The sequence below is a fragment of the Thermatribacter velox genome (assembly GCF_038396615.1).
GTDB classification, from domain to species: Bacteria; Atribacterota; Atribacteria; order Atribacterales; family Thermatribacteraceae; genus Thermatribacter; species Thermatribacter velox.
This window is the reverse complement of the sequence record NZ_CP121689.1, coordinates 807399-1038084: the sequence shown is the minus strand read 5'-3', so window position 1 is coordinate 1038084 and position 230686 is coordinate 807399. Positions and strand designations below refer to the sequence as shown.

Sequence of the window (230686 nt, the reverse complement as noted above, 5' to 3'; positions counted from 1 at the left end):
GCTTGACTTTAATGTATATGTAGAGGTCTCCTGGAGGCCCCCCGTTTTCTCCTGCTTCGCCTTCGCCAGCTATCCGCAAGCGATATCCTGTGTCCACTCCTGGCGGTACTTTTACTTTTACTTTTCTGGCTCTGCGCACCTTACCCCGTCCGTGGCAGCTCTTGCAGGTATCTTCTGGTGTCCAGCCCTTTCCTCCACAGTAAGCACAGGTCCTTGAGGTCACTACTGTGCCAAAGAAAGAAGTTTGAGTATGACGTATTTCACCTCTTCCGTGGCAGTGGTGGCAAGTGATTTTTTGTTTGCCGCCGATACCCTTGCAATCTGGACACTCCTCCCAGCGCTCAAAAGATACCTCTTTTTCCACACCAAAGGCAGCTTCTTCAAATTCAAGGTTTATTTCTAAAGTGACACTGTTTCCTTTGCGAGGTTGGGTTCGTGTATGGGAGCGTCTTGCTCCTCGAGTACCTCCAAAAAACATGTCAAAGAGGTCTCCAAAATTCCCGAAATCTTCAAACGGATTAAAGTCAAAATCGCCGTATTCTGTTTGATAATGGTTTCCGAAAGCAGCATGACCGAAACGGTCGTATTGAACTCTTTTTTGAGGATCCGAGAGAACCTGGTAGGCTTCGTTTATTTCCTTAAACCTTTCGGCCGCTTCCTGGTTACCCGGATTAACATCAGGGTGAAACTGTCTTGCCAATCTTCGATAAGCACGTTTTATCTCTTCCTGTGAAGCGTTGCGGTCTACTCCAAGTACTTCGTAATAGTCTTTTTTCATAGCTTTGTTTCCACCTTTTGCTTTTCAAAAGCTTGGAACTCTAACAATAGTATACACCATAAACGGAGTTAGGGGTGGAACAAAGTTAAATCTGGTATCCCCCTCTCTGGGGGTTTCAGAGAGGGGGATACGGTTGCTTCGTTATTTCCCTTCGTCGTCCACGACTTTGTAGTCTGCGTCAACAACGTCTTCTTGAGAAGACCCGGTGCTTCCTTCTTGCTCTCCTCCACCAGTAGCACTTTGGGCTGTTTGTTGGTAAAGTTCTTGAGCCATAACGTGCGAAGCGCTTTGCAGCTCTTCCATTTTCCTCCTTATTTCAGCTATGTCTTCGCTCTTCATAGCTTCCTTCAAAGCAGAGAGCGCCTTTTCTACCCTTTCCTTAGTGGCACTTGAAAGTTTATTGCCAGAATCACGCAAAGTTTTTTCGGTAGTGTATATGAGATTATCTGCCTGGTTTCTGAGTTCGGCTTCTTCTCGTTTTCTGCGGTCTTCTTCTGCATGCATTTCGGCTTCTTTAATCATGCGGTCTATATCTTCCTTAGTTAATCCGCTCGAAGCCTTGATGGTTATGGCCTGTTGCTTACCTGTAGCCAGGTCTTTAGCTGAGACGTGGAGTATGCCATCTGCGTCTATATCGAATTTAACTTCTATTTGAGGCACACCACGTGGAGCTGGTGGAATGCCTGTTAGCTGGAAGCGCCCCAGGGAATAGTTATCCTTGGCCATGGGACGTTCGCCCTGCAAAACATGAATTTCCACCGTAGTCTGGTTATCTGCTGCAGTTGTGAAAATCTGGCTTTTAGAAACTGGGATGGTCGTGTTGCGTTCTATGATCTTGGTGAAAACTCCTCCCAGGGTTTCAATGCCCAGCGAAAGCGGTGTAACGTCAAGAAGCAGAACGTCCTTGACTTCTCCCTTCAAAACGCCTGCTTGTATGGCTGCGCCCATCGCTACAACTTCATCGGGATTGATGCCCCTGCGAGGTTCCTTTTTGAAGATTTTTTCGACGATTTCCTGTACCTTGGGCATTCTGGTCATTCCACCAACCAGAATAACTGCATCAATGTCTTCTGGCTTCAAGCCAGCGTCTTGCAACGCTTTTTCACAAGGACCAATGGTTCTTTCAATCAAATCAATGGTTAGCTGCTCAAGTTTTGCACGGGTTAAAGTCATTACCAGATGCTTGGGACCACTTGCATCTGCAGTAATAAAGGGAAGGTTAATTTCAGTTTCCAGAGCAGTTGAGAGCTCACACTTTGCCTTTTCGGCTGCTTCCTTAAGGCGTTGCAATGCCATCTGGTCATTGCGTAGGTCTATTCCTTGATCCTTCCTGAATTCTTCGATGATATAGTCCATTATTCTACGGTCGAAGTCATCTCCTCCCAGGAAAGTGTCACCAGAAGTCGCTTTTACCTCGAATACTCCATCTCCGATTTCCAGTATTGATATGTCAAAAGTTCCACCACCCAGATCATACACAGCGACAACTTCTTCTTTCCCTTTACCAAGCCCATAGGCTAAAGCCGCTGCCGTAGGTTCATTGATAATTCTTTTTACTTCTAAGCCGGCTATCTTACCTGCGTCTTTGGTAGCTTGCCTCTGACTGTCATTGAAATATGCAGGGACAGTAATTACCGCTTCAGTTATTTTTTCACCCAAATACTCCTCGGCATCTTCTTTGAGTTTCCGTAATATCATGGCAGAAATTTCGGGAGGAGTATAAACTCTTTCTCCAATTTTCACGCAGGCCTCACCGTGTTTACCAGGGACGATTTCATAAGGTAGCACCTTACGTGCTTTTTGGACTTCGGGATCTTCGAAACGCCTTCCCATCAAGCGCTTGATCGAGAATACAGTGTTTTTGGGATTGGTTATGGCTTGTCTTTTAGCAAGCTGTCCTACCAGAATTTCTCCTTTTTTGGTCCAGGCGACAACTGAAGGAGTAAGCCTTGATCCTTCCTTGTTGGGAATGATGGTAGGCTGTCCTCCTTCAAGGTAAGCGACTACTGAGTTGGTAGTTCCCAAGTCTATACCTATTACTTTGGCCATTTTTCATTACCTCCTTCTTTTTATGCAAATTTGTCTTCAGAAATTCGGTTTACTTTGACCTGAGCAGGCCTCAGGACTTCGTCATTCATTAAGTAACCCTTTCTTATCTCTTCGACTATTTCATAATCTTCGTGATTTTTGTCTGAAACTGTGGCTACTGCTTCGTGATATTTGGGATCAAACTTTTTGCCAATACTCTCGATTTGTTTTACACCCTCTTTCTCAAGTATGGTCAGGAATTTCCGGTAAATGAGCTCAAATCCTTCCACTATAGCGCCAGTTTCACCGCGTTTTTTACTCTCTGAAAGAGCTCTCTCTATATCGTCAAGTATCGGCAAAAGCCTTATAATGAGATCCCGGTTTGCCGTTTTTAGAAAGTTCTGTCGATAAATCATCTCTCTTTTTCTGAAATTATCGAATTCGGCTTTGACTCTTTTCAGGTCGTTTAAATAATCCTTGGCCAGTTTTTCTTTTTCCTCAGCAATTTTCTTTTGTTCTTCAAGAGAAGCCTTCAATTTCTCTACTTCCTCCCGGGAAACTTTTTCTTCGGGAGGGCTTTCTGCTCGATTTTGTTTGAGGGCTTCTTCCATTTTTTCAGACATTCTTTCACCGCCTTTCTGTTTCAGTTTGCTGGTTTATTGACCAAATTTTACCTTTCTGAGCAGATAGAATTAAATCACTTTTTGAAGCATTTGTCAAGTAAGGTCAAAAAATTTTGGATAAAGTCAGCAAGACCTAACTCGGAGGGAAATATCAATTCTTAAAAATCCTTGACACGCTGACAGGCCATTCGGAGACCCACAACACTGTAGAAGGCAGGGTGTTTTTCTAAATCCCCTCCTTGCTGTTTTGAGACGGTTATTTTGGAGACTGGTTTTCTTCTTTTGTTGTTTCCTGGGTTTTTTCTTCTTCTTTTGCTTGGAGTTTTTTAAGGATGGTAACGGTTTCCCAGAGCTTTTTGTCAACCAGGTAATTTATGGTTCCTTCTTCAAACTTGCCATCTTCCTTTCTTTTGCCAGCGGGTAGACCAGTCAATATTTCCATTGCTTCATCGACTGTTCTGACAGCGTAGACATGAAATTTGTCTGCCTTCACAGCTTCTATTACCTCTTCGTCAAGCATAAGGTTTTTAATATTGCTTTCTGGAATGATGACGCCCTGAGTTCCATCCAGTCCTCGAGCTTTGCAAACCCTGAAAAATCCTTCTATTTTCTGGTTAACGCCGCCTATGGCTTGCACTTCTCCTTTTTGGTTTATGGAACCGGTGACAGCTATGCTCTGGCGGATGGGTATTTCGGCCAAGCTTGAAAGTATAGCGCAGGTTTCTGCAAGGGAAGCACTGTCTCCTTCTACTCCTTCGTAGGATTGTTCGAAGCAAATACTGGCTGAGATGGAAAGAGGTTTATCCTGAGCATATTTGTAGCCAAGATAACCGCTTAGGATGAGAACTCCTTTATCGTGAATTTTGCCACTTAAACGTGATTCACGCTCAATGTTAACCACGCCTTGTTTTCCAAGAAAAACCCGTGCTGTTATTCTTGAGGGCTTACCAAAACTGTAATCACCAAGGTCGTATACGGCAAGACCATTTACCTGGCCTATAACTTCTCCTTGGGTATCAATGAGCAAGGTATTTTCTTCGATGAGTTCCTGTATGCGTTCTTCAATAAGATTGAGCCGCTTTCTTTTTTCCTGGATTGCTTTTTGAACATGCCGTTCAAAAACCTGGTTTTCTCCTTCTTTGCGTGCCCAGTAATCGGCTTCTATAAGCACATCTTTAAGAAAGCCGAGACGTGAGGTTACCTTTTCTTTGTGAGCTACCAGGCGAGTAGCATACTCGATAGTCTTAGCCACTGCAGTTTTGTGAAAAGGTAGCAGATTATTGTTTTGGCAGCAAGTTCTTATAAATCCAGCGAATGAGTTTATAGTTTCGGCATTCTTGCTGATTTGATAGTCAAAGTGGGCCTTTATCTTGAATAACTCTCTGAAGTCCTCATCAAAGCTTGTAAGCAATTGGTAAAAGATTTCTTCTCCAATCAGAATTACTTTTGCTTTGAAAGGCAAAGGGTCTGGACGAAGGCCCTGGGGGGCGATGAGGCCATACTGTTCGAAAGGATCTTCCATCCGAATCATTCCGGTTTTCAGAACTCTTTTCAGTCCATCCCAGGTTCCAGGGTTGACGACCAGGTCTTTGAGATACATGATGATGTATCCACCATTTGCTTTGTGGAGTGAACCCGCCTTGAGCATGGTGTGGTCGCTAAAATAAGTGCCCATAAATGCCCTTCGTTCGATGCGTCCAAAGAGGTTAATCCAGTTGGGATGGGTTTCAAATATGACAGGGGGGTCTTCGGTTTCTGAGTTGTCAACAAAAACGTTGATTTTGAAAGGTAGAAAAGGATCTTGAAGGCGCTGGATTGGCAAGAGTTGAAGAGGTTGGACAGGTTGGCTTTCTTGAGCATCTCGAAAGATGTGTATATACTGCAGTGTAAAGTTTTTAAGGGCTTTGAGGAACTCAACAATGTCGGGAATTTCACGATATTTTTCTATCAGTTCCAGAAAATAAGGGGTAATAGTAAACTCGGCCACCTTTTCGTCGAGTTCTCGTATCTGATTTTTCAATTCGATTTCCAATTGGTGTATTTTCTCGAATGCTTTGTTGATTTTAGTCAGCAATTGCTGGCGTTTATTTTCTATGTTCTCTTTTTCTTCGTCGCTGAGTGCTAAGTACTGTTCTTGGGTCATCGGTTTTCCATCAACCAGGGGGACCAGAATTGGTCCCATCGTGGTAGCTCTGAAGACAAATCCTTCCTCAAGAGCCATTTTTTCAAGTTCCTGAATTATCTGGCGGTGTTTTCTTTGGTGGCTATCGATGAGTATTTGCTTCTGGTTTTTGTATTCATCACTGCTGAAGGCTTTGGGAATAATCTCTTTTAAAACTTTAAGTAGGTTTTCTGTAGAACGGGCAAAGTTTTTGCCCTCTCCCCTGGAGAGACGCAGTATTTTAGGTTGGTCAGGGTTGTCAAAGTTGAATACATAGCACCAGTCAAAAATCTCAAAAGGTTGCCCTGCTTCCTTCTTGCGCTTGATAATGTCCTGGATGGATTTTTTAACAGCTTCAGCTCGTCCTGATCCTGAGAGACCGCTTACAAAAAGGTTGTAACCTGGGTGTTCAGTTTCAAGACCCATTTCTAAAGCCCTTAGAGCTCGTTCCTGGCCCAGGATTTCTTCGAGGGAAGAAACCTCTTCTGTGTTTTCAAAAGGAAGGGAATCAGGATCGCAGGTCCAGCGAAGTTGCTCCGGAGCAACTGCATAATTCTGAATGTCAATTTTTTTGTTGTTCATTTTCTCTCCTCACCCTGATAGATTTTGTTAAATTTGTTGGTTAGAGTTCTTGGTATATGGCTTTGACGCTTTCCAGCTTTTCCAACTCACTCATCATTTTTTCGATTTCCGTTTGTTCCCCTATCAGCTCCAGAATTATTATTCCTTCATCCTGGCTTTCACATTCTGAAGAAAACTCGTGAAGCCCGAGTCTGGTTTTGATATTGCAACCAAAACGAGTGAGTATTTCTTGAACCTTGACTGCGTTTTTGGGACGATTGCCTACTTTTATAAGTAAGATTTTAGTCATCGCTGTCCTCCCCTTTACACTTTGACAGAGTTTACTTAAAGCATTATATACCAACTTGGGATTGCGCTTAAAGAGTGTGGAACGATTTAGGTGTATTGTTTTTTTGTGGGCACCCTGATTCCTCAGCGAGAAAAAAAGCCATTACCTTCTTGCTTTTCGGAAAAGCATAACTGAGGTAGCGAAAGAGCTCGGGGTTACCAGGCAGACCGTCTGGGAATGGAAGAGCAAAAATCCTTACTTCGTTGCTGAATTTAACCAGAGGAAGGAGGAGTTCTTCTCTGCCCAGGGTGAAAAATTGCTCAACCTGATCTGGAAAGCCCTGGACGTGGTTAAGGAAGTACTCAAAAAGTGAGGACGAAAACCCACGCTTACACGCCGCTCTTGTCCTTTTGAAGAGTCTGGAAATTGTCCACGAACCAGGGCCCACAACGCCGGAAGAGGTTGAGAAAGCAATGCTCAGAGGAGAGGCAAGGGAAAGAAGCTAGAAAAGGATGGAGGAAGTTCTAAGAAAGTTTTGAGGGAGGTCCACTCTGACTTTTGTAGTTTTTGCAAGACCGAAAAAGGGGACTAAGATAGCAAAACGGCAAACTGAGAAGAAGTAATAGCAAAAACTTGCCCTCTCTTTAACCTCAGAAAGTAAGAGAAAAAATCCTGAAAGCTTTTGCCCAGTAACTTCGGTTGTTAGAAGCATTATTGGGCTTTCCTAAAAGATGTCCTTAATCTAAATTTCTTGAAACCTGAGTAATATTACTCAGGCTTCAAGAAATTATGCTTCTTTGCACGTTTCTAAGGTTGCGCTTTTTCTCACTCGTTTTGAGATGAAGCTTCTGGACTAGCGATATTTGCCATAGGTGTGTCCGGAGGAATAACGTCAATGTGAGTATTCACCGTGCTATTGAGCAAAGAGAGGGGTGTACCGTCAATCTTCTTGTACTCAAGCTTGTATTGAGTTATCCTTACTCCAACTTTGTTTAGGGGCGTAAAGGTAAATTTTACCAATCCAACATCTGAATTAGAAGATGAAGAAGAATTAGAAGATGAAGAAGAATTAGAAGATGAAGAAGAATTAGAAGATGAACAAATATTTTCTGCCTTTCCTACTGACTTGCTTATTGTAGTTACGTTACCATTAATATCTGTGACTAGAGCAATTCCCAAGACAGGAACTTCGGGATTCATACTAACAGTATTAGACATAAACGGAGGCGACGTATCTATGCCTGCGGGCTCACCATTTATATAGAATTCTACCTTTCTTATTAAGCCTACATCACTTTTAGCATCCAAGTAACAGGCAATATTTACATTTGATTCAGCATCGCTGGAAAAACAGGATGCACAGCTACCTTCAGAAGAACAATAAAATTCTAGCGATAAATTAGATAACATATTTTCAAGCACGTTAAATCTGAATTCTCCTCCTTGATAACTTACTGTGTGAGTTGCAAAATCTATGCCACTGAAGGTAATGCTTACAAGCACTGCAGGGATACCGTTCGACTTCAAATAAGCTTCTACATCGGGGGGTAAAAGGTCAATTTTTACTGAGACGTTGTTTTTGCTATTTTCTGAACTGCCTGAAGTGCTATTTTCGCTTGAGTTTGAATCAATAGGTTCAGCGACTATCATTATTTTAGCTCTAGGAAACATAGGGTTATCCGAAAACCAACCACATCCGGAGACAAGGAAGGCCAGTAGTGATAAGGTAAAAAGAAAAAACACAATCCATTTCATCTTATTTCCTCCTAACTCCCTCTTTTTGGGCTTTTTACATTTACCATCTATACAATCAACCAACATGCTTGCAGCTTCTTTTAAGAGTAACATTCCACTGTGAAAAACTGTCAATATAACCCAATTTTAGTATAAATTTTCATTTTTGATATAAATTTTTGATATAAAACGCACCAGCTCGGTACTGTCAATTTCCAGTGTTGAAAATTAATCTGAATTGATAGGGGTTATCTCTCCTGGTTATTGCTTTTCTTTTCGTTTCCAAACTCAAAAGGTAAGTAGTCATTACATAGTCCATATGCTCTTCATCGTTGAGTCCAGGAAAACGCCTCAAAAAAGTTCTCAAGTGTTTGAAGAAGTTTTCTCCCAGGTTGGTAGTTCGCACTCTCTGCTTCCAGGAATAGGGAAGACTCAAATAGGCAAAGAGCTTTTTCCTTTCTTTCCTGCAACACTTCACTCACTGCCACCTGTTGCAGAAAAGTTCCAGCTTCCTTGGTGCTTCCTGGAAACTCTCCTCTTCAAAAATCTGCCAGTAACTCTTTCTGAGGCTTCTTCTTTTTGGGTAACCTTTCCCCTGAAGCATTCTCTCCAGATTTCTCCCAAGATCCAGAGACGTACCTCTCTCTTTGCTTCAGGATATACTGTATCCAGAGCTTCCCATATTCCCCAGGCCTCGTCAGCCACTACCAGCTCCACTTCCTGTAGTCCTCTCTGGTAGATGCGGTTCAGGAGTTTCTCCCAGGAGGAACTACTCTCAGAAGGAGCAACACTCCAGTCCAGGACTTCAAAACTGCCATCCAGCCTCACTCCCAGAGCGACCAGTAATACTTCCTTCTTTTTCTGCTTACGCTCTTTAAACCATGTACCATCAAGGACCAGAGCTCTGTATGCTCTGGAATGGAGTGGTTTTCTCTGTCTTACTCTGAGTTCCTGAACCTTCTCCTCCATCACCTTTCCCAAAGTGGAAGCACAGCCTGTTCCAAGACCTAAGCCTTCCAACCATACCTGCAGGGAGCGGAGACTCATTCCCCGAGCAAAGGAGAAAAGAAGCTGTTCGGCAAGCTTCCAGAACTTGCACTCATACCTGGTAAAGAGTGGGATTTCACCTTCAGGACCTCTCACCCGAGGAATCTTTACCCCATAGAATGGTTCCCCAGGAAGTTTCCAGAAACTTTCTGGTTCGATACCCATAACGGTAAAGTTTTGAGGATGCACAGTGCTCATACTTCCCTCTTCCCACTACTTCACTCCGCAGGGTTTCCAGGAGTTCTTCAAGGGTGTATTTCAAAAACTTGAGCACTTCATCTTTAACTCTTTCTTGGGCTTGTGCTAAAAGTTGACTTAGAGTAATATTTTGATTGCTTAGTATTTCCATAGGGGTATCTCCTCCTTTCCCTTTAGTTTCTCTCTTACTACCAGGAGATACCCCTATCTCTTTTTGGAGTCAATAATTTCAACATAAAGTTGTACAGTATCCACCTTAAGGCGTTCAAAAAGGCTGTTAACGTATTTGCGCAAAGTGGCCTGATTAAGCCCTTCCTGGTCCAGAAACTTCACAAACGGGGTTAAGTATTCCTTATACCATTTCAGCGTTGAGCTTTTCTTCCCTTCTACCCTACCGCTTAGAAGAAAATCCTCAAGGTAAAGGTTCCACAATGTTTCTTTTTTGGCTTTCAAGTTGTTCGCCAGACTCGCCAAAAAGCAGAAAAAATGACAAATGTTACAAAAGCTGGAAGGGGCTTCCCACAGGCATTCGAGAGGTTGGAGCGGGAAACGGGACTCGAACCCGCGACACCCAGCTTGGAAGGCTGGCGCTCTACCACCTGAGCTATTCCCGCTCACTTTAGACAGACTTATTATAAGTCGTGTTCCCTTTTTCGTCAATTATCATTATAGAGTGAATTTACGAAGAGTTTTGTAGTCTGGAATGATTTGGATTTTTTCCAAGATTTGGTTTAAGATAAAACGTGAGGAAGACTTAAGATTCAGGGGGTGTTTCAATGTCTTTCGTTCTCGTTACTGGTGGTAATGGCTTGTTAGGTTCCTGGGTAACTTATTACCTTGCTGAAGGCGGCAAAAGTGTTATTTCTTTTGATCTTCGGGAAAAGTATTTTGATTATCTTCGGGAGGTTGGAGATAATATCGTTTTTGTGAAAGGCAATGTGCTTGAGTGGTCGAGCATTTTACCCGTTTTTTTGAAGTGGGGAAACGAGATCGAGGGGATTATTCACACTCCAGCAGTTATGGCTACTCCCCAGTACTGGAATAATCCTTATCCCAGTACAATCGTTAATGTTATAGGCACGCTTAATCTGCTGGAGTTTGCTCGCCTGTATAAAGTACCCAAGTTTCTTTTTGTTAGCTCAGGAGCAGTCTATGGAGAGACCAAAGATAACCCTGGAGAGTTAACTCATCCCCCTTCTCCCTCCGATCTTTACGGCGCTAGTAAAGCAGGTGCTGAATTTTTAACTCTTCAGTATGGTAACCACTATGGCATTGATGCACGAGTAGTTAGACCTTATTTCTTCTTTGGCCCCGGGCTTTTGCCTTCAGAGATGACTCCTCTTTTTAGGAATTTGCTCGGTTCTTTGGAAGGTCTGGACGATCTTTATCTTGAAAAAGGAAGAGATCAGCGCTTAGGATTCACTTATGTAAAAGATACCGCCTGGGGCACTTTCCTGGCTTATCAGAAACCGCAGGTAAACCACCGAATTTTCAATGTTGCTACCGATGAAGTTACCAGCTTTCCCGATCTTGCTCGTTTGGCTCAAAAATACAGCGACCAGCCACGGGAAACCCGCATTGGCCCTGGAAAGATGTTTCCACGGGGAGAAACCTTAGATATAACCCTGGCAAAAAAAGAACTGGGTTTTGAGCCTCGCTATACCATGGAAAAGGCAATGGCTGAATACGCAGAGTGGGTCAAAAGGAATTTAAAAAAGAATTAGTTTTTGCTTGTATGTAGTTTGTGGGCAGTTTCAAGTGATTAAGGTGTTTTATCAAGGAGCATCATTTCCGTCCTGGGGACTTTTGGAAAGCATCGGATTCAAAGAAAAAAGTTATAGGGAAAGCAAAATAGCTTTTTGACAGCTTAAAACTAACCCTGGTGAGCCGTGCAGGAGTCGAACCTGCGACACCCGGATTAAAAGTCCGGTGCTCTACCAGCTGAGCTAACGGCCCACCTTCAAAACAAAAGATATTTTAACGATTCCTCTCTACACTGTCAACGTTTTGAAGTACGCTTTGCAAAATTTTAGCGAAACAGGAAGCTACGAGCAATTTTTCTCGATAGTGGTTCTTTAAGCTTCAGAGCTCCTGCGGGGCACATTTCCTGACAACAAAAGCACCGTAAGCAGTTTTTTAGATTGAATTCCGGTAGTCCCTGTTTCATTGTGATTGCTTTGGGACGAGCAGGACAGACTGAATAACATACTCCACACTGTTTACATCGAGTTGGCACCAGGGATGGATAGTCCAGCATGAATCCCCTCAGAGCTTTGATGGATTGAAGCCGTGACCTCTTTGTTTTTTTGACTTCGAAGTTTTTAATCTTAACCTCTTCCAGGTTGCTGCCCACGATTTCTATATTTTCCTCTCTAAAAACTCCAAGACCCAGTTCCTCTCCCTTCTCGCAAGTTGGGACTATTGAAGGGTCCACATTCACCACCCTGCACATGGTTGCATCCAGAGCAACTGGATCAGTACTCATGGCAAGAAGGTTAAGGGCCTTTGCTTTTCCGTTACGAGGGCCGTTTCCTTCCATGGCCATGATTGCATCTATTATGTAAAGAGAAGGATGGAGCAGGAGGTTGAGGTCGATAAGCATGGTTGCAAAAGTTTCAACATCTGGAAAGCGAAAGTGAAATTCGCCTTTGCGCAGTCCAGGAACACAGCCTAACTGGTTTTTGACTGCTCCTGTTATTACAGTAAGCCCATGAGTTTTCCATTTGGCAAGACTTACTATTGTCTCATATTCAGTTATTCCTTTTGCAATTTGAAAGCGCTTTACTTGCTTCCCTTCGGGGAAACTTATTTCTTTTGCATTCACAAAATCTTCCAAAGGAACTCCCAATTGCCTGGCTGGAGTTTCATAACCAGCCTTTCGGGCTACTGCTTCCGGTTTGCCAAAACCGGGTGAGTCTCCGTAACCCACTTTGAACCCTTTGGACAGCAAAATTTCCGCCATAGCAGCGAAGACCGCAGGGTGGGTTGTTACGTGCTTTTCAGGAGCTTCACCAGCAAGGAGATTGGGTTTAAGTAGTATTTTCCTTTTTGGTCCAAAGAGCTTTTCAGTTCCTCCCAAAAGATCGATTCCTTCGTTGAGACTTTTTTTGACTTCGTCTATTTGGTAAGTGGTACATTTTATCAATGCCACTTTGGATTTTGTCAACATTGTCTCTTCGAACCTTCTTTTTTTGTTTGAGTATTTAGGTTAATATACTGCAAAGTTTCTTCGTTGAAAAGTTCGGATCTGGGAGGTGAAACAAACTATGCATATAAGGACTCGTTCCCTGGTCTTCGGAGGCATTTTAATTGCGATTTCTATCGTACTTACCCGTTTTGCCAGTATCAGAGTAAATTTTGGAGCTGTAGAGGGAATCAGAATAGGTTTTGGTACTTTCCCTATTATCTTTGCTGGTTTTTGCTTTGGTCCTTTGATAGGAGCTCTGGTTGGTGCTTTTTCGGATATTCTGGGCTATATTCTTAGTCCTGGGGGCCCTTATATGCCTCATTTTACGCTTTCTTCTGCGCTTTATGGAATGATCCCGGGGTTCTTTGCAATGGCATCTTATCTTTCTGAGCGTTCGCGAATCCTGGGAGGCATTTTGGTTTCTCAACTGTTTGTAGGTCTTCTGCTCACACCTTTCTTTTTAACTACTTTATTTGGTATTCCCTGGAAGTTTTTGATTATACCGAGGTTGGTGAGCACACCAGTGCAAATTATCGCTTATTTTTATATTTTTCAAGTGTTGAGGAGAAGTAGTTTTGCTAATGAATTGCTTTTCCGCGAATGTGCACGTTGAGGTGGGTGGGGTCACCCACCCTTTTTTCAACCCCCTTCGAAGATGGGCTTTTCTTCTTGATAATACCAATCAGTGGGATTGGTTATATACTGGATGGTATTAAAAATCAAGTTATAATGTCGATACTCTTCCGAAGCCAGGAAGTCAAGAAATTGCTTAACTTGCTCGTCGCTTTGCTCTCCTATTTGTTCTGAATAAAACTGATGAGACTTGGATTCCAGGTCTAAAGCGGTTTTTAGAATATCCAGTTCTTCGGCCTCGTGTTTAATCAATTCTTGGGATTTTTTTTGAGCCTCAGTAAAAATGTTTTCAAAATATTCGCGAGAAGATCTTTTTAATCCTTGAATTTCTTTAGTAGCGAAAGGCTCGTTTTTGGTTATTCGCTCATACCCTTCTTTGATTCTTTCGATGTGGTCCAGTTCGTCGTCAGCAAGGTGGTTTAAGACCTCCTTGGCAAGCTGGTTTTTGACACGCCCTGCGCCTTCAAGATAAAAGTTACGTCCGTCTTCTTCCATCTTTAAAGCACGTTGTAGAAGTTCTTGAAGTTCCATGTCAATGCCTCCTTTGGTGTTTTAGATTAGAAACAAATTTTTTCTTGTATTATTCTATCCCAATTGGTAGAATATTTGAAAAACAAATGTTCCAGGAGGATGAAATGCAGGAACTGCCTCTCAGATGTAAGAGTTGCAAAGCGTTAATTTCCTTGGAGGATGTTACCGAAATTGGAATTTATAAAATTCCGGCTTATCGCGGCACAGCTTTCATAAGGTATATTTGTCCTTATTGCAGAGATTTTGGGGAAGCAACCTTTAGTTTGGAAAAGATGAATGATATTGCAAAAATGATAACTCGTAAACATGGAAAAGAACGGCCTCGGGGACAGATCACCATCGATGAGGTTATTGATTTCCACAAAGAGCTGGAAAAATTGAGAAATGCCGATTTTTTGAAAGAATCTTAGGGGATGTTGCCTGAATGATGAGTTCTATTAAGGAAGACCAGAAAAAGGCTTTTCAAGAGTTGCTTATGCCCCAGTTGGGGGCGCTTTACAGGACAGCCTTACGCATGACTCGTCGTAGGGAAGATGCTGAGGATCTGGTGCAAGAAACCATTATGAAGGCTTACGCTGCGTTTGACCGCTTTGAACCGGGCACCAACTTTCGAGCCTGGATCTTCAAGATTTTAACCAACACATTTATAAATGATTATTACCGGGTTCGGGATCGAGAAAAGCACTCTTCTCTGGAAGAAATGGCAGAGGATGTTAATTTTCAGCCTCAGTTCGAAGGGTTTACGCCTGAGGAAGTGCTTTTAAACACCCTAACCAGAGAAGATGTGTTACGGGCCATTGAAAGTCTTCCACTCGAGTTTAGATCGGTAGTTATTCTCACCTTGGTTGAGGGGTTTTCATATAAAGAAACGGCTGAAATTCTCGATATCCCTATTGGCACAGTTATGTCGCGCTTACATCGTGGAAGGAAAATTTTACAGAAATTGCTTTGGGAATATTCGAATAAGAATAAGTCCACAAGGAGCAAGGTAGAGAATGAATTGTAAAGAAGCTGTGGAGAAACTCTATTTTTATCTCGATGGTGAAGTGCTTACCGAAGAAGAACGTAGAGCCCTGGAAGAACATCTGAATTTGTGCCGTGCTTGTTGTCAGCGTTATGAGTTTGAAAAGCTTCTCTGGAACCTGGTCCGTCAGAATGGCCAGCGAGAGAGTGTTCCTCAAACTCTCATTATGCGCATCGAAAATGTATTGGCGCGCTTTTAAGTCTTATGCCTGAGATGAATCGGATATCTATAGGGAAACTGGCTAAAGAGCTGGTTCAAAGTTATAGGAGTACAGAACGTATTACCAATATAGAAAAAAGACAGTTTCCTTCTCGGAGTCAGGTTATTAAAATTACTGAAGAATTGCGAGAATTGCTTTTCCCCGGTTATTTAGGAAGAACTGATTTGTGCTGGAATAACGTTGAGTACTTTGTCGGTAACAAGCTGGACCGTCTATTTACATTACTGAGTGAAGAAATTGCCAAAGCTTTTGGTAGTTTATCGGTAGGGGAAGCGGAAGAAGAATTCCATTCTTTTTTGTGCAGCTGCCGTGAGAGAGCTTGCAGAGAAACAGAACTTTTTTTCTCCAAACTTCCCAAAATTAGGGAGATGCTTGAAGACGATGTTCAGGCGGCTTATGATGGTGATCCGGCAGCAAAAAGTATTGAGGAGATTATTTTCAGTTATCCTTGTGTACTGGCTATTTCCGTCTATCGTATGGCTCACGAGCTCTTCTTGCAGGAAATACCGCTGATTCCCCGCATGATGACGGAATACGCCCATGCCCTGACTGGTATAGATATCCATCCTGGTGCCAGAATTGGGAGAAGCTTCTTTATCGACCATGGAACTGGCGTGGTCATTGGGGAAACCTGCGAAATTGGAGATAATGTGAAAATATATCAGGGAGTTACCCTGGGTGCTCTCTCTTTCCCCAAGGATGAGCGAGGCAAAATAATTAGGGGGACTAAGAGACACCCCACTATTGAAAGCGGCGTTACCATTTATGCTGGAGCAACCATTCTTGGTGGTAATACAGTGATTGGTAAAAATAGTGTTGTGGGCGGTAACGTCTGGCTTACGCATTCCATACCTCCCAACACTAAAGTCATCATAGAAGAACCACGCCTTAGAATAGTGGAAAACAAATCCTCCTGATGAGCTGGCGTTTTCATCTGCTTTTCTTTTGTTTCTGGTTATCCTTGGGGGTTTTGTATGGAGTTTATTCCGATAATTATTCTATCAGGGCGTTATTTTTATTTGTTTTCCCTCTTTCTTGGTTTTTGGTAGCTTTTTCCTTTGCTTTGAAGGCTTTTATGCTGGCAAGAGCTCGAACGAAGAACTTTTCTCGGGCTTTGTTTTATGCTCTGGTGGCATTTTTGAATTATCCCTATTTTTACTGGTATTTGCGCTTAACACTGCCCTTGAGTGAGGAAGAAAAAAAGAAGGTGCTTCAAGAATTTTCAAAGCTGACCGGGTTAAGCCTTCCAAGTTCAAGTTTTTGTCCTTTTTGTAAGCTGGAAATTACGGATGCCCTCAAAGTATCATCCGATGGGAAAAACGTTGTTCCTAAACAACGACCTCTGCTTTGCCCCAAGTGTGGTTTACGCATAGATGCGTGTCGCTATTGTCTTTTCTTTGAAAAAGACACTTCACAGTTTAGCCTGGAAGTGCCTTCCGGCAGATGCACTGTGATTAAAAAAGCTCAACCGGTTGAAGAACTCTGCCATACAAGCGTTGCAAAACGACTTAAAGACATGGGCTGGCAGACCCTCTACGCTGGTATTCGCATCAATGACCCCTTTTCCCCACCTGAAAACTGTCGTAGCTTTGTCTTTGATCCTGCAAAAATGCTATCTGACAGGATAAATTGGATGGGGAAAGAACGTCTCCTGCTTATTCAAATAGAGATGAGTCTTTATTCCCAAGTTTCTTCTTCGGGATCGGGCTGAGCAGCAGAAAGGGCAAAATCAAAACCCAGAATATTACTTAGTTCTCTGTTTACTTCTTTTAAGAAGGTAACTAATTCATCCTGAGCTTTAAAATAGTTCATAAGTATTACATTTTTGAATATTGCTTCGCGAATGGCTTCTACCTCCATGAAATCCTTTTCTTGCAAATCTCTTTCAGAGGCAATTTCACTGAGTTCTCTCTGCTTTTCATTCCAGCGCTGTAGAAGTTCCAGGGCTTCCTGATTGTTGGTCAAGTTAGAACGGCTTTGTTGAAAAGTCTGGAAGAAGCTTGTTGCTATAAGTTTCTCGGCGAAATCTTGAAGTGATGATTTAATTTCTTCGCTAAGCATCAAATTTTTCACACGGTTTTCCTCCTTATTAGGGGTTATTCACTATGATAAAGCTTTTGCTTTAAAAAAGCAAAGTTTTGTTTTCTTATAATTTCTTTAAAAGAGCAAGGTAAGCTTTTATTTTGATTTCGATATCAGGATAGGTGGCTATTTTCGTGAGAAAAATCGAGGAAGCAGGTTCCTCTATTTTTTCAAGAAGCTGAATGATTTCTATAAGGACTGCTGGAGAAGGATCGCAGCGAAGAACTTCTTCAACAAGAGGAAAAACATCTGTTTTTAACGGCCAAAGAAGCGGTATGAGGTATAATTTGGCTTTTGTTTCGCCTTCTTTAAGGATTTTGCGTAGTATATGATAGTTATCCCGCAGCTCAAGGCGAGTAAAGAAGATTTGGAAATTTTCGGGGGGAACCTTCCCTTCTTGAAGCTTCTTAAGTACTATCAATTTTACTTTTTCTCTTGAAAAAAAACGAAGTAAAGCTAAAGGTTCCCAGTTGTTTTCTTGGAGAGTCCGCCATAGCACTGGTGAAGGAAAAACGTACGAGCACCTGGTGAGTAGGTCAAGAAATCTTTCCATCTTTCCCTCGAGCAATGCCTTGTTTAATAGATAATTGATGCCTTTTTCAGTTTGAGCGCATATTTCGATCATTTCCAAATCTTTGGAATTAAAACTCAAATTGGTGTTGGCTGGTTCACCGTCTAAGGCTATGAGAATGGCTTGAGCCAGCTTATAAATGCTGGTTGCAGTCCTTTCTTGGGTCATTTTCGCTACTGTAAGCGCTTCTTTGGGGTAGTGCTTGAAAAGCACCTTTAACGAAAGAGCTTGTATTTCAGGATTCGGATCATTTAGGGGTAGCGCAACGCAGCGAAAGGTTTTAAAGGGGTTTTCCAGCAAAGTTTCGAGGGCCAACTTCCGCAATTTCTCCGAGGAAGAATTCAGGAAGGAGCACAGATAAGGGAGTATTCTATCATCAAAACTTTTCAAAGGATTCTGTTCGGGAGGCAAGTCGGCTTCGTTCAGAAAAGAAATAAAATCCGGTACGGCTTGTTGGATTTGCCACTTGAATAACGCTTTAAATGCTTCCAGTCTTAAAAGTGTTTCTTCAGATGGTGGTGTTTGCCCCTTTGACACCGAAATAAGAAAGGGTATCCAATCATCAGTATTTGCGAGATGCTGGATTATGGACTTTTTAAGAAATAAACTGTTTGAATTTTGAAAGAGCTGGATTAGTGAAGCGCCCAGTACACCGGGTTCTTCAATTTCTGAAAGTTTTTTGAGCGCTTTGTATTTGAGCTCGTCGGGAAAACAGCTTTCATTCCGCAGAATGTTGTAAAGGTCGTGCCTAAGTTCTGCTTCAGGTACGAATTTTTCGCTTGCCTCGATAAGCAAACTTTTATATCGATCTCCTTCTCTCCAGAGACTTAGCAATTCTTTTTGAATTTCGTTCTTGGACAGAGCTTCTGTTTTGATAGTTGAAAAGAGTATTATTATCGAAAACACTATAATCGGAATTAAAAGCTGTATTTGCCTTTCCTTCGGAGCTTTCGTAATCCTTATTTTGTTTATAGCTCGATGGTTTCGGGGTAGCATTGGAAGCACTTTTATCGCTGACACCCACAGGAGCGACGAATGAGAATTTCTGGTTTTAGCACCACTTCTCGCCGTTCTTTGATTTTTTCCCCTTTTATACGTTGCAGGAGAAATTCGCAGGCCAGGCTACCCATGGTATAGGCTGGCTGTTTAGCAGCGGTTAGGAAGGGAAACAGAGAAGACGCAAACTCAAAATCATCGAAGGTTACCAGGGCTAAATCTTCGGGTATCCGAATACCCAGCTCTCGTGCAGCTTTAATAACCCCAATTGCTATAAAGTTATTGCCTGCAAAGATACCTTCAATTTTTGGACCTTTCTTTTTGAGAAACTCCATAGTTGCTTGGTACCCGAAATCTTCCTTGTAGGTACCGATAACCGTGTAATTCTCGGGAATTTTTATGCTGGATTCGTAGAGGGCCTTTTGATATCCCTGTATGCGTTCTCTACTGGTGGAAAGAGTGAGTGGTCCGGAAAGAATAGCTATTTTTTTAATGTTATGAGTATCAATTAAATGTTTGGTGAGCTGGTACGCGCCTTCTTCGTTATCTCCAGTTACACAATCCAGATTTGGTTTGTTTACCCTACGGTCCACGAGTACCAGGGGGACGTTTTTTTTGCGGAAGAGCGAAAATGTTTTTCCATCACTGCAGCTTGCAATGAGAATTCCATCCACCCTTCTTTGGAGCATCAATTCCAGATACGCTTTCTCTTTTTTGATATCCTCGTCAGTGTTGCAGAAAATCACGTTGAATCCGTTTTGAGAAGCCTTATCTTCAACCCCTCGAGCAAGCGTTGTAAAGAAAGGGTTAGTAATGTCTGAAACAATAAGGGCAATGGTGTCAGTTCTTTGTTTTTTGAGGCTTCGAGCAAGGTAATTGGGTGAGTAGTTGAGTTCCTTGGCTATCTGGAGTACTTTCTGACGAGTTGACTCTTTCAGCCCCGGTTTATTATTGAGAACTCTTGATACTGTGGCCGGCGAAACGCCAGCCTTCTTCGCTATATCATATATGTTGGTCATTGGAATTTATGATCATACCGATAAAGGATAACGTCCTTTATCTTTTAGTAACCCGATCAGTTTATCATAAATTACAGGATCTACGTTGCTGGCTACTGAGTGGTCCGAGGCAGGCATATACCCGCCACCTTTTGCCGCCTGAAGTTTGTACAGAACCTCTTTTTCTACTTCTTCCCAATTGCCTTCTCCAAGAAGACGGGTGTCTATACCTCCAAAAAATGAAATGCGATCTCCATACCGCTTTTTTAGCATGACTGGGTCCATGCCAGCCTTCGCTTCAAGTGGGTTGTACACATCTACTCCAGCTTCAATTAAATCTTCAAATATTTCGAGGCTCCTGCCACATCCATGGTATATAGTGATAAGGCCCTTACTGTGTATAAAGTCACAGAGGCGCTTGACGCAGGGGAAAAATATTTCCCTCCATAGCTTAGGAGAGAAAAACATACCCTTATCGTAAGCAACATCGCCCCAAATTACCATTCCCGTAAGGGGAGCCAATTCAATTTCCCGTTCGGCAATACCCAGCATAAAATCGGTTACTTTTTGGGCAAAGGCCTTTATTTTTTCCGGATGCATAGCAAGGTCTAACAATAATCCTTCAGTTCCCCTAATTCTCCACATGGTCTCATAAGGTTCGCAGATGGAGCCGAAAAGGCAGAACTTGTCTTTGTTGCGCTCAATGTCCTCCGCAAAACTGGGAAGCGTACCAAAACTGTCGCCACAGTTTATAATATCGCAGCGTTTTTCAAAGTATCTTCTATCGTCGCGAGGATCATCAAAGGTAAAATTCAGTAATTCTTCAGCGCTTTTTACCGAAAAGTCCAGGAACATGGGCATGGGAGCATCAAACATTTTCTTTACAGTGCAACCAAACCCGCTTTTGAAAACTACATAATCTGGTGTTTTTTCGAGAATTACACAACTTTCGACTTTTGGGTCCATGTTGGGCGAAATCACTTTTACATCGAGGTCGTAATATTCATAAATATCAGTTTCTTCGGGTAAGTTAAATGCTTTTTTCCAGTTGGAAAGAAAACCGCTCCAGTAAAAGTCAGTTAATGGTACTCTATCTGGTTCTTCATGGTCTCGCAAGGCGGTGAGCACTCTCTTTATTTTTTGCTCGGCTTTTGACATGTTTTATTGACCTCCTTTTGTTTGCTGGGCTACTGTTTGACGGCTCCAAAGGTTAGCCCTCTGATGATATAGCGGTTGGCAAATATGGTAACAAGTAAGGGGGGAATCATGATGACCAGAGAACTGGCTGCTATATCCCAGTATTGTGGCCCCCTCAGAGTTGTTAAGCCGGCCATCTGAAGTGGTAAGGTTTTGGCATTTTCGAAAGTCAGGGTTAATGCAATTAAGAATTCATTCCACGAAAAAATAAAGGAAAACAAGAAAGAAACTGCTATACCTGGTATGGCAAGAGGCATTAGGATAGTAAAAAGTGCTTTCCAGCGTGAACAGCCATCAACCAGGGCGGCTTCTTCGAGTTCTTTGGGTAAATCAGAAAAGAATTCTTTTACAATCCAGGTTACTATAGGTAGGTTCATGACACTGTATACAATTATTAAACTCAGTACATTGTCAAGCAATTGCAATACATTAAAAAGTATGAAGAAAGGCATAGCTAAAGCTACAGGAGGGAACATTCTTTGCGACAAAATAAAAAAGCAATATCTTCGTTTTTCCATCTTCTGTATTGAAATCTGGTTAGAGCGTAACCAGCCATTACTCCTAAAACTAAGGTTATCAAGGAGCTGCAAAGAGCTACTATTAAGCTGTTTTTTAGGTAAAGCCCATCTTCTCCCAGGATTTTCATTACCTGGTATTTTGCTTCGCCAGGAGCTGTTTTACCGAAAAGGTGAAGCCATCCCAGAAGGCTGGGCTTAAAGTCGATAAAAGGAAAAAATTTGGGTATCATGGTGTAAACCGTTCCGTGTTCTTTTAAAAGAAGTTATAAAATTGTAGTAGATTGGAAACAGGGCAAAAATTAACCACACAAGAAGGACTGTATAGATCAGGACCTTGCTTGTTTTACTTCTTAGTTTAAAAAATGTTCCCGCCATTATCGCATCGCTCCTGTTTTTCTCATAAACTTCATAAAATAAGTGAACATTATGATGATTATTATCAGCTGAAACCAGGACATGGCTGTGCCGTAACCCAGGTTGAAAGCTCTAAAACCCTTCAAGTAGATATAAAAATTGAGAGTTTCTGTTGCTGTTCCCGGTCCTCCTCCAGTGAGTATGTATACAGTGTCAAAAACTTTGAAAGCATCAATGGTTCTCAAAAGGATGACAGTAATTATAATGGGCAAAGCCGTAGGGAGAGTGATTTCAAAAAAAACTCGGGCATGAGAGGCACCATCAACTACTGCAGCTTCTAACAGTTCTTCAGGGATAGATTCAAACGCTGCCAGTATTGTGAATATCATAAAGGGAGTCCATTGCCATACGTCTACCATGACCAGAGACCAAAAAGCTGTATCCCCCTTCCCCAACCATTCTATAGGGGCTATCCCCAACCAGCCTAAAAAATAATTTAATGGTCCCCTTTTATAATCAAGGATCATCTTCCAGGCGTAAGAAATTGCTACTGGAGAAAGAAGCATGGGAAGCATATAGGCTACTCGGAGAAAGTTTTTACCAGCAATTTCTCTCTGTAGCAAGTTGGCAATTATGATACCGAGTACCAACTCAATACAGATAACTGTACCAACATAGGCAAAAGATAACTTGAAAGCATGGATAAAGCGAGGGTCATTAAACATATCAATAAAATTCTTAAAAGCAATAAACTTGAGGTGCTGGGTAGCGGGGTTCCATTTGCTTAGGGACATGTAAATGGAGAATATCAAGGGAAAGATGGCTAATGCAAGCACAAAAATTACTATGGGAAGTATTAAAGTATATTTCATTCTTCGATCAGCTCGAGAGAGAGAAATCATTTTTGCTCATCCTTTCTCCCCGCCTTCCTTAAAGCAAAAGGAAGGCGGGGAAAGAATCCCACTTTAAATCTCTTATTCTAATCCGAGATGCTGCTTGTAGAACTTGATTTGCTCTTCTCTTCCTAAGCGGTCTGTAATTGCTTCCCATTCTTCAGCACACATGTTCATAGCTTCTTCTGCCGTATTTTCTCCAGAAAGTACAGTAGTTAAGTACAACTCATATACGTCCATATATTCTGCAGAACCAGGAATACGCATGTCGATTACTGCATTGGGGTGTTCAGTAACAGCAAGAGTATTCGCGATATACTCGCGGGCTTCTTCTTCCGTCCATCCTGCTTCTACCCAAGGTTCGAGGTTGGTTACGTGCGACTTTCTCCAGGGTTGGTAGCCACTGAAAGGATTAGCTACGTCCTTGGCACTTATTTCTGGACTGATCATGTATTTAATGAAATCCCAGCAAAGGTCTGGGTAGTCGGTGGTGGAAGTTATAAAGAAAGACCAACCATTGAAGCAATGCACTGGTGCATAATTGACTTCTTCGGTTTTCACCCATTGCTGAGTTTGCCAATCCCAGTATTCGTTACTACCGGGAGGCAAAGCATAACCAATCTTGCCTTTTACCAGCGACTGCTTGTCGTGAGAATTAGGCCCTATGTCACCCCAGTCGATTGCCATGGCTGCATGACCCAGGATCATTTCATTGATCACGTCTCCTCTTACCCAGTCCAGACCAGGTCCGCAACCCCGCTGACCCATTTCTACAAACTTTTCGATACCTTTAATCCATCCTGGGCTGTTAACTAAAGGCTTCATATCAGGGGTGAAATAAAGAATACCCTGTGCTGGTGCTTTATCTCGTGGCACTACTGCATAGGGAGCTACCCAGGGTAAGGAATAAAAGTAGGTTTGGGCTCCTCTTTTGGTGCTTCTTACAAACCCGTATTCTACTTCTCCGTCATTGTCCCAGTCCCATCCGTTGAAGAATTCGGCCACATCAATAAGTTCATCAAGGGTTTGAGGGGGGACATTGTAGTAGTAACCATATTTTTCCTTGAATTGTTCGCGATAGTCAGGATTGTTTAAGATGTCTTTTCTGTAAAAGAGATACATATTGTCGTTATCACAAATCAGCCCGTAAGTTTTACCACCAAACATGTTTTTGAGCTTGATTCCGTCAGGCACATCTTCTTCATATTGCACTTCTGGATCTTTAAGATAATCATCCAGAGAAATCACATATCCCCATCCTACTAAATCAGCCATCCAGATATTACCTGCAAGTAGTATATCGAAAGCCTTGCTTCTTGTAGCCGCAGCTTGTTGCATTTTGGGAAATAAATCAGCAAAAGCAACTTCTATTACTTCTACTCGATTTCCCGTCATTTTGCCCCATTCTTCTCCATGCACTTTCACTGGACCACTTACCCAGGGGCCTGTCATGGCCAGAACTTTTATAGTTTTTCCCTCGGCCCAGGCAAGGCTGCTGATTCCAACAACCAACAAAGCCGTAATACTTAACACTATTAGCTACTTTCTCACTGAACATCTCCTCCTTTTTAGTAATGGCAAAGTTTTGTTGGAACCAAAAGGCATGCTTGTCTTGTTAGGCTCTGCACCTCCCTTCCAAGAAATTTTTGCAATTGATTACTTAAATCCAAGAATAAGCATAGAAAATGGAAAAGCTTTTGTCAACCCACTTATTTGTCTTTTTCTATCATATAGCAGGTATTCCAACGTTTTGTTTTCTATCTTATTTTTGCAAACGGTTTCTATATTGGTTTTAAATTTTTCTTTTTAAAGAACGAGTTTTTTCTTTTACGCCGGGTATTTTCAGCTGGCGAAATTTTGCATCGCGGAGTTTTGAGTAACTTGCTTGGTGAGAAATTAAACGGTTTTTTTATCAGTGTTTACACGGAAAAAAAGAGGGATTACAGTCCCTCTTTTTTTCCGTGCTTAAAGGTTATTCAGGTTCTCCAGGCCAGGACCCTTCTACGCCTTCTACTGCCCACTCGATGGTAAGAAGTTCTTCCAGGGACAATCTTTCTCCTTCTCTTACCCGGAGATTACCTTTGCGATCATAAATGGGGCCGTTGAAAGGACTGAAGACATATTCAGGATCAGACATAGCTTTCTCAAGAAGCTCAACCAGCTCTAAGGCATTTACTTCTCCATACATGGGGTCGTTTACTACAAAGTTTTTAAGCCTTTCCTCAAAAACTGGATTCACAGGTACTCCGAAATCAGCTCCCAGTTCTACTGCTTTTTCTCTGAGTAGCCACCAGTAGTCGACATTTTCCAGATTTTTATTGTTGTAATATCCGGCGTAGATTTTGGCAAAGAAGTCAAAATATATGGCTTCCCAATGGACCAACTGTCCGGAAACCACCGACTCTTTTGCGAAGTTCAACATAGGGGAATAATGCCCGAAACTTGGTAGGCCATGTTCCTGGGCTACCTGCACTACGGTAGGAGAATCTTCGGTAAAAGCTAAGACGTCCACGCCTTCGGCAATAAGAGATTCGGCAGCTTCCTTGGCACCAGTTGGATCATACCAGGCGCTCTGAAGCCAGCGCACAAAAACTTTTGCATCAGGGTTAACCCGTCTTGCGCCCAGGGTAAAAGCATTGATGTGGCGCTTAAGTTCTGGTATGGGGAAAGTGGCTACATACCCGATTTTGTTGGATTTGGTAAGTGCTCCAGCCATAATTCCATTCAAGTAATAAATCTGATGAAAATCAGCCATATAGGTAGCCATGTTAGGTGCTCGCTTGAAACCTGAGCAATGGAAGAATATTCTATCCGGGTACCTTAAAGCTGCATTGAGTGTTCCGTCCATGAACCCAAAGCTGGTGGTAACCACTACATCAACCTTTTCTTGGTTGATAACTCGGTCGATTACCCCTTCTACTTCACCTTCGGGTACATTTTCAACATAAATTGTTTCTAACCAGGGGTATGCTTCGTCGACAATTTGACGCGCCTGTTCGTGAGCGTAACTCCACCCGTAATCACCAATGGGTCCTACATAGATGAAAGCAGCTTTGATTTTTTCCTGGGCTGATGCTACGCCAAGAATGGCGAAACCCAATATCAGAACTAAACACAAAGAAACAAGCTTTTTACTGTACAACCTTCCCAAATTAACCACCTCCTAAAATTATTATAAGAAACAGCGTCTTTTATGACTCGCCCCGCTTGTAAGGCTTGCCAAGCGAAGCGGGAGCGCCAATTTTTTTATGCAAGGCTAATCTGGAAAACAAAAGGAGGGCAATGATTGGGAAGAGATACGGCAAGGAGTTCAGAAGTTCAGCTGCTACCCAGGGCTGAAGTCTGAACGATAGGTGGTACAGAGCTCCGAACAGATATCCTCCAATCATGCCATAAAGTGGATTCCAGAAAGCAAAAATAGTTAGAGCTACTGCCAACCATCCCATACCAGCAGTCATTCCGTATGCCCAGGAAGGTCTGTATACGATGGATAGATAAGCACCAGCGAGGCCCGCCATAACGCCTCCTATGAAGACGCAAATGTAACGTACTTTCCACACATTGACTCCCATCACGTCCGCCGCAGCAGGATTTTCGCCGACAGACCTTACCAAGTTGCCCCATCTGGTATGGGAAAGCAGAAACCAAAGGATGACTGATAGTGCTATGGCAAGGTGAACGATAACACTTTGCCCTTCAAACAGTATTTTCCCAAGCAGAGGAATCCTGTTCAGGTAGGGAATATGCACCCTGGCCAGACTGTCTTGTAGAGTTTTTCCTTCGAAATGTCTTCCTAAAACACCGGTTAACCCAAGTCCAAACATAGTTAAAGCCAGCCCCGAGACTACCTGATTTGCCCTCAAGGTAACGCTCAAAAAAGCATGTATTAGTGAGGCACCACCACCCACAAGCATTCCCACCACTATACCGAACCAGGGATTGGCGGATAAGTAGGTGGTTACAAAAGCTGCAAATGCACCCAGAATCATCATTCCTTCCACTCCAAGGTTGAGGACACCGGAGCGCTCTGCATAGATTTCACCCAGAGTAGCGATAACCAGGGGCGTTCCGTAAAGCAATGAGCGTACCAAAACACTTTCTATCCAGGAGAGCGTGTCCAAGGTTACATTCCTACCTCCCCGTTTTTGGTTAGTTTTAATCCATACCGCATAAATCTTTCTCCAGCAATGAGGAAGAAAATAATCAGTCCGTTAAAAACGTGTACCATTTGAAATGGTATTCCTAATGAAACTTTGAGAGCATCACCGCCAGACATTAATGCTCCGAAGAGAAAAGCAGAAAGCGGTACTGCCAGGGGGTTGGCCCTGGCTAACCAGGCCACGATTATGGCAGTATAACCGTAACCAAGAGAAATGTGTGAAGGGTGACGCAGGAGGTGATGAATGCCACTAACCTCTCCCGCTCCAGCTACGCCACTGAGGCCTCCCGAAAGGAACATCACCCACAAAGTGACCATTTCCTGCTTGATGCCTACTAGCTTAGCAGTTTGGGGATTTTGACCACTTACTCGAAGGCGAAAACCAAAGGTTGTATAACGGAGTATGATGTAACAAGCAAGAGCTATTAGAAAGCCCAGTACCAGGGTCAAGATAGGAATACGTGTACCGCTTATAGTACTCAGCCAGGCCTCTTTTGGAAACATATCAGTATACGCAAACCCTCTCGCGCTTTTTCCTTTCCAGGGTCCATGAATAAGGTAGAGTACAATGTTGGAGGCCACATAATTGAGCATCAAAGTTACTATGGTTTCATTGACCGAAAATTTGGCTTTGAAGTAACCAGGGAGTAAAGCCCACATTCCTCCAGCGAGGAAACCCAGGAGGAACATTGCAGGAATTATCAATGTGGGAGGTAAACCAGAAAAAAGAGCTACCCAAGTAGCAGCGCATGCTCCAAGAAGGATTTGGCCTTCCGCTCCAATGTTCCAGGTTGAAGCTTGAAAGGCTAATGTTAAACCTGAACCAACTATTAAAAGAGGTATGGTTCTGGTTAAAGTTTCTGAAAGGGCATACCAGCTCCCGAAGGCTCCTTTGAACAGCGTTTGATAGCCTTTTAGGGGATGGATTCCATAAGCAGCGAAAATTAAGCTAACCACTCCCAAAGCAGCAATCAGGGCTAAAGCCGATATACCGACAACACTGGTTGGCACGGGTTGTAGATGTTCTACCAGGGTTAACTTCTTTATTTTCAACGTGTTTCCTCCTTTACTCCACCCATCCAGAGGCCAACTTGAGCCAGATCTTCTTCACTCCATCCCTGTTGAGGTCTTTCCTTTTTGCCAATTATTTTTCCCCGAAAGAACACCAGAATGGTATCTGCAAGCAACATTACTTCGTCAAGGTCGCTTGAAACAAGCAAGACACCAGAGCCTCTCGAAGAGTTCTCAAGAAGCAGCTGGTGAATGAAAGCGGTTCCAGCGATATCCAACCCTACAGTTGGTTGAGCTGCTATAATTAAGCGGGGATGACGGGAAAGCTCTCTGGCTAGCACCACACGTTGTTTATTACCTCCTGAAAGCAACCCTACCGGTAGTTCAATGTTTTGAGGATTGATAGCGTATTCCTTAACAAGGCGCACAGCTTTTTCCTTCACCTTTTTCCAGTTTATCCAGGGACCTTTCGCGAAGGGACTACGGTGAAAACTTCGTAAAACCAGATTTTCACTAATATTCATCTGTTCTACAAGGGCTAACCTTCGGTCTTCGGGTATATAAGCTATTCCTTCTTGTAAAAGGTCTGCAGGTTGTATTTTTGTAAATTCTTTTCCATTTACTATTATTTTACCCTTTTTAGGATATCTTAGGCCAGATAGTATTTCCACCAGCTCTTTCTGGCCATTGCCGGATATCCCAGCTATACCAACAATTTCTCTGGCTCGTACTTGAAAAGACACTCCTTGTAGGGCAAGTATGTTTCTATCCCCAGTTGCCCACAGGTCCGATACTTCAAGCACGGTTTCTCCAAAATCCGACACCCGAGGTTTTTTAGCGGTCAACTCAATACTTTTACCTACTACAAGCTCTGCGAGTTCTCGCAATGTTACTTTGGTAGGTTCGAAAGAGCCAACCACCTTTCCTTTGCGAAGCACAGTTATGGTATCTGCAATTTCCACGGCTTCTTCGAGTTTGTGGGTTATGAATATACAGGTTTTCCCTTCTTTTTTCATTGAGCGCAAAGTCGAGAAAAGCCCCTCGATTTCTCTGGGAGTCAGCACTGAAGTAGGTTCATCGAGAATAAGGATTTTAGCACCTCGATAAAGAGCCTTGAGAATTTCTACTCGCTGTTGTTCGCCAAGAGAAAGTTGCCAGATTCTTGCTTGAGGGTCCACGGGGAGACGGAAAGCATTTGACATATTTTTTATTTCTTCTTCAAGCTTCCTGTTGGGAAGCGTAAAAGGAGTATGTTTCAAACCTAAGACGATGTTTTCAAGTACAGTGTGAGTTTCAACCAGTTTAAAGTGCTGGTGAACCATGCCTATTCCGAGTTCGATGGCTCGCCTGGGTGAGGTGATGTGTACTTCTTTGCCCTGGAGTAAAATGCTACCCTCATCGGGTTGATACAACCCGTAAAGGATGTTCATAAGGGTTGATTTGCCCGCTCCGTTTTCTCCAAGAATGACATGGATGCTACCCTGTTTAACGCCAAAAGTGATATGGTCGTTTGCTAAATTATTGGGTGGAAAGCGTTTGGTTACTCCCCTGAATTCAAGGACAAAGTTATTGGTGTGTTCTAAACTTGTTTTTATAACCATAGTCATAATTTTATCAGTATTTGGTGATTTTAAAAGTGCAGGACTTACCAAATGAATGGGATTTATCACCAATTAAAAAGAGGGGGCAGCGCTGCCCCCTCTTTTTAATTGGTGGCCCATAAAGTTCAGTGCTTCGCTCAGACTTAGAAGCTTTTCTCGGCTTGATCGAGGTTGTCTTTGGTTATAACTGCTGGTTCGATAAGCATGACTTTTTGAGCTGGCTTCTCGCCTTTTCTTAAGTAGTTAACCAGTATTTCAAAAGCTGTTGATGCCTGTTTGCCCGGGAATTGCTCAATGGTTGCATCGAGAATACCTTCTTCGATAAGCTTCAAAGCCTCAGGCAAAGCGTCGAAACCTACAGTTATGGTTTCTTTTACATCAATTTTGCCACTCGCATCCATAGCCTGAATGGCACCCAAAATCATTTCATCATTAGCACCAAACACTGCATCAATCTGAGGAGTACTCATTATGAAGTCCTCCATTACCTTCATACCATCATCACGCCGGAAATTAGCAGTCTGGCTTTTTACGGTTATCTGAGGATACTGGTCAATTATTTCGTGAAAACCTGCGCTCCGGTCAATGGCGGGACCTGCTCCTGGGGTACCAGTAAGTTCAATGACTACACCTTTTGGCTCCCCATACTTTTCCTTTAATTTTTCCACTATAAATTGAGCTGCCTTACGACCACCTTCTGTATTATCGGCACCAACATGGCAGAGAATCTCAACTGGAGCACCTTCCTTAATCCTTCTATCTACGGTGACAACTGGTATATTGGCTTTGTTTAATGCTTCAATAGCAGGAATGACTGCCTCGACTTCGATGGGTACCAGGAGCACTCCGTTTACACCTCGGATAATCATGTCCTCAATTATAGAGATTTGCTTGGAAACTTCGTTTTGAGCTTCCAAAGATATTACTTCAATATCACCGAGTTGTTGTGCTTTTTGTTTGACGGCGTCTTCTAAGAAAGCAAACCAGGCAAAAGAAAGGCTTGGGAAAGACAATCCGATAGTCAATTTTTGAGCAACTGCCACTCCTCCAAAAAGTACTGCCACTATCACCATTAAAAGAGCCACTCTGATTAACCATTTCATGAATCATCGACCTCCCTTTGGATATAAGCAAGTTTTCTTTTTGACTCAAATTTTGATGTCAGAGTTATTTTTGTTCGGTGCACCTCCTTTCTATCAGGTTGTTCTGAAGCGTCTTTTGAGTTTATCGAGCAAGACGGCAAGGATTATGATAAAGCCTTTAACTATCATCTGCCAGTAAGGTTGCACTCCAAGCAGGTTGAGCCCATTGGATATTACACCTATAAGCAATGCACCGACCAGAGTACCGTAGACGCCTCCTTCACCGCCCATAAGGCTGGTGCCACCGATTATAACTGAAGCAATGACGTCTAACTCATATCCCTGCCCTGCTACCAGTTCTCCAGAGTTAAGCCGGGAAGTAAGAATAAGAGCGCTTAATCCAGAAAGAAAGCCCAAAATAGTAAATGCCGATATTTTATATCGCTCAACCATAATACCTGAAAGCAATGCAGCTTCTTCGTTACCGCCAATGGCGTAAATATAGCGTCCAAACACTGTTCTTTTCAATACTATGCCGGCTATTATAACTATGGAGATGAAAATAACTACTGGAAAGGGAATAGGACCTACCATGCCGGCTCCTATAAAGCGAAAGGCCTGACTCATACCAGCAATGGGTTTTCCCTGGGCCACAAGGAGGGTTGCTCCCCGAAAAATGCTCATCGAACCAAGGGTCACGATAAATGGGTGCAAACCCCCTTTGGTGGATATAAAACCATTCATAAAACCTATTCCGCCACCAATCAACAAGGGAATGACGATACTGAGAAAGAGGCTGCCTCCCCATTTTACCTGAAAAGCCGCAGCAATAATTCCGCAAAAAGCAACAATAGAGCCAACTGAAAGGTCAATACCAGCCAGAAGAATTACAAAAGTCATTCCTACTGCAATAACCCCGATGATGGATACCTGACGGATTACGTTCAGTATGTTCAGGGGGTGGAAGAAAATAGGGTTTAATGCACCGAAAATAACACAAACTACTATAAAGGCAAGGAGTATTCCTGCCTTGTCCCAGAATATAAAAAACCGTTCGACGAAACTCTTTTGGGTTTCTTGTTCGTCACTGATTAACTGCATTTTTTGCATTACCCCCCACCGCTAAGCTCAGGATAGCTTCCTGTGTGGCTTCTTCTCGATTGAGCTCACCAACAATTCTTCCTTCACGCATTACCAGGATTCGGTCGCTCATTCCAAGGATTTCGGGTAACTCAGAAGAAACCATGATGATACCCACTTTTTTTTCGATAAGTTTATTCATGAGGTGGTAGATTTCAACCTTGGCTCCCACATCAATACCCCGAGTTGGCTCATCAAAGAGGTAGATATCACAGTTGCGAGCAAACCACTTTCCAAGCACTACTTTTTGTTGATTGCCTCCTGAGAGAAACATTACCTTCTGGTAAAGTGAAGGAGTTTTTATATTCATCTGTTTGACCATTTCCTCTCCTATTTCAAGTAGCCGCTGGTCATCGACAAACCCCCGTTGAGAAATCTGAGGCAAAACAGGAAGTCCTATGTTGTCAAGCACCGAGAGAAGAAGCACTAAACCCTGCGTTTTGCGTTCTTCCGGAAGCAGGGCCATTCCAAAATTGATAGCTTCAACAGGTGAGTTAATCTGGACTTTTTCTCCTCTTATGTAAATTTCCCCTTTATCAATTGGGTCCACGCCATAAATTGCTCTGAGTAGCTCGGTTCTTCCTGAACCAACCATTCCAGCAATGCCAAGGATTTCCCCTCTTCTTAGGGAAAAAGAAATATTCTCCAGAACACCGTGACGGGTAAGCCCTTCTACTCTCAAGATTTCTTCTCCAGGAGTGTGAGGAATACGTGGAAATTTATTGGTTATGTTTCTTCCAACCATCATTCGGATTATGTCTTCCATATTGATTTCTTCGAGGTTTCTGGTTGCAATGTGTTTTCCATCTCGCAGGACAGTTACTCGATCACAAATTTTAAAAATCTCTTCCAGGCGGTGTGAAATATAAATGATGGTTACTCCCTTTTCTTTTAAAAAACGAATTATCCGAAAAAGGGTTTCTATTTCTTTTTGAGCCAGGGCTGCCGTGGGCTCATCCATAATTAAAATCTTGGCATTTAAAGATAGCGCTTTTGCTATTTCCACGACTTGTTTTTTGGCAACCCCAAGGTCTCGAACTTTTGCATCAACATCAATATCAACATCTAAGAAATCAAGCAACTTTTTAGCTTCCTGGCGTATTCTGGTCCAGTCTACCAGGCCACGAGGGGTGAGGAAATGGTGGCCCATGAAAATGTTTTCGGCAACAGTAAGAGCGGGAATTAAATTGAACTCCTGGTAGATAGCAGCAATGCCTCTGGCGAGAGCTTCGTGAGGAGTATGAAAGTCTACAGGTTTTCCTTCGTAGTAGATCTCTCCAGAAGTGCGACGATGAACACCGGTCACTATTTTAATAAGCGTGGATTTACCTGCTCCGTTTTCCCCCACCAGGGCATGCACTTCACCCTGTTTTACATCAAAACTTACTTCATCAAGAGCCAGAACTCCTGGAAAACGCTTGCTAACTTTTTCAAAGCGAAGGATTACATTTTCAGGCAAGTTAGGCCTCCGGACCAAAATGCTTGAGCATTACCAGATTTTCCTTGTCACTCAAGTTAGTTATGGTTATTCCCTCTCGGGCTGCTTTGTAAGTGACAAATAGTTCGTCTTTGGTCATTTGTCCGAAACGGATTAACTGAGGTGACTCAATTTCAAGAGTGCCAAAACGACCATGTCCTTCAATCACAATGACTCCATAAGGTCCGTTTTCTTTAATGGTTACCGAACTTCTTGGAAATACAGTAAGCTCTTTCGCAGCAAAAAATTCGCTGCTATAGACTACCCAGTTTTCTTCATATCCTTCGGCGTGCATTTCTTCAATTGCTTTTACTGGTTTGGGAGGAAGAAAGTGATCTTCAAAGAAGTTGGGATTTAGGTTTGCTTCCCAGTCAAGCAAGTCCACTATGTAGTCCAGATCTTTTTTGTGCTCTTCGGGAACGTCTTTTACCAGAAGATCCCAAGAAAGATAATTGTCCCATACGATGTTTTGAAACATAGCGAACACATCTGATGCTCTCTGGGGTTCGTAGGTCAAAAGCGAACCAGGAGCATGAAGTATTCCAGGAGGCACATTCCAGCCAGTACCTAATTTCAGTTTATAAGCCCTGGAATAATAGAGAATGCCGTTATCTCCTTTATCCCAATTTTTCAAACAATTTATGATATCTTCACGCTTGGTGCCTGGATTAAGACCGAAAAAGGTATAAGGGAAATAGCCACCGTGATTGTTTAGTTGCTTTGGAAAATAATAGCCTTCTGGTTTGCCAAGCTGGCCCACTTTTGCAGCTTTTTCATCGTCAAGATGCACATGATGGGGAAGAGGGTTCATGTTATCGAAGAATTTGGCAAACATGGTCCATCCACCATATTTTTGCATTATTTGCTCACCAAGAATTTCTTTCCCCATAAGCTCGATTGCGTCTTTAAGAAGTACTTTGTGTGCTTTGTTGCCATCTTCAAAGTAGATGTAACTTAATCCTTCGTCAGGGAGGGTTTCTGGACCATTGTCAGCTTTTACTGTGGAAGCAAACCATCGCTCATCGATACCTCCACGATGAGCTCCAAAGGCATAATAATCATCGGGATGAAGCTTGAGTCTTTTTCCCGGAATACAGAAGGCACGGGGTACCCAGGTCGGAAAAAGGCGAAACACACCTTTTCCCTGTTCAAGGGCGTTTTCAATAATACTTTTCGCATTGTTATCCATACCGGTATCCCCTTTCTCTAATTGGTTACGAAAAATTGCTTGTTAACGTTTTCTTTAATGTAACATAAGGCAAAAATATGTGTCAACCATCCGAAGGATTGAAATTTATTCCATAAACTGCTACGATAGGTAAAAAAGCATGACAACGTTTTCAAATGCCTTCCATTAAAGACGTTGCTAAACTGGCAGGGGTTTCTATTGCTACTGTATCCAGAGTTATAAACAACTCGGGAAAAGTTAGTCCGGAGAAGCGTTCCCGAGTTATAGAAGCTATTGAAAAACTAAATTATCAACCTAACCTTCTGGCTCGGGGATTGCGTCAACAGAAAACTCGGCTTGTAGGATGTCTGGTCCCGGATGTGGAGAATCTCGTTTTTGCCAGGTTGGCTAAGTATCTTGAGGAATTTCTTTCTGCCCGGGGCTATAGCGTCATTCTCTGTAATACCAACAACGACAAAAACAAAGAAAGGAACTATCTCTCAGTACTGGTTCAGAGAAAGGTAGATGGCATTATTTTCTCCAGGGTTTCTGATGAAAGCATTCTTTTTATGTCTTCTTATTTCAGGCAGGTTCCTTATGTCGTTCTGGATAGGACTCTGGAGATAGAATTTGCACCGACGGTAAAACTCGATAACTTTCTGGGAGGTTTCCTGGCGGCTCGACATCTTGTCGAGCTGGGGCATCGTTGCCTTGCTTGCGTAACTGGTCCTTTAAAAATAAGGTTGTGCAGAGAAAGACTTGAGGGCTTTCGCGAGGGTCTTAAAGTAGCGGGTATTGATCTCCGCAATGAATACATTGTTGAAAGTGATTTTAAAATTAATGGTGGCAAAGAAGCCGCCCTAAGGATGCTTGCAACTGGCAATTTGCCCACCGCAGTTTTTGCACATAACGACATGATGGCATTTGGAGTCATGCAGGCTTTTCGTAGCGAGGGGCTGGATATTCCCAGAGATATCTCGGTGGTTGGTTTTGACAACATACCCCTCTGTGAGGTAGTTTCTCCTTCTCTTACCACAGTAGCGCAGCCCTTTGAGGAAATGGCTCGTTTGGGAGTGGAATTACTTGACAGTTTGATCAGAGGTGAAAAAGTTACCCAAAAGGTCATGGTGGTTAAACCCTATCTGGTGATTCGCTCTTCGACTGCCCCACCTCGAGTTGCCTAAAAACGGGTTGTGTTCGTTTTTTTCTCTGCTGACTATTATTAAATGTTAATTCCACAGGAGACAGAACTCAAACAAAAACCTGTCTCCTGTGGATGCTGGTCAACGGATCATCCGAGTATTGCCTTCAAGTCTTCTTCGGGTGTAGTTATTGGAAGAAGATTAAACTGGTCTTTCAAAACATTGTATACTGCTGGTTTTACAAATGCAGGCATACTGGGTCCAAGCCGAATATTTTTTATGCCCAAATGCAAGAGGGTTAAAAGTATGGCAACCGCTTTTTGTTCATACCACGACAAAATAAGAGAAAGGGGTAGTTCATTTACTCCTACCCCAAAAGCTTCTGAAAGGGCCAGGGCAATCTGGATGGCAGAATAAGCGTCATTGCACTGTCCTACATCAAGCAAGCGGGGTATGCCTTCTATAGTACCGAAATCAAGCTTGTTGAAGCGGTACTTGCCGCAAGCTAAAGTGAGGATTACGCAATTCTGGGGGACCATTTGGGCGAACTGGGTATAGTAATTACGCCCTGGTTTCGCCCCATCGCATCCACCTATGAGGAAAAAGTGCTTTATTTTACCCTGTTTGACCGCTTCAATAACTTTTGGAGCAACACTCAGAACCGCATTTCTGGCAAAACCCACAGTGATAGATTTTTCAGGTTCGTCCTGTTCAAACCCTGGTAGAGAAAGCGCTTTTTCAATAACCGGGCCGAAGTCACGATCGCTGATATGCAGCACGCCAGGCCAACCTACAGGCCCGCAGGTAAAAATTCTGTCTTTGTAGCTTTCCCTTGGTTTCTGAATGCAGTTGGTAGTCATGAGAATAGCTCCCGGAAAAGCATCGAATTCTTTTTGCTGATTCTGCCAGGCGCTTCCATAGTTGCCTACAAGATGAGGATATTTCTTTAAACCGGGGTAACCATGGGCTGGCAACATTTCGCCATGGGTATAGATGTTTATACCCTTATCCTGCGTCTGTTGCAATAGTGCTTCAAGGTCAACCAAGTCATGACCTGAGACCACTATGGCTTTGCCAGCTTTTGGGGTGATGCGCACTGGTGTAGGTTGAGGGTGGCCAAAACGTTCAACATGCCCATTGTCTAAAAGTTCCATGGCTTTTAAGTTCCATTTACCTACTTCTAAAGCCTTGGAAAGCAATTCTTCCAGAGAATAGTTGTTACGAGTTAAGAAATCCAAGGTGTCGTAGAAAAAGTCGTACAACTTTTGGTCCTCTTTGCCAAGAATCCGGGCGTGATGGGCGTATGCTGCAATGCCTTTGAGACCATACAGAACACAGTGTTTGGCCCCAGCAATTTCTTCGCCAAGGCTTTCTATGTCTTTCTCGAGACTGAATGCTTCTCCTCTCCGTACCATTTCAGAGGTGTCCCAACTTTCTTGAACTACGAACTGAGCTGGTCCCTCTAAATTTTCCGGAGCGAGGCCCTGTTTTCTGCAGGATTCTTCGTAGAGTGTCCGTGCCCGTTCTTTTATTTTGCTTGCTTTTTTGATTCTCTCGGCAAGCTGTTGAGGGTCAAAATCAACGTTGGTAAGGGTTGCAAAGAGTGCTTCCAAAGCAAAGCGGTCGATTTCTCCATCCTGCAAACCATTTCTCCTCGCTCTCGTCATATACTGCCCTATTCCTTCCAGCAAGTACACCAGTAAATCCTGCAGAGATGCCACTTCTGGGTCCTTACCACACACACCGAATGCGGTACATCCTGTACCCTGTGCCGTTTGTTCACATTGATAACAGAACAATTTCACTCACCTCCCATTATTTTTGGACTTAAAGTCGGCGAGAGAATAGGATGCGAAAAATTCGCCAAACATTCTTCCTATCTCGCCAACCAGATTTCCCATTATGCATTTTTTGAATGGACAGTCTTTTTTGTTAAGAAGACAGGCATTAGGGCTGAATTTGCCTTCTATGGCTTCGTATATTTCAAGAAGATTTATTTGTTGGGGTTCTTTAGCAAGTGTTACGCCTCCCTTCGGTCCTCGCTTCGATTTGACGAGACCCGCTTTATGGAGCCTTTGGAGCACTTTTGCCAGGTGATTTCTGGATACTCCTATTTCCGAAGCAAGAACAGCAACCTGCTGAGGTTCTGGATGTGCTTGCGCAATTTTTACCATGCTATGCAAGGCTATCGAAGTTGCCTCCTGCATCCTGAAGGGATGTGCCATATCCTTTTTCACCTCTTTTAGGTATTTTAATACTTAAATACTTAAATTGCAAGAGCACTGAAAAAGATTTTGGATTTCTCACTAGAGTGAAACGTCTTGACAAAGCTTTGTTCCATGATATATTTATGAGTGCGTGCCGAAGTGGCGGAAATGGCAGACGCGCTGGAATCAGGATCCAGTGGGTGAAAACCCGTGGGGGTTCAACTCCCCCCTTCGGCACCAGTTTGTAGCTTTCTTGGCAAGCTGGGCCCTCTGGGTTCTCTTCGATGTTTGTTCGCCTTGCTGCTGCCCGCTGAATCCAGTGGGTGGTAGATTTCAATGCCCCGCGTTATAAAAATCGTAAAATCTTTGACATGGCGAGAGTATCTTGCGCGCTTTCTTGCGGAAAAGCGCCTTAACGGGTGTCGGGAAACAACAATAAATGATTACCGCTACTATATCCCACGCTTCTTCGAAGGTTTAACCCTTGAAGACTGGGAAGGCATTCAGAAAAGGGTTAATGAGTACTTTTCTTCTGACTTAGCCCCAGCTACCTTCAATATTCGCCGAGCCTACCTTAAAGCCTTCTTCAACTACCTGGTGCAACAAGGCGCGGTACCACAAAATCCTATAACTTTTAAAAAACGTAAAACAGAAAGCAAAATGCGTGCTGTACCGCCTGAAATCTTACAAAAATTGTTACGATTGCCGGACAAAAATACTTTTGCCGGGTTGCGTAACTATACCCTGCTTCTACTTACTTTAGATACTGGCATACGACCTAAGGAAGCCCTTTCGCTTTTGCCTGAGCATTTTAACCTTGAAGCGCGGGAAGTGACTATTCCGGGTGGGATTGCAAAAACCAAAGCCCCAAGGACTCTACCCCTTTCATCCCTAACTGTACAATGGTTACACCGTCTATTATCTGTTCGTCATTCGGCTTGGCACAATGCCCCTGTTTTTTGCACGTGGGAAGGAAAACCAATGCAACGCAATTCGTGGACAAAAATATTGCAAGACTATTCCAAAAAGTTGGGTTACCGAATTACCCCTTATGATTTGCACCATGCTTTCGCCTTGTATTCCCTACGTAATGGTATGAACGTATTTGTTCTTCAGCGTATTTTAGGACACACAGACCTGACTATGACCAAACGATACCTTGCACTGACACAGGAAGACTTGCAAAAAGAACACGAGAAATCTTCGCCTTTGAATGTGCTGGGGGCAAAAAGAATAAGAAAGATAAGTTAATGGGGGTGTTTTAAGATGAAGCGCTGGTGGGTGAAATTGCAGGACTTAAAAAGCATACTTGAAACAATGGGCTCTGATGCAGGCTCTGCAGATTATGGGCTAATCTTTGGAATTTACCTTTTATCCACTTAATAAGGTGGGTGCAGAAATCACCAGATGCCATATATATTATTATGATGCACAGGGTAATCGTATCTCCTCTTTGGATCGTTCTCTCTTTGTTTATGTCCTGGTTCCTCCTTTGGAGGATGAAGGCACAGAAGGAGTGTCTTGGACCGTAGAAATTTTTTCGAGCGAGGTACAGGACTATTTTTCTTCGCATGGCATAACTGCAGGTCAAGTCCTGCTTGTATTTGAGGGTGAAGACAGCGCTGGACATGCAGTTTCTTACCGTACTTCGGTGAACATTTCGGCAGCTATGCCTGATACCGAGGTTGCGGTTCCTGAAGTCAGTAATTCTTCCAGCTGTCAAAGTTGCCAGTAAAGCAAAACTTAAATTTTTGAAGAAGACAAACAAATTGTCTTTTGTTACCGAAGTTCTCTAAGAAGTACTGCAAAAAATTTTTCGCATCAAAAAAGGCCTGGCTTTGTCGCCAGGCCTTTTTTGATGATTAAGCCTTGCCGGCGCTACCCAACAATTCACATTTTCTTATGTACATCTTCTTGAGTTCTTCTCTGGCTGCTCCAAGGTATTTTCGGGGGTCAAATTCAGCAGGGTTTTCAGCAAGATATTTGCGAACCATAGCTGTGAAAACCAGGCGCCCGTCAGAATCAATGTTGATTTTGCAAACAGCCGACTGGGCTGCTCTTTTAATTTGGTCTTCAGGAACACCTACTGCGTTTTCGAGTTTTCCGCCGTATTTGTTTATGATTTCCACATACTCCTGGAGCACGGACGAGGCTCCATGGAGAACAATGGGGAAGCCAGGGAGTCGTCTTTCTATTTCTTCAAGGATATCAAAACGCAACTCGGGAAGTGGTTCACCTGGTTTAAGTTTGAACTTATAAGCCCCATGGGAGGTACCTATGGAAATCGCCAGGCTGTCTACACCAGTTCTGGAGACAAAGTCTTCAACTTCTTCAGGTTTGGTATAGTGGCTTTCCTCTGAGGAGACGTGTTCTTCAATTCCAGCCAGCACACCGAGTTCCCCTTCGACTGTAACGTCATGAGCATGAGCATATTCAACTACCTTTTTAGTAAGTGCTACGTTTTCTTCGTAGGGGAGATGAGAGCCGTCGATCATAACATTGGAGAAACCGTTATCTACACAGGCTTTACAGAGCTCGAAGGAGTCCCCATGATCCAGATTAAGCGCGATGGGAATGTTGCTACCCAATTCGCGGGCCATCTGGACTGCTCCCGGTACCATATAGCGCAGAAGAGTTTGGTTGGCGTATTTGCGAGCGCCCTTGGAAATCTGCAGTATAACTGGGGAGTTACACTCCACGCAGGCCATGATTATAGCCTGGAGCTGTTCCATGTTGTTGAAGTTATAGGCAGGAACAGCGTATTTTCCTTCCATGGCCTTTCGGAACATCTCGCGAGTGTTAACCAGACCGAGCTCACTGAAATGCACTGCCATATCACATATCCCCTTTTCTATCAAGATTTCCCCCTTTTCGCAGGGAGATAGCTGTTTGCAACACAACGTTTTATTTTACCATTTTGTTGCGGAAAGTCTACTTTTCGATAGCAAGGATTAGAACCAATAGTTATGTGTTTTTGAGTGGTATTTGGTTGACACAGGTTGGGAAGTTGCATATAATGCTTATAGACACTCAAGTGCGCGGTTAACTCAGCGGTAGAGTGCCATCCTCACACGGTGGAAGTCGCTGGTTCGAATCCAGCACCGCGCACCATTTTTATTGACATTGTTGTTTCTTTTCTGCTTTTTCAATTTCTCGGTCTATGGCAACCCGCATAGCTTTAAGTAATTCTATTCGAGCTTGAGAAAGGTGCTTTTTTACTTCGTCATCGACCAGGGGTCCGAAAAACTTTTCAATAGGTCCAAAAAGTAATTCTTCAAAAAGCTCCTTACTTTTTCCGGAACGCTCTTCCATCTTTTACCCTCCCTTCTTAAAGATGACGTTTCACAAGTTCTTCTGCCTCTTTCTGTCCTTTGATGGCCTCAAAATCAACTACAAAGGCGCCTCGCGATTCCATATGCCCCATCAGGCGGCGTAAGGCCTTGTCGGTACCAAAGAGTGCAGATTTCACATAAGCGACTGATTTTTTCCCTTCCATCCCGTTGGCTCCCTGCAGAAACTTAACAACTTCTTGAGAGATTTTCCCCCCAAAGAAACTGGTTATCGTTGCTCCCACCATAACCAAGTCGAAAGGCCTAAAGCTTATGGGCGAAGAAAGATTCTCAACTTCTATTGCTTTTACCGTATGGCCGGATTTTTCAAAAAGCGCTATCATGTATTTAGTAATATTTACCAGGCCTTGGTCTTTAGTAGAGTACACAAAAGCAATTCTCAAAGCACAGACCACCTCACTGTTTTGGGACTTCAATATTATTATAACTTACTTCCTACTCTTAGAAAAAACCATGGTTACCCAGTTGTTTTGAACGGCGCGGTCTGTTTCTTGAAACCCTAAAAGGTTAAGCCTGTAGCACACTTTCTGTATGTCTTTCCTTTCAAAACCTGAGACTATAAGCAATCCCCCAGGAACAAGTTTTTCCTCAAAAAGAGGTGCGTTTTCAATGATAAAGTTGGGACTTATATTTACCACCAGGAGGTCAAACTTGCCCCTCACATCGGCGATGCTGCCGAGCTTAAAATCAATTTTTTGGGGATGAATATTATTTAAGGCGCAGTTTCTTTGTAATTCTTTCTGGGTCAGGGGGTCTATATCTAAAGCGACTATCCTGGAGGCTCCTATTTTGGAAGCAAATATGGAGAGTATTCCTGAACCCGTTCCCACATCGAGGAGAGTATTCCCTTTTTTACAGTATTTCTTGAGCATTCTAATACACCACAAAGTGGTGGGGTGATGACCGGTGCCAAAAGCGAGTCCGGGGTAGATAACCAGATCTATACCAGCCCCGGTTGGCCCTATCCAAGGAGGACGAATAGTAATGTTTTTCTCAACCCAAACTACTGGAAAATTCTTTCTCCAATAGTTTTTCCAATCACTTTCCGGTTCTTCAGTTTCTTCAAGATGCTTTACAAGGTTTGTTGGTAAGTCGTCCAGAGTTTTTTGTTCTTCAAGGTAAACAATTATTTTCTCTCCATTTTCCCACAAACCACCTATCGCCTTTCCTTGAAAGAAAAGGTACAGGAGCTCGCGAGATACATCATCCTTCGGTATGATAACGAGTTTGCGCCACTTCACTGCTTTCTCCCCTGCTTGCGGTGTGCTACAATTAAGATTCCGGAAGCTGACCTGGCACCTATGCCCAAGACTTCAATTTGGGAATCGTACTCTAAGGAGATTTTTAAGAACTCGCGGTATAGGTTTGCATCCTTAGACAATTTACGGAGTGTTTTCGGGGACAACATACGGGCTAAAGTACCTGTGGCCACCAAGCGCTCAATTGTGAAACCATTGGTCTCTACCATGCTAATTACTTCCTGAGGCAAAAACCCGTGCAGGGGAGGAAAAATGAAATAGGACAGAAAGGGCATTTTCCCTTCCAGGGAGCTTAAAAATGGCGGATGATCCCAATTGCCGGTTTTCAGAAATTTCATGCTGATTTCCAGGGATTTATGAAAGCGGAGCTCTGTTTCTATGAACACCGGAAGTTGGCCCAAACGATTGACCACTGAAATGATGAGCATTTTTTTGCTCACTCTGGCCAGTTCTTTCAGAGCCTTTTCATGTTGTGGATAGGCATAGGATACAGGTGCATCCAGAGAGATTACCAGGTCAAACTTTCCGTCCTCAAAAAAAGAGAGGTTCCTGATATCACCTTCTATAAAACGGATGTTGCTAATGCCCTTCTTCCGAGCTTCATCCTGAGCATCCTTGAGCATTCGCTTTGAGATATCCAGGTGGTAAACTTCACAACCCCTTTCAGCGAGGAGTAACGAGTACCTTCCATGTCCTCCGCCTGCATCCAGGACAGTCATACCTTCTTGTAAAACTCTTTCTATCTCAAGCCATACTAAATCGGTATGGATCTTTTTTTCTAAGTTCCTGTCCCTTCGCTTCTCTTTGGCGACGTGGTGGTTCCAAAAATTTTTGTGAAGCTCGGCTTCTCTCATGTCACTCCACTGATTTTTTATTGATTGCTTCCTGAATATTTGCGATGAATTTTTCCAGAGTTAAACTCCCAATATCTCCCTCTTTTCTTTTCCGCACACTCACTTTTTCTTCCTGTTCCTCTTTGTCACCCACAATCAAAATATAAGGAATTTTGCTATTTTGCGCTTTCCTTATTTTGGCCCCCAGCGTTGCATTTTCGTCGTCCAACTCAGTTCTTATTTCCCTCTCCAGTAAAGTCGCTTTGACTTTCTGGGCGTAGGAAAGATGTCGTTCAGCTATTGGTAATATCACAACCTGCACAGGTGCCAGCCAGAGTGGGAAAGCTCCTGCAAAATGCTCAATGAGTATTCCCAAAAAACGCTCTATGCTCCCCAAAACGGTACGATGAAGCATTACAGGTCTGTGCCGGGCTCCATCTTTTCCTATGTAAGAGAGGTCAAACTTTTCGGGCATCGAGAAGTCGAGCTGGATGGTACCGCATTGCCAGCGGCGTCCCAGGCTATCACGCAGATGGAAGTCAATTTTAGGCCCATAAAAAGCGCCTTCTCCTTCGTTGACGCGGTAAGGAAGATTGAGTTCTTTAAGGGCCTCTTCCAGGGAGGAAGTGGCCAGTTCCCACATTTCGTCAGAACCCATTGCTTTTTCAGGACGAGTGCTCAGTTCTACTTCGTAGTCAAAGTTAAAAAGTCGATAGAAGAAGTCGGCGAGTCTTATCACTCCTATGATTTCGTCTTTAACCTGGTGGGGCTCCATATAAATGTGTGCATCATCTTGGGTAAAGCAGCGGACGCGCATAAGGCCGTGCAAAACTCCAGATAGCTCGTGTCTGTGCACCAGACCAAGTTCTGCAATACGGAGGGGGAGTTCTTTGTAACTGCGTAAGCGGGTCTGGTAGACAAGAATGCCTCCAGGGCAGTTCATGGGTTTTATAGCAAATTCCCGGTTTTCAATCTGAGTAAAATACATATTTTCCCGATAATGTTCCCAGTGTCCAGAGCGCTCCCAGAGCTTTCTATCCAACATGATAGGAGTTCTAATTTCCTGGTAGCCTCGCTTCAGGTGCTCTTTACGCCAGAAGTCTATCAGAGTATTTATGATAATCATGCCTTTGGGATGAAAGAACGGAAAACCTGGGCCTTCTTCGTGAAGGCTGAAAAGATCCAGTTCTTTTCCCAAGCGCCTATGGTCTCTTTTTCGAGCTTCTTCCAGGCGCTCTAAATATGCTTGCAGCTCTTCCTTGCTCTCGAAAGAAATCCCATAGATTCGCTGGAGCATAGGGTTCTCGGCTTTTCCTTTCCAGTAGGCTCCTGCAACGCTCAAAAGCGCAAATGCCTTTATAAAACCTGTGGAAGGCACGTGAGGCCCTCGACAGAGGTCTACAAATTCTCCATTTTGATATATGCTCACTCGTTCTTCAGGTATCTCTTCAAGGATTTCTAATTTGTATTTTTCTCCTCGCTTCTCAAAAATATCTCTTGCTTCTTCTTTGCTCGCTTCTTTGCGTACAAAGGGTAAATTTTCTTTAATGATTTTTTTCATTTCTTTTTCTATAGCTTTAAGCGCTGTTTCCTCAATTCCTCCCGGGATGTCGAAATCATAATAGAAACCTTCTTCAATTGCTGGTCCAACACCCAACTTGGCTTCCGGGTACAATCTTTTTACCGCCTGAGCCATAATGTGGGCAGTGCTGTGCCAATAGATTTTCTTGCCTTCTGGATCATCGAAATAAATATACCGTTCCACCGCATCATTTTCCTTGACGAGGCTTAGGTCTATGATTTCTCCCTCTTTTGAAACAGCTGCTATCGCGCGTTTTTCCTTACTCATTGGCTTCCTCCTTGCTTGTTCTGTAAATGAAAAAAGCGCCACATCTTATGGTGGCGCCCCTTTTTATGCACTTTAATGGTGGGCGACACTGGACTCGAACCAGTGACCTCTTCCGCGTCAAGGAAGCGTTCTCCCTCTGAACTAGCCGCCCACGCCAGAGTTTTCTGGAGGCGGCACCCGGACTCGAACCGGGGAATGAAGGATTTGCAATCCTCTGCCTTAGCCGCTTGGCTATGCCGCCACTGGAGCGGAAGACGGGATTTGAACCCGCGACCCCCACCTTGGCAAGGTGATGCTCTACCCCTGAGCTACTTCCGCTCGCTTAATGGTGCCGAGACCCAGAGTCGAACTGGGGACGCATGGATTTTCAGTCCATCGCTCTACCACCTGAGCTATCTCGGCACAAACTTCTGGCGGGGTCGACGGGATTTGAACCCGCGATCTTCAACGTGACAGGCTGACGTGTTAGGCCAGGCTACACCACGACCCCGCTCAAGACAGTTAACATTTTAGCCACTTTGCTGCTCTTTGGCAAGTGGTTGAGAAGATTTTTGTGGATTTTTCTTTGCTTTTATGGGATTATCTTTCGGTGTGGTAAGGAGATAAGGGTGCATACTTAGTCTGGAAGAGCTCTTCAGCCCTTTTTTGTTCCTCTCCACTGAGCTCTCCTCTGTACCAGGGCATCTCAAGAGTTGCTGCCAAGGTATTGAGGAATATGTTTGTGATTTCTTCTTTTACTGGCGGTTTGGGGGTTAACTCCTCGAGAGTAGTTAAGTTTGACCAGAGTTCTTGTTGGATTTTTTCGCAATTTATAAAACAGCAGGCTATTTCTTCACGATTACCAGATAGGATGAACGAGCCCTGAAAAAGGACTCCTTTTTTCGCTTTCGCCTGGGCTATGCCAATTATTTTCTTTCCTCTAATGGTTATCTCGTGGGCAGTGTTCAGAGAAAAACAATAAGGTGAGGCAAAGTAGTTTTTAGAATTGTTCTTTGTATCGGGAAACAAACCTATTTTCTGCAGAGTCTTTACCCACGCTTCTTTTAGGGAGCAGTAAAGAACAAGGGGGTTGAGAGTTTCCTTAGGAAGTGGAAGGTACAGGCTGAAGGTTATCTCGTTGTCGTGTAGTATAGCTCTTCCTCCAGTAGGGCGCCTAACCAGGGGGATCTTCTTTTTCTCAAGGTAAGAGAGGTTTAGGCTGTCCGTTCTCTGGAAACGCCCTATTGAGAGGGTTGGTTCTGACCATGAAAAAAACCGCAAAGTGGGAGGGACAGCCTGTTCTATTGTTTCTCCCAGGCTAAGCAAAGCTTCATCCTGGGCCATGTTCCAGAAGCCAGAATTTTTACCGTCAAATATAACTCTTAAAATTAGGTCAGCTTTCCTGGATAAATTTTCTGTACTGGTCTGCAGTGAGTAGTTCACCCAGTTCTTTTTCATCTTCGATTTTTATTTTGGCTATCCATCCCTCATAAGGTTTTTGATTGATGGTTTCGGGCTTTTCTTCCAGGGCACCGTTCACTTCCATTATTTCTCCAGAGACAGGAGCGTAGAGATTAGACACACTTTTAACCGATTCTACACTGCCCATTTTTTGCCCCTTTTTAAATTTCTGACCAGGAGAGGGAAGTTCTATAAAGACCACATCACCCAGCTCACTTTGGGCGTAATCGGTGATGCCACAGGTTACCATATCCCCTTCTCTTTTAACCCAAATGTGGTCTTTGGTGTAAAGCAAACCTTCTGGAATGTTCATTTATCATTCTCCTTTCTCAGAAAAAGATGTAATGAAAGGAATATTTACTATCCTGCCTTTTATTTTACCCCCTGGAGCCGAGATAATCAGCTCTTCTCCGAGGGAGCAACTTTGTTGGTCCAGAAAGCCAAGCCCCAGGATTTTCCTAAACATAAAGGAATAGTTGCCACTGGTAATGTAGCCACAGGGTAGATTCTGGGAACTGTATACAGGATAGCCATAACGGGGTATTTTTCTCCCCTCAATGATTTCTATGCCTACCAGCTGTTTTTTGGGTCCAATTTTCCGCTCAAGGTATAGTGAACTTTTGCCTATAAAGTCTTCTTTTTCCCATTCTATAAGATATTCCTTTTTGAGCTCAAGTGGGGTTACCGTTTCATCGATTTCCTGCCCGTGAAGTGGCAATGAAGCTTCAAAGCGTAAAAGATCCCGAACTCCAAAGCCACAGGGACAACCTCCCTGTTCAGTAATCTGCTGAAGTAAAGTTCCCCAGATGTTTCCGTTGTCTATCCCCTGATGCCATATTTCAAAACCGTCTTCGTAAGAAAAAGCGCTTCGCATAATCATCAGGTTGTAATTGGATGCTGCAAGTTTTTTCCACCCGAAACGGGGCAAGGAGTCCAGATTTTCAGAAAAAGCTCTTTTCACGACTTCCCGGCTTTTTGGTCCCTGTATGGAAAAAAGGAGACTCCCTTCAGTATGATCTTCAACTTCTATGTCAAAATGATGCTGATTTGCAATATAACTTGTCCATAGAAAAAATTTCTCTCGGGCTCCAGCATTGGTGAATATCAAAAACTTTCGGTCCTCGATTTTGTAGACCAAAGACATATCAATAATGCCACCCCTTATGTTTAAAAAGAAGCTCACTTTACCCCGTGGGGAGACTTTTTCTGAGAAGTGGCGGGTTGAAATAAATTCCATAAAAGCTTGCGCATCTTTACCTTGAACTATGAATTTGCCCAGATGGGAAATGTCGAAAAGGCCACAGTTGTTTTTGCAGGTGAAATATTCTTCGCGAATGCTCTTGTAGAAAAGAGGCACTTCCCAGCTTGCAAATCCCCCCATTCTTGCGCCGATTTCAAGATGTTTGTGGGCCAGAGGGAGCTTTCTCAAGAGATACCTCCTTCAGGAGAAGTGCAATGGAGCCCCAAAAACGGCTTCTGCTGCTTCCATGGTTGCTTCAGGAAGGGTGGGATGTGCGTGGATAGTTTCGGCAATCTCCTGGGGAGTACATTCCAGGGCCATGGCTAACGTGGCTTCTGCAATAAGAGAAGACGCTTGCGGGCCAATGATGTGTATTCCAAGTATTTCTTTGGTTTTTTTACAGGCAATGATTTTGACAAAACCCTCACTCTCACCCTCAATAAGCGCTTTTCCACAGCCTCGAAAGGGAAATTTGCCAATACTCACGTCAAAACCTTTCTGGATAGCTTCTTCCTCGGAGAGGCCCACTGAAGCAACCTCGGGTGAGCAAAAAACACAATTGGGTACAGCTCGGTAATCCATGTATTTTTTCTCACCCAATAGGTTAGCTACAGCTACTTCAGCTTCTTTGTAGGCAACGTGGGCCAGCATGTGTCTTCCGTTTATGTCTCCTATCGCATAGATGTGGGGTACAGTGGTGCGCATAGTTGAATCAGTTTTGGGAACGCCATTTTCGACCTGTATTCCGGTGGATTCAATGTTCAACCCTTCTAAAAGGGGCTTTCTGCCTGTTGCTATGAGAACCAGGTCGCCTTGCACTTCTTTTTCCTGGCCTTCTTTTTCAAAAGTAACCTTAAGACTCTTTGCTACTTTTTGAATCGCTTTGACTCTGGCTTCAAGGTGGATTTTCATGCCTCTTTTTTCGACCATTTCAGTAAGCAAAGCAGTCACTTCGCTATCAACTGGAGGCAGTATCTTGGGCATCATTTCAATAACTTCTACTTGGACACCAAAAGTGTTGAAAATACATGCTAATTCCATACCAATAACCCCCCCACCAATTACTACAAGCCTTTCGGGTAAGGAGGGTAAAGACAGTGCCTCTTCGCTGTCGATTACTCCTTCAAGTTCTAACCCTTTCACAGGTGGCAGAGCGGTCCTGGAGCCCGAAGCCAGGAAGATAAACCTCGCTTTCAATACTTCCTTGCTCTCATCCGCCTTGGTAACTTCAATCTGGTTCCCATCCACAAAACGAGCTACCCCTTGAATGATTTCTGCTCCAGCTTTGCGTAGCAAAAAACCTACTCCACCTGTTAGCCTTTTTACTATCTGGTTTTTCCTTTTGAGGACCTGGTTCCAATCCAGACCCTCAAAGCTTGCCTTAATCCCAAACTGGGCGGCATTTTGCACAAGGTGCAGTACTTCTTGAGCCTTAAATAAGGCTTTAGTAGGTATGCAACCCCGGTTAAGGCAAGTACCCCCTAACTCTCTTTTTTCTATTAACGCTACTTTTAACCCTCTTTGTGCTGCGCGTATGGCTCCCGCATATCCGGCTGGACCGCCACCAATCACTAAAAGGTCAAATTCACGCATACTTTTACCTCCACTGTGGAAATTTATTGGGGTCTTTCAGGTAAAGATCTATAGAACGGGCTGCACGCTTGCCTGCGCCCATTGCCGAAATGACAGTAGCCGCGCCGGTGACGATGTCTCCTCCTGCAAAAACTCCTGGCAAGGAGGTTGCCCCAGTTTGGGGATCGGCAGCAATGTATCCCTTTTTATTGAGGGCAAGTCCCTTTATGGTTTCAAGTAGTAAAGGATTGGGCCCCTGACCTATGGCTACTACTACTGTGTCTATGGGAATTACAAATTCGGAACCGGGGATAGGCACTGGTCTCCTTCTTCCTGATTCGTCCGGTTCTCCCAGCTCCATCTGGATGCATTCTATTCCGGTAACCCAACCGTTATCATTGCCTATAAATCTCACCGGGTTAGTTAAAATTATACAATTTACACCTTCCTCTTCGGCTCTTTCCACTTCTTCTACTCGAGCCGGCATTTCTTTCTTGGTTCTGCGGTATACCAGGCATACTTCTTCTGCTCCAAGTCTCAAAGCACAGCGTGCTGCATCCATAGCTACATTTCCTCCCCCGATGACTGCCACTCTTCTGCCTATTTTGACTGGAGTATCAAATTCTGGAAAAAGGTAGGCTTTCATCAAGTTTGTTCTGGTCAAAAACTCGTTGGCTGAATATATACCATTGAGATTTTCGCCTGGAATGTTAAGAAAATAAGGTAGTCCGGCCCCAGTGCCAATAAAAAAGGCTTCATACCCTTCCTCTCTCAAATCATCGATAGTTAGGGTTTTCCCAACTACACAGCTTAGTTCTATTTCCACCCCAAGAGAACGCACGTAGTCGACTTCCTGAGCAACGATGCTTTTGGGCAAGCGGAACTCAGGTATTCCGTAAACCAGAACTCCGCCTGGTGCATGTAGAGCTTCGAAAATGGTAACCTGATAGCCCATCTTTGCAAGGTCTCCTGCACAAGTCAAACCGGCAGGACCTGAACCGATAACGGCTACACGATGTCCATTCCAGGAAGGAGCCGAAGGTGGTCGGATTCCTTTTTCGCGTTCGTAATCAGCGACGAAACGCTCTAAATAACCGATGGCAATGGGTTGTCCTTTCTTGCCAAGGACACATTTTTCTTCACACTGGGTTTCCTGGGGACATACTCTTCCGCAAATGGCCGGCAAGCTGTTTTTTTCCTTGATTTTGGCAATTGCGTCTTCAAAGCGTCCTTCAGCAACCAGCTTAAGAAAACCAGGAATGTCTATTTCCACTGGACAACCCTGTACACATTGTGGTTTTTTGCACTGTAGGCAACGTTTTGCTTCTTCAACCGCTGCCCATTCAGGCAATCCGAGAGGCACTTCTTCAAAGTCTTTTATGCGCTCCTTTGGAGGGCGCTGAGGCATTTTGGGACGACCAGAAAGTCTATTCTGCATAGTGTGCTTCCTCCTTTGCTCTGGTTGCCAGATACTTTTCTAAAGCGCGTTTTTCTTCTTCAAGATAAATCCTTTGACGAGACAGAAGCTCATCAAAATCAACAGCATGCCCATCAAAAATAGGTCCATCGACACAGGTAAACTTACACTGTCCATTTACACTAACCCGACAGCAACCGCACATTCCGGTTCCGTCAACCATTATGGGATTTAAACTGACCAGGGTAGGTACTCCATGTTTTTTGGTCAACAGGCTGGTCATCTTCATCATCATAACCGGACCAACAGCTATTACCAGGTCTACTTTTTCTTGCTCAAGAACTCTTTCCAGAACGGTGGTCACAAATCCCTTTTCTCCATAGCTACCGTCATCAGTGGTTACGTAGAGCTTATCGCTTACCTCCCGCATTTTATCTTCCCAGAAAAGCATACTTGCCGTTCTGGCACCTATTATAGAAGTTACTCTGTTACCAGCTTCTTTGAGAGCTCTGGCCTTGGGAAAGGTAGGAGCGATGCCCACACCTCCTCCCACACAAACTACATGACCAAAGTTTTTCTCTTCCATTTCTTTACCCAGCGGACCTACAAAGTCCAGTATGGTATCGCCTGCTTCCATTTCGCCAAGCATCATGGTGGTTTTGCCTACTTCTTGAAAAATGATAGTTACTGTACCCTTTTCCGGGTCAAAGTCTGCAATGGTCAGAGGTATTCGCTCTCCCTGGTCATTGATTCTAAGGATAACAAACTGGCCAGCTTTTGCCTTTCTGGCTACGCGCGGAGCATCAATTACCATTAATTTAATTTCAGGGGTCAGTACCTGTTTCTTAAGTATTTTGAACACTTGCCTACCTCCCTTTTAGCGAACATAGCTGGATAAAGCCAGTAAAATTATACTATAATAAATCTACTTGTCATTTCTAAAAACAGAAATCTACCAAACTGCTATGCTTGAAGGTGATGACTTTGGTGAACCATAATTTTTTGGGGCTTAATAATTTTGTTAGGCGTTATGAAGGGAACCCAATCTTATCTCCGGATGGCTGGCCCTACCCAGCCAATGCCACTTTCAACCCAGGAGCAACGCTTTTCAGGGGCGAGACTCTGCTTCTGGTGCGGGTTGAAGATTGTCGGGGTTTCTCACATCTCACTCTTGCTCGGAGTAAAGACGGAATAAAGGATTGGGAAATTGACACCGAACCTGCTCTTTATCCGGAGGCCCACATTAACGAGGAGCAGTGGGGGTTAGAGGACCCAAGAATTACATGGCTTGAGGAAGAAGAAAGATATGCGGTTACCTACGTTTCTTTCAGTAGGGGTGGTCCCGTGGTTTCTCTGGCGCTCACTGAAGACTTCAAAAACTTTGTCAAACATGGTTCGCTTCTTCCTCCTGAAGATAAGGATGCCTGTCTTTTTCCACGCAGGTTTAAAACTGATCATGGAAAGCGCTATGCACTCATACATCGCCCCATCATCAGGGGGGAAGCACATATCTGGATTTCTTTTTCGCCCGACCTTAAACACTGGGGTGATCATCAAATACTGATACCCACTCGTCCTGGGTGGTGGGACCATACCCGAGTAGGACTTGGTCCTCAACCTATTGAGACTCCCTGGGGTTGGTTGATTTTTTATCATGGAGTGCGGCAAACTGCTTCAGGAAGCCTTTATCGAGTCGGAGCAGCCCTACTCGACCTTGAAGACCCCACCCAAGTCATATGTAGGACTGACGAGTGGATTATGAGCCCCAAAGAAAGCTTTGAATGGCTAGGAGATGTTCCTGGAGTTGTGTTTCCAACCGGAGCAATCGTCGATGAAGAGAATGACCAGATACGCCTTTACTATGGTGCTGCGGATCGATACACTGGTCTTGCTTTTCTCCCCTACCGAGAATTTATCCAGTATCTGGAGGAAAAGTGCAAAAAGAAAGCCGGGAATTAATTACGAGCTTAAACATCGCTTCCGTAGAAATAAATAGTAACCTTTTCTTCGGTGATTAACCCCTCCTTGACTACCTTGTCCAGGAGGGGTTTGATTTGGGCTATTTTTTCCTCAGTATCCACCACTTCAACAATTACTGGAAGGTCTGAGGAAAGTCTGAGTACTGATGTGATTTGTATATGATAGCTTTTCTTTCCAAATCCTGCTATGCCTCGTAACACGGTAGCTCCAGCCAGTTTGAGTTTCTTAAACTCCTGGAGCAGATACTGGTAAGTTGGTTTACCATCGTATTTATCGGATTCACCAATGAAGATGCGCAGCAGGACAGCTCTCTCTTCCTTTCTCATGATTTACCTCCATAAAAGGTTTGCTACTATTTTACCTAAGAAGATCGAGAAGAAAGCTGCTCCGAACCCACCCCCTGAATTTAAAAAGAAATAAAGGTACTCTTTTTCCTCAAACAACCGGAACGATTCATATTCGAAGGTCGAAAACGTGGTAAAAGAACCCAAAAAACCTATGCTGAGGAAGACCCGAAATTCACGGCTTAGTATTCCACTTGCCTCTGCTGTGTACATGATTATACTCAGCAAAAAACTTCCAACAAGATTTACCAGCCAGGTTCCCAAAGGAAAAAAGGAGAAAGATATTAGATTTTGGAACCAGCCGCTCAGGAGAAAGCGCGCTACTGCACCAATTGCTCCACCTGCGGCAATTAATATCAAGTCATTCATGAAATTTTTCCTCCTCGACGAGTTTTGCTAAGGGGTTTGGAAGCGAAAAATTCCAGAAGATACTGCCAAGATTCTTTCTCAAGCTCAGAAAAAGGGAGATGGGTCTTTTGATAATCAAATTTTTCTATAAAAGAGCTGACAAGTTTCAGCACTTCATACAGTGCTTTTTCAGAGAAGCTGTGTATTTCAATGGAAGTTTTTTCTTCTGGCGGAAAAAGACGGGAGTGTTTTCTACAAAGGAAGGTATGCCTTCCCCACTGTTTTTTCCACTCTGGCCAGTGTTTTATGAGGGTTTTGTATAGTTTCTTTTCCATCTCTTGATTCCTGATACAAAGACGGCACTTTATGTTACCGAAATCTGGTAACTCACCTTGAAGGTGATGTATCAACAAATCTCTGAAGAGGATGGCAATACCAAGAACTGATGGTCGCTCCTTGAAAACCAGCTGCAGGTGATCGGCACACAAGCCGCCATCTTTTATTAGCTGGGTTCGCAACTCGGTATCGTTTACCATTTCCCAAAAAATGCTGTCAAGATATTTTTTGTCCTGTTCTCGTAAAAGATGACATAAAGGACATCCAGGTTTGTCAAGGTATTCTCTCAGTTTGGAGTTAAGGTAATCCACTTTAGATCTCCCTTCCGAATACATTTAGAATTCTGGTCGATAAACAAAAACTCCTGTACCTTTAGGTACAGGAGTCATCAGCCTGGACGGCGCTTAAGGGGGAACTCCATCCCCACTTTTTGAGTTAGCAACCAATGATTCAGAATTTAAACGTCAGCTTCCCACAATTATAACTTTCTTCCCAAAAAAGCCATTCCAGCTCGATAGCCCGTTTAAAAACGTTTTTTGCTTCCAGCTTTTCTTTATCTTTCGCCTCCAGGGTTTCCTTTTCAAACCAGCGGCACAGCTCTTCGACCAGTTCTTGATAGGGGCCTCCCGCATAGCTTTCCAACCAGGTTCTGTAAAGCCCCGGTATACCGGGTAAAGCTTTTTTCAGATAATAGGTACTGATTTCAAGGTAACTTACAAAGCAAGGGAGCATTGAAGCAATGATTATAAAAGGGCTCTTTTTGAAAGCAACCTGCATCAAGAAATCTCCATACCATGAAGCCACTTTCCCTTTCGGTGATTTGCTGAATTCGCTTTCTTTTTCCAGCAACTCGTGCATCATTAGCTCGCCGTCTACCGTTTCTTTAAGAAGTTTTATCGCAAAGCGCTTGAGGTCTTTATCGTCAGCCTTTACTACCAGCATTCCCACTGTAGAAAGAAGGTCTTCCAGGTAGTAATCGTCCTGGCTCAGGTAGTAGAAGAAGCACTTTTGGGGAAGTGTTCCCTGGGCAAGGTCTTTTAAAAAGGAATGTTCTTTAAGTGCATTCCATTCTTTGGCGAATTCTTTCTTAAGCTGTTCCAGAAAAAACATCGGGTTTTTTCCTCTCAAGTATGGCGGTGTGCAACACGTGAAGCCCCGAAGGATTCTGGCTTCACACGAGCAATGAAGCCAAAACTTTCGATCATGCCCACCAGCTCGCGAATAAGGTGTCGGGTGGGACCATTGTTACCCACGTCCACATGAATTTCTATCTTGTAATCTGAAAGTTCATCCTGAAACAGATTGTTAAAAATTTGCAGGAACTGTTGTGAAACTTCCAGTGAGAGCATGGCTTCGGCATATATTTTCTCTCTTATGCTTCGAGTTCCTCTGCGAAAAGTTTTTCTCCAGAAATATCGACCACCGAACCCTATCCTGTGGATAATCAAAGCTGTTACGAAAGCCTGAATGGAAGAGCCTTCCCGGTGCTCACGGGAATCAGTCCCGATTATAAGGCGATAGGAAACATCAGGGTCTTCCCGCATGAACGATATAATCGAATTAACTACTTCCTCAAAAGATAGTCTTCCTTGAGTAGGGCTGTTAAAATACAGTATTTTTCCCATAGTCAGTAATTTTCAATTCTTTTTATTTATTCTAACTCAAATGGCGTTTAGGCAACAAGCTTTGTTGGGCTTGACAAAAAAGTTTTCTCAGGATAAATTCTAATTCTGTTAGTAAAAATGGAGGTCGAGATGAAGAAAGAAGTCGTTATACGCTTCAAAAGACTTGCTCAGGATGTCACATTGCCACGTTTCGCATACCCTGATGATGCTTGTTTTGATATTTTCAGTCCTGAAGACGTGGTTATCCCTCCTGGAAGCAGCGCTGTAATAGACCTCAAAATAGCTTCTGAGTTCCCTCCGGGTTACGAGGTAGTGCTTCGTCCTCGAAGTGGTATGGGCATCAAATATGGTATTATTATCCATCCTGGTACCATTGACTCTGGTTACAGGGGAAGCTGGTTTGTCAGGCTGTTTAATTTAGGAGATGACCCCTATCAGATTAAAAAAGGAGATAGAATAGCTCAGGGTGCGCTGCGTGAGGTGCCACGAGTGATCATAGTTGAAGCTCAGGTTTTGTCTTCTTCTTTGAGGGGAACAGGCGGGCTTGGCTCAACGGGAAGGTGAGGAAATCTTCATGGAAATTCTTAATTATTTGAAGGAAGAAGAAATCATTGCTTACTTCTCAATGGAAATAGCTCTTTTTAAGGAAATACCAACTTATAGTGGAGGTCTGGGTGTTCTCGCTGGAGACACCGTGCGTTCTGCTGCTGACCTATCCCTGCCTTTTGTGGCGATTACTCTCCTTCACCGTAAGGGCTATTTTCGTCAGGAACTTACTCCAGACGGTAATCAAATAGAACATCCTGTCGTCTGGGATGTTGAGCGTTTGTTAACCCCTCTCCCACAAAAAGTCAGGGTTACCATTGAAGGGCGAGAAGTTGTGATTGGTGCCTGGGTTTATGTGTGGAGAAGCGTCACTGGTGGTAAGGTACCAGTAATTTTTCTCGATACCGACTTACCAGAAAATGTGGAGAGTGACAGGGCCATAACCCATTATCTTTATGGAGGCGATAGGCGTTATCGACTCAAGCAGGAAATCGTTCTGGGCATTGGTGGCGTGAGAATGCTTAAGGCACTGGAGCTTTCGGTGCGCAAGTACCACATCAACGAAGGCCATGCTGCCTTGCTTGCTCTGGAACTTCTAAGGGACGAAGTGAGCTGCCAGAAAGAAGAAAAGGCATGTTTGCGAGAAGTGAGGAATCTCTGCGTTTTTACCACTCACACTCCCGTTGAAGCTGGACACGACAGATTTCCCTATGACCTGGTTCGAGAAGTCCTTGGCGAACCATTGCCTATTGATTTACTTAAAAAGCTGGGTGGCAAAGACGAGCTTAACATGACTCTTTTGGCTTTGAATCTCAGTGGTTATGTCAATGGTGTGGCCAAAAGGCACAGTGAAGTCTCTCGCAACATGTTCCCTGGTTATGTAATTCACTCCATCACCAACGGTGTGCACACTTTCACCTGGACTTCACCAGCTTTCCGGGAACTCTACGACCGTTACATTCCTGGATGGGCGCACGAACCTGAACTTCTGGCTCGCGTAGACGTGATTCCCGATGAGCTTTTGTGGGAGGCCCACCAGAGAGAAAAGAAGAGCCTTATTGAACTGGTCTATGAGAAAACCGGGATACTCATGGAGAAAGAAGTTTTCACTTTAGGCTTTGCAAGAAGAATGACTGCTTACAAGCGTCCTACCTTCATCTTTGCAGATCGAGAGAGACTCATCAGAATCGCCAAAAGACAGCCTTTTCAGGTGATTTTTGCGGGTAAAGCACATCCCCAGGACTGGGAAGGCAAAAGGCTTATTCAGGAAATCTTTAAACAGGCGAGAGAATTGCACCCTCATCTTAAGATCGCTTTTCTGGAGGATTACGACCTTGAAATTGCCAAAAGAATGGTTTCGGGGGTAGATCTCTGGCTGAATACACCTCAAAAACCATTTGAGGCTTCGGGAACCAGTGGTATGAAAGCAGCTCACAATGGTGTCCTCCATTTCAGCGTTCTGGATGGGTGGTGGATTGAAGGTTGTCTTGAAGGTATCACTGGCTGGTCCATTGGTTCTCCGCCTGACGAAAAGACTGATGATGAGGCTCGAAGGGAAGTTGAGGATTTTTATGGAAAACTTGAATATGCCATCTTACCTACTTTCTACAACCACCGGGAACACTGGATACGATTGATGAAAAACGCTATTGGCAAGTTAGCTCCTTATTTTAACAGCCACCGCATGATGAAGCGTTACCTGAGTGAAGCCTATTTTCACCAGCCGGCTCTTTTTACCATGAACAACCAGCACGTATAATTTCCGGTATGATGAAGTTTCAAGAAGATTTTGAACGTAGGAATTTGATGTTGCAACAAAAAACCCGGGCTTTGAGATGCCCGGGTTTTTTTATCACTCGTTTTTAATTTGTAACACGCTTTGCTTCTTATTCTTAGCTCAACTTGCGAACCTTTACTGCTTGAGGACCTTTAGTCCCTTGCTGAACTTCGAACTCAACCAGCTGGTCTTGTTCGAGAGTTTTGAAACCACTTCCTTCAATAGCAGAATAGTGGACGAAAACGTCTCCGCCTTCGTCGGATTCGATGAACCCATAGCCCTTCTGGGCGTTAAACCATTTGACCTTACCTGTTGCCATTGAAATACAAACCTCCTGAAATATTAAAAGTTACAGCTTGCGCAAGCTTGCACTAAGCGTAGCACTTTCAACGGGGTTTGTCAACTGGAAAAGACCTCTTCCAACATAAATTTTCTTTTCGCTCTTGATGGCTTTAAAAAATACTTCATATAGCCTGTGGAGATTTGCTTCCTGGTTTATTAAAGAGTAAAATGAAATCATCAAACTAAAAGGAGGGAAGACTTATGAAAAGAATATTAGTTTTTGCCTTTGTGGCCGTGTTTTTGGCCTTAGTCGCAGGTTGTGCTCCTTCAGGAACCACCACTCCGCCTGCCCCTAATCAAACTCAGGCGCCTCAGCTAATCACTGTGAATGATGGAGTGAGAAATCTGCAAAGTGGTGATTCCATACAAAATGGTATTACGGTTACTTTTACTGGAAGTGGACCAGCCAATGCTATTATAAGGGTGTATCTGAATGGGACATTGCTTGATAGCACCACCACCGATGACGCCGGAAGCTTTACCTGGAGTTGGACCAGTGGAACTACCGAAGGTACGTTTACTTTTGGTTTCACGGCAGAAGCAGGAGGACTCCCTGAAAGTACACAGACCCAGTTCCAGATCGTGGTAGACATAACACCGCCTTATCTCCTTTCCTGCTCTGCTAAAGCAGATGCTCCCTTGGGAGATGCACCAACCATCACTGTCCAGTTCAACGAACCGGTTACCGTGGGCGATGTCAACCTTTTTGAAACGCCTGCGTTTTGGAATGTTACTTGTCCTCTGTGCCCTGGTGGATCAGTTTTTACTATAACTCAGGTCACACTGGGAGCCGACAATCAAACGGTAACTCTAACTGGTAACTGGATGAGCGACCAGTTAGTTGCTGGTGACCAGATAATGGTAGTATTTAATTATAGCCCCCTAATGAACATCCAGGATGCAGCTGGCAATCAATTTAACACGGTTGCAAGCTTTCCAACCTGTATGGTTAATCCTTAGGTAACGGTAAGCCCCTAAAAGCTGCTTTGGCCCTCAAGGGCCAAAGCAGCTTTTAGGGATAAAGTCGGTAAATCTGGCGGGGAAAAGGAATTGCTTCGCGGATGTGGTGAATGCCACATATCCAGGCCACAGTTCGCTCCACTCCCAAACCAAAGCCTGAATGGGGACAACTCCCAAACCGCCGCAAATCCAGATACCAGCTAAATACTTCCTCGGGGAGACTGTGTTCTTTGATGCGCTCTTTGAGCAAGTTTAAGTCGTGAATGCGCTCACTTCCGCCAATTATTTCACCATATCCTTCAGGTGCAATCAGGTCGTCATTGAGGACCAGCTCCGGGTTTTCAGGGTCAGGCTGCATGTAGAAGGCTTTGACTTTTTTAGGGTAGTGGTGGATAAATACCGGGCGGTCAAACTCTTCAGAAATAGCTGTTTCTTCATCGCCTCCGAAGTCATCTCCCCACTCAATCTGGAATCCCTTTTTGTGAAGTATGTTTAAGGCCTCATCATAGGAAATACGAGGAAAGGGGGGAACAACCCGTTCCAGAGGTTTGAGGTCTCTTTCCAGAACTTCCAGTTCGCGCTGGCATTTCTCAAGCACCGTTTGTACCACAAAAGAAACAAATTCCTCTTGCAGTTTCATGTTGTCTTCCCAGTTGTAAAAAGCCACTTCCGGTTCTACCATCCAGAATTCCGTGAGGTGCCTGCGGGTTTTGGATTTTTCGGCTCGGAAAGTGGGGGCAAGGCAGTATACCTTACCAAAAGCCATGCAGGCTGCTTCCATATAGAGCTGTCCACTCTGCGAGAGGTAAGCTTTCCCCAGGTCAAAGTAGTCCAGGGCAAAAAGTGTGGTAGTGCCCTCGCAGGCTGCAGGGGTAAGAATGGGTGGGTCAATGAGGGTAAAACCGCGTTCCTGAAAGAAGCGGTGAATGGCCATTATGACCTGGTTGCGAACGCGTAGAATGGCGTTTTGTTTGCGCGAGCGCAACCAGAGGTGTCGGTTCTCCATGAGAAATTCTACAGAATGCTCCTTTTTCTGAATAGGGTATTCCTCGGCCTCAGAGACAATTTCTACTTTTTCAAGTTCCAGTTCATAGCCCCCGATGGCTCTTTTTTCCTCTTTTACTTTACCCCGGGCTATTAGGGAAGACTCAAGAGGTATACGCTTCAGGCTTTTAACCTCTTCACTGTCGAAGTGTTCACCTGCAAAAGCCGTGGCCTGCAGGAAGCCAGTACCATCGCGTAAAATCAGGAAGGTGATTTTCCCGCTGGAGCGCTTATTAGCAAGCCATCCTCGGATTTCTACCCTTTTGTCCACATACTGGGGCAGTGTTTCGATAGATACCCAGGGAACCTCCACCACTGTTGCCTCCTTTTTATATCTTTTTCTTCAGGCCATATTTCCAGCCTTCCCTGTCCATCTCCCTGATAAAGGAGACCACATAGTCAACCAGAACTTCGAACATTTTCTGTCCCTTTTCAGCGGTGGCTTTTGTAGGGTCTCCTGTTGCTCCGTAAGGGGTCAGCTCGTTAAATTTCCACTTGATATCCGGTCCTTCGGGTAGTTCAGGTACCACACCCCTTGCATTTTCCATACGACAGAATTGGGGGTATAGAAAAAGCATGATGGAACTTTCACCTTCTCCAGCATGTCCCAAACCACCCCAGACTTCAAAAGTATCTTTGGGAAGAAGTTCACCGGCTTTTACCCACCAGGCATCCAGAACAGCTATTACCGCATCAGGGTATTTAACTTTGATAGTCCGTGATGCAACTTCAAGGGGTGCAATGTTTCCGTCGTGCCCGTTAATGATTATGATTCTGTTTATACCCTGCTCAATGGTTGAAGTAAGAACGTCTTTGAGGACTTCAATCAGGGTTTCCGGGCGTAGAGTAAGCGTAAATGGAAAATCCTGATAGTGAAAACTGACTCCATAAGGAACAGGTGGGAGTACCAGCACTCCCTCCACCCTCTTGGCGACTTCCATGGCTAAAGCCTGTGCTACCAGAGTATCGGTCCCGAAAGGTAAGTGGAAACCGTGGTTTTCAGCAGAGCCCACAGCCAGAATAACCTTGTCAAAGTGATTTTCTTTGAAATCCGAGTAGTTCATTTCAGGATGAAAAACTTTTTTTTCCATGATGAAATCCCCCTCATCTTTTCAGTCTTTTTCCCATGATCCCTTCAGGTTTCCAGAGCATTATCACTATGAGAAGAATGGCGTAAACCAGCTCAATAAAACCGTAAAGCTTAAAATGTTCTTCAACAGGCTTAAGTGCATAGCGCAATGCGATGAGAGAAGCAGCACCTACCAGAGGACCGCTCATAGTACCCATGCCCCCAATAATCAACATAACCACTATTTGAAAGGTGAGAAAGAAAGAGAACTCAAAGGGGCGAATTGCCTTGGTGAAGTGAGCGTAAAGGCCTCCTGCTACTCCGGCAAAAAAAGCGCCAATTACAAAGGAAAGGAGTTTGTATTTCATAGGATAAATACCAAGGACCTGGGCAGCTACCTCGTCTTCCCGAATGGCAATCATCGCCCTTCCAAAGCGGGAATTGACAATACGCCACACCACATAAATGGTTACAAGCAACCAGAAATAGGTCCAGTAAATATTAGTATAAGACGGTATGGCATTGATGCCCATGGATCCCCTGGTGATATCCCGCAGGGTTTTGGCCAGAGTGACCACGATAACCATAAATCCAAGAGAAGCCACCGAGAGGTAATGACCCCTTAAACGTAGAACAGGAGCACCTATCAAGATGGCACAGAAAGAAGCCATAAGCCCGCCAGCGATAAGTGCAGGGAGAAAAGGCCAGGCAGCCTCGGGACCGCCAAGCAAAGAAGGCAATAAAGGTAATTCATAAGCCTTGCGCAAAGTAAGAGGAAAAGCGAGGAGAGTCGATGTATAGGCCCCAACGGCCATAAAAGCTGCATGTCCAAGCGAAAAGAGACCAGTGTAGCCGTTTGTAAGATTCAGGCTCACCGTAGCAATGGAGTAAATACCAATCAGGATTACTATATGCAGGATGTAACGATTTAAAAACCTGGTAGCACCAAAGAGGGCCAGAAACAGTAACAAGCCGCCAACGATAAACCAGATCTCAGTTGGAATCTTTCTCTCTTTCATGCTCTTACCTCTTCTTTCACTCCCATAATACCAGAAGGACGTACCAGTAAAACCATTATAAGTATGGCAAAAACAATGGCATCCCGATACTCAGCAAAAGTGGTTGGTAGAAAAGCAATGGAAAGTATTTCAGCAAGACCCAGGATGAATCCTCCCAGCATTGCTCCAGGAATGCTGCCTACCCCACCAACTACGACTGCTACGAAAGCTTTGACTCCAGTCAAAAACCCCATATCGTACGAGATTTGCCCGTATTTGGCACCCCACATAAAACCAGTAAAAGCGGCTATTGCCGATCCAATGAGAAACGCAATAGAAATAACTTTGTTAATCTCGATACCCATTATTTCAGCGACTTCAAGATTCTCGCTGGTTGCTCGCATGGCGATACCCATTTTGCTGTATTTCACAAAAAGGTGGAAAAGCAACATAATGAGAATTGAAGCAATGATGATAAAAATATCAATGGTACGGAAAGTGAGATAAGAAGTACGGTGGAGAGTTACCAGGTACTGGGGTACTTTAAATGCATAAGGTTGAGGCGAAACTAACATTTTCATGAAATTCTCTATAAAGGTATAAAAACCGAGAGAAGTAATTAACAAAGCGACTTCGGGTCCTCCTCGAAGTTTTCTGTATGCTACAGTATCAAGCACTATGCCCATTACTCCTCCGAAACCCAGAAGTAGAAAAATGGTGGCAATGAAAGGAAGGCCTGCTTTAAAGAAAATAAAGTAGAAAAAAAATGCACCCAGTGTAATCAAAGCTCCATGGGCAAAGTTTATCAGCCTCAAAATGCCATACACCACAGTCATTCCAAGAGCAAGCAATGCGTAAATGCATCCCAGTATAACCCCGTTCATGCTCTGCTGTGCTAAATAACTAATTGAGAACATGGCGTTTATCCTCCCAGATAAACTCGTCTCACATCTTCAAGCGACTCAATTTCTTCCGGAGGCCCTTCCATCTTCACTTCTCCTGTCTCAAGAACATAAACATAATCAGAGACTTTAATAGCCATAACTGCGTTCTGCTCTACAAGAAGAATAGTCACTCCCTTTTTGCGAATTTCTTGAATAAGCTCATAAAGTTCCTTGACCACCAGTGGAGCAAGGCCCAGTGAAGGTTCATCAAGTAGCATCAACTGGGGGCGAGACATCAACCCCCTGCCCAGGGCAAGCATTTGCTGTTCTCCACCGCTTAGGGTTCCAGCAATCTGGTTTTCACGCTCTTTGAGACGAGGAAAGAGGTTATAGACCATCTCAAGGTCTTTCTGAATTTCTACTTCATTCTGGCGGTGGTAGGCACCGATAAGTAGATTTTCTTTTACCGAGAGTCGATTAAAAATACCCCGTCCCTCGGGCACCAAACATATTCCCTTGCGTACTCTCCAGGGGGCGGGTTTACTGGTTATTTCTTCTCCCTGATAGAAAATCTGTCCCTGGAAAGGCTTCAAAACGCCCACAACACTCTTCAAAGTCGTTGTTTTTCCTGCTCCATTTGCTCCAATTAACGACACAATTTGCCCCTGCTCCACCTTTAAATTTATCCTCTGGATGGCAGGAATGACTCCGTACTTTACCCCTACGTTTTTGAGTTCAAGCAACGACATCACCAGCCCCAAGATAAGCTTCGATTACTTTCGGGTCTTTCTGAATCTCAGAAGGCGGACCCACCGCAATCACAGAACCGTAATCCAGGACCTGTATGGTTTCAGCCAGTCCCATTACAAACGGCATGCGATGTTCCACAATGATCATCGTTAAGTCAAGCTCTTCTTTAATTTTCTTAATAGTCAGCGCTAACTCTTCGGCTTCTTGAGTGTTCATACCCGCTGATGGTTCATCAAGCAGGAGTACCTCTGGGTCGGTCATAAGTGCTCGAGCAATATCCAGTTTTCTTTGTAAACCGTAAGGAAGGTTGGAAGCGGTTTCCCTACGCTGTGACTGCATGTCGAAAAGTTCCAATATGGTTTCCACTCGCTCAAGGATTTTTCTCTCTTCCCTATAAAGGCGAGGCAGACTAAGCAGGGTGTGGATGAAACTGTATGAGGTGTGAACGTGTGCAGCAACTTTAAGGTTCTCTTCCACAGTTAAATTGGGAAAGAGACGAAGATTTTGAAAAGTGCGGGTTAACCCCATTGAAGCAATGGTGTCAGGGCGAGCATAGGTGATATCCTTCCCCTTAAAGAAGATTTTCCCTTTATCCGGCTTCAAGACACCGCTTATAAGATTAAATATGGTTGTTTTACCAGCACCGTTGGGTCCGATAAGACCAAACACTGCCCTTTTTGGCAATTCGAGCTCATAACCACTTACGGCGGTTATTCCTCCAAAATGTTTCCATAAGTTTTCTACTTTTAGTATTATCTGATCCATCTTTTCACCCTTGTTGACAACCGGGAGGAGTAGGTATTCCTCCCGGTTGTCCTAATGCAGGCTTATTTAGCTATTTTGGGATCTGGGAGATACTTGGGAGTTACCTGCTTCACGGTTACAAACTTCCCATTCTGGACTTCTATCACTGCTACCGATTTGTTTGGAACCTGGCTTCCCTCTTCATAGGAAATAACTCCTGATACGCCTTTGAAGCCTTTGATTTGAGCTAAGCCTTCTGGAATTTTGGCAGGATCATCAGTGCCCACAATTTCAATGGCTTTAGCAAGAACTTTCATTGCATCGTAACCCAACGCTGCAAAGGCGTTTTCGGGAGGATTACCGAACATTGCTTCATAATTCTTTTTAAACTCCTGAATCATGGGGTCAGGGTCCTCTAAAGACATATGGGTAGCGAAAATGACGCCCTCGGCATATTCGCCACCAGTTTCTACCAGAAGAGGCGTATCAAAACCATCTTCACCAAGAATAGGTATAGTTACACCGCCTTCCCGAATCTGCTTAGCTATCAAACCACAGTTAGAGGGAATGGCTCCTACGTATACAAAGTCAACTTCTCCTCGATCTTGATATTCTTTCAGTCGAGCCACCATACCTGAAAAATCGGTCCAACTGGTCTCAAAGTAATCTTCGTAAACCACTTCTCCGCCATAGTTTTTCAAAGCATCTGCAAAATAAGCACAAACGGCTACTGAAAAATCAACGGCAGTATCCACCCAAATTGCTCCTCGCTTAAGGCCCAAATCTTCAACCGCGTACTCTGCTATCGCAGCAGCCTGAGCATTGTCTCCAAAACAGGCCAGCCATGCTCCAGTACGTTCAGGAATACGGGGGTGAGTTGCACCAGGAGTTATGAACGGAACACCATATTCACGAGCAAGAGGTGCTGCAATATTAACCCAGTGGGTGTCACAATACCCGATGAGTGCTGAAACTTTTTCATTCTCGATTAATCTGATTACTGCAGCAACAGTTTCTCCCTCATCTGCTTTGGTATCCACCACTTTGAGTTCAATCGGCCTTCCCAAAACTCCTCCCTGCTTGTTTATTTCTTCAGCAGCAAGCTTTACTCCGTTGAGAGCTGGTGTATCAATGGAAGCCCAAGGACCAGTAAGCCCCATCACTACCCCTATTTTTATAGGCTCCTGTGCATAGGCGAGTGCAGAGAGCAGAAAGGCAAACAAAAAACAGGTTACGAAAACTAACCCAAACTTTCTCATTACATAAACCCCCCTTATACAGTGATTTTCAATTTTATACCATTCCAAAGACGGCAATGCAAGCTAAAGTAGGTTTTTCGAACTCTTTTCGCAAACTTTTTGTTGAATTCCTTGGGTGTGAAAGATTAAGAAAACTTTACACTCATTTTAAAAAGCTTTAATCTTACTTCTGTATACTCCCTCAAGACAAAAAGAGAAAGGGGGGAGGAAATTTGGAGAGAGATTTCAAGGTCCAAGCAGTGATCAGAGCGTCTGTTTGAGGTGTGTTTTGTTGGGAAATAAACTCTTACCTTTCAAAAAAAGAAAGAAAGGGGTGTCTGAAAAATGAAGAGGTTTTTTCTGGCCTTGACCTTATTGCTGTCAGCATTTTTAAGTTTGCAGGTAGCAACTGCCGCTGACAAGATTGTCAGCATAGATGGTTCCAGTACCGTTTACCCTATCACCGAAGCGGTGGCGGAGGAATTTCAGATGGAGAATCGTGATATTAAGGTGGTAGTAGGTATTTCTGGAACCGGTGGTGGCTTCAAAAGGTTCTGCCGAGGTGAGACCGACATTAACGATGCTTCTCGACCCATCAAGGCTTCCGAGATAGAGCTTTGTAAGGAAAACGGCATTGAATACATTGAATTGCCTATTGCTTTCGATGGAATAGCTGTGGTGGTTAACCCAGCAAACGATTGGGTGGATTACTTGACCGTTGAAGAGTTGAAAAAAATCTGGGAACCCAAAGCCCAGGGTAAAGTTCTTTACTGGAGCGACATAAGACCAGAATGGCCAAAAGAAAAAATGACTTTATTTGGTCCTGGTGTGGACTCGGGCACTTTCGATTATTTCACTGAAGCCATAGTTGGAGAAACCGGGGCATCCAGAGGAGACTTTATTGCCAGTGAAGACGATAATGTTCTGGTGCAAGGGATCTCCAGAGATAAATATGCGCTGGGCTATTTCGGCTTCGCCTATTATTTGGAGAACCAGGATGTCCTTAAAGTGGTGCCTATTGATGATGGAGTTGCTGAAAACGGAGAAGGACCAATTGAGCCTACCTTTGAAACCATTAGCAAAGGGCTTTATCAGCCACTCTCCCGGCCTCTGTTTATTTATGTCAACAAAGCAAGCGCTGACCGTGAAGAGGTTCAGAAATTCGTGCGTTTTTACCTTGAAAACGCTAAATGGCTGGTTGAAGAAATAGGTTATGTAGCCCTTCCCGATAGTGCTTATGAACTTGCTCTAAAGAGATTCGAAGAGCGTAAAACTGGCACTGTTTTCGGTGACCAAGGAGCAAAAATAGGAGTTTCCATCGAAGAACTTCTGCAGATGGAAGGAGAATAATCCCTGACTTTGGTTGACAGATGAAAACCGTAGTGGCTACAATTTAAAAGGAGTTGTTTTCGATAGACTGTCTAAATGCCAGGAGGAACAACCTCCTGGTATTTAGATGAACAGGAGACGATGTTGGGAAAAACTTCGAAAAAGAATAAAGATTTAGTTATCTTACAAGCCAAAAGAAAAGAGCAAGTTGTCAGAAGCTTATTTTTTATTTTTAGTTTGATTTCCATCTTTACCACTTTGGGAATTGTCTTTGTCCTGGTTTTTGAGGCAATTGGCTTCTTTCAGGAAGTTTCTATTTTAGAGTTTCTCACCGATACTTTGTGGACACCTCTTTTTTATGATAAGCATTTCGGTATCTTACCCCTCCTTTGCGGAACATTGCTCACTTCTCTTATTGCCATGCTGGTTGCAGGCCCTTTGGGGTTACTTACCGCAATATTTTTGAGTGAGTACGCTTCTCCCCGGGTAAGGCGTATTTGCAAACCCATACTGGAAATATTGGCTGGGGTACCAACTGTAGTATATGGATATTTTGCACTGCTCTTTGTTACTCCTCTCTTGCAAAAGATAATACCTTCTCTTTCGGGTTTCAACGCACTTTCTCCAGGCATAGTGATGGGTATCATGATATTACCTTTGGTTTCTTCTTTGAGTGAGGATGCCATGTATGTGGTCCCTCAGGGTTTGCGTGAAGCAGCATATGCTCTGGGTTCCACCAAAATGGAAGTTTCTCTTAAGGTTGTTGTGCCAGCTGCCTTTTCAGGAATTACCACTTCTTTTATTCTGGCTATTTCTCGTGCAATTGGTGAAACTATGCTGGTTACCATTGCCGCCGGACAAATGGCTCAGTTGACCTTTAATCCTCTGGTTCCCATTCAAACCATGACTGCCTATATTGTACAGGTTAGTCTTGGTGATACTCCTGCGGGAAGTCTCGAGTACAAGACTATTTTTGCGGTTGGACTGGTACTCTTTTTGCTAACCTTAATCCTCAATTTGGTTGCTCAGTGGTTGCGCAAGAGGTTCAGAGAAGCTTATGAGTGAAGATAAATCTCTAACTCTGGATGTATTTTTGAAGCGTAAAAAAACCAAAGAAAAGATTTTTCTGGTACTGGCCACGAGTGCCCTACTTCTTTCGCTTATAGCTCTTTTTGTTCTCCTTATCGATGTTTTTTATGATGGAATACCTCGCCTTGGATGGCAATTTTTAACCAGCTTCCCTTCCCGACGCCCAGAACGAGCTGGTATATTACCTGCTCTGGTGGGTAGTATCTATGTAGTAGGTTTAACCATTTGCTTTTCAGTGCCCCTGGGTGTTGGAGCGGGTATTTACCTTGAAGAATATTCGAGAAAAGATTGGTTGAGCAAGCTCATAGAAATCAATGTTTCTACTTTGGCCGGAGTGCCTTCTATCATATATGGTATCTTAGGGCTCGAGCTATTTGTGCGGACCATGCGACTGGGACGGGGCCTTCTAGCAGGGGCGCTTACTCTTACTTTGCTGGTGTTACCTATCATCATAGTGTCCACGCGGGAAGCCATTCGCGCAGTACCCTTGTCCCTGCGGGAGGCAGCTTTTGCTCTGGGAGCTACTCGCTGGCAGGTAATCAAAGATCAGGTATTGCCAGTGGCTATCCCGGGCATCCTCACTGGAGTGATTCTTGCTGTTTCCCGCGCCATAGGAGAAACCGCACCTTTGATAATGATAGGAGCCTTAACTTACATTGCTTTCCTTCCTGATAGTCTAAACGCACCTTTTACTGCGTTACCCATTCAGATTTTTAACTGGGTATCGCGTCCGCAAAAGGGCTTTCACGCCAACGCTGCAGCGGGTATTGTGGTCCTTCTGGTTATAACTCTTTCTCTTAACTCACTTTCCATATTCCTGCGCAATTACTTTCAGAAGAAAACTTCCTCACGTGTTGCTTGATTCTCTCACCCTTGTCAGCCTGTAATTCACTTTTGTTGACACAGAAGAGATAAAAACGTATCATTTTTAAAAGGCCAATTTACATATAAAAGAACCTACAACTAATGACGTATCGGGAAACGCAGCAGACTCTTCAGTGCTTTTCTTGCTCCAGATGTTTGAGAACATACAATAAACTTTTGAAAGGGAGGTGGAATCAGGAGGAAAACGCTTGTTGGTCAACTCTTTTATTTTCGATTAACTCTTTGGCCGTGAAGGAGGGATTGTGATGTTCTGGAAGAAATGGATGTTGTTGACGCTGGTTTTAGTCGGTGTGATTTTGGTAGGAAGTATTGTTCTGGCCCAGGAAAAGCCTAAGTTGAACATCTGGGGAAGAGCTTCCTTTGCTCCTGCTCAGGCCTATTGGGTAAATTCAGTGCTTTACGAATGGGCTCAGGAAAAGGGAATTGACGTCAAGATTACCTGGATTCCAGTGGGCGATATTGCAGCAAAAGTGGTTACCGCTGTTGCTTCAGGGACCGAACCCGACATGGTTATCGGTGGTATGCCCTATACCAAATTTGCTGAATCAGGGCTCCTTTTGCCTCTTGATGATGTTGTTGACCAGCTGGGTCGAGATGATTTCTTTGAAGTTATACTCCAGATGGGCACCATTAATGGAAAAATCTATGCTATTCCTATGGGTTGGGAAATAACTTGGCTCCATATCCGTAAGGACCTTTTTGAGAAGGCGGGAGTAATGGATCTTTTACCCTTTGACAACGAAGAAGAAGTGGTGCAAGCTGCAGAAAAACTCACCGGTGTAGAAGAAGGAGTTTATGGAATTGGTCTTCCCTTAGGTGGAACGGGTTATGACTGTGCCTGGACCTTTCTTCTTTACTGGTACGGTTTTGGTGGAGGTATGATGACTGAGCGTTCTTCCAAAGGAGTGGTATTTGGGCAAGAGCCCTATCGTTCTGCTACCAAGAGAGTTTTTGCATTCTTTAAAGATATCTACGAAAGAGGACTTACACCTCCTGACTCCGGTGAGTGGGTGGATATTTCCAATAACCTTGCTTTCCTGGATGGCAGAGTGGCCATGACTTCAAACCCCATGAGCATCTGGTATGCAATTATGACTGGAAAACCAGAGTTGGTTCCTAAAACACTGATAGTTCCTGATGCCTTTCCCATCAACTTAGGTCAGGAGTCGAATTTCATTTTTAAATCCACCAAAAACCCCGACCTTGCCAAGGAAGCGTTAATGGTCATACTTGGTGATAAAGAAAAATATCGCCAGGGATGGTGCGAACAATCCCAGCTCTACAACCTGCCCATTTTTAAGAGCCAGATGCAGGTTTTGAGCGAAAACTGGAAACAGGGAAAATACCCGGTAATGCTTATGGATCCCTATGAAGCGGCGATGCGCATCCAGTTTGATGAATGGCCGATGACCTATCCACTTGGCGAAGCCACTTCGGTGATGGAAGACTTTGAAAACGGTTGGATGATTAATGATATGGTGATTCGAGCTGTAGTTCGAGGCGAAGATCCTGACAAGTTAATTGATGAATACGATGCCAAACTCAAGGAAATGGCCAAAGAAAATTACGGAGAGTAACTAATCAGGAAACTTGAGAGAAGGGGGATTGTAATCCCCCTTCTCTCAAGAAGGGGTTGATGAATTTGCGACTTCTAAAAAGATTAGATGACTGGTTTTATCTTCTACCGGCTCTTTTCTTTTTGACTTTCGTTTTGATAATACCCCTTGTTTATATATTTGCTCTGAGCTTTTATAAAATGCCTTTGGGCAGAGAAGCTGTTTTTATTGGTTTTGCAAACTTTACCCGCATCCTGAAGGACGCGCTTTTTTACAAGAGCTTAAAAAACACTTTTCTTTATGCTTTTCCAGCAGTCGGCATTAAGGCAGTAATCGGGTTAGCAGTGGCTGTCTTTTTAAATCAAAAATTTCGTGGGAGAGGCTTCCTAAGAGCTATTTCAATTCTACCCTGGGCACTTCCTCCTTTCATTTGTGCTGTTCTTTTCTGGTTCATTTATGATTATCGAGGCATAGGTAATTTTCTGCTCTCTTTATTTGGTTTAAAGCCCATTCACTGGTTGGGCTTTGAATATGCTATGCCCTCCATAATCCTTGTAAATGTGTGGCATGGATGGCCTTTTTTCTATCTCGGCTTTCTGGCGGGCTTGCAGGCCATACCTGAAGAGCTCTATGAAAGCGCTTCCATCGACGGTGCTTCTTCCTGGCAAAAGTTTCTCTATGTTACCCTCCCCATACTGAAGCCTGTATTCTGGATTGTTTGCAGTCTCTCGCTGATGTGGACCATGGGGGATTTTGTTATTCCCAAGATGATGACCGGAGGCGGCCCTGCCGATGCAACGCTGACCATTCCGATAGCTACTTACAAAATAGCCTTTTTGCTGGGATTAAACTATCCTCTGGCTTCTGCCTATGCAGTTAGCATTCTGCCCATATTTGCAATCCTCATCTTCTTCACTCTTCGCCAGATGGGAGGTTCGCAATGAGGAAAAGAAATTTTTCAAAAAATATTCAAATTATCATTTTCAGTGTGATCCTCCTTCTGTGGATTTTTATACCAGTTTACTGGATTATTAAAACTGCCTTCTCCCCTGAGGAAGAGGCCTGGAACCTGGCGCCCTCGAGCAATCTGACTCTTAACAATTTCAGGAAGATTTTTTCTGGGAAAAGAGAATTAGCCCCTGGCGAAATATCTATGGAAGAAGTTACTGGAGTGTCGTTAACTATTTCTTCAACCATTAACCGACCCCTTTTGAATACCCTTTGGGTTTCGGTTCTCGCGGTAACCTTTACCATGGTGGTGTCCAGTCTTGCAGGTTATAACCTGGCACGTTTTGTTTACCCAGGCAAAAAGTTTGCCTCTTCATTGATTCTTTTTGCGTATGTTTTTCCTCCTTTCATCCTGATGGTTCCTATGACTCTTATTTTAAAAAGAATAGGTCTTACTGATTCTCTGTTTGGTTTAAGTATAGTGCATCTTGCTTATACCATACCTTTCGCTACCTACATGTTGAGCGGGTACTTTATGGGTATACCCCGGGAACTCGATGAAGCAGCGATGGTTGATGGCTGTTCGCGCTTTCAGGCTTTTTTAAGGATTACCCTCCCTCTGGCAGCTCCGGGTCTGGTCACTGTGGCCATTTTTTCCTTTGTGCTTTCTTGGGGGGATGTTATTTTTGCCACAGTCCTCATAAACGATGTTGATAAGTACACTCTACCTCTGCATATTGGATTCTTTCTTTATGGTGGCGAGATTGTTGACCCTGGCGCGTTGGCAGCAACTACCATATTCGCTGGATTGGTACCAGCCCTCCTGTACCTGACTGTTCAGCGCTTTGTGAGAATGGGCATTGTTGCTGGGGCGGTAAAGGGTTGAGATGATGAGCAAAGCAAAGGTTCTTATTACTCCCCAGGCTTCTTTTGGTAAATTTTCGCAAGCAGAGGAAATTCTTCGAGAAAACGGTATAGAACCTGTTTTTCCTCCTTATCCTCATCCCTTAACAGAAAATCAGCTTTTGGAAGTGATTGCGCCCTTTGACGCTCTTATTTTCGGCCTGGAACTACTTACCGAAAGGGTTTTTGAAAAAGCAAAAAACTTAAAGGTTGTCTCTAAACATGGGGTAGGTGTGGACAACGTAGATATTGAAGCAGCTACCCGAAGAGGTATTGTGGTTACCAATGCTCCAGGTAGTAATGAAAATGCGGTTGCTGAACTTACCATTGCTTTCCTGTTCATGCTTACCCGCCATGTTGTGCAACTACACGAGGATTTGCGAAAAAAACAATGGGGGAAAATGGTGGGAATGGAACTTGAAGGCAAAATCCTTGGTGTCGTTGGCACAGGAAGAATTGGGAAAAGAGTGGCTAAAAAAGCAATGGCTCTGGACATGCGGGTTCTGGGATATGACCTTGTGCCTGACCAGGAGCTTGCGTCACACCCACAATTCCAGTACACCGACCTGGAACAGCTTTTACAGACCTCTGATTTTGTTACCCTGCATCTTCCTTTAAACGAGAAAACCAGGAAGCTAATCAACCGTGAAAGGTTAGCTTTGATGAAAAGAACGGCTTTTCTGATTAATACTGCAAGAGGAGGGATAGTTGACGAGAAAGCACTGTACGACGTTCTAAAAGAAGGCAGGATTGCAGGTGCTGCGCTGGACGTTTTCTCTCAAGAACCACCCTTTGATAATCCTATCTTAGAACTACCTAATGTGATAACTACACCTCATATAGGCGCTGATACCAGGGAAGCAGTGAGAAACATGGATGAGGTGTCGGCAAAAAACGTAATTTTGGTGTTGCAAGGGAAGCCACCCCTTCACTCGGTTAATTTCCATCTTTTGCAGAAGGAGGATGTTCATGAAAGCTCTTCTTAAAACCCATCAAGGGCCAGGTCTTGAAATTGCTGATATGCCGGTTCCTGAACCGCTCGAAAATGAAGTGCTTATCAAAGTTCAAAAGAGCGCTATTTGCGGCTCAGATTTAAAGATCCTTCACTGGATGCCCCCAGTAAGTTCCTTGGTCGAAAAGCTTCCTTTTGTTCCTGGGCATGAATGTTCAGGCACTGTTGTGGAAGTAGGCAAGAACGTCAAACACTTTAAAGCTGGCGACCGAGTAGCTGTGGATACCCACATTTCTTGTGGTAAATGTTGGCAGTGCCTGAATGGAAGGGCCCATACCTGTGAGAACATGCTCCTTTTTGGACATCAGGTCAATGGGTGTTTTGCAGAGTATGTTACTGTTTCAGAAAGAGCCGTTTTTGCCCTCCCTGAAGAGGTGGATTATGAAACTGGTTGTCTCTTTGAACCCATGGGTATTCCCTTTCGTGCAGTGGAACGAGGAGAAGTGAAGGGCGAGACAGTTCTGGTGATAGGTTGTGGCCCTATAGGTCTTTTTGCAATTGCTTTTTCACGTCTTATGGGTGCTTCGCGCATTGTAGCCGCTGATATAAACTCCTATCGTTTGGAACTGGCTAAAAAGTTGGGTGCCGATGTGAGTGTTGACGTTCGGCAGTCTTCTTTGAGAGAAACACTCGATGGAACTCTGGGTTTCGAGAAAGGGCTGGGTGTGATTATTGAAGCTTCGGGTAGCGTGAAAACGCTCAAAGAGGCAATTGCTGCCACCAGAGTCGGGGCGAAAGTGATGTGTATTGGTCACAGTCAGGAAGCACTTTCTTTGCAGTTATCCCCGGAAATCGTATTGAGAGAGCTGGAGATTGTTGGGTTTTTTGGCAGACGAATCTGGGATACCTGGGAAAAAGTATCTGCTCTGGCAAAACAAAATAGTGAGTTTTTGAAGCAGGTTATTACCCACCGTTTCAGCATCGAGGAGTACGAAAGTGCTTTTCAGGTAGCTGAGGAAGGTTCAGGAGGCAAAGTGCTTTTTAACTTCGGACAGTGACAATATCTGAAAGCAACTGCAACGGTAACTAAAGGATTTTTGCAAAAGCAATGAATTTACTGATTACTCAACCACGCACCTTTTACAAAAAATATTTTTGTCGCCGCTTGCTTCTATTACCTCTCCAGGCTTTACTATTAAAAATCTTTCCTCATCCCAGGCTCCGCGCAGGAGGTCAGAGAGTAACTTTGTGTCACCTCTGACCTCCTCAAATTCCCAGCCCAGAAATTCTGCACACTCTTGGGTAAAGCGACAGTATTTCTCGTCTACGGAGAATCCCCAGCTAATGTATATAGCTCTGCTATACTCTCTTTGCCAGTTATCTTCAAGTTGCATTAAGAAAGCTGCGTTTTCTTCACCAAATTTATTTTTAAAAATTTGATAGATGAGTTCTCTTCGTTCCCTGCTGGGTTGAATGCTGTGTTCAATCCATCCCGACGAATACCAGTAGATTCCCCGGTATTTTTCAAAGTAGTAGTGGTATAGTTCTGAAGAACCAAGGAGCAGGCTTATGCAATCGTGAACCCGCGGGATAACCAGTTGATAGCGTTTTGAGCTAAGTCCCTCGGTACCATTACTGCACAAACCGTAGGCAAGCACAATGGCATCATAATCGTACTCAAACTCAAGGCCTTCCTGCTGATAACTCATTTTTTGGGGTGAGGTGGCGTGTATTTTTTCCTGAAGTGTCTGGCGCAAGCTCGGAGGATCGTTATGAAGTCCCAGAGGGAGAAACTCAACATCACACACATTGGGTGACTGCGAAGCAAGTAGAGAAACTTCACGCCACATGGAGCGGCATGCTAAAACTTTAAATCTTTTACCAGTAATACTATGCATTGTCTTTCACCCCTTGAGTTTTTTATTTAGAAGTATTTTACTTAATATATCGGTTTTTGTTTCTGTATCTTTATAGTTTTTTCAAAAAATTTTTGTTTTCGAATGGATAATTAACAAAAGCACAGTTTGTTTATTCCTTGTTTGTAATTTTTATACCAGGTTACCGCTTTGTCAAAAGAATGGGTTTTTAGTTCTTGCCTCAACTGGTCTCTCAGTTCAGGAGAAACACGTTTTCTATAGTTACTCTCTCCAGTCCTGCTTTTCGAGCTTCTTCCAGACAGCGCAAAGCAGTTTTTCTGCTTGTCTGGGGCAAATCGTAAAAATAGAATTGGGGTGAAAAAGCCAGCAGGGTGTAGGGAATCGAAGGATCCAGATTGGCGATGTAACGGGCTATTTCATACACTTCCTCTTCTTCTACGTATCCTGGAATCAGAGGAGTGCTTGCAGTTAAAAGAAAAGCCTCTCCTCCTTGCGTTTTACGCCAATTTACAATTCTGGCAAAATTATCCAAGGTTTTCTGATTGGAGAAGCCAGTAAGAACGCGATGCAGTGTATCATTAAAAGCCTTGAGGTCAAACTTAATACATCCTCCGCTATGCGCGGAAACCTTGAAAGCCTGGAACAGGAGGTTTTCGTTCATGTTGCCACAGGTTTCAAAGCAAATGCGCAAAGTGAGAAGACGTTGTTCTGCTTCTGCTTTTTGAATTGCGAGTCGGGAGAGAGCAATAGCATGGTGGAGTTGGGGTACAGGGTCTCCTCCAAAAAAGCAGATACAAGCCACCTGTCTGGTTACTTTCTCAAGCAATTCATTGACGCTGTATAGCGGTTCCATTTTTTGTAGCAGATGGTGGTAGTGCCAGTTCTGACAAAAAAGACAATTCAGAGAACAACTTCCGTAGAATATAGCCAGGTTGTAGTATTTTCTTAAATCAGGTAAGGAAAAACTTGCTTTTTTCCCATAAGGGCAAATCCATGAGGCTACACAATTGGTTGGCAAGGAATCGTAGTACCAATGCAGGAGTCCCTTCTGAGGGTTACCAGTACGGTATCGAAGACGGTTATTGCGGTTTTCGTACAACCCACAGTAACCATGTTCTCCATCGCGCATTGCACATTGATGGAAGCATAGGGAACACCTTACCTTGCCTTGACGTGGTGGGTATTCAGGAAGGTCCAGTTCTTTACGGACCAGTCGGTGCACCTGGTCCGCTCTTTGCAAAGCTTTCTGAGGATGTTGTAGGATGCACTTCCTGCACAAAGCAAGCACTTCACTTATAAGTCTGCTTTTGCGACCACATATGTTACAGGTTCCCATTGGGTCTATTTTTTCTCATGGCAAGGAATTCAAGCAGTTCCAGTAAAAGGTGGTGATTTGCAGCAATAAGGGAGGTGGAAGTGGGTTCCCACTCTTTTCCATCAAGGCTTTTAAACTCTCCGCCAGCTTCACTCAAGACAACCAAAGAAGCAGCTATATCGTAGAGAGCCACCTGGGGTTCGAAGTATGCATCAAAACGACCACAAGCAACGTAGCAAAGTTCGATCGAAGCTGCTCCATAAGCCCTCAGATCGTTAACTGCAGGAAGAAGCTCTGTGTAGAGGGAAGCGCTTTTCTCTCTCAACGCAATGTCATAAGGAAAACCAGTAGCAATCAGCGCACTATCCAGGGTTTTCTTTCCGCTAATGCAAATTCTCTTGCCATTTAAGTAGGCTCCTTTGCCCCTTGCAGCCCAAAAGGTTTCTCTTAGTTCGGGTATGTGAACGATGCCGATGGTTGGTACGCCAAGCTCGAAAAAAGCTATAGAAACCGAGAAAAAAGGCAACCTGTATATGAAATTACTTGTACCATCGATTGGGTCAATGACCCAGGTTTTATTTAAGTGTTCCAGAGAAATAGAGCCTTCTTCCCCAAAGAAAAAGTCATCTGGAAAGGAAGTTTTTAAGAGACTGATAATTAATTCCTGAGCTTCTAAGTCGACATTGGTTACCAGGTCTGCCCAGCTGCTTTTTTGGTCAATGGTCAAAATTGCTTCCTTTTTAGAAAGTAAAAATTCACCAGCCTGGTGAGCAACTTTCAGCGCAGTTTCCAATCTTTTTTCAGTCAAGAGCGTACCCCCTTTTCTCGCATTCTTCGACAAAGCAAGCATATTTTTCCTGATACGCTTCCTGCAAAGCAGGGTCCGGTTCAAAAACCTTTTCAATGCGTATCATTTCTCTCACCGCTTTGCTAATCCCTCCCCAATACTGAGCGCTGGCGATTACACAGGCTCCCATTGCTGCTTCTTCTGAGGCTGGAACACAAAGCGGTAAGCCACTTATAGAAGCTCTGATTCTGCACCAGAGTTCACTTTTTGCACCGCTTCCTGAAGCGAATATCTTCTTTACTTTATCAACTCCAAGCCTTTCCAAAAGTTCTATGGCGAAGCGCTCTACATAGCCTACTCCTTCAAGGCAAGCTGCATAGAGCTCTTCCTGAGTATTTTCTTTGCCTATTTTAAATGAGCGTGCCTCCTGACAGGAAAAAGGTAGTCTTTCGCCTTCCCTCATCAGTGGGTAAAAAACAATTCCGGTAGGTAGGGAAACACTTTCACTAACCTTTCTGTCCCAAGCCCGGTACTCTTCTCCGGGGAAAAGCTTCTGTAAACACTCTCCACCGGTATTACTGGCACCACCAGGCAACCACATTCCTTCGGGATGGCGGTGACAGTAAATTCTACCCCGGGGGTCTCTAATCAGCGATTTTGATATCCCTCTTAAGACCAGCGTCGTCCCCAGGGTGGAAGAAAGGTCTCCTAAACCATGTGCTCCAGAAGCGTAAAAAGCAGCCGTACCGTCAGTAGCTCCTGCTACAACCAGAGTTTTTGGAGATAATCCGAGTTCATCAGCAACTTCTTTGGAAACCGTGCCTATGACTTCACCGGTTGGAACTACTTTGGGTAACTTGCAGAGGGGAATGCCTAAATCTTTTTCAATGAACTCTGGCCAGCAGTTATTGATGAGGTCATACCCCATTTTGAGGCAGTTCGAAATGTCAGAAATACCCCATTCACCGGTTAGTTTGGCGTTGATAAAATCTGTAGGATGGATAAAAAAGCGAGTTTGTTCAAAAATGGAGGGTTCATTTCTTTTTATCCACAATACTTTGGATAGGGCAAAAGACGCTCCAAATTTGTAGCCAAGGTTTTCGATAAACGTTTTTGCGAACTGATTGATCAAGAAAGCCTCCTCTTTCGCCCTGGTATCGTTATACATTATTGCTCTTCTCAAGACTCTTCCTTTTACGTCGACCGGAATAACTGAACCCGAGGTGGAATCCACAGCCAATGCTTTTATCGAAGCATGATTACTGTTTTTTTGACGAAGACGATATAGCAATCGCCTTAGGCAGGCAAGCGTTTTGTCCCACCATTCTTCAGGGTCTTGTTCGAAAAACACCCCTTCCAGCCAGGAACGAGTTATCGTTTCTCTGCTTTCAGCCACAATATTGCCCTTCAAGTCACTTGCAATACAGCGTACTCCTTGCGTGCCCACATCTATGCCTGCTACAAGATCCATTTCCTATAGTACCTCCCCTTTCAGTCAAGACTATAACACAAAAAACTTTTCTCTAACTATGGTAAAGCAGACTGTAGTATCAAAAAATTTTCAAAGGGTGGGATACCATTTGCCCAAACAGCGTTAAAATTATCCAAAAATAAATCTCTTTTAAAGGTGGTATCAGTCGGAGTGGCTCAAAAATCCGCTTCTTTTAAAAAGGGTGTTCATCGAGGACGCCCCAGAAAACAAACTAAATTTTTAGGCCCGGTTGCTAACCTTGAAGAACACGTTCCGCCAGATTGGTGGAGAACTCTTTTTGGGCCTGTTTACCTCAAAACTGACGGTGATGTAGTCGAGGACACGAATCTTACCCGAACGGAAGTTGATGTGATATTGGAAATTTTGCAACCTTCTCCTGATGCAGCTATTCTGGATCTTTGTTGTGGTCAAGGTAGACATTCTCTGGAACTCGCCAGAAGGGGTTATACCGGAGTTTGTGCTTTGGATCGCTCCAGATATCTCATTCAGAAAGCTAAGAACCAAGCCAGAAAAGAGGAACTTAATGTAGCTTTCAAGGAAGGTGACGCTCGGAAATTACCTTATCCTGATGAGAGTTTTGACTATGTTTTGCTTCTCGGAAACAGTTTTGGTTACTTTGAAAGCATCAGGGATGATATTCTGGTTCTCCGCGAAGTCATGCGAGTTTTAAAACCCATGGGTAAGGTTTTTATTGATGTAGCAGATGGTGAATACCTTCGCAACAATTTCAAAGCTCGTTCCTGGGAATGGATTGATAAAAGGTATTTTGTGTGCAGAGAGCGGTCACTTTCTACGGATAGGACACGTCTCATTTCTCGAGAAATTGTAATACATGCTCAGAAAGGGGTTGTTGTGGACCAGTTCTATAGTGAAAGATTATATTCTGAGAAAAGTTTGAAAGAACTTCTTGAAAAATCAGGTTTTAGTGAAATAACTTTCCACGGTGAATTTGTCCCTCAGTCTTCACGGAATCAGGATTTGGGCATGATGGAACAGCGCATTCTGGTTACTGCCCGTGTCAACAAACAGAAAAAGCGTGTACAGAAGAAAGGCTTAATTCGTTCTCAAAAAGAAATCGTGGTTTTACTTGGTGATCCCAAGCAAAAGGATTTTTTAAAACCTGGAACCGTCTTTGACGAGGACGACTTTTATACCATAGAGCAACTTAAAGAAGCATTAAGCAGGCTGGAGAGATTTCGTTTCACTTTTCTTGATAACCATGGGACGTTGATTAGGGAACTTATAGGCCTGAAGGGTAAGGTTGATTTGGTTTTGAATTTTTGTGACGAAGGATTCAAGAATGATCCCTATAAGGAGTTGCATATTCCCGCTTTACTCGAAATGCTTGATCTACCCTATACCGGTTCTGGACCACAATGTCTGGCCTATTGTTACGACAAGTCTTTGGTAAGAGGTGTAGCCAGGGAAATGGGTGTTCCCGTGCCCAGAGCCTGTTTTATAAAACCCGAGGATATGGCATTTTCTATTCCCATTGCTTTCCCGGTAATCGTCAAACCTAACTTTGGTGATTCGAGCTTTGGCATAACTGAAAAGAGTGTTTGCTTTTCTTTAGAAGAACTTGTCGAGGCAATCGCATGGATACGTGAGAAGCTCGGTTATACGCAACCTATTCTGGTAGAGGAATTTCTTACTGGCAAGGATTTGAGTGTGGGAATTATTGGTAATCTTCCCGACAACTACATTGTTTTACCAATTACTGAGGAAGACTATTCAGAACTTCCTCCCGATTTGCCTCGCATATGTGGCTATGAAGCCAAATGGCTCCCTGATTCTCCGTATGGGAAGGTAAGGTCGGTCAAGGCTGAAATTCCAGAGAGCATCGAGAAGTTAATTGTAGAGCATTCTCTTAAACTCATTGAAAGATTTGGGTGTCGTGATTACGTGAGGCTCGACTGGAGGCTGGATGAAGAAGGATATCCTCGCCTTCTGGAGATTAATCCCAATCCCGGCTGGTGTTATGACGGACATCTTGCCAAAATGGCAGCCATAGGTGGCATGTCTTACTCCGAATTGCTACAAACCATCATCGAAACAGCATTATTAAGGATTGAAAGACAATGAATACGTAATTTTTCTTCCGACAACCTGAAAATTATTTCGAAAGTTACAATAGTTGGGAGTTCGTAACCTTTCCTATGTGCAAAAAAGAGACTTTCCTTACAGGTCTTGGTTACTTACTCCCAAATTTTTGTAGTAGTTCTGGAGTATTCATTTGTCCTACCTGATCAATTGTTTTTTTGTCTGGTGGAATGCTCTTTCCTAATCTGGCAAAGAATTCATTTTTGTGTAAACGGTTGGAGAAATGTCTGGCAGCCCAATCGCTGCTATAGCCGCGCTGGGATGTCATTTCTAAGACAGTGTGTCCCCAGAGTATCATCGCGCTTTCACGAAAGTAAGGCGCTAAGGGCTTAAGATAAGGAGAGTCGAAATCATCAACAAATTTTTGACCGTACTTATTGAGTTCGGTTCCTACGAAAATGGGCATTGCTCTCTTTTTAGCTGCTTCTACTATGGCGTAAAGATTAGCCACTTTTGTTTTCCTCTCTGCAGGATCTTCGAGGTTCCAGTTGCGGTCGGGAACAAGAAATATACTTTCTATATTTTTTTCCAGGCAGAAGTCAAGCAGGAAATCGGGATCTTTTTCACCGTCCCTGGTACCGTCGAGCCAGGAAAAGGAAGGGATGGCTCCGAGTTCCCAAATCATCGAGTTGACCTCTTTCAGAGTTGGAAAATCTCCAGCGTCAGGCTCAATGTACCCAACTCCGCCAAATTTTGCCAGTTTCGTACGAAGAAAGTCGTAAAAATCTGGTTTGTTGTTAATTAAGCTCTTCAGTTTTAGAGGTTCAGCACAAAGCTTTTGTGACCAGAATTCTATCCTTTCTTCCAGCTTGGGGAAAACAAGTTCAGCTTTTGAGTCATAAGCTTTGATTATATGGCGCTCAGTGGGGTTACCACCTGGAGTAAGAGGAAGCACATCCTTTTCATAGTCAATAGCTACTTCCGGCAGATAAGCATTTATTTTTTCTATGACCTTTAAGTTTCTGTTCTGGGCAATCTCACGAAGCCGAGTTAAAGTCTTTTCTGCTGTGCTATTGGGTGTTGGCAACCTGGTAAAGCCATTGCCCATATAATATGCTACACCAGGTTCGTTGGGAGAACTTAATTCCTGCTCTTTAAATTCAGGAAGGTAAATCCTGGTTTCGATACCCGAAGCCACTCGAATGCCTATGCTAAGCCCACCCCATAAGAACTCGGGCATGGCATCGAGCACGTCAAAATCTACGCTTCCTGCCATCTCAAGACGTTCTTTCTTTGCTTTGTAAATAATATGGAGAGGTGAATAGCCATAAGCGTTAAAGGAGAAAAAGGTATGGAAGTGAAGATTAAAAATGGGCAAAGGGGGCTGGAAAGTGATTTCCCCTCTTTTTTCCATATCACATATTTTTAAAAAGGCACTTCTGCGAACCTCGGGGTTAAAGTCATCAAGTAACCGCTCAAGCTCTTCCAACTTCTGCATCAATACCTGCTCCTTTCCTTTTAGGAATGTTGGTGTTTTTATATTACCTCAAACTTCAGAACGCGGAAACAAAATTTTAAAGTGATTGAAAGAACAAAGTTTTCTGTAAGTGTTAAACCTGAAAGAAATAAGAGTAAATAAGAGGGAGGTGGCACCCTGGCTGGAGTCTTGAAAAGTCCAGCCAGGGTGCCACATTCACGGGTCTACTCTACGAGAAACTTGTAAATAGTGGTGGTTTTATAAGTTTCCCCGGGAAGAAGCACCACAGAGGGGAAGTTGGGCTTGTTAGGAGAGTCTGGATAGTGTTGAGTTTCAAGACAAAAGCCGTAGTACTGCCCGTAATATTTACCGCCCTTCCCTACCACATCCAGCCAGTTGCCACAGTAAAGCTGCACACCAGGCTGGTCAGTATAAACTTCCATTATCCTGCCTGAAGTTAGTTCTTTCACCTTTGCAGCAAGGATGAGTTTTCCCTCCGGGTTGTTGAGGACAAAATTATGGTCGTATCCTTTAAACGGAGGCTCAGCAAGTTCCTTAATCCTTTCTCCGATAGTGTGAGGAGTTCTGAAATCGAAAATGGTGCCTTCAACTGGTGCTATTTCCCCCGTTGGGATAAGCGTATCATCAGTTGGTGTATAGTGGTCAGCATTAAGCATCAGCTCGTGTTCTAAAATGGTTCCATTCCCCTCGCCTTTAAGGTTGAAGTAACTATGGTTGGTAAGGTTTACAACCGTAGGTTTATCGGTTGTTGCCAGATAATCTATGCGTAAAGCATTGTCATTGGTTAAGGTATAAGTAACCGTTACGTTCAGGTTGCCCGGAAAACCTTCTTCACCATCGTGACTTAAGTATTTTAACCTGAGAGCAGGACCATCTGGGGTGTATAGAGGATATGCTTTCCAAACTCTCAAATGAAAGCCCTTTACTCCACCATGCAGACTGTTGGGACCATTGTTCTGAACCAGGGTGTAGGTTCTGCCATCGAGGGTAAACTGACCATTGGCAATACGGTTTGCGTAGCGACCAACAATACATCCAAAGTAAGGGTTATTAGGGCTTTCATATCCAGCTACATCATCAAAACCCAGGACAACGTCCGCAAAGTTTCCGTCTTTGTCTGGCACCCATAGTTCTGTTACTGTTCCACCCAGAGTTATTATCTTGACCATCATCCCGTTTTGGTTTACCAAAGTGTATTGTTCTACAGGAGTTCCATCTTCAGTGCTACCCCAAGGTGCTTTATCAATTTGCATGTTTTGAAGAGACCAGGCGGGAACAGCGATTACTACAAGCAAGGCAAACACCAGAAGGACAAAACTTAACCTCGACATGTGTAACCCCTCCTATCAATTTTTTGCTCAAAGTATGTCTTTGAGCAAAAATATATTATAACTTAAAAGGGGTTAAGTCAATATTGACCATAAATATTTTTGGTCAGGGATTCATAGAGAGTGTTGGTTCTTTCCTGCTTTTACTTAACAGTTACAACGAAACACCTAAAAGCGGGCAAGTTCCAGCACTGCTGCGTAGAAAGTAAAAAATGCCACCTAAGAAATTTTTCTCGTTTTTTGGTTTCATGTTTTAAAATAAAAAGCCTTTCGCTTCTTTGAGCAAAATTTACTCAAAAATCGCTGAAGTTCAACTTAAGTTTTCACTTTCAGGTTTTCCAAACAGCAATTATTACGATTCTGGCTAAAAAGAAGTCAATGAGTTATAGTAAAAATGGAGAGGTAACAACTTTGGTTCCACTTAGTTTTCGCTGCTTTTAGATGGGGGTGAGAGTTTATTAGAAGCCATGAGCATAGCGCTGGTTTATAAAAACCTGTGTCCGGTGTGTGGTGGGGACCTCGAGTGGAAAGAAATAGAAAGCGGTAACTGTAACCGACTTGGCACAACTTTTCTCTCCCTTGAGGAGGATTCTTTTCGGGAATTTAGCGACTTTTTTGAAGAGCGGACTGGAATGCAACTCAAGTCTTTGCAGCGCTATTTTGCCAAAAAACTACTTTCAGGCCTGAGTTTCTCTGCTTTTGCTCCTACAGGCTATGGGAAAACCCTCCTGGGGCTTGTTTACAGCGCTTATCTTGCGGAAAAGGGCAAAAAGTGTTATCTCCTTTTTCCTACTGTTCTTCTGGCAAATCAGAGCTTTGAGCGACTTAAGCAATTGACCAAAAGTTCCATTCTTTTCTATCAGAACAAATCACCAAAAGAACGCGAAAAATTTTTAGAAAGGCTTCAAGAGGGCAATTTTGATATACTTTTGACCACTACTGCTTTTTTGGGTAGACACTTTGATAGCTTAAGCCAACTGCGATTTGACTTTATCCTGGTTGACGATGTTGACGCACTTCTCAAGGCCTCTCGAAACATTGAAAGAGTGCTTATGTTGCTCGGTTTTTCCCAACAGGAAATTGAAGAGAAAAAACCCGATACTTCTAAAAAACATGGTCAGCTTCTTGTATCCACCGCCACTTCAAGACCGGGTCCCAAAGCTCGAATTTTTACCAATCTCCTTCATTTCAGCGTTGGAAGCACACACTTTAATCTGCGGAACATTGACGACTACGCAATATACTGTGACGACCAGCAAGAGAAATTGGAATCACTTTTGTGCATTACGAAAAACTTGGGTTATGGAGGACTGATCTTCGCCAACACCGAGCAGGAAGTAGAAGAGCTGGCGACATTTCTTTCAAAGCATTTGAAATGCGGCGTAATTACTTCGCAAACAACCCGAAAGGAACTTCAAAAAACGATTCAAGAGTTTGAAGAAGGCAAAAAAGATTTGCTCCTTGGTGTCGCAGCTCCTTATGGAATCCTGGTCAGGGGACTGGATTACCCTTTATGTTTTCGATACACGCTTTTCTGGGGAGCTCCGTTCTTAAAAGTATCATTTGGAAGTATAGACGATTTAAGCCCAGGTATGCTCGCTCTTCTTGCTTTCGCGTTTCGGGGTCATCCGGAAATTGAAAAGGAGCTACCCTACCTCAGGAAACGCGAGAACTCCCGTGAGAAGGTTAAAATGCTAATTAAAAAACTTCTCTTTGATGAACATTTCACAAGGACGGTAAAGGAAGTAGTTATTGAAAACAACCAGCTTCTAATACCCAACCTCCCGGTCTACATCCAGGCTTCAGGGAGAACTTCGCGCCTTTTTGCAGGAGGCGTGACTTATGGGATTAGCTTTGTTCTGGAAAAAGAGACTTTCTTTGAAGCTTTTCTGCAAAGAGCAATGTACTATGAAATCAACTTCAAGAAACTATCAGCGTGTGACGTCTCAAAAATAGACTTTCTTTCGATTAAGAAACGTCTCGATGAAAGCAGGGCTCGTTATGCCTCTTCAAAGGAAAACAAAGACTGGATTTATCCACTCTTTTTTGTTGTAGAAAGTCCTACCAAAGCAAAGCAAATTGCTCGTTTTTTTGGTCATCCATCTATGTTTTCTCTTGGGGAACAACCTTTCTATGAGGTAGCTACCGGTGAACATCTGCTGGTGATAACTGCTTCTTTGGGCCACCTGGTAGACCTTGTGGAAGAAGGAGGATATCATGGTGTCACAATCGACAATGGAAAGTTTATTCCTTACTATGGTTCTATCAAAAAATGTACCAAAGGAGACCAATTTGTGGCTTATAAAACATGCCCCCGTTGTGGTGAACCTCCTGCATTTGACTCCCACCAGCGCATATCCAACCTGGTGAAGGTTAGTCGGTTAGCTGAAAACCTGATTATAGCTACTGACCCTGATACCGAAGGCGAAAAAATCGCTTACGATGTTGCCAGCTTAACAGCAATTGCGCGGCGTGCCAGGAGGGCCGAATTTCACGAGGTCACTAAGAAAGCGGTTCTACAAGCTTTAATGTCTCCAAGAAATATTAACCACAACTTGGTAAAGGCACAACTGGTACGTCGCATCGAAGATCGCTGGATTGGGTTTGAAATTTCCAGCATTCTCAGAGAACGTTTTAATGGAACCAATCTTTCGGCTGGCAGAGCACAGACCCCTCTTTTGCAATGGATTGTAGAAAACTACCGCAAACACCAGGAAAAAGTGCGTTTTTACTATCTTGAAATAGAAGGTCGGAGAATAACCCTGGGAACCGAAGAGGACCTTAAAATTGAAATGAACAACGGAGATAGAGTAACACTATTTATTGAGAAAATTGCAGAAAGCCAAGAAGTGAAACTTCCCCCTCCCCCTTACACTACTGATACTCTTCTTGACGAAGCGAATCGTCTGTTTAAGCTGAGTTCCAAGGAAATCATGCGTACACTCCAAAAGCTATTTGAAAACGGGTTCATAACTTACCATCGTACTGATAGTACTCGTGTCTCTGATGCCGGTCTTGAAATAGCGCGCCTTTATCTCAAAGAACACTTTGCAGGGAGAAAATGGCAGGAAAAAGCCGAAGGTGCTCACGAATGCATCCGCCCGACCAGAGCAATAGACTGGAAAACCTTGAGGGAACTTATCGAAGAGGGAGTTATCAGAACCTCGGATGTCATTTCCTACCGGGATTTTAAGGTGTATGATCTGGTTTTTAAAAGATTTATGGCCAGCCAGTGTCCACCAGTGCGGCTTTTAACGCTCCGATACTCACTAAATTTTAGGGGCTCGGGTTTAACAAAGGAGATAACACGCGTTGTGTCTGTTGACGGCAAGGCTTTCGAGCTCTATCCACAAATTGTTTCCGTTGAAAAACCTCTTCCCGAAGGCCTTCAGGAAGCAACTATCTCGGTAAAGAGAGTGCCGAAAGTGCCGCTCCTTACTCAGGCAGATTTGGTAAGACTAATGAAAGAACGGCGTATAGGAAGACCCTCCACCTACTCGTTTTTGATTAACCGCCTTTTTGAGAGAGGGTATGTGGTTGAAAAGAATTTTCGTCTTATTCCCACCCAAAAAGGTCAAAGGGTTGCAGACTATCTGGCTCAGGAGTTTTCTGAATTTCTGTCTGAAGAGCGCAGTAGACTACTTGAGGAATTAATGGACCAGGTAGAAAAAGGAGTCAACTATAAATAATGTGTAACTGGAACAAATTTTTCACCTTTCCTGAGCATAGCAAAGATAACCCTCAACAGCTTGTTACAGAGGGCAATCATTGCTTTTCTGTGGGGCATTCCCTCACCTCTCTTTTTCAAGTAATAAGCTCTAAAGTACTCATTGCAGCGCATAACTCCACTTGCCATGAGGTAGAGACATCTCCGCAAAGACTTAGAGCCCCTCTTGCTGATTCCACCTCGAGCATACCGGGAACCAGACTGTTTGATAGAAGGGTCAATACCTGCATAGGCAGCCAGTTTCCTTCGGTTTTCAAACCTGTGTATATCCTTGACTGCAGCCAGAAAATGAGCCGAGGTGATATCACTGACTCCTTTGATGGATTTGAGGAGTTCCAAGTTGTCTTTCTGGTTCTTTTGGATTTCCTCGATGAACTGTTTGGTAATCTCCTGGAGCTTCTGGTTGAGGAACCGGAGCATCTCCACTTCATGTTTGATGATCAGGGCATAGTTGGTGGTGGAGATACCGATGGAATCTCTGGCAAGTTCCAAGAACTGTTCAGCACTGAGAGATGGTTTTCTTCCTCTTGCTTTGAGCTTTCTGAAGACAGCCTTCACTCTGCCTGGGGAGGCTTTGAGAACCGAATGGGGAGTGGGAAATTCTTCAAGTACCGAGAGCAGGAAATCGGTGAAGATGTTGCGGTGAGCCACCAGTTCCGGGAAGACCACCACCAGGTGTTGTTTGAGCTGGGTCTTGGTTCTGGCAATCTGTTGAGTGAGGCTTTCCCTCACCCTGGCCAGGGCAGCCAGGTCATCCAGCTTGTCAGGGATGAAGTGAGGAATCACTTCCAGGTTTTTGAGCAGAAACCTGGCGATGGTGAGGGCATCAATGCGGTCAGTTTTGGTATTGCGCAGGGTGATGCTCTGAGAGAACTTTTTGATGAGGGCGGGGTTGATGAGTGCCACCGGGTACTGGTTGGTAATCAGGAAGGCCAGGAGGTTGAGGTGGTAACTCCCAGTAGACTCCACACCAATCAGGGAGTTGGGATAGGAGCTAATAAGCTGGCTGAGGGCAGTGAATCCCTCCAAGTTCATATGCAGTTGACCTTCACTGAGCACCTGCAAAGAAGCATCGATGATTGCATAGGTGAACCTGTCCCTGGAAACATCAATGCCTATGAAATACTGCCAGGAGTTTTTGTTCATGGCCAGACCTCGCAAAAGTTATTTTTGGTTTTTCGTCCCAAGTCCTATCTCCCGCTTGACAGTGGCTTGGTAGCCAAATCAACCAATAGGGACTTTAGGGACGGGGGACAGACTCCTTTTGAAGCTCTAAGGCTTAGGGGAACATGGTCCTCTGTCCCTTTTAAGTTTATACCATAATTATTCGTAGGAGATAAAGACTATCTTGCTGTGCTCCAAGAGCTTTATCAGGAAATCCAAGGCATTAAAGAAAAAGGAGCAGTTTTTGCCACCGAGAAACCTTAGCAAAAGAACGCTTGATTATTAATTAAAATTTGTTACAATATTTGTGCTGTGGTGAGCGTAGCTCAATCGGTCAGAGCACTGGACTGTGGCTCCAGGGGTTGGGGGTTCGAGTCCCCTCGCTCACCCCAGAAAGTTTGGAAAGCCCTTGCAATTCATCCTGGATTTCCCAAAAAATCCTTACTTCTCTCCCAAATCCGATGCTCATATCATAAAGGGAAAAGGCTTAAAAAAATCGCTCAGTCCAAAACCGAAAAAACTCTTTTTCCAAATTCAGGTCACAGAATAGGTTTCCCAGTTAGTATCTCCTTCCAACTCTTATGAGCAATTCCGCTTTAAACCCGCCTAGAAAGCTTGCTTTTCAAATTTTGGGCGTTCAAAGCAACGATAATAGTCGATAGAGACATCAAAATGGCACCTACGGCTGGAGAAAGAAGAATGCCAAAAGAATAAAACATACCGGCAGCAAGAGGAATGGCTATAACGTTGTAACCGGTGGCCCAAAGGAGATTTTGCTGCATTTTAGAGGCAGTATGTCTTGAAAGCTCAAAAATAGCAACCACATCTCTGGGGTCGTTTTTGACTAAAACTATGTCTGCTGCCTCGATGGCCACTTCTGTACCAGCACCAATGGCTATGCCCAGGTTTGCCTCAACGAGAGCAGGAGCATCATTAACCCCATCACCTACCATAGCAACCTTAAGACCTCTCCCCTTTAATTCCCTTATTTTTTCAGCCTTTTCATGGGGTAAAACTTCGGCAAAGAATTCATCGAGGTCAAGCTCCTTTGCTACCCACCGAGCAACCGAACGACTGTCACCAGTCAACATCATCACTTTTTTGCCCAACTTCCTTAACATAGAAACGGCTTCTCTCGATTCTTTACGAACAATATCGGCAAGAGCTATGGCGCCGACAGGTTCATCTCCTTGAAGCAGGATTACTACTGTTTTACCTTCTTCGGCAACTTTCTGGATAGTTTCGGGAATGTTATTCCCTCTTTTGTCTCTCAAAAAAGCAGTAAGACTGACTATACGATAGGTGCTTTGCCCTATGTTGCCCTCTACTCCTTTGCCTGGAAAGTAGCGAAAATCTTTGACTTCCACGAGCTTTTGACCCCGATTTTTAGCCTCTCTCACGATTCCCTGAGCAATGGGATGTTCCGAAAAAACCTCCAGACTGGCTGCAAGGCCAATAATTTCTTCGCTATTCAAACCTTTATCAAAAGGAATTATATCGGTTACTCCAAACTTGCCTTCGGTTAAAGTTCCGGTCTTATCGAAAACCACTGCTTCAACATCCTTAGCGTTTTCAAAAGCGGTACGGTCTCTTATCAGCAATCCCCGACGTGCTGATATATTGGTAGACACCGCGACTACAAGGGGGATAGCCAAACCTAAAGCATGAGGACAGGTAATAACCATGACGGTAACCATGCGTTCCAGAGAAAAAGCGAAGTCAGCTCCGGAAACCAACCAGCTAATAAGAGTCGAAAGTCCTGCAACAATGGCAGCGACAGTTAACCACAAAGCGGCGCGATCCGCAATATCTTGCGTTCTGGACCTGGTTTCCTGAGCCTTCTGCACCAGTTCTATGACCTGAGCAAGATAAGTTTCTTTCCCCGTCTTGCTTACTCGAATTTTGAGAGTACCTTCTCCATTAACTGAACCCCCAATCACTTTGTCTTTGGGTGCTTTCTCCACGGGTTTGGATTCCCCGGTAAGCATTGCCTCGTTCACACTGGAGTGACCTTCTACCACTTCCCCATCGATGGGAATTTTCTCGCCAGGCCTAACCAGAACCAGGTCACCAGGTTTCAAAGCGGAAACAGGCACTTCTTTTACAGAGTTATCGTCAAGCAAAAGATGAGCTTCTGAAGGTAAGATTTTTACCAGTTCTTCCAGCGCTCGAGAGGCCCCCAGAACCGACTTCATTTCAAGCCAGTGTCCCAAAAGCATGATGTCGACCAGGGTAGTCAGTTCCCAAAAGAAGAACTTGCCCCGAAATCCGAATACAACCAAGCTTGAATAAACATAGGCAACGCTTATTGCCAGGGCAATAAGCGTCATCATTCCTGGGTTATGCTTTTTCAGCTCGGAGAAAACACCCCGTAAAAAGGGTAACCCTCCGTAAAAGAAAATAAAACTCGAAAGTAACCATAAAAGGAAGCTGGAACCTCTGAAAGTTAGCTCGAAACCCATAAAGTTCTGGATCATCGGTGAGAGCAAAAGAACAGGTATGGTTACAACCAGAGACACCCAAAATCTTTTTCTAAAATCGCTAACCATTTGCATGTGGTGTTCGTGATGAGAATGATGACTGATTTCCCCACCATGCGCATGGTGTAGAGAAGTTGTTCCCTCGTGGTGGTGATGGTGATTTTCCACAGACTTTCACCTCCAAGGTTAAAACAAATCAAGAAGTTCGATTATTTCCTAATAGCCCTACACTCTGGAAGTGCAAACCGCAAAATGTAGAATGTAGCGAGGCGGAGCAAGAGCCTCCCTGCTTTCCTGTGTTCTTCCTTTCAATTTTGAAGTACGCTGTTTTCTAAGAACCGTAATTTACTTAACAGGTAGCATTTTTGGTATAATTTAGAAATACTTTATCCGAAGACCAGTTGGGAGACTGTAAATTAAAACTCAAAGGGTGAAGAAGTCATGAAAGAAAAACGAGTTTTCATCTTTAATCCTGGACCAGCAGCCTTACCAATTCCGGTGCTGGAAGAAGTCAGAGAAGAAATGCTCAGCTTTCGGGGAACAGGCATGTCAATTCTGGAGATAAGCCATCGCTCCAAGGAATTTGAGGAAGTATTAAATACTGCCGTCCTGAGAATCAAAAGATTATTAAACCTTAATGACGATTTTGAGGTGGTATTTATCCAGGGGGGAGCAAGTCTCCAGTTTGCAATGGTTCCTATGAACTGTGCCCAGCCTGGAAAACCTATTGCCTATGTGGATACTGGGTACTGGTCTACCAAGGCAATACAGGAAGCCCAGCGCATCGTTGATGATGTATGCATCGTGGCCTCCTCGAAGGATAGAAACTACACTTACATTCCCAAGGAGATACCCATAGATGATAACTTTTCCTATTTGCACATTACTTCCAATAACACCATAAAGGGTACCCAGTGGTGGAAGTTTCCCAAAACGGGAAACATTCCTCTGGTAGCAGATATGTCTTCTGATATTTTCAGTAGAGTTTTTGATCCTCGTCCCTTTGGCATCATATATGCTGGAGCCCAAAAAAACGCTGGTCCGGCTGGAGTAACCATTGTAATCATTCGCAAAGATATGCTGGAACGCATTCCTAAAAATCTACCTACCATGCTCAACTATACTACCTTTGTAGAGAAAAATTCTTTATACAATACCCCTCCCTGCTTCGCAATTTACGTGGTAGAAAAAGTAGCCCGCTGGCTGGAGGAAAACATTGGTGGAGTGGCTGCCATGGAAGAAATAAATCGTAAAAAAGCAAACCTGCTTTACGGATACATAGACAGTCAGGATTTTTACCGCAACCCGGTGCAACCCGAAGATCGTTCCTGGATGAACGTAGTATTCAATCTCCCTTCTCCAGAGCTGGAAAAGCTTTTCGTTGAAGAAGCCACCCGTGAAGGTCTGGTGGGTTTGAAAGGGCATCGTTCAGTAGGTGGTTGTCGCGCCTCGTTGTATAATGGTGTTCCGCTGGAAGCAGTCGAGGTGCTGGTTGATTTCATGAAAGAATTTGCAAGACGCAATGGTTAATTTCTTTGGTCTTTGGAAATTTTTGTGATATAATGCTTAGCGCAAAAAGAGTGGGCGAATAGCTCAGAGGGAGAGCACTTGCCTTACAAGCAAGGGGTCGGAGGTTCAAGTCCTCCTTCGCCCACCAGTATTTTCAAGGCTCCAGCAACTTCATTTTCCACAGTTATCCTTCTCGACAGTACTTGCAATAGCAACAGGAAATAAAAAAATTTCACCACAATAGCCTTCTGGAAAGCTTTCATAAGCACTTTTAAGAAGCAAGGCTGAAAGGAGATTGAAGCAAGAACATTTGAACTCGACGAGATCAATAATTTATTAGTCGAAAACTGTTTGCGGTTTATAATCATCTTTGGGAGGAGTATTTTGAGATAAAGTATTTCCTCAAAAAGGAGGAATCAAAAATGACTTCCTCGGAACGTTTGCAAACAGCTTTGGCTCATAAAGAACCAGACAGAGTACCTCTTGACCTGGGAGGTATCGTTTCGGGAATTACCCTCTATGCCCATCGTAATCTTTGCAAGTTCCTGGGAATTCAGGAGGAAGAAACATTGGTTGATCGAGTTCAGTACCTTGCCAAGCCGGCTTCGACAATTCTGGAACAATTTGATATTGACACCCGTTACGTATACGATGTAATACCCTACCAGGTATGGTCCCACGACACAGAAGGAACGACCTGGAAAGACAGTTGGGGCGTGGAACGCCGCTTTACTGGACTTTACTACGATATGACCTCGCACCCTTTAGCTAAAGTAAGTAGTCTGGAAGAACTGAAAAAGTACGTGCCACCTGAACCATCAATCGATTTCTTTAAGAAGGCCCGAGGCGAAGCCGAGGTACTGAAAAACAGCGATAAAGCAGTTATTATAAATTGTATCGGTTCTTGTTTTGAATTCGCCTGGTATTTACGCGGTTTTGCTCAGTTTATGATGGATCTTGTCTTTCAACCAGGACTTGCATGTAGCATTATGGATATCATGCTGGATTTTCAGTTACAGCAATTTAATTTGCTTCTTCAAGAAGCGGGTACTTTAATAGATTTAGTGCTGGTAGGAGATGACCTTGCTACCCAAAATTCTCCTTTAATATCTATTGAGATGTATCGCAAGTATGTCAAACCCAGACAGAAAAAACTTTACGAGTTTATCAAAACAAAGACTTCTGCGCCCCTTCTTTATCACTCCTGTGGAGCAATCGCTGATTTTCTTGAAGATCTTGTAGAAATAGGTGTTGAAGTAATCAACCCTGTTCAAGTTTCTGCGAGTGGTATGGACCCCAAATGGCTTAAGAAGAATTTTGGAGAAGCGCTTTCCTTTTGGGGTGGCATTGATACCCAGAGAGTGCTTCCCTTTGGAACCCCTGAGGAAGTACGGGAAGAAGTCCGACGCAGGATAGATGAACTGGCGCCTGGTGGAGGATATGTCCTCTGCACAGTACATAACATTCAAGCTGATGTCCCACCGCAAAATATCGTTGCTATGTATGAAGAGGCTCTTTCATATGGAACTTACTAAATAGAGCAACCATACTCAAGGCATTTTTCGAGACTCAAAGAGTGCTGTCAAAATTATAGCTTCTTATATTTCCTTCTTTATTCCAGACAGGATGGTTTCGCATCCTCAATGGGTTGCCAAGCAGCGATATATACGTAGTAATCAGGTATATTCCATGCGTACTCTCTTTTGTAGATAAGATAAATTTCCAACTTATAACGAGTTTGAGCCTTGAATACATCAAGATTGTTTCCCCTTACACCTGCAACATGGTAAAACGGACCGGAACGGGTCATTCCAACAACTTCAAGGATGGAACCTATACCAGAGGGGGGAACCACAATTTCTGCTTCCCGAAACTCAGGTGGCATGAGTACTCCGAATTTTTCGTCAAAGAGGTCTATAGCTCTTTCCTGACCTTCGAGAAGGTACTCCTCGGGTTTCATGTTCTCGAATATATCCAGCATCTTTTCAAGATAATCTATTTTTTTCTCTTTCTGTTCGTCTTCTCTTTTCTCATAGCGGTCTATCTCCATGGAAATGGCGCCTAAGGTAGCTTTGATGAGCTCAGATTTAAGTTCCAGGTTCTGCTCTTCTGCCTTGTTTTCCTCCACCAGAACACCGCTTGATTTCACCAGGGAATCATTGTCTGTTTCTGCAAGACCCGCAGTAGTTAGCAAAAAAAACAAGAGAAGTGTAATCAGGATGAATGCACTGGAAGTTTCCCCTTTTTTCATTCCTAACACCCTTTCTTAACTCAAGGACTTTAAAACTGGCTGGACACATACCTTGCTTTGAGTTCCTGTATCATGTCTTTGTTTTTCTGGTTACCAAAGTAGGAAATTGAAATGGGAATGTTTTCCTGAGATGGACCTCCGTGAAAGAAAGTACCACTGTACAGCACTCGGTTCGACCAGTAAAGTGTGGCTCCAAGATAAAAGCGATACTCACCAGGCATAACCGGGTTTCCACGCTGATCTCTACCATCCCAGACATACACTTGTTTTCCGCTGGGCGGAGTTGCCCCCGATACAGCGTCAACCTCAGTCTTCTTCAACTGAGGCCTTGCCTTACTTACCCACGTCGGCAGACAGTCTTTTCGAAAAGTGTACCCTCCTCTGGCAGTAAAGCTGGTTACAAAAACCGTCTTTATCAAATTACCGGTCTTATCCTCTATCCATATTGCGTATTGGCTAGAAGCAATACCTTTTCTCTGAAATTTAAAGGATATTTCCAGAAAACCCGGTCCTCTCCAGGTGGGATTTTCATCGGCAGTTTCCGGGTTTGGGGAGGAAACCACGGATGAAGCTTTGCCTTCAACACCTGAAAACCCATCCGATACAAACAACCCAAAAATTGCCAGACAAGAGAGCATGAAAATTCTCACTCCTTTACCAAACCAGCCATGTGTCTTTCTCAACTTCATTCCCATTCTCTTTGTCATTAGGAAGAAACTCTGTATCATGGTCAAAAGCTTTTCCACTAAGCTGTAGAAGCCGTATTTTACTCTATTTTACAGTAATTCTCCTCTTGAACCTTTTGTTCCACAGCTGCAATTGGGGATTGATTTTAAATGACCTGGGTTCAGAAATTAACTCATGAAAAACGTAGAACGAACGCAGCTCGCTTTTAGAAATGTTGAGATGCAGGCGCTCCTTTTTGCCTTTTTCGGGATTATTCACTCTTTTCTTCCTCCCCCAGTCTCTTTCTCATCTGCGTATCAGCCTGTAAATTCTGAAGTGAGTAGTAGTCCAGAACCCCAAGCTTTCCCTCTCTCAAAGCATGGGCCAGGGCTCGAGGAACTTCTGCTTCAGCTTCGACCACCTTTGCCCGCATCTCCTGGGTGTAAGCTTTCATTTCCTGTTCTCTGGCGATTGCCAGAGCTCTTCTCTCTTCGGCTTTGGCTTGAGCCACGCGTTTATCAGCCTCAGCCTGGTCGGTTTGCAGTCGGGCGCCGATATTCTGTCCCACATCAATATCTGCAATGTCGATGGAAAGAATCTCAAAGGCAGTACCTGTATCAAGACCTTTGTCGAGAACTGTTTTGGAAATGATATCCGGATTTTCCAGAACTTCCTTATGGCTCCTTGAGGAACCGATAGTGGTAACAATTCCCTCTCCAACTCGAGCAATGACTGTAGCTTCGGTAGCTCCTCCAATCAAGCGATCTATGTTGGTCCTTACCGTAACTCGGGCTTTAACCTTGAGTTCAATGCCGTCTTTGGCCACCGCTGCAACCACTGGGGTTTCGATTACTTTGGGGAGAACACTCATCTGGACCGCTTCGAGGACATTGCGACCAGCGAGGTCGATAGCGCAGGTTTTTTGGAAAGAAAGAGGAAGGTTTGCTCTCTCTGCAGCAATAAGGGAAATCACCACTCTGTCCACGTTTCCTCCAGCAAGATAATGGGCCTCAAGTGCTCCCACACTGAGGTCCAGACCCGCTTTGGTAGCTTTAATGAGAGGAAGAATTATTTTTGCCGGTGGGACTCTTCGTAACCTCATACCAATAAGAGTTACGATGCTCACTTTGACTCCCGCCGCCAGTGCCGAAATCCAAAGCCCCAGGGGTACCAGGGTAAAAAACACTACTGCGAGCACCAGAATTATTATTGCCGGCAAGAGATACAAACCAAAGTCCACTCTCCTCAGTCCTCCTTTTTTCTGATGACTATTATTTTGTTACCCCGCACTTCGTCTACCACCACTTTCTCACCAGCTCTGATAAACTCTCCCCTGCTGATAGCATCGTAGGATTTACCATCGATTTCTATAACTCCAGCTGGACGAAGTATGGTTTTAGCCGTACCTATTTGACCCAACAGCGCCCGGTATGGTGAAGTCTCTTGAGTTTTTTCTGGAGGAGAAACCTTTTCCTGAAGCCCCAACCTGCTCCAGATAGGATTTTTGGGAAGGAAGAAAAGTCCAACCAAAAAGATTGCTCCCATGATGGCAAGATAAAGGAGCATCTCGAGAATAACTGTTCCTCGGAAGAGAATTCTGGTAGTTCTCAGCACCAGGTACAGCGACATCACCAAAGCGACAATGCCAGATACGCCAACAGCGCCAAAACCTGGAATTACCAGGATTTCAATGGCTAAAAGAGTAATTCCGGCAATAAAGAGAATCAGAGGCTCCCATCCTGATAACCCTGCTATATACCTTCCTCCAAAAAATAGAGCTGTAGCAGTGATTCCCACAGCCCCGGGTATACCGAAACCAGGGGTCATGATTTCAAGGAAGATGCCACCGAAAGCAAGTAGAAGGAGGAGGGGAACTATCGCAGGATGGGTTAAAAATCGGGCCAGCAACTCAGACCAGGAAGGAGTAAGGGAAATCAAGGGACCATCAAAACCCAGTTGTTCCAAAACTTCTTCCCGACCGCGAGCTATACCGTCAACCGCCTGGTGTTGCAGAGCCAGATAAGCAGGGAGAGTCAAAAGCGCTCCCTTCTTCTTCAATCCCTCGATTTCCACATTGCGGTCAACCATAGCGGCAAAAATAGTGGGATCTCGTCCCCGTGCTTGAGCCAGTGCTTCTATCTGAGCGCGGATGGCGGAAACAGTTTTAGGGTCTGGTTTCTCTACGTCTTCTTGCCCAGAACGAGGTTCGCTGGCGCCAATACTACCATCAGGAGTGATAAAAATTTTTTCACAGGAAAGAGCTATGAACACTCCCGCAGACCAGGCCTTTGAATTTACGAAAGCTACCGTTTTGATGGGTGCTTTAAAAATGAGGTCTTTTATAAAAAGCATGGCGTCCACTCTACCACCAAAGGTGTCGATTTCAAATATCACTGCCTGAGCGTCACGTTTTTGAGCTTCTTCCAGTGCTCTCTTTACAAAGCTGGCCAAACCCCATTCCACTGCCCCCACATCAGGAATATCTTTGAGAGGCACCCAGATTATCGGCTGTTCAGCGAGGGCAGAAGAAGATACTGCAAGAAGGATAGTCAGTATAAAAAATACTATAAGGGCTTTTCCAAAAAAGTTATCCATGTACATTCATAACCCGCAAAGTGGGAAGATTTATTCCCGAAAGTCTGAGAAGCCAGAAATCAATCTTTTATCAGGCTTTTTAGGTGCAAAAGGAGCTTCTTTCAAAAGAAATGCTACAACTTTCCAGTTCCCGGTTTATCCCGGGAACTGGAAAGGACATCGCATATAGTAGAGTGTAAACTTAAAGTGACATTTCCAGAATGTTAAGCACGTCCTGCTTGTAAAGTTTTTTGGTATAACCAAGTGGTCCCAGACGGGTAGCGTGTTCAGCCATGCGTTCCAAGTTTTCTCTCCCAATACCTACTTCTTTCAGACTCACCGGTGCTCCAATTTCAGAAAACCATTGCTTGGTCCGCTCAATGCCAGCGAGTGCAACCTCTTTCACGTCCTTACCTTCTCGGGAAATACCCCATACTCTCTCTGCGAATTGTGCAAACTTTTCGGGTATTACATCTATGACATACTTCATCCACTGCGGAAAAAGAATTGCCAACCCTGCTCCATGCGGAATATCATAAAGAGCGCTGAGTTCGTGTTCTATCTGGTGTGTTGCAAAATCACCACAGGCTCCTGCTTCAATGAGGTGGTTGAGAGCCAGAGTGCTACACCACATGATATTTGCTCTGGCATCATAGTCATCAAGTTTTTTCAGAACCCGATGTGTATTTTCAATCAGCGTAAGCATTATTCCTTCTGCAAAGCGATCCTGGAGTGGTGTCTCGGGAACTGGATGGAAATACTGTTCGAAAACATGGGCAATGATATCCACGATGCCATACACGGTATGCTCTCGGGGCACAGTAAGCGTGTTAACCGGGTCCAGAATTGAAAAATCAGGAAAGAGGACCGGGTGCTTTACCGCAAGTTTTTCCTGGGTCTCTTCATTAGAGATGACTGCATTGCGATTCATCTCTGAACCTGTTGCAGCAAGCGTGAGTACACAGGCGAGAGGAAGTTTTTCCTTAGGCTCGGCCTTGCCTGTGAAAAAGTCCCAGGGGTCACCATCGTACTTTGCCCCCAGAGCGACTATTTTTCCAGTATCCAGAACACTTCCTCCACCTACAGCGAGCACCAGGTCAATGTTTTCTTGCTTGCAAATTTCAACTCCCTCTCTAACTTTGGAAATCAGGGGATTGGGTTTGACGCCACCAAGCTCATAAACCAGCAACCCTTCCTCCTTGAGGAGGGAAAGTATCTTATCATAGAGGCCAGTTTTTTTGATGCTTCCCTGACCATAGATGAAGAGAATCTTTTCGCCATACTTTTTGCATTCCTTACCCACCCGCTTCGTTTCATCTTTCCCAAAGATTACCCTGGTAGGATTCTGATATTCGAAGTTGAGCATAATTCTTCCCTCCGTGTCAAAGCGTTTTGTTGATATTATACAGCATTCAGCCAAATTGCTGCTTTTTCTCAACCAGCATCGTTCTGGCTTGACACCCCCGTAGGGAGGGTATACAATTAAATACACACCCCCGTAGGGAGGGATTGAAAATGAGAAAAAATGAAAATCAGCAAGCCAGAAGATTGCAAATAAAGATTAAAGGGATGCATTGCTCAGGATGTGCTGCCAGTATAGAAAAAACCCTTGCCAGGAGAAGCGACGTATTGAAAGCTTCTGTAAGCTTCACGACCCAGACCGCAACACTTGAGGTGAAAAAAAACGCAAACCTTGATTCCATCAAACAGGAAATAAAAGAACTTGGGTATGAGGTGGAAGATGAATCAGAGCTAACTAAGATTCATCTGAGAATTGAGGGTATGAAATGCCCGAGTTGTGTCCAAGGAATTGAGAGTTCGCTAAAGAATCTGGAAGGAATTAAAGAGGTTCACATAGAGCTCCTCCCAGGTACCGCAACTATCGTTTTTCAGCCAGAAAAAATTCAATATCCAACCATAAGAGATTTTATCGAAAGTCTTGGATACCACGTTAAAGAGGACCAAAACAACCAGCCTGAGGGTGATCAAAAAGAGCTCTCTAAGGCCAGACAAAAATTAATCCTGAGCTGGGTTTTCACCGCGCCCCTGGTAGTTTTGATGCTGTTTAAAATGGTGGCAGGAGTTGAAGTAGCTTTTTATCTTGGCTGGGAGTTGCTCCTGAGTTTTCCAGTCATATTCGTCGTTAACTATGACAGTATACGCCGAGCCGGGAAGCTAATTTTAAAGGGCAAAACAAACATGGATACTCTGATCACTGCTGGCTCTTTAGCCGCTTATCTTTCTGGCGTAATCAGACTGCTGGGAAAACCGGTGGAAAGCTTTGCCGGTGTCGGAGCAATGATTGTTGCCTTTCACCTAATTGGGCGCTTCCTTGAAACCTCTTCCAGACACCGCGCTACCCGGGAAATCGCTGCTCTCCTTGAAATGAAACCTCAAATAGCACACCTGAAAAAGGATGAAGGAGAAGTTATTGATGTGGCTGCGGAAGAACTCAAGGTTGACGATCGAGTAGTGATAAAACCTGGTGAAAAAATTCCCCAGGACGGGATAATTATCTCGGGTAGAACTACCGTGGACGAATCCATGGTTACTGGAGAACCCCTTCCCGTTGTTAAGCAAGAAGGCGATTTTATCATAGGCGGCACAATTAACCTGGAAGGTTTTGTAGAAGCCAGGGTCGTCCGAATAGGAAGAGAAAGCTTTTTGAGTCAGGTTATCGAGCTGGTCAAGGAAGCACAGAGCACCAAAGTACCAATACAGGCCTTTGCCGATAAAGTGGTGGGCATTTTTACTCCTCTGGTTCTGAGCCTGGCACTGGCTTCCTTTGTGGTTTGGTATTTCTTACCGGGAGTATTGCAAAGTGCTGTTCTGACTTGGATTAAACTGTTACCCTGGGTACCTCCAGATCTTGATCCTTTTTCGAGAGCTCTCTTTGCAAGCATTTCCACCCTGGTTATTGCCTGTCCCTGTGCCCTGGGACTGGCAACACCAATGGCCTTACTGGTGGGAAGCGGAGTTGGCGCAAGACGTGGTATCCTTTTTAGGGATGGTCGCGCTATCCAGCTCCTTAGAGAAATAAAAACTGTGTTTCTTGACAAAACGGGAACTCTAACCCTGGGAAAACCAGAGGTGACGGAGTTCGTTTTGAACCCCGCACTCTCTTCAAACCGCTTCTGGGAGGCAGTTTACGCACTCGAAGAACGTTCAGAACATCCCTTAAGTAAAGCAATCGTTGAGTACATGAAGAAAAAGGGGCTGAAGCCAGACACCTTTCCAAAGGTAGAAGAGTTCAGGGTAGAACCAGGAAGAGGCGTTACGGGTCTTGTAAACGGCGAAAGAATATTTATAGGCAATTATCGCTTCTTTGAAGAGAACCAGCCTGAGAACTTCGACCTCTCTTTTATAGAATTTCTTGCCAGAGCGGGTACTACAGTGATCATTTTTACTCGTAAAGAATTCTGGGGAGCTTTCAAGTTTAGAGATACCATCAAGGAAGGGAGCAAAGAAAGCATCAATCGCCTGAAAAGCATGGGCAAAAAGGTTGTTCTTCTCACTGGTGATAGCGAAGAAGCTGCTCTCGAGGTAGCCAGGAACCTTGGCATAGAAGAAATAGCCTCCAGGCTCCTACCTCAGGATAAAATGAGGATCATCGAAGAGCATCAAAAGAGGGATGAAAAAGTAGCCATGGTTGGTGATGGCATCAACGATGCTCCTGCTCTCAAGAAAGCCGATGTAGGGATTGCCATGGGAGCTGGCACCAACATAGCTCAAGAAAGCGGCGATATAATTCTTGTACGCAATGACCTGCGTTCCTTAGAAGAAGCGTTTCTCTTATCCGAAGCTATTTTCAAAAAAATCAAGCAAAACCTTTTCTGGGCCTTTTTCTACAACCTTATTGCCCTGCCTCTTGCTTTCCTGGGAGTTTTGCACCCGGTAATTGCTGAAATAGCTATGGGTTTCAGTTCCTTAAACGTAGTTCTTAACTCGCTCCGCTTGCGGAAGTTCGCTGGAGGTCCTGTTAGGACTCATAGTTTCTCAAATTGGTCTTTGCCAGCTCCACATATAGGACAGACCCAGTCTTCGGGCAACTCCGCAAATGGGGTGTTAGGGCTGACGCCTGAGTCAGGGTCACCAAAGCGGGAATCGTAGATATAGCCACATATTCTGCAGCGATAGCGCTCTGATGAAATAGCTCCAGCTCCCTCCCCTTCTTCGTGGTAGGTGGCCGCAGTACGCGGTACCTTGCCCCCTTTCACATCACGGTAATAACCATAGGTCATGGCTTCCTTAGAAGAATCCAGAAAATCCGTTTCGACCACTTCACCCAGGAATATAAAATGAGTGCCTGCGTCCAGAACTTTGATCACTTTGGCCTCTATGTAAGCTACGCTGTACTCAGAAAGCAAGGGTACCCCTGTCTTGCCTTTGAAATGTTTTACTTCGGCAAACTTATCAATATTCCTGCAACTTTTAAACCCAAAAAGACCAATGACCTGAAGAGGCGTGTCCTTTTCCAGCACCGAAATTCCAAAATAACCACTTTCCTTGATAAGTTCTTGGGTGTAACTCTCCTTGTTTACACTGGCTACGATTTGAGGGGGAAAGGCAGTGACCTGAACCACAGCGTTGACAATGCAACCGCCTCTTTTCTCTTCAAGGGCGGAAGAAATAACGTACATTCCACAGTTGACCGAAAAAAGCGCATCCAAATTCATCTTGGTATTTTTTTCCTCCTTCTCAAAGGTCCGCTGAGGAACTCCTCAGCGGACCTTTTTGGGTTAACTTTCTGAAAACAATCAAACGCTACCTGAAAGCTCAGCCAGTTTCTGCATTACTTCCCGGGTTGACTGATAAAGCTCTTTAAACAGTTCGTAGTAGCGAGTGTAAATTTGGTGACGTTCAGCATCGACTTCAATGACCGGTCTAAAGCTTACCCAATCTTTTATTCTCTCTGGCTTGTCGATCACTCCAGTACCAAGACCGGCAAGAAAAGCATCTCCGAAAGGTGCTTCGACATCTTTGGAAAGGCGCTTCATGTTAAAGCCGGTTACATCGGCAAATATTTGTACCCAGAAACTGGAGCGAGCAACACCTCCCACGATCCAGCACTCGGGATTAAGTTTCATTCCAGTCTTAAGGGCTTCTTCCATGTTATGACGCAGTGAATAAGCAGCTGCTTCAAGCATGGCCCGATAGACATGGGCGCGGTTGTGATAGAGCGAAAGCCCCAGAATGGTTCCCCTCGCGTCAGGATCCCAGATGGGGGAACGTTCGCCCATGAAGTATGGTAGAACCAGAATGCCCGCACTGCCAGGAGCAATGTCTTTTGCCTGCAACTCAAGCAACGTATAAGCTGATATGCCAGTGTTCTGCTCCACTTCTTTTTCGTAACGACCAAACTGGTCTCTAAACCAGCGGGCAAGAGCGCCAGAGGTGGCACTACCACCAAAAGTATAAATGAGTTTATCATCATAAACAACGTACGGAAAACTGACCAAACCCGGGGTCAAATACTCTCCACCATGTACAGTTCCCCAACACATGGAGGTGCCTGCCATGGCAACATGCTCTCCCGGCTCAAGAACTCCTGCACAGAGTTGCGCCACGGGAGCGTCCACACCACCTGCTACTACTGGTGTCCCCTCCAGAAGTCCCATAGCTTGAGCAAACTCCTTGTTGAGCTTGCCAGCTACGTCCGAAGATTTAAGGATTACTTCAGGTAGCATCCTGCGAGGAATACCCAGGATTTCACACATTTCATCTGACCAGGTGCGCTTGTGAATATCAAAAACTCCTCCAATATTGCCGGCTGAAGAAAAATCGGTAATCAAATTTCCTGTAAAACGATATATGACGTAATCCTTAGGAGTAACAAACTGGTAGATTTTGTTCCATATCTCAGGAAGATTGTTGCGTATCCACATCATTTTGGTAAAACCATAATAGGAATCCACATAATTGCCAGTTATACCAAAAATCTTTTCCAGAGGCACATTATCTTTAACCCATTGCGTTTCTTTGCGGGCTCTCCGGTCCATCCAGATGAGACAGGGATAAAGGGGTTGTACTTTATCATCTACCGGGATTCCGGACCCTCCGTAAAGCCCACTCAAAGCCAGCCCAGCAATTTCTTGAGGTTTAACTCCCGATTTCTTTACACATTCAGCGATAGTCTCCACCACTGCTTCAAGCCATACGTCGGGCCACTGTTCTGCCCAGGAAGGGCGGGGGGTTATCACCTGATACTCACGAAAGGCATCGGTAATAAAGTTACCCTTCTCATCAACCATTACTGTTTTGGTTCCCTGAGTTCCAATGTCTGTTCCCAAAAGGTACATTTTACACCTCTCCCCAAGAATATTTTTCTTTTTATTGTATCATTATTGAAAGGGCAACTAAGACAATAAGGAGGAAAAATATGCTGTGCGAAAGGTTGGAAAAAGGAATTGTTGTTTTCGATGGTGCGATGGGCACTCGCCTCCAGGAAAGGGGTCTTAAAGCTGGACATCCACCAGATGAGTGGAACATTTCGCATCCTGAAGAGGTTCTGGCTGTACACATAAGTTATGTAGAAGCTGGGTCAGATATGATTCAAACCAATACTTTTGGTTCGAACCGCTTGCAGCTTAAAAGGCACGGACTCGAAGATAGGATAAAGATTATTAACCAAAAAGCAGTGCAAATTGCAAAAGAAGCTCTTAGAGAAAACGTTCTACTTGCTTCCTCAATAGGTCCCTTGGGAGAGTTTTTGGAGCCTTTTGGTGACCTGACCAAAGAAAAAGCCAGGGATACTTTCAGGGAGCAGATGGAAATTTTGAGAGAAGAAGGTATTACAATTTTTCACTTGGAAACTTTTTCTTCTTTACAGGAAGCTTTAATCGCTGCGGAAGTGGCTCTGGAGTTGAAGGCTGAAATCATAGTCAGTTTAACCTTTCAAAAGCGAGGAGATGGCACCTTCACCACGTTGATGGGTGAAACCCCCCAAAGAGTATCCTTTACCTTGCAGGATTTACCCGTAGCGGCCATTGGTTCCAATTGCGGAACCGGCATCCATGAAATGCTTTTTCTCGTGCAAGAATTGCGCAAACATTACCAGGAGGGCTTTATTTCCTGCAAACCTAACGCAGGGATACCTCGGGTCGAGGGAGATAAAATTCTATATACTGAAACTCCTCAGGACTTTGCCCAGGTAACTCAGGAACTAATCAAAGTGCCAGTGAATATAATCGGAGGCTGTTGTGGTACCACGGCTGAGCATATAAAAGCTATTCGAAAAACAGTTGACGACTATTCCGCTTCAAAAAGAAGTTGAATAGAAAAATAAAAGGGACAAGCCACACCGGGCTGCTGCAAGGGTAACTACCACTACCCTTGCAGCAGAATTTTAACTCCCACTGCTACGATAGCCACTCCACCCAGGAGTTCGGGATGAGGGATGAAAGCCTTACCGAAGCGATGCCCCAATGACACCGCAAGGTAGCTCATCAATGCGCATACCACCCCTATAATCAGAGCACGCACGTATATGGCATTTCCCATAAACGCAAAGGAAAATCCCACTGCCAGGGCATCAATGCTGGTAGCCAGAGAAGCTAAAAGCAGTGGTATTCCCTTGCTGAAATCCACATTCTCTTCAGGCTTGTTTTTTAAACCTTCCCAAAACATTTTAATACCCACAAAAAGTAAAATGAGAAAAGCCACTAAGTGATCAAAACTTGAGACATAGTGCAGGGTTGTAGTCCCAGCAAAAAAACCCAGGATGGGCATTCCAAACTGGAATGCCCCAAAAGAAAGTGAAAGACGTAACTTTGCTCCCAGAGGACATACCTTCTGGCACATCCCAAACACCAGGGAAAGTGAAAAAGCATCGAGCCCTAATCCAAAGGCGACTACAAAGACCTCTAACACAATGCATGCACCTTGGGGTCCGATTTATTCACACCTGGCGTGCAAAATTTGCCGCCTCCAAAACTGCGTGATAAATTTTGCGAGGACTTCTTGCATCACCTATAAGGTATACTTCGTTGATCCTTCCTTTCAACGCTTCAAAGAGCTCCCTTCTTGGTCGAGTGCCCAGAGCAAAAACCAGGTAATCAACATGCAATTCAGATGTTTGGGGATCGGCTTCGCAGAGGTACACTACCCTCCCTCCAATCACATCCATGCATTTGGTATTGCTCATGATGGTGATGTTACCTCTTTCATTGAGTTCCTTCAAAAGCTCTATGCGGGTTATAATTTCTGCGTCCTGAGCAAGTTGAGGCAGCATTTCCAAGAGGTACACTTTGTTATCCAGGTCCGAAAGATAAAGGGCAGTTTCACAACCTACCATACCTCCGCCTATAACCGCTACTTCCTTCTTAGAAGGAGTGATTTTACCCTTTAAAACATCCCAGGCTGTGGTGCTGATGGCGGCTTCCAGTTGCGAAAATTCGGGGATTATGGGCTCACCACCCGTCGCAACAAAAACCACATCAGGTTCCATAGCCAGAATCTTGTCAGGAGTAGCCTCTTCGCCGGTAATTACCCGGACTTTAAGCTTCTGAAGCATTTTCTCCAGGTACTGGAGGAACCAGCGGATTTTATCTTTGCCTGGTGCAGTGGCTGCCAGGAGAAGTTGACCACCAAGTCTTTCTTCCTTCTCTATTAAAACAACCTCGTGCCCCCGTTGAGCACAGAGCATTGCTGCTTCCATTCCAGCTGGACCGCCACCAACAACCACTACCTTTTTAGAGCAGGTAGCCAGATCCTGCTTGCCCCAATAAAATTCTCTTCCTGCCCAGGGGTTTATTGCACAGTGAACCTTACCGTTGGCAAACAGCTCTCCTATACATCCTACATTACAGCTTATGCAGTAGTTAATATATTCCTCTTCTCCTCGAAACGCTTTGTTGGGCCACTCCGGGTCTGCTATCAAGCCTCTTCCTATCGCCACAAGATCCGCCTTGCCCTCGGCAAGAATTTTTTCTGCAAATTCAGGATGCCTTATAACTCCAACCGTTATAATTGGTAAAGAAACCTCTTTCTTAAGGGCTTCGGCCAAATAAACTCGCCAGCCTTCTTCATAGTTTACCGGTTCTATAATAGTACTAACCGACTCGTATATTCCACAGCTTACGCTAAGGTAATCAATCCCTTTTTCTTCAAGGTGTTTGGCAATAGCTTTACCCTGTTCAAGATCAATTCCTCCCGGCACAAACTCGTCAACGCTAAGACGTACTCCTACCACAAAATCTTCTCCGGTCAGCTGCCTTATACCGTCGATTATCTCGTCAAGAAAGCGCAACCTGTTTTCGAAACTTCCTCCATACTCATCGGAACGCTTATTGGTGTAGGGAGATAGAAACTCGTTGATCAGGTAGCCGTGCGCGGCATGAATTTCCACCCCATCAAAACCTGCCAGCTTTGCTCTCAAGGCAGCTTGAACAAATTTGTCAACAAGAGATTTAATTTCATCTGTGCTTAGCTCTCTTGGCTCCACACCGAGAAATTTGCAGGCAATAGGAGATGGAGCTACTGGCTGGAGACCAGAGGTTGTCGAAGGTGTACATTGCCGTCCTCCGTGCTGAATTTGCAAAAAAGTTTTTGCTCCCTCAACGTGTATTGCCTCAGCGAGAGCTTTTAATCCTGCCAGGAACTTGTCGTCGTCTACAGCTATTTGAGAAGTTAAGCTCCTTCCCTGGTACATATCTACCTGCGCATTTTCGATAATAATAAGTCCCACTCCGCCTGCTGCTCTAAGGCGATAATACTCTATAAGTTCTGGAGTCACTTCCCCAAAAGCACTACCCAGGTTAGTAGCCATAGGTGGCATTATAATCCGATTTCTGAGTTCTACTTTTTTAATCGTCAGTGGTGAAAAAAGATTAGGGTACTTCATTTAAGAAACCTCCTTAAGGGCTTCAGCCAACTTGAGGGCTGTGCCTTGTATTTCATAATACTCTTCTATCAATTCAAATAGCTTATCTTTCAAAATGCTCCGAGCGCTTTCTATATTACCACCTTCTTTTAAGCCTTTTTCATAAGCTTGACGAATTTCTGTTCCCACGTTGATTTTGGTGATGCCATTGCGAATTGCTTCCTGAACGTACTCTTTTCTAATGCCCGAGCCTCCATGTAAAACCAGGGGTATCTGGGTACGTCTGGCTATTTCCTTCAGCCACTCTATGTTGAGGCGTGCTTCCACCTTCTTCTGGTCTTTTGCGGCTCCACTTATTGCACCGTGAATATTGCCTATTGCTATTGAAAGCCAATCCACCCCTGTTACCTTGACAAATTTTTCCGCATCTTCAGGAGAAGTGAAACCCTTTCCTGAAGCAAAAAGCTCTTCATAGGGAGGCAAGGGCCCTTTCTCGTGCCCCAAGACGGCTCCAAGCTCGGCTTCCACACATACTCCCCGGGGGTGAGCCATAGAAACTACTTCCTGAGTAACCCGAACGTTTTCCTGGAAAGGCAAGCGGGAACCATCGATCATTACTGAATGATAGCCAAGAAGAAGCGCTTCCTGAATAAGTTCTTTCCAGTTTACCAGATTCCCTTCTTCATCAATGACCGGAACATGGTCCTGGTGCAAACGAGCCAGAGAAGGGTCTTCCCAGCGAGCATATTCTTCTTTGACCGCTTTAAAGCTTTCAGCACCAAAACGCATAATATCAGGACGGGATACTTCCAGCAAAGCAAAAGTGCAGGTTTCTTTCAGGACATCAAATATAGTTTTCACCATTGGAAGGTAAGCAATGTTGAAAGCAGGAACCAGGACATGTTCCCGATAAGCTGCTTCCATAATCCTACCAATCGAAGCTGCTTTTAGAATTTCTTTCCATTCTTGTTGCATTTTTTGAAAACACCCCTTTTCTGATTTTGATGTATCTTGCAGGAAGCGTGAACGCCGATACACCAGAGATATGGTCAGCGACTTTTTCCTAAAAAAGTCCTCCCAGCAATCATTGTATCAAAAGCTGGAGCTTTATATAATAGAGAAAATCCAAATATGTGCAGAGGATCAAAAAGATGATAAAAAAAGGCAGAGTTTTAGTGATTGGTGGTACCGGCCATATAGGAAGCTTTCTGGTACCAATGCTTGTAAGCGAAGGTTATGAAGTGGTTGTTTTGACCAGAGGATTGACGCAGCCTTTCCCTCGGAACTTTCTTTTCTCAAGGGTTCACACTGAAATCATTGACCGTTCTCAAGATGAACAGAATGGCCGATTGCAGGAGGTTATCAAGAAATACCAGCCGGAAGCAATCATTGATTTGATTTGCTTTGAACCTCAAAGCGCTGACTACCTGATTGAACTTCTTTCAGGAAGTGATGCCTTACTCCTTTCCTGCGGTACGGCCTGGGTATATGGTCCCGTGCAAAAAGTACCAGTTGAAGAAACCCATCCTCGCAATCCCCTAAATGACTATGCTCGAAAAAAAGCACTGATAGAAGAGAAACTGCTTCAGGCCTGTCGTGCAGGGAAATTCCCTGCGGTCCTGATTCATCCTGGACACATAACCGGTGCTGGCAAAACTCTGGTTACTCCCTTTGGTGACCACAACCCGGAAACACTGCAGAAAATCATTAATGGCGAAGAAATCTTTTTGCTTGATGGAGGATTTTCAATCCTGCACCATGTTCATCCTTTCGATGTCGCTCAGCTGTTTGTAAAAGCTCTGAAATATAGAAAAAAAGCAATTGGTGAAAGCTTTAATTGTGGGGCTTCACATGCCATGACTTTCTACGGGATGGGCGTGTTTTTCGCTTCGCTTTTTGGAAAAGAACTGCGCTTCAGGTGCATTCAGCTCGAAGAATATACGGAGCAATTTGGCTTTCCCGAAGAGGCTTACTATCATGTACGTCAGGGCTGTTGCATGTCGATAGAAAAGGCTCGAAAGCTTTTGAGCTTCCAGCCAGCCTATTCTCCAGAGCAAGCGATTATCGATGCTACCAATTACCTTTTGCAACAGGGAGTGTTAAAGGTCAAAAACAATGAGTAGCATATTTAAAGAGTGCGATATCAGAGGTATTTATCCCGAGGAAATCAACGAAAATCTGGCTCGCAAGATAGGCAAGGCTTTTGCTTTTTTCTTTGAGCCGCAAAGTGTGATAGTGGTGGGTGGGGATGTACGCTTAAGTACGCCCCCCTTGAAAAAAGCTCTCATAGAAGGCCTGGTTGTAGGTGGTTTGAAAGTTATCGACGTGGGAATAGTTCCCACTCCGCTTTTTTACTTCATTGTAGAAACCACCGCTGCTTCTGGAGGTCTTATGGTAACCGCTTCCCACAACCCCCCACAGTACAATGGAATAAAGCTTGCTTTTGGAAAAATGCCACCCCGTCCGGAGGATATTCAAAAAATTGCAAAGCTGGTTACAGAAGGAAAAAACCTCAAAAGGGCCAAAGGTGAACTGCTCGCTACGAATGAAGATTGGGAGAAACTGTATTTTTCCTATCTTTTAGAAAGGCTTCCTGCGCCAGCCAGACCCCTGAAAATGGTTGTTGATTGTGGAAATGGTTGTTACTCTGGAATAGCAACCAGATTCCTCCGGGGGTTTGGACACCAGGTAATTGAGCTCTTTTGCGATCGCAACGGTGCCTTTCCCAATCGTTCGCCCAACCCGGCCTTACCACAAAATTTACAAAAACTTTCTGAAATGGTCCGCAGCCATAGGGCAAACCTGGGAATCGCCTTTGACGGCGACGGCGACCGAGTGGTTTTTGTCGACGAACAGGGAAGGTTTGTACAAGCTGAACACAGCATGATTTTCTTTATACGCAATTTTGTTCCTTCAGGAAGTGCCTTTGTTTACGACCTGAAATGTTCCAATATTGTTCCTCAAGAACTTGAGAAAAAGAACTGCCACCCTCTCCCTGAACGCTCAGGCCATGCCTATATCAAAAGAAGACTGATAGAAGAAGGAGCTTTCATGGGCGGTGAAATCAGTGGCCATTATTTTTTTGGAAATCTTGGTAGGGATGATGGTCTCTATGCTGCGGCTCTTTTCAGTGCCCTGCTTTCAAGACAGGAAACATTACTTTCCGAAGTTCTCGCCCTGTATCCCGAACCCCATGTTACACCAGATATTCGAATACCCAGAGATCTTGAAGAACACCTGGTAGAAAAGATTCTGGAGACCATCTCTTCTTCAGAAGCTGAATTAATTACCATTGATGGAGTAAAAGCCCTCTGGTCTGACGGCTGGGCAATGCTTCGCAACTCAGTAACCGAGCCAGTTTATACGTTACGTTTTGAGGCTACCTCACCCGAGCACCTCAGGGAGCTTGTTCACCGTTTCCTTTTTAAATTTCCCAAAGTAGAGAAAGTGGTGCTTGAAAAAATTTACTCCACGTGAGTAGGAGGGCCTTCTTCGAAGTCCTGCTCACAGCAGTCACTGCAATTACCATTTCCTTCTCCTGAAGAACCCAGTCCAGAAGTACGGAGAGTAAACTCATCGGTACTTACTGAAATCTGAACCAGTGGTGTAGCCCAGGCAAAGCTGTATTCGAGTACACAGCAATTGCCCTGGACACGAGTTCGGCAGTTGATGCGAGCTTCTCCCAGAGTCATGGATGCACTGCAGTGACGGCCACAGTTAATGACTCCATCACAGGAAGCAGTTACTTCAGCAATTATTTTCCCCCGCTCTCCACCCCAGAGCCAGTAAATGGTATAGTCTAAACAGCGAAGTTTCTGTTCCTGTCCCTCTACGATCACCATGTTGGAAAGAATGTTATCGTAAACAATGTCTTCGGCAGTGGCCACACAGAGTGTGGAAAAATCTTCACCATTAGCTCGCCAGTAAATCCTCACCAAGTGCATTCCTACTCCAATAAGCGAACTAACCAGATTTCGCCACTCGTTGAGTTCTGTCTGAGAAATGGTTTCATTCTGTAGGGAAACAATGTTCCCCGAAAACAGCGTATCTTCAAAAGTAATTTTGGGAACTCTGGCCATTAATGGATCGGTAATCTCAGCTATCACTTCCTGCTTCTGTGCAACATCTCTAATGGTTCCCAGATAGCTGTAGGAAAGAGCAGTGCCAATATTCCCATAGTACTGATTGAAATTAGCGAGAGCCTCGTCAAGCAAGCTGCGAAGACCGGATGGCAACCCTTCCTCACTTTGAGGCGAGACGGATGTTCCTCCTGAACAACCTGCGCCAATTAGAGCCACAACACACAATAAACTCCAAAGCAGAAAACTTTTCAATATTCTCCCCTCCTTACTGATAAAGTTAGCAAAAAACCGAGAGGTTCAGGTGCGGTGATGCATCAACGCTTTCTCGGTTTTCAAAATTGCTGTAACCAGCAGAGGCGCAATTATCACCGCACTACCTGCCTGTAAGAAGTTGCCGGGAAGCTCAGCAAGTGCTGCCCCTAAACCATACATTGCTACTTCACTCACAAAATAACCAGCGACCATTTCACAGCCTGCAAGTAAAAGAAATAAAAACTGAATAGGTAATCCTTTGTTTCGGTGAGTAGCATGACCTGCGATGAAGCCTTCGAGACCCTTGATTATCAGTGTAAAAGGAGCCCAATGAGCATATCCAGTGAGTACGTCAGCAAGGGCTGAGCCCACTCCACCAGCTACAGCTCCCCACTTTCTACCCAGAAGCAAAGCAAAGACCATGATAGCTGCATCTCCCAAGTTGATATAACCCCTGGTTTGTGGAACGGGCACCTGCAAGCTCATGGTAACCACAGTCACACAAGCAGTAGCCAGGGCTGCATAAACCATTCCTTTTGTGCTTTCTTTCAAGGCTTCACCATCCTCCCCTGTCTGGGCTGCTTTTTAATTATAGCATGACTTCCCTCACTTGTTCCCAAGCTTAAAGTTTGATTACGTTTGCTGTAGAACACCTTTCACTTTAAGGAGAATTAAAGCGGCAAAAAGTTGAGCAACAACCGAGAAAAGAACCAGGTAAAGGATATTCTTTTCGTAAAGAAAACCCATAGCCCAGGACCCCGCAAACCAGGCAAGACCGTATGCAGCAAAAAATATTCCGTAAGCAGAACTCCTCCTTTCAGAAGGAGCCATACGAGCAACGGTAGCCCTCATTATGGACTCCTGAGCTCCCATACCTATTCCCCAAAGGGTCATGCCAAGCACAATCAGGGACCAACCTGATGAAAAGGCGAAGGGAGCAAAGAGTGTGGATAAGAAAACAGCTCCCAACAAAGCCTGAAAACCTCTCCTATCGAAGAGCCACCCAAAAAACAATGCGCTGAAAGCATCAACGCCCATTGCATATGCATAGAGTACAGGTATCAGAGATTCCCCCAATATCGCTTGGTTTTTAATATGAAAGGCTATCAAGGGGTAATCCGCAAAACCTATAGCTACCAACATTACTGCCACAAGATACAGCCAATAAGGAGAACTCAAACCGTGAGTGGCAACCGATAATTTTTTTACCGCAAGCTCTCGAGAAGCAGGGTAAAAACCTTTTGCCAGCACCAAAAAGGACAGAGCCAGTAAAGCAGGTATGGCGAGAAAAGCAAGTGACAGGCGATAACTCCCCTTCGTAGCCAGTAAAAAGGCAACCAGAAGAGGACCGGACACTGCACCAATCTGGTCCATAGCTTCGTGTAAACCAAAACCCCATCCTAATCCAAACTGCTCAGCAGCCCCTGAAAGCATAGCATCCCTTGCAGGAGTCCTGAGTGCTTTTCCAAAGCGTTCAAGAATGAGTAGAAAGATTGCTATTTCCCAGTTCCCGGCAACTGCAAGCAGCGGAACTGCCAGAAGGTTTACACAGTAACCCAAAATAACAAAAAACCAGTATTTTTTCGTCCTGTCGCTCAGCAATCCGGAAACGATTCTCAGTCCGTAACCCGTAAATTCTCCCACACCGGCTGCAAAACCGACCACTGCAGCTCCCGCTCCAAGATGACGGAGGAAGGGACCCATGATACTGCGGGCACCTTCATAAGTTACATCCCCAAAAAGGCTTACCAGACCAAGCAGAATAACGAATCCAAACGCCTTTCTTCTATCCATAGCTTTTATCCTCCCTGAGGATTTCCTGTGCTAATTCTTTAACTTTTTCCCGGGCCTTTTTTAAAACTTCTTTCCCCTGGCTGGTGATCCTGTAATATTTCCTTACCCTGCCTTCGTGTACCTCTTTGCGACTTTTAAGCAAACCTTCTTTTTCCATATTATGAAGGAGGGGATAAAGAGTACCCGGGCTTACCTCATATCCGTGTTTTTTAAGTTCGCTCATCATCCACACCCCGTAAATAGTTTCATTGCCGGCGTGATAAAGGATGTGTATTCTCATAAAGCCCCGGAACAGTTCCTTCAAGGGTCTTTTTTCAAAAGTAACACTCCTTCCCAATCTCGATATCGAAATTCGATATCTAATTTTAGAAAGAAGCTCATTTTGTGTCAAGGAAAAGCATACTTTTTGAATACTCCCCCCGATCTTCCAGACCCTCTCTTTATGAGCAACGGATTTGGGGAAGAGAATGACTTTTGAAGGAGGTTAAAATAGGCTGAAAAATCCCAAAAATAAAAAATTGGAGCGGAAAACGGGATTCGAACCCGCGACCCTCGGCTTGGGAAGCCGATGCTCTACCCCTGAGCTATTTCCGCTCCTTGATTTATTATAATAACCAGAACGTTTGAATTTTTCAATAGTCGATTATAATTATTCTTATGAGAAGAGGGTCCTTTGATAATAGCAGCAATTTCTGGAAAAGCGTGGGGCAAATCTGGGATATTTCCTGGATGAGTGTGGCGCCTATATTGTTCGGGCTCTTTCTGGGTCAATACCTTGACAGGAAATATCCCCTGGGTTTCTCCTGGACCCTGTCCTTATTAGCTCTGGGCGCCTGCCTGGGTTTTTACAATTTATACGACTTCTTGATGCGAGAAAGCCGCAAAGGCGATAAAAAAAGAGAGGCTACCGATCGCAAAAATGATTAGACAGCTCCTCACGGCTTTAGCAGGAAACATGGTTTTAGCCAATATAATACTTTCTCTGCTTTTTTTAGAAGTTAAGAGGATGATTTTAAAGAAAAGCTCGCCCTCTGTGAGAGGCAAACTTTTAAGATGGAGTGTATTTGCTCTGCTCTTTTGGTTCCTGATATCTTCTCTGCGCGTAAACGTATTCCTCCTTGCAGTTTTGTTCCCGGTTAGCTACGCCTTTTCTCTATGGTTCTACGCAAAATTTTTGTTTAAGGAGATTAACCCGTGGAGGAATTGCTAAACCCCCATGTCATTTTCTGGATATGGGTTCTTCCGGTTACCAAAACCGTAATTGCTACTTGGCTGGTAATGGCCTTCCTGGTAGTGGGTTCAATATTGCTCACCAGAAAAATGACCCTTGTTCCAGGAAGACTACAAAACGTCGTCGAGTTATTTGTGGAAGCGATTCTCAATCTCATCGAAGGAATGTCTCCGGGATATGGCAGACAGTTTTTACCTCTGGTAGGAACCCTTGCTCTTTTCATTGGAACCTCCAATCTTGCCAATTTGGTGCCTGGCCTGCAAGCACCAACAGGTAATTTCAATACCACCCTGGCTCTTGCTCTGATAGTCTTTTTTGCCGTTCCTTATTACGGGATTCGCAATCAGGGCCTGCGGAATTACCTCAAGACCTATATTTCTCCATCCCCAATCCTTGCTCCTTTCCACATAATAGGTGAAATAACTCGCACTCTTTCTCTGGCCCTGCGACTTTTTGGAAATATCCTGGGGGAAGAAATTATCATTGCTATTCTCTTCATGCTGGCACCACTCTTTTTACCGGTGCCGATGATGCTTTTCAGTATTTTCACCGGAATCATTCAGGCCTATATATTTACGATACTTACTGTAGTGTATCTGAGCGCTTCGGTTGAAAAAGCGGGTCATTAGTGATAAATTTTTTTTCAATCTGAAAGGGGGATTACGATGCAGGGAGAAATATTGTTTCTATGCGTCACCGTTTTCACTGCTGGTTTTTCCATCGCCATCGGGGTTATTTTTCCAGCTCTGGGGCAAGGAAAAGCCTGTAGCAAAGCTCTGGAGGGCATAGCCCGTCAACCGGAGGCAACCAATGAAATCAGCAGAACTCTATTTGTGGGACTGGCACTGCTTGAATCACTGGCCATTTACGTGCTGGTGGTTTCCCTGATACTGCTTTTTGCCAATCCACTTATAAAATACGTTTTCAAGTAAAAGGTTATCAATGTTACAGGTAGATCGTAGCCTGATTTTTCAGATTATCAATTTTATAGTTCTAGTTTTCCTACTGGTTCGTTTTCTCTTCAAACCCGTTTTAAGAGCGCTGGACAGACGTTCTCAGAAAATACGCAGCGAACTGGAAGAAATAGAAAAAACTCGCGAGGAACTGAGAAAATTAAAAGAAAAGTATGAGGAAGAAGAGCGCTCCATTCAGCAAAGATACAAAGAAGCCCTGGAGAGAGCTAATCAAGAAGCTCTGCAGATGAAAGCTACTATTATTGAAGAAGCATATCAGGAAGCAGAAAAGATTAAAAGAGAATACGAAACCAGAGCCCAAAAAGAAATCGAAAGATTACACAAGGAATTACGAGAAGAAATAGCGGAAATTGCTATAGCTATAGCTGGTAAAATTCTCCAGGAACACATTACACCACAAATACAGGAACGCTTGATCGACGAACTGCTTGACGCTGCGTTAAATAGAATAGAATCCCGACTGAGTATAGCCCATGAAAAGTAAAAAAGAAATAGTAAAGGTGATAACTCCCTTTCCTCTTACCGCAAGGCAAAAGCAAATTATCTTCCAGAAACTCGCTCCTTTTGCTGGTGACACCCATCTTAAAATAAAGGAAAAAGTTGACCCTTCTTTAATCGGGGGAGTAATTATTATGTGGCGAGATCTTTACATTGATTGTAGCCTCAAAACTCAGCTGGAAAAGCTAAAGAAGGAGCTATTGTAAGTTCATGTTTTCGGTGTCAGAGGTCCTGCAGAAGGCAAGAAAGGCTGTAAAAGAATTTAAACTGGAACCCGAAATCGGAGAAATTGGTTATGTAAGAGAAATCAAAGATGGTATTGCGATTGTGGATGGACTCCAAGAAGCCTTCATGGGGGAAAAAGTACTATTCGAAGGAGAAATTCCGGGACAGGTTTTTTCTTTAGAGAAAGACTCTCTGCAATGCATTATATTTGGTGACTATACCCAGCTCTCTACTGGTAGCCAGGTTTTTAGGAGTGGAGAACAGCTTACTATTCCTGCCGGGGAAGAACTGTTGGGAAGAACTATTGACCCTCTGGGCAAGGCCATCGACGGTGAAGAACCCCCCTCTTGCAAGGAAAAGAGGCCAATTTTCTTTGAGGCACCTCCGATTACTGCCCGCCGACCCGTACAGAGAACCCTTTTTACAGGCATTAAAACCATTGACGCCGTAATTCCCTTAGGAAAAGGGCAGCGGGAGCTAATAATAGGGGACCGTCGCACTGGTAAGACCTCCATAGCTTTTGACATCATTCTTAACCAGAGGGAGAAAAAGGTAATATGCATATACGTAGCCATCGGACAAAAACTTTCTGTTGTCAAAGAGCTGGTAGAGAATTTGAAACGTTACCAGGCAATTAACTACAGTATAATAGTTTGTGCTTCCTCGGAAGACCCACCAGCAATGGTATATCTTGCACCCTACAGCGGCTGTGCCATTGCCGAGTACTTTATGTACAATGGGTATGATACGCTGATTGTTTACGATGATTTGACTAAACACGCCGCAAGCTATCGCGCTCTCTCTTTGCTAATGAAACGCCCTCCAGGAAGAGAGTCTTACCCCGGAGATATATTTTATATCCACTCCAGCCTCCTGGAGCGCAGTGCCCAGTTAAACGAAAAGTATGGAGGAGGCTCCATGACTGCCTTACCGATAATTGAAACTCAGGAAGGAGACATCTCAGCGTACATTCCAACCAACCTCATTTCGATAACAGATGGCCAGATTTATCTCGAGAGTGCTTTACTTGCGCGAGGCTTTGGACCTCCTATAAACGTGGGGCTATCAGTATCCCGAGTTGGGGGTGAAGCACAAACCCCAATCATGAAAAAGGTCGCGCGACGGGTGCGTCTTGATCTTTCTCAATACTTCGAACTTGAGGAGTTTGCTCGTTTCAGTGCTGAACTCGATGAGGTAACCCAGAAGCAACTTAACCACGGAAAGCGAGTTTTTGCCCTTCTTTCTCAGCCGCCATTTTCACCCCTTGATATTGCCCTTGAAATATTGGTTATTTTTGCAGCCACGCGTGGTCTGGTTGATGAAATCCCCCTGGAAAGATTACGAGAATGGGAAACACTTCTCTGTAAAAAAGTAACAGAAGAAAAACCGGACCTTCTGGAAAGATTACGCAAAGAGAGGGATTTATCAACGGAACTTGAAGAAAAAATGCGCGATTATATCCAGAATTTCAACCAGCTTTACCTTAAGGGGCAAATCCAATGACCAGGTTAAGTGATATTAAGCGAAAAATAGACCTGGTTAAAGACATAGAGCACCTCACTCGTACCATGAAGACCATATCAGCAATTCGCTGGAGAATGGGCCGCAGTCTATTACAACCAGCTGTGGATTTCCGCTTGAAGCTGGAACTGGCTCTGGAGTTGGTAGTTTTACACCTGGAAGCATCGACTCTCTTTTCAGAAAGGAAACTGGCCCTTCTGGGGATTTTCTCAGACCGGGGTCTGGTGGGTGGGTTTAATCAAAGCATTGCAAGACAGATGCTCAAATTTGCTCAGGAGACACAGAGCCCATCCAGAGAAATTCAGCTTTTGGTGCTGGGCAAGCAGGGCAGAAACCATTTGATGAACCAAGGTTATCCAATTGCTTTTTCTCAACCTTTAAATATTGTCCGCATCCCCGGCTACAAGCAAATAAGAGAGTTAAGTTACCAGATAAAAAACTTTTTGTTCCAGGAAAGCTTTGATGCCCTTTATCTTTTTTACAATACCTACCTTTCAGTTACCCAGTACCAGCCGACTCAAAAAAGAATACACCCTTTTTATCCTCAATCGCAATATCTCCCACAAGATACAAAGACTACCTCAAAGAGTGACTTTGAAATTTTTGCTAATCCAGAAGCGCTGTACAGGTCCCTGCAGGAAAAATACTTCAGTGCCTGTCTTTACGAAGCGGTAATCCAGTCTTTCATGAGCGAGCAGGCAACCCGCTTGAGGCTCATGGACAGCGCAACCACTCACTCAAGGGAAACCCTGGAAACTCTTGGCCTTCTCTACCACAAAAGGCGGCAGGAAAAAATAACCAGAGAGCTAAGCGAGGTCATATCGGCTTCCATAGTGGAGGGGGCAATGTAAGTGGAAAGAAGCAATGGTTTGGTTGGAAAAGTGGTCAGGATAGCCGGTCAAGTAGTGGACGTAGCTTTTCCGGAAGAAGAACTACCAGCTATTCACAACATACTGGTCATCAAACAACGCAATAACTCAGAAGGGGATACTTCCCCACTACTACTTGAAGTGCAGAGTCATCAGGGAAAAGGAGTCGTGAGGTGTCTGGCACTTCAGGATACCAGAGGTCTGCAGCGGGGAGCAAAAGCCTACGATTCTGGTACTCCTCTTATGGTTCCAGTTGGAAAGGAGACCCTGGGAAGAGTGTTTAACGTTTTTGGTGAACCAATTGACGAGCTTGGTCCTCTGAGAAACCCGCAAAAAAGCTCCATACATAAGTCTGCACCCCCTTTCACCGAGAGGATAGCCTCAACTCAGATATTTGAAACGGGCATAAAGGTCATCGACCTGCTCTGTCCTTATCTTCGGGGTGGCAAAACGGGTCTCTTTGGTGGTGCTGGGGTGGGGAAAACAGTGCTGATAATGGAACTCATCCATCGCACTGCAACTGCCCACCGGGGAGTGTCAGTCTTTGCAGGCGTTGGTGAGCGGATGCGTGAAGGCAACGAGCTGTGGCTCCAGATGCAAAAAAGTGGTGTTCTGAACCACACTGTTTTAGTTTTTGGACAGATGAACGAACCCCCTGGGGCACGTTTCCGGGTTGCCTTTTCAGCACTTACTATGGCCGAGTTTTTTAGAGATGTGCTCTCTCAGGATGTTCTGTTGTTTATCGACAACATCTTTCGTTACATTCAGGCAGGAGCTGAGGTTTCGGCCCTGCTCGGTAGGTTGCCTTCAGCAGTGGGCTACCAACCCACACTGCAGGAAGAAATTGGCATGGTGGAAGAGAGGATAACTTCCACCGTAAACGGTTCAATAACTTCCGTACAGGCAGTTTACGTCCCCGCCGACGACCTGACTGATCCGGCTCCAGCAACCACCTTTGCGCATCTTGACGCCAGTACAGTACTTTCCAGAAAACTCTTTGAGCAGGGTTTCTACCCAGCAGTAGACCCCCTGCAATCCAGTTCTCGTGCCCTGAACACCCTGGTTGTAGGTGAACGCCACCTCAAACTCGCCCAAGAAACCAGAAAAATTATTGCCCACTACCTGGACCTGCAAGACATCATAGCTCTTCTGGGCATTGAAGAACTCTCTGAAGAAGATAGAAAAATAGTAAAGCGTGCCCGACGACTGCAGCGCTTTCTTACGCAACCTTTCTTCGTAGCAGAAAACTTTACCGGACTACCTGGCGTCTTTGTTCCCCTTAAGGAAACTCTGCAGGGAGTAGAAATGATTGTAGAGGGAGAGTGCGATGACTGGCCGGAACAGGTCTTCTACATGGTGGGTAGCATTGATGAAGCAAAAGCAAAATTTGACCAGTTGAAGAGCAAAAGCCGATGAAAGAGCTTCAGGTAATACTGCTGACACCAGAGGTAAAAACAGTCCTTTCCGGGGTAAGCCACCTTATTCTGGAATGCCCGGACGGGAAAAGAGGCATTCTGCCAGGACATGCTCCTGCGGTAATCGAGTTAGCCATAGGAGTTCTGGAAGCGCGCTTTCAAGGTGGAGAAAGAGAATATTACGCCATTTCAGGCGGAGTGGCAGAAATCACTCCTGAAACAGTGACCATTCTCACTGAGACCTGTGAAAAGGGGAACGAAATCGACGAATTCAGTACCAGAAGAATCTTAGAAAACATCAGGAAAGAAATACAAGAAAAAAGGGGAGACCCGGAAACCATCCACCTCGAGGCCAGATTGCTGTTCTCTCTGGCAAAACTTAAAGCCAAAGAACTTAGCCAGAAAAGAAGCTAAAAGTGTTCCTTCAGCCTTTGAATTCCTCTACCCCCTGAGTACAAAAACCCAGGAAATTCTCTATTGCCCGCTCTATGCGCTCTGCTGCTTTGCCGTCACCGAATACGGAACGGGGAATGCGCTCTCCCCCGGCAAGAAGTCTTCTTGTTGCTTCCTCAACTATTTTTTCTTTTGAACACCCAACCAGAGTACCCAGGCCCGCCTCGAGCAACTCAGGTCTTTCAGTAACCTCTCTGGTAACCAGAACCGGTACTCCCAGCGCTGGTGCTTCTTCCTGAATACCCCCTGAATCACTTATTACCAGGTTACTTCTTGCAAGGAGCTTTATAAAGTCCGAATAGGCAAGGGTTGAAAAAAGAAAAACATTGGGTATACCCCTTAACAGGGAATAAACGGTGTCTTTGACCACCGGATTGGGATGAACAGAAAAAAAGAAGTTCGCATCTTCAAACCTCTCCGATAATTCTCTAATTGCAAAAGCAATCTCTTCAATCCCTTTTCCCCAGTTTTCTCTCCGGTGAGCCGTTACGGTAATCACTTTCCTGGAAATCTTGAGTGCTTCTTCAAGTGTTTTGTTTACAAAGTCTTTTTTTTGAGTCAGGATTAGTTGCAAAGCATCGACAATAGTGTTACCAGTAACCACAATCTTGCCCTCGTCTATGCCCTCTCGAAGCAGGTTTACCTTGGCCCCCTGGGTAGGAGCGCAGTGAAGGTCAGCAAGGCGAGCCACCAGAGCTCGGTTTATCTCCTCAGGAAAGGGTTGGAACTTATTCCCGGTTCGTAAACCTGCTTCAACGTGAACACAAGGAACCTGGCAATAGAAAGCAGAAAGCGCTCCGCAGAAAGCAGTGGTGGTATCTCCCTGGACGATCAGTAAATCCGGTTTTTCAAGCGTTACTATCTCTTCCAAACGAAGGCATAATTTCCCAGTCAAGCGTCCCAGGCTTTGGCGCTCACTCATGACCCTAAGATCATACCCAGGAACGATTTCGAACAAGTCAAGGAATTCTCTGGACATTTCCCGGTGCTGACCAGTGTTCACAACCACGCAGGAAAAGTGCTTATGGCGCTGGAATCTGAGAATGAGAGGAGCAAGCTTTATGACCTCTGGTCTGGTGCCTAAAACAAAAAGCGCTTTAGCTCTGCCCAACAGGTTTTTCTCCCCCTGCTTCAGTAACACCAAGTTGAAGGCCCCATCTCATAAACAAGAAAACCACCACCAGAACCAAAAGAAGTGAATAGGTACTGTTCTGGAGATAGCGATTGATGAAAATTGCTACCACACTAAAAATTAGGCTTATGGAATAAAAAACCAGAACCGCTTTTCTGGTGCTGTAGCCGCGTTTCAGCAATCGGTGATGCAGGTGTCCTTCATCGGGTGACATCAAGGGCAAGCGATTTTTTTTGCGCCGCACGATGGCAAAAAAGGTATCAAAGATGGGAATACCCAGAACCAGAATAGGCACCAGGAGCGTAAAGGTAGCCGTACTTTTCAAGGAACCCTGAACGGATATCGTTGAAAGGACTATGCCTGCAAACAAAGCACCTCCATCTCCAAGAAAAATGCGAGCCGGAGGAAAATTGTAACACAAAAAACCAAGCTCTGTTCCCATGAGCAAAAAGGCAATGAGAGCAGCAAGACTCCTTCCCTCTTGCAAAGCAACTACACCCAGAGTAAAGGAAGCAATAGCAGCAATGCCAGAAGATAAGCCATCCATACCATCTATAAGATTCAGGGCATTGGTTATACCCAGCATCCACAAAAAAGTTAAAGGATAACCCCAGGCACCGAGATACAGAATGGCCCCCCAGGGAAGAGTAAAAAAACTGATAACCACGCCTGAAACCATTAAAAGAACTATTCCTACGACCTGACCAAAAACTTTTAGCGGGGGAGAAAGTGAAATAAAATCATCTATCAAGCCGGTTAGAAAAACCACAGAAATACCAAGGAAAAAGAATGCTGGAAGTTCCAAGCCAAACCAGAAATTGCTTCCCAGGAGAATCAGCATGAAAGGTAAGTAAACCGCCAATCCCCCAAGACGAGAAACGGGACGTGTGTGAATCTTGCGCACGCCCTGAGAACTATCGAGCCAGCCTTTGCGATGGCTAAGCCTGATAACCAGAGGAGTAAGTATCATAGAACCCAGAAAACCCAGCATAAAAACCAGAATCAGGTTACCCATAAGAACCTATTTCCTCAAAAGAGATTCACCAGAAAAAGGGATCATCTCTATACCGGCTTCCTGCAACATCTCATCAGCCAAAGGGTCAGGGTAATGGTTTTGATATACAATCCGCACTATTCCAGCATTAATAATCATTTTGGCGCAGAGAATACAGGGCTTATGAGTGCAGTAAAGAGTAGCTCCCCGAGTACTTACCCCGTGAAGTGCTGCCTGAATAATCACGTTTTGCTCTGCATGGAGTCCTCGACACAGCTCTTGCTGCTTGCCAGAAGGAACACCCTGCTTGCTTCGCAAGCAGGTTTCCAGAGTGCAGTGTTTAATGCCCGAAGGAACACCATTGTAACCGGTAGCCAGAATCCGCTTTTCTCTGACCAGCACCGCACCTACCTTTCTGCGTAAGCAGGTAGAGCGAGAACTCACCAGTTCGGCAATGCTCATGAAGTATTCATCCCATTCAGGTCTTTTGACTTCCATCTTGTTCAAACTCCACAATTTTCTCTACTCTTCTCTGGTGTCGCCCACCTGTAAACTCAGCACCTAACCAGCTGCGCACGATTTCACGCGCCAGTCCCTTACCAATTACCCGTTCTCCAAGAGTCAGCACATTAGCATTGTTGTGCTCTCGCGAAGCTCTGGCGGAGAACACATCATGACAAAGAGCTGCTCTTATCCCCTTCACTTTGTTGGCTGCAATACACATCCCAATTCCGGTACCACAGACCAGAATAGCTCTGTCGCCCTTACCCGCTAAAAGATCCTTGCTGACCAGAAAAGCAATATCTGGATAATCACAGGGCTCAGCGCTGTAGGCTCCGTAATCAATCACCTCATGTCCCAACTCTTTCAAAAATCCCTTGAGATCCTCTTTTAAAAAGTAACCTCCGTGATCGCTCCCTATGAGTATTTTCACTCTGGCTACTCCTTTCTTTTTACAGCAGTCGCCCTGTCTTTGTGGGCATAATCCCTGATGGTATAAAGATACTCCCAGGTTTCCAGTTTTTCAATCTCTTTACGAATAAGCTCGCTTTGAGCAGGATCATGTTCAAAGAAAAGCAGCCCTCCCTTTTTAATCCAGGAAGCTCCCTCCAGCAACAACCTCCTTATTATTGATAAGCCGTCTTCTCCAGCAAGCAGGGCTTCCCGGGGTTCGTAAAAGCGAATTTCTCTGGGAAGCAATTCCCAATCTCCTGTCTTCACATAGGGGGGGTTGGAAACCACAGCGTCAAAAAGAATGTTTTGGCCTTTAAACACCTCAAAAAGGTCCGACTTCAAAAAACTACAGCGGTTTTCTATACCAAGACGGCAGGCATTTTTTTCGGAAAGAGCAATAGCCCTTTCTGAAATATCCACTCCGTAAAGCTTAACCTGCGGTACCCAGAATGCACAAGAAAGCCCTATAACCCCACTCCCACAACCCACATCACAAAGAAGAAGTTCCCTTGCGCTGGCCTTTTTAAGGGACAGGATGACCTCTTCCACCCAACACTCGGTATCCAGACGTGGTATGAAAACCCCCTCTTCAACGTAAAAGGGGAGAGACATGAACTCCCACTCTCCAATCAGATACTGAATGGGGACGCCTCTGGCGCGTTCTTTAAGAAGGGCATGTAGCTTCTTTAGCTTTTCTTCTTCAAGGCTAAAATCCCAGAAAAGATGCACACGCGAAGGATCAGTTCCCAGCACAGAAGAAAGCAAAAGCCGAGCCTCTCTTGTGGGTGAGACAACACCAACTCTTTTAAGCAACCCAACTGCCTCTTTCCAGGCCTCGCGAACCTGAAGCACTCCTAACCAACCTTTTCAAGCATCCGGCTTCTTTCTTCGGCAGCAAGCGCCTCTACTATTTCCTCCAGGTCTCCCTCGAGAACATCTTCGAGGCGATAAAGGGTAAGGTTAATACGGTGATCGGTAACCCTGTTTTGAGGAAAGTTGTAGGTTCTGATTCGTTCACTTCGTTCACCACTCCCAATCTGGCTCTTACGCTCCCGGTCAATTTCTTCTTTCTGTCGACGACGTTCCAAGTCCAGAATCCTGGCGCGAAGTATTCGCATCGCCTTAGCTTTGTTTTTGTGCTGTGATTTTTCATCCTGACAGGTTACCACAATACCCGTAGGCAGGTGAGTTATCCTCACTGCGGAATCGGTGGTGTTGACGCTCTGTCCCCCGGGGCCTGAAGAACGGTACACATCTATTCTCAAGTCTTCGGGTTTTATCTCGACATCCACTTCGTCAGCTTCGGGAAGAACAGCCACCGTAGCCGTGGAAGTATGAATTCTCCCTCCAGCCTCGGTAACAGGAATCCTCTGCACCCTGTGAACCCCACTTTCGTATTTGAACTTGCTATAAGCACCTTTTCCCTCTATCGCTACAATAACTTCCTTAAAACCCCCAAGCTCGGTAGGACTTGCACTCATAACTTCAACTTTAAAACCCTGTCTTTCCGCAAAGCGAGTATACATCCTTAGTAGGTCAGCAGCAAAAAGCGCTGCTTCTTCTCCACCAGTACCAGCCCTTATCTCAATGAGGGTGTTTTTTTCATCGCGGGGGTCTCGAGGAAGCAATAAAATTTTTATCTTTTCTTCGCTTTCCCGTATCTCCTTCTCCAGCTCCTCTATTTCTTCCTCAAGCAACAGGCGCAACTCAGGGTCTTTTTCTTCTTTAAGAAGTTCTCGGTCTTCCCGAAGTCGGGCTTCTTTTTCACGGAGGGCTTCATACTCTTTAACCAAGGGTTCTATTTCACTCAACGTCTTGGAATACTCTCGCAATAAAGCAATATTACTGGCTATCTCAGGCTGAGCCATTTTTGCAGTGATTTCTTTGTATTGCTCTACCAGCTCCTCAACTTTTGACCTCCACATAGTCCTCACCTTTCCTCAGACTTTCCTTCAGGGCAACAATGGCAACTTCAAGCTGAGAAACATCGGGTTCGCGAGTGGTAATTTTTTGCAACCAGAGGCCAGGAAGTGAAAAGTAGTACGCTATCCTTTTATTCTGATAACGTGAAAGAAATTTTATGGCTTCATAGGCCAAACCAGCCACCAGAGGAATGATAAGAATTCTGCTTACTATTCTGGTCAAAACACCTGGTCTACCTAACAGGGAAAAAATAAAAATACTGATCAACATAACAATGACCAGCCAGTTGGTACCACAACGTGGATGCAAGGTGGTAAATTTAAGGGCATTTTCCGGGGTAAGTTCTTCCCCGTGTTCAAAGGCAAAAATTGCCTTGTGTTCTGCCCCATGATACTCAAAAATACGCCGGATGTCCTTTAAGCTGGAAATTACCAGAAGATAAATGATAAAAATGAGCACTCTTATTAAGCCTTCCACAAGGTTGTAAACAAAAGTAGAACCAATAAAACGATCCAGGAAGGAGGTCAGGAAAGTGGGAAGAGCGACAAAAAGCCCAGCAAAGAGCGCTACAGCAAGAAGCATAGCTATGGTTATATCAAAGGGGGAGAGCTTTTCGTCTTCTTCTTCCAGCACCACAGTTGCAGAGTAAGAAAGGGCGCGCAGACCAACGGCCAGTGAGTCTACCAGGTTAACCACTCCCCGTATCACAGGGAGAGAAAGAAATTTATGTTTTTTCCAGGGAGGAATAGTCTCAAAACTTTTAAGGATAATGTCTCCCTTCGGTTTCCTCACCGCTATGGCCAGACGCCTGGGGCTCCGCATCATAACCCCTTCGATAAGGGCCTGTCCTCCCACATCAATTCTATCCTGCTTATCTAATTTTTCTTCCATGGATGACCACAACCTTTTTCTCCTTCCGGACAAACCCCTTTCACACACGGGGGGCCTGCCTCTTCGAAAATGGAAGGAGCAATTTCTTTAACAATGTTAAGCATCAGGAATGCCAGCTCTCGTATCTCCCACTGCGCCCGGTTGCACAACCTCAAGCTAAAAAAGTGAAGGAGTTCTCGTGCGTTGGCTGTAAACACCAAGTTTGTTTTCACCGCTTGAGGTAGGACAAACCTGGCATCTTCCCTGGGCAACCCTCGTTCTACCATTTTATTATACGCATCCAGAGCCACTTTGACCACTTCCTGAAAAATTTCGGCTGCTTCCCTATTTTCGGCTATGGAAGGAGGGACTACGAAAGAAGTCCGTGTCAAATCTGTGTATCTTTGACTTTGCTGAGAATAGGAAGCGATACGATGGCGAACTAACTGATGAGAAGCCACCCGGGAGAGGCCTTTAATCAGAAAAGTAAAGGAAGCATGCTCTAAAACGGAATAATGACCTCGGGAAACCAGCTCTCGAATTAATCTGCGCGCTTCTTCAATCGCAATTTCCTGAGGAGGAGAGAAACTGTAGCACACCCTTGCTGAGCGAGCAACCACTCGCTCCGGATCAGGGGTGTGCGCAATAAGCGAGACTTCCATAAACAATCAGTAATCTTCGCCATATTTTGCGTAAAACTTGTCTACCCTTCCCGCCGTATCCACCAGCTTTTGCTGCCCAGTAAAGAAAGGATGGCACTTAGCACAAATCTCTACCTTAATTTCTGGAAATTTAGTGGAACGGGTCACAAAGGTATTGCCACAAGCACAAACTACTCTGGTTTCTTTATATTCGGGATGAATTCCTTCCTTCATTTTCATCACCTCTACCAAAAAGTGCAGGTTATTATATCACAGAGCCAGAAAGAGTGTCAAAAGCTCAGCGCGAGGTCTTCAAAACCTGGTCAATAATCTTTAAAAATTCCTTGTTAGAACGGGTGTTTTTAATGCGGTCGATGACCATTTGAGCAGCCTCCTGGGTGTCCACATTGGCAAGCAGCTTTCGCAACATCCATATTCGCTCCAAGTCTTCCTTTTTAAGGAGCAACTCTTCGCGTCGGGTGCCAGAACGGTGAATATCAATAGCCGGGAAAATTCTACTTTCGGCAAGCGCTCTGCTCAGGTGAAGTTCCATATTCCCAGTCCCTTTAAATTCCTCATAGATGACCTCATCCATGCGGGAACCGGTATCAATGAGGGCAGTGGCCAGGATAGTAAGACTACCACCTTCTTCAATGTTGCGGGCTGCACCAAAAAAGCGCTTCGGCCAGTGGAGAGCCAAAGAATCTATTCCTCCAGAGAGCGTCTTCCCGGTATTGGGCACTACCAGGTTATTAGCTCTGGCCAAACGGGTAATACTATCAAGCAAAATCACTACGTCTTTACCTTCTTCGACCAGACGCTTTGCTCTCTCCAGAGTTAGTTCAGCAACTCTCAGGTGGTTTTCTGGTTTTTTGTCAAAAGTTGAAGCGATGACCTGCCCCTTAACTGAGCGCTCCATATGGGTCACTTCTTCAGGGCGTTCATCAATAAGAAGCACGATGAGCACCACATCAGGATAATTAGTGGCAATACCATTCGCAATTTTTTCAAGCAAAATGGTTTTTCCTGCTTTGGGTGGTGCCACTATCAAGCCTCGCTGCCCCTTGCCGATGGGAGCGAACAGGTCAATGATCCGCGTGGATATCTCTGAAGGCACCGTTTCCAAGACATACTGTTCATTGGGGAAGGTAGGAGTAAGATTTTCAAAAAGGGGTCTCTTTTTAGCTTGCTCTGGTTCTTCATCATTGATGGCTTCGATACGCAAAAGAGCGTAATAGCGCTCACCCTCCTTAGGTGGACGCACCTGGCCGGCAACCTTGTCGCCGCTGCTCAGACCGAAGCGTTTAATCTGAGAAGGTGAGACGTAAACATCATTCTCGGTAGGCGCAAAATCGTCAGAAGTGCGCAAGAAGCCGTAACCCTCGGGAGTAACTTCCAGTATTCCCTCACTGAAAATATAACCTTTGGACTCCGTTGCTTTCTTTAATATTTCAAAAATTAGATCACTCTTTTTCTTCCTGCTATATCCTGAAATTTTGAGGCTCTGAGCAATCTCTGCAAGTTCTGCGTTAGTTTTTCTTTTAAGCTCAGCCAGAGAAAACTGTAAACTCACATCATCTCTGCTTCTTTTCGTCTCAACCTTTGTATCGGGAGTCAATTCTTCAGTCTCTTCAAAATCTTCAGAGGTTTCATCTTTAACCACGGTTTCATCCTCTTTTTTCTTTTCTTCCACAGTTATTTCGCTATTTCTGGTTTCTTCGTTCAAGGCAACCTCCTCCTAACTTCTCTTTTTGAGAAATTCCTTAACCATCTCCACATGCTCTGCTCGATCTACATCAAACCCTATTTCGGGATAGGGAGTAATAATTGCTTTACCTCTAATGCCAGTTACTTTTTCCACTCTCTTCTCTATTTCTTCAACGGTCAACATTCGCAACAGGTACTTAACAATAATGGTTAAACCCAGCAGTCTTGCGATAGTCAAAGGATTTTTGCGACTCTCAACAATTTTTTCTACCAAATCTCGCTTTTTCTCAAAGATACCGGGGTCCAGATACAAGATATTGCCTCCAGTAAATCTTCCATCACGAAGAGCAGCAAAAGTCCTGCGACTCTTTCCAAACTTCTTAACATAAGACTCCTCACGAATAATGGGGTAGTAAAAATCGGCTTCCTTTTTTGAGCAACGCAAAAAGAAATCCTCAATCATTTCCCCTTTTATCAAGGGGATATCACAACTTGCTACCAGCACTTTCTCCTGGGTCCTCAAAAATTCCAACCCTTGCAAGGCACTCTGGAATGGGTTATCTCCCGGAGCAACAACAGCATCAACCAGTTTACCAATTCGTGACTGAAACTCCCGGACTGGGCCAACAACAACTACTCTATTTATCGAGGAAACGCTTCTGAGGGCTTCTATTACATATTCTATCATAAACCTGTCTTCAATGACAAGCAAGGCTCGGTTTCGAACCCCAAATTTTTTTTCGATTTCCCTTTCCCCTCCACCAGCAAGAATTAAAGCATCAGCCATATCCTATACCCTCCCTCTACAAAAAGCAGGTAACGCTGGTTCCTGACAAAGCGTCTTGCAAAAGACGACCCGCACGGGCTCATCCCTGAAAAGTTCCACTACCATGTTTTTAGTTCTGTGGTTCTCTTGAGGAAGTACACCCACCAGAGTGGACCCGCTACCACTCAAAAAAGCTTTTTCGCAACCAGCCTGATACAGCTTTCTTTTATAGGAAAACAGCTCCGGATAATGTGCAAATACTACTTCTTCAAAGTCATTATGAACATCTCGAAGAAGAGAGTCCTCGCTTTCTACAACCAGAACTTTGTTCCGCTCGTCTTTTTCTCTAAAGCCTTGAGAAGCTCCTACCTTCAGGTCCCATGCCTGATACGCCCAGGCTGTGGAAATACCAAAAGATGGACAAACCAGGACCAGCTCTCTTTGCGGAGGATCGGGGATGGGAACGACGACTTCACCTTTTCCTCTAACCAGAGCGAAAACATAATCACTTGCAAAAAAAGGTACATCGGACCCCAACTGTATCGCAATTTTAACTAATTCTTTTTCATCCAATCCCAGCTTCAAAAGCTTGTTCAAGGCTCTCAAAAGAGTGCCTGCGTTAGAACTTGCCCCACCTAAACCGCTCTGTTGAGGAATGCGTTTTAAAATTTGAATTTCAAAGCAGAATCTTTTCAAAGAGGGTTTAATCTCCCGTATTAAATGCAAAACCTTCATCAAAGGACTGTTTTTATCGGTGGGTATACTCTCTGAACAGGTAACCACATCTTCCAAAGCTGGAAAAACCACTCTCACCTCGTCACCCAGAGATATTTTTTGCATGACAGTAATAATGTTATGATAACCATCAGAGCGCAAAGAACCAATATGCAAACGCCAATTAATCTTGGCATGGGATAAAAAGCGGTATTCAATCACGGCTATGAACCAAAAGCTCTTACTTTACAGGAATTTTCGGAAACAAAGATTCGGAGCAAGTTCTCAAAATGCCCCACATCTCCTCTAACCAAACAACGAACCTCACTTTTTCCAGGATTACTCTCGATAACACCTTCAGTGTCCAGAGCCTTTTGAAGTTCAAGCGCACAGGCCCGCGCTGGGTTTATCAGCATTAATTCTGAATCGTCTCCAAGTAGTTTCTTAAAAAAAGTTTCAATCAGAGCAAAGTGGGTACATCCCAGAATCAAGGTATCCACGTCTAAGGATGTAAACCGCTCAAGCCTCGTTTTTATTTCCTTCCGCCAGAAAGGTGTGTCGAAAGCACCTCTTTCTACCTCTTCGATAAAATCTGGCCAGGCCTCTTCATAGACTGTAACACTGTTATCCAGGCTTTCAAAGAGCCTTGCAAAGCGCTTTGAACGCACAGTGGTTCTGGTTGCCAGAACGCCAACACGCTTTTTGCGTGTTGCAAACGCAGCCTCTCTAACCGCAGGTCGAACAATATCAAAGATGGGGATTGGATACCTTTTGCAAAAATCTTCAAAACAGACAGAGCTCAGCGTACCACAGGCAATGACCAGAGCCTGAACACGCTCAACCCTGGTCAAATACTCGATGATTGGAGACACCAGAATTAAAAGCTCCTCTTTGCTCTTTTCCCCATAGGGAAAATTGGCAGGGTCAGCAACGTAAATAACGTTTCTGACAGGGAAAACCTCTCGTACTGCTTTTACAACACTGAGACCACCAACGCCAGAGTCTATAATACCCAGAGAACTGTTCACAAAGGTTTTCATCTCATTCACCGCTTCAATTTGTGCTGATAAGCCGCTTCTACAAACCCCAAAAAGAGTGGGTGAGGTCGGTTAGGTCGGGAAAGAAATTCCGGGTGGAACTGAACACCCACAAACCAGGGATGATCAGATATTTCGATGATTTCCACTACTCCATATTCCGGGTTGTAGCCAGCCATGGTCATACCCGCCTTTTCCAGAGTAGACACAAACTCGGCATTGAGCTCATAACGATGCCGATGTCGCTCGAAGACTTTTTCTTTACCATAGAGGTTTTTGCTTTTAGAGTCATTGAGCACGCAGAGGTAATTCCCTAACCGCATAGTACCTCCCTTTTCCCTCTTGCTTCGCTGGTCAGGAAGAAGGTCTATTACTGGATAAGGAGTGTCAGGGTCAAATTCTGTGGAATTAGCACCCTTCAGATTAGCAACGTTTCGGGCAAATTCTATAACCGCAGCCTGCATGCCTAAGCAAATACCAAAAAAGGGCACCATATTTTCACGTGCAAAACGTACTGCTTCTACTTTGCCTTCAATCCCTCGTTGACCAAACCCTCCAGGGACCAGTATCGCATCCACTTTTTGAAGACAGTGGAGGTCGCTGTTGACCAGGTTTTCAGCTTCTATGGGTATTACTTTGACCTTCAGGCCGAGATGAGCACCAGCATGTCTCAAGGCCTCACATATACTTAGGTATGCGTCTTTGGAAGCAACGTACTTGCCGACCAGCCCCACACTGACTTCTTCCCGGGAATTCTTAATCTTTTCCACAATCTGAATCCACTCGCTGAAATCAGGATGAGTCTTATGCAGAGAGAGCCTCTCGGTTATTAATTCGCCTACTCCACTTCTTTCTAAGATTAAAGGCACTTCATAAATTGATTCTGCATCGGGAACCGGTATAACAGCGTCTCGCTGAATATCACAGAAGAGAGCAATTTTAGAAATAACTTCTTCGGTAATGGGATAAGAAGAACGACAAACTATAATATCGGGCTGAATACCGATACTGCGTAATTCTTTAACACTATGCTGGGTAGGTTTGGATTTGAGCTCTTTAGCTGCTTCAACGTAGGGTACCAGGGTAACGTGAATATAAAGACAGTTTTCTTTACCCACGTCGTTTTTGATCTGGCGAATTGCTTCCAGAAAAGGAAGACTTTCAATATCTCCCACAGTCCCTCCAATCTCTACGATAGATACTGAAGCAGCAGCTTTTTCACGAAGGGAAAAAATTTCTTCTTTGATTTGATTGGTAATATGGGGGATAACCTGTACCGTGGCACCTAAGTAATCCCCTCTTCGTTCCTTGCTTATAACCGAACTATATATTTTTCCCGTAGTGACATTGCTGGACCGGGAGAGCTCTTCATCTATGAAGCGTTCGTAGTGACCCAGGTCCAGGTCTGTCTCCCCACCATCATAGGTAACAAAAACCTCCCCATGCTGATAAGGATTCATGGTACCTGCGTCCACATTGATATAAGGGTCAAACTTTTGCATGGTTACTTTCAGACCCCTGCTTTTCAAAATGCGGCCTATGGAAGCAGCAGTAATGCCCTTACCCAGGGAGGAAACCACACCACCGGTTATAAATATGTATTTTCCTTTGACCATACTCGTATACCCTCTCTTACATTGTTTGAGGAGCATTTATTCCAAGAATGTCCAGTCCGTTCTGAAGCACAATTTGTGTAGCGCGACACAAAAGAAGCCTGGAATGAGTCAAACCCGGGTCTCCTCTGTCAACTACCCGATAAGAATTGTAAAAGCTATGGAAAAGAGCAGCCAGCTCATGCAGGTAATTGCAAATCATATAGGGTTGTCTGGCTACGGCACTTCTTCTAATCAGTTCCGGGAAATAAGCGATTTTCTTACCAATTTCCCTCTCTTCCAGATTGGAAAACGTTAAAACCTCGTATTTCTCCTCTGGAACTGAAAATCCTTTCTTCTCAGCTTCCCTGAATAGAGAACAAATTCTGGCATGAGCGTATTGAATGTAATAGACGGGATTTTCCATTGATTGTTGCTTGGCTTCCTCAATATCAAAGTCAAGATGTGTTGCCGGGTCGCGCATAAGAAAGTAGTAACGCGCTACATCAACACCAACTTCATCGAGGAGCTTTCGGAGAGGCACAAATTCACCCTGCCGAGTTGACATGCGCTCCGGTTGTCCACCTCTGAGGAGGGTTACAAACTGCACAATAAAAACCTCTAAAAAGTCTTCGGGCAGACCCAGAGCTCTCATAGCAGCCTGCATCCTGGGTATGTATCCATGGTGATCTGCTCCCCAGACATCAATGACCTTGTCAAATTTACGCTCAAACTTGTGATAGTGATAGGCTATGTCAGAAGCAAAATAGGTGGGCAACCCGTTTTCTCTGATTAAGACCCTGTCTTTGTCGTCACCCCATCTTGTGGTCTGCAACCAGAGCGCTCCGTCTTTCTCATAGGTATAGCCTCTCTCCTTGAGGAGAGAAAGTACTCTGTCCACATATTTTTTCTCGTAAAGTTCTCGTTCACTAAACCAGACGTCAAACTCTACCCTGAAACGAGAAAGGTCCTGCTTGATTTCGTCAAGCACGTTGCGCACTGCATATTCTTTTAATACCTGCAGGCGCTGCTCATCGGGATAAGAAAGGACTTCTTTGCCTTTTTCTTCCAGAAATTTTCGGGCAATATCAATAAGATACTCTCCTTGATATCCTTCTTCTGGAAGCTGAGCATCCTCACCTAAGAGCTGGCGCAACCGAGCTTCAAGCGATAAACCCAATAAATCTATTTGTCTCCCCGCATCGTTTATGTAATACTCTTTCTCTACCACAAATCCAGCTTTCTTTAGCAACCTGGAGAGCGCATCACCAAAAGCCGCGCACTTTCCGTGACCGACATGAAGAGGACCAGTAGGATTGACACTTACAAATTCTACCTGGATTCGCTTCCCACTTCCTAAGTCGAGATTGCCATAGTTCTCTTTTTCCTGAAGAGCTTCTTTGAGAAAAGAAAGCACTATGGGGTCATAAAGCAAAAAGTTGATAAAACCGCCCCCGGCTACCTCCACTCTGGCAATATCAGTTAATTCCTTCTCCAAACCTGGAACTATCTTTTCTGCTACCTTAAGAGCGGGCTGTTTGAGCCTTCGCGACAAAAGAAAAGCCGCATTGGTTGCAAAATCACCGTGTCTTTTATCTCTCGCCGGTTCGACGTTAAAAGGCACATCTCCCAAGTTCGGGAAACAATCAGTTATTACTTTTGTAACTTTCTGATGAATTAAATCAGTTATAAGACGGCTCATTCCTTTCACTCCACACCACAAGAAACTCAAATATCCCCAAATTTTTTACTGGCTCATTATATATTTTTTCTCAATCTGCTTCAACAAATCACAAAAAGGTCCAGTCACAACCGCTTAAAAAGCAAAGGCTGCTCGGATGCAACAGTGAGATAAGCGAAAGAAAGATTTCCTCCATTCTGACCCCACCCAAATTCTCCCCGAGCATTGATAGCTATAGCACCGCAAGTAACATTCCATTCCTTGGCCATTTCCATACCTCGATTAACAGCTTCCTGAGGAGAAAGGGTTTCCATCCACTCCGCAATTCTCCTTGCCAGACCCAGCTTGATAATCCCTTCGCCTTCCCCGGTCATAGACACTGCCCCAAACCGGCAGGCATAGGTACCACAACCCGGGATGGGAGAATCACCAACTCTTCCTGGAAGTTGCATTTCAATGCCCCCAGTGGAGGTCCCCGCCGCCAGATGCCCTGTATTATCCAGCACCACTGCGCCCACCGTACCAAGGCCCAGGTCCTTTAACTTTTTTCTGGCCTGTTCCAGATAATAAGCATATATTGAGTTCTGCTCATTGGCCGCCTTTTTCAAAGAATTTTTGAGCGTTTTCACGGTAAGTTCTGACACTGGATTGTAAGACTCAAAACCCAGAAGGCGAGCAAATAAATTGGCACCCTCACCAACCAGCAAAACGTGAGGTGTTTTTTCCATTACTCCTCTGGCCACTGATATAGGATGGCGAATGGCTTTAATCCCCGCTACACCCCCGCAGGAAAGGTCATCCTTCATGATACTTGCTGACATTTCCACCTCACCAAGCAAATTAGGGTAAGAACCAGTACCGGCGTTCAAGTGGGGGTCATCCTCCAGAATTTTTACGGCTTCTTCAACTGCATCCACTGCGTTTCCAGAGGAGAGAAAATCAAGACCTGTCTCGCAAGCCTTAATCAGGGTTTCTTCAATATCTGGAATTTCATCCTTGTAAATACCACCGTGAACAGCGATAGCTCCCTTCTGCAACATACAATTCCCTCCAGCCCAAACGATTACTTTACTTCGCGCACCGAAGACCTGAAAAAAACACGTAGAAAATTATACTGCATTTTAAAAACAACGATTTAAAAGTTTTGAAAAGATTCGACTACATACAATAAACTTTGAAAATAAACCAGCAAAATGATAATATCTCTTTTCAGTAGATGAGCTCAAGAAAAATAATTGACCAGAAAGGTGAACATGAAAGTGATGACGAACCTGCACTATGATGTGATAGTCGTTGGAGGCGGACACGCAGGTTGTGAAGCTGCACATGCAGCTGCCTCCATGGGGCTTAAAACAGCTCTCATCACCATGACCGTGCATGGCATTGCCCTGATGCCCTGCAATCCAGCCATAGGAGGACCTGGTAAAGGTCACGTGGTGAGAGAAATCGATGCTCTGGGAGGGTTGATGGCCCGGGTAACGGACCTGACTACAATCCACATTAAAAAGGTAAACACCGGTAAAGGCCCGGCAGTTCAAACTCTGCGCGCCCAGGTTCAGCGCGACCGTTACAGTATGACCATGAGAGAGTTTTTAGAAAAAAATCCCCATCTCGACCTTATTCAGGGTGAAGTTGAAGAACTGCTTCTCGACGGAGAGGGCAAAATAAAAGGAGTCAGAACCAAATACGGGAGCACATTTTTCGCACCTGCGGTTGTCTTGACCACCGGAACTTTTCTAAACGGCGTTATACGAATAGGAGAACTTAGCTACCCTGCAGGAAGGCACGGCGAATTTCCTGCTTGCGGGCTGAGCGAGTCGCTCAGAAAAATTGGCCTGACACTGGGCAGGTTAAACACCTGTACTCCTCCCCGTCTGGATAGAAGAACCATTGATTTTTCAAAAATGGAAGAGCAAAAAAGCGATGAAGAACCGCTCTGCTTTTCCTTTGAAGGAACTCCCAAAGTATACCATGGTTGTTCGGTATTTATAACCCGCACTACCCGTAAAACCTGTGAAATTATAAAGTCCAATTTTCACCGTTCTCCCCTCCTTTATGTATTCGCTGATTCTTCCCCGGTGAGAGAGTGCCCATCACTTGAAGACAAGGTTTACCGTTTTCCGGACAAGGAAAACCACCTCATTTTTCTTGAGCCAGAAGGGAAAGACACCAATGAAATCTATACTCAAGGAATATTCACGTCACTTCCCGAGGAAGTCCAGTTACAAATCATTCATTCCATCCCGGGACTGGAAAAAGCCCATATTATAAGACCAGGATACGGAATAGAGTACGATTTCGTCTTGCCCACTCAGCTCAAAGCTTCGCTGGAGTGCAAAAAGGTACCGGGCCTCTTTCTGGCAGGACAGATAAACGGTACTTCGGGTTACGAAGAAGCAGCAGGTCAGGGAATAATTGCAGGCATCAATGCCGCTCGCTACGTTCAGGGTAAACCACCCATTATTCTGGGGAGGAATGAAAGCTATATAGGTGTCATGATAGATGACCTGGTTACCAAAGGAGTTGAGGAACCTTACCGCCTGAGAACGGGGAAAGTCGAGTATCGTCTTGCCATCCGCCACAGCAATGCCGACTTACGCCTTGCTCATCATGCTTTCGAAGCTGGAACCATAAGTCGGGAACGATATCAGAGAGTTCAGGAAAAGAAACAAATGATTCAGCAGGAAATTCGCCGCCTTGAGGAAACCTCCGTTTCACCTTCTCCAGAGCTAAATGCTTTGCTGGAGCGAAAAGGGACTGCTCCCATCAAGGAAACTACTCGACTCGCAACCCTGCTCACCAGACCACAGATAAGCTATTTAGATCTGGCCCCCTTTGATCCCCAGAGACCTTTCTTGCCCCCCCAGATTATTGAGGAAGTAGAAATTGAAATCAAATATCGTGGCTATATTGAGCGGCAGCAAAGAACAATAAACGAGTTCCTGCGTCTGGAGAGAAAGGTTATTCCTGGAGACTTTGACTATTCAACAGTCACTGGTCTTTCTCAGGAAGCCAAAGAACGGCTCGAAAAAGTCAGACCCCAAACCCTTGGACAGGCTTCACGAATCCCGGGAGTCACACCCTCTGATGTTCTGGCTCTTTCCATAATACTTGAAAAATATCGGTCCGACAGAGACCATTCCACTACCGGCAGAGCGTAGAGGCCGGTTAGACGCTCTGCCGGTTCAATAAAGCTCCAAATAGCGCTCAATTTCCCAGGGGTGCACAGTATTTTTGTACTCTTTCCACTCTTCTCTTTTTGCTTTCAAGTAATAATCGAGAATGTGGGGTGTGAGCGCATTTTTTATAACCTCATCTTCTTCAAGGAATTTCAATGCCTCTTCCAGGGAAGAAGGAAGGAAGTCTATGCCCCACTCCTCTCGTTCTTTGTCGTTTACCTGGTAAAGATTAACGTTATTCAGGGGCTTCCCAGGATCCAGCTCCCTATCCACACCGTCCATACCAGCAGCGAGTATTACCGAAAAAGCAAGATAAGGATTGCAAGCAGGATCCGGATTTCGCAGCTCAGCCCTGGTTCCCTTGCCTCGTTGTGGAGGAACACGTACCAGAGGACTACGGTTTTTTTCAGCCCAGGCTATATAGACCGGCGCCTCATAACCAGGGACTAATCGTTTATAGGAATTAACCAGGGGGTTGGTAATTGCCGTATAAGCACGAGCGTGTTGCAGGAGACCCGCTATAAACCCTCGGGCTATTTTGCTAAGGCCATCAGGAGATTGAGGGTCATAAAAGAGGTTTTTTTCTTCCTCAAAAAGCGAAAGGTGGGTATGCATGCCTGAGCCAGCAACACCAAAAAAGGGTTTGGGCATGAAGGTAGCTATATAACCTCTACGCAGAGCCAGCGTCTTAACAGCTATTTTCAGGGTGATGATATTATCGGCAATACTCAAAGCGTCTCCATATTCAAAATCAATCTCGTGCTGGGAATGCCCCACTTCATGGTGAGCGGCTTCAATGTTCAGGCCTAACTTTTCCAGAGCAATGACCATATCACGGCGCAAGCCCTCTTCGGTATCCAGAGGTAGAAGGTCAAAATAACTGCCTTTGTCACTGGTCACGATTTTTCCCTCGCTATAGCGGAGAATAAAAAATTCTGCTTCCGTACCCACCTTAAGAGTCCATCTTCTTTCGCTGAGCTTTTCAAGACATCTTTTCAAGTTAGTGCGAGGGCAGCCTTCAAACAGCTCTCCATTGGGCTTTTTGACATCACAAATCATCCTGGCAACTTTTCTCTCCTCTTCCCAGGGCAAGACCATGAAGGTACTGACATCTGGGAAAAGTTTCATGTCTGACTCTTCAATGCGCACGAAACCTTCTATCGAAGAACCGTCGAATCCTACCCCCTCATACAGAGCAACTTCCGCCCTCTTAACGGGGATCTCAACATTTTTCGGTATCCCAAGGATATCGACAAACTGCAAACGTAGAAAATCGATTTTTAGCTCTTTTATCTTGTAGAGCGTTTCCTTCAAACTATCACTCATTCACCATCACTCCTTGAAAAACAGAAGCTTCTCAAAGCTTGTCTTCCACTCTTCTTTCAGTTTTTCAAGTGATTTCTTCCACTGCTCAAGATTTATCTCTGCCTGAACTACTTGCCTTCTCACCTCATCCGGTGCAGTACTACCCAGAGACTTTTTAAAGAGCGGAGACTTTTGCTCATCAAGTCTCTCTTTAAGGGTTTCCTCAAAGAGAGAAGCATATTCACCCAGGTCTTCAGCTCTGAGGGAAGTCAGTTCTCTCCCTTCCTCAAGCATTTTCCTCACTATTCTTCCAACCAGGTGATGAGCTTTGCGGAACGGAACACCTTTTTCAACCAGGAATTCTGCAAGGTCTGTAGCAGTAAGAAAGCCTTTTTTCAGGGCTTGCTCCATGTTTTGTGGCAAAGGTCGCATTCCTGCAACAAGTTTTGCTGCAATATCAAGAGATGACAGTGCCTCTTCGGCACTCCTGAAAAGAGGCTTTTTGTCCTGCTGCAAATCCCTGTTGTAAGCAAGAGGCAATCCCTTCAAGGTGGCAGCCAGGCTGACCAGAGCACCCAGAAATTCGCCGCATTTTCCCCGCAAGAGTTCTGCAAGGTCGGGATTTTTTTTCTGAGGCATGATACTTGAACCTGTGGTCAGGGCTTCGTCCATTTCTATAAATCCAAAAAGAGGGCTGCTCCAAACTACCAGTTCTTCGCTCAATCTGCTGAGATGCACAAATAACGACAGAAGGTCAAAAAGAAACTCCAAGATGAAATCCCGGTCAGAGACCGCATCCATACCATTTTCCTGGACTTTTGGGAAAGCCAGAAGTGAAGCCACATACTCACGGTCTATGGGCAGAGAAGTCCCCGCCAGCGCGCCCGCCCCAAGGGGAAGAACATTAACCCGTTTCAAACTATCCCAGAAACGTTCTATGTCCCGTTCCAGCATATAAAAATAAGCCATCATATGGTAGGCGTAAAGAACCGGCTGCGCTGGTTGAAAGTGAGTAAATCCGGGCATCACCAGGTCTGGATACGCCCTGGCCTGCTCAAGAATTCTTTCCTGCAGGGTTATTATCTTTTCAATCACTACTGCAATCATTTCCCGAAGATAAAGTCGCTCATCAAGTACTATCTGGTCATTCCGAGAGCGTGCAGTGTGCAGCTTGTCGGCAACCTGCCCTTTCAACTCCCGCAAACGGTGTTCCACCAGGCTGTGGATATCCTCGAAGGGAGTAAAGTCTATCTTGCCTTCTTGCAACTCCCGATATATAGACCGCAAACCATCGCAGAGTTCTTCCCGCTCCTGCTGACTGATGATGCCTACCCGCTCCAGCATCATGCAATGGGCAATGCTTCCCAATATATCGAAAGGATACAACCGGTAGTCTTCTCCGATTGAGGTGGAAAAGGCAACGGTTTCAGCATCAGGTTTTCGCTCAAACCTGCCTCCCCAGAGAAAAGTTCCTTCTTTAGTCATGTTCCGCTTCACTCTTTCCGGTCAATCATGGAGTATATTTTGGTAGGCAAGCCCCAGAGTTTAATGAAGCCCTCACTCGCTTTGTGGTCAAAGAGGTCTCCTTTATCGTAAGTTGCCATTGCAAAATCATAAAGTGAGTTTTCCGAACGCCGACCTATCACCTGAAGGCTTCCTTTGTAAAGCTTGAAACGCACTTCTCCAGTTGCCTTTCTGGCTAACTTACTCATAAAAGCATCCAGAGCTTCCCTCAACAGGGAGTGCCATAGACCTTCATAGACGACTTGTGCATACTGCTCCTCAAGATGGGGCTTGAAATGCAACACTTCTCGGGGGAGCACCATGTTTTCTATCTCCCGATATGCCGTCAGCAAAATTAAAGCTGCGGGACATTCGTAGACTTCGCGCGACTTAATGCCTACCAACCTGTTTTCGAGATGGTCTATACGCCCAAACCCGTGCTCGCCTCCCAGCTTGTTCAGTTCTTCAACCAGGTTGAGCAACGAATAGTACTGACCATTTAGAGTTCTGGGTACTCCTTCTTCAAAGCCTATCTCGAAAATCAGGGGTTCGTTGGGAGCTTCAAGCGGGTTTCGTGTCCATTCAAAAACCTCCTCTGGAGGCTCAACCCAGGGGTCTTCCAGCACTCCACACTCAATGCTCCTTCCCCAGATGTTCTGGTCAATGCTGTACGGACTTCCCGTGGTGACGGGAACCGGTATTCCATTGAGATTTGCGTATTCAATTTCCTCCTCCCGGCTCCAGTTCCATATCCGTGCCGGAGCAATTACTTCCAGGGAGGGGTCCAGTGCTGCCACTGATACTTCAATGCGCACCTGGTCATTACCTTTCCCTGTACAACCATGTGCCACATAGCGGGCTCCCTTTTCCCGGGCAATCTTCACCAGATACTCCGCAATCAAAGGCCTGGAAAGCGCTGTAGCCAGGGGGTACTTTTTCTCGTAAACCGCCTGTGCCCAAAGAGCCGGGATAACAAAGCGTTGCAAAAACTCTTCACGTACATCAAAAACAAAGGCTTCTTTTGCACCTACAGCAAGCGCTTTTTTACGTACTTCTTCGAGGTCTTTACCCTGCCCAAGATCCAGAGTAACCGCATAGACTTCTGCATCCATTTGCTCCTGCAACCAGCGAATGGCAACCGAAGTGTCTAAACCTCCCGAATAGGCAAGCACTACTTTTTCTTTACTCATAGCAAACTCGGCACACCCAAATCAGCTTTAAAGGTGGCTGGGTTATTTCTATTCCGCCTCTCAGGTTAGCCTCACCCCAGCAGGCGGTATTCAAGGCTAACCAGCTTTACAGACTAAAATAGAACAATTTAAATACCATGCACAATATTTTATTCCACAAGAGAAGTTTTCAACGCCCAATTAAATTTTATCCAAACCTGACCCACAAGTCCTTACCAGGTTGCCAAAATTTTATCCAGCGCATTGACTACCAGGTCGATATGTTCTTCTTCTATAATCAGAGGAGGCAAAAGTCTCACCACATCATCGTTGCAGGCATTAACAAGTACTTTGCTCTCAAACAACTTCTGCGCTGCCTCTTTAGCCCTACCTGGGATTTCAATACCCCACATGAGCCCAACTCCTCTGACTTCCTTAATCAGACCCGGGTATTTCTTTTGCAAGCCTTCCAGTTCCTTTTTCAGGTAGTCCCCTTTCTCACCCACTTTCTTCAAGAACGATTCCTTACTTACTTCGTCGCAAACCACGCAGGCACTTCTTGCGCACACTGGATTTCCACCAAAAGTGCTACCCTGGTCCCCCGGATGCAAAAAAGGCAGGACCTTCTCATCAAGAAGACAGCAACCAATAGGCAATCCTCCACCTAAACCCTTAGCAAGGGTAACCAGGTCCGGCTTAACTCCAAAATGCTGAAAAGCAAAAAAGGACCCCGTTCTTCCCATGCCACACTGCACCTCATCAAAGATAAGCAGGATATCTTCCCGGTCACATAGCTCGCGCAGGCCTTGTAAAAATTCCTTACTACTCGGATACACCCCGCCTTCTCCCTGAACAGGTTCTACTATAATAGCACACACTTCGTCGTCAAGGATTTCCAGGACACTTTGTAAGTCGTTTAACTTTGCGTAAGCAATACCCAAAGGAAGGGGTTCCAAATCCTGGTGAAATTTTTTCTGTCCGGTTGCAGCAAGTGTCAACAGGGTGCGACCATGAAAGGAACGTTCAAAAGAGATAAACTTGAAGCGTTTTTTGTGCTTCCTGCGACCATAAAAGCGGGCTACTTTCATGGCTACTTCATTGGCCTCGGCACCACTATTCACAAAGAACGCTTTGGAAAGCCCCGAAATTTTGATTAATCGCTCAGCAAGTTCAATCTGGGGCAAGGTGTAGAAGAGATTTGAAGTATGGAGCAGTTTCGCTGCTTCTTCCTGAATCGCCTTAACCAGAGGAGGAAAACTGTAACCCAGCACGTTTACCGCAATGCCTGCCAGAAAGTCCAGATATTTCTCACCCTCCAGGTCAAAGAGATAAGGACCTTCTCCAGAAACAAAGACTACCGGAGAACGGCGATAGACCCCCAGATGGTATTTTTTCTCCTTCTCAAAATAGTACTCGCTGTTCAGCACCATTCGCCACCTCACTTTTTTATCCAGGTACCCCGCAAGTTCCCCCGCTCTAAGTCGCAAGCTTTTCTCAGTTCCCCAAGCGAACCGATGAATACCCTGTTAACCCCACCACAAACTACCCGGCAGGCCATCTCGACTTTGGGAATCATGCCACCTTGAATCACGCCCTCTTTGATAAGGGTCTCGGCCTCGGCAATGGAAAGCTCCTCACAAAGCGAAAAAGGGTCTTCGACCGTACGAAGAACTCCAGGTACATCGGAGAAGAGAAACAGTTCCTCAACACCCAGCGCCTGAGCAAGCCGGCAGGCCGCCCAGTCAGCATTCACATTCAAGCTGTTGCCACTCTCGTCTGCGGAAACCGGCGAAATGATCGGTAGGAATCCCCCCTGCCACAGCGTTTCAATGATTCGCGTATTTACTTCTACGATTTCTCCTACCCTCCCCAGGTCCAGTAGTTTCCCCTCTTTCTCTCTTTGCACTTTCTTTGCAATGAACAGGTTGCCATCCCGACCACTGATGCCACAGGCATTGACCCCCAGGCGGGAAAAACCCCCCACCAATTTCTTGTTGACCAAACCAGAAAGAACCATCTCTGTAATGTCCATATCTTCTTCGGTGGTTACCCTCAATCCATCTACAAAAACCGGCTTACGGTGCATTTTTTCCATAAAAGAAGATATTTGAACTCCCCCGCCGTGAACAAGGGCAACTTGAACTCCTTTTTTGAAGAGCTCTGCCACGGGCTCCAAAAGGAGAGAATCGTCAAAATCTATCCCCTTACCACTTATCTTAAGCACTACTTTCATGCGCAACACCCCGGAAAATCAGGAATAGTGGCTGTTAATTTTGACATAGTCAAAGGAAAAATCACAGGTCCAAACCTGGAAAGAAGCATTGCCAGAACCAAGGTTCAGCAGGACATGAAGCTCTCGATTCTTCATATTTTTTTCAAGCGCTTCTCTGGGAACGTCTATGGCAATGCCCCGTTCCACAAAAAGCTGCCCGTTAATTTCCAGCTTCACCTCCTGGGGAGAGAATTTCGCTCCACAACGCCCTGCAGCAGCAAGGATTCTTCCCCAGTTGGGGTCCTCGCCGAAAAATGCCGTTTTCACCAGCGGTGATTCGGCAATTGCATAAGCGCAGAGGCGAGCATCTTTTTTGCTTCGGGCACCTTGCACCTCCACAGTCACGAATTTGGTTGCTCCCTCAGCATCCCTGACGATATCCTTGGCAAGCTCTCTGGTCAACCAGAACAGAGCCTCCTTGAAAACCGACACCACAGAGTTTCCTTCAGCAATCAGGGGAGTACTACTGGCTCCATTGCTCATGAAAAGCACCATGTCGTTGGTGCTGGTGTCTCCATCCACGGTTATCCGGTTAAAGCTCTGTTCCACAGCCTCGACGAGCAAAGAACGCAGCAAAGATATCTCCAAATCAGCATCAGTAGCGATAAAAGCCAGCATGGTAGCCATGTTGGGTTTTATCATGCCTGCTCCTTTGGCAATACCAGCGATGTGGACCACACCCTGAGGGGTTTCAATCTCTACTGCCCTTTCCTTGGGCATCGTGTCAGTAGTCATAATTGCCAGTGCTGCGTTGTGTCCCGAAGATTGATTGGGCAACAAAGAACGAGCTTCTCTAAGGCCTTGCTTTATCTTTTCCACAGGGAGAAATTCTCCAATCACACCAGTGGAAGCAACGCTCACCCAGCAAAGATCAGGAACACCAAAAATGCGAGCTGCTTCCCTGGCAACTTCCCGGGCATCCTGGATCCCGCGCTCCCCAGTACAGGCATTGGCTATGCCACTGTTCGCCACCAACACCTGGATGGTGGACGCCCTGCTGAGGTGCTCCCTGGTCACTATCACCGGTGCAGCTTGAAAGAGGTTCTGCGTAAAAACTCCCCAGGCCTTGGCAGGAGGGTCAGAGTAAAGGACTGCCAGGTCTTTCTTATCTTTTTTAATACCACATGCCACTCCCTGGGCGTATATTCCCTGCACTGCATCCAAGCCATTCTCTACAGCTCTCCACTCCACTTTCAGCATACCTCCTCAGGGATACAGGATGTTTTCAGGAAGACCAATTCTTTCATCGATACCAAACATGAGGTTCATATTCTGAACTGCCTGCCCAGAAGCTCCCTTAGTAAGGTTGTCAATGGCTGAAATCAGTATCAGCTGCTTATCTACCTTCAAAAAGCCAATGTCAATAAAGTTAGAACCAACCACCCACTTTAGCTCTGGAAAACTACCTGGAGGGAATACTCTTACCCAGAAACGGTCCTGGTAATAGGCTTTAAAAAGCTCAAAGATAGCCTGTTCAGAAACCTCTTTGCGTAATTTTAAATAAATAGTGCTCAAAATGCCCCGTTTCACCGGAAGAAGATGAGGGACAAAGGTAACCCTGATTCTCCTTCCAGAAAGCTCACTCAAGTTCTCTTCCATTTCCGGCTGATGCCTGTGTTTGCCAACACCATAGGCCTTGAAACTTCCATAAACTTCACAAAAGTGAGTGCTTTCCTGGGGTTTTTTTCCGGCACCGCTCACCCCAGACTTGCTGTCTACAATGATATCCTCCTCCACAAGCCCTTCTTTTAGCAAAGGGTAAACCGGAATGATTACTGAAGTCGGATAACAACCGGGATTAGCTACCAATCGGGCTTGTGCTATTTCCTTTCTGTAAATCTCAGGTATACCATACACCGCCTCCCCAAGTGCCAGGGGTTCAAGGTGAGTAATGCCATAGACCTTTTCATAGATTTCCCTGTTTTTAAATCGAAAATCAGCACTCAAGTCGATTACCTTTACCTCAGGACCAAAGAGCTTTAGATAGCTCATGGATTCTCCATGCGGTAGAGCCAGAAAAACTACATCGACTGGAGAAGGTACCCCCTGCTTGCTAAGACTCAAAAACTCAAGCGAAGCTCTCTTTACCCAGGCGGGACAGTATTCCTCTAAACTCTTTTCAGCAAAGCTCTCACTGGAAATCCAGATCACTTCTACCAGAGGATGAGAGTGCAAAATGCGCAAAAGCTCAAGCCCGGTATAGCCACTTCCACCAGCTATTCCCACTTTTATTCTCTCCATCCTGTTATTCCCCCTATTCAAACAAAAAGCCTCGTCGCTCAGGACGAGGCCTATTTAGCGGCAGGAGTACACTGCTTTATGCAGTGCACGGTGCCACCCTGCTTCACTCATATCGGCTAACGGGAAAAACCCCGGGTAAACCTACTTGGGACTGGATATCCCTTTCTTCGGAACCAGCTCTGGGGCTCTAAAGCCTTCTCCCTCAGGGAGGAACCTGTCCACCGCCACGTTCCCTCGCTGTGCCCCTCAGAAGATGCATTCCCCTTCTTTGCCTTTCCTCACTATTCACTTCAGCGTATATTACATTAAAACATCAACTCTGATAAAAATCAAGAAAGACAACCGACTTCTTTGAGAATGTTTTTAAGCTTTTCTTTTTGTTCAGAATTCATGGTGCAGAGAGGCGGACGTACCCACTCGCCACTTTTTCCGATAAGGCTGAGCGCAAATTTTACGGGAATGGGATTGGTGGTTATAAAAATACCCTTGAAAAGTGGGTACAGCTCAAGGTGAATTTTCGTCGCTCTATCAACATCCCCATTCCGAAAAGCTTCAATCATTTCTTTTATCCTTTTTCCAGCCAGGTGAGCGGCAACACTGACTACTCCCTTCCCACCATGAGCAAGGATAGTGAGAGTCATGTTATCATCACCACTGTAGATGGCAAATTCCTGAGGAGTCATTCGCCTCACCAGAGAAAGCTGGTCTACGCTTCCCGAGGCCTCTTTGATAGCCACAATGTTAGGTATCTCAGCAAGTCGGGCTACAGTTTCAGGATTAATGTTGATTCCCGTCCTTGAAGGGATGTTGTAAAGCATAATAGGTATACTCACCGCTTCTGCTATAGCTTTAAAATGCTGGTAAAGGCCTTCCTGCGGGGGTTTGTTATAGTAGGGTGCTACAGCCAGAATGCCATGCACTCCAAGTTTCTCGGCTTCTTTGCTGAGTTTTACCGATTCCCGGGTGTTGTAGCTGCAGGTCCCAGCTATTACCGCTCCACGATCACCCACTTCTTCAAGGGCTACCTCAAAAAGGCGCAGTTTCTCTTCATGAGTAAGCGTAGGTGATTCTCCGGTAGTACCTGAAACCACCACACCGTCTGAGCCGTTACGCATTAGAAAGTCCAGTAGCTGGCGAAAAGCCTGGTAATCAATTTCCAGGTCTTCCTTAAACGGAGTTATCACTGCAGTCAGGAGACTACCCCATTCTCTCATTGTAAAACCCCCTCAGCACAGCTCATCGAGCTGAAACTTGCGGTGCAGGGCTTGAATAGCCCGCTCCATGTCTTTTTCCCACACCAAACAGGAAATGGTCACGTGAGAATCACCGGTCTGCAGGATTTCAATTCCTGACTCCTGCATGGCTTCAACAAGCTGTGCCATCACTCCAGGACGGTCAGCCATTTCAAAGCCTACCAGCGACACCTTGGCACAGGGTGCGTTAATAGTCACCGTAAATCCTGCTTTCTCCAGAATCTCTTTTACCAGAGAAGCACGTTGTTCCTCAACCACGAAAGCGGTGTTGTCAGGAAAAAGATTAATAAGGTCTATGCTGATACCTTTTTGAGCCAGAGAACTGAAAGCACGAAGTTTGTTTTCAGGCTTCTCACCCAGCGGTATCACCACCTGGGCCAATCCGGCACGATAGGCAACGCTGTAAAGGGGGCGCAAACCCGTACCCCGTATACCTCGCTCCACGAGGTATTTTATATCGCAAATGATGGTTCCTTCACCATCGTTGGTAAGGCTACGTACCCTGAGCGGCACCCGATATTCCCGGGCTACGCTCATGGCCTTGTGGTGGATTACCTTAGCGCCCTGCTGCACGATTTCTGCGGCCTCGGTGTAGGTGAGACCCCTGATTATCTGGGCTTCGGGAACGATGCGAGGGTCAGCAGTCATTACTCCTTCTACATCGGTGAAAATATCCACAAACTCTGCCTCAAGTGCTGCGCCCAGAACCACGGCAGTGGTGTCGCTTCCGCCCCGCCCCAGAGTAGTTATATCGCCTTCTTCGGTAACGCCCTGGAAACCTGCTACCACAACCACATAACCTTCCTCAAGGTGTTTTCTGATGCGTTCTGGTTCCACTCGAAGAATTCTGGCGTCTCCAAAATTAGAATCAGTAATTATCCCAGCCTGTCCACCAGTAAGCGCAATCGACCGCAACCCTTCTCTCCTCAAAGCCTGAGCCATGACCACAGTAGAAATGATTTCTCCGCAGGACATCAAAAGGTCCAGCTCCCTTGGTTCTACCTGTGAAAATTCCTCTCTGGCAAGACTAATGAGCGTGTCCGTAGCATAGGGAGAGCCTTTTCTACCCATGGCCGAAACCACAACCACGGGAGAAAAACCTTCATCAAGTGCTTGCTTTATTTTCTGAACCGCTCTTTCACGAAGCTCACGGGTGTGCACCGAAGTACCTCCAAATTTTTGCACCACAATCCTCATTGATTCAATGCCTCCTCTATCCTGCTCATAGCCCTTTCAAGAACCGCGTCAGGAGTGGTTAAAGAAACCCTGACAAAACCCTCACCGTACCTTCCAAAGCCGGTACCCGGGGTAACCACCACACCAGCTTTATCGAGTAAAAAGTTTGCAAAACCCAGAGAGTCAAAGCCTGAAGGAACAGGAATCCACACATAAAAAGTAGCCCTGGGTGGCTTTACTTCTATACCCACTCTGGAAAGAGCGCTCACCACCAGGTCTCTCCTTTTCTGATAAACGGGCAGCAGCCACTTCAACACCTCCTCCGTGCGGGCAAGGGCTTCTACTCCAGCCCACTGGATAGCGTTGAAAATGCCCGAATCCACATTGGTCTTAATCCTACCCAGTGCTTCTACAAGCTTTGCGTTGCCTACCGCAAATCCTATCCGCCAACCGGTCATGTTGAAGGTTTTGGAGAGTGAATGAAACTCAATGGCCACCTCCCTGGCTCCCTCAACTTCCAGTATGGAAGGAGCTCGGTACCCATCAAAGCTGATTTCCGAGTAAGCGAGGTCGTGAGCAATTATGAAGTTATAACGCCGAGCAAGCTCCACCACTTCCTTGAAAAAATCGAGAGAAGCAACTTGAGAAGTCGGGTTATTAGGATAATTAATGAAAATCAGCCGGGTTTTCTCCAGAACTTCCTGCGGGAAACGGCTGAAATCGGGCAGAAAGTCGTTTTCCGGAAGCAAGGGCAATTCCAGTGGAATTCCCCCGGCCAGCATAGTACCTATCTTGTAAACCGGATAACCAGGGTCACTGGCCAGAACTATATCGCCGGGGTCCACCACACACCAGGCAAAATGGGCTATACCTTCTTTGGAACCGATTAAGGAAACCACTTCCCGCTCCGGGTCCAGTTTTACCCCAAAACGGCGCAGATACCACTCAGCCACCGCTTCCCTGAACCTGTAAAGACCCCGATAGGAAGGGTAACGGTGGTTCTGGGGCTTTTGCGCCTCCTCACAAAGCTTCTCGATGATGAAAGATGGCGTTGGTAAGTCAGGGTCACCAATGCCCAGATCCAGTATTTCACGCCCTTTCTGCTTTTCCTCGGCTATTTTCTGCTCAATTTGCGCAAAGAGATAAGGTGGGAGCTTCTTGATACGGGTGGCTACTTCCATACTTTGAGAACCTCCTCGCTTAGCTTTCCTTCAAAAACTTCTTCCGCAGGTCCTTCCATAAAGACATCGCTCTGATTATCGGGCCAGGATACAAGCAGAGTGCCTCCAGGAAGATGAATTTGTGCTTCCCTGTCAAGCACTCCTTTTAAAACACCGGCCACCAGAACTGCACAGGCTCCAGTTCCGCAAGCAAGGGTGGGGCCTACCCCTCTTTCCCATACCTTAACCAGTGCTTCTTTCCTGTTTTGAACCTTTACAAATTCCACGTTGGTCTTGTGAGGAAAAAGGGGGTGTTTCTCGATGCTCTCGCCTACTTTTTCCCAATCCCCAGGCAGGTCAAAAATAACCGCGTGAGGGTTGCCCATAGAAACTGCAGTCAATGCGAAGGTTTTCCCATCTACCTGGAGTGGATAATCCACTACTTGCTCAGCATCAACATCTATGGGAATGAACGAAGCCCTGAGTCTGGGCTTGCCCATGTTCACCTTCACCGCAAGCTTTCCATTGCGTTCGGTAACCCGGGGAACAATAATGCCCGCCTTCGTATCCACAGGAAATTCTCTATCCGCCACCCTGCCCCGCTTCCAAAGATATACAGCAAAACAGCGGATGCCGTTTCCACACATTTCAGCCTCACTGCCATCCGCATTGAAAATGCGCATTGCAAAGGGAGCCCGGTCAGAGGGAGCTACCAAAATCACACCATCGGCACCAACTCCGAAATGGCGGTCGCACACTCTTTTCGAAAAAGAAGCTATATCCTTCACACCTTGCAATTCTTTCCACTCAAAAATCACAAAGTCATTGCCCAGACCGTGCATTTTGACAAAGCGCATTTCATTCACCCTCAAGGCCCAGTATTGGCTCCAGACCGAAAATAAAATGCTTTTTACTCACCGCTTCTTTTACAGCCATGATTACTCCCGGCATGAAGGAAGCTCTGGACAGCGAATCATGTCTTATGGTCAGAGTTTGCCCTTCATCGCCAAAAATAACTTCCTGATGTGCGACCAGCCCGGGCAGGCGAATACTGTGCACCCGAATTCCGTTTACCAGAGCACCCCTTGCCCCGGGATAGAGTTCCTCACTTTGGGAAAGCGCTTCACCCTCAACTTTTGGGATTGAAAGCGCCGTCTTTACGGCTGTTCCCGAAGGAGCATCTTTCTTCTGGGGGTGATGCATTTCAATGATTTCTACCCCACGCATGAACTTCGAGGCAATGCGAGCAAAATACATCATTAAAACCGCGCCAATGGCAAAGTTGGGAGCCACCACACAACCTGCATGTCCTGCTTCACTGGCCTGGCGTAAGCGTTCGACTTCCTCTTCCTTGAGGCCAGTCGTTCCCACAACCAGTGAGATTCCTTTCTGCAAGCTTTCTAGATAAACCTCTAAATTTTCGCGAAAAGCCTGGGCGTGGGTAAAATCGATTATCACCTCTGGAGAAGTATCTGTCAGGGCCTTTTTGAGCTTACTTTCTATCACCACACCTATCTTTCCCACTCCAGCAACCTCTCCAGCATCCCTGCCTACTTCGGCAACGTCACAAGCACCAACCAGGGAAAGCTGCTCATCCCTGGTTACCGCTTTAACTATCTCTTTCCCCATCTTGCCCGCTGCACCGGTCACCAAAACTCTTATTGATGACATACGTCTTTCACCCCTGCTTTCTTTAATCTCCAGGGAGAACGTCCCGTCTTATCAGGTCACTCAAACTTTCCGGCCTCACTACAAGCTTAGCTTTACCATCTTTCACGAACACCACGCCAGGACGGGGAATCATGTTGTAATTGGAAGCCATAGTGTGGTTGTAGGCACCGGTTCCCTCCACCACCAGGATGTCCCCCGGCAACACCCGGGGAAGCTCAATTTCAGGAATAATCACGTCTCCAGACTCACAGCACTTTCCCACCACTGACACCCTTTCCCGGCTCCGGTCATGCATCCGGTTGGCTACCAGAGCCTGATAGCGAGCACCATAAAGCACAGGGCGGGGGTTGTCGGTCATTCCCCCATCAACGGCGACGTACTTTTTAATGCCTGGAATCTCTTTGACGGTTCCCACCCTGTAAACCGTGTTGCCTGCTGTGTTCACAATGGAGCGTCCTGGCTCAACAATGAGCCGGGGAAGCGGAAAAGAGTGCTCTTCACACCACGCACGTACTTTCCCAGTTATAGCCTCAACGTACTCGCTAATGGAGGGAAACTGGTCTTTCTGCTCATCAAGATACGGGACACCAAGCCCTCCTCCCAGGTCCAGTTCTTCCAGAAGAAAATCTGTCTCCTTCCAGAACTGGAACATAAATTCAAGCATAACCTCACAGGCTTTCAAAAAGGGTTCCAGGCTGTCAATCTGCGAACCAATATGACAGTGAACACCTCTGAGTTCAAACTGAGGGAAAGCAAGGGCCTTTTTCATTACTTCTCTGGCGACTCCTCCCACAATGGGCAACCCAAACTTGCTATCGATTTTCCCAGTGGTGATGTACTGGTGGGTATGGGGGTCAATGCCCGGGGTTAGTCTGAAAAGGAGGGGCAGTTTTCCATTACGGTAGTTCTTCGCTTCTTCAATCAGAACTTCAAGTTCTGCTTCGCTGTCCACCACCCAGCGCCCTATTCCTTCCCGCAGGACCAGCTCCCGTTCCTGAGCGGTCTTGTTGTTGCCGTGAAAAATAATCCTGTCTGCAGGAAAACCGCTTGAACGGGCAATATAATACTCTCCCCCAGAGACGACATCCAGGAAGAGCCCTTCCTCAGCCACCATGCGGCACATGGCAGAACAGATGAAAGCCTTGCTGGCATAAGCAACAGCATAGTCAGGATAAAGACGCTCAAAGGACTGCCGGTAAAAGCGCATGTTCTCTCGGAGCAAGGTTTCGTCAAAGAGGTAAAGGGGAGTCCCAAATTCCTGGGCCAGCTGGACAACATCACATCCCCCAATTACCAGATGGCCGTGTTCGTTTATCTCCTTTTTACCCAGCATTGTCCCAACCCTCTCTAAGGTTTTTGCCTTTCTTAACATAAGACGCGCCAATTGTCAACGACGATGAGAAACCAGAATGCATCAACCGGGGAAGACCAAGGAAGCATACCCCACCACCTGAGAAAAGTCTCCGCTCACCTCTCCACTGTGGGCGTACTTGAGAAAACGGGGTTGGGGAGCATTTTTAAGCTTCTGGTAGAGCATTAAAATGGCAATCGCCCCTGGACCGCATACACTGACTGAAGCCTGGTGCAAGAAAGCGTAAAAGCCGTCCACGTCCAGGTTCAGTATGTGCGATATCGCCTGATGGTCTTTTCTCTCGGCAACCTCTGCTGGTTCGTAGTGACTGAAATCGCTGCTGGCCACGATGACCAAATTTTTCTCTGCAGAAAGCGCATACAGAGCTTCGGCCACCTGCCGGGCTACTCCCTTTCGCTGGTCAAGGAGCGCTATGGGAAGTATCTTGAAAGGACAGGATACAAAATACTGCAAAAAGGGTATTTGGACTTCAATGGAATGCTCTGCAAAATGAGCCTGCTCGTCAAAAGCAAAGACCGGAAACTTCTCTACCAGAAAACTGGCCGCTTCAAGGTCCAGCACCACTTTTCCCAATGGGGTCAGCCATTCCTCTTCCTCGCTAAGAGCAACCGAAGCGCCATATCCCCGATGATTGGGACCAATGATGCAGAAGGTAGTCTCCCGGTCAATACGAGAAAGAGCAGCAAAGGACCAGCAGGCCACCGCTCCAGAGTACAGGTAACCAGCATGAGGGCTAACCACACCGTTCACCTGCTCGAAAAAGGGCACCTCTTCAAGATTGCTACCTGGCCCCAGGGGTGATTGTTGAAGCCTCTCAATGAGAGATTTGACTTCCTGGGCGCTACCAGGATAAAAATAACCGGCCACCGCGGGTTTTCTAACCATTGCTCACCACTCCCGGTACCTTCGAATTCGCAAACGGATAAAAATCAGTAAAAGCAAAATAAATACCAGAGCCAGTATAATCAGGAGGCTATTTGCACCCCCCAACAGGGCAAAGGAAAGCCAGAGGTAAGGAAAAAGCGCGCTGCGATAGCCATACTGGTAGGACTTCCTGTAAAAAGCAAGTGCCTCCCTGGCCCTTCCTGTTTCCCTAAGAGAAGCAGCTTTCTGAAAATAGAGTTCTCCCAGTTTATCTTTCCAGGTGGGGCGGTTGTCAGAGTCTTTGAGGAAAAGCTGCTCAGCCTGGGCAATCATCCCTTCCAGGTCGCCAACCATCTGGTAGGCCTCAAAAAGTGCCTGGAGTGTTTCCGGCTTCTCGCGCTCTTCAAGGGGTAGGCGCTCTATATATTGGAAAAATTCCTTAACCTTGCCCTCTTTAAGGAGCTCAACCAGGTGCACCTCAGGCTTGACTAAGGAAAATGCCCCTACAACCACGATCCTCATTCTTCCAGCGTCAGCAACCAGGAGATGTCCCTCGTCATCCACCCATAGCCCTTCAGGATGAGAAAAACTGAAAGCTGTATCCCCGCCTTGACCCAGGATGTAATGCAGTGTCCCCTTCAAGTCATACACCTTTACTCGGTGGTTGTTGTAATCAGTGATAAACACCCATTCTCCCTTTATAAACAAGTAACGGGGGCGGTTAAAATGTTCCTTATCATTCCCTTCACCGCCAAACTCAAACAGGAAGCTTCCGTCAGGTTCGAACACCTTGACCAGGTGATGCACCGTATCGGCAACCCAGATTCTTCCCTGAGCATCAACCGCAATGCCCCGGGGATAGTAAAATTCGTCTTTCCCCATACCCTCCTTACCAAATGTGAAAAGGAGTTTTCCGGCTTCATCCAGAATCACTATCCTGGAGTTATCGGTATCAGTAAGGTAAAGGCGACCTCCGCTTGCCCAAATGCCCCGGGGACCTTTGAGAGAAAGCCCTTCCGGCTTGATTGTCGATTGCACCTCGTAGCTTCTTCCACCAAGTACTCGTATCTGGTTTGCCTTCTGCTCAACTACGTAAATTCTGCTCCCATTCCCAGAGAAGGCGATACCAACCGGCCCCTGTAGGCCGTTAACCACTTTAACCAGCTTCCACGAGGAATCAAAGACCAGCAGTCGGTCCTTTTCCCAATCACTGACCAGAATCTCCCCTGAAAGGGGATTCACCGCCACATATGCTGGATACCCAAAAAAAGGGATTTCATTCTCAAAGCTATCCACGACCCGCTCCAGAGTGAACTCCTGAGCCACGGCAAGAGTATAACCTGCAACTAAAAGACACAGTCCCATAAGAAAAATCAAAACGCGATGCCAGTTCCCCTCACGAAACAACCTGAATCAACTCCTTCATTTTGCTTTTCACCTCGTTTTCCACTGCTTCCGGCTCCCCAGAAGTCAAAAAAAGGGGAGGAGAAAAAGCAACAGTAATGGGAAAGGGTTTCGGAAAAGACCTCCCCCGGGGGAAACTTTCGAAGGTGCCCCGTATACCAGCCACCACCACCGGCACTCCGGCCTTAATCAGAAGTTTCACCACCCCGGGCTTGAAATCCGACACTTCACCCTGATTGCGGGTCCCTTCCGGAAACAGACAAACCACTTTCCCCTCTCGCAAAAGAGAAAGCACCCGCTTGATTGCTGACACGTCTTTCTCCCCCCTCCGCAAGGGAAATGCACCAAGCTGCCGTAAAAAAAAGGCAGCTACAGGGTTGCGGAAAAGTTCTTCCTTGGCAACGAAATAGACTCTTCTGGGACAGGCGCAACCCACAACGATGGGGTCAAGATAACTGGAGTGATTAGCAACGATGAGGCAGGGGCCAGAGCGCGGAAAGTGTTCCCTACCTCTCACCCGAAACCGGAAAAAGACCAGTAATAAAAATAAGGCTATGGCTTTGCTCAGATAGTAAACCACTCTGCCCACCAGAGAAAATCTTATGGTTTTATTGTAAGGATTTGTGGAAGCTTAATCAACCGTTACGTAAAGAGAGTTACTCAAAAAGAAAGCGCCAGGCGTCCCCATCGAGGGACGCCTTTCTCGAGAGAGCCTTTTCTCTCTTCAGGAAGGCATTTTTTCGCTCTCCCTCCCACAGTATGCCTTAAGACGAGAACAGATGGAGCGAAAATCCACAACACCCAGGAGCTTTCCCCCCTCAGGGTCAACCACAACTGCCCAGGTTTGCCCGGAAACAAACATAGCCCGCAGCACTTCCTCAAGGGGCGTGAAGGGGGTAACTGTTGCGCACCGCAGTACCTCACCGCTCTCATTTTTGGCCCCCAGGAACCTCTTTTTTTCATCAACAACCAGCACAAAACCCCTACCGTCGGGGTGACGGCTTAGAAAATTCTCTTCCGGGCTCCCGACTCTGCCCTCCCTGACCACAGGCACGCTCTCTTCCAGGACTTCTGAAGCAGTGAGCAAATGCAGGGTATGGAAAAACCCTTTGGCTCCTAAGAACTCTTCCACAAAGGGGTCAGCAGGGCTAAAGAGGAGTTCCTGCACGGTGCCAACCTGAAGGACACGCCCTTTTTTCATAATTCCGATACGGGTGGAAAGCTTTATTGCTTCCTGCAGGTCGTGAGTCACAAAGAGAATGGTCTTTCCCAAACGCCTATGGAGGCGCAAAAGTTCATTCTGGAGCTGTTCCTTGCTGATTTGGTCCAGCGCACCAAAGGGCTCGTCCATGAGGACAATTTTGGGATCCGAGGCCAGGGCTCTGGCCACTCCCACCCTCTGCTTTTCTCCCCCGCTGAGCTCGCGAGGGAAGCGACGCAGGTAGGACTCCTCAAACCCGATAATGTCCAGCAATTCCCTTGCCTTTTCCCTGCGCACCGGGTAAGGAACCCCCATAATGGAGAGGACGTAGGTGATGTTTTCCTCCACATTGAGATGGGGAAAAAGGCCAATCTGCTGGATAACATAGCCGATGCGCCGACGCAACTCTATGGGGTCCCATTCCATAACTTCTTTTCCCTCAACATACACGGAGCCCGAGGAGGGCTCGACAAGGCGGTTAACCATTTTCAAAAGGGTGGTCTTGCCGCAGCCAGAAGGTCCAATCAGGCAGAGAAACTCGCCTTCCTCGAGCTCAAAGGAAACACCGTCCACTGCCCGGATATTGCCTGGATAGGTCTTGGTTACCTCCCGAAAGACGACCACAGGTGGCATGAGACTTAAAGAAGTCCCTTCCTTTCCAGAAACTCACGGGCTACATCCCTGGGGTCCATCAGCTTTTCATCCACAAGATAGTTCATCTCGGTCATCTCTTCGTTGCTTATTTGCCCCTCAAGTCTCCCCAGGACTTCGGCAATGACGGGATATTTATCCAGCGTCTCTTTTCTCACCACAGGAGCACAGAAATAAGAGGGAAAATAGTTCTTGTCGTCCTCAAGAACCACCAAGTCAAACTTTTTCAAAAGACCATCGGTCGAAAAAGCATCAATCACGTCGACTTCCCGGGACACTATGGCTGGATACTTCAGAGCAATAGCCATTTGCCTGGTGGCCTTGAAGCGGAAACCATAGGTTTTTACCAGGTTCTCATAACCGTCCTTGCGTTCAAAAAAGTCCGGCTCAGCACCAAAAACGTAACGCTCCGAAACCCGGGCCAAGTCCGAAAAGGTATTCAGATTGTCCTTTTCGGCTGATTCCCGGCGCACTGCCAGGGTAAAGGTGTTGTTGAAGCCAAAAAGCGGGAGATACACGAGGCCAAACTTCTCCTCATACTCTTTCTTCACCCTTTCGTAGAGTTCCAGCGGGTCAGATACCACCTCATCTTTTCTGAGCACTTCCTGCCAGGATGTTCCGGTGTACTCCGGGTAAATATCAATATCACCCCGCACGATGGCCGGATGCAGAATGGAAGTCGTACCTCCTTCAATAATTAGGCGTTCCACCTCGAGGTCGGTATGCGCTCGTAGCATCTGGACTATGATTTCAGCCAGAATATGGGACTCGGTAAAGGGCTTATTGCTGACCACCACTTTGTCCCCTTGTGCCCAGGTCACACCAAGAGAAAACGCAAACAAGAAAACTACCAGAAACAAGAAACGCAGTGCTTTCATGTGCAACACTCCTTACATCTGAATTCGGCGTAAAAGCCTTTTTTCCAAAAATCCCAGCAAAGTATCCGCTGCTAGGGAAAGTGCAGCCACCAGAATACTTCCTGCCACGATGAGCTCAGTATAGTAAGAGGTGATGCCGCGGAAAATGAGCACGCCCAGCCCTCCAGCTCCTATGAAAGCAGCAATGGTGGAAACTGAAATGGTCATCACCACCACAGTCCGAAAACCCGCCACGATGAAGGGGAGTGCAAGTGGCAACTGTACTCTGAAAAGCAGCTGCCAATCAGTGCTGCCCATTCCCCTTGCTGCTTCCACAATTCCCGGGTCAACGTTTACAATCCCCACGTAGGTGTTACGGACTAAAGGCAAAAGCCCGTAAATGAAAAGTGCAAAGAGAGTCGGCTTCAGGCCGATGCCCAGAAGAGGAATCATGAACCCGAAAAGAGCCAGAGCGGGGATGGTGTAGAGAACTCCGGTGACTGCCAGAACTCCCGAAGCCCAGGAGCGAAAGCGGGTGATAAGGATTCCCAGTGGAATCCCTGCCAGACCAATGAGCAAACAGGCTACAAAAGAGATGTAAACGTGCTCGAACAGGCTCTGCAAAACCAGCTCCCGGCGCTCAAAAAGGAGGAGCAAAACCCGCAGCAGAAAGCCCATAGTCCCCACCTGCTACATGGTGATGATGGTGAAACCTTCTGCGAGAAAGCGGTGCATCCCGGGATGTCCCTTCATGTCCTCAAGCAGGGGAAGACTCTCTTTTTCCACCGCATCCAGAACTTTCATCTTCGCCGAGCAGGCCCGGCAGGCCCCAGCAATCAGACCCTTATCCTTCGTTTCTCGATAAAGCCCGTGCAAAGGGTGCGATGCTTCAGCAAGCAACGGCACCAGGCGAGTGGCGCTTCCCTCAAAAACAATGCGGACCACATCACCCTTTTCATACATGTCCAGAGCGTTAAGAAGGACGTGGATGAAGCACATCTCTTGGTCTCGAAAAACGAAGAAAGCAACTTTCTGCATTGACAATCCCCCTTTTTTCTTCTTTAACCAGAATATGCAGCAAGATATTTCGCGCCAGGTGCAACAAGGGGGGCAATTTCTCAGGCAGGTGGGAAAAGGCGAGCCGCAATCACCGACTCATCTTTCCCCGACGGTGAAGATGGTCTCCTGCATCAGAAGTTCTTCCTCACCCTCAAAGAGGGAGACCTTCAGGCGGTACTTCCCGGGCAAAAGTGGCTGGTTGGAGGCAAGAACTGCGGTCCCTTCCATCCCCGGGAGAACGAGGTCCTCAGACGGTTCCGAGCGCAGGGACAGGTGTTCACCTACACCTTTTCCACTGCCGGAACTTATGCCATTCTTGTGAAAGTGTGCGACTACGCGGGTAACTGCTCATACGGAGTAGCGGTAATCACCATAACCGAAGGATAAAAGGAATCAGGAGCAAAAAGCCCACAAATAAAAATGGCGCCCCCAAGCGGATTTGAACCGCTGCCGCCGCCTTGAAAGGGCGGTGTCCTAACCGGGCTAGACGATGGGGGCGCTTCTTTCAATTTTTACCCTGAATCTGCCCTGCGAACGAGCCTTATTTTATAAGATAGGGCACCAGTAATGCAAGAGCTTTTCCAAAAAAATTTCGGCTATCAACTATTCCTTCACGATAGCACTGGTGGGGCAGGAATCGATAGCCTCATCCACACAAGGAGCATTTTCATCTGCTCCGGGTTTGACCACGCTCTTTCCCTCTGCATTCATCTCAAAAACATCCGGGCACACGTTAACACAGAGTTCACAACCAATGCACTCATCAGCGATTACTTTCAAAGCCATTGCGTATCTCCTCCCTTGCGTTGTTTTAAAAAATTAAACCAGGAGAAATTATAGCATAAATTCCCGGTGTCAAATTTCTTTTAGATATTTTCTTTTTGCCGTACGAAGGCCGGGAGCAGTCTTGAAAAAGCCCTCGATAAAGGAGCGTAGCTCATCACTTGCCAGCTTTTCCTCTTCAAGGTTGACCAGCATGTCCGCTTCAACAAGCACCTGAAAGTCTATGCCGTCAACCTTATCAAAGTTGTGATGGTTGCCCACCAAATAGAGCACCCGCTCCACCACCTGGGGCTGCTCACCAATCTCTTCAAGAATCCTGCGGGCAATCGGTGGTCCGGTAATATGCTGAAACTTCCCCTCTCGACTGCCAAACTTCTTTTCGGCCTCCACAATTCCCACATCGTGGAGCAGTGCAGCAAGGTGAACTGTTCTCTGGGTCACAGCGTCAAGCTTAAGCGCCTGAGCTATATCATGGGCAAAATCGAAAACCCGCCGGGTATGCTCAAGCATAGAGGGGTCTTCCCGGAAAACCTCTTCAAGATGCTGCCACACCTCCTGATACACAATTCATCAACCCCTTTTTTCAAGGTCCCGGAGTTCTTCTTCGCTGAATCCCAGATAATGCCCTATCTCGTGGAGTATCACTTCCCTTAACTTCTTATAGAACGCTTCTCTGCTGGGAGCAACCCGCAGGATGTTGCCCGTGAAAAGTACGATTCGGTCTGGCATGACAAAGCTGTATCCCCTGCCCCGCCGAGGCAGGGGCACACCCTGATAAAGACCCAGCAAAAAAGGAGAACGCCCGCCAAGTTGTGAGGGCTTCTCCTCGACCACAAACTCTACATTTTCCAGTCGGGACCTGATAAGCGGTGGAAGAGAGGAAAGAACAGCTGCCACCATCTCTTCCACGTCCTTTTTCTCCATACTCTGAATTGTAAACCAGAAAGGAAACTCCCTCAAGTATGCTTGAATTTCAAAACACCTTTTTCCTTGCGAACTCTCCTCAATATTTCCGCATACTCTTTCTCGTAAACCACACAACCGGTATTTTCCTGCCTGATTAAAAGTTCCATGCAGGTGTCACAAAGCGTGCACCAGCGGATGGTGTCTTCTTTGCCTTCCATCATCTTGCGAGGAAGATAGGGGTCAGCCAAGGACTGACGACCTATGGCTATCATATCGGTAACTCCATCCCTGATGTTTTTGTTGCCCCAGTAGCGTAGACTTGCCTTCTCTTTCTCTAAGGCTGACAAGTAATTGTTGCCGTCCCTGAAAAGCGAGTAGGCAGAACCTATTATCACTGCTTTGTTAACCGCCTTTTTGGCCTCTTGCTGGAAATAATGATGTAGGTAGACGTAATCGGGAATGCGCTTGTCTGGATGGGCCAGAGCAATGGTCAAAGAAGGGTTACCTGCCGAAACCATTATGAAATCTGCTCCTCTTTCTTCAATGCCCCGAATGAGGTCCAGAGGTTCAGTGAGATCTATTATTGCGTTATCAGGACCCTTGCATCCCTGACCTCCAGGTATGCCTTCCCACATGGTAATTTTGGAGCCCACCAGGAAGTTGGGGTCATTGATTTCTTTCTGGATACGCTCGTAAATCTCAAAAGCAAAACGTCTGCGGTTCTCCCAGGGACCACCATATTTCCAGTTGCGGTCATTATAAGGACGCAGAATCTGGGTTCCAAGATAGCCATGGCAGAGCTTCACGTCCACACCATCAGCTCCACAATTATGAGCGATTTTGGCTGCCAGCACAAATTGGTCGATAATTTTATCCACGTCTTCCTCAGAAAGGAGTTCTCCTCCCAGACCAGGCAGAGGCTTAACACAAACTCTCTTCGAAAACTCGGGGCTACTCAACTCGCCCGAGTGAGTAAGCTGCCAGATAAAAAGAGTTTTGTCGCTTACGCTTTTCATCTCTTTAGTAAAAGCAGTGAGGGCCTTTTCGTTATGGGGTTCAATGGATAGCTGGTGCAGGCGAGCTCGCGACTCATACGAAACGGTTATCGCTTCCAGAAACACCACCCCAGCTCCACCTTCAAAAAGCCTTGAGTAACGGCGGTAGGTTTTCTCGGTGGGGTTACCATTTTCGTCTGCATCGTTACATTCCATGGCGTTGATCACGAAGCGATTTTGTGCTACGCGGTTGCCAATCTGAATAGGGGTAAATAGTGGTTCCTGCGACATAAGCACGACCTCCTTTAAAAGGATTTTTTCTGAACAAAAGCATATCCCTATGCTCTAACAAAGCAAAGCCAGTAAAATACCAGCAAAATATCTGTTTTATACCAGATGAACAGGTGTAAATCCACTCGATAAAACAGAGTGCAGGAAGAAGACTTGCTAAATAACATTCCTGAGGTAGGTAACCAAATTAACCCGGGAACGGGCAATGCCCAGTTTTTTACGTAAGTTCTGGCGGTGAAATTGCACGGCTTTTTTAGAAATGGAAAGTATTTCAGAAATTTCCTTGCTGCTTTTCCCTTCTTTAATAAGCAAGGCAATTTCCAGTTCGCGAGGAGTTAACAAGGAAAGCTCCTGCCGGGAATCAGAGCAAGAATCGGAATAAAGATTAGTAAGCCAAAAAGAAAGGAAAGAAAAATAACGGGATTCCAAGGTGTCCCTCGCAAGGGCTTCCAGCTCCTTCAAGGTTGGCAAGATGTAATCTCTAAGTTGCTTCTCAAAGAAAACCTTCCGTCTTCTCTCCTCCTCCTGTCTCTCCTCAAGAAGCACACGAAGCATTGCGTTCTGGCGCTCCAAATAAGCCACCTTTTCCCTCAAAAACTGCACTTCTTCTTCCAGCTCCCGCACTGGAATAAGGTTCTTAACGTACTCGAGTACCCCGACTACCTCCCGATTTTCATCAAAAAGTGGAAAAGCATAGATTTTCTGCGCCTTTTCTTTTCGGAACTCCAGCCCATCATAAGAAGCAACTTCGGTAACTACCCTCTTCTCCTCAACGGCCCGAATAGAAGGGCAGTTTGGACAGGGAGTTTTTCTACCATGAAAAACCCAGAAGCACTTCTTGCCACGAGCAGGCATCTTGTGCTTGTACCACTGCTGCATAGTGAAATTCAAGTCAATGATGCGGAGCTCAGTATCGAGCAAACTCACTCCATCCGGGACGCTGTTCAGGACCACCCGAAAAATAAAGTTCCCGATCATGTCCCTGAAAAAGCCGTTGTAGGTGAAAGCCCTGTTTCCCATAACCCAAAAACCTCTGAGACAAACCTTGCCGTATTTTTCCCGATTATAGCACATGCTTTAAACAGGAACCTCCAGGAAATTACTGCACACCCTTGCAGGCAAAAACCGGAAAACGTTAAACGGCAAACCTCGAAAAACCAAAGTAAATTAACGCTTGACGCTTCCTGAGGAAAAAATTATAATTGGTGGTGCTTAGCGTGGCCCCATCGAATAGTGGTTAGTTCAGCGGGCTCTCAATCCGCAGGCCGGGGTTCGATTCCCCGTGGGGCCACCAGAATAAATCTCTTAAGAAGCCGCAGCCAGCTCCAGAATCGAGCTTTTGAGTTTCTCCAGAGATTGGCCCTTGGTAATATAAGCACTGGCCCCTGCTCTTTGGGCATTACTCCTGCATTCCTCTTCATCGCATATAGAAAGGACAATTACCTTCAAATTTTTGAAACGCCTGCATAACATTCGGGTCAAGGTCACTCCACTGCTTTTCGGCAGGAACAGGTCCATTATGACCAGGTCAGGACGGGAACGCTCTATCGCATTAACCAACCCCTTTCCATCGAGTGAGTACCCAGCCACCTCAACTCCTTCAATACTTTCCAAAAAAAAGATCAATCCTTGCAAAAAAAGCTCGTTATCTTCAACGATAAATATTCGGATTGGTCGTCCTCCAGAATGTGTAACCCCCACGGCTCTCCCCCCACCGATAAAACGAGGATAACAGATAGGCTTCGCTGGAGAAAGGGTTGAAAGTCACAATCCCGGAAATAGAAAGTCCCAAACTCCCTCTCTCAAGAGCAGGAATGGTATAAGAATGGTATAATAATTATGAAAAAAGGAGGGGGCAGAGGAATATTTTCAGGAAAGAGAAAGATATTTTAAGGCACCTCCTTGAAACCTCAATAAAAGTTCTTGGTTGTTCTTCGGGAACTATAGCCTTTTTTGATGCCTCCAGAAGTAGGTTCGTGATCCTGGCCACACTGAGTATGGCACAAGAGCGCTTGAAGAAGCCTTACCTGAGCGCCACAAGAGGTATTGTCGCTCATGTTCTGCGCACCGGACAACCCCTCATCATCGACGAAGAACACAGTCCCCCCTTTCCAAGGTGGAGGAACAGGAAAAGGGAACGCTGCTCCATCTGTGTTCCGCTACTCGATGAAAAGGGAAATGTCACAGGTATCCTGACTCTCAACAAGCCCCAGGGGGTCTTCCCTCCCGATACTCTTTCTTTCATAAACCTTCTTGCTCAAGAAATAGCCATAATACTTCAGCAAATGTGGCTCAAAAAAGAGAGAGAGAAGGTTCTTAAAAAGTTGAATTCTGCTCTGGACACCCTTGCCAAAATCTCACCATTGATGGATAGAACAATTTACATCGAAAACCTGATTTCCGCGGGCCAGAAGCTGGTCGACGCCACCTTGAGCGTTTTTTTAGATAGCAGTGACTTTCAGAAAGTGGAGTTTCACATATATCCTAAAGCCGAGCCTTCAGGAAACCCTGATATTCAAAAAATTACTGAACTGCTTTCCAGAAGCTTCAAAAAAAACTTTCTGTTCAAGCAGTACGGCGTTATTACTCTTACCAGAAAAGAAAAAGCCCTTCTCGCTGAATACCTGCCTGAGCGCCTTTCCAAAAAACTAAAGTTTCTTGTCTTTTACCGACCCCACCACCTGGGCAAACCCTTTGGATACTTTTTTGCATTCTGCCCCTTTCCCCCCTCTTTGCTTGCCCAGACAGCCTTTCGCTCAGTCATGGACCTCTGGGCAGCGCTGTTTGGTAACCTGCTTCTTTTTCAGCAGAACCTGGCCCTGGCCAGAAAACAGGAACGCCTTGCTCTGGCCAGGGAACTCCACGATGGACTCACCCAGGACATTGCCGGTCTGCAGCTACACTTTCAGCTAATCAGAGAAATGCTTAAAAAGGAAGACATAAAACTATCCAAGGAAACACTATCCCTCATGGAAAGGACCGAACGGGGGCTTTCTGCTTCCTTAGAAAGGTCCCGCGATATCCTGAAAAATCTGAGAGAAGCTACTATTCCCAACCTGCCGCTCAGAGAAGAAATCCAGCAAGCCCTGATGGAGACCTTTATCTTTTCCAAAGTTAAAACTAAGGTCAAAGCGAATGTGAAAACCGAGGAGCTAACTCCCCGGCTCCGGGAAGCAATAATGGCCCTTATACGAGAGGCTGCCCGCAACGTAGAAAAACATGCTCAAGCTACCAAAGTGAAGGTAAAAGTTGGATTATGGAAGGACCACTTCTACGTCATTTTTAAGGACAACGGAAAGGGGTTCAACGTATCACGAATGATTGCAGAAGAAACAGGACAGGGATACGGCCTAAAAGGAATTCAAGGGACCGTAGCTCTCCTCCAGGGGGCGTTTCGGGTCTCTTCGAAAGAAGATAGAGGAACTATCCTGAAGGCGGTGATTCCCAGAAGTGGTTAAAAAAATGGAAAACACTAAAATAGCCATTGTGGATGACCATGCCCTATTTGCTGACGGCCTGAAGGCTCTCTTGGAAAGCAAAACCAAAATCGGCCGCTGCTCTATTTTCACAAGCAGCAAAGAAGCCATCCAGAAAATACCCCTTGAAAAACCGGACATCGTACTTATGGATGTTCATCTCTCTGATGCAAATGGCATCCAGGTTGCCGAAGAGCTCAAATCCCGCCTTCCGGACCTAAAGGTACTGATTCTCACCATGGACGCCTCCAGAGAGCTTCTCATCCAAGCCGTCTCAGCAGGAGTGAACGGTTACCTTCTGAAAGCCGCGCCCTTCTCCAAAATCACCAGTTGCATCGAAGCAGCCCTGCAGGGGGACATGGTCTTTGCAGAAGAAGTCTCGGGAATGTTGCTCGAAGAGTTCAAAAAAAACCTTTCCACTCCCAGAAAAGTCTCTCCCCTGCTTGACGAGCTTAGCAAAAGAGAGAAAGAAATCCTCACCCTGGTTGCCCAGGGTAAAGACAACCAGACCATAGCCAGGGAGCTTTTCATCAGCGAAAAGACGGTCAAAAACTACATCAGCAACATTCTTTCCAAGCTGGGCATTGAAAACAGGATGAAGCTTATAGTCTTCGCCCTGGAAGCGGGAATTCTGGAGTCTGATGAAACCACCAGGCGGGACATCTGATATACTATTTAAAAACTCAAGGAGGGAAGCACCATGAAAAAGTATTTCTGGTTAGCAGTGTTCGCCGTGTTACCTGTCCTTTTTGCAGGGTGTTCGGTAACCACGGTTTCTGAGGAAACAGCCCTGGTTTTGCGGACGGAAATCGAGCAGTTCTTTGATAACTATGAGCAGGCATTGCTTTCTAACGACCTGGACCAGATAATCACCTTTTACACCATACCTTATACCGTCTCTGCCTCTTCCGGATCCAAAATTACTCTGAGTAGCTGGGAAGACCTGAGAACTCATCTCAACACCTACCTGGGACTTGAAGAAAGTGAAATAGTAGAGGACTCTTTTGAAATCTTAGATGTGACTTTCTCGAGCGAAACAAGGGCCATTGTCCTTGCTGAAGAGCACTGGGTGCAGACTGCAGACGGTGAGGGCTGGGAAGCTACCGACAGCCTGCGCATTACTTTAATAAAAGTTAGCGGAAGTTGGAAATTTCAAAAGATAGAGCTTCTGGGCTGGAGAGGGAAGAGGGGATAATATCCCCCTTTTCCTTCTCTTTTCCTTACCTCTTTTTCCACTTGTCCCACTTTCTTTATCTCTTTTTGTGACTTCTGGCCCTTCCTGCCCGATTTATCCCATACGAAAATGAAAGCATCAAATTTCTGGAAGGAGGAGTAAGGATGTATCGTTTATTTCTGGTATTACTGGTAAGCGTAGCTCTGGTTTTGGGATTAGGTGTAGCATTTGCATTCGGTGGGCTTGATCTAAACCTTGAAGACATAGCGGTTGTGGTAGTTGGCGATAGTGGAACTTACACTGGCCCCAGTGAAACTGAAACTGAGACGGAAACCATCAATCAGAACTCAAATGTCAACATAACTGGTCCTTCAACCTGCCAAAACACCTTTATCTGGGGAGTCAGCCAGGATAATCTTATCTACCAGTTTGCAGCTCAGGGAACTGGAGACCAGGATGCAGAATCTGACGACGCCAGTGGTGGTGGTGGAGTGGGTCCCATTTCTGCGGCCCTGGCAATGGGTGGAATTAACGGCAACCTGGCAATGAGCTACCAAGACCAGACCATCATCGCCCCCCAGAATAACGATGCTAACATGTTCACCGTAGTAGAAGTAGAACTTGAGAAAACCGAAATCGAACTCGAAGACATAAGCCTGGAAGATGTAAGTATAGGCAGTAGAATAAGACGTGGGCATCGCTGTCATTGAACACAAACTCAAACCCCTGTGTTAATAATTAGTCACCGACCTGAACATTCACCCAAAGAAGGGGTGGCTCAAAGCCACCCCTTCCAACCAAAAAGGAGGGCAATCGAATGAAAAAAATAAAAAGGTTCACCTTGTGGGTAGGGATATTCAGTATTTTAACGCTGTTCCTTCTTTCCGGCCTGGCCAGTGCCTCAGTTTGCAGGCTGGAGCGGGGGAATCCCGTATCTTCATTTGGTGCGGTAAGCCCGAATAAATCCTCATCGATTTTTAAAAGAACAGATGGAGCTAATCAATATTTCATACCTGCACCAGAAATTGAAGCCTCTTTTGCCGAAGTCCAAAACGATAGCTCGAACAATGCAAATGAAAACAACACTCCTCCCACCATTAACCTTAATCTTTACATAGATCCCATGTTCATAAACATTGAAGGAGACGATATCTTTCAAGCAAATGGTTTCAGCGCAGAAGAAATTGCTGAAATCACCCAGGATGGAGAACTCAACATTGCTACCATAGTGCAGAACATCGTGCAGGTGGGAGTTAACATGAATGTTTCACCCCAGATTAACGTCATCCTGGTCGGTGAACAGGTTGTAGCCCCTGATGTGGTTGTAAACACTCCAGACATCACTGTGGAAGTGCCTGAAAACGAAGAAAATGGTGGAGAGGAAGTATAGCTTAAGAGGAGCTCAATATGAAAAATAAACTGTTGACAGGTTTTATATTGCTGGTTCTGGTTTTCGCGGGATTTGCTGCCGGCTGTAACCAGGCCACGGTTGGAAGAGAAAGTCTTTCCCTCACTGATGAGCTTCCCGAAGGAGTGGTGATAACCTCTTCAGGAAGCGGCATATCCTGCGAAAGTGTTACTGTTGTGACCTGCATAAACGGTGACTGCGAAACCTATCACCACCACGAGTGTGTGGAAATCAAATGAAAGAAGGTGTTTATATGTCCATAAAAAAATGGGTCTTGCCACTTACTGCAATTTTAGCCTTAAGTCTGGTCTTCCTGGGGGGCTGCCTGGGTACGAGTTTCCGAGTCGCCGTGGTAGTCAGGGGAGTGGTTGCCAACCCCGAAGGAGATACCCTCTGCTACATTGACTTTAAAGAAAATCCCCAAATCAGCGAAGGAGTTCCGCTCTCCAATGCAGATCTTCTTATAATTGGAGACGAGGGAACCCGTGTTACAACTGAAACTGACGAAAAAGGAGAATATCGGTTCACAGGCAAAGCTGGTGAAGCCTACGTAATTTATGCCTACAAAGGCAATATAATCGTTAAAAAGGGCATTGCTACGCTCACTCCCAATTCTCAGGAAGCGGGTGAAGCCAATTACTACACTACCTCTCAGGTAATCATCTATGAAGTTGCAGAACGGCTTTACCCGGGAGCTGTGGAAATTGCTGACATACCTTTTCTTGAGCCAACTGACGAAATAGTTCAGGCAGTGAAAAATGTTCTGGCTAATTGCGAAGACGCCCAGGGTGATCCTCAGGTAATAGCCCTGGTAGAAGCCTTGGTCAACAATCTCTTTGGTGCACCTGGAGAAGCAGGAACACCGCCTGTAGTTACTAACGGTGGAAACGAAGGAGAAAATGGAGGTAACGGGGAAACACCTGGAAACGGCGAGGAAGAACCACCGCCTGAGCCACCAGAAGTTCCGGAAGTGCCATCACCGCCATCACCGCCATCACCACCACCTCCACCCGCGCCTTCATTCCCAAACTGTCCAACCTGTGGTTAAACCAACAGTACCCGGGGAAGATACAAGTGAAGACTGGTTGCGAAACTCCAAAAAAACATCACGTAACCGAGAGTTCTTTAAACCCGGTTACGTGATGTTTTTTTCTGCTAAAAGCGCTGCACCTCCTTTGCAAAAGGGCTTTAAGGTCCAGATTTCATTGTTCAAGAGAGGATATGTAAAATGGCTTTCAAGACTCTTTTTCTCTCTTATGCCCCTGATGCGGACCCCAAAAAGCACCTCTCCTTCGTAGATACTGGCAAATATCAGCTCTGGTCGGTTGTTGCAAAAAACCTGGAAGAAGCGCTGAGAAGTGCTCGTGAACTTTACGAAAAAGAAGCTATTGACGCCATTACTCTTTGTCCGGGATTTACTCACAGGGAAGTAGCAGAAATTTTTGAAGCTCTGGGAAGCAAAGCATCGGTGAGTGTTGCCAGAGGAGATGGACCAAGCAACCAGATTGCCCAGGCCGCACTGCAGAGGGAATATTTTGGAAAGTAAAGCTAAAAACTGGTGCGCCCGAGAGGATTTGAACCTCCAACCTTCGGCTCCGGAGGCCGACGCTCTATCCTGTTGAGCTACGGGCGCATTTCCATTAATATTGTAACCAGATAAAACGAGAAGTCAACAAGGAGGTATATTCCTTGAACACGCTTGGAAAAGTGTTGCTTTATCTCGGTATCTATGCTCTGCTCCACTTTGCCTATGAGGTGACTGGCATTGAAACGTTCAAACCTATCTCAGGCGTAGATGAATCAGTATTCGAGCATCTCAAAATCGGTTTCTACGCCTACTTCTTTGCGAGTATAATTGAATACTTTCTGATGAGAAGAAAGAAGCTGCTTTCAAATTTCTGGACTTCACGGATGTTCGCTACCATCTTTGTTCCCTGGTCCATAGTGATTATCTGGTATCTTGCACCGGCTCTGATTGGCAAGTTTGGCTTGCAGGCAGAACTCACCTGGGCACTGACGGTAACTTTTTTATCGGGAATAATCGCCAGGCAGGTAGAAAAAGCACTCGAGTTCAGGGAACTTCCCACAGGTTTTGGTCTCTCTGTTCTGGTTCTGTTTGTTGTTGCTCTGGTCTTCTTTTCTGTTTTCACTTACCAGAAACCCTGGATAGACCTCTTCGTTGACCCACTCACCCTTGGCAGTCACTGAGCGCTGCCAAACCAGACATCTATAATTTCCAGGGCTTTCTCACGCACCCGGGCCGAGTGCAGAGGGTTAGCACAATGGGCGATTTCTTCTGCGACCAGGCTAACCAGACTTTCAGGAACCAGAAAGTTGGGAATGTCTCGTATAAAAACCGCCTGCGGGTAAAGCTCCTTTGCCACTTCATATACTGCAACCTGAGCAGTCGTATAGGCATTGAGCTCCACAAAGTTTTGAACTGCCTCGCTGGAAAGAGGATAAAGGGAAGCTGCAAGTGCCATCCCGCCCTTTTCAGCGTAAATCAAAGCTGCCTCTCCAGAAAAATCCTCAAGCTGAAATTCTCCACGGGAATTCGCTTCCAAGAGATAGACCTGACCGTACTCATTTTCAATATGCACTTTTGCAAAAGCTGACCCCCCGCATTCTGCGGGTAAATCTATTCGGCCGCACAGAAGGCAGGAATTCACCCGAGGCTCTCCAACAACGGCACCACCCAAACAACCCCCTACAAAAAGAATTCCTGCTATCAGGACTGGTAAAATGTGCAGTCTTGACATAGTCTTTTCTCCGTTAATCTCGGCATTTCCCACATGCTAAAACAAAGTAATCGTGCTGACCATAGGAAAAATTTCCTATTTTAAGCACTTTTTCATCCTCAAGAACTGAAAAAGCGCACTACCCAGCTTAACCGGAGGCAATGCACCTTCAAGGGAATAACCGAGCCGCCTGTAAAAAGCGAAAGCACCAGTATTTTCTCCTTCAACGTCCAGAAGCAGGTAGTCTGCCCCAATCCCCCTGGCCCTTATCTCCAGCTCGCCAAGGAGCATGCTTCCCAACCCCCGCCTCTGAAACTCAGGATACACAGCCAGATTGCTGAGGTAAAATTCACCCTGGTTTATCTCACCCAGAGGAGAAATGTGCAGGAGAAATGGAATTCGCTTCCACTCCCGAGAAAGCAAAAGGTAGCGGGCCATTAAAAGGCCGGTGAGTAGCCGCTCCCTGTGTTTCTCGTCAAAGGAACATCCAAGTGCCATTCCTGCTATTCTGCCCTCTTCTTCAACGAAAAGAGCGTGTTGGTAGCTGAAAAGGTTTCTTTTCCGCAAAAAACAGCGCCTGGCGATTACAAATCGTGAAGAGCCCCAGAGCGCTTCAAAAAAAGAAGGAGCAGAGAGAACCAGCAGTTCCGAGAAGCGGATACTCATTTCCCAATTGGGTTGAGCAAGTATAACACGCGCCAAGTCTACCAGCACCCGTTTTTTAAAATCCCGTTCACCAGAAACCTCTTCTTCACCAACTATTGTACACATAAAAAGAAAAGAGGCAGCTCAAGCTGCCTCTTTTAAGCAAACGCGCTCTGTATCAGTTAATCCCTACCTACTACTTGTCGCGCCCGTGAGCATTACCATGACCGTTACCCCAGCCGTTGTTTTGGCCGTTGTTGCCAGAGCCCGGGCCGCTACCATTCAGGTTGCCGTTACCATTTCCTGGATTGGGGCAGTTGCCATTGCCGTTTCCTGGACCGCACCATCCATTATTATCATCGTCGTCGTTATCGTTATCATTGTCATCGTTATCGCTTCCGCCATTTGAACCATTACCACCGTTATTCTCATCAGCACCACCATTGTCTTCATCCTGAGAACCATAATAGTAGTTGTTGGTAATATTGGTGGAATAGTCATAGTAGTTGTATGTGTTGCCATCATTGTTTTCACTATCTCCAGTACCGTCTGTTCCGTTTCCATCTCTGCCATCGTCTCCGCCGCCACCATTGCCTCCACCACCAGTCACGATAACTATTCCACCACCCGGTACTCCTCCACCTGGTGCACCAAAGAGGTTGCGCACAATCGCTGAGGCAAGCTGGGCAACAGTTGCATCCTGCTGGGCATCGCGGCATTCTTTGAGGGCATTTTCTACTGCTTCTATAAGCTCTGGGGTGGGAACAAAGCCTGGGATGTCACTGCACTGCACCTGATCGGGGTAAAGCTGTTTGGCAACTTCATAGATGATCACCTGAGCAGTGGTGTAAGCATTGGCTTCACCGGCATTGTAGCTGTTTCCTTCAGGGATGATTCCCTGCTTCACCCACATGTTATCTTTTACTTTGGCATAGAGGATGTAGCAGGAATCCTGAGCGCCAGATACCTCATACTCTCCACACTGGTTGGTGTAGGTAACCAGGTTGTTGCCGTTTTCTCCCATAAGACTTACTTTGACTTCTGGTACTGGTTCGTTGCCTGAGGAAACCTGAGGATTAGTGCAGGAAGAAACCACACAATCTGAATCAGGTACTGCCACTTTACCCTGAATGCTCACTCCTCCTGGAGCACCAAACTGAGCTCCCTGCTGCAGGCAGCCAGTGAGGAAAAGGAGGAGAAAGAGCAATCCTGTGAGCAGAGCCAGACTTTTAGCAAAATTGAGTTTTTTCATCGTTGTTCAGACTCCTTTCCGAACTTTCTAAAATCTCCAACGTTAGCTCAAAGTATAGGCAGTTTCCTGTGCGAAGTATATGGGAAATAACTCCTATTCCCCTACCAGGCAAGTCCTATTCTGAAATTCAAAATCTCTTCACAATTTATTCAAATTATTTTCCCAGCTAACCCTTATAATAGAAGTGGTGATTTTTATGGCTAAAATACTGGTGGTTGAAGACGAACAGCAAGTTTCTGAGCTGGTAGCCATGTACCTCAAAAAAGAGGGCTTTGAAGTGGAACAGGCCTTTGATGGCGAAGAAGCGCTTCAAAAGCTGCGCCAGCGTCCATTTGAGCTGGTAATACTGGACATTATGCTCCCTGGAAAGGATGGCTTTGAAGTCTGCCGGGAAGTACGGCAGTTTTCGAAAGTGCCCATCATCATGCTCACCGCAAGAGATGAGGAAATTGACCGGGTAGTGGGTCTTGAAATCGGGGCAGACGACTACATACCCAAGCCCTTCAGCCCCCGGGAAATGGTAGCCAGAGTCAAAGCCGTGCTCCGCAGGGTAAGTAATTCGGGAGAAACACCAGGACAAGTAGCAAAGCACCTTAGTTTTCCCGGCTTTTCCATCGACCTTGATGCCTATGAGGTGAAGGTGAGAAATAGTACGCTTGAGCTAACCCCCAAGGAGTTCGAGCTTCTCGCCTTCCTGGCCCAGAACCCTCACCGCGTCTTTAACCGAGAAGAGCTACTGGAACGAGTGTGGGGCTACGATTTTGCTGGAGACTCCCGAACGGTTGACGCCCATATCAAAAGAATTCGCAAAAAGTTTTCTGATGCAGGATTCCCGGCACCCATAAAAACCGTGTGGGGTGTGGGATACCGCTTTGAAATAGAAAAACCATGAAGAGCTCTCTCTTCAGAAAGCTGCTTCTCTCTTATCTAATAGTGGTACTCGCCTCAGTGGGTGTTTTGAGCCTGGTTACTGTGTTTTTGTTTCGTAACTATTACCTGAACCTTAAAGAGAAAGAAATCCTGCAGGAAGGAGAAAATCTCTCCAAAATAATCCTTTCTTACCTTCAGAATGGAAGGCTTCCTGCCAATATACGAAGGATTCTTGAAACCCGTGCCCTCTCCCGGGATATCAGGGTACTCTTTCTTTCTGAAGAGGACCTCTCCAATCCACCGCCTTTCCCTATCCCCCAGCGCCAGCGCAGGTTTCTGGAAGAAGCCCGCAGAAGGCTGATGGAAGGACAGAGAATTTTTGAAAAAGCGACCATTCCTTTTTCCGGGCAGAATTTTCTGCTTGCGGTCTTTCCCCTGAAAGAGGAAGAACGCTTTCTGGGAGCCCTGGCGCTTTTTTCACCCCTTGCCGATACCACCGCCACGGTCAACACCGTTTTACGGCTAACTTTGCTCTCTGGTCTTTTTGCCGTAGGCCTTTCCTTTCTTCTCGCTTTTCGCTTTTCTCGTTCCATCACCCGACCCCTCCAGATGATACGGGAAAAGGCGCGTTCCATGGCCTCAGGCAACTTTGACACGGTCATTGAACTTGAGCAGGAAGATGAAATTGCAGAACTTGCCCAGGACGTGAACTTTCTCTCTCACACCCTGGGAGAAACCCTCAAAACCCTAGAAAGAGAGAAGGCACAGATAGAAAACATCCTTAAAAACATGCAGGAAGGCGTGGTGGCTGTGGACAGAAGTGGAAGAGTGCTCCTTGCTAATCCCGCTTTTTTGGAAAGCTGGAAAAACCTTTTAAAAACAAACAACATCCTGGAGTCCCCGCTACCTGAAAAAGCCAAAGAACCCTTCTTGAGAGCTATTGAGGAAGGAGAGGAAAGCTCGGGAGAGTTTTCACTTCCCGACGGCCGCCATTTCATACTCCTTGTATCTCCGCTCAAGGGAGAAAAAAACGAGCTTTATGGAGCCGTGGGTGTATTCCAGGACGTAAGCGAGCTCAAGAAAATAGAAAAGGTACGCCGCGAGTTCTTAGCCAATGTATCCCATGAGTTGCGCACTCCTCTGACTTCCATCCGGGGGTTCCTGGAAGCCATGATTGATGGGGTTATTGATGAGCAAGAAAGAGAAAAATACCTTCAGATAATGCACCAGGAGACTCTGCGTCTGGGAAGACTGGTTTCCGACGTCCTGGAGCTTGCTCGTCTGGAAAGTGGAAAGGTGGAGCTGGAGCGAAAAGAAGCAGACCTGGCTTCACTCATTGCACGCTCTATTTTAAAACTCACTCCCCAGATTGAAGAAAAAGAGCTGAAAATAAAGACCGAAATCACTCCCGACCTTCCCCGGGTTCTGGTCGATGAAGACCGCATAGAACAGATCATTTTGAACTTACTTGGAAACGCTATTTTTTTCTCTCCCCAAGGTGGGACCATCACCATAACTGCCACTTCAAGAGAAGACTCGGTGGAAGTTAGCATCGAAGACCAGGGACCTGGCATTCCTGAAGAGGAGATACCCTATATTTTTGAGCGCTTTTACCGGGTGGAGAAATCCCGGGCTAAAAAGCACGGAGGATTAGGCCTGGGCCTGGCCATAGCCAAGCAAATCGTTGAGCTCCACGGGGGAGAAATCGGGGTAGAGAGCAAGGTTGGTCGGGGAAGCAGGTTCTATTTCAGGCTGCCGGGGGTTTGAAGACCAAAACACTCTCTAAGACTGCAAAACCACAAAGAGAGAGCCGCAAATCGCGGCTCTCTCTTTGTGGTTTTATTGTTCTTCCTCGATCAATTCTTTGAAAAAATCATCATGGATCTACCTCGACAATTATCAACTGAGAAGGATCGCTGATTGGAACTATCAGAGCGGCAGCCCATTCACCAGATCTTGGGGTGTAATTACCTCCGTTTTGTTCTGCATCCTGCCAAAGATCATAACCAGGATCCCCTGAATTTAAAGTCGTTTGTCCAAGTACTGCCCAGATAGCATTCTGCACTTCTTCCCACGAATAATTATTCCCTGGTTGGTGTCTCGGTTGGTGTCTCTTGTTAATTATGTAATTGACTTTATTCCACTGCGCTTGAGTATAAATAGAGGGACCAGGAATGCTGGAAAGCATTAGACCAGTGTACTCCTTATTAGGGGTTATAGTGTGTTCGGTATCTACGCACCATCCCTCTGTATAACCCTGCAAATAGTCCGGCACACCATCTACCCAGGTGTATTTAAAATATGTATCATTACCTGGATGAGAAACCTCGAATTTAATGTAGTTTTTGGGCAATTCAATGTTCTTAATGCACTGGCAGGGCAGTGTTTCCTCGCATTTTAACGTAAAGTCCAAGCCAGAAACGGAATTATTAACTTCCCTAATATGCTCCTTTGGATTTACAACTGGATAACCGTTGACCAATCTATCTTCATCGGTCACCAGGGCAACTTTGTAGATACCCTTACATAGACCAGTAAATGTGTAGTAACCATTCGAATTAGTAGTGACTTCTTTAGTAAAAGTATAACCACTATTCTCCTGTTTCCATAACTTTACCTTAACTCCTTCTTGACCTTTGTAACCATCACAGGTTTCTCCAACAACCCTGCCACTTATTGTTAAGTCACACTTTGGATTGCTAACCAACCAGAAGTTCTGGTTATAAACATTACCTTGGAGATTAAAATTGTACCATGGTGGGTTTGGTGCTTTGATAGTCATATCGTAAGGTAACGTACTGCTATCAATTTCTACATAATACTGACCGGCTGGAAGATTAGCGAAAAAGTATTTGCCACCGTTCTTGGTTACATATTCCCACCAAATTGCTCCCCCTTTATTTCCTTGGCGCAGCTTAACAGTTACACCGTCCACCCCTTCTCCCAATCCCGAATCATATTGACCAGTAGTACCACCCGGCTTATCCTCAAACACAAATCCAGAAATGGAATACAGTGGTTTTTCAGGTGGTATAAGGTAAAACACCTGATTCGTTACACCACCTGCAGGAAGATTGCTCACTACCCTGGTAAGTGGGGAAGCTGTGTAACCGTCGTATTCTGAAGGAATCCCTACAACTTCAAGAGTGTAGTTTTCACCAGCCACCAAATCGAGAAACGCGAAAGAACCATCAGGTTCAGTGCTATCCAATCGCGAGACTCCGCCTCCAGTAAGCTTTATTTTAACTCCGTTAGCTCCTATCGTTGTGCCAGCAAGGTAAACACTACCGCTTATTGAGCCAGGAATAGGTTGCAACAGGAAATTGTTGTTCAGACTATCCGCATTCAGAGTAACGGTTATGCTATTCGGTGGCGGAGTGCTGGTATAACCCTCTGGGGGGTCAATGGATATGACATAGTTTCCAGCGGGTAGGTTATCGAAAACATATTTACCATCGCTATCTGTCATCGTGGTTCTATTGACTGGACCAGTGAGATAAACAACCACATTAGGTTTGCCTTCACCAGAATCCATGCTTCCGTTTTTATTTTTGTCTTCCCAAACATAACCCTCAATGCGATAGGTCTCCTCAGTCGTAGTTCCACCACCATTGCCTCCACCACCAGTCACGATAACTATTCCACCACCCGGTACTCCTCCACCTGGTGCACCAAAGAGGTTGCGCACAATCGCTGAGGCAAGCTGGGCAACGGTTGCATCCTGCTGGGCATCACGACATGCTTTGAGAGCATTCTCTACTGCTTCTATGAGCTCTGGGGTGGGAACAAATGCTGGTATGTCACTGCACTGTACCTGGTCTGGGTAGAGCTGTTTGGCAACTTCATAGATGATCACTTGAGCAGTGGTGTAGGCATTGGCTTCACCAGCATTGTAGTTACTTCCCTCAGGAATGATTCCCTGCTTCACCCACATGTTTTCTTTCACTTTGGCATAGAGGATGTAGCAGGAATCCTGAGCACCAGATACCTCATACTCACCACACTGGTTGGTGTAGGTGACCAGGTTGTTGCCGTTTTCTCCCATGAGACTTACCTTGACCTCTGGTGCAGGCTCATTGCCTGAGGAAACCTGAGGATTAGCACAGGAAGAAACCACACAATTTGAATCAGGTACTGCCACTTTACCCTGAATACTTACTCCTCCTGGAGAACCAAACTGAGCTCCCTGTTGCAGGCAGCCAGTGAGGAAGAGGAGGAGGAGAAGGAGTAAAGAGGCTACAAGAAGATAATATTTCCTTGACATTTCCAAGACTCCCTTCCTTCAAAGTTTGAATACAAGTTTAGAGAGTCCTGGATTCAAAAACCATCGCCCGAAAGTACTATTTTAAGGTTCCTCAACTCCTATTTCCATGTCCAGTACAATTTGTAACCGTTGTTCACAGAATATCCTGTTTTTTATGGAGTTGAGCGAAAATGAGTAACCAAACGAGAGAAAAGAGAGAAAGCAGGACTGTTTAGATGAAATTTATCAAAAGGCGCAGTTACTCCTGATAATCCACCTTTTGCGAGGCCTCACGGAGCATGTTGTAGAGCTCGTTAGCATCTCTTCCCTTGACAAGGTAGGCATAGGCTCCTCTGCGTAGAGCCTCGTCGCGGTACTCTTCATACATGCTGAGCATGATAACCGGAACCGGCAAGTTTTTTTTGAGCTCTTCAAGAAGGGTTAAACCGTCTGTATCTTGAAGCCGAACGTCGAGAACGATCACATCAGGCCTGAGCTTGTGGAGCAAATTCAAAACTCCCTTGCCCCTGGTGCTTTTTCCCACCACTTTCATGCCGGGTTGATTCTCTATTAAAAACTGCAGGCTCTCCAGCAAAAAGCGGTTATCATCTATCAGAAAAACCTTGACTTCCTCCTTCTTGCAAACCTCAGCGGCTGCTCTCAAACTGAACTCACCCTCCGGTAAAACAACTTTTCAGCATTGTAACCGCAGTCCAGAAAATATTGCTATGGGAAAAAAGTCCTATTTTCACCTTTTTGAAAACCCATATCGATGCTACAATAAGGTCGTGATTGCATTGTCAAACGTAGCCAAAAAAAGAATTGCACGCTCGTTGCTTATAAGGCCGGTACTTGCCTTCTTGTTGGTAGCGTTCCTTTTTTTCTGCTCCCTTAGTGTTTTCTGTGCAGAATCAGTTACCAGGGAAGAGCTCAATGCCTTTTTAAAAGAAACACTTGCTTTCCAGCCTGCGGTAATCAGTGAAGCGAAAGAAAATCCTCTCACTCGTTACGAAGCGGTGGAAACCATACTCAGAGCTATGGGTTATGATTACCTTGCTTCTTTTCTCACCGAAGAGGACCTGAGGGGATTTGGCAAGCTGGAGTTTCCTGCAGAATCCAGAGAAGCGAAAGTGAGCGTTCTTGCTACCCTCCTTTCTCCACCCCTTTTGAAGGGCGATGCAGAGGGTAAGCTGCGTCTTTTCGACTTTTTAACCAGAAAAGAATTCGAATACTTGAAGGAACGGCTCAAAAATTACCAGAGGGAAGGGGTACGCTTTGAATACACCCGGGAAATTGAACCCGGCCTGACCCTCAAGGTATACAAAGAAGGGTTACCTGGTGAAACATTCGGAGAAGGCATCTTTCTTCAGGTGGGCGCTTTTTCAGAAGAAGAAAAGGCAAAACGGGTGAGCCAGTGGCTAAAAGAACTCAACTATTCCACTTCAGTACAGTTCGAGGATGGGCTTTTCAAGGTAAGAGTGGGGCCAGTTGACAAAGAAGAGTTGAGCCTTACTGCTTCACGTTTGAAAAAACAGGGCTTCAATTCTTTCCCGGTATATCTGAAGGCCGGAAAACCCGGTCCCCTTTTCTCTCTTGCACTCCTTTTCGACCCTCAAAAATCAAAGCGCTCCATTTTTCTGGCACTGGCCCAAGACCAGCTGCTGGAGCGGGAAACGCTTTCTTCCCTTGCCCGGCGAAAAGGTGCCCTGTTTGGCATAAACGCAGGCTTCTTTACTCCAGATGGAATTCCCATAGGCCTTCTGATGATTGATGGGAAAATTCTTCGAGAGCCACAGGAAGGATGGTTCGTCTGTGGTTTTACTCCCCAGAACGAAATGGTTATTGGAGAAGTGGTTTTCAAAGCTGAAGTAATAACTTCCAAGGGTTACAGTTTCCCAGTATCAGGTATCAACCGCAAAAACCGCGGTGAAGAACTTGTTTTCTACACTCCAGAATTCGGCCCTCAAACACCGGAACAAAAAGGTGTTGAGTGCATAGTGCGCAGTAAAAGGATCTTTCGCATTGGAACAACCCAGGGTAAAACTTCCATAGAGCCGGGTACCATCGTTCTACAGGGTCAGGGGCGAGGCGCCTCCTGGATGCTTGAAAACCTGAAACCCGGGGAAGAAATCAATTTGAAAATAACGCTTGCTCCCCGGTCAGGAGACCCTGAAATCTGGAAAAAAGTAAATTTCATGATAAGCGGTGGTCCCCTCCTTTTCAGAGAGGGACGAAAAGGACCCTTTGGCGACTTTCGTCAGGAAATTGTGGAAAAGGAACACCCCCGCACAGTGATTGGCAAGACTTCCCGGGGGGAAATTCTTTTTTTGGTAGTCGACGGAAGAAACCCCCGCCACAGCCAGGGATTGACCATCAACCAGCTGGTAAACTTTCTGGAGAAATACCAGGTAACTGACGCTCTTAACCTGGATGGGGGTGGTTCGGTCACTTTCTACTTCCAGGGCAAGGTGCTGAACTTCCCTTCAGACCCCACGGGGGAGCGGAAAATATCAACTGCCTTACTTTTGCGCTGAAACAATGATTTACACCGGAGTCTGCGGCTTCCCCAAAAAGAGAGAGCTCATCTTCCAGAACCTGGACGGAGTGGAAATTCAGGAAACTTTTTACCACCTGGTGAACGAGGCAAAAATTGCCCGCCTGAAATCTGAAGCCCCTCCTGGCTTTACATTTACCATGAAAGCCAACCAGATAATCACTCATTCCTCTACGTCGCCTACTTATCGCAGGTCAAAGCTTCCTGAAGATTTCCGAAAGGAAAACCTGGGTTTCTTTAAACCTACCGAAGAGGTGGAATTCGCTTACCGGCATTCCCTCCTGCTGGCAAAAGTCTTAGAAGCAAAAGCTCTGATATTCCAGTGCCCTCCTTCCTTCAAGCCCAGCGGAGAAAACCTGAAAAACCTCCAGAGTTTTTTCGAAAGCGCTAACCAGGAAAGGCCACAAGAGTTGCTCTTCGGTCTTGAACTCCGTGGGGGATGGCCGGAAGAGCTAATCCAGAAAATCTGCCAGGACTTCGACCTCGTCCACGTGGTCGATCCCTTCCAGGAAAGACCAACTGCAGGCAAGGTCTATTACTTCAGACTGCACGGAAAGGGAAAATACCACTACCGGTACTCAGAAACCGAGCTCCAGGAACTGGTGCAGAGAATAAAACGATTGCCAGAAAAAGAATGTTTTCTATTTTTCAACAATACTTTCATGTATGAAAACGCCTTAGAGATGAAAGCGCTGCTTCTCAAAGGTTCTGAGCGGTCAACATAATCTCCACTTTTTCAACCAGTGCAAGAAGGTCCCTCGGCCGTTCAAGAACATATTCCGGACGCAAATCCAGGACTTTCTCCGGCAACAGGGCACCCCACTTGGCAAAGGCAAAAGCGCAAGGTAGCGACCGCGCTGCAAGAAGGTCATACACGGTATCACCAACGAAAAGAACCTCTTCTTTTTGCACTCCCAGCTTCTCACAGGCCGCCATCAGGGGTTCTGGATAAGGCTTGGGGTGTTGCACCTCATCAGCACATACAGCAACTCTAAACAACCTGCTAATAGGAAACCTTCCAAACTGGGCTTCAAATTCCCTGCGTAATTTGGCAGTAATTAACCCCAGAAAAAGGCCTCTTGCATGAAGCTCCCTTACAACCTCTTCCACTTCAGGGAAGAGATTGGCATCACAAATTTTTTCATCCACGCACCGCTGCCATCTCCTTGAGAACGTTTCCCAAAGTTTGGGTGGAACTCCTAAGCGCTTCATGGTTTCAAAGCCTGGAAGCCCAATCAAGGGATAAAAGAAGGCTTCTGGGAACAATTTGCCTGAAAAATCATGATACACCTTAGCTAAACCCTGAGCCACCAGGCGGTTAGTATCGGTGAGCGTACCATCTATATCGAAAAGTAATGCCCTAAGCATATGTTACCTCCTCCAAAAATTATCAGCCCTTCATTATACCAGAGCCGTCAAGCTCACAAGTAAAAACATTTGCACTTTCCTACTTTTTTGGTAGAATTGAAAATCATTAACCAAGGGAGGGTTCGCTTTGTTTGGACTGCACGATTTCTGGACAGGTTTATCTATTATCCTGTGCATTGCCAGCACCCTGCTCTGTGTTGTTTATGGCGCTCTGAACTGGAACCGGGGCGGGGAGGAAGCGGTGAGCTCTGAAAAGGTGTTGCGTTGGGAAGAGGAAGAAGAAGAGATTGAAGAGTAAAAGGGAGGGGCGAAGATGAATCAAATCGGCATTCTTCTTATTGTTCTGGCGTATCTGGTGATTACCGGCTACCTGGGATACGTGGGGTACCGGCGCACCAAGACCACCACTGATTATCTCCTGGCAGGAAGAGAAGCTCATCCCTATGTCATGGCCATGTCCTATGGGGCAACTTTTATAAGTACCTCTGCAATTGTGGGCTTCGGAGGGGCAGCGGCACTTTTTGGAATGAGTCTTCTCTGGCTTACCTTTTTGAATATTTTTGTGGGAATATTCATTGCTTTTGTCTTCTTTGGACACCGCACCCGGGCTATGGGCTACAACTTGGACAGCCACACTTTGCCCGAACTTTTGGGCAAGCGCTTTCAATCCCGATTTATCCAGATATTCAGCGGAATTGTGATTTTTCTCTTCATGCCCATCTACACTGCCGCAGTGCTCATGGGAGCAGCTCAGTTTTTGGTGGTCAACCTGGGAATGAATTATGAAACAGCTCTCTTTATCTTTTCAGCCATTGTAGCCATATACGTTGTGATGGGCGGTCTGAAAGGAGTTATGTATGCCGACGCCTTCCAGGGAACCATCATGTTTTTGGGAATGATTTTTCTTCTGGTTCTCACTTATGTAAAGCTGGGAGGAGTGGTTAATGCTCATGAGTCCCTCTACCAGCTTAATCCCAAAATAGTGGAAATCATGGGTGCGGCTGGTCACCGAGGTTTCACCCATTTCCCTGCTTTTGGTTCCAACCTGTGGTGGACAGTGCTTTCAACTATCATCCTTGGAGTGGGTATAGGTGTACTTGCCCAACCCCAGCTTGTAGTACGTTTTATGACCGTGCGAAGCAGCCGGGAGTTAAACCGAGCAACCTTGGTGGGAGGAATATTTATTCTGGCTATGACCGGTGTGGCCTTTGTGGTAGGACCGCTCTCCAATGTATACTTTTTCCGCACCATGGGTCAAATATCTTTTCTTGCCGCTAACAAAAACGTGGATGCCATAATTCCGCTTTTCATTCAGAGCGCTATGCCTGCCTGGTTCAACGTGCTCTTTCTGGTCACTCTTTTTGCCGCCGCTATGTCCACCATGAGTAGTCAATACCATACCCATGGGTACCGCCCTGAGTAGAGACGTGGTGGAAGCCTCACTACATAGAAAAAGCACCATCGGAGTGAGTCGCCTGGGAACTTCGATAGCAATACTGTTCAGTACCTTTTTGGCTTGGGGTTTACCCCGCTTTTACGGAGCGGGCTCGGCAATCATCGCCCGAGGAACTGCTCTTTTCTTCGGCCTATGCGCCTCTGCTTTTCTCCCCATGTATGTGGGTGGCATCTACTCGAAAAAGATAACCAAGGCAGGAGCAATAGCCGGAATGCTGGTCGGCTTTTTCGCCAGTATGTTCTGGTTCCTCTTTGTCCACGAGAAAGAGTCAAGCGTACTGCGGGTGTGTCAGGCAATCTTTGGAAGGCCTGCTCTATGGGGATACCCCTGGAACGTAGTCGACCCCATAGTGGTAGCCTTACCCCTTTCAGCTGTGGTCACCATCCTGGTGAGCGCCTTCACTAAAAAGCCAGACCCGGAACACCTCAAAAACTGCTTTAACGGAATAGAAAAGTAATAGAAACGGATTTTCTCCTTGCTCCGGACGTTTAACCCGGAGCAAGGAGAAAGCAAAAGTCAAGATCTTTTTTCTTGGCTTTCGGTAAGCCTTGCCCGGCTGACCAGAGTAGCAATATCCACCCGGTCCTTCAGTTCCAGCTTGCGTAAGATATTACTGATGTGGTTTTTGACGGTGCTTTCGCTTATATAGAGTAGTTCTGCAATTTCCCGGTTGCTTTTTCCTTGTGCTATTAACCGGGCAATCTCTATTTCTCTTGGGGATAACCGCTCAAAAAGGAGCGACCTTTCCTCTTCGGGGTCTTCCTTGCGCATCATCTCAAGCACTTTCATATACACCCCGGAATCCAGTAGCACTTCTCCAGAAAGGCAAGCCCGAATGCTTTTCAAAAGGCGTTCGGGAGAGGAATGCTTCAAGATATAACCCCGGGCTCCTTCTCTAACTGCACGGTAGATAACCTCTTCGCTCTCCTCCACAGTGAGCATAAGCACCGGAAGGTCAGGATTGTCTTTGCGCAATTTACGCAAAACCTGGATGCCATCTTCACCGGAAAGATTGATATCCAGAATCACCAGGTCCACTTCTTGCTCAGGGATTTTTCTTAGAGCCTCCTGATAGCTGTAAGCGACACAAACCACCTCAAAATCCTCTTCCTCTTCAAGAAGCTTGCGCAGGCCAGAAACAAAAATGGGGTGATCATCCACCAGAGCTATTTTGTATTTTCTCATCCTTGAAGCACCTCAAGGGGTATGGTTGCCCGTACTTTGGTTCCTTTGCCCGGCGAGGAAAGAATACGCAACCTGCCTTTCAAGAGACGCACTCGAGTTCTCAGGTTAGTAAGACCAAAATGCTCTCCAGTCGCTTTTCTCACCTCACTTGGTGAAAAACCAACCCCATCGTCTTCGATGGAAATATGAAGTTTTCCATCTTCTCGCACCCCAACCATGACCTTTGCTTCACGAGCGTGAGCATGTCTCTGCACGTTAGAAAGCGCTTCCTGCACTATGGAAACAATGGTCTTGTAAACCCAGAAAGGCATCTTACCGTAACCCAGATGAAACTCCTTTTGCACCTTAACCTGTGGGGGGATAAACTTTTGTACCACTTCTTCAAGCCTGGACTCAAGCTCCCTATTGGAAACAAAGCTCCCTTTTAATTCAGAGAGAATGAACCGCGACTCCTCAATTCCTGCTGAAGTCAAAAGTTTTATTTTCTCTACCAGTAAACGCGTAGCAGCATCTTCCATCGGCAATTTTCCCTCCAGAAAATGAAAATAAATTTGCAAGGAAGCAAGAATCTGGGCTAAACCATCGTGCAATTCCCTGGCCAAGCGGTTTCTTTCTCTTTCTCGAGTAAACTTCTCAGTAGTCTTCAAAAAGTATAGATTATCGAGACAGGACACAGCAAGTGTCGCGACAATGGAAAGAATGAGTAAGTCCAGCAGGTCAAGCTTTTCATTGAGGAAAACCACCAGGACATACTTATCCGTATGAGCAGAAACCATGGGCAAAAGAAGTGATTCCCTACCATTGAACCTCACAAGCCCTGGAAACTTTTTGTCCAGCACTTCTTTTATCGGTTGGTGCAGACTATCGAGCTTACCCCAACTGAGTTCCGCTGGCCAGTTGGCCCTGAACACCCGGTAAGGGCGTCGAGCTGAGAGTTTAAAAACAGCCATCTCCGAAGCGCCAGTGAGCATCCTCACCGAGTTGCTCAACCCTTCAAACACTTCCTCAGCACTTTCAAAACATCTCACGCTGCCAAAAAGAGAGATGATTTCAGAAAGCGCAACGATACGGCTCTCTCGCTGATTGCGCAGGAAGTTTTCCCGCAAAAGCAGGGCAATACTCTCAGCCAGTGCTTCCAGGCGAGGAATATCCCGCTCACTGAAGCGCCGTGATACAGCGTTGAGATTTAAAACGCCCACCACCTCTCCATTCTCATAGGAAACTGGCAGGGAAATTGAGGAGTGCAGACGGCTCCTTCGACGACTCAAATTTTGAGGGTCTCTATCGTCTATGATTAGAGGCTGTCCGCTCTCAGAAACCAGTGCCGAAACACTTGCTTCTCTGGTATCAACTCGCTTTCCCAGGTGCTCTGGAAAAATATTTTTTCCAGCAGCAATATAGAGTTGTTCCGACTCATCTTTGAGAAGTAAAGAACCACTTTCTGAACCAGTCATCTCGATGGCCAGCTCCAAGATGCGATCCAGAATTTCTTTTTCTCGAGGAGAAAAAACCCATTTTTTGCTCTTAATAGAAAACCCCTCCCTTTAGGGGATTATTATAACACGGCTTTTTTTCCTAAAAAAGTGAAATCATTCTCCAATCCTGTGGTATAATTAAAATCGGACAAGGAAATAAAAGTTGTTGAACTTAAAGTGCTGCGCCTGCGGTGAGGAGCAACTCTGAAACCAAGGGTGAGAGAAATGAAGCCCGGTTTGCGCGCTCTCGCAGGCCGGGCAACTTTTTTAAAGGGGGATGCTCATGAAAAGCGAGGCAACTTTGCAAACCAGAAGACTCAACATTGAGGAGTGGATGCGAGAAGTAATCAAGGAAGACGAAATAGACCGCTACCTTGAAAAGGGTCAGGACTTCATAAACGATGAGCGTATTGAAGAATTGCTCAATGCCAATCGCAATCCTGAGCCGACAAAAGTAAGGGAAATACTTGCAAAATCCCTGAGCTTGGAGCGTTTGGAACCTGAAGAAACAGCTACTCTTTTGAACGTGGAAGATGAAGAACTGTGGGAAGAAATTTTTAGCACCGCAGCTTTGGTTAAGAAAAAAGTCTATGGAGACCGCATTGTAACCTTTGCGCCGCTTTACTGCAGCAACTATTGTGTGAACAACTGCCTTTACTGCGGTTTCAGAAAAGATAATGACCGTCAGAAAAGGCGTCGCCTGACCATTGAAGAAGTGAGAAAGGAAGCCGAGGTTTTGGTATCCTTGGGACATAAAAGGCTCATCATGGTCTACGGAGAGCATCCACTCTCTGACATAGACTACATAAAAAGTACCATCGAAGCCGTGTATGAAACTCGAGTGGGTAACGGTGAAATTCGCCGGGTCAACGTCAATGCTGCCCCCATGGATATAAGCAGACTCAAAGTCCTCAAAGAGGTGGGAATTGGTACTTTTCAGGTATTCCAGGAAACCTACCACCACGAAACCTATCGCAAGGTGCATCCCCAGGGAATCAAGGCCAACTACCGATGGAGACTTTACGCTTTACATCGCGCTCAGGAAGCGGGCATAGACGATGTGGCCATAGGTGCTCTGTTTGGACTGTACGACTGGAAATTTGAGGTAATGGGTCTTCTCTACCACACCATAGACCTTGAAAAACATTTCGACGGAGTGGGTCCGCATACCATATCTTTCCCCAGATTAGAGCCGGCAGTGAACACCCCCTTTATCCAGGAAACCCGCTATAAAGTAAACGACCGTGACTTCAAAAGGCTGGTAGCGGTGCTTCGTCTCTCAGTTCCCTATACGGGTCTCATCATTACTGCACGTGAGCCGGCGCATATCCGCAGAGAAGTGCTCCAGGTGGGATGCACCCAAACCGATGCCTCGACCAAGATAGGCATAGGTGCTTACAGCGACCGCTATCAGGAACAGGAGCTGGAAAGACAACAGTTCATGATTGGAGACCCCCGTTCGCTCGATGAAGTAATCCGAGAATTTGCTGAACTTGGATACCTGACCTCTTTCTGCACAGCAGGTTATCGCTGCGGACGGACGGGAAGATATTTCATGGACATTGCCAAAAAGGGGAAGGTCCATCTTTTTTGCATGCCCAACGCCATTTTAACCTTTAAGGAATATCTGATGGACTATGCTTCCCCGGAAACGAGAAAGGTTGGAGAAGAACTTATTTCCAAAAAGCTACCAGAAATCGAACCCCAAACCAGGGCTATCGTCGAGGAATACCTGCAAAGGATTGAAAAAGGTGAGCGTGATCTTCGAATTTGACCACTGGGTTCGGGAAGTAGAAAGAGAACTTCAGAATATTGACGGCTTGGTTGCCAAACTTGAATACCTGGCCAGAGCCCTGAAAGAGCGCTATGGCATAGCGGTAAGGTTTGTAGAAATACTGGGAAAACGGTGGTCACATCTTGCTGGCTGGGGTGGTGAATACCCTTCTCCTCACCTTGAACAGGTGCAGCTTTCCGAAAAACTGGGAATGGTGATTGAAACCAACCACCCCATCTCAGCCCAAGAAATGGAAAGGGTAACTCTCTGGATTAAGGAAAAAGTGCTACCAGTGGTTACCCAGGAAGTCAATTAGGAGTGCCGGAAATATCTGAGTAAGTGGTTAGGAATCTCTAAAGGACTCAAGTTCCTTGAGCATACGATAGGGCTTGGTCAGAATCCGCAAGGGAAGATTTTTCAGGAATTCGGTCAGGTCCTTTTCATATTCTTCGCTCAAGCGCCTGGGTTTGGTAAGCACTCTTTCCACCAGTTCTTCTCCATAAAGAGCCAGCAACTTTTTCTTATCGAATCCGATTTCCAGACCACATTTTTTACATATGATGGACTGCACAATGCCCGCCCGGTAAATTATTTCATGCTCCACTTCTTCCTGGCATTGCAAACAGTAAAGAGAAGTGGTCAGCTTTTCTCCATCCAAACTTTAAACCCTCCTCAAGAACCGCTTTCAACACGGATAGCAAAAGCATCACTTACCACCGAAAGTTTACGGATATGCTCCAGAGCAAGCTGCAACTGGCTTTCCGGAGTATGGTGAGTTAAAAAGTAAATGTGGGTAAGCTGGTCAGGAACGCTCACCGGTTGCTTCACCGCCGAAAGACTTACTCCACAAGCCCCAAACTCAGCAGCTATTTTCCCCAGAACACCAGGGCGGTCATAAGCCAGTATCCTCACACAATACTGGTTAACGACCTCTTTCATAGGCTTAACCGGAAAATTAGCAGTGAAGTTATACCCCGCTCTCCCCCGGCAGGAGTACTTCAAGTTTCTTATCGCCTCTATTATATCACCCACGATGGCACTACCCGTAGCTTCTCCACCAGCACCTGGACCTATAAAGGTCAAATTGCGAGTTCTTGACTTCACAAAGATGGCATTCTCAACGCCATTTACCGAAGCTAAAGAGTGCCAGGAAGGCAGAAGCACCGGATGCACTCTCAATTCAAGCTGATTTTTATCTTTTTTAGCGATAGCCAGAAGTTTTATAACGTAACCAAGTTCCCGCGCGAAATCAATATCTTGAGGCAGTAAAGCGGTAATACCTTCCCTGTACACCTGGTCAACATCCACCTGGGTACGAAAAGAAAGCGAAGCGAGAATAGCAATTTTGTACGCAGCGTCAAAACCCTCCACATCCATGGTGGGTACTGGTTCTGCATAACCAAGCCTCTGTGCTTCTCTAAGCGCTTCCTGGTAGGACACACCCTTCAAGGACATTTCAGAAAGAATAAAATTGGTGGTGCCGTTGACGATACCAAAAATTTCCTCAATGTCATCTCCCAGAAGCTGTTCCTTAAGGGCATGAATTATGGGAATACCCCCGCCCACCGAGCCTTCAAAGAAAAGCTCACTACCGCTTTGCAAGGCCACTTGCAGGAGTTCCTTTCCCTTTTTGGCAATAAGTTCCTTGTTTGGAGTCACCACAGTTTTACCCCGTTCCAGAGCCTCTTTTACAATGCTAAAAGCTGGCTCCAGGCCTCCTATCGCTTCCACCACAATGTCAATGGAATCGTCGTTCAAGATTTCAGCAGGGTCTTCACCGCGCAGCGAGGGAGGAATTACAATGGAACGGCTTCTAATCCAGTCTTTATCAACGATTTTTACCACTTCAACAGTCACACCAAGTGCTCTTTCTATCTCGAACTTCTGTTCCCAGAGAACCTTGACCGTGCCGGAACCTACAGTCCCAAAACCAATAATACCGATGTTAACCCTGGTCCTCTTTTCCTCCATACTGCTCCTCCTTCAAATGTTGATTACTTTACTCAAAAAAGCTCTGGTGCGTTCGTTGCGGGGGTTGTAAAAAATTTCTTCTGGAGTACCCTCTTCTATAATCTTACCATCGTCAATATACACAACTCGGTCAGCAACCTCCTTGGCAAAGCCCATCTCATGGGTCACCACAATCATGGTCATTCCCTCCTGCGCCAGCTCCTTCATAACTTCTAAAACGTCTTTGACTGTCTCTGGATCCAGCGCTGAGGTGGGCTCGTCGAACATCATAACCTTGGGGTTCATCGCCAGAGAACGAGCAATGGCCACTCGCTGCTTTTGGCCTCCCGAAAGCTGCCAGGGATAAGCGTCCTGTTTGTCGAGCAAACCCACCTTCTGGAGAAAGTTTCGGGCTATTTTCTGAGCCTCCTGAAGAGGTATTTTTTTCACCTTGACCGGGGCCAGTGTGATATTCTGGAGGACCGTCATGTGAGGAAAAAGGTTAAAATTCTGAAAAATCATCCCGATGGACTGCCTGACTTTATTCAGGTCCACTCCGTTCTGGTGAATATCCACACCATCCACCAGCACTCTGCCGCTCTGTATCGGCTCCAGACCGTTCAGGCAGCGCAGGAGAGTACTCTTACCAGAACCAGAGGCCCCGATAATCGCTACTACTTCTCCAAAGCGAACTCTGAAGTCAATATCTTTTAAAACATGGTGTTTCCCAAAATACTTGTTAAGACTCTCAACCTCGATGACCCACTCACTCATTGTACTGGAGCCTCTTTTCCGAGTATTTCACCACTTTGGAAATCGCATAGGTCATTAAAAAGTAGAACAAAGCCACTCCCGTCCAGATTTCGAAGGATTTAAAAGTTCTGGTAATGATAATCTGACCAGTACGGGTGAGTTCGGCAATGGCAATGGTGGAAACCAGCGAAGAATCTTTTAAAAGCGCAATGAATTCATTGCCCAGAGGAGGCAAAATACGCACGAAAGCTTGAGGAAGAATCACGTAGCGCATGGCCTGCCCCCAGGTCATACCCAAGGAACGGGCAGCTTCCATCTGTCCCTGGGCAATGGATTCAATACCTCCCCGCACAATTTCGCCCACATAAGCACCACTGTTGATACCCATCGCAATAATTCCAGCAACAAAAGGGTCCAGGTTAAGACCCAGCGAAGGAAGAGCAAAATACACAATGAATATCTGCACCAGAAGGGGAGTACCCCGGATAAGTTCGATATAAGCCGAAGAAATAAGACGAAGAACAGGGTTGGGCCAAACCCGACCCAACCCTGCCAGAATGCCTATCACCAACCCCAGGGCAATGGAAAACGCAGTAACCCTCAGAGTCATTGAGGCTCCAATTAAAAGAGCAGGAAAAGCACGGAAAAGGGCTGCAAAGTCAAAGTGCAAACCTTACTTCCTCCTGAAAATTTTATTGATTGCTACCAAACCACTTATTGTATATCTCGTCATATTTACCAGATTCTTTAATCTTGCGCAGCGCTTCATTGATGGCCTGCAAAAGCTCGACATCCCCTTTACGCATAGTAACTCCGTAGCGGTCCTCACCTTCACGGAAAGTTCCTGCTATTTTCATTTGAGGAAGCATGCGCATCCGGTAAGCAACTTCAGAAAGGTCGTTCACCACTGCATCGGCTCTTCCATTCAAAACCTCCATGTAAGCCTTGTCAATGGTGTCAAAACGCTTTACAGTTACCCCTTCAATTTCGGAAACCGCAAGGTCGCCAGTGGTGCCGATTTGCACAGCAACCACCTTGCCAACCAGGTCTTCTGGGCCTTTAATAGAATCGTTATCCTTCAACACAGCAATGGCTTGAGAGGTAACATAATAGGGATCGCTCATCTCTTTGGACTTTAACCTCTCTTCGGTGATGGAGGTTGAAGAAATGATGACGTCGAATTTTTTGGCATCCAGAGCAGGGAAAATGCCATCCCAAGCAGTATCCACAAAAACAGCCTCAACTCCCAACTCTTCGGCTATAGCCCTGCCCAGGTCAATATCAAAACCCACGATTTCACCGTTTTCGTCATGAAATTCCATTGGGGGATACGTTGCGTCAGTGCCAATGATCAGTTGACCCCTGGCCTTGATTTCATCAAGGGTTGAAGCAAAGGCAAACCCAAAAGCAAAAAGTGTCATAACCAGTACCAATAAACAAACTAAAAATCTCTTCACAAACACCGCCTCCTTTGTTTTCGAAAATAATACCATCCTTCAAGAAACAGTGTCAACGAATCTTCTACCCAACCTTCAAAAACCTGGCTCTGCTCTTTTGGAGAGGTTTTCAAAGCGCGTACAATCCTCGAGAAAGGCAAGCTCCACCGTGCCCACCGGTCCATTGCGCTGCTTGGCAATAATGATTTCTGCAATACCTTTTTTGGGGGTGTTGCGATTGTAATACTCCTCGCGGTATATGAAGATAACCAAATCAGCATCCTGTTCTATAGCACCGCTTTCCCGCAAATCGGAGAGCTGAGGCCTTTTGGGAGTGCGTTGTTCCACTGCTCTACTGAGCTGGGATACTGCAATCACCGGCAAATTCAATTCACGAGCTAATCCTTTAAGCGAGCGAGAAATCTCCGAGATTTCCTGTTGACGGTTTTCAGAGCGCCCATATCCTCTCATAAGTTGCAGGTAATCAACAATGATCAAGCCCAGGTTTTTCTCGGCTTTGAGCCGTCTCGCCTTGGCACGGATTTCCATAACCGAAATGTTCGGGCTGTCATCCACAAATATGAGGGCTTCGGCAAGCCTTCCTGCAGCATGAGCCAGCTCCGGCCAGTCTTTCTCAGTTATCAGGCCTCTACGCACCCGGCTTGCACTTATGCGTGCTTCGCTGCACAGCATACGCTGTGCTATCTGGTCCCGCGACATCTCAAGACTGAAAATGGCCACCGGTATTTTGGCGTGGATACCCACGTGCTGGGCAATGTTCAGGCAAAAGCTGGTTTTACCCATACCAGGCCTTGCTGCAACCACAATAAAGTCAGAAGGGTGAAAGCCGGTGGTCAGGGCGTCGAGGTCCACAAATCCGGAAGGTATGCCAATAACATGCTCATCCCGTCGATAGAGTTCTTCTATACGGTCAAAGGCCTGATTAATGATTTCCTTAAGTGGCACAAAGTCGTAGCGAATCTTTCTCTGGGAAAGTTGAAGAATCATCTGCTGTGCCCGGTCTAAAAGGACGTTTGCATCTTCTTCTCCTTCATAGCTTTCCTTCACGATGCGATTACAAAGCTGTATTAAAGAACGGACTAAAGCTTTTTCTTCAACAATGCGCGCGTAATATTCAACATTAGCAGCGGTAGGAACAGAACTCGCTAAAAGGGTGATGTATTCTATACCCCCCGCCCGTTCCAGCTGGTTCTTTTGTCGAAGTTTTTCGGTGAGGGTGACGATGTCACAGGGTTGGTTCTCACTAAATAGTTCCCAGATGCTTTCAAAAATCAAACGATGATTTTCAAAATAAAAATCCTCTGGCTTGAGAATCTCGAGAACTCTTAAAAGAGCTTCTTTGTCCAGTAAGGCCGAGCCCAACGTAGCCTGCTCGGCCTCCTTACTGTGAGGAGGTATTCTATCGATACTCAGGATTCAGCCTCTCCCTCTTCGGGTATTACTTTTACTTTGACCTGGGCATAGTTGCCCTTACCAAGGTGAATTTTGACTTCCTGTTCTCCCACTTCCTTAATGGGTTCCTCAAGGGCGATAAATTTGCGGTCAAAATCCACTCCCAGGATTTCAGAGATTTTCTTAGCTATTTCCGAAGAAGTTACCGACCCATAGAGCTTTCCTTTTTCCCCAGCTTTGCGGACAAACTCAAGCACCAACCCATCTATGCGGCTCTGCAACGCCTGAATTTCTTCCATTTCTTTTGCTTCACGGAGTGCTCTCTTTTTCTTAAGATGCTCAACCTGAGCCATGTTTGCTGGAGTGGCCTCGATAGCCAGCTTGCGTGGCAGAAGAAAATTTCTGGCATAGCCTGGCTTCACTTCCACCACGTCTCCTTCTCTGCCCAGGTTTTCTACCCTCTGCAAAAGAATTACCCGCATATTATCACTCTCCTTTTACTTCTTCTTAAGAAGCTTTCTAAAATCAAACCAGGTGTCAAAAACTCCCAACCAGGTAAGCACCGTGGAAAAAACTGGTTGCATCACCACAAATATAATTATAATTGCTCTCACTACCCGCTGGGCAATAATTTTTCTGAGAAAAAAGTTGAGGACTGCCACTCCCTGAACCATGAAAAGAATTTGCGTTACCAGTTGTAAATTCAAACCAATCTGGTAAACGAAACTACTCCCACCCAGAAAGAGCAACAACCAGCTCAGAAAGTACATCCAAACCATGGAAGGTGGCAAACGCCACTCACTGAAAGCAGGAAAGGGAGGAAATCTAACCCCTATTCTTTTACCCACCCAACTACCCAGAATAAAGTTCAAAAAAGTGTCAAAAAGGGCAGCAAGAATCAGAATGGCCGGGATGGTCATCTTCACAATTTGCATAAGAGTTTCAACGCTGTTTTCTCCCAACCCCTCTCCCAGGTTACCCAGCATACTGTAAGCTTGACCAAAAGCCTGCTCCATAATATTTAAACTCTCGAGAATGGGATTTTTACCCATTAAAAGAAGCGTTAATCCCACCAGAGCCAGTTTGGAAAGCAGAGAAACCAGAGCGCCGAGACCGATAATTTCTACCCAACCATATCCTCTTTTAACCAGAACTCCCATAAAAATACCCAGAAAGGAAAACCCCACAAAGCAAATTATTGCCTGGTACAAACCTGCAAAAGCAAGAATGATAAGCGTGGCAACTACTGCAGCCAGAAAACCCACTTTGAGATTCCAACGGATGACCAGGAACATCACTGGCAAAGGGCAAAGAAAGCTCAAAATCAAGCCAAAAACAGGAATATATATAGAACCCAGATAAAGAATCACGGTGAGGGCAGCAAAAAACGCGCCCTCTACCGTGGATATTGTTCTCCGCATGCTATCATTTACTCAACAGTGTAAGGCAACAAAGCCATCTCTCTGGCCCTTTTTATAGCCCGAGCCAGCATTCTCTGATGTTTGGCACAGTTGCCGGTAACTCTTTTGGGGATGATTTTTCCACGCTCGCTGAGGAATCTCTGCAGCCTATCAACGTCTTTATAGCTCACTTCAATTTTTTCTATGCAAAATATGCACCCCTTTTTCTTCTTTCTTCTGAAAAATCTTCTTTTAACGTCGTTTCTTTCAGCCATACCGATAAAGCCTCCTTATCAATTCAATCTAATTTAAGCACACTATCATCAGAAGAACTTTCGCTCCCTTTAAATTCCGAAAGCCTCTTTACATCCAGGGCAACTATTTCGTAAACCTTGCGCTTCCTTCCTGAAGCATCTTCATAAGCCCTCACTTGAATTCTACCCTCAACAAACACCCAGTCATGACGGCGAAGGTTTTCCTCACAGAATACCGCCAGGTCTTTCCAAGCAATAACCGTGAAATAATCCAGTATCTCCTTTCCGTCTTCAGAGGTGTACCCCCGATACACCCCCAAGGGGAAACTGGTTACCGGAGTGCCACTCGGCACGTAGCGAAGAACCGGTTTTTGGGTTAGGTAACCAATCAAAAAAACACGGTTCAAAGTAGGCTGAGACATTACTCTTCGCCAGAATCACTACTTTTTTCTGGAGTCATTTCTTCTCCAGAAACAGTAGCACTTACCTCCTCGCTCACCTGGGGCTCACCCCTGGAAGGAGCACTTTTTTCTTTAGCTTCCTGCTCACGAACCAGGATATGCCGCAGAACAGATGGTAAAAGCCTAACCTGACGGCTTACTTCCCGCACCTCCTCCGGAGGCAGAAGCAGGGATACAAAAAGGTAATACCCTTCGGTTTCTTTTTCAACCGGGTAAGCCAGCTTTCTCCGACCCCAAAAATCCACCTTTCCCGTTTCGCCACCACGGGAAACCACTATTTCTTTCACCTTTTCCACCACGCTCTGAACCTCTTCTTCACTGAGCTGTGGCTTCAACAAAAGAGCTAACTCATAATTCCTCAATGAATTCAACCTCCCTTCGGACTTTACGGTCTCGCCTCAGGACGAGACAGGGATAATAAACTCTCTACCAACAGGTTGTTAGGTTCCCTCCTCCCAGGAGGAGAGATATTGTTTTTGCCGCTCAGTCATGGTTTCTACTTTAACCCCTAAGTGCCCCAACTTCATCAGTGCCACCTGACGATCGATTTCTTCGGGCACCTTAAAAACGTCTTTCGGAAGTGTAGAAGCATTTTTCTTAAGATACAACACCGAAAGAGCCTGGTTGGCAAAACTTAAATCCATAACCTCTGGGGGATGACCCTCTGCACAGGAAAGATTAACCAACCGCCCCTCTCCCAACAGAAAAATTCTTTTTCCATCAGGAAGGGTATACTCATCAATCATGCCACGAATTTTCCTTTTGTTCACACAAAGCTTTTCCAGCGCTTCGACATCTATTTCCACGTTAAAATGGCCTGCGTTGCTCAAAATCGCTCCATCGCGCATTTTAAGGAAGTGTTCTCTTCGGATCACCGAAACATTTCCAGTTGCCGTAACCAGCACTTCTCCCCATTCCGCTGCTTCATCCATAGACATGACCAGGTTGCCGTCCATGAACGCCTCCAGAGCACGAATCGGGTCCACCTCCACAACCGCTACCTGAGCCCCCATACCCCGGGCCCTCATAGCAATGCCTCTTCCACACCATCCATACCCTACAACGACAAATCTTTTCCCGGCCAACAAAACGTGAGTAGCGCGCAATATGCCTTCAATGGTGCTTTGGCCTGTACCATAACGGTTATCAAAAAGATGCTTGGTGTCGGCATCGTTGACAGCAATTATGGGATAGGCAAGTTTTCCACTTCGAGCAAGACTCCTCAAGCGAATTACTCCGGTAGTGGTTTCTTCAGTGCCCCCCCAGACACCCTCAAGAAGTGGACCGCCCTCTTTGTGAAGATAAGAAACCAGGTCTGCGCCATCGTCCATAGTGATTTGAGGAGAAAAACTAACCACTTCCTCAATATGACGATAATAAGTATCCCTGTCTTCTCCTCTGATAGCAAAAACCGGGATTTCAAAATCACTTACCAAAGAAGCAGCCACTTCATCCTGGGTGCTCAGCGGGTTCGAAGCGCAGAGGCGAATCTGAGCACCACCTTTCTTTAGGGCCAGCATGAGAACCGCTGTTTCAGAGGTAACGTGTAAACACGCCGCCACTTTCAGCCCTTCAAGGGGTCTGGTTTTTTTCCATTCTTCACCAATGGCAGATACTACAGGCATTTCCCGAGCTACCCACTCAATCTTTTTCCTACCCTCGGGGGCAAGGGCAAGGTCTCTCACATGATAGTCCATGATATCCGCTCCTTTAAATTCCAGCCAATTTTCTAATTGCTTCTACCTGATCGGTTTTTTCCCAACTAAAGTCCGGGTCATTGCGCCCAAAATGCCCGTAGGCTGCAGTTTTCTTATAAATAGGTCTGCGAAGCTTTAAGTTTTTGATAATTGCTCCAGGTCGCAAATCAAATATCTCACGGATAATTTTGAGAATTTCCTGATCTGGTATTTTACCAGTACCAAAGGTATTTACCGACATGGAAACAGGTCTGGCAACACCAATGGCATACGCTACCTGAAATTCACATTTTTCAGCAATGCCCGCCGCCACAATATTTTTGGCAACGTACCTCGCCGCATAAGAAGCTGAACGATCTACCTTCGTGGGGTCTTTACCTGAGAAACACCCACCACCGTGTCTTCCCACACCACCATAGGTGTCCACAATAATCTTGCGGCCGGTAAGCCCAGTATCTCCCTGAGGACCTCCAATCACAAAACGGCCGGTGGGGTTAACAAGGATACGCGTCTTCTCGTCCAGAAACTCATGAGGAATAACCGGCTTTATAACCTGTTCGATAATATCCTCTTTAAGCGCTTCAAGAGCGATATCAGGATGGTGCTGCGCTGAAACGATTATGGTATCGATGCGCAGAGGTTTTCCATCTTCGTAATCAACAGTAACCTGGGTTTTTCCATCCGGGCGAAGGTAAGGCAAAACACCTTTCTTGCGAACCTCAGCTAATCTATAAGCAAGGCGGTGAGCCATAGCAATGGGAAAAGGCATAAGCTCCGGCGTCTCATTGCAGGCATAGCCAAACATCATGCCCTGGTCTCCGGCACCCAGAGAAAGTTCTTCATCCTCGATTTCCTCACCCATTTTGGCTTCCAGAGAACGGTTAACACCCAGCGCAATATCCGGCGACTGTTCATCAATAGCTGTCAAAACAGCGCAGGTTTCAAAGTCAAAACCATACTTTGCCCTGGTGTACCCTATATCCCTGACCGTACTCCTCACTACCTGAGGAATATCAACATAAGAAGTGGTGCTAATTTGCCCGGCCACAAAAACCAAACCCGTGGCAACCAATGTCTCCACAGCCACTCTTCCCAGAGGATCCTGAGCGTAAATGGCGTCCAGAATGGCATCTGAAACCTGGTCTGCTATTTTGTCAGGATGTCCCTCGGTTACCGATTCAGAGGTGATTTGATATCTTCCATTGTCCACATCCTCTCCCCCTTTCCACAGGAACCTCTCTTCCTTTATGTTTTAAAAAATAAATGCCAAAACAACAAAAATAGCCCCCACTCAGGGGGACCAGGAAAAGTAAAGTATCAAAAAGAAAGAGATTTGTCAACGTATATCTTCCAGCAAATCCACGTTTTCCCTCTCCGAATAAACAAGTGGCGCTTTCCTCCACAATTTTTCCAGCTGATAAAAAGAGCGTTCCGCTTCACGGAAAATATGAACTATTAAATCACCATAGTCCAGTAAAATCCATTCCCCAGTATCTTCGCCCTCAACATGCAAAGGCCGGAAAGAATGTTCCTGCATCTTTTCCATAATTTCTTCTGCAATGGCTCGGGTCTGCACGCTTGAAGTGCCACTACAAATCAACCAGAAATCAGAGAAAGGGAAAAGCCCTCTCAAGTCAATCACTACCAAGTCATAAGCCTTTTTACTCCTGGCAGCTTCCTGGGCAATGTGTATCTTTCGCAGAACCCCCTTCAAGGATTAGAAACCTCCTCATCAAAAAAATCTAAAATTATTTTCCTGGCCTCTTCAAAATCAGGTTTCCAGTAGCTAACACCTTCGATATACGTAGGCTCACCAGGCATCATTACAAAACGAATATCTTTTTCCTCCAGGCCTTTATACCACAGGGCAATTCTTATCAACTCTTCCGTCTGGAGGTTGGTAACCAGAGCCGAACGTAAGCTTTCCAAAATTTCGGGAGCTTTTACAATATTATCCAGTTGCTCCATTTTCTCAAGAAGAGCTTGTAGAAATTTTTGCTGTCGTTTTATCCGTCCAATATCTCCAAGCTTATCAGCTCGAAAGCGCACATATTGCAGTGCCTTTTCACCATCAAGCACTTGTCGCCCTGGCGCAAGATCTATAAAGAAATTCTGTGCTTTATCCTGATACTTCATACGTTCCTCAACCTCTATTTCAACCCCACCCAGAAGGTCAATAACTTTCTCAAACCCCTCGTAGTCAACCTCTACAAAATAAGGGATTGAAATACCCAAACCTTCCTCAAGGGTTTTCTTCAAAAGCTTTATTCCTCCAAAAGCATAGGCATGGTTAATCTTGTCATACCGTTCCCGGTCTGGGATATAAAAACGCGAATCGCGGGGAACTGAGTACAGCATAATCCGATTACGCTCGGTATTTAGAAAAACAAGTATTATGGTATCGCTCCGTAAAGGCTTGATGCTATCCTGACCAACCACCAGTATACAGGTATTCTCCGGGGTATCATAACCGAGCACTTTCTTAAAAAGCGCTTCCCTAAAGGGGGCATTAAAAACAAAAAGCATCACAAAACCGGCGAAAAAGCCCAGAAACAGAAAGAGTATTTTAGTCCTGAATTTAGACCTGGTACGTCTTTTTCCCTTCTTTTTCGAAGTTTCCACTTTCTTCAATACCCCACTTTCTTGATTCTACATTCCAGGCTCGAAGGGTGGCAGGATAAATGATTTTCCCGCCAGAAACAAGGTATTTTAACTTCACCTTCAACGAGTAAAAATAAGCCTGATCCAGGTTATTATAAGCTAAATCTCTGATTTTTCTGGCCTCTTCAAATGTCCTTCCAGGTTCACAAATATCGGCCACAAATAAAAGCTTATCAAATTTTCCCATCGTTTCACAGGCTGTAGCATGCCAGCAAATAGCCCGTAAAATCGAAAAATCCTTGACCCCCAGCACTTCCCTGATAAAAGCTGGAGCAGCAAAGGCATGATGAATGGCAGGAATGCTCCAAATTTCCCACCCAACCCAGGGAGGGAGAAAAGAAGACATTTTTTCAAGCGGAAAGTCCCGCAAACAATCGTGCAAAAGACCAGCTAAAAAGGCTTTCTCCTCATCAAGGTGATTACAAGCAGCCAGAGCTGCCGCCTCTTTTGCCACCCTTTCTGAATGCTCAAACCGGCAAGGAGAAAGCATACCTTCCAGCTTCTTTTGAATATGCTCAAATTTCATCTCTATACAGCCCAGTTTTATAGATATAATGTTCAACAGCTTCCGGCAAAAGGTACTTGATTGACTCTCCCCGGCGTACTCTCCTGCGGATTTCTGAAGAGGAAATAGCCAGAGCAGAAACTTCTATAACCCTCACATTATCACGAAAATTCCTGTCGATATTGAGCTTGTAACCAGGTCTTGACGCGGCAACAAAGGTGCACATAGTCAAAAGTTCCTGAGGATTGTTCCAGGTCGAAATCTGGGCAAAGGCATCAGCGCCGGTTATAAAGAATATCTCCGTTTCTTCTCCCCAGAGCTTTCTAAAATAGCGAACCGTATCGATGGAGTAGGAAGGGCCAGGCCTTTCAATTTCTACACGAGAGACGCTAAAGTAAGGATTAGTTACCGTAGCAAGCACCACCATGAGATACCTGTGTTCAGGGTCGGTAATCTTCTGACCAACTTTATGAGGAGGTCTTCCCGAAGGTACAAAAACGACCTCGTCAAGGTTGAAGTAATCGCGCACCTCTTCTGCAGTGACCAGGTGACCATAATGTATGGGATCAAAGGTTCCACCCATTATTCCCTTTCTCGCCAAAAACTCCAAACCTCCAATCCAGCAATTACTCTCGAATTTGTCCCGAACCCAGAACCACAAACTTGTAAGTGGTAAGCTCTCTCAAACCCATAGGCCCGCGAGCATGAAGCTTTTGGGTGCTAATACCAATTTCTGCACCCATGCCAAACTGGCCCCCATCAGTAAATCTTGTCGAAGCGTTTACATAAACCGAGGCAGCGTCTACTTCTTCCACAAACTTCTTAGCTGCAGCATAATCGCTGGTAACTATGGCTTCGGAATGTTTGGTGCCATAACGATTTATATGGGCTATGGCTTCCTCAACACCTTTGACCACCCTAACCGCCAGAATCAAATCCAGATACTCAGTAAGCCAGTCTTCCTCAGTAGCTTCCTGGACTTTCTCCCCAAGTATTGCTCTGGTTTGAGGGCACCCCCTCAGTTCTACACCTTTTTCCCAAAGGGCTTGAGCTGCCAAAGGTAAAAAGGATTCAGCAATGCCTTCGTGAACTAGGAGTGTTTCGCAAGCATTACAAACACTTGGTCGCTGGGTCTTGGCATTGACTACTATCCTGACCGCTTGCTCCAAATCAGCGCTACAGTCCACGTACACATGGCAGTTACCAACGCCAGTTTCAATCACCGGAACACTTGCGTTTTGCACCACTGTATTGATAAGCTCAGCCCCTCCTCGGGGAATAACTACATCAACGTATTCTCTCATTTTCAATAAAGCATTCACTTCTTCATGTTTTCCACTCTGGAGGAGTGAAACAGCGTCTTCGGGTAAGCCACGGGTTTTAAGTGCATCACGGGCTATCTTAACCAGAGCACGGTTAGAACGGAGAGCCGAGGAACTGCCTCTCAAGATGACGGCATTGCCAGCTTTAATGCAAAGCCCGATGCTATCAATAGTAACGTTAGGACGAGCTTCGTAGATGATGGCACAAACCCCCAGAGGAACTCTTACCTTAGAAATTATCAGACCATTGGGCCTTTTGGTGCCTTCGATAACTTCTCCCACGGGATCGGGTAATGCTGCAACTTCCCGCAACCCTTCCGCCATGTCGGCGATTCTTTTCTCAGAAAGGGCAAGACGATCCACAAGAGAACGCTTCATTCCTTTGGCTTCTGCGTCTTGCACGTCCTTTTTGTTTTCTTCTATTACTTCTTCTTTTCTTTCCCAGAGAACATCCGCAAGACAGTTTAAAAAAGCATTTTTCTCCAGAGTTGACAATTTGGCAAGCACAAAAGAGGCTTGCTTGGCCTTTCTTCCTACTTCCAGGACTACTTCATCCATCTTTTTCCTCCTCCTCGAGCAAAATTAAATTGTCCGCATGAATTACCTCTTCTTCCAAGTTTTCACGCTGCAGAACCTTTCTCACCTGGTGGGTTCTTAAACCCGAAATTATCTTTAATTCCTCACTGGAGTAATTCACAAGTCCCCGTCCAATTCTTTTATGAGTAGCATCAAATATCTCCACGCATTCGCCTACTTCAAAATCGCCCTCAATCCCTATAACTCCTGGAGGCAAAAGACTTTTACCTTCGTTCAGCGCCTTCTTAGCACCCTCATCAATAAAAACTTTCCCACCAGGTAGCATTCCAAAAGCTATCCAACGCTTTCTGCTTCGAATGCCCCTTTTCTGAGGGTAAAAGAAAGTACCCACTTCTCGCGCTAAAAAGATATCTTTAATAATCCCAAAGTCTCTACCAGAAGCAATGATTACAGCGGTACCAGAAAGGGTAGCCATGCGGGCAGCCATGATTTTGCTCTTCATGCCCCCGGTCGAAAAATGCGAACCCTCTCCTCCAGCCATTGCCTCAATATTTTCGTCAATGGAGAAAACTTCTTTCACCAGGGTCGCATCTTTAAAAAGACGAGGGTCACGAGTAAACAAACCTTCCACATCAGAAAGGATTACCAACAAATGAGCATCTATCAGAGCAGAAACCAGTGCAGAAAGCCTGTCGTTATCACCAAACTTTATCTCGTCAACAGCAACGGTGTCGTTTTCGTTGACCACCGGAACAACCCCAAGATTCAACAACGTTTCTATGGTGTTTCTGGCATTCAGGTACTTCCTGCGATAGTGGACATCTTCCGGAGCAAGCAATATCTGCCCCACTTTGCGACCATACTTAGAGAAAGCCTCAAGATAAAAGCGCATCAAAATGCTCTGCCCCACGCTGGATAAAGCCTGCTTGAAGGGGATATCCTGCGACTTCCTTACAGAATCTCCCAGGGCAATCATGCCGCAGGCCACCGCACCAGAGGTAACCAGAACCACTTCCTTTCCCTGATCGAGCAACCAGGAAACACTGGCCGCTAAACTCTCGAAACGCTCATTTCTGAACTGCAGGCCTTCAAAAAGGAGAGAAGAACCTACTTTGATAACTATTCTCTTGCTGTGACGTATAAGAGCCTCTCTTTTCATTCTCCCAAGATTTTCAATCCTTTACCATCCCAGTAGAAACGATATGGCCCAACTTCAACCGTGCTCCCTAAAGCCATGCGTTCAAAATACTTCATAAAACCTGACTCGCTCAACCGCTGGTTAAGCTGTTTTTCAAAAACCTTACTTTCCCCTTGAACAGAAACAGCCACTTCTTCAACCAGCCTTCTCAAAAACTCTGACTCAAACCGATACACTCTGGAAGTTTTTGCCTCAGGCTCAGCAACAGGAACAGGAGCCGGCTCTCTTTCTACCTCCTGCTTCCGCAATTCCACCACGCTCTCCTGCAGGGTGTCAAGAAGCTCCTCAATACCTTCCCCAGTCAGTGAGGAAATACCAAAAACCTTCCAACCTTCCTTCTGCAAGGCAGCTTTAAAAGAAGGAAAAGCCTGCTTTGCTTCAGGCACATCGAGTTTGGTGCCTACCACGAAAATTCTTTTCTTAAGCAGGGCAGGACTGTACTGTGTAAACTCTTCCAAAAGCACCCGAAAACGAGTTAGGGGCTCATCTTCATAAAAGGGGGCAAGATCAACCAAACACAGAATAACCTGAACTCTTTCTATATGACGCAAAAACTCAAGCCCCAGGCCTGCTCCTTTGCTTGCATCCTTGATAATTCCAGGTATATCAACCACAAAAAAGCGGTCGCCTTTCCTTTCCACCACGCCTAAAACTGGATAACGGGTAGAAAACGGATAATCAGCTATCAAGGGTTTGGCATTACTGATGACTGAAAGCAGAGTAGATTTACCAGCATTGGGGAACCCAGCCAGACCAACCTCGGCAATGGTTTTAAGCTCCAGTCTTAATACCTTTTCTTCTCCCTGTTCCCCCTTCTCCGCAATACGTGGCGTCCGGTTACTCGGGCTTGCAAAAGCTGCATTACCTCTTCCACCCCTACCACCACGAGCAACGATTACTTCCATGCCATCCTTGACTAAATCAGCAATGAGAACTTCTCTTTCTGCATCGAACACCTGGGTGCCCACAGGAACTTCAATAACACAGTCTTTTCCGTCTTTGCCCTGACGTTTCCCCCGAGAACCAGGTCCTCCTGGTTCAGCCTCAACAAAGTGAAGGAGAGAAACATCGTAAAGAGTCCTCTTGTGGGAAACGGCACGCACTATAATACTACCGCCTTTTCCCCCTGAACCTCCATCAGGACCCCCTCGGGGAACATATTTCTCCCTTCTGAAGGATACCGCTCCATCTCCTCCCTTTCCAGCCTTCACTCGAACCAAAGCTCTGTCCACAAAAACCATGTCTTTATTCACATATCACAGGTTCAATTTAAACCCGGCAGTACCGATACCCACTTCCTTCCTTGCTTTTCCTCAAAACGAACATAGCCTTCCTGTAAGGCAAACAAGGTGTAATCTTTGCCTACTCCAACGTTCTTTCCTGGGCGGATACGAGTACCCCGTTGCCTCACTATTATCGAGCCTGCTTTAACATATTGTCCACCATAGACTTTAACACCCAAGCGCTTCGAATTGCTATCTCTTCCATTTTTGGCGCTACCACCACTTTTCTTGTGGGCCATAACTCACACCTCCTCAGGATGTTTCCACCGCTTCAATGTAGACCAGGGTCTTAGGCTGGCGGTGGCCAATTTTCCTTCGATAGTTCTTTTTAGGTTTGTACTTAAAAACCAAAACCTTACGATCTTTCGCCTTTTCAAGAACAGTACCACGCACTTTAACTCCTTCGAGATAAGGAGTACCAACGCTAATCTGGTCACCATCTTTCACCATTAACACCCGCTCAAAAACCACTTTCTCTCCCTTGTCTCCTACCCAGCTATCAAGTTTTACTGTTGAGCCTTCTTTGACAAGAAATTGCTTCCCTGCAGCTTCAATAATTGCCAGCATAAGCCATATCACCTCCACCAGATCAAGCGATAAAGAATGTACCAAGAATCTCGTAATTTGTCAAACATCCACCAAGTTTTTACTACGCTATTTCTTCAAGCCTTTTGCGAACTTCTTCCTCGCTACCCACTCCCACGATGCTATAGCGTCGCGGCGGGAGATTGTCATCAAATTTCCACTCTATCTTTTTCTTATAAATCCTCTCCAGGCGCTCGATAAATTTTCCACCAATCTCGTCCAGGTACTGCTTTAATTCTGAACCCACAGTTGCACCCACAAATTCGGCACTGCTGTTGCGACATATTTCTTCAAGCTTCCTTAAAAAACCAACCGCAATGGTTTCCAGAGAAAGCACTTTTCCCTCTCCCTTACAATTGCTGCAAGGTTCCTGCAGAAAATAATCCAGGCCCTTTTTAACCCGTTTTCGGGTCATTTCTACCAAACCAAGGTCGCTCATATCTATCACACTACAACGTGTGCGGTCTTTCAAAAGAGAGTTCTCCAGGGTCTTTATTACCTGTTTGCGATGTTCTTTCTTGTTCATGTCGATGAAGTCTATCAAAATTATTCCTCCAATATCCCGCAAGCGAACCTGGCGTGCTATTTCTTCCGCCGCCTCCAGATTAGTCTTTAAAACAGTTTCCTGCAGGTCCTTTTTGCCTACAAATTTGCCGGTGTTCACGTCGACAACGGTCATAGCTTCAGTACGGTCAAAAACCAGATAACCCCCGCTTTTAAGCCACACTTTGCGGCTCAAGGCCCGGGCCAACTCTTTCTCAATTCCAAAGTGCTCAAAGATGTTTTCCCGACTCTCAAAGAAATGCACCCTCTCGCCAAAGCCGGGTAAAAGCGATTCTATAAAGTCCTGCATTTTTTGATAGGCCAAGAAAGAGTTAATCCAAACTCTTTCCATCTCTTCATCAAACAAATCCCGTATCAGGGTAAAAATGAGGCTTGCTTCTTCGTAAAGAACTGCAGGAGCTGCCACGACTTCGGCTTTTTCCAAGATGCGCTTCCAGAGTCTGACCACGGTTTGGATATCCTCTTCAATTTCTCCTTTGCTCCTTCCTTCAGCTACAGTCCTTACAATAATCCCCATTCCCTGGGGGCGGCAGTTCTCAGCTATTTTTCTCAATCTTTCCCGCTCTGAAGAAGACGAAACGCGATGGGAAACACCTATAAAGTCTATTCCCGGCATAAGCACCACGTAGCGTCCCGGAAGCGTGATTTTGGTGCTGACCCTTGCTCCCTTGGTTCCCATTGGTTCTTTGGTAACCTGCACTACCAATTCCTGGCCAGGATGCAAAAGTTCTTCAATCCTGCGAGGCTTCTCTTTGTCTTCAAGTAGCATATCTCCGGCAAAAAGAAAAGCATTTTTGTCAAGACCAATGTTCACGAAAGCCGATTGAATTCCAGGCAACACGTTTTCAACGATGCCTTTAAAAATATTTCCCGCGATATGCAAATCAGTACTCCGCTCAAAGAAAAATTCGACCACCTTTCCCTCCTCAAGCAAAGCAGCACGTACCTCTATTTCAGAAACGTCTATGACCAGTTCCTTCCTCAACTTCGTGAAACCTCCTTGTTGTTGAAAAGCGCTTTCTCTTTAACCACTCCAAGAAGCTCCTCCTTGTCTACATCAACACCAAGGCTTTTTGCAAACTGAAAAGGGTTCAAAAAAAGGCTCTTTCCTTCGAAAACAAAACTGAAAGCATACGCTCCAGCTTGCTGCTCAGGCCGTTCATCTGACACGGAAGAACAAAAACTCACTCCGTCAGGGAGATGTTTCAACACATCCTCCATATTCAACTTTATTTTTTTGGAAAAATAAAAGGTATAAAGAAATCCCCGAATCATCCCAGCAACCTTCTTTTCGCCTGGATGGAGTTTTCCAACTGCTTGCACTCCAAGCTCGAGTGGCAACTCCCGGTTTAAAACAGCACGGAGCTCCTCTTCCTGCAAGCGTTCCGCAAAGAAAACATCCAGATACTCGGCTTTGCTTTCTACACCCAAAGGGGTAGCTGGGGCAAAGGAAACCAGAGGCCTGGGGTTGAAACCCCGAGAAAACAAAACCGGCAAGCCCGCCCTACGGAGAACTCTGTCCCACAAGCGATTCATATCCAGTTGAGAAATAAGGTGAAAAGGAGCGAGCTTAAATTGCATTATACGGTAACCAAAGCGCTGTTCACGTTCCATAGCAGACCCCACATCGCGAACAATTCTCAGTACCAAAGCAGGGTAAAGTGAGTTCTTCACCTTGAGCCCGTTTCAATTCCTGCCACATAAACTGTTTACTCACTCCACAATCCAGATGTTCCCAGGGTAGAATTTCTGCAAAACTTCTTTCTCTGTTAACATAGAAAGCACCGTCCAAACCTTCCTCGTCCATCGCTCCATACCAGTAATCTATCTTAAAAAACTCACTCCAGCTTTCCATTTTAGCACCTTTTGTGTAGGCTTTTTCCAAAACTCTGCTTAGTTTTCGGTCACCCCTGGCGAGCAAAGCCTCAATGAAACTCGCATCCAAATCAGACCAGTGCCAGGAAACCCCTCGCAAACGAGCTAAACCTTTCTCCAGAAGCTGAACTTTTTCCCACAAACTTCTTTTATCTTCCTGAGCAACCCACTGAAAAGGTGTGTGGGGTTTGGGGACGAAGGCTGCCACACTGAGATTAAGTTCCACTCTCCTTCTGGCCACTTTTTTCCCCAAACGTAAAATGCCCTCACAAAGCTTGACAATACCCAGAACATCTTCCTCCCTTTCAAAAGGGAGACCAATCATAAAATATAATTTTACCCTGGCCCATCCCGCCTTGAAAACCTTCTCCAGAGTATGGAAAACGTCTTCTTCGTTCAAACCCTTGTTAATAACCCGGCGCATCCTGTCTGTGCCTGCCTCAGGAGCGAAGGTAAGTCCCTTGCGCCTCACCTTCGCAATGCTTTCGGCCAGCTCCACTGAAAAAAGGTCCATTCTCAAGGAAGGTAACGAAATGTTCACCTTTAAAGGTTCCAGTTCCCGAGCAAGCCGAAATACCAGTTCCCGAATTTGAGAATGATCAGTAGAGCTTAAGGAAACCAGGGACACTTCCTCGTACCCAGTACTTTTAACCAGTTTTTTCGCAAGTTCGACCAGAGAGTCCAGAGAACGTTCCCGCACCGGGCGATAGACCATTCCTGCCTGGCAAAAACGGCAACCTCTTCCACAGCCCCGAGCTATCTCCAGAGGAATTCTATCATGAATAATGCTCACGTAAGGCACCAGCATCTTTTCTGGAAAAGGCACAGCGTTAAGATCCGAAACCACTCTCTTTTTAACGGGTAAGGGCACGCTCTCAGAGGCGATTATCTTTGCTACTCTACCCTGAATATCGTAGTAAACCCGATACCGGGACGGAATATACACGCCTTTTATCTTAGAAAGTTCATCCAGTATTTTATCCCGGTCCTCACCTTTTGTTTCTTTGAGCACCTGAGCGATTTCAGGCACAGCTTCCTCTGCTTCTCCAAGAAAGAAAGCATCAAAAAACTCAGCTACAGGTTCCGGATTAAAAACACATGGCCCTCCTCCTATAACCAGCGGCAAATCTTCTCCTCTTTCTGAAGCTCTAAACGGAATACCAGCCAATTCCAAAAAATACAGTATGCTGGTATAACTAAGCTCGTGCTGAAGGCTGAAACCGAGCACATCAAACTCCTTCACAGGAGTGCGGCTTTCCAAAGAAAAAAGGGGCAACTTTTTCTGAAGCAAAAATTGTCCCAGATCCGGCCAGGGAAGAAACGCCCTTTCAGCACGGCAGAAAGGGAGCGCATTAAAAAGATGGTAGAGAATTCGCAAACCAAGATGGGACATTCCAATCTCATAAACATCTGGAAAGGCAAGGCAAACGTTCACCACGACCTGTCGACTATCTTTGACCACCACATTCCATTCCTTACCCAGGTATCTTCCTGGCTTCTTAAAACGCAGAAGCTGGTTACTCTTAAAAAGCTCCTCTATTTCCATCTCTTTTCACCCACTTTCTATGCTCCGAGCAGCAATGCGATAGATAAAAGCTATTGAAAGGAGGCTCATCATCAACGAGCTACCCCCATAACTCACAAAAGGAAGAGGGATTCCAGTAACTGGAGCCCATCCCAGATTCATAGCTATATTTACCGTCGACTGAAAAAGTAAAATACTCCCCAGAAAAACAACTGCAAACTTTCCTTCCAGCTCAGGCACGCTTCTTGCGATACTGAAAACCAAGTATAACATAATCGAAAGCAGGACGATTATCAAAAACCCTCCGACGAATCCAAACTGCTCACACCAGGAAGCAAAGATAAAATCTGTGTATGCTGCAGGCAAAAAACGCAGCTGGCTTTGAGAGCCTGCAAGAAAACCCTTTCCCAAGAAGCCACCAGCTCCAATAGCAATCAAAGACTGAATAACGTTGTACCCACTTCCCAGAGGGTCTCGTTGAGGATTTATAAACACCAGCAACCTGGCCTTCTGGTAGTCCTTGAGAAAAGGCCAGGATAGAGAAAATAGTGCTACCAGTAAAGCAATTATTCCCAGAATTCTTCTAGCAGAAAAACCACTGAGCAAAAGCCCAACAAACCAGATTACCACCAGCACCAGCGCGGTACCCAGGTCCGGCTCAAGATAAATGAGGAAAGCTGGTATGCCCGTCAGAAAAAGAGTTTTAAGAAATAAACTCCAGTATCCAAACTCCTCTTCTCTTTCTGCAAGGTAAGCAGCCAGAAAAAAGGAAAAGGCGAGTTTTGCAAATTCCGACGGCTGCACGGATTTAGAGAAAAGCCATCTTCGAACCCCAGCTTCATCTCCTTCCCCAAAGAGAAGGACTGCAACCAGAGCAAGTATCATGAGAATGTAAAGCGCCCACTTCCACTCGAAAAATCTACTCACTTCTACTCTTCTGGCAATCAGCCAGAAGAGTAACCAGCCCACAGCCGCCCACAGGGTTTGCCTACCATGAAAACTTGCCAGAGAAAATCCCTCATCTCGCAAAGGATCAACGCTGTACACGGCAAACAACCCACAGATAGTCAAAGCAATGGCAACCAGCAAAAGCCAGTTTCGTTTAGTCATGGCTTTTTCCCCTGTTTTTCAACCACCACTCTATCATTGCCCGAGCAGTACCTGCTGCTTCCCCACTTCCATCTCCACCATGTTCTATCATAACCACGAAAGCAAATTCAGGCTGGTCAGCAGGGAAAAAACCGGCAAACCAGGAATGGTCCTCACCGTGGGGATTCTGAGCAGTACCGGTTTTTGCCGCCAGATCTATTCCCAAATCCGCACAAGCTTTTCCCGTGCCCTGCTTGACCACAAGTCGCATTCCATCTATGACTTTCCTCCAGGTTTCTTCTTTGAAAGAAGCAACTTTTTGCTGAAAAGGTTCAAATGCCAGTATTTCCCCTCGCTGGTTATCAATGACTCTATCCAGAAGATGAGGCTGGCAAAATACACCTCGATTAGCCAGAACGCATATCATCCTGTAAATCTCAAGAGGAGTCACCATCAAGTAACCTTGTCCTATGGCAAGGTTAATAGTATCACCCGGATACCACGGTTCTCCATACTGGCGCCTTTTCCAGATTGGATTGGGGAAAAAGCCCCCAATTTCACCAGGCAGGTCAATCCCGGTCGGTGAACCAAAGCCCAGCAAGCGAGCATATTCTTCGAGTTTTTCAACTCCCAGCTGAAGGCCCAGCTGATAAAAAACAACATTACAGGATTGTGCGATGGCCTCTTTAAAGGAAATCCTTCCATGCCCTCCCCTCTTCCAGCAGGGATATTTCCAATCATTGTGCTCAAAGTATCCCGGGCAGAAAAAAGTCTTTTCATCCAGATCCGGCATTTCCTCAGCAGCAGCAAGAGCAACAAGAAGTTTAAAAACCGAACCAGGAGGATAAAGAGCCTGAGTCGCCCGGTTGGTCAACGGAAAAGATTGATCTCTGGAAAGAGCCTCCCATTCCTCCTGCGACATCCCTTTGCTCAGCTGGTTAGGGTCAAAAGCAGGGGAACTGGCCAGGGAAAAAATCGCTCCTGTACGTGGATTTCCAGCAATAATCACACCTTTTTTGTCTTTCAGCAAATTCATGCAAAATTTCTGAAAAGGCAAATCCAGGGTAAGCGCTATCGAATTCCTAAAATGGGGCGGCTGATTCTCCAGAACCCTCAACACTCTCCCTTTAGCGTCCACTTCCAACTTTTTAAACCCTTTCTCACCCCGAAGCAATTTATCGTAAAAAAGCTCCACTCCTCCTTTACCTGAAAAATCCTGAATGTTGTAATCGCCTTTCTCAACTTCCTGAAGAGTGACTTTCCCCACATAACCCACCACATGAAAGACATACTCTCCATGGGGATAAAAACGCATGGGAATGGTCTCTACAGAAAGCCCCGGTAGTTCCTGGCGCGCTTCTTCAAAACGGATTACCTCCTCAAGGCTCAGGTTGTCACACAAAATCCACTCATTGGTTGAACGCTGCTTGGGATTGATGGCTATTCTCCCTTTGAAAAGTGCCTCAAGCTTAGAAACAGCTTCTTCAAGGCCCAGAGAACCGGGGCGAAAAACAATCTGGAATTGTGGCACATCCTCGGCCAGAATTTCGCCGTTACGGTCGTAAATAATCCCCCGAGGAGCTCGAAGCTCGATTATCCTGATCCTATTGGCCTCGGACTTTTCCTTAAAAATTTCTCCCTGCAAAACACTAATCTGCCAGAGCCTGGCCGAAAGCGCAATAAAGATAATCCCCAGTATCCAGATCAGGACTTCTATTCTCCGGTCCAAAATTGTCTTTTGATTCTCCATTTTTTAACGCTCCTCAGGACCTGAGTTTCCCACGACAAGAAAAATGAGCAAATACCCAACAGCCAGATTAAGAATAAATGTTAATAGTGGAAAATGCTGAAAAAGCGATTCTTTACCCCAGGTCAGAAGAAAAACGGCAAACCGGTTAAGAAATACTTCGATAAACACCAGAAGAGTCAAAAGCACATAAAGCGACAAACCAGAAAAAAACTCTAACCAGAGACCGGTTACAAAAAAAAGGAAGGCGGACTTAAAGAGAAAGCTTCCAAAAGTAGCAAAAGAAAAAATATCCAGTAAAAAGCCAGACAGAATACAAATACCCAGGCCCAACCAGTTTTGTTTCAGCGCACAAAGTATAACCAGCAAAGGAAGTAGCGAGAAATTTCGGAAAATTTCTCCCCAGGAACTCGAAAACAAAAAAAGCAGGATTTGAAGTGTCAAAATTCCAGCCAAAAGATGAGCATGCTTTCGTGCCAGTTTCACAACGTTTCAACCCTTCTCGCCTACAACCACAAAGACCCTGCTGAGGAAATCAAAATCACAGCTGGGACGCAGAATTATTTCCTTAAAAAGCTGACCCGGTTTTTCTACCACTTCTTCCACTTTTCCTACCACTATACCTCTTGGCATCCCCTCACTTATGCCTGAGGTTACCACCAGGTCGCCTTTTTGCACTCCAGCACCTCGGAGAATGTACTCAACACTGCACAAACCGTCACCGCTACCAACCACCATCCCAATATCTCTGGTCCGCTGCACCAGCACACCTGCCGTAAACGAGGAGCTCAGAATCGTCCTGACCACAGCATAACTGCGATACACTTTTTCCACTCGCCCAACCAGCCCCTGGTAGGTAACCACCGGTAAACCTTTTCTGATTCCCTGTTTCTCTCCCACATCGATAACCAGAATCCCTAACCACTCTTCAGGGCTGCTTCCAATTACTTGAGCAGGCACAATTTCAAAAGGTACTTCCTTTTCGATTTCCTGAGCTTCAACCGCCGCTTCAAGTTTTTGAATCCTTTCCCGCAACAGGGAATTCTCATTTTCCAGGATGCCTACTTCCATTTTGAGTCGCTGGTTTTCCTCAAGAAGCATCCGTTTTGAAGCAAAGTATGTACAAACGTTTAAAAAAGACCTTTTGACCACCATACCACCCTGATAAAAACCCTTGCTAACCACCCGCCATTCCTCAACAAAGGGAATACCACCCCTCAAAACCGAAAAAACGAAAAATTGAAAAGAAATAACAGCAATCACGGCTCCCACAATATATACCTTTCTCATAAGCGCGGGTCCGCCTTTAACAAATAATAGTTGATTTCCTTTGTAACCTTGAATTTAAACTCACTGAGCATATTGGGAGTAATTAACACTTTACCTTCGGCATCAACAATGCATATCCCGATTGCCGGGAAACTCTGGACAATCACAGAAAGCGCTTCTCTGCCACCCGCCATTAAAGCAGTAGCCAGAGCATCGCTTAAAGCAGCTTCCCTGGAAACCACCGTTACGCTCTGAAAGTCTCTGCAGGGAAAGCCGCTAAAAGGGTTCAAGATGTGAAAATATCTTTTTCCATCGGCAATGAAAAAGCGAAAATAATCCCCAGAAGTCGCCACCGCTCCTTCCTTCAAGCTTATACTCCCAATGATACCTTCTCCACGAGGGTCTTTGATTCCAATACGAAACTCCCTTCCACTGACCAAGACGGTACCTCCTGCATTGATTAAAAAGGTCGAAATTCTCATTTTGCGAAAAAGGGAGGATATCTTATCGGCGAGATATCCCTTGCCAATACCCCCCAGGTCAACACTGCCTGAACCCAGGAGCTGGGCTTCGCCGTTTTCGGGGTCAATGACCAAACTGGATTTTTGAACATCCAGAACAAGTTTCCGTACCGTGCTTTCGTCTGGAACTGACGGCTTATCACCAGAAAATCCCCAGGCATCTACCAAAGACGCCATAAAGGGGTTAAAATACCCTCCCGTTTTTTGCTGTAAAATCAGAGCTTCCTGCAAAACGGAAATGGTATCAGGAGAAAGCTTGACCCTTCGCCGGGCATTATTCAAGAGGTAAATCTCGCTCTCCGGAGCAAAACGATTCCATTTCCTATCGAGCTCACTAACCAGCTTTTCGACTTCAGGCCTGAGTTTACTAAGCTCGTGAGCTTCGACTCTGATCTCGATGAATGAATCAAACCCGGTAAGATAAAAAGACTCTAAGGAAAATCCCCTCGCCTTCCAAAAAGCAAAAATCAGAGCAACCATCAGCAAAGGGAAAGCCAGTAACCAGGTTACAACCTTAAAATTCATCGCCGAACTACAACAGGAAGAGGCTGCCCGCAAAATGCACAGCAATTCCCCTTAAGACCCTCACAGCGAACTCTATAACCGCTTCTTTTTATAACCGCATTCCCGCAAGAAGGACAGTAAGTGGTAGAAGTCCGGTCCTCAACTACGTTTCCCAGATAAACATAACGAAGTTTCTGGGAAGCGATTTCATAAGCTTTCTGCAATAACTCTACTGATGTAGGAGGCAAATCAAGCTGGTAAGCAGGAAAATAACGAGAAATGTGCAACGGTAGGTCAGGACTCAGCTCATAAATCCATTGTATCATCTTTTCAAAAGATGCAAAATCATCGTTCAAGCCACCAATCAGAAGGTGGGTGATTTCAACATGCACTCCGCTCCGATAAGCACGCTCTATGGTTCTGAGTACTGGCTCCAGCTTCCCTCCACAAATCCTTTGGTAGAAATTTTCATCAAAAGATTTAAGGTCTACATTCATGGCATCAATTAGAGGCAAAATTTCTTCAAGGGGTTGTTCTTCAACATATCCATTGGTTACCAAGACGTTGACCAAGTCCTCTTTCTTGGCTAAATAAGCGGTATCAAAAACATATTCCCAAAAAACGAAAGGTTCGTTATAGGTATACGCAATGCCCACCGAGCTATATCTCAAGGCAAGCTCGACAACCTTTTGAGGCGGAAGTTCCCTAAGGGGAAAGTCTGCTACAGAACTCTGCGATATCTCCCAATTTTGGCAAAATAAACAGTGCAGATTGCATCCTACGCTTCCCAAAGAAAGGATGGAAGCACCCGGTAAAAAATGGTATAAGGGTTTTTTCTCTATTGGATCCATGGCCAACGAAGCAACCTTACCGTAAGTAAGAACAAAAAGCACGCCTTCATGGTTCTCCCTGACCCGGCAATTACCCCTTTTCCCTTCATCAATGAAACAGTGATGGGGACAGAGCAAACAGCGCACTCGTTTATTTTCAAGCTTTTCAAAAAAGCGAGCTTCTCTCATAGATAGTCTTTTCTGAAAAACCTTTCTACCGTAAAACGATAAATTTTAACCGGCTCATAAGGTGCGATACCAGCTTTAGCCCTGGCAATCCTAATTTGCTCCTCAACGGTGTCAACACCCTCTATATCCGGCAACAACAACCCTTTTCTAAAACCGCTTTCCACGATAACCCCATACTTGCGAGGGTCCAGTTCCTCTAAGCTTTCCACTGGCTCAGGAGGGGATAGGACATCAACGGAGATATCCAGCAACTCAAGTTCTTCAGGCGCTACCGGAGGAAAGCGTGGGTCTTCAAAAGCAGCTCCCACCGCATTGTGAATAACTTCCAGAGCCAGGTTCTCTCGTTGAGGGACAAAAGTCCCTATACATCCCCGCAGTCTGCCCTTTTTCTTAAGGGAAACAAAGGCTCCTTTTCTTTCGGTCAACAGAGCAGGATGAATGTCTCGGGGAAGAGGCATAATTGACCCTTTTTCTAAGAAATAAGCAATTGAGCGATAGGCAAGATCTGTAATGTCTTTTCCAAATTTGTGGTTTCTGGGACAATGGGCATTCATAAATTCTCCTCCCTCTGAATTAGCTCAAGAAACCTACGTCCAATAACCACAGCTTGCCAATCATCAAAACTCCTTTCAGGAAAGAGTAAAGAACGAGGAATAAGCCTGCGCCACCCCCGAGGAGGATGTTCACGAAAATAGAGCTTTCTCGCTTCTTCGCTACTCCCTCTTTCGTCAACGAGTGTATAGGAAATTGTTCGTTGTTCGAGAAAACCAACGATCTGCTCTTTCCCAGTACCATCACCGACAGCAACTCTGAAAAATTTGCACTCCGAATTTATTTTATCATACCAGGAGGTAAGCTCAGAAAAGGACATAATAGCTCTGAATAGGACGTTACCATCCAAGTCAAGAATGGCCACACCGATTTTTTCTCGGCCAGGATCGATTGCCAGTATCAGCTTCTGGGAGTTCATTGGAAATAAAAAAAGCCCCCATTAAGGGGGCCAACAAAATCCGGTTTACATTTTCTCTCGAGGCACATAGTGAGTATGCAAGAGATGATGCGCTTTTTCTCCGTTAGGCTCGCCCAAAAACTCCTCATAAAGCTGCTTAACAGCCGGATTTTCGTGAGACTTGCGCAGGGGGAGCTTACGGTCTACCTCATAAATGGCTTCAATGCGTCTCATCCGTATTTCAAGGTTAGTGGGAATAGGCTGACCACCACCACCAATACACCCTCCAGGACAAGCCATTATCTCAATAAAGTGGTAGTTTGCTTCTCCCGAGCGCACTCGGTCCAGAAGTTTGCGTGCATTACCCAGGCCATGAGCCACTGCTACATTAACCGCGGTTCCATCAATGTTAACCGTGGCCTCTTTAACGCCCTCTATTCCACGCACGTCATAGAAATCAATTTTACCCAGAGTTTTACCAGTGAGAATTTCATAAACCGAGCGCAGCGCTGCCTCCATAACGCCTCCTGTGGCACCGAAAACTGCAGCAGCCCCAGTGGATATACCCAGCGGGTCATCGAAATCCTCTTCAGGCATTTCTTTCAAATCAATGCCTTTTTCTTTTAGCATGCGTGCTGCTTCCCTGGTAGTCAGTGAGTAATCTACATCCTGGCAACCGCTGGACCTCATTTCATCACGCTGACATTCAAATTTTTTGGCTGTGCAGGGCATGATGGAAACAACCACCATGTTGTTGGGGTCGATACCCAGCTTCTGGGCGTAATAGGTCTTGGCTACAGCTCCAAACATTTGTTGCGGCGATTTGCAGGTAGAGACATTCTCCATGAGGTCGGGATAGAAATGCTCCATAAACTTAATCCAGCCCGGGCTACAGGAGGTTATCAAGGGAAGTTTGCCACCCTTTTTGAAGCGGTTGATAAACTCGGTTCCCTCTTCGATTATGGTCAAATCAGCCGCAAAGTTGGTATCAAAAACTTTGTCAAATCCAAGCCTCCTGAAAGCAGCCACCATTTTACCAGTGGAAACTGTACCTGGTGGCAAACCAAAAGGTTCCCCAATGCTCACTCGTATTGCCGGAGCAGTCTGCAAAATAACAAATTTGTCCGGGTCTTCAATGGCATCCCAAACCATTTCAATGTGGCTGACTTCAGACAGAGCACCAGTAGGACAGGAAAGTATACACTGACCACAGTTAACGCATACACTCTGTCCAAGGGGCAATCCTAAAGAGGGACTGATAATAGTGTCAAAGCTTCGGTTGGCAAAATCAATTGCAAAAACCGTTTGCACCTCGGCACAGGTACGGACACAGCGACCACAAAGAATACAACGGTTAGCATCTCTCTTTACCGAAGGACTGCTCTGGTCTACTTCGTAAGTTTTTCGCTCACCCTGAAAACGGATTTCCCGTACTCCAAATTCATAGGCCAGTTCCTGAAGCTCACAGGAACCATTGCGGTCACAGAGCTGGCAATCCAGAGGATGATTGGAAAGCAAGAGTTCGAGATTAGTCTTCCGGGCCTCTCGAACTTTTTTAGAAACGGTCCGGATTTTCATGCCTTCACGAACCGGAGTAACACAAGAAGCCACCAGATTGGGTTGGCCCTCCACTTCAACCACGCAAATCCGACAGCCACCCCAGCTACTCAATCCCTCCATATAGCAAAGAGTAGGGATGTGGATTTTCTCCATCTTACAGGCTTCAAGTATGGTAACACCATCAGGAACTTGAACTTCTCTGCCATCAATAAAAATGGTAACCAGTTTTTCACCCATTTCGATCTTTTTCGCTCCCTCAACAACTTTAGCCATCGATCTCCTCACTCCTCCAATCAATTTCTATTTGGCATAAACCATTTTTTTCTCAAGCTTACAAACGCCCACCGGACAAGTTTTGCCCTCAACATGAGCGGCAAATTCCTCTTCGAAAACCTGAAGACAGCGCAACAAAGGATTGGGTGCTGCCTGCCCCAGTCCACAGAAAGCGGTAGCTTTCATATTCTCTCCCAGCGCTTTCAGCAAGACAAGGCTTTCTCTGGTTCCCTTACCCCTCTCGATATTTTCCAGTATTTCGACAATTCGCTTATTACCGATACGACAAGGCGTACACTTACCACAAGACTCGTGTAAGAAAAACTCTGCAAAGCTCTTTACTACGTCAACGATGCAATGGCTATCATCGATAACCGTGAGTGCTCCTGAACCCAGAGCGGAATTGTATTTGGGAAGCGTATCGAAAGCCATAGGTACATCCAGAAGTTCCGGTGTCATGGTTCCACCCGAAGGTCCCCCAGTTTGCACCAGCTTAAGACCACGTCCTCCGGGAATACCTCCTCCAATTTCAAAAATCAGCTCTCGCAGAGTAATGCCCATAGGCACTTCTATAAGCCCTGCATTAACAATATTACCGGTGAGAGTAAACACCTTGGTGCCGGGACAAGTAGGAGTACCAATGTTTTTAAACCATTTCGCACCATTGAGAATTATAGGGGGTATGTTGGCCAAGGTTTCTACATTATTGATAACAGTAGGTTTACCCCACAAGCCCTTCTGGGGAGGATAAGGAGGTTTGATGCGGGGTTCACCTCTCCCGCCCTCTATAGAATTAAGAAGTGCTGTCTCTTCCCCGCAAACGTAAGCACCAGCTCCTTTGCGAATTTTAATATCAAAACTAAAGCCTGAACCCAGGATGTCCTTTCCCAAAAGGCCATATTCTCGAGCCTGGTTAATGGCTTTCTCCAGATGTGCAATGCTTTGAGGATACTCTGCGCGTACATATATGTACCCTTTCGAAGCTCCAACCGCATAGCCCGCTATGGTCATTGCCTCGATAATGGAATGCGGATCGCCCTCAAGGATTAATCTGTCCTTAAAGGTACCTGGTTCTCCCTCGTCCGCATTGCATACCACAAATTTTTCCTCGCCAGGAGCTTTGTAGGTAAATTCCCACTTCAGCCCGGTCGGAAAACCTGCTCCACCACGGCCCAAAAGACCTGAAGCCTTTACCTCCTCTATCACATCCAGGGGTTTCATCGAAGAGAGCACCTTGGCCAGAGCCTGATACCCGTCACGGGCAATGTAATCTTCTATGTTATTAGGGTCTATAAAACCACTGTTGCGCAAGACCACCCTCCGCTCTTTTTGAAGCGGAAAAGTTGATACCAGCTCACCAACACCACCAGAGGAAGGCGTTTTAAAGCGCAGTTCCTCTACCACGCGACCTTTAAGCAGATGTTCTTCAACTATTCTTGGAACATCCTGGGGGTGAACCGGAGCGTAGATGACGTTGTCGGGATATATTACTACAAAAGGCGAAGGTATTTCACTCCCCAAACTCCCAGTCTCCAACACCTGTACTTCTTGCGAAAGACCTCGTCTTTTGATCTCTGCAGAGAAAAGCTCTTTAATCTGCAAAGCCCCCAGGGGTACAGAATTGCTGCTTACTTCCACAAGCACATGCGCCCTGTAAAGCATACTCATCCCCCTTCACTGACGGTAAAGAGCCAGTATCTCCCGGATTCTTCCTTCCGAAAGATTACCGTAAGTTGTTTCATTAATCATCATAGCAGGAGCAACACCACAAACTCCCAGGCAGCTGGTAACTTCAAGGGTAAAAAGACCATCCCTTGTGGTTTCTCCTTCTTTTATGCCCAGCTCTTTCTTTAGAATTTTAATCACATCAGTTGCACCTCTAACATGACAGGGAGTGCTCTTACAAACTCGTATCACATACTTACCCACAGGTCTGGTTTCCAGAAAGGAGTAAAAAGTGGCCACCCCATACACCTTGCTTGCTGGAACACCCAGTTTTTTGGAAACCCTCTGAAGTACAGGTTGGGGTAAGTATCCAAACTTAGCATTCAAATCCTGCAGGATGCACAGGAGAGGAGTTTCCTCTCCTGCATAGCGGTCAATTATCTGGTCCACTTCTTCAAAAAGCTTGTCATCAACAGTAATAGCGCCCATCATCCCTCTTCCTCCTCAACCATTGCCATTTGCTGATACTTCTTCATTACTTTCTCGAGATCACAGCGCAAGCAACGCTCGGCTTCCAGACGTGCAGCTTCCTCGTCCAGACATAATTTAACCTCGGCAAAACTGCATACTCTTTCTCTAACCGGAATCTCGCGCGGCCTTACGCGAGGAATTTCTTTTATCACTGGTGGTTCTTCTATAATCGAAGGACGTTCAGGTTGCACCACCAGCTCCTCTTCCTCGCCTTTCACCTCTTTGAGATAATCATGTATACTAAAAGCAGCCTTTTTGCCGCAGGCCATAGCGCTTACGACCGTTGCTTCAGCACCAATCATGTCTCCACCAGCAAAAACGCCGGGTAAAGAAGTAGAAAGAGTATACTTATCCACAACCACGTTGCCGCGATGATCCAGGGTAATACCTTCAGCAAATCCCTCCAGATTCGGAGCCTGACCCACGGCTGCCACCACCAGATCGCAATCCAGGACAATTTCTGCACCTTCAATAGGTACCGGTCTTCTTCTTCCGCTACGGTCGAACCCAGAGAGACGCATCCTCTGCAATTTTATACCCTTGACATTCCCTTTTTCATCACCCAGAATTTCCAGAGGAGCCATCAAGAAGTGGAACACAATACCTTCCTTTTCTGCATCTTCAATTTCCTCATACAGAGCAGGCATTTCCTCACGAGTTCTGCGATATACCACGTTTACCTCTTCAGCGCCCAATCTCAAAAGCGTCCGCGCAGCGTCCATAGCGGCATTACCACCACCAACTACTACTGCTTTTTTGGGAACTTCCACAGGCTCGCCAAGATTAACCTTTTTAAGGAGGTCCAGAGCAGGGATAACACCCTTCAAGTTCTCCCCAGGAATGCCAAGTGGCATGCTCTTCCAGGCTCCTATAGCCAGGAACACCGCATCATAGTTTTCTCGCAACTCCTGCAACGTAAAGTCCTTGCCCAAACACTTATTAGGCTGAAAGTCTATTCCCATAGCCTGGAGCTGCTTTAGGTCATAGTCCAGAGCCTCTCTCGGCAAGCGATAAGGAGGAATGCCCACCGCCAGCATTCCACCAATCACAGGAAGAGCTTCAAAAACAGTAACCGAATATCCCTTCCGAGCCAGGAAGTAAGCACAGGTAAGGCCTGCGGGACCAGAACCAACTATAGCTACCTTAGCGTCGCGCTTTCTTTCCATAACCACAGGCAACATTAAACGGTTCACTCGAGCGTAATCAGCCACAAAACGTTTCAAGTCATCTATGGCAACTGGTTCATCAAGCTGGCTGCGGCGACATTTAGCTTCGCAGTAGCGGTTGCAAACCCTTCCACAAACCGAAGGAAGAGGATTGTCCTCACGGATAATCTGCAACGCCCCAATGTAATTTCCTTCTTTAATCTGTGCAACATATCCAGGAACGTCTATACCCAGAGGACAGGCATGCTGACAAGGAGCTCTGAACAGCGGACGACAGACAACAGCAGGGCATCGTTTTTCCCGTATATGAGCTTCATATTCATCTCTGAAGTAGCGCAAAGTGCTCAAAACCGGATTAGGAGCAGTCTGTCCTAAACCACAAAGAGCAGTCGCCTTTATCTGTTTGGCCAAGTCTTCAAGTAATTCAATGTCTCCCTCTCTACCTTCGCCGTTGGTAATCCTCTGCAAAATTTCCAGCATCCGCTTGGTGCCTATACGGCAGGGCGTACACTTACCACATGACTCATCCTGAACAAATTCCAAGAAGAAACGAGCAAGGTCAACCATACAGGTGTCCTCATCCATTACGATGAGACCACCTGAACCCATGATTGCTCCCAGCTCCTTAAGTGAGTCATAATCTATTTCAACGTTAAGGTACTCGCGGGGAATGCACCCTCCAGAAGGACCGCCAATCTGTACTGCTTTGAATTTCTTTCCGCCTCGAACCCCTCCACCAAGGTCATAGACAATTTCACCAAGAGTAATTCCCATGGGAACTTCAACAAGACCAGTGTTCTGAATATCTCCAGCAAGTGCAAAAACTTTGGTACCTTTGCTTCCTTCAGTACCAATGGCTCTGAACCAATCTGCCCCATTCAAGATGATAGGAGGAATGTTGGCATAAGTTTCCACATTGTTAATTAAGGTTGGTTTACCCCACAGGCCCTCAGAAGCTGGGAAAGGAGGTTTGGGTCGGGGCATTCCTCTTTTCCCCTCTACAGAAGCGATAAGGGCAGTCTCTTCACCACACACGAAAGCACCAGCCCCAATTCTTATTTCTATGTCAAAATTAAAGCCCGTCCCCAGAATGTTTTCGCCCAAAAGACCATACTCTCTGGCCTGCTCAATAGCGTGTTGCAAGCGCTCCACGGCCAGCGGATACTCAGCTCGCACATAAACATACCCCTGAGAGGCTCCAACTGCATAACCCGCTATGGCCATGGCTTCGAGAACCGAATGAGGGTCTCCCTCAAGTATGCTACGATCCATAAAAGCACCCGGATCACCCTCATCAGCATTACAGATAACATATTTTTCATCTCCAGGTGACTTTCGGGTAAATTCCCATTTCAGCCCGGTCGGAAAACCTGCCCCACCACGGCCTCTCAGACCAGATTTTTTCACTTCTTCAATGACTTCTTCAGGAGTCATTGAAGAAAGCACCTTGGCTAGAGCCTGATACCCGTCACGGGCAATGTACTCCTCGATATTTAAAGGATTAATAAAACCACTGTTGCGCAGGGCGATTTTAACCTGCTTTTTGAAAAAATCGATTTCCTGAATAAACTTACGTCTTTCATCTTCAGAAGGCTGATAAAGAAGCCTATCTACAACTCTTCCTTTCAAAAGGTGCTCTTCCACTATTTCCTGCACATCTTCAACGGTCACCCTCTGGTAAAAAACCCCTTCCGGATAAATGATCATCAAAGGACCAAGATTGCAGGGACCAACACACCCGGTTTCTATCAAACGGACCTCATTATCCAAACCGTTTTTTTGAAGTTCTTTTACCAATGCCTCTTTTACTTTAAGTGCACCCGAAGAAATACAGGCCGCACCAGCACACAAAAGCACCTGACACCTTTCCATCCCATTCATAACGTTACCTCCCAACCTCTTCTCTATTCAGTGTGAATTACCCATTCACCCACAATTTGACCATTGACAAGGTGCGAAACCACAACTTGCCTTGCCTTCTCTGGGGTTAAGTTTCCATAGAGGACCTTTTGTGAACCATTCTCAACGCTTATCAAGGGTTCTCTATCGCAGAGGCCAATACACCCCGCCTGAGTCACTACCACGTCTTTCAGGTTGCGCCTGCTTATTTCATCCAGGACCGCAGACATAATTTGCCTGGCTCCTGCAGCAATGCCACAGGTTCCCATGTGCACCGTAACCTTATACTTTGCTTTCCCTTCCCGTAGAGCAACGTTTTTTTGAGCTTCCTCCTTAATTCTCTTGAGGTCCTCAATGCTTTTAATTTTCATCATTTACGCCTCCTTCTCGAAAAGACTTTTCCTGAAAATTAATCCACTCCTTAACAGCCGGCAAGACAGCTGGCAAATCCTCAGGGCTATCCACTCCAAGATACTCTAAGAGTTCCTTGCTACTAAAACGCCACTCAACGCCATCCACGTTATGTACAAACTCAAACTCTACTTCTGGGTTGGCAACAATCAGAGCAACCAGAGTCTCGGCAATATCGCCAAGCGGAGGAAGGTCAATGTGGCTCCTTTTAAAGGTGACAATCAGCTCGGTTCCCTTGCCTTTCTGAGAACTCAAACGGACATTTCCTTCGCACTGTTCAGCAAGCTGCTTGATGAGCGGAAGTCCCAAACCGATTTTTTTCCTCTTGTTTTGACCAGTAAAAAAGGGGTCAAAAACGTGCTTCAAGACATGCTCTTCCATACCTTTACCGTTGTCCTTAATAAGCAACTGCAAGGTGTCAGAAGACGTATCCTCAAAAACACCAATAGTCACTTTACTGGCCCCAGCTCGAAGAGAATTTTCAACCAGATCCAGAATATGAAGAGAGAGGTCTTTCATTCATCTATTCATCCGGTACCTCAGGTGTAATTGCTAATAATTTCCATAATCTGAGAAGGATTCACTCTTTTATGAACGTCGTTGTCTATACGCACCACTGGCGCAAGACCGCATGCTCCAGCACAGCGCATCACTTCAACCGAATAAAGACCATCCTCAGTAACCTCCCCAACCCCTATTCCCAGCTCTTTCTGAATCTTGTCCAGGATTTCCTGTCCTCCCCGCACATAGCAGGCAGTACCCAGACACACCTGAATAACATGCTTTCCACGCGGTTTCATAGAAAAGAAGTGGTAAAAAGTTACCACTCCATAAACCTCGCTAAGAGGAACATCAAGTTCACGCGCAACGATTCTTAGCACCGAAGGTGGTAAATAACCAACTATGTTTTGCACCGCATGCAAGGCTTGGATAAGAACACCCTTTTTCCCTTTAAAGCGGGATAAAACACCAAGCAAGGTGTCTTCAAGTTCAGAAGAAATCTCCATATCTCTGGTTCTTTCTTCTACTTCAAGGTTAGCCACCACTATCTCCCCCTAAAACAAATTTCTCACCCAAACTTTGGGTTATTATAAACCGAATTTCAAAAAAAGTGAAGCAAATCACTTATCAATTTTAAAATTATTTAATTTTTACCGCCCATATCTTGTTTACTACCTTTCCAGGCTCGAATCCGCAATTAAATGCTCACTTTTTCTAATTTTCGAAAACGAATCTGATTGCTGTCATCAAGATATGCTTCTATAACATCTCCTTCTTGAAAGGTACCTCTTATGAGCTCACCAGAGAGGGGAGCTTCTATTTGTTTTTGAATCAATCTCCGCAAAGGTCGGGCCCCATAATCGGGGTCATAGCCTGCTTCAGCAAGGAATTCTTTGACCTCTTCTGTAAGAACCAGGTCCATACCTTGTTCTTGCAACCGCTTTCGCAACCTGGACACCATAAGATCAACGATTTTTTTAATATCTTCTTTGCGCAAAGGATTAAATACCACTATTTCATCAATGCGGTTAATAAACTCGGGCTTTAATCTACTATGCACTTCCTCTAAAACCTTGTTTTTTACTCTCCGCAGTTCTTCCGCGTTTTCAGGGTCAACATTTCTGAAATAGTGACTGCCCAGATTAGAAGTCATTATAATAACCGTATTCTTAAAATCAACTGTTCTACCCTGACCGTCGGTCAGTCTTCCGTCATCAAGAATTTGCAAAAGGATGTTAAAAACATCGGGATGTGCCTTCTCTATTTCGTCAAAAAGAATCACCTGATAAGGTCTTCTTCGCACTACCTCGGTTAATTGGCCACCTTCTTCATAACCCACATAACCAGGAGGTGCACCTATCAGGCGAGCAACAGAGTGCTTTTCCATATACTCAGACATATCAATACGCAAAAGCGCGTTTTCATCTCCAAACAGGAATTCAGCCAGGGTTTTAGCCAGTTCGGTTTTACCCACACCGGTAGGACCAAGGAAAAGAAAAGAGCCAACTGGTCTGTTCGCCTCAGCTATACCAGCACGAGAACGCCTTATCGCTTCAGCAACTGCTCTCACTGCCTCTTCCTGGTCAATTAAGCGCTTGTGGAGTTCATCTTCCATTCGGATTAACCTTTCTTTCTCTTTTTGAAGTAAACGTCCAACCGGAATACCAGTCCAGCTGGAAACTACTTCTGCTATGTCTTCCTCACTTATCACTTCATTAATTCTTTTGTTTTGCATCCACTCTTCTTTCGCTTTAATATATTCGCTTTGCAGGGCTTCAGCTTCGTCCCTAAGACGAGCTGCCTTTTCATACTCCTGCGCCTGTACCGCTGCCATACCTTCTTTAGCAAGCTCCTGCAGTCGTTCCTCCATTGCCTTGATTTCAGGAGGAACACTTTGCAGTTCTATTCTCTTTTTACTGGCTGCCTCATCAAGAAGGTCAATAGCTTTATCGGGTAAAAAGCGATCAGTAATATATTTGTCCGACAGACGACAGGCTGCATCGATTGCTTCGTCACTGATTTTCACCTTATGGTAGGCTTCATACTTGTCTCGCAAACCCCTCAAAATTTCTTTACTCTCTTCAACGGAAGGTTCGGAAACGAAAACCGGCTGAAATCTTCGCTCCAAAGCAGGATCTTTCTCAATATATTTACGGTATTCATCAAGAGTGGTAGCTCCGATACACTGGAGCTCTCCTCGAGCTAACGCTGGCTTGAGCATGTTAGCAGCGTCAATGGCCCCTTCTGCCGCTCCAGCCCCCACCACGGTGTGTAGTTCGTCTATAAACAGGATAATTTTGCCCTGTGACTTCTGAACTTCTTCAAGAACCGACTTTAGACGCTCCTCAAATTCTCCTCTGAACTTCGCTCCCGCAAGTAGTGCACCCATGTCAAGAGCAACAATTCTCTTCCCTTTCAAACTCTCTGGGACGTTTCCTTGTACAATTCTTTGAGCAAGACCCTCCACGATGGCTGTCTTGCCCACACCAGGATCACCAATCAAAACAGGGTTGTTTTTAGTTCTTCGAGAGAGAATCTGAATAACTCTTTGAATTTCTTTATCCCTACCTATTACTGGATCCAGCTTGCCCTCTTTAGCCAGCTGAGTCAGGTCCCTGCCATACTTTTCAAGCGCCATATACTTCCCTTCCGCATACGGATCATCCACTCTTCTCTGCCCCCTTATTTCCTGAAGTGCTCGGTAAATCTTCTCAACATCCAGACCATAAGCCTTCAGGATACGATGGCTCACCCCGCTTTCCTCCCGTGCAACAGCAATCAGAAGGTGCTCTACACCCACATAGGTGTCTTTAAGCCTCTGGGCTTCCTCAATAGCACCATCCAGAACCGATTTTGCTCGTGGCGTCAGGTAAATCTGCAACTCTGAACCATGCTGATAAACCTTGGGCAGGCGCTCTAAAGCATCTTCAAGCTCTCGCTGCAAAACCTGGGGGTCAACACCACAGCGAGAAATTATCTGTGAAGCCAAGCCTTCTGGTTGTTTTAAAAGAGCGAGAAGAATATGCTCTACATCAAGCTGGTTATGATGGGACTCTATGAGAATATCCTGAGCAATAGAAATCACTTCACGTGCCTTTTCTGTAAAACGATCAAACTGCATCGCTCAAACCTCCTTCTCTTAGGAAATTTATTCATCTCAAATGCCAATTATTAAGAAACCAAATTAAGTCTCGGATTTTCGTGTCTCAAAGTAGCCAGTTCTTGGAACAACTCTTTTTCCTTAGCGCTTAACTGGCGAGGTAAAACTACCTGTACTTTGACCAGCAAATCGCCTTTTTCCTTAGTTTTAGGATCTACAAAACCCAAACCCTTTAAGCGCAACACAGTACCATTTTGGGTTTCAGGAGGAATTTTCAATCTGACTTTTTTACCATCTAAGAGAGGAATTTCAACCTCCGCTCCCAGCAAAGCTTCATAAAGAGTTACCGGTAAATCCAGGCTCAAATTCGAACCTTCTTTACGGAAAACTGGATGGGGTTTTATTTTGATCCGCAAATAAAGATCTCTACCACCAGCAACACCTGGGATGCGCAGCTTTGACCCATCATCCAGGCCTGGAGGTATGGTTACATTAACTGTTTTGCTTTTCCTAATTACTCCTTCTCCATTACAAGATGAACACACTCCAAAGTTACCACTTTTACCAGTACCAGAGCAGGCACTACATATTTCATCAAAGGCAACTTTTATATTTCTGGTGGTCCCCCGATACACTTCCTCCAGACTAATTTCCACTTCATGGGTAGGTTCTGAAGTCGGAGTTTCTTTTTTAGTAGTATGCTCTGCAAAAGGACTGCTCCGATAGGTACGATATACCCTGAATCCTCTCCCAGAAGGTCTCTCTGAAGAAAAAATATCACCGAAGAGTATTTTGAAAAAGTCGCTAAAATCTTCAAAACCACCCCACTCTGCCTGTGCCTCACCCGCAGTATAATACCGTTGTCCAGAAGCCCCATACTTGCGATAAAAATCTTGCCAGAACTGCTCCGTATTTTGTTGTCCATAGGTATTCCAGGCGGCTCCAAGTTCATCATACCTTTTTCGTTTTTCGGGGTCACTCAAAACCTCATAGGCTTCATTAATTTCCTTGAATTTTTTTTCTGCTTCTTTATCGCCTGGGTTCAGATCTGGATGATATTTTCTTGCCAGTCGCCGATAAGCGCGTTTTATTTCCTTTTCATCAGCGTTTCTATCAACTCCCAGTATTTTGTAGTAATCTTTAAATTCCATACCGCCACCAACCATCCTTACGGGTTAATTTTACCTTCTTTGACCTTCACGAGCATTATAATATCTCCCCTGCAAGTTGTCAACAAAACACTACCTCGAACTTATTGAATACCAAGAACTTTTGGAAAGTCCAAGCAGAGGAAACCCTTATAAGAAAGATACCAGAAAAAAAGCAGTAAATAAAGCCCAAGTAAAACCGAAAAAATCTGGACCATAAGTGGGATAGATAGTTCGACCCCTGTGCAGGTTAAAAACTACAAACCAAGCTCCTGGCTTTTCTCTTTCATAGCTGCAAGAGAAAGGGAAAGAAAATCCTCAAGAGAAAGCCCCAATTCTTCGCAACTTCTTATCTGCTCCCGGTCAGCACCCCTGGCAAAACTCTTTTCCTTAAAGCGATTCAACAGAAACTCCAGATCAAGGGGGGCCAATTTCTTTTGAGGATGAATAAGTGCGCAGGCCACGATGAAACCGCTGGTTGGGTCTACACAAAAAATAGCCCATTCCAGCTTGTTCTGAGGGGAAAAACCCGTCGCTGGATTGTGCGCCTTAATGGCCCTCAAGACTTCCTCCCCCAATCCTAAATCAACAAGCATTTCTGCGCCAATTAATCCATGATAAGCGGGATTGTCCTTAGTCTGCTCATAATCAATATCGTGCAAAAGACCCACCAGTGACCAGGAAGTAGGGTCTTTTCCCAATTTTCGGGCAAGTGCAGCCATAATGCTTTCACAAGCAAGGGCGTGTTTGATAAGATTTGGGTTTCTGAGGCGTTTTTTCAAAAGCCTTATTGCTTCTTCTCTTTCCAAACTATCCACCTCGCAAATATTGAAGAGGATCTACCGCTTTATTGTTAACCCTTACTTCAAAATGGAGATGATAGCCAGTAGCATTGCCAGTGCGTCCCACTCGGGCGATAGGGTCTCCACGATTAACCCGTTCTCCTCGAGTAACCAGATTGGCCGAGTTATGTGCATAAAGCGTCTGAAAACCATTAGGATGGGAAATAATAACCACTCTTCCATAACCACTCATCCAACCACTATAAGTCACCACACCACTCTGGGCTGCTCTGATAATCGAGCCAGGAGGAGCTGCAATATCTATTCCATAGTGAAAGTTCCTGCTCCTTCTTTCAAAGTACGAAGTAATGCGTCCCCGAAGCGGCCACGTAAAGCCTCCCCCACCTCCGTAATTTGGAGCAAGGTGAGAAGGAATACGAATTTTCTGGCCAATCCTGAGTATACTCCGCTCCGTTAAACCATTCACACTCGCCAGAAGCTCCATAGAAACCTTAAACCTTCGAGAAATTGACCACAGGGTGTCACCTTTTTGAATCTCGTAAACTACGTAATCTTGAGAAAAAGCAGTAACTTTCTGAGCAGGAGGGATAACCAGGCTCTGGCCAACTTTTAGCTTATCAGGGTTAGAAAGATTATTGGCTACAAGAAGCGAGTTAATGGAAACTCCAAAACGGCGAGAGATTGACCACAAAGTGTCACCTGGACACACCTCATAGACCTGCATCTCCTGTTCTTTTTCACTGGCAACAGCTGGATGCTCTGGAGATTCAATTTTTTGAAACTCTCCAAGAGGAATTACGAGCTCCATACCCACTTGCAAAACCGAGTTCTCATCAAGCCCGTTTGCTTCCATGATGCTACGCATATCCACTCCATAAAAACGAGAAATCAACCAGAGCGATTCCCCCTTCTGAACCCGGTGTCTCGTGGTAGCAGTAAGAAGCTCCTCTCTCTTCTGCCCATCACCAGCCTGTGGCGCTTCCCCAGTAGGAATAACAATAGTTTGACCCTCTCTGAGAATGCTTTGTTCACTCAACCCGTTTGCCTCCATCAAGCTTTTCAGTGACACCCCAAAAGACCTGGATATCGCCCAAAGAGTATCTCCAGGCCTC

228 protein-coding genes, 15 tRNA genes, 2 pseudogenes and 1 riboswitch (2 of these 246 only partly in view) are annotated in these 230686 nt (G+C 45.4%); of the genes and pseudogenes, 63 read left to right on the top strand and 182 right to left on the bottom strand.

Annotation, left to right across the window (positions count from 1 at the left end; translation table 11 throughout):
* The 5 genes from dnaJ to QBE54_RS05205 form a co-directional block, all read right to left on the bottom strand.
* Positions 1-778 carry the 5' portion of a molecular chaperone DnaJ gene (gene dnaJ, locus QBE54_RS05225; protein ID WP_369019279.1) on the bottom strand. It extends 392 nt beyond the left edge of the window, so only the first 778 of its 1170 coding nucleotides appear in the window; its start codon is at positions 776-778; its stop codon lies off the left edge, out of view.
* Between the two features lie 141 nt (positions 779-919).
* Entirely contained in the window at positions 920-2827 is a 1908-nt protein-coding gene (gene dnaK, locus QBE54_RS05220; RefSeq protein ID WP_369019278.1) for a molecular chaperone DnaK, read from the bottom strand.
* 20 nt (positions 2828-2847) lie between these two features.
* Positions 2848-3429 (bottom strand): nucleotide exchange factor GrpE, encoded by a 582-nt coding sequence (locus tag QBE54_RS05215; RefSeq protein ID WP_369019277.1) that lies wholly within the window; start codon positions 3427-3429, stop codon positions 2848-2850.
* A gap of 256 nt (positions 3430-3685) precedes the next feature.
* Positions 3686-6172: a Lon protease family protein gene (locus QBE54_RS05210; protein ID WP_369019276.1), complete on the bottom strand. Its 2487-nt coding sequence runs from the start codon at positions 6170-6172 to the stop codon at positions 3686-3688.
* A 40-nt stretch (positions 6173-6212) separates the two neighbouring features.
* On the bottom strand, positions 6213-6461 hold the full coding sequence (locus tag QBE54_RS05205) for a hypothetical protein (RefSeq protein ID WP_369019275.1): 249 nt from the start codon (positions 6459-6461) through the stop codon (positions 6213-6215).
* A gap of 166 nt (positions 6462-6627) precedes the next feature.
* Here QBE54_RS05205 and QBE54_RS05200 point away from each other — a divergent pair, with 166 nt between their 5' ends.
* Entirely contained in the window at positions 6628-6813 is a 186-nt protein-coding gene (locus QBE54_RS05200; RefSeq protein ID WP_369019397.1) for a phBC6A51 family helix-turn-helix protein, read from the top strand.
* A 452-nt stretch (positions 6814-7265) separates the two neighbouring features.
* Here QBE54_RS05200 and QBE54_RS05195 read toward each other — a convergent pair whose 3' ends face one another.
* The 6 genes from QBE54_RS05195 to QBE54_RS05170 all read right to left on the bottom strand — a co-directional run bounded on the left by QBE54_RS05195 (position 7266) and on the right by QBE54_RS05170 (position 10033).
* Positions 7266-8195 (bottom strand): hypothetical protein, encoded by a 930-nt coding sequence (locus QBE54_RS05195; protein WP_369019274.1) that lies wholly within the window; start codon positions 8193-8195, stop codon positions 7266-7268.
* A 187-nt stretch (positions 8196-8382) separates the two neighbouring features.
* Positions 8383-8652: a hypothetical protein gene (locus tag QBE54_RS05190; RefSeq protein ID WP_369019273.1), complete on the bottom strand. Its 270-nt coding sequence runs from the start codon at positions 8650-8652 to the stop codon at positions 8383-8385.
* A complete protein-coding gene (locus tag QBE54_RS05185; protein ID WP_369019272.1) occupies positions 8649-9317 on the bottom strand; it encodes a transposase in 669 nt (222 codons plus the stop codon). The genes QBE54_RS05190 and QBE54_RS05185 overlap by 4 nt, the downstream gene beginning before the upstream one ends.
* Positions 9304-9570: a hypothetical protein gene (locus tag QBE54_RS05180; protein ID WP_369019271.1), complete on the bottom strand. Its 267-nt coding sequence runs from the start codon at positions 9568-9570 to the stop codon at positions 9304-9306. The genes QBE54_RS05185 and QBE54_RS05180 overlap by 14 nt, the downstream gene beginning before the upstream one ends.
* Positions 9571-9623: 53 nt before the next feature.
* Positions 9624-9893 carry a hypothetical protein gene (locus QBE54_RS05175; RefSeq protein WP_369019270.1) on the bottom strand — a complete coding sequence of 90 codons (270 nt, stop codon included), beginning with the start codon at positions 9891-9893 and terminating at the stop codon, positions 9624-9626.
* Positions 9894-9957: 64 nt separating this feature from the next.
* Positions 9958-10033: transfer RNA gene (locus tag QBE54_RS05170), tRNA-Gly, on the bottom strand.
* 162 nt (positions 10034-10195) lie between these two features.
* On the opposite strand from QBE54_RS05170, the gene QBE54_RS05165 reads away from it, so the two are divergent.
* Entirely contained in the window at positions 10196-11143 is a 948-nt protein-coding gene (locus tag QBE54_RS05165) for an NAD-dependent epimerase/dehydratase family protein (protein WP_369019269.1), read from the top strand.
* A 156-nt stretch (positions 11144-11299) separates the two neighbouring features.
* Here the strand turns inward: QBE54_RS05165 and QBE54_RS05160 are convergent.
* Positions 11300-11375: transfer RNA gene (locus QBE54_RS05160), tRNA-Lys, on the bottom strand.
* A 73-nt stretch (positions 11376-11448) separates the two neighbouring features.
* Positions 11449-12588, bottom strand: a complete 1140-nt coding sequence (locus QBE54_RS05155; RefSeq protein ID WP_369019268.1) for a DUF362 domain-containing protein — start codon at positions 12586-12588, stop codon at positions 11449-11451.
* Positions 12589-12685: 97 nt separating this feature from the next.
* On the opposite strand from QBE54_RS05155, the gene QBE54_RS05150 reads away from it, so the two are divergent.
* Positions 12686-13219 (top strand): folate family ECF transporter S component, encoded by a 534-nt coding sequence (locus tag QBE54_RS05150; RefSeq protein ID WP_369019267.1) that lies wholly within the window; start codon positions 12686-12688, stop codon positions 13217-13219.
* A 26-nt stretch (positions 13220-13245) separates the two neighbouring features.
* Here the strand turns inward: QBE54_RS05150 and QBE54_RS05145 are convergent, their stop codons facing one another.
* Entirely contained in the window at positions 13246-13770 is a 525-nt protein-coding gene (locus tag QBE54_RS05145) for a ferritin family protein (protein ID WP_369019266.1), read from the bottom strand.
* Between the two features lie 104 nt (positions 13771-13874).
* On the opposite strand from QBE54_RS05145, the gene QBE54_RS05140 reads away from it, so the two are divergent.
* The 5 genes from QBE54_RS05140 to QBE54_RS05120 all read left to right on the top strand — a co-directional run bounded on the left by QBE54_RS05140 (position 13875) and on the right by QBE54_RS05120 (position 16725).
* Complete coding sequence (locus QBE54_RS05140) at positions 13875-14180, top strand: hypothetical protein (protein WP_369019265.1); 306 nt, start codon at positions 13875-13877, stop codon at positions 14178-14180.
* 14 nt (positions 14181-14194) lie between these two features.
* Positions 14195-14776: a sigma-70 family RNA polymerase sigma factor gene (locus QBE54_RS05135; protein WP_369019264.1), complete on the top strand. Its 582-nt coding sequence runs from the start codon at positions 14195-14197 to the stop codon at positions 14774-14776.
* The gene (locus QBE54_RS05130; RefSeq protein ID WP_369019263.1) at positions 14766-14993 is read left to right on the top strand and encodes an anti-sigma factor; all 228 of its coding nucleotides are present in this window, start codon (positions 14766-14768) and stop codon (positions 14991-14993) included. Before QBE54_RS05135 ends, QBE54_RS05130 begins: the two co-directional genes overlap by 11 nt.
* 14 nt (positions 14994-15007) lie before the next feature.
* Entirely contained in the window at positions 15008-15931 is a 924-nt protein-coding gene (epsC, locus tag QBE54_RS05125) for a serine O-acetyltransferase EpsC (protein ID WP_369019262.1), read from the top strand.
* 125 nt (positions 15932-16056) lie between these two features.
* Entirely contained in the window at positions 16057-16725 is a 669-nt protein-coding gene (locus QBE54_RS05120; RefSeq protein WP_369019261.1) for a hypothetical protein, read from the top strand.
* On the opposite strand, the gene QBE54_RS05115 is transcribed toward QBE54_RS05120, so the two are convergent.
* The 16 genes from QBE54_RS05115 to QBE54_RS05040 all read right to left on the bottom strand — a co-directional run bounded on the left by QBE54_RS05115 (position 16692) and on the right by QBE54_RS05040 (position 34282).
* Positions 16692-17087 carry a YlbF family regulator gene (locus QBE54_RS05115; RefSeq protein ID WP_369019260.1) on the bottom strand — a complete coding sequence of 132 codons (396 nt, stop codon included), beginning with the start codon at positions 17085-17087 and terminating at the stop codon, positions 16692-16694. The two genes, QBE54_RS05120 and QBE54_RS05115, sit on opposite strands and share 34 nt — an antisense overlap.
* Before the next feature lie 73 nt (positions 17088-17160).
* On the bottom strand, positions 17161-18573 hold the full coding sequence (locus QBE54_RS05110; RefSeq protein ID WP_369019259.1) for a hypothetical protein: 1413 nt from the start codon (positions 18571-18573) through the stop codon (positions 17161-17163).
* A 101-nt stretch (positions 18574-18674) separates the two neighbouring features.
* Complete coding sequence (locus QBE54_RS05105) at positions 18675-19682, bottom strand: LacI family DNA-binding transcriptional regulator (protein WP_369019258.1); 1008 nt, start codon at positions 19680-19682, stop codon at positions 18675-18677.
* A 12-nt stretch (positions 19683-19694) separates the two neighbouring features.
* A complete protein-coding gene (locus QBE54_RS05100) occupies positions 19695-20819 on the bottom strand; it encodes a uroporphyrinogen decarboxylase family protein (protein ID WP_369019257.1) in 1125 nt (374 codons plus the stop codon).
* A gap of 29 nt (positions 20820-20848) precedes the next feature.
* On the bottom strand, positions 20849-21334 hold the full coding sequence (locus tag QBE54_RS05095) for a carbohydrate ABC transporter permease (protein ID WP_369019256.1): 486 nt from the start codon (positions 21332-21334) through the stop codon (positions 20849-20851).
* Positions 21319-21606: a hypothetical protein gene (locus tag QBE54_RS05090; RefSeq protein ID WP_369019255.1), complete on the bottom strand. Its 288-nt coding sequence runs from the start codon at positions 21604-21606 to the stop codon at positions 21319-21321. Before QBE54_RS05090 ends, QBE54_RS05095 begins: the two co-directional genes overlap by 16 nt.
* 144 nt (positions 21607-21750) lie before the next feature.
* Positions 21751-22602, bottom strand: a complete 852-nt coding sequence (locus QBE54_RS05085; RefSeq protein ID WP_369019254.1) for a carbohydrate ABC transporter permease — start codon at positions 22600-22602, stop codon at positions 21751-21753.
* Positions 22603-22704: 102 nt separating this feature from the next.
* Positions 22705-24156, bottom strand: coding sequence for an extracellular solute-binding protein (locus tag QBE54_RS05080; protein ID WP_369019253.1), 1452 nt, complete (start codon positions 24154-24156; stop codon positions 22705-22707).
* 439 nt (positions 24157-24595) lie between these two features.
* Complete coding sequence (locus tag QBE54_RS05075) at positions 24596-25765, bottom strand: BMP family ABC transporter substrate-binding protein (protein ID WP_369019396.1); 1170 nt, start codon at positions 25763-25765, stop codon at positions 24596-24598.
* Between the two features lie 49 nt (positions 25766-25814).
* Positions 25815-26744, bottom strand: coding sequence for an ABC transporter permease (locus QBE54_RS05070; protein WP_369019252.1), 930 nt, complete (start codon positions 26742-26744; stop codon positions 25815-25817).
* A 2-nt stretch (positions 26745-26746) separates the two neighbouring features.
* Positions 26747-27835 carry an ABC transporter permease gene (locus QBE54_RS05065; protein ID WP_369019251.1) on the bottom strand — a complete coding sequence of 363 codons (1089 nt, stop codon included), beginning with the start codon at positions 27833-27835 and terminating at the stop codon, positions 26747-26749.
* Positions 27832-29463: an ABC transporter ATP-binding protein gene (locus tag QBE54_RS05060; RefSeq protein WP_369019250.1), complete on the bottom strand. Its 1632-nt coding sequence runs from the start codon at positions 29461-29463 to the stop codon at positions 27832-27834. Before QBE54_RS05060 ends, QBE54_RS05065 begins: the two co-directional genes overlap by 4 nt.
* Before the next feature lie 74 nt (positions 29464-29537).
* Positions 29538-30497: a substrate-binding domain-containing protein gene (locus QBE54_RS05055; protein WP_369019249.1), complete on the bottom strand. Its 960-nt coding sequence runs from the start codon at positions 30495-30497 to the stop codon at positions 29538-29540.
* Positions 30498-30590: 93 nt separating this feature from the next.
* Positions 30591-31577, bottom strand: a complete 987-nt coding sequence (locus tag QBE54_RS05050) for an ABC transporter permease (RefSeq protein WP_369019248.1) — start codon at positions 31575-31577, stop codon at positions 30591-30593.
* Positions 31561-33075 carry a sugar ABC transporter ATP-binding protein gene (locus QBE54_RS05045; RefSeq protein ID WP_369019247.1) on the bottom strand — a complete coding sequence of 505 codons (1515 nt, stop codon included), beginning with the start codon at positions 33073-33075 and terminating at the stop codon, positions 31561-31563. The genes QBE54_RS05050 and QBE54_RS05045 overlap by 17 nt, the downstream gene beginning before the upstream one ends.
* A gap of 1 nt (position 33076) precedes the next feature.
* The gene (locus QBE54_RS05040; protein ID WP_369019246.1) at positions 33077-34282 is read right to left on the bottom strand and encodes a hypothetical protein; all 1206 of its coding nucleotides are present in this window, start codon (positions 34280-34282) and stop codon (positions 33077-33079) included.
* 155 nt (positions 34283-34437) lie between these two features.
* Between QBE54_RS05040 and QBE54_RS05035 the strand changes: the two genes are divergently transcribed.
* Complete coding sequence (locus QBE54_RS05035) at positions 34438-35445, top strand: LacI family DNA-binding transcriptional regulator (RefSeq protein WP_369019245.1); 1008 nt, start codon at positions 34438-34440, stop codon at positions 35443-35445.
* Positions 35446-35552: 107 nt separating this feature from the next.
* Here QBE54_RS05035 and hcp read toward each other — a convergent pair whose 3' ends face one another.
* A complete protein-coding gene (gene hcp / locus QBE54_RS05030; RefSeq protein ID WP_369019244.1) occupies positions 35553-37202 on the bottom strand; it encodes a hydroxylamine reductase in 1650 nt (549 codons plus the stop codon).
* A 6-nt stretch (positions 37203-37208) separates the two neighbouring features.
* Positions 37209-37628: an Rrf2 family transcriptional regulator gene (locus QBE54_RS05025; protein ID WP_369019243.1), complete on the bottom strand. Its 420-nt coding sequence runs from the start codon at positions 37626-37628 to the stop codon at positions 37209-37211.
* Positions 37629-37763: 135 nt separating this feature from the next.
* Between QBE54_RS05025 and QBE54_RS05020 the strand changes: the two genes are divergently transcribed.
* The 3 genes from QBE54_RS05020 to QBE54_RS05010 all read left to right on the top strand — a co-directional run bounded on the left by QBE54_RS05020 (position 37764) and on the right by QBE54_RS05010 (position 39345).
* Positions 37764-37850 (top strand) — tRNA-Leu (locus QBE54_RS05020).
* 96 nt (positions 37851-37946) lie between these two features.
* Positions 37947-38861, top strand: a complete 915-nt coding sequence (locus QBE54_RS05015; protein WP_369019242.1) for a tyrosine-type recombinase/integrase — start codon at positions 37947-37949, stop codon at positions 38859-38861.
* Positions 38862-38997: 136 nt separating this feature from the next.
* Positions 38998-39345, top strand: coding sequence for a hypothetical protein (locus QBE54_RS05010; RefSeq protein ID WP_369019241.1), 348 nt, complete (start codon positions 38998-39000; stop codon positions 39343-39345).
* A gap of 127 nt (positions 39346-39472) precedes the next feature.
* Here QBE54_RS05010 and QBE54_RS05005 read toward each other — a convergent pair whose 3' ends face one another.
* A complete protein-coding gene (locus tag QBE54_RS05005) occupies positions 39473-40444 on the bottom strand; it encodes a class II fructose-bisphosphate aldolase (RefSeq protein WP_369019395.1) in 972 nt (323 codons plus the stop codon).
* A gap of 202 nt (positions 40445-40646) precedes the next feature.
* Between QBE54_RS05005 and QBE54_RS05000 the strand changes: the two genes are divergently transcribed.
* Positions 40647-40721 (top strand) — tRNA-Val (locus QBE54_RS05000).
* Between the two features lie 3 nt (positions 40722-40724).
* Here QBE54_RS05000 and QBE54_RS04995 read toward each other — a convergent pair.
* The 16 genes from QBE54_RS04995 to QBE54_RS04920 all read right to left on the bottom strand — a co-directional run bounded on the left by QBE54_RS04995 (position 40725) and on the right by QBE54_RS04920 (position 51432).
* Entirely contained in the window at positions 40725-40922 is a 198-nt protein-coding gene (locus tag QBE54_RS04995) for a hypothetical protein (RefSeq protein WP_369019240.1), read from the bottom strand.
* 16 nt (positions 40923-40938) lie between these two features.
* Positions 40939-41343, bottom strand: coding sequence for a hypothetical protein (locus tag QBE54_RS04990; protein ID WP_369019239.1), 405 nt, complete (start codon positions 41341-41343; stop codon positions 40939-40941).
* 45 nt (positions 41344-41388) lie between these two features.
* Complete coding sequence (locus tag QBE54_RS04985) at positions 41389-42201, bottom strand: 50S ribosomal protein L11 methyltransferase (protein WP_369019238.1); 813 nt, start codon at positions 42199-42201, stop codon at positions 41389-41391.
* Complete coding sequence (locus QBE54_RS04980; protein WP_369019237.1) at positions 42198-43073, bottom strand: class I SAM-dependent methyltransferase; 876 nt, start codon at positions 43071-43073, stop codon at positions 42198-42200. The genes QBE54_RS04985 and QBE54_RS04980 overlap by 4 nt, the downstream gene beginning before the upstream one ends.
* 1 nt (position 43074) lies before the next feature.
* Positions 43075-44901 (bottom strand): threonine--tRNA ligase, encoded by a 1827-nt coding sequence (gene thrS / locus QBE54_RS04975; RefSeq protein ID WP_369019236.1) that lies wholly within the window; start codon positions 44899-44901, stop codon positions 43075-43077.
* 76 nt (positions 44902-44977) lie between these two features.
* Positions 44978-45052 (bottom strand) — tRNA-Val (locus tag QBE54_RS04970).
* Between the two features lie 14 nt (positions 45053-45066).
* Positions 45067-45142, bottom strand: a tRNA-Cys gene (locus QBE54_RS04965).
* A 2-nt stretch (positions 45143-45144) separates the two neighbouring features.
* Positions 45145-45219, bottom strand: a tRNA-Gly gene (locus tag QBE54_RS04960).
* A gap of 8 nt (positions 45220-45227) precedes the next feature.
* A tRNA-Phe gene (locus tag QBE54_RS04955) sits at positions 45228-45303 on the bottom strand.
* Positions 45304-45312: 9 nt separating this feature from the next.
* A tRNA-Asp gene (locus QBE54_RS04950) sits at positions 45313-45391 on the bottom strand.
* Between the two features lie 89 nt (positions 45392-45480).
* Positions 45481-46323, bottom strand: a complete 843-nt coding sequence (locus QBE54_RS04945; protein ID WP_369019235.1) for a biotin/lipoate A/B protein ligase family protein — start codon at positions 46321-46323, stop codon at positions 45481-45483.
* Positions 46274-46654, bottom strand: coding sequence for a glycine cleavage system protein GcvH (gene gcvH / locus QBE54_RS04940; protein WP_369019234.1), 381 nt, complete (start codon positions 46652-46654; stop codon positions 46274-46276). Before gcvH ends, QBE54_RS04945 begins: the two co-directional genes overlap by 50 nt.
* A gap of 3 nt (positions 46655-46657) precedes the next feature.
* Positions 46658-47770: an aminomethyltransferase family protein gene (locus tag QBE54_RS04935; protein ID WP_369019233.1), complete on the bottom strand. Its 1113-nt coding sequence runs from the start codon at positions 47768-47770 to the stop codon at positions 46658-46660.
* Between the two features lie 12 nt (positions 47771-47782).
* The gene (gene lpdA, locus QBE54_RS04930; RefSeq protein WP_369019232.1) at positions 47783-49174 is read right to left on the bottom strand and encodes a dihydrolipoyl dehydrogenase; all 1392 of its coding nucleotides are present in this window, start codon (positions 49172-49174) and stop codon (positions 47783-47785) included.
* Between the two features lie 4 nt (positions 49175-49178).
* Entirely contained in the window at positions 49179-50591 is a 1413-nt protein-coding gene (gene gltA / locus QBE54_RS04925) for an NADPH-dependent glutamate synthase (RefSeq protein WP_369019231.1), read from the bottom strand.
* Positions 50581-51432 (bottom strand): sulfide/dihydroorotate dehydrogenase-like FAD/NAD-binding protein, encoded by an 852-nt coding sequence (locus QBE54_RS04920; RefSeq protein ID WP_369019230.1) that lies wholly within the window; start codon positions 51430-51432, stop codon positions 50581-50583. Before QBE54_RS04920 ends, gltA begins: the two co-directional genes overlap by 11 nt.
* A gap of 116 nt (positions 51433-51548) precedes the next feature.
* Here QBE54_RS04920 and QBE54_RS04915 point away from each other — a divergent pair, with 116 nt between their 5' ends.
* Complete coding sequence (locus QBE54_RS04915) at positions 51549-52529, top strand: glycosidase (RefSeq protein WP_369019229.1); 981 nt, start codon at positions 51549-51551, stop codon at positions 52527-52529.
* Between the two features lie 8 nt (positions 52530-52537).
* On the opposite strand, the gene QBE54_RS04910 is transcribed toward QBE54_RS04915, so the two are convergent.
* The 5 genes from QBE54_RS04910 to QBE54_RS04890 form a co-directional block, all read right to left on the bottom strand.
* Positions 52538-52876, bottom strand: coding sequence for a DUF190 domain-containing protein (locus QBE54_RS04910; protein WP_369019228.1), 339 nt, complete (start codon positions 52874-52876; stop codon positions 52538-52540).
* A 3-nt stretch (positions 52877-52879) separates the two neighbouring features.
* Positions 52880-53263, bottom strand: coding sequence for a fluoride efflux transporter CrcB (gene crcB, locus QBE54_RS04905; protein ID WP_369019227.1), 384 nt, complete (start codon positions 53261-53263; stop codon positions 52880-52882).
* On the bottom strand, positions 53260-53889 hold the full coding sequence (locus QBE54_RS04900; RefSeq protein ID WP_369019226.1) for a DUF6062 family protein: 630 nt from the start codon (positions 53887-53889) through the stop codon (positions 53260-53262). Before QBE54_RS04900 ends, crcB begins: the two co-directional genes overlap by 4 nt.
* Positions 53890-53950: 61 nt before the next feature.
* Positions 53951-54012: riboswitch (Fluoride riboswitch) on the bottom strand.
* Between the two features lie 16 nt (positions 54013-54028).
* On the bottom strand, positions 54029-54688 hold the full coding sequence (locus QBE54_RS04895) for a TenA family protein (protein WP_369019225.1): 660 nt from the start codon (positions 54686-54688) through the stop codon (positions 54029-54031).
* Positions 54689-54702: 14 nt separating this feature from the next.
* Entirely contained in the window at positions 54703-55203 is a 501-nt protein-coding gene (locus QBE54_RS04890) for a ribonuclease H-like YkuK family protein (RefSeq protein ID WP_369019224.1), read from the bottom strand.
* 129 nt (positions 55204-55332) lie between these two features.
* Here QBE54_RS04890 and dut point away from each other — a divergent pair, with 129 nt between their 5' ends.
* Positions 55333-55767, top strand: coding sequence for a dUTP diphosphatase (gene dut / locus QBE54_RS04885; protein ID WP_369019223.1), 435 nt, complete (start codon positions 55333-55335; stop codon positions 55765-55767).
* A 10-nt stretch (positions 55768-55777) separates the two neighbouring features.
* Positions 55778-57508: an alpha-glucan family phosphorylase gene (gene glgP, locus QBE54_RS04880; RefSeq protein WP_369019394.1), complete on the top strand. Its 1731-nt coding sequence runs from the start codon at positions 55778-55780 to the stop codon at positions 57506-57508.
* A gap of 133 nt (positions 57509-57641) precedes the next feature.
* On the opposite strand, the gene QBE54_RS04875 is transcribed toward glgP, so the two are convergent.
* Positions 57642-57845, bottom strand: a complete 204-nt coding sequence (locus QBE54_RS04875; protein WP_369019222.1) for a cold-shock protein — start codon at positions 57843-57845, stop codon at positions 57642-57644.
* 224 nt (positions 57846-58069) lie between these two features.
* On the opposite strand from QBE54_RS04875, the gene QBE54_RS04870 reads away from it, so the two are divergent.
* A complete protein-coding gene (locus tag QBE54_RS04870; RefSeq protein WP_369019221.1) occupies positions 58070-58828 on the top strand; it encodes a hypothetical protein in 759 nt (252 codons plus the stop codon).
* 52 nt (positions 58829-58880) lie between these two features.
* Here the strand turns inward: QBE54_RS04870 and asnS are convergent, their stop codons facing one another.
* From asnS to QBE54_RS04835, 7 genes are all read right to left on the bottom strand, one after another.
* Positions 58881-60185, bottom strand: a complete 1305-nt coding sequence (gene asnS / locus QBE54_RS04865) for an asparagine--tRNA ligase (protein WP_369019220.1) — start codon at positions 60183-60185, stop codon at positions 58881-58883.
* A gap of 16 nt (positions 60186-60201) precedes the next feature.
* On the bottom strand, positions 60202-60963 hold the full coding sequence (locus QBE54_RS04860; RefSeq protein ID WP_369019219.1) for a creatininase family protein: 762 nt from the start codon (positions 60961-60963) through the stop codon (positions 60202-60204).
* Positions 60964-60976: 13 nt separating this feature from the next.
* The gene (locus QBE54_RS04855) at positions 60977-61960 is read right to left on the bottom strand and encodes a branched-chain amino acid ABC transporter permease (protein ID WP_369019218.1); all 984 of its coding nucleotides are present in this window, start codon (positions 61958-61960) and stop codon (positions 60977-60979) included.
* A complete protein-coding gene (locus QBE54_RS04850) occupies positions 61957-62856 on the bottom strand; it encodes a branched-chain amino acid ABC transporter permease (protein ID WP_369019217.1) in 900 nt (299 codons plus the stop codon). Before QBE54_RS04850 ends, QBE54_RS04855 begins: the two co-directional genes overlap by 4 nt.
* A 5-nt stretch (positions 62857-62861) precedes the next feature.
* Complete coding sequence (locus QBE54_RS04845) at positions 62862-63572, bottom strand: ABC transporter ATP-binding protein (RefSeq protein WP_369019216.1); 711 nt, start codon at positions 63570-63572, stop codon at positions 62862-62864.
* Positions 63559-64338, bottom strand: coding sequence for an ABC transporter ATP-binding protein (locus QBE54_RS04840; RefSeq protein ID WP_369019215.1), 780 nt, complete (start codon positions 64336-64338; stop codon positions 63559-63561). The genes QBE54_RS04845 and QBE54_RS04840 overlap by 14 nt, the downstream gene beginning before the upstream one ends.
* A 62-nt stretch (positions 64339-64400) precedes the next feature.
* Positions 64401-65576: an ABC transporter substrate-binding protein gene (locus QBE54_RS04835; RefSeq protein WP_369019214.1), complete on the bottom strand. Its 1176-nt coding sequence runs from the start codon at positions 65574-65576 to the stop codon at positions 64401-64403.
* Positions 65577-65900: 324 nt separating this feature from the next.
* Here QBE54_RS04835 and QBE54_RS04830 point away from each other — a divergent pair, with 324 nt between their 5' ends.
* From QBE54_RS04830 to QBE54_RS04795, 8 genes are all read left to right on the top strand, one after another.
* Positions 65901-66905 carry a PstS family phosphate ABC transporter substrate-binding protein gene (locus tag QBE54_RS04830; RefSeq protein WP_369019213.1) on the top strand — a complete coding sequence of 335 codons (1005 nt, stop codon included), beginning with the start codon at positions 65901-65903 and terminating at the stop codon, positions 66903-66905.
* Positions 66906-67025: 120 nt separating this feature from the next.
* A complete protein-coding gene (gene pstC / locus QBE54_RS04825; protein ID WP_369019212.1) occupies positions 67026-67949 on the top strand; it encodes a phosphate ABC transporter permease subunit PstC in 924 nt (307 codons plus the stop codon).
* Positions 67942-68835, top strand: coding sequence for a phosphate ABC transporter permease PstA (gene pstA / locus QBE54_RS04820; protein WP_369019211.1), 894 nt, complete (start codon positions 67942-67944; stop codon positions 68833-68835). The genes pstC and pstA overlap by 8 nt, the downstream gene beginning before the upstream one ends.
* A 268-nt stretch (positions 68836-69103) precedes the next feature.
* Positions 69104-70435: an ABC transporter substrate-binding protein gene (locus QBE54_RS04815; protein WP_369019210.1), complete on the top strand. Its 1332-nt coding sequence runs from the start codon at positions 69104-69106 to the stop codon at positions 70433-70435.
* A 59-nt stretch (positions 70436-70494) separates the two neighbouring features.
* Positions 70495-71358 carry a carbohydrate ABC transporter permease gene (locus QBE54_RS04810; RefSeq protein ID WP_369019209.1) on the top strand — a complete coding sequence of 288 codons (864 nt, stop codon included), beginning with the start codon at positions 70495-70497 and terminating at the stop codon, positions 71356-71358.
* Entirely contained in the window at positions 71355-72248 is an 894-nt protein-coding gene (locus tag QBE54_RS04805; RefSeq protein WP_369019208.1) for a carbohydrate ABC transporter permease, read from the top strand. The genes QBE54_RS04810 and QBE54_RS04805 overlap by 4 nt, the downstream gene beginning before the upstream one ends.
* Positions 72249-72252: 4 nt before the next feature.
* Positions 72253-73251 (top strand): phosphoglycerate dehydrogenase, encoded by a 999-nt coding sequence (locus tag QBE54_RS04800; RefSeq protein WP_369019207.1) that lies wholly within the window; start codon positions 72253-72255, stop codon positions 73249-73251.
* Positions 73235-74275 (top strand): zinc-binding dehydrogenase, encoded by a 1041-nt coding sequence (locus QBE54_RS04795; protein ID WP_369019206.1) that lies wholly within the window; start codon positions 73235-73237, stop codon positions 74273-74275. The genes QBE54_RS04800 and QBE54_RS04795 overlap by 17 nt, the downstream gene beginning before the upstream one ends.
* 63 nt (positions 74276-74338) lie before the next feature.
* Here the strand turns inward: QBE54_RS04795 and QBE54_RS04790 are convergent, their stop codons facing one another.
* The 4 genes from QBE54_RS04790 to QBE54_RS04775 all read right to left on the bottom strand — a co-directional run bounded on the left by QBE54_RS04790 (position 74339) and on the right by QBE54_RS04775 (position 78667).
* Positions 74339-75115: a DUF1638 domain-containing protein gene (locus QBE54_RS04790; protein WP_369019205.1), complete on the bottom strand. Its 777-nt coding sequence runs from the start codon at positions 75113-75115 to the stop codon at positions 74339-74341.
* A gap of 211 nt (positions 75116-75326) precedes the next feature.
* Positions 75327-76430, bottom strand: a complete 1104-nt coding sequence (locus QBE54_RS04785) for a radical SAM protein (RefSeq protein WP_369019204.1) — start codon at positions 76428-76430, stop codon at positions 75327-75329.
* Entirely contained in the window at positions 76417-77217 is an 801-nt protein-coding gene (locus tag QBE54_RS04780; protein WP_369019203.1) for an inositol monophosphatase, read from the bottom strand. Before QBE54_RS04780 ends, QBE54_RS04785 begins: the two co-directional genes overlap by 14 nt.
* On the bottom strand, positions 77210-78667 hold the full coding sequence (locus QBE54_RS04775; protein WP_369019202.1) for an FGGY-family carbohydrate kinase: 1458 nt from the start codon (positions 78665-78667) through the stop codon (positions 77210-77212). Before QBE54_RS04775 ends, QBE54_RS04780 begins: the two co-directional genes overlap by 8 nt.
* Positions 78668-78838: 171 nt before the next feature.
* On the opposite strand from QBE54_RS04775, the gene QBE54_RS04770 reads away from it, so the two are divergent.
* The gene (locus QBE54_RS04770) at positions 78839-80770 is read left to right on the top strand and encodes a methyltransferase domain-containing protein (protein ID WP_369019201.1); all 1932 of its coding nucleotides are present in this window, start codon (positions 78839-78841) and stop codon (positions 80768-80770) included.
* 109 nt (positions 80771-80879) lie between these two features.
* Here the strand turns inward: QBE54_RS04770 and QBE54_RS04765 are convergent, their stop codons facing one another.
* Both QBE54_RS04765 and QBE54_RS04760 read right to left on the bottom strand, forming a co-directional pair.
* Positions 80880-82226, bottom strand: a complete 1347-nt coding sequence (locus QBE54_RS04765; RefSeq protein ID WP_369019200.1) for a hypothetical protein — start codon at positions 82224-82226, stop codon at positions 80880-80882.
* A gap of 203 nt (positions 82227-82429) precedes the next feature.
* On the bottom strand, positions 82430-83479 hold the full coding sequence (locus QBE54_RS04760; RefSeq protein ID WP_369019393.1) for an aldose epimerase family protein: 1050 nt from the start codon (positions 83477-83479) through the stop codon (positions 82430-82432).
* A 542-nt stretch (positions 83480-84021) separates the two neighbouring features.
* On the opposite strand from QBE54_RS04760, the gene rgy reads away from it, so the two are divergent.
* Entirely contained in the window at positions 84022-87243 is a 3222-nt protein-coding gene (gene rgy / locus QBE54_RS04755; RefSeq protein ID WP_369019199.1) for a reverse gyrase, read from the top strand.
* Here rgy and QBE54_RS04750 read toward each other — a convergent pair.
* Positions 87234-88427, bottom strand: coding sequence for an IS110 family transposase (locus QBE54_RS04750; protein ID WP_369017714.1), 1194 nt, complete (start codon positions 88425-88427; stop codon positions 87234-87236). The two genes, rgy and QBE54_RS04750, sit on opposite strands and share 10 nt — an antisense overlap.
* A gap of 333 nt (positions 88428-88760) precedes the next feature.
* Between QBE54_RS04750 and QBE54_RS04745 the strand changes: the two genes are divergently transcribed.
* Positions 88761-88837, top strand: a tRNA-His gene (locus QBE54_RS04745).
* A gap of 204 nt (positions 88838-89041) precedes the next feature.
* On the opposite strand, the gene QBE54_RS04740 is transcribed toward QBE54_RS04745, so the two are convergent.
* Positions 89042-90994, bottom strand: a complete 1953-nt coding sequence (locus tag QBE54_RS04740; RefSeq protein ID WP_369019392.1) for a heavy metal translocating P-type ATPase — start codon at positions 90992-90994, stop codon at positions 89042-89044.
* 372 nt (positions 90995-91366) lie between these two features.
* On the opposite strand from QBE54_RS04740, the gene serC reads away from it, so the two are divergent.
* The 3 genes from serC (at position 91367) to QBE54_RS04725 (ending at position 93969) form a co-directional block, all read left to right on the top strand.
* Positions 91367-92455: a 3-phosphoserine/phosphohydroxythreonine transaminase gene (gene serC / locus QBE54_RS04735; RefSeq protein WP_369019198.1), complete on the top strand. Its 1089-nt coding sequence runs from the start codon at positions 91367-91369 to the stop codon at positions 92453-92455.
* A gap of 52 nt (positions 92456-92507) precedes the next feature.
* Positions 92508-92582 (top strand) — tRNA-Val (locus QBE54_RS04730).
* 274 nt (positions 92583-92856) lie between these two features.
* Positions 92857-93969 (top strand): uroporphyrinogen decarboxylase family protein, encoded by a 1113-nt coding sequence (locus QBE54_RS04725; protein ID WP_369019197.1) that lies wholly within the window; start codon positions 92857-92859, stop codon positions 93967-93969.
* A 77-nt stretch (positions 93970-94046) separates the two neighbouring features.
* Here QBE54_RS04725 and QBE54_RS04720 read toward each other — a convergent pair whose 3' ends face one another.
* The 5 genes from QBE54_RS04720 to QBE54_RS04700 form a co-directional block, all read right to left on the bottom strand.
* On the bottom strand, positions 94047-94685 hold the full coding sequence (locus QBE54_RS04720; RefSeq protein ID WP_369019196.1) for a hypothetical protein: 639 nt from the start codon (positions 94683-94685) through the stop codon (positions 94047-94049).
* Between the two features lie 29 nt (positions 94686-94714).
* Complete coding sequence (locus QBE54_RS04715) at positions 94715-95374, bottom strand: DUF2271 domain-containing protein (protein ID WP_369019195.1); 660 nt, start codon at positions 95372-95374, stop codon at positions 94715-94717.
* A 248-nt stretch (positions 95375-95622) separates the two neighbouring features.
* Positions 95623-96591, bottom strand: a complete 969-nt coding sequence (floA, locus tag QBE54_RS04710; protein ID WP_369019194.1) for a flotillin-like protein FloA — start codon at positions 96589-96591, stop codon at positions 95623-95625.
* 5 nt (positions 96592-96596) lie between these two features.
* The gene (locus QBE54_RS04705; protein WP_369019193.1) at positions 96597-97946 is read right to left on the bottom strand and encodes a nodulation protein NfeD; all 1350 of its coding nucleotides are present in this window, start codon (positions 97944-97946) and stop codon (positions 96597-96599) included.
* A 181-nt stretch (positions 97947-98127) separates the two neighbouring features.
* Positions 98128-99291, bottom strand: coding sequence for an iron-containing alcohol dehydrogenase (locus QBE54_RS04700; RefSeq protein WP_369019192.1), 1164 nt, complete (start codon positions 99289-99291; stop codon positions 98128-98130).
* A gap of 149 nt (positions 99292-99440) precedes the next feature.
* Between QBE54_RS04700 and QBE54_RS04695 the strand changes: the two are divergent.
* A pseudogene (locus tag QBE54_RS04695) lies at positions 99441-101822 on the top strand (heavy metal translocating P-type ATPase); the annotation flags it as partial.
* A gap of 89 nt (positions 101823-101911) precedes the next feature.
* On the opposite strand, the gene QBE54_RS04690 reads toward QBE54_RS04695, so the two are convergent.
* Together QBE54_RS04690 and QBE54_RS04685 are read right to left on the bottom strand one after the other, a co-directional pair.
* Positions 101912-102601: a flavin reductase gene (locus QBE54_RS04690; protein ID WP_369019191.1), complete on the bottom strand. Its 690-nt coding sequence runs from the start codon at positions 102599-102601 to the stop codon at positions 101912-101914.
* An 81-nt stretch (positions 102602-102682) separates the two neighbouring features.
* Entirely contained in the window at positions 102683-104224 is a 1542-nt protein-coding gene (locus QBE54_RS04685) for an FGGY-family carbohydrate kinase (protein WP_369019190.1), read from the bottom strand.
* Between the two features lie 80 nt (positions 104225-104304).
* Between QBE54_RS04685 and QBE54_RS04680 the strand changes: the two genes are divergently transcribed.
* Positions 104305-105198, top strand: coding sequence for a homocysteine S-methyltransferase family protein (locus tag QBE54_RS04680; protein WP_369019189.1), 894 nt, complete (start codon positions 104305-104307; stop codon positions 105196-105198).
* Positions 105199-105251: 53 nt separating this feature from the next.
* Here the strand turns inward: QBE54_RS04680 and QBE54_RS04675 are convergent, their stop codons facing one another.
* The 3 genes from QBE54_RS04675 to QBE54_RS04665 are packed head-to-tail and all read right to left on the bottom strand — an operon-like array spanning position 105252 to position 108720.
* On the bottom strand, positions 105252-105794 hold the full coding sequence (locus QBE54_RS04675) for a manganese efflux pump MntP family protein (RefSeq protein ID WP_369019188.1): 543 nt from the start codon (positions 105792-105794) through the stop codon (positions 105252-105254).
* 28 nt (positions 105795-105822) lie between these two features.
* Complete coding sequence (locus QBE54_RS04670) at positions 105823-107766, bottom strand: FAD-dependent oxidoreductase (RefSeq protein WP_369019187.1); 1944 nt, start codon at positions 107764-107766, stop codon at positions 105823-105825.
* Positions 107767-108720, bottom strand: a complete 954-nt coding sequence (locus QBE54_RS04665) for a class II fructose-bisphosphate aldolase (protein WP_369019186.1) — start codon at positions 108718-108720, stop codon at positions 107767-107769. It lies immediately after the preceding gene.
* Positions 108721-108896: 176 nt separating this feature from the next.
* On the opposite strand from QBE54_RS04665, the gene QBE54_RS04660 reads away from it, so the two are divergent.
* Positions 108897-109868 (top strand): NAD-dependent epimerase/dehydratase family protein, encoded by a 972-nt coding sequence (locus QBE54_RS04660; RefSeq protein ID WP_369019185.1) that lies wholly within the window; start codon positions 108897-108899, stop codon positions 109866-109868.
* The gene (locus tag QBE54_RS04655; protein ID WP_369019184.1) at positions 109861-111222 is read left to right on the top strand and encodes a phosphomannomutase/phosphoglucomutase; all 1362 of its coding nucleotides are present in this window, start codon (positions 109861-109863) and stop codon (positions 111220-111222) included. Before QBE54_RS04660 ends, QBE54_RS04655 begins: the two co-directional genes overlap by 8 nt.
* Here the strand turns inward: QBE54_RS04655 and QBE54_RS04650 are convergent.
* From QBE54_RS04650 to QBE54_RS04630, 5 genes are all read right to left on the bottom strand, one after another.
* Positions 111210-112079 carry a hypothetical protein gene (locus QBE54_RS04650; protein WP_369019183.1) on the bottom strand — a complete coding sequence of 290 codons (870 nt, stop codon included), beginning with the start codon at positions 112077-112079 and terminating at the stop codon, positions 111210-111212. The two genes, QBE54_RS04655 and QBE54_RS04650, sit on opposite strands and share 13 nt — an antisense overlap.
* 45 nt (positions 112080-112124) lie before the next feature.
* Positions 112125-112631 carry an ECF transporter S component gene (locus tag QBE54_RS04645; RefSeq protein WP_369019182.1) on the bottom strand — a complete coding sequence of 169 codons (507 nt, stop codon included), beginning with the start codon at positions 112629-112631 and terminating at the stop codon, positions 112125-112127.
* A gap of 81 nt (positions 112632-112712) precedes the next feature.
* Complete coding sequence (locus QBE54_RS04640) at positions 112713-113873, bottom strand: MFS transporter (RefSeq protein WP_369019181.1); 1161 nt, start codon at positions 113871-113873, stop codon at positions 112713-112715.
* On the bottom strand, positions 113866-114177 hold the full coding sequence (locus tag QBE54_RS04635; RefSeq protein ID WP_369019180.1) for a PadR family transcriptional regulator: 312 nt from the start codon (positions 114175-114177) through the stop codon (positions 113866-113868). The genes QBE54_RS04640 and QBE54_RS04635 overlap by 8 nt, the downstream gene beginning before the upstream one ends.
* A gap of 215 nt (positions 114178-114392) precedes the next feature.
* Positions 114393-114467, bottom strand: a tRNA-Gly gene (locus tag QBE54_RS04630).
* 63 nt (positions 114468-114530) lie between these two features.
* On the opposite strand from QBE54_RS04630, the gene QBE54_RS04625 reads away from it, so the two are divergent.
* The 9 genes from QBE54_RS04625 (at position 114531) to atpC (ending at position 121020) form a co-directional block, all read left to right on the top strand.
* Positions 114531-114800 carry an AtpZ/AtpI family protein gene (locus QBE54_RS04625; RefSeq protein WP_369019179.1) on the top strand — a complete coding sequence of 90 codons (270 nt, stop codon included), beginning with the start codon at positions 114531-114533 and terminating at the stop codon, positions 114798-114800.
* Between the two features lie 267 nt (positions 114801-115067).
* Positions 115068-115733: a F0F1 ATP synthase subunit A gene (locus QBE54_RS04620; protein WP_369019178.1), complete on the top strand. Its 666-nt coding sequence runs from the start codon at positions 115068-115070 to the stop codon at positions 115731-115733.
* A gap of 36 nt (positions 115734-115769) precedes the next feature.
* Entirely contained in the window at positions 115770-116036 is a 267-nt protein-coding gene (atpE, locus tag QBE54_RS04615) for an ATP synthase F0 subunit C (protein WP_369019177.1), read from the top strand.
* 10 nt (positions 116037-116046) lie between these two features.
* Positions 116047-116562, top strand: coding sequence for a F0F1 ATP synthase subunit B (gene atpF / locus QBE54_RS04610; protein WP_369019176.1), 516 nt, complete (start codon positions 116047-116049; stop codon positions 116560-116562).
* Complete coding sequence (locus QBE54_RS04605) at positions 116552-116782, top strand: F0F1 ATP synthase subunit delta (protein WP_369019175.1); 231 nt, start codon at positions 116552-116554, stop codon at positions 116780-116782. Before atpF ends, QBE54_RS04605 begins: the two co-directional genes overlap by 11 nt.
* Before the next feature lie 4 nt (positions 116783-116786).
* Positions 116787-118304 carry a F0F1 ATP synthase subunit alpha gene (locus tag QBE54_RS04600; RefSeq protein WP_369019174.1) on the top strand — a complete coding sequence of 506 codons (1518 nt, stop codon included), beginning with the start codon at positions 116787-116789 and terminating at the stop codon, positions 118302-118304.
* Complete coding sequence (locus tag QBE54_RS04595) at positions 118301-119173, top strand: FoF1 ATP synthase subunit gamma (protein ID WP_369019173.1); 873 nt, start codon at positions 118301-118303, stop codon at positions 119171-119173. The genes QBE54_RS04600 and QBE54_RS04595 overlap by 4 nt, the downstream gene beginning before the upstream one ends.
* Positions 119174-120607, top strand: a complete 1434-nt coding sequence (gene atpD / locus QBE54_RS04590; protein WP_369019172.1) for a F0F1 ATP synthase subunit beta — start codon at positions 119174-119176, stop codon at positions 120605-120607.
* Positions 120604-121020, top strand: a complete 417-nt coding sequence (atpC, locus tag QBE54_RS04585) for an ATP synthase F1 subunit epsilon (RefSeq protein ID WP_369019171.1) — start codon at positions 120604-120606, stop codon at positions 121018-121020. Before atpD ends, atpC begins: the two co-directional genes overlap by 4 nt.
* A 10-nt stretch (positions 121021-121030) precedes the next feature.
* Here the strand turns inward: atpC and wecB are convergent, their stop codons facing one another.
* From wecB to QBE54_RS04505, 16 genes are all read right to left on the bottom strand, one after another.
* Complete coding sequence (gene wecB, locus QBE54_RS04580) at positions 121031-122170, bottom strand: non-hydrolyzing UDP-N-acetylglucosamine 2-epimerase (protein WP_369019170.1); 1140 nt, start codon at positions 122168-122170, stop codon at positions 121031-121033.
* Positions 122157-123206, bottom strand: a complete 1050-nt coding sequence (locus tag QBE54_RS04575; RefSeq protein WP_369019169.1) for an MraY family glycosyltransferase — start codon at positions 123204-123206, stop codon at positions 122157-122159. The genes wecB and QBE54_RS04575 overlap by 14 nt, the downstream gene beginning before the upstream one ends.
* 6 nt (positions 123207-123212) lie before the next feature.
* Positions 123213-123683: a cytidine/deoxycytidylate deaminase family protein gene (locus QBE54_RS04570; protein ID WP_369019168.1), complete on the bottom strand. Its 471-nt coding sequence runs from the start codon at positions 123681-123683 to the stop codon at positions 123213-123215.
* Positions 123664-124119, bottom strand: coding sequence for a ribose 5-phosphate isomerase B (rpiB, locus tag QBE54_RS04565; RefSeq protein ID WP_369019167.1), 456 nt, complete (start codon positions 124117-124119; stop codon positions 123664-123666). Before rpiB ends, QBE54_RS04570 begins: the two co-directional genes overlap by 20 nt.
* A 5-nt stretch (positions 124120-124124) precedes the next feature.
* The gene (gene prmC, locus QBE54_RS04560; RefSeq protein ID WP_369019166.1) at positions 124125-124991 is read right to left on the bottom strand and encodes a peptide chain release factor N(5)-glutamine methyltransferase; all 867 of its coding nucleotides are present in this window, start codon (positions 124989-124991) and stop codon (positions 124125-124127) included.
* A 2-nt stretch (positions 124992-124993) separates the two neighbouring features.
* Positions 124994-126064, bottom strand: coding sequence for a peptide chain release factor 1 (prfA, locus tag QBE54_RS04555; RefSeq protein WP_369019165.1), 1071 nt, complete (start codon positions 126062-126064; stop codon positions 124994-124996).
* On the bottom strand, positions 126045-126953 hold the full coding sequence (locus QBE54_RS04550; RefSeq protein WP_369019164.1) for a DUF1385 domain-containing protein: 909 nt from the start codon (positions 126951-126953) through the stop codon (positions 126045-126047). Before QBE54_RS04550 ends, prfA begins: the two co-directional genes overlap by 20 nt.
* Positions 126938-127594 (bottom strand): FAD-dependent thymidylate synthase, encoded by a 657-nt coding sequence (gene thyX, locus QBE54_RS04545; RefSeq protein ID WP_369019163.1) that lies wholly within the window; start codon positions 127592-127594, stop codon positions 126938-126940. The genes QBE54_RS04550 and thyX overlap by 16 nt, the downstream gene beginning before the upstream one ends.
* 6 nt (positions 127595-127600) lie before the next feature.
* Positions 127601-127807, bottom strand: coding sequence for a 50S ribosomal protein L31 (rpmE, locus tag QBE54_RS04540; RefSeq protein ID WP_369019162.1), 207 nt, complete (start codon positions 127805-127807; stop codon positions 127601-127603).
* Positions 127808-127871: 64 nt separating this feature from the next.
* Entirely contained in the window at positions 127872-129146 is a 1275-nt protein-coding gene (gene rho, locus QBE54_RS04535) for a transcription termination factor Rho (protein ID WP_369019391.1), read from the bottom strand.
* A gap of 165 nt (positions 129147-129311) precedes the next feature.
* Positions 129312-130067 (bottom strand): nucleotidyltransferase family protein, encoded by a 756-nt coding sequence (locus tag QBE54_RS04530; protein WP_369019161.1) that lies wholly within the window; start codon positions 130065-130067, stop codon positions 129312-129314.
* Between the two features lie 3 nt (positions 130068-130070).
* Positions 130071-130982 carry a 4-(cytidine 5'-diphospho)-2-C-methyl-D-erythritol kinase gene (gene ispE, locus QBE54_RS04525; RefSeq protein ID WP_369019160.1) on the bottom strand — a complete coding sequence of 304 codons (912 nt, stop codon included), beginning with the start codon at positions 130980-130982 and terminating at the stop codon, positions 130071-130073.
* Positions 130983-130984: 2 nt separating this feature from the next.
* A complete protein-coding gene (murI, locus tag QBE54_RS04520) occupies positions 130985-131800 on the bottom strand; it encodes a glutamate racemase (protein ID WP_369019159.1) in 816 nt (271 codons plus the stop codon).
* A 5-nt stretch (positions 131801-131805) separates the two neighbouring features.
* Positions 131806-133413: a CTP synthase gene (locus QBE54_RS04515; protein ID WP_369019158.1), complete on the bottom strand. Its 1608-nt coding sequence runs from the start codon at positions 133411-133413 to the stop codon at positions 131806-131808.
* 16 nt (positions 133414-133429) lie between these two features.
* Positions 133430-135091: an arginine--tRNA ligase gene (gene argS / locus QBE54_RS04510; RefSeq protein ID WP_369019157.1), complete on the bottom strand. Its 1662-nt coding sequence runs from the start codon at positions 135089-135091 to the stop codon at positions 133430-133432.
* 104 nt (positions 135092-135195) lie between these two features.
* The gene (locus QBE54_RS04505; RefSeq protein ID WP_369019156.1) at positions 135196-136110 is read right to left on the bottom strand and encodes an isoaspartyl peptidase/L-asparaginase family protein; all 915 of its coding nucleotides are present in this window, start codon (positions 136108-136110) and stop codon (positions 135196-135198) included.
* A 222-nt stretch (positions 136111-136332) separates the two neighbouring features.
* On the opposite strand from QBE54_RS04505, the gene mnmG reads away from it, so the two are divergent.
* Entirely contained in the window at positions 136333-138231 is a 1899-nt protein-coding gene (gene mnmG, locus QBE54_RS04500) for a tRNA uridine-5-carboxymethylaminomethyl(34) synthesis enzyme MnmG (protein ID WP_369019390.1), read from the top strand.
* 24 nt (positions 138232-138255) lie between these two features.
* On the opposite strand, the gene glnA is transcribed toward mnmG, so the two are convergent.
* From glnA to QBE54_RS04365, 27 genes are all read right to left on the bottom strand, one after another.
* Positions 138256-139575, bottom strand: coding sequence for a type I glutamate--ammonia ligase (glnA, locus tag QBE54_RS04495; protein WP_369019155.1), 1320 nt, complete (start codon positions 139573-139575; stop codon positions 138256-138258).
* Between the two features lie 6 nt (positions 139576-139581).
* Entirely contained in the window at positions 139582-141039 is a 1458-nt protein-coding gene (gene argH, locus QBE54_RS04490) for an argininosuccinate lyase (RefSeq protein ID WP_369019154.1), read from the bottom strand.
* Positions 141040-141047: 8 nt separating this feature from the next.
* On the bottom strand, positions 141048-142247 hold the full coding sequence (locus QBE54_RS04485) for an argininosuccinate synthase (RefSeq protein WP_369019153.1): 1200 nt from the start codon (positions 142245-142247) through the stop codon (positions 141048-141050).
* Between the two features lie 212 nt (positions 142248-142459).
* Positions 142460-143653, bottom strand: coding sequence for an aspartate aminotransferase family protein (locus tag QBE54_RS04480; RefSeq protein WP_369019152.1), 1194 nt, complete (start codon positions 143651-143653; stop codon positions 142460-142462).
* 11 nt (positions 143654-143664) lie between these two features.
* A complete protein-coding gene (gene argB / locus QBE54_RS04475; RefSeq protein WP_369019151.1) occupies positions 143665-144459 on the bottom strand; it encodes an acetylglutamate kinase in 795 nt (264 codons plus the stop codon).
* 18 nt (positions 144460-144477) lie between these two features.
* The gene (gene argJ, locus QBE54_RS04470; protein WP_369019150.1) at positions 144478-145698 is read right to left on the bottom strand and encodes a bifunctional glutamate N-acetyltransferase/amino-acid acetyltransferase ArgJ; all 1221 of its coding nucleotides are present in this window, start codon (positions 145696-145698) and stop codon (positions 144478-144480) included.
* Between the two features lie 6 nt (positions 145699-145704).
* The gene (gene argC / locus QBE54_RS04465) at positions 145705-146739 is read right to left on the bottom strand and encodes an N-acetyl-gamma-glutamyl-phosphate reductase (RefSeq protein ID WP_369019149.1); all 1035 of its coding nucleotides are present in this window, start codon (positions 146737-146739) and stop codon (positions 145705-145707) included.
* A 329-nt stretch (positions 146740-147068) separates the two neighbouring features.
* Entirely contained in the window at positions 147069-147953 is an 885-nt protein-coding gene (gene dapA, locus QBE54_RS04460; protein ID WP_369019148.1) for a 4-hydroxy-tetrahydrodipicolinate synthase, read from the bottom strand.
* Positions 147954-147965: 12 nt separating this feature from the next.
* Entirely contained in the window at positions 147966-149189 is a 1224-nt protein-coding gene (dapG, locus tag QBE54_RS04455) for an aspartate kinase (RefSeq protein WP_369019147.1), read from the bottom strand.
* Positions 149186-150349: an LL-diaminopimelate aminotransferase gene (locus QBE54_RS04450; RefSeq protein ID WP_369019146.1), complete on the bottom strand. Its 1164-nt coding sequence runs from the start codon at positions 150347-150349 to the stop codon at positions 149186-149188. Before QBE54_RS04450 ends, dapG begins: the two co-directional genes overlap by 4 nt.
* Positions 150340-151185 (bottom strand): diaminopimelate epimerase, encoded by an 846-nt coding sequence (dapF, locus tag QBE54_RS04445; RefSeq protein ID WP_369019145.1) that lies wholly within the window; start codon positions 151183-151185, stop codon positions 150340-150342. The genes QBE54_RS04450 and dapF overlap by 10 nt, the downstream gene beginning before the upstream one ends.
* Position 151186: 1 nt before the next feature.
* Entirely contained in the window at positions 151187-151999 is an 813-nt protein-coding gene (gene dapB / locus QBE54_RS04440) for a 4-hydroxy-tetrahydrodipicolinate reductase (RefSeq protein ID WP_369019144.1), read from the bottom strand.
* A gap of 22 nt (positions 152000-152021) precedes the next feature.
* Positions 152022-153332: a diaminopimelate decarboxylase gene (lysA, locus tag QBE54_RS04435; protein WP_369019143.1), complete on the bottom strand. Its 1311-nt coding sequence runs from the start codon at positions 153330-153332 to the stop codon at positions 152022-152024.
* 81 nt (positions 153333-153413) lie between these two features.
* Entirely contained in the window at positions 153414-154256 is an 843-nt protein-coding gene (gene amrB / locus QBE54_RS04430) for an AmmeMemoRadiSam system protein B (protein WP_369019142.1), read from the bottom strand.
* Between the two features lie 3 nt (positions 154257-154259).
* Positions 154260-155642 carry a hypothetical protein gene (locus tag QBE54_RS04425; RefSeq protein WP_369019141.1) on the bottom strand — a complete coding sequence of 461 codons (1383 nt, stop codon included), beginning with the start codon at positions 155640-155642 and terminating at the stop codon, positions 154260-154262.
* Positions 155632-156228, bottom strand: coding sequence for a lysophospholipid acyltransferase family protein (locus QBE54_RS04420; protein WP_369019140.1), 597 nt, complete (start codon positions 156226-156228; stop codon positions 155632-155634). The genes QBE54_RS04425 and QBE54_RS04420 overlap by 11 nt, the downstream gene beginning before the upstream one ends.
* 135 nt (positions 156229-156363) lie before the next feature.
* Complete coding sequence (locus QBE54_RS04415) at positions 156364-157473, bottom strand: ABC transporter ATP-binding protein (protein ID WP_369019139.1); 1110 nt, start codon at positions 157471-157473, stop codon at positions 156364-156366.
* A 5-nt stretch (positions 157474-157478) separates the two neighbouring features.
* Positions 157479-158369 carry a glycine betaine ABC transporter substrate-binding protein gene (locus tag QBE54_RS04410; protein ID WP_369019138.1) on the bottom strand — a complete coding sequence of 297 codons (891 nt, stop codon included), beginning with the start codon at positions 158367-158369 and terminating at the stop codon, positions 157479-157481.
* A 12-nt stretch (positions 158370-158381) separates the two neighbouring features.
* On the bottom strand, positions 158382-159026 hold the full coding sequence (locus QBE54_RS04405) for an ABC transporter permease (protein ID WP_369019137.1): 645 nt from the start codon (positions 159024-159026) through the stop codon (positions 158382-158384).
* Between the two features lie 12 nt (positions 159027-159038).
* Positions 159039-159386: a cytoplasmic protein gene (locus QBE54_RS04400; RefSeq protein WP_369019136.1), complete on the bottom strand. Its 348-nt coding sequence runs from the start codon at positions 159384-159386 to the stop codon at positions 159039-159041.
* A gap of 117 nt (positions 159387-159503) precedes the next feature.
* Entirely contained in the window at positions 159504-159635 is a 132-nt protein-coding gene (locus QBE54_RS04395; protein ID WP_369019135.1) for a hypothetical protein, read from the bottom strand.
* Positions 159636-159828: 193 nt separating this feature from the next.
* A tRNA-Glu gene (locus QBE54_RS04390) sits at positions 159829-159905 on the bottom strand.
* A gap of 105 nt (positions 159906-160010) precedes the next feature.
* Positions 160011-160193, bottom strand: coding sequence for a ferredoxin (locus tag QBE54_RS04385; RefSeq protein WP_369019134.1), 183 nt, complete (start codon positions 160191-160193; stop codon positions 160011-160013).
* A gap of 69 nt (positions 160194-160262) precedes the next feature.
* Positions 160263-160754: an HD domain-containing protein gene (locus QBE54_RS04380; RefSeq protein ID WP_369019133.1), complete on the bottom strand. Its 492-nt coding sequence runs from the start codon at positions 160752-160754 to the stop codon at positions 160263-160265.
* Between the two features lie 6 nt (positions 160755-160760).
* Complete coding sequence (locus QBE54_RS04375) at positions 160761-161114, bottom strand: metallopeptidase family protein (protein WP_369019132.1); 354 nt, start codon at positions 161112-161114, stop codon at positions 160761-160763.
* 32 nt (positions 161115-161146) lie between these two features.
* Positions 161147-162382 (bottom strand): 2,4-dienoyl-CoA reductase, encoded by a 1236-nt coding sequence (locus QBE54_RS04370; protein WP_369019131.1) that lies wholly within the window; start codon positions 162380-162382, stop codon positions 161147-161149.
* Between the two features lie 156 nt (positions 162383-162538).
* On the bottom strand, positions 162539-163456 hold the full coding sequence (locus QBE54_RS04365; protein WP_369019130.1) for a LuxR C-terminal-related transcriptional regulator: 918 nt from the start codon (positions 163454-163456) through the stop codon (positions 162539-162541).
* A gap of 145 nt (positions 163457-163601) precedes the next feature.
* Here QBE54_RS04365 and QBE54_RS04360 point away from each other — a divergent pair.
* Positions 163602-163676 (top strand) — tRNA-Glu (locus tag QBE54_RS04360).
* An 11-nt stretch (positions 163677-163687) separates the two neighbouring features.
* Here the strand turns inward: QBE54_RS04360 and QBE54_RS04355 are convergent.
* On the bottom strand, positions 163688-164083 hold the full coding sequence (locus QBE54_RS04355; protein ID WP_369019129.1) for a response regulator transcription factor: 396 nt from the start codon (positions 164081-164083) through the stop codon (positions 163688-163690).
* Positions 164084-164247: 164 nt separating this feature from the next.
* On the opposite strand from QBE54_RS04355, the gene QBE54_RS04350 reads away from it, so the two are divergent.
* From QBE54_RS04350 to QBE54_RS04315, 8 genes are all read left to right on the top strand, one after another.
* On the top strand, positions 164248-165840 hold the full coding sequence (locus QBE54_RS04350; protein WP_369019389.1) for a GAF domain-containing sensor histidine kinase: 1593 nt from the start codon (positions 164248-164250) through the stop codon (positions 165838-165840).
* A 4-nt stretch (positions 165841-165844) separates the two neighbouring features.
* On the top strand, positions 165845-166525 hold the full coding sequence (locus QBE54_RS04345; protein WP_369019128.1) for a response regulator: 681 nt from the start codon (positions 165845-165847) through the stop codon (positions 166523-166525).
* Between the two features lie 33 nt (positions 166526-166558).
* A complete protein-coding gene (locus QBE54_RS04340; RefSeq protein ID WP_369019127.1) occupies positions 166559-167053 on the top strand; it encodes a hypothetical protein in 495 nt (164 codons plus the stop codon).
* Between the two features lie 143 nt (positions 167054-167196).
* A complete protein-coding gene (locus QBE54_RS04335; RefSeq protein WP_369019126.1) occupies positions 167197-167742 on the top strand; it encodes a hypothetical protein in 546 nt (181 codons plus the stop codon).
* A gap of 107 nt (positions 167743-167849) precedes the next feature.
* Positions 167850-168422 carry a hypothetical protein gene (locus QBE54_RS04330; RefSeq protein ID WP_369019125.1) on the top strand — a complete coding sequence of 191 codons (573 nt, stop codon included), beginning with the start codon at positions 167850-167852 and terminating at the stop codon, positions 168420-168422.
* A gap of 17 nt (positions 168423-168439) precedes the next feature.
* Positions 168440-168679, top strand: a complete 240-nt coding sequence (locus tag QBE54_RS04325; protein ID WP_369019124.1) for a hypothetical protein — start codon at positions 168440-168442, stop codon at positions 168677-168679.
* Positions 168680-168693: 14 nt separating this feature from the next.
* Positions 168694-169488, top strand: a complete 795-nt coding sequence (locus QBE54_RS04320) for a hypothetical protein (RefSeq protein ID WP_369019123.1) — start codon at positions 168694-168696, stop codon at positions 169486-169488.
* A 180-nt stretch (positions 169489-169668) separates the two neighbouring features.
* Positions 169669-169986 (top strand): DUF6506 family protein, encoded by a 318-nt coding sequence (locus tag QBE54_RS04315; RefSeq protein ID WP_369019122.1) that lies wholly within the window; start codon positions 169669-169671, stop codon positions 169984-169986.
* A gap of 10 nt (positions 169987-169996) precedes the next feature.
* Here QBE54_RS04315 and QBE54_RS04310 read toward each other — a convergent pair.
* Positions 169997-170073: transfer RNA gene (locus tag QBE54_RS04310), tRNA-Arg, on the bottom strand.
* 56 nt (positions 170074-170129) lie between these two features.
* Between QBE54_RS04310 and QBE54_RS04305 the strand changes: the two genes are divergently transcribed.
* The gene (locus QBE54_RS04305; RefSeq protein ID WP_369019121.1) at positions 170130-170648 is read left to right on the top strand and encodes a DUF6512 family protein; all 519 of its coding nucleotides are present in this window, start codon (positions 170130-170132) and stop codon (positions 170646-170648) included.
* On the opposite strand, the gene QBE54_RS04300 is transcribed toward QBE54_RS04305, so the two are convergent.
* The 3 genes from QBE54_RS04300 to QBE54_RS04290 form a co-directional block, all read right to left on the bottom strand.
* Positions 170642-171199, bottom strand: coding sequence for a hypothetical protein (locus QBE54_RS04300; protein ID WP_369019120.1), 558 nt, complete (start codon positions 171197-171199; stop codon positions 170642-170644). The genes QBE54_RS04305 and QBE54_RS04300 overlap by 7 nt on opposite strands.
* Positions 171200-171274: 75 nt before the next feature.
* Entirely contained in the window at positions 171275-171949 is a 675-nt protein-coding gene (locus tag QBE54_RS04295; protein WP_369019119.1) for a GNAT family N-acetyltransferase, read from the bottom strand.
* A gap of 70 nt (positions 171950-172019) precedes the next feature.
* Entirely contained in the window at positions 172020-173075 is a 1056-nt protein-coding gene (locus QBE54_RS04290; RefSeq protein ID WP_369019118.1) for a hypothetical protein, read from the bottom strand.
* A gap of 196 nt (positions 173076-173271) precedes the next feature.
* On the opposite strand from QBE54_RS04290, the gene QBE54_RS04285 reads away from it, so the two are divergent.
* Positions 173272-173967, top strand: a complete 696-nt coding sequence (locus QBE54_RS04285) for a response regulator transcription factor (RefSeq protein WP_369019117.1) — start codon at positions 173272-173274, stop codon at positions 173965-173967.
* Complete coding sequence (locus QBE54_RS04280; RefSeq protein ID WP_369019116.1) at positions 173964-175712, top strand: ATP-binding protein; 1749 nt, start codon at positions 173964-173966, stop codon at positions 175710-175712. Before QBE54_RS04285 ends, QBE54_RS04280 begins: the two co-directional genes overlap by 4 nt.
* A gap of 109 nt (positions 175713-175821) precedes the next feature.
* On the opposite strand, the gene QBE54_RS04275 is transcribed toward QBE54_RS04280, so the two are convergent.
* Together QBE54_RS04275 and QBE54_RS04270 are read right to left on the bottom strand one after the other, a co-directional pair.
* Entirely contained in the window at positions 175822-178209 is a 2388-nt protein-coding gene (locus QBE54_RS04275) for a collagen binding domain-containing protein (RefSeq protein WP_369019115.1), read from the bottom strand.
* A 238-nt stretch (positions 178210-178447) separates the two neighbouring features.
* On the bottom strand, positions 178448-178852 hold the full coding sequence (locus QBE54_RS04270) for a response regulator transcription factor (RefSeq protein WP_369019114.1): 405 nt from the start codon (positions 178850-178852) through the stop codon (positions 178448-178450).
* Positions 178853-179051: 199 nt separating this feature from the next.
* On the opposite strand from QBE54_RS04270, the gene QBE54_RS04265 reads away from it, so the two are divergent.
* Entirely contained in the window at positions 179052-180722 is a 1671-nt protein-coding gene (locus QBE54_RS04265) for a phosphodiester glycosidase family protein (protein ID WP_369019113.1), read from the top strand.
* Positions 180723-180726: 4 nt separating this feature from the next.
* Positions 180727-181467 (top strand): DUF72 domain-containing protein, encoded by a 741-nt coding sequence (locus tag QBE54_RS04260; protein ID WP_369019112.1) that lies wholly within the window; start codon positions 180727-180729, stop codon positions 181465-181467.
* Here the strand turns inward: QBE54_RS04260 and QBE54_RS04255 are convergent.
* Entirely contained in the window at positions 181442-182110 is a 669-nt protein-coding gene (locus QBE54_RS04255) for an HAD family hydrolase (protein WP_369019111.1), read from the bottom strand. The two genes, QBE54_RS04260 and QBE54_RS04255, sit on opposite strands and share 26 nt — an antisense overlap.
* A gap of 127 nt (positions 182111-182237) precedes the next feature.
* Here QBE54_RS04255 and QBE54_RS04250 point away from each other — a divergent pair, with 127 nt between their 5' ends.
* Both QBE54_RS04250 and QBE54_RS04245 read left to right on the top strand, forming a co-directional pair.
* Positions 182238-182408, top strand: a complete 171-nt coding sequence (locus QBE54_RS04250; RefSeq protein ID WP_369019110.1) for a symporter small accessory protein — start codon at positions 182238-182240, stop codon at positions 182406-182408.
* 15 nt (positions 182409-182423) lie between these two features.
* A pseudogene (locus QBE54_RS04245) lies at positions 182424-184023 on the top strand (sodium:solute symporter).
* Positions 184024-184082: 59 nt separating this feature from the next.
* On the opposite strand, the gene QBE54_RS04240 reads toward QBE54_RS04245, so the two are convergent.
* Together QBE54_RS04240 and QBE54_RS04235 are read right to left on the bottom strand one after the other, a co-directional pair.
* Positions 184083-184751, bottom strand: a complete 669-nt coding sequence (locus QBE54_RS04240; RefSeq protein ID WP_369019109.1) for a response regulator — start codon at positions 184749-184751, stop codon at positions 184083-184085.
* On the bottom strand, positions 184748-186223 hold the full coding sequence (locus tag QBE54_RS04235) for a GAF domain-containing sensor histidine kinase (RefSeq protein WP_369019108.1): 1476 nt from the start codon (positions 186221-186223) through the stop codon (positions 184748-184750). Before QBE54_RS04235 ends, QBE54_RS04240 begins: the two co-directional genes overlap by 4 nt.
* Before the next feature lie 286 nt (positions 186224-186509).
* On the opposite strand from QBE54_RS04235, the gene hydG reads away from it, so the two are divergent.
* Both hydG and QBE54_RS04225 read left to right on the top strand, forming a co-directional pair.
* Positions 186510-188000: a [FeFe] hydrogenase H-cluster radical SAM maturase HydG gene (hydG, locus tag QBE54_RS04230; protein ID WP_369019107.1), complete on the top strand. Its 1491-nt coding sequence runs from the start codon at positions 186510-186512 to the stop codon at positions 187998-188000.
* Positions 187978-188316 carry a hypothetical protein gene (locus tag QBE54_RS04225; RefSeq protein ID WP_369019106.1) on the top strand — a complete coding sequence of 113 codons (339 nt, stop codon included), beginning with the start codon at positions 187978-187980 and terminating at the stop codon, positions 188314-188316. Before hydG ends, QBE54_RS04225 begins: the two co-directional genes overlap by 23 nt.
* A 27-nt stretch (positions 188317-188343) precedes the next feature.
* On the opposite strand, the gene QBE54_RS04220 is transcribed toward QBE54_RS04225, so the two are convergent.
* From QBE54_RS04220 to QBE54_RS04005, 44 genes are all read right to left on the bottom strand, one after another.
* Complete coding sequence (locus QBE54_RS04220) at positions 188344-188658, bottom strand: bh protein (protein WP_369019105.1); 315 nt, start codon at positions 188656-188658, stop codon at positions 188344-188346.
* Between the two features lie 14 nt (positions 188659-188672).
* The gene (locus tag QBE54_RS04215; RefSeq protein ID WP_369019104.1) at positions 188673-189971 is read right to left on the bottom strand and encodes a homoserine dehydrogenase; all 1299 of its coding nucleotides are present in this window, start codon (positions 189969-189971) and stop codon (positions 188673-188675) included.
* Between the two features lie 12 nt (positions 189972-189983).
* Positions 189984-190724 (bottom strand): amino acid ABC transporter ATP-binding protein, encoded by a 741-nt coding sequence (locus tag QBE54_RS04210; RefSeq protein ID WP_369019103.1) that lies wholly within the window; start codon positions 190722-190724, stop codon positions 189984-189986.
* Positions 190717-191373: an amino acid ABC transporter permease gene (locus QBE54_RS04205; RefSeq protein ID WP_369019102.1), complete on the bottom strand. Its 657-nt coding sequence runs from the start codon at positions 191371-191373 to the stop codon at positions 190717-190719. The genes QBE54_RS04210 and QBE54_RS04205 overlap by 8 nt, the downstream gene beginning before the upstream one ends.
* Positions 191374-191395: 22 nt before the next feature.
* Positions 191396-192160 (bottom strand): basic amino acid ABC transporter substrate-binding protein, encoded by a 765-nt coding sequence (locus QBE54_RS04200; RefSeq protein WP_369019101.1) that lies wholly within the window; start codon positions 192158-192160, stop codon positions 191396-191398.
* Positions 192161-192235: 75 nt separating this feature from the next.
* Positions 192236-193522 (bottom strand): replicative DNA helicase, encoded by a 1287-nt coding sequence (dnaB, locus tag QBE54_RS04195; RefSeq protein WP_369019100.1) that lies wholly within the window; start codon positions 193520-193522, stop codon positions 192236-192238.
* 47 nt (positions 193523-193569) lie between these two features.
* Positions 193570-194034 (bottom strand): 50S ribosomal protein L9, encoded by a 465-nt coding sequence (rplI, locus tag QBE54_RS04190; RefSeq protein ID WP_369019099.1) that lies wholly within the window; start codon positions 194032-194034, stop codon positions 193570-193572.
* 15 nt (positions 194035-194049) lie between these two features.
* Entirely contained in the window at positions 194050-194973 is a 924-nt protein-coding gene (locus QBE54_RS04185) for a YybS family protein (protein WP_369019098.1), read from the bottom strand.
* Positions 194974-194981: 8 nt separating this feature from the next.
* Positions 194982-195227 carry a 30S ribosomal protein S18 gene (gene rpsR, locus QBE54_RS04180; RefSeq protein WP_369019097.1) on the bottom strand — a complete coding sequence of 82 codons (246 nt, stop codon included), beginning with the start codon at positions 195225-195227 and terminating at the stop codon, positions 194982-194984.
* A gap of 23 nt (positions 195228-195250) precedes the next feature.
* Positions 195251-195628, bottom strand: coding sequence for a single-stranded DNA-binding protein (locus QBE54_RS04175; protein WP_369019096.1), 378 nt, complete (start codon positions 195626-195628; stop codon positions 195251-195253).
* Complete coding sequence (gene rpsF / locus QBE54_RS04170; RefSeq protein WP_369019095.1) at positions 195628-196029, bottom strand: 30S ribosomal protein S6; 402 nt, start codon at positions 196027-196029, stop codon at positions 195628-195630. Before rpsF ends, QBE54_RS04175 begins: the two co-directional genes overlap by 1 nt.
* A 78-nt stretch (positions 196030-196107) precedes the next feature.
* On the bottom strand, positions 196108-197364 hold the full coding sequence (gene ahcY, locus QBE54_RS04165; RefSeq protein WP_369019094.1) for an adenosylhomocysteinase: 1257 nt from the start codon (positions 197362-197364) through the stop codon (positions 196108-196110).
* A gap of 13 nt (positions 197365-197377) precedes the next feature.
* The gene (metK, locus tag QBE54_RS04160) at positions 197378-198574 is read right to left on the bottom strand and encodes a methionine adenosyltransferase (RefSeq protein WP_369019093.1); all 1197 of its coding nucleotides are present in this window, start codon (positions 198572-198574) and stop codon (positions 197378-197380) included.
* 126 nt (positions 198575-198700) lie between these two features.
* Entirely contained in the window at positions 198701-199078 is a 378-nt protein-coding gene (rsfS, locus tag QBE54_RS04155) for a ribosome silencing factor (RefSeq protein ID WP_369019092.1), read from the bottom strand.
* Positions 199075-199890 (bottom strand): LCP family protein, encoded by an 816-nt coding sequence (locus QBE54_RS04150; RefSeq protein ID WP_369019091.1) that lies wholly within the window; start codon positions 199888-199890, stop codon positions 199075-199077. The genes rsfS and QBE54_RS04150 overlap by 4 nt, the downstream gene beginning before the upstream one ends.
* Positions 199891-199942: 52 nt before the next feature.
* Positions 199943-200551, bottom strand: a complete 609-nt coding sequence (yqeK, locus tag QBE54_RS04145) for a bis(5'-nucleosyl)-tetraphosphatase (symmetrical) YqeK (protein ID WP_369019090.1) — start codon at positions 200549-200551, stop codon at positions 199943-199945.
* Positions 200541-201140: a nicotinate-nucleotide adenylyltransferase gene (gene nadD, locus QBE54_RS04140; protein ID WP_369019089.1), complete on the bottom strand. Its 600-nt coding sequence runs from the start codon at positions 201138-201140 to the stop codon at positions 200541-200543. Before nadD ends, yqeK begins: the two co-directional genes overlap by 11 nt.
* A 16-nt stretch (positions 201141-201156) precedes the next feature.
* Complete coding sequence (locus QBE54_RS04135) at positions 201157-202410, bottom strand: glutamate-5-semialdehyde dehydrogenase (RefSeq protein ID WP_369019088.1); 1254 nt, start codon at positions 202408-202410, stop codon at positions 201157-201159.
* Positions 202403-203548, bottom strand: coding sequence for a glutamate 5-kinase (proB, locus tag QBE54_RS04130; protein WP_369019087.1), 1146 nt, complete (start codon positions 203546-203548; stop codon positions 202403-202405). Before proB ends, QBE54_RS04135 begins: the two co-directional genes overlap by 8 nt.
* Complete coding sequence (gene obgE, locus QBE54_RS04125) at positions 203545-204840, bottom strand: GTPase ObgE (RefSeq protein WP_369019086.1); 1296 nt, start codon at positions 204838-204840, stop codon at positions 203545-203547. The genes proB and obgE overlap by 4 nt, the downstream gene beginning before the upstream one ends.
* 11 nt (positions 204841-204851) lie before the next feature.
* Positions 204852-205109, bottom strand: a complete 258-nt coding sequence (gene rpmA / locus QBE54_RS04120) for a 50S ribosomal protein L27 (protein ID WP_369019085.1) — start codon at positions 205107-205109, stop codon at positions 204852-204854.
* Between the two features lie 13 nt (positions 205110-205122).
* Positions 205123-205437, bottom strand: coding sequence for a 50S ribosomal protein L21 (gene rplU, locus QBE54_RS04115; RefSeq protein WP_369019084.1), 315 nt, complete (start codon positions 205435-205437; stop codon positions 205123-205125).
* 82 nt (positions 205438-205519) lie between these two features.
* Entirely contained in the window at positions 205520-207004 is a 1485-nt protein-coding gene (locus QBE54_RS04110) for a ribonuclease E/G (RefSeq protein WP_369019083.1), read from the bottom strand.
* The gene (locus QBE54_RS04105) at positions 207001-207633 is read right to left on the bottom strand and encodes a TIGR03936 family radical SAM-associated protein (protein ID WP_369019082.1); all 633 of its coding nucleotides are present in this window, start codon (positions 207631-207633) and stop codon (positions 207001-207003) included. The genes QBE54_RS04110 and QBE54_RS04105 overlap by 4 nt, the downstream gene beginning before the upstream one ends.
* On the bottom strand, positions 207623-209440 hold the full coding sequence (locus QBE54_RS04100; RefSeq protein WP_369019081.1) for a TIGR03960 family B12-binding radical SAM protein: 1818 nt from the start codon (positions 209438-209440) through the stop codon (positions 207623-207625). Before QBE54_RS04100 ends, QBE54_RS04105 begins: the two co-directional genes overlap by 11 nt.
* A 6-nt stretch (positions 209441-209446) precedes the next feature.
* On the bottom strand, positions 209447-210529 hold the full coding sequence (locus QBE54_RS04095; RefSeq protein WP_369019080.1) for an FtsW/RodA/SpoVE family cell cycle protein: 1083 nt from the start codon (positions 210527-210529) through the stop codon (positions 209447-209449).
* Positions 210522-212258: a penicillin-binding protein 2 gene (gene mrdA, locus QBE54_RS04090; RefSeq protein WP_369019079.1), complete on the bottom strand. Its 1737-nt coding sequence runs from the start codon at positions 212256-212258 to the stop codon at positions 210522-210524. Before mrdA ends, QBE54_RS04095 begins: the two co-directional genes overlap by 8 nt.
* Positions 212259-212261: 3 nt before the next feature.
* Complete coding sequence (locus QBE54_RS04085) at positions 212262-212741, bottom strand: hypothetical protein (RefSeq protein ID WP_369019078.1); 480 nt, start codon at positions 212739-212741, stop codon at positions 212262-212264.
* A 6-nt stretch (positions 212742-212747) separates the two neighbouring features.
* Complete coding sequence (mreC, locus tag QBE54_RS04080) at positions 212748-213545, bottom strand: rod shape-determining protein MreC (RefSeq protein ID WP_369019077.1); 798 nt, start codon at positions 213543-213545, stop codon at positions 212748-212750.
* Positions 213542-214570: an FAD:protein FMN transferase gene (locus tag QBE54_RS04075; protein WP_369019076.1), complete on the bottom strand. Its 1029-nt coding sequence runs from the start codon at positions 214568-214570 to the stop codon at positions 213542-213544. Before QBE54_RS04075 ends, mreC begins: the two co-directional genes overlap by 4 nt.
* Positions 214567-215568, bottom strand: coding sequence for an AmmeMemoRadiSam system radical SAM enzyme (gene amrS, locus QBE54_RS04070; RefSeq protein ID WP_369019075.1), 1002 nt, complete (start codon positions 215566-215568; stop codon positions 214567-214569). Before amrS ends, QBE54_RS04075 begins: the two co-directional genes overlap by 4 nt.
* Positions 215565-216122, bottom strand: coding sequence for an AmmeMemoRadiSam system protein A (gene amrA, locus QBE54_RS04065; protein ID WP_369019074.1), 558 nt, complete (start codon positions 216120-216122; stop codon positions 215565-215567). Before amrA ends, amrS begins: the two co-directional genes overlap by 4 nt.
* Complete coding sequence (locus QBE54_RS04060) at positions 216119-216538, bottom strand: hypothetical protein (RefSeq protein ID WP_369019073.1); 420 nt, start codon at positions 216536-216538, stop codon at positions 216119-216121. Before QBE54_RS04060 ends, amrA begins: the two co-directional genes overlap by 4 nt.
* A gap of 45 nt (positions 216539-216583) precedes the next feature.
* Complete coding sequence (locus QBE54_RS04055; protein ID WP_369019072.1) at positions 216584-218350, bottom strand: NADH-dependent [FeFe] hydrogenase, group A6; 1767 nt, start codon at positions 218348-218350, stop codon at positions 216584-216586.
* Between the two features lie 27 nt (positions 218351-218377).
* Entirely contained in the window at positions 218378-220012 is a 1635-nt protein-coding gene (nuoF, locus tag QBE54_RS04050) for an NADH-quinone oxidoreductase subunit NuoF (RefSeq protein WP_369019071.1), read from the bottom strand.
* A gap of 12 nt (positions 220013-220024) precedes the next feature.
* Entirely contained in the window at positions 220025-220507 is a 483-nt protein-coding gene (gene nuoE / locus QBE54_RS04045; RefSeq protein ID WP_369019070.1) for an NADH-quinone oxidoreductase subunit NuoE, read from the bottom strand.
* Positions 220504-223593: an NADH-quinone oxidoreductase subunit NuoF gene (gene nuoF, locus QBE54_RS04040; protein WP_369019069.1), complete on the bottom strand. Its 3090-nt coding sequence runs from the start codon at positions 223591-223593 to the stop codon at positions 220504-220506. Before nuoF (QBE54_RS04040) ends, nuoE begins: the two co-directional genes overlap by 4 nt.
* Before the next feature lie 23 nt (positions 223594-223616).
* A complete protein-coding gene (locus QBE54_RS04035) occupies positions 223617-223982 on the bottom strand; it encodes a ferredoxin (RefSeq protein ID WP_369019068.1) in 366 nt (121 codons plus the stop codon).
* Positions 223972-224541 (bottom strand): ATP-binding protein, encoded by a 570-nt coding sequence (locus QBE54_RS04030; protein ID WP_369019067.1) that lies wholly within the window; start codon positions 224539-224541, stop codon positions 223972-223974. Before QBE54_RS04030 ends, QBE54_RS04035 begins: the two co-directional genes overlap by 11 nt.
* 20 nt (positions 224542-224561) lie before the next feature.
* Positions 224562-225065, bottom strand: coding sequence for an NAD(P)H-dependent oxidoreductase subunit E (locus tag QBE54_RS04025; RefSeq protein ID WP_369019066.1), 504 nt, complete (start codon positions 225063-225065; stop codon positions 224562-224564).
* A 155-nt stretch (positions 225066-225220) separates the two neighbouring features.
* Positions 225221-227644, bottom strand: coding sequence for an ATP-dependent Clp protease ATP-binding subunit (locus QBE54_RS04020; protein ID WP_369019065.1), 2424 nt, complete (start codon positions 227642-227644; stop codon positions 225221-225223).
* A gap of 50 nt (positions 227645-227694) precedes the next feature.
* A complete protein-coding gene (locus QBE54_RS04015) occupies positions 227695-228774 on the bottom strand; it encodes a DnaJ C-terminal domain-containing protein (RefSeq protein WP_369019064.1) in 1080 nt (359 codons plus the stop codon).
* Positions 228775-229028: 254 nt separating this feature from the next.
* Entirely contained in the window at positions 229029-229580 is a 552-nt protein-coding gene (locus QBE54_RS04010; protein ID WP_369019388.1) for an HDIG domain-containing metalloprotein, read from the bottom strand.
* Between the two features lies 1 nt (position 229581).
* Positions 229582-230686, bottom strand: the 3' portion of a protein-coding gene (locus QBE54_RS04005; RefSeq protein ID WP_369019063.1) for a LysM peptidoglycan-binding domain-containing protein. The gene runs 257 nt beyond the window's last position; the window shows 1105 of its 1362 coding nt (coding positions 258-1362); its start codon lies beyond the right edge, outside the window; the stop codon is at positions 229582-229584.

Bases quoted from the DNA above. Each gene is read 5' to 3' on its own strand.
- dnaK (WP_369019278.1), bottom strand. From the start codon at position 2,827: ATGGCCAAAGTAATAGGTATAGACTTGGGAACTACCAACTCAGTAGTC.
- QBE54_RS05215 (WP_369019277.1), bottom strand. From the start codon at position 3,429: ATGTCTGAAAAAATGGAAGAAGCCCTCAAACAAAATCGAGCAGAAAGC.
- QBE54_RS05210 (WP_369019276.1), bottom strand. From the start codon at position 6,172: ATGAACAACAAAAAAATTGACATTCAGAATTATGCAGTTGCTCCGGAG.
- QBE54_RS05205 (WP_369019275.1), bottom strand. From the start codon at position 6,461: ATGACTAAAATCTTACTTATAAAAGTAGGCAATCGTCCCAAAAACGCA.
- QBE54_RS05195 (WP_369019274.1), bottom strand. From the start codon at position 8,195: ATGAAATGGATTGTGTTTTTTCTTTTTACCTTATCACTACTGGCCTTC.
- QBE54_RS05180 (WP_369019271.1), bottom strand. From the start codon at position 9,570: ATGGAAATACTAAGCAATCAAAATATTACTCTAAGTCAACTTTTAGCA.
- QBE54_RS05165 (WP_369019269.1), top strand. From the start codon at position 10,196: ATGTCTTTCGTTCTCGTTACTGGTGGTAATGGCTTGTTAGGTTCCTGG.
- QBE54_RS05155 (WP_369019268.1), bottom strand. From the start codon at position 12,588: ATGTTGACAAAATCCAAAGTGGCATTGATAAAATGTACCACTTACCAA.
- QBE54_RS05150 (WP_369019267.1), top strand. From the start codon at position 12,686: ATGCATATAAGGACTCGTTCCCTGGTCTTCGGAGGCATTTTAATTGCG.
- QBE54_RS05145 (WP_369019266.1), bottom strand. From the start codon at position 13,770: ATGGAACTTCAAGAACTTCTACAACGTGCTTTAAAGATGGAAGAAGAC.
- QBE54_RS05140 (WP_369019265.1), top strand. From the start codon at position 13,875: ATGCAGGAACTGCCTCTCAGATGTAAGAGTTGCAAAGCGTTAATTTCC.
- QBE54_RS05135 (WP_369019264.1), top strand. From the start codon at position 14,195: ATGATGAGTTCTATTAAGGAAGACCAGAAAAAGGCTTTTCAAGAGTTG.
- QBE54_RS05130 (WP_369019263.1), top strand. From the start codon at position 14,766: ATGAATTGTAAAGAAGCTGTGGAGAAACTCTATTTTTATCTCGATGGT.
- epsC (WP_369019262.1), top strand. From the start codon at position 15,008: ATGAATCGGATATCTATAGGGAAACTGGCTAAAGAGCTGGTTCAAAGT.
- QBE54_RS05105 (WP_369019258.1), bottom strand. From the start codon at position 19,682: ATGACCAACATATATGATATAGCGAAGAAGGCTGGCGTTTCGCCGGCC.
- QBE54_RS05100 (WP_369019257.1), bottom strand. From the start codon at position 20,819: ATGTCAAAAGCCGAGCAAAAAATAAAGAGAGTGCTCACCGCCTTGCGA.
- QBE54_RS05095 (WP_369019256.1), bottom strand. From the start codon at position 21,334: ATGTTCCCTCCTGTAGCTTTAGCTATGCCTTTCTTCATACTTTTTAAT.
- QBE54_RS05090 (WP_369019255.1), bottom strand. From the start codon at position 21,606: ATGATACCCAAATTTTTTCCTTTTATCGACTTTAAGCCCAGCCTTCTG.
- QBE54_RS05085 (WP_369019254.1), bottom strand. From the start codon at position 22,602: ATGAAATATACTTTAATACTTCCCATAGTAATTTTTGTGCTTGCATTA.
- QBE54_RS05055 (WP_369019249.1), bottom strand. From the start codon at position 30,497: ATGAAATGGTTAATCAGAGTGGCTCTTTTAATGGTGATAGTGGCAGTA.
- QBE54_RS05050 (WP_369019248.1), bottom strand. From the start codon at position 31,577: ATGCAGTTAATCAGTGACGAACAAGAAACCCAAAAGAGTTTCGTCGAA.
- QBE54_RS05040 (WP_369019246.1), bottom strand. From the start codon at position 34,282: ATGGATAACAATGCGAAAAGTATTATTGAAAACGCCCTTGAACAGGGA.
- QBE54_RS05035 (WP_369019245.1), top strand. From the start codon at position 34,438: ATGCCTTCCATTAAAGACGTTGCTAAACTGGCAGGGGTTTCTATTGCT.
- QBE54_RS05025 (WP_369019243.1), bottom strand. From the start codon at position 37,628: ATGGCACATCCCTTCAGGATGCAGGAGGCAACTTCGATAGCCTTGCAT.
- QBE54_RS05015 (WP_369019242.1), top strand. From the start codon at position 37,947: ATGCCCCGCGTTATAAAAATCGTAAAATCTTTGACATGGCGAGAGTAT.
- QBE54_RS05005 (WP_369019395.1), bottom strand. From the start codon at position 40,444: ATGGCAGTGCATTTCAGTGAGCTCGGTCTGGTTAACACTCGCGAGATG.
- QBE54_RS04995 (WP_369019240.1), bottom strand. From the start codon at position 40,922: ATGGAAGAGCGTTCCGGAAAAAGTAAGGAGCTTTTTGAAGAATTACTT.
- QBE54_RS04980 (WP_369019237.1), bottom strand. From the start codon at position 43,073: ATGAGAGAAGCCGAGCTTCACAAAAATTTTTGGAACCACCACGTCGCC.
- thrS (WP_369019236.1), bottom strand. From the start codon at position 44,901: ATGAGTAAGGAAAAACGCGCGATAGCAGCTGTTTCAAAAGAGGGAGAA.
- gcvH (WP_369019234.1), bottom strand. From the start codon at position 46,654: ATGAACATTCCAGAAGGTTTGCTTTACACCAAAGACCACATTTGGGTT.
- lpdA (WP_369019232.1), bottom strand. From the start codon at position 49,174: ATGCGTGAATTTGACCTTTTAGTGATTGGTGGCGGTCCAGCCGGATAT.
- gltA (WP_369019231.1), bottom strand. From the start codon at position 50,591: ATGCAGAATAGACTTTCTGGTCGTCCCAAAATGCCTCAGCGCCCTCCA.
- QBE54_RS04915 (WP_369019229.1), top strand. From the start codon at position 51,549: ATGACTTTGGTGAACCATAATTTTTTGGGGCTTAATAATTTTGTTAGG.
- QBE54_RS04910 (WP_369019228.1), bottom strand. From the start codon at position 52,876: ATGAGAAAGGAAGAGAGAGCTGTCCTGCTGCGCATCTTCATTGGTGAA.
- crcB (WP_369019227.1), bottom strand. From the start codon at position 53,263: ATGAATGACTTGATATTAATTGCCGCAGGTGGAGCAATTGGTGCAGTA.
- QBE54_RS04895 (WP_369019225.1), bottom strand. From the start codon at position 54,688: ATGTTTTTTCTGGAACAGCTTAAGAAAGAATTCGCCAAAGAATGGAAT.
- QBE54_RS04890 (WP_369019224.1), bottom strand. From the start codon at position 55,203: ATGGGAAAAATACTGTATTTTAACAGCCCTACTCAAGGAAGACTATCT.
- dut (WP_369019223.1), top strand. From the start codon at position 55,333: ATGAAGAAAGAAGTCGTTATACGCTTCAAAAGACTTGCTCAGGATGTC.
- glgP (WP_369019394.1), top strand. From the start codon at position 55,778: ATGGAAATTCTTAATTATTTGAAGGAAGAAGAAATCATTGCTTACTTC.
- QBE54_RS04875 (WP_369019222.1), bottom strand. From the start codon at position 57,845: ATGGCAACAGGTAAGGTCAAATGGTTTAACGCCCAGAAGGGCTATGGG.
- QBE54_RS04870 (WP_369019221.1), top strand. From the start codon at position 58,070: ATGAAAAGAATATTAGTTTTTGCCTTTGTGGCCGTGTTTTTGGCCTTA.
- QBE54_RS04860 (WP_369019219.1), bottom strand. From the start codon at position 60,963: ATGGAAAAAAAAGTTTTTCATCCTGAAATGAACTACTCGGATTTCAAA.
- QBE54_RS04855 (WP_369019218.1), bottom strand. From the start codon at position 61,960: ATGAAAGAGAGAAAGATTCCAACTGAGATCTGGTTTATCGTTGGCGGC.
- QBE54_RS04850 (WP_369019217.1), bottom strand. From the start codon at position 62,856: ATGTTCTCAATTAGTTATTTAGCACAGCAGAGCATGAACGGGGTTATA.
- QBE54_RS04845 (WP_369019216.1), bottom strand. From the start codon at position 63,572: ATGTCGTTGCTTGAACTCAAAAACGTAGGGGTAAAGTACGGAGTCATT.
- QBE54_RS04840 (WP_369019215.1), bottom strand. From the start codon at position 64,338: ATGGATCAGATAATACTAAAAGTAGAAAACTTATGGAAACATTTTGGA.
- QBE54_RS04835 (WP_369019214.1), bottom strand. From the start codon at position 65,576: ATGAGAAAGTTTGGGTTAGTTTTCGTAACCTGTTTTTTGTTTGCCTTT.
- QBE54_RS04830 (WP_369019213.1), top strand. From the start codon at position 65,901: ATGAAGAGGTTTTTTCTGGCCTTGACCTTATTGCTGTCAGCATTTTTA.
- pstC (WP_369019212.1), top strand. From the start codon at position 67,026: ATGTTGGGAAAAACTTCGAAAAAGAATAAAGATTTAGTTATCTTACAA.
- pstA (WP_369019211.1), top strand. From the start codon at position 67,942: ATGAGTGAAGATAAATCTCTAACTCTGGATGTATTTTTGAAGCGTAAA.
- QBE54_RS04815 (WP_369019210.1), top strand. From the start codon at position 69,104: ATGTTCTGGAAGAAATGGATGTTGTTGACGCTGGTTTTAGTCGGTGTG.
- QBE54_RS04810 (WP_369019209.1), top strand. From the start codon at position 70,495: ATGAATTTGCGACTTCTAAAAAGATTAGATGACTGGTTTTATCTTCTA.
- QBE54_RS04805 (WP_369019208.1), top strand. From the start codon at position 71,355: ATGAGGAAAAGAAATTTTTCAAAAAATATTCAAATTATCATTTTCAGT.
- QBE54_RS04800 (WP_369019207.1), top strand. From the start codon at position 72,253: ATGAGCAAAGCAAAGGTTCTTATTACTCCCCAGGCTTCTTTTGGTAAA.
- QBE54_RS04795 (WP_369019206.1), top strand. From the start codon at position 73,235: ATGAAAGCTCTTCTTAAAACCCATCAAGGGCCAGGTCTTGAAATTGCT.
- QBE54_RS04790 (WP_369019205.1), bottom strand. From the start codon at position 75,115: ATGCATAGTATTACTGGTAAAAGATTTAAAGTTTTAGCATGCCGCTCC.
- QBE54_RS04785 (WP_369019204.1), bottom strand. From the start codon at position 76,430: ATGGGAACCTGTAACATATGTGGTCGCAAAAGCAGACTTATAAGTGAA.
- QBE54_RS04775 (WP_369019202.1), bottom strand. From the start codon at position 78,667: ATGGATCTTGTAGCAGGCATAGATGTGGGCACGCAAGGAGTACGCTGT.
- QBE54_RS04765 (WP_369019200.1), bottom strand. From the start codon at position 82,226: ATGCAGAAGTTGGAAGAGCTTGAGCGGTTACTTGATGACTTTAACCCC.
- QBE54_RS04760 (WP_369019393.1), bottom strand. From the start codon at position 83,479: ATGCAAATTGATAAAGCACCTTGGGGTAGCACTGAAGATGGAACTCCT.
- rgy (WP_369019199.1), top strand. From the start codon at position 84,022: ATGAGCATAGCGCTGGTTTATAAAAACCTGTGTCCGGTGTGTGGTGGG.
- QBE54_RS04750 (WP_369017714.1), bottom strand. From the start codon at position 88,427: ATGAACAAAAACTCCTGGCAGTATTTCATAGGCATTGATGTTTCCAGG.
- QBE54_RS04740 (WP_369019392.1), bottom strand. From the start codon at position 90,994: ATGGTTAGCGATTTTAGAAAAAGATTTTGGGTGTCTCTGGTTGTAACC.
- serC (WP_369019198.1), top strand. From the start codon at position 91,367: ATGAAAGAAAAACGAGTTTTCATCTTTAATCCTGGACCAGCAGCCTTA.
- QBE54_RS04725 (WP_369019197.1), top strand. From the start codon at position 92,857: ATGACTTCCTCGGAACGTTTGCAAACAGCTTTGGCTCATAAAGAACCA.
- QBE54_RS04720 (WP_369019196.1), bottom strand. From the start codon at position 94,685: ATGAAAAAAGGGGAAACTTCCAGTGCATTCATCCTGATTACACTTCTC.
- QBE54_RS04715 (WP_369019195.1), bottom strand. From the start codon at position 95,374: ATGAAGTTGAGAAAGACACATGGCTGGTTTGGTAAAGGAGTGAGAATT.
- QBE54_RS04705 (WP_369019193.1), bottom strand. From the start codon at position 97,946: ATGGATAACTTTTTTGGAAAAGCCCTTATAGTATTTTTTATACTGACT.
- QBE54_RS04700 (WP_369019192.1), bottom strand. From the start codon at position 99,291: ATGCTCAACTTCGAATATCAGAATCCTACCAGGGTAATCTTTGGGAAA.
- QBE54_RS04690 (WP_369019191.1), bottom strand. From the start codon at position 102,601: ATGAATTTGGATGCGCTTTTTTCGGTCAACTGTGGAATGTACGTTATT.
- QBE54_RS04685 (WP_369019190.1), bottom strand. From the start codon at position 104,224: ATGTACCTTTTGGGAACAGACATTGGAACTCAGGGAACCAAAACAGTA.
- QBE54_RS04680 (WP_369019189.1), top strand. From the start codon at position 104,305: ATGCTGTGCGAAAGGTTGGAAAAAGGAATTGTTGTTTTCGATGGTGCG.
- QBE54_RS04670 (WP_369019187.1), bottom strand. From the start codon at position 107,766: ATGAAGTACCCTAATCTTTTTTCACCACTGACGATTAAAAAAGTAGAA.
- QBE54_RS04665 (WP_369019186.1), bottom strand. From the start codon at position 108,720: ATGCAACAAGAATGGAAAGAAATTCTAAAAGCAGCTTCGATTGGTAGG.
- QBE54_RS04660 (WP_369019185.1), top strand. From the start codon at position 108,897: ATGATAAAAAAAGGCAGAGTTTTAGTGATTGGTGGTACCGGCCATATA.
- QBE54_RS04655 (WP_369019184.1), top strand. From the start codon at position 109,861: ATGAGTAGCATATTTAAAGAGTGCGATATCAGAGGTATTTATCCCGAG.
- QBE54_RS04640 (WP_369019181.1), bottom strand. From the start codon at position 113,873: ATGGATAGAAGAAAGGCGTTTGGATTCGTTATTCTGCTTGGTCTGGTA.
- QBE54_RS04625 (WP_369019179.1), top strand. From the start codon at position 114,531: ATGAGAAGAGGGTCCTTTGATAATAGCAGCAATTTCTGGAAAAGCGTG.
- atpE (WP_369019177.1), top strand. From the start codon at position 115,770: ATGCAGGGAGAAATATTGTTTCTATGCGTCACCGTTTTCACTGCTGGT.
- atpF (WP_369019176.1), top strand. From the start codon at position 116,047: ATGTTACAGGTAGATCGTAGCCTGATTTTTCAGATTATCAATTTTATA.
- QBE54_RS04605 (WP_369019175.1), top strand. From the start codon at position 116,552: ATGAAAAGTAAAAAAGAAATAGTAAAGGTGATAACTCCCTTTCCTCTT.
- QBE54_RS04600 (WP_369019174.1), top strand. From the start codon at position 116,787: ATGTTTTCGGTGTCAGAGGTCCTGCAGAAGGCAAGAAAGGCTGTAAAA.
- QBE54_RS04595 (WP_369019173.1), top strand. From the start codon at position 118,301: ATGACCAGGTTAAGTGATATTAAGCGAAAAATAGACCTGGTTAAAGAC.
- atpC (WP_369019171.1), top strand. From the start codon at position 120,604: ATGAAAGAGCTTCAGGTAATACTGCTGACACCAGAGGTAAAAACAGTC.
- QBE54_RS04575 (WP_369019169.1), bottom strand. From the start codon at position 123,206: ATGGGTAACCTGATTCTGGTTTTTATGCTGGGTTTTCTGGGTTCTATG.
- QBE54_RS04570 (WP_369019168.1), bottom strand. From the start codon at position 123,683: ATGGAAGTCAAAAGACCTGAATGGGATGAATACTTCATGAGCATTGCC.
- prfA (WP_369019165.1), bottom strand. From the start codon at position 126,064: ATGTGGAGGTCAAAAGTTGAGGAGCTGGTAGAGCAATACAAAGAAATC.
- QBE54_RS04550 (WP_369019164.1), bottom strand. From the start codon at position 126,953: ATGGAAGAAAAATTAGATAAGCAGGATAGAATTGATGTGGGAGGACAG.
- thyX (WP_369019163.1), bottom strand. From the start codon at position 127,594: ATGGAAGTCTCGCTTATTGCGCACACCCCTGATCCGGAGCGAGTGGTT.
- rpmE (WP_369019162.1), bottom strand. From the start codon at position 127,807: ATGAAGGAAGGAATTCATCCCGAATATAAAGAAACCAGAGTAGTTTGT.
- QBE54_RS04530 (WP_369019161.1), bottom strand. From the start codon at position 130,067: ATGGCTGATGCTTTAATTCTTGCTGGTGGAGGGGAAAGGGAAATCGAA.
- murI (WP_369019159.1), bottom strand. From the start codon at position 131,800: ATGAAAACCTTTGTGAACAGTTCTCTGGGTATTATAGACTCTGGCGTT.
- QBE54_RS04515 (WP_369019158.1), bottom strand. From the start codon at position 133,413: ATGGTCAAAGGAAAATACATATTTATAACCGGTGGTGTGGTTTCCTCC.
- argS (WP_369019157.1), bottom strand. From the start codon at position 135,091: ATGAGCCGTCTTATAACTGATTTAATTCATCAGAAAGTTACAAAAGTA.
- QBE54_RS04505 (WP_369019156.1), bottom strand. From the start codon at position 136,110: ATGTTGCAGAAGGGAGCTATCGCTGTTCACGGTGGTATTTACAAGGAT.
- mnmG (WP_369019390.1), top strand. From the start codon at position 136,333: ATGACGAACCTGCACTATGATGTGATAGTCGTTGGAGGCGGACACGCA.
- glnA (WP_369019155.1), bottom strand. From the start codon at position 139,575: ATGAGTGATAGTTTGAAGGAAACGCTCTACAAGATAAAAGAGCTAAAA.
- argH (WP_369019154.1), bottom strand. From the start codon at position 141,039: ATGACTAAAGAAGGAACTTTTCTCTGGGGAGGCAGGTTTGAGCGAAAA.
- QBE54_RS04485 (WP_369019153.1), bottom strand. From the start codon at position 142,247: ATGAGTAAAGAAAAAGTAGTGCTTGCCTATTCGGGAGGTTTAGACACT.
- argB (WP_369019151.1), bottom strand. From the start codon at position 144,459: ATGAAAGTAGTGCTTAAGATAAGTGGTAAGGGGATAGATTTTGACGAT.
- argJ (WP_369019150.1), bottom strand. From the start codon at position 145,698: ATGCTGAAAGTGGAGTGGAGAGCTGTAGAGAATGGCTTGGATGCAGTG.
- argC (WP_369019149.1), bottom strand. From the start codon at position 146,739: ATGGAGAGAATAAAAGTGGGAATAGCTGGTGGAAGTGGCTATACCGGG.
- dapA (WP_369019148.1), bottom strand. From the start codon at position 147,953: ATGAGAGAATGGGGTAGTCTCCTGACTGCAGTGATAACTCCGTTTAAG.
- dapG (WP_369019147.1), bottom strand. From the start codon at position 149,189: ATGAGGATTGTGGTGCAAAAATTTGGAGGTACTTCGGTGCACACCCGT.
- QBE54_RS04450 (WP_369019146.1), bottom strand. From the start codon at position 150,349: ATGGAAGTAGCCACCCGTATCAAGAAGCTCCCACCTTATCTCTTTGCG.
- dapF (WP_369019145.1), bottom strand. From the start codon at position 151,185: ATGCGCTTTGTCAAAATGCACGGTCTGGGCAATGACTTTGTGATTTTT.
- dapB (WP_369019144.1), bottom strand. From the start codon at position 151,999: ATGTCATCAATAAGAGTTTTGGTGACCGGTGCAGCGGGCAAGATGGGG.
- lysA (WP_369019143.1), bottom strand. From the start codon at position 153,332: ATGCTGGGTAAAAAGGAGATAAACGAACACGGCCATCTGGTAATTGGG.
- amrB (WP_369019142.1), bottom strand. From the start codon at position 154,256: ATGGTTAGAAAACCCGCGGTGGCCGGTTATTTTTATCCTGGTAGCGCC.
- QBE54_RS04415 (WP_369019139.1), bottom strand. From the start codon at position 157,473: ATGCCACCTGTGGTCGTCTTTCGGGAGGTAACCAAGACCTATCCAGGC.
- QBE54_RS04410 (WP_369019138.1), bottom strand. From the start codon at position 158,369: ATGAAAGCACTGCGTTTCTTGTTTCTGGTAGTTTTCTTGTTTGCGTTT.
- QBE54_RS04405 (WP_369019137.1), bottom strand. From the start codon at position 159,026: ATGGGCTTTCTGCTGCGGGTTTTGCTCCTCCTTTTTGAGCGCCGGGAG.
- QBE54_RS04400 (WP_369019136.1), bottom strand. From the start codon at position 159,386: ATGCAGAAAGTTGCTTTCTTCGTTTTTCGAGACCAAGAGATGTGCTTC.
- QBE54_RS04395 (WP_369019135.1), bottom strand. From the start codon at position 159,635: ATGGAAGGGACCGCAGTTCTTGCCTCCAACCAGCCACTTTTGCCCGGG.
- QBE54_RS04385 (WP_369019134.1), bottom strand. From the start codon at position 160,193: ATGGCTTTGAAAGTAATCGCTGATGAGTGCATTGGTTGTGAACTCTGT.
- QBE54_RS04375 (WP_369019132.1), bottom strand. From the start codon at position 161,114: ATGGAGAAAAAGGACGTGGAAGAGATGGTGGCAGCTGTTCTTTCCTCT.
- QBE54_RS04370 (WP_369019131.1), bottom strand. From the start codon at position 162,382: ATGTCGCAGGAACCACTATTTACCCCTATTCAGATTGGCAACCGCGTA.
- QBE54_RS04365 (WP_369019130.1), bottom strand. From the start codon at position 163,456: ATGTGCTATAATCGGGAAAAATACGGCAAGGTTTGTCTCAGAGGTTTT.
- QBE54_RS04345 (WP_369019128.1), top strand. From the start codon at position 165,845: ATGGAAAACACTAAAATAGCCATTGTGGATGACCATGCCCTATTTGCT.
- QBE54_RS04340 (WP_369019127.1), top strand. From the start codon at position 166,559: ATGAAAAAGTATTTCTGGTTAGCAGTGTTCGCCGTGTTACCTGTCCTT.
- QBE54_RS04335 (WP_369019126.1), top strand. From the start codon at position 167,197: ATGTATCGTTTATTTCTGGTATTACTGGTAAGCGTAGCTCTGGTTTTG.
- QBE54_RS04330 (WP_369019125.1), top strand. From the start codon at position 167,850: ATGAAAAAAATAAAAAGGTTCACCTTGTGGGTAGGGATATTCAGTATT.
- QBE54_RS04325 (WP_369019124.1), top strand. From the start codon at position 168,440: ATGAAAAATAAACTGTTGACAGGTTTTATATTGCTGGTTCTGGTTTTC.
- QBE54_RS04320 (WP_369019123.1), top strand. From the start codon at position 168,694: ATGTCCATAAAAAAATGGGTCTTGCCACTTACTGCAATTTTAGCCTTA.
- QBE54_RS04315 (WP_369019122.1), top strand. From the start codon at position 169,669: ATGGCTTTCAAGACTCTTTTTCTCTCTTATGCCCCTGATGCGGACCCC.
- QBE54_RS04300 (WP_369019120.1), bottom strand. From the start codon at position 171,199: ATGTCAAGACTGCACATTTTACCAGTCCTGATAGCAGGAATTCTTTTT.
- QBE54_RS04295 (WP_369019119.1), bottom strand. From the start codon at position 171,949: ATGTGTACAATAGTTGGTGAAGAAGAGGTTTCTGGTGAACGGGATTTT.
- QBE54_RS04290 (WP_369019118.1), bottom strand. From the start codon at position 173,075: ATGAAAAAACTCAATTTTGCTAAAAGTCTGGCTCTGCTCACAGGATTG.
- QBE54_RS04285 (WP_369019117.1), top strand. From the start codon at position 173,272: ATGGCTAAAATACTGGTGGTTGAAGACGAACAGCAAGTTTCTGAGCTG.
- QBE54_RS04280 (WP_369019116.1), top strand. From the start codon at position 173,964: ATGAAGAGCTCTCTCTTCAGAAAGCTGCTTCTCTCTTATCTAATAGTG.
- QBE54_RS04275 (WP_369019115.1), bottom strand. From the start codon at position 178,209: ATGTCAAGGAAATATTATCTTCTTGTAGCCTCTTTACTCCTTCTCCTC.
- QBE54_RS04260 (WP_369019112.1), top strand. From the start codon at position 180,727: ATGATTTACACCGGAGTCTGCGGCTTCCCCAAAAAGAGAGAGCTCATC.
- QBE54_RS04255 (WP_369019111.1), bottom strand. From the start codon at position 182,110: ATGCTTAGGGCATTACTTTTCGATATAGATGGTACGCTCACCGATACT.
- QBE54_RS04240 (WP_369019109.1), bottom strand. From the start codon at position 184,751: ATGAGAAAATACAAAATAGCTCTGGTGGATGATCACCCCATTTTTGTT.
- hydG (WP_369019107.1), top strand. From the start codon at position 186,510: ATGAAAAGCGAGGCAACTTTGCAAACCAGAAGACTCAACATTGAGGAG.
- QBE54_RS04215 (WP_369019104.1), bottom strand. From the start codon at position 189,971: ATGGAGGAAAAGAGGACCAGGGTTAACATCGGTATTATTGGTTTTGGG.
- QBE54_RS04210 (WP_369019103.1), bottom strand. From the start codon at position 190,724: ATGAGTGAGTGGGTCATCGAGGTTGAGAGTCTTAACAAGTATTTTGGG.
- rplI (WP_369019099.1), bottom strand. From the start codon at position 194,034: ATGCGGGTAATTCTTTTGCAGAGGGTAGAAAACCTGGGCAGAGAAGGA.
- QBE54_RS04185 (WP_369019098.1), bottom strand. From the start codon at position 194,973: ATGCGGAGAACAATATCCACGGTAGAGGGCGCGTTTTTTGCTGCCCTC.
- rpsR (WP_369019097.1), bottom strand. From the start codon at position 195,227: ATGGCTGAAAGAAACGACGTTAAAAGAAGATTTTTCAGAAGAAAGAAG.
- QBE54_RS04175 (WP_369019096.1), bottom strand. From the start codon at position 195,628: ATGTCTCAGCCTACTTTGAACCGTGTTTTTTTGATTGGTTACCTAACC.
- ahcY (WP_369019094.1), bottom strand. From the start codon at position 197,364: ATGGACTATCATGTGAGAGACCTTGCCCTTGCCCCCGAGGGTAGGAAA.
- QBE54_RS04150 (WP_369019091.1), bottom strand. From the start codon at position 199,890: ATGCTTTTTGTTTTTAATGCCCCCTTTAGGGAAGCGCTTTTTAAGAAA.
- yqeK (WP_369019090.1), bottom strand. From the start codon at position 200,551: ATGAAATTTGAGCATATTCAAAAGAAGCTGGAAGGTATGCTTTCTCCT.
- QBE54_RS04135 (WP_369019088.1), bottom strand. From the start codon at position 202,410: ATGGATGAAGTAGTCCTGGAAGTAGGAAGAAAGGCCAAGCAAGCCTCT.
- proB (WP_369019087.1), bottom strand. From the start codon at position 203,548: ATGAAAAGAGAGGCTCTTATACGTCACAGCAAGAGAATAGTTATCAAA.
- rpmA (WP_369019085.1), bottom strand. From the start codon at position 205,109: ATGGCCCACAAGAAAAGTGGTGGTAGCGCCAAAAATGGAAGAGATAGC.
- rplU (WP_369019084.1), bottom strand. From the start codon at position 205,437: ATGCTGGCAATTATTGAAGCTGCAGGGAAGCAATTTCTTGTCAAAGAA.
- QBE54_RS04105 (WP_369019082.1), bottom strand. From the start codon at position 207,633: ATGGAACGTGAACAGCGCTTTGGTTACCGTATAATGCAATTTAAGCTC.
- QBE54_RS04100 (WP_369019081.1), bottom strand. From the start codon at position 209,440: ATGGAAATAGAGGAGCTTTTTAAGAGTAACCAGCTTCTGCGTTTTAAG.
- QBE54_RS04095 (WP_369019080.1), bottom strand. From the start codon at position 210,529: ATGACTAAACGAAACTGGCTTTTGCTGGTTGCCATTGCTTTGACTATC.
- mrdA (WP_369019079.1), bottom strand. From the start codon at position 212,258: ATGGAGAATCAAAAGACAATTTTGGACCGGAGAATAGAAGTCCTGATC.
- mreC (WP_369019077.1), bottom strand. From the start codon at position 213,545: ATGAGAAAGGTATATATTGTGGGAGCCGTGATTGCTGTTATTTCTTTT.
- QBE54_RS04075 (WP_369019076.1), bottom strand. From the start codon at position 214,570: ATGAATTTTAAGGTTGTAACCTGGTTACTGGCTTTCCCTTTGCTGATG.
- amrS (WP_369019075.1), bottom strand. From the start codon at position 215,568: ATGAGAGAAGCTCGCTTTTTTGAAAAGCTTGAAAATAAACGAGTGCGC.
- amrA (WP_369019074.1), bottom strand. From the start codon at position 216,122: ATGAATGCCCATTGTCCCAGAAACCACAAATTTGGAAAAGACATTACA.
- QBE54_RS04060 (WP_369019073.1), bottom strand. From the start codon at position 216,538: ATGAACTCCCAGAAGCTGATACTGGCAATCGATCCTGGCCGAGAAAAA.
- QBE54_RS04055 (WP_369019072.1), bottom strand. From the start codon at position 218,350: ATGGCTAAAGTTGTTGAGGGAGCGAAAAAGATCGAAATGGGTGAAAAA.
- nuoF (WP_369019071.1), bottom strand. From the start codon at position 220,012: ATGCTTTACAGGGCGCATGTGCTTGTGGAAGTAAGCAGCAATTCTGTA.
- nuoE (WP_369019070.1), bottom strand. From the start codon at position 220,507: ATGATGGGCGCTATTACTGTTGATGACAAGCTTTTTGAAGAAGTGGAC.
- nuoF (WP_369019069.1), bottom strand. From the start codon at position 223,593: ATGAATGGGATGGAAAGGTGTCAGGTGCTTTTGTGTGCTGGTGCGGCC.
- QBE54_RS04035 (WP_369019068.1), bottom strand. From the start codon at position 223,982: ATGAAAATTAAAAGCATTGAGGACCTCAAGAGAATTAAGGAGGAAGCT.
- QBE54_RS04030 (WP_369019067.1), bottom strand. From the start codon at position 224,541: ATGAAAGACCTCTCTCTTCATATTCTGGATCTGGTTGAAAATTCTCTT.
- QBE54_RS04020 (WP_369019065.1), bottom strand. From the start codon at position 227,644: ATGCAGTTTGATCGTTTTACAGAAAAGGCACGTGAAGTGATTTCTATT.
- QBE54_RS04015 (WP_369019064.1), bottom strand. From the start codon at position 228,774: ATGGAATTTAAAGATTACTACAAAATACTGGGAGTTGATAGAAACGCT.